This window comes from Shimazuella sp. NTD250, from assembly GCF_059510375.1.
The window spans coordinates 115,343-346,028 of the sequence record NZ_JCAJZS010000002.1 but is presented as its reverse complement, the minus strand read 5'-3'; the positions used below and the strand labels follow the sequence as shown (position 1 = coordinate 346,028).

General features: G+C 39.1%; 242 protein-coding genes, 8 pseudogenes and 1 other annotated feature (2 of these 251 cut by a window edge). Of the genes and pseudogenes, 187 read left to right on the top strand and 63 right to left on the bottom strand.

Features of this window, described 5'->3' with window-relative positions; translation table 11 throughout:
• A protein-coding gene (gene sigG, locus AC5WOF_RS06625) for an RNA polymerase sporulation sigma factor SigG (protein WP_240874880.1) crosses the window boundary here: on the top strand, positions 1–100 show its 3' portion. It extends 677 nt beyond the left edge of the window; 100 of the gene's 777 nt are visible here — the last part of the coding sequence; its start codon lies off the left edge, out of view; its stop codon occupies positions 98–100.
• Positions 101–227: 127 nt separating this feature from the next.
• Here sigG and AC5WOF_RS06620 read toward each other — a convergent pair whose 3' ends face one another.
• Complete coding sequence (locus tag AC5WOF_RS06620) at positions 228–1,166, bottom strand: LPXTG cell wall anchor domain-containing protein (RefSeq protein WP_496049156.1); 939 nt, start codon at positions 1,164–1,166, stop codon at positions 228–230.
• A 371-nt stretch (positions 1,167–1,537) separates the two neighbouring features.
• Between AC5WOF_RS06620 and AC5WOF_RS06615 the strand changes: the two genes are divergently transcribed.
• The 9 genes from AC5WOF_RS06615 (at position 1,538) to AC5WOF_RS06575 (ending at position 9,560) form a co-directional block, all read left to right on the top strand.
• Positions 1,538–1,807: a YlmC/YmxH family sporulation protein gene (locus AC5WOF_RS06615; protein WP_240874882.1), complete on the top strand. Its 270-nt coding sequence runs from the start codon at positions 1,538–1,540 to the stop codon at positions 1,805–1,807.
• An 83-nt stretch (positions 1,808–1,890) separates the two neighbouring features.
• Positions 1,891–2,703 carry a peptidoglycan editing factor PgeF gene (gene pgeF / locus AC5WOF_RS06610; protein WP_496049155.1) on the top strand — a complete coding sequence of 271 codons (813 nt, stop codon included), beginning with the start codon at positions 1,891–1,893 and terminating at the stop codon, positions 2,701–2,703.
• Positions 2,700–3,389: a YggS family pyridoxal phosphate-dependent enzyme gene (locus tag AC5WOF_RS06605; protein ID WP_496049154.1), complete on the top strand. Its 690-nt coding sequence runs from the start codon at positions 2,700–2,702 to the stop codon at positions 3,387–3,389. Before pgeF ends, AC5WOF_RS06605 begins: the two co-directional genes overlap by 4 nt.
• A 24-nt stretch (positions 3,390–3,413) precedes the next feature.
• Entirely contained in the window at positions 3,414–3,818 is a 405-nt protein-coding gene (locus tag AC5WOF_RS06600) for a cell division protein SepF (protein ID WP_496049153.1), read from the top strand.
• Between the two features lie 27 nt (positions 3,819–3,845).
• Positions 3,846–4,127, top strand: a complete 282-nt coding sequence (locus AC5WOF_RS06595; protein WP_496049152.1) for a YggT family protein — start codon at positions 3,846–3,848, stop codon at positions 4,125–4,127.
• A gap of 11 nt (positions 4,128–4,138) precedes the next feature.
• Complete coding sequence (locus tag AC5WOF_RS06590) at positions 4,139–4,915, top strand: YlmH family RNA-binding protein (RefSeq protein ID WP_496049151.1); 777 nt, start codon at positions 4,139–4,141, stop codon at positions 4,913–4,915.
• A gap of 215 nt (positions 4,916–5,130) precedes the next feature.
• On the top strand, positions 5,131–5,949 hold the full coding sequence (locus tag AC5WOF_RS06585) for a DivIVA domain-containing protein (RefSeq protein WP_496049150.1): 819 nt from the start codon (positions 5,131–5,133) through the stop codon (positions 5,947–5,949).
• Positions 5,950–6,186 (top strand) — a binding site (T-box leader). It begins immediately after the preceding gene.
• Positions 6,187–6,228: 42 nt separating this feature from the next.
• On the top strand, positions 6,229–8,994 hold the full coding sequence (ileS, locus tag AC5WOF_RS06580; protein WP_496049149.1) for an isoleucine--tRNA ligase: 2,766 nt from the start codon (positions 6,229–6,231) through the stop codon (positions 8,992–8,994).
• Positions 8,995–9,170: 176 nt separating this feature from the next.
• Positions 9,171–9,560 (top strand): hypothetical protein, encoded by a 390-nt coding sequence (locus AC5WOF_RS06575; protein ID WP_496049148.1) that lies wholly within the window; start codon positions 9,171–9,173, stop codon positions 9,558–9,560.
• Positions 9,561–9,854: 294 nt separating this feature from the next.
• Here AC5WOF_RS06575 and AC5WOF_RS06570 read toward each other — a convergent pair whose 3' ends face one another.
• On the bottom strand, positions 9,855–10,682 hold the full coding sequence (locus tag AC5WOF_RS06570; RefSeq protein WP_496049147.1) for a hypothetical protein: 828 nt from the start codon (positions 10,680–10,682) through the stop codon (positions 9,855–9,857).
• Positions 10,683–10,982: 300 nt separating this feature from the next.
• Between AC5WOF_RS06570 and AC5WOF_RS06565 the strand changes: the two genes are divergently transcribed.
• From AC5WOF_RS06565 to AC5WOF_RS06545, 5 genes are all read left to right on the top strand, one after another.
• Positions 10,983–11,504, top strand: a complete 522-nt coding sequence (locus AC5WOF_RS06565) for a GNAT family N-acetyltransferase (protein ID WP_496049146.1) — start codon at positions 10,983–10,985, stop codon at positions 11,502–11,504.
• A gap of 176 nt (positions 11,505–11,680) precedes the next feature.
• Positions 11,681–12,925, top strand: a complete 1,245-nt coding sequence (locus AC5WOF_RS06560; protein ID WP_496049145.1) for an MFS transporter — start codon at positions 11,681–11,683, stop codon at positions 12,923–12,925.
• A 114-nt stretch (positions 12,926–13,039) separates the two neighbouring features.
• On the top strand, positions 13,040–13,735 hold the full coding sequence (locus AC5WOF_RS06555; RefSeq protein WP_496049144.1) for a TraR/DksA C4-type zinc finger protein: 696 nt from the start codon (positions 13,040–13,042) through the stop codon (positions 13,733–13,735).
• A gap of 243 nt (positions 13,736–13,978) precedes the next feature.
• Entirely contained in the window at positions 13,979–14,461 is a 483-nt protein-coding gene (gene lspA, locus AC5WOF_RS06550) for a signal peptidase II (protein ID WP_496049143.1), read from the top strand.
• Positions 14,461–15,378 carry an RluA family pseudouridine synthase gene (locus AC5WOF_RS06545; RefSeq protein ID WP_496049142.1) on the top strand — a complete coding sequence of 306 codons (918 nt, stop codon included), beginning with the start codon at positions 14,461–14,463 and terminating at the stop codon, positions 15,376–15,378. Before lspA ends, AC5WOF_RS06545 begins: the two co-directional genes overlap by 1 nt.
• 46 nt (positions 15,379–15,424) lie before the next feature.
• On the opposite strand, the gene AC5WOF_RS06540 is transcribed toward AC5WOF_RS06545, so the two are convergent.
• Both AC5WOF_RS06540 and AC5WOF_RS06535 read right to left on the bottom strand, forming a co-directional pair.
• Positions 15,425–15,775 carry an EthD domain-containing protein gene (locus tag AC5WOF_RS06540; protein ID WP_496049141.1) on the bottom strand — a complete coding sequence of 117 codons (351 nt, stop codon included), beginning with the start codon at positions 15,773–15,775 and terminating at the stop codon, positions 15,425–15,427.
• A 289-nt stretch (positions 15,776–16,064) separates the two neighbouring features.
• The gene (locus AC5WOF_RS06535) at positions 16,065–17,387 is read right to left on the bottom strand and encodes an ammonium transporter (protein WP_496049140.1); all 1,323 of its coding nucleotides are present in this window, start codon (positions 17,385–17,387) and stop codon (positions 16,065–16,067) included.
• 465 nt (positions 17,388–17,852) lie between these two features.
• Between AC5WOF_RS06535 and AC5WOF_RS06530 the strand changes: the two genes are divergently transcribed.
• The 3 genes from AC5WOF_RS06530 to AC5WOF_RS06520 all read left to right on the top strand — a co-directional run bounded on the left by AC5WOF_RS06530 (position 17,853) and on the right by AC5WOF_RS06520 (position 20,199).
• Positions 17,853–18,704 carry a hypothetical protein gene (locus AC5WOF_RS06530; RefSeq protein ID WP_496049139.1) on the top strand — a complete coding sequence of 284 codons (852 nt, stop codon included), beginning with the start codon at positions 17,853–17,855 and terminating at the stop codon, positions 18,702–18,704.
• Between the two features lie 31 nt (positions 18,705–18,735).
• On the top strand, positions 18,736–19,650 hold the full coding sequence (locus tag AC5WOF_RS06525) for a hypothetical protein (RefSeq protein ID WP_496049138.1): 915 nt from the start codon (positions 18,736–18,738) through the stop codon (positions 19,648–19,650).
• A 168-nt stretch (positions 19,651–19,818) separates the two neighbouring features.
• A complete protein-coding gene (locus tag AC5WOF_RS06520; protein WP_496049137.1) occupies positions 19,819–20,199 on the top strand; it encodes a hypothetical protein in 381 nt (126 codons plus the stop codon).
• A gap of 101 nt (positions 20,200–20,300) precedes the next feature.
• On the opposite strand, the gene AC5WOF_RS06515 is transcribed toward AC5WOF_RS06520, so the two are convergent.
• Positions 20,301–20,432 (bottom strand): hypothetical protein, encoded by a 132-nt coding sequence (locus AC5WOF_RS06515; protein ID WP_496049136.1) that lies wholly within the window; start codon positions 20,430–20,432, stop codon positions 20,301–20,303.
• Positions 20,433–20,515: 83 nt separating this feature from the next.
• Here AC5WOF_RS06515 and AC5WOF_RS06510 point away from each other — a divergent pair, with 83 nt between their 5' ends.
• A complete protein-coding gene (locus AC5WOF_RS06510) occupies positions 20,516–20,689 on the top strand; it encodes a zinc-binding dehydrogenase (protein WP_496049135.1) in 174 nt (57 codons plus the stop codon).
• 107 nt (positions 20,690–20,796) lie between these two features.
• Here AC5WOF_RS06510 and AC5WOF_RS06505 read toward each other — a convergent pair whose 3' ends face one another.
• Positions 20,797–21,546, bottom strand: coding sequence for an SDR family NAD(P)-dependent oxidoreductase (locus tag AC5WOF_RS06505; RefSeq protein ID WP_496049134.1), 750 nt, complete (start codon positions 21,544–21,546; stop codon positions 20,797–20,799).
• A gap of 241 nt (positions 21,547–21,787) precedes the next feature.
• Here AC5WOF_RS06505 and AC5WOF_RS06500 point away from each other — a divergent pair, with 241 nt between their 5' ends.
• Both AC5WOF_RS06500 and AC5WOF_RS06495 read left to right on the top strand, forming a co-directional pair.
• Entirely contained in the window at positions 21,788–23,638 is a 1,851-nt protein-coding gene (locus AC5WOF_RS06500; protein WP_496049133.1) for an MFS transporter, read from the top strand.
• Between the two features lie 195 nt (positions 23,639–23,833).
• The gene (locus tag AC5WOF_RS06495; protein WP_496049132.1) at positions 23,834–25,678 is read left to right on the top strand and encodes an MFS transporter; all 1,845 of its coding nucleotides are present in this window, start codon (positions 23,834–23,836) and stop codon (positions 25,676–25,678) included.
• A 73-nt stretch (positions 25,679–25,751) separates the two neighbouring features.
• On the opposite strand, the pseudogene AC5WOF_RS06490 reads toward AC5WOF_RS06495, so the two are convergent.
• A pseudogene (locus AC5WOF_RS06490) lies at positions 25,752–26,279 on the bottom strand (cupin domain-containing protein); the annotation flags it as partial.
• Between the two features lie 116 nt (positions 26,280–26,395).
• Here AC5WOF_RS06490 and AC5WOF_RS06485 point away from each other — a divergent pair.
• Together AC5WOF_RS06485 and egtD are read left to right on the top strand one after the other, a co-directional pair.
• Positions 26,396–26,509 (top strand): annotated as a pseudogene (locus AC5WOF_RS06485) (EamA family transporter); the annotation flags it as partial.
• A 329-nt stretch (positions 26,510–26,838) separates the two neighbouring features.
• Positions 26,839–27,747 carry an L-histidine N(alpha)-methyltransferase gene (gene egtD / locus AC5WOF_RS06480; protein ID WP_496049131.1) on the top strand — a complete coding sequence of 303 codons (909 nt, stop codon included), beginning with the start codon at positions 26,839–26,841 and terminating at the stop codon, positions 27,745–27,747.
• Positions 27,748–27,959: 212 nt separating this feature from the next.
• Here the strand turns inward: egtD and AC5WOF_RS06475 are convergent.
• Positions 27,960–28,073 (bottom strand): annotated as a pseudogene (locus AC5WOF_RS06475) (AraC family transcriptional regulator); the annotation flags it as partial.
• Positions 28,074–28,335: 262 nt separating this feature from the next.
• Between AC5WOF_RS06475 and AC5WOF_RS06470 the strand changes: the two are divergent.
• Positions 28,336–29,277 (top strand): EamA family transporter, encoded by a 942-nt coding sequence (locus tag AC5WOF_RS06470; RefSeq protein WP_496049130.1) that lies wholly within the window; start codon positions 28,336–28,338, stop codon positions 29,275–29,277.
• Between the two features lie 215 nt (positions 29,278–29,492).
• Complete coding sequence (locus tag AC5WOF_RS06465; RefSeq protein WP_496049129.1) at positions 29,493–30,617, top strand: cytochrome P450; 1,125 nt, start codon at positions 29,493–29,495, stop codon at positions 30,615–30,617.
• Positions 30,618–30,785: 168 nt separating this feature from the next.
• Here AC5WOF_RS06465 and AC5WOF_RS06460 read toward each other — a convergent pair whose 3' ends face one another.
• On the bottom strand, positions 30,786–31,031 hold the full coding sequence (locus AC5WOF_RS06460) for a hypothetical protein (RefSeq protein ID WP_496049128.1): 246 nt from the start codon (positions 31,029–31,031) through the stop codon (positions 30,786–30,788).
• Positions 31,032–31,429: 398 nt separating this feature from the next.
• Between AC5WOF_RS06460 and AC5WOF_RS06455 the strand changes: the two genes are divergently transcribed.
• On the top strand, positions 31,430–32,809 hold the full coding sequence (locus AC5WOF_RS06455; RefSeq protein ID WP_496049127.1) for a catalase: 1,380 nt from the start codon (positions 31,430–31,432) through the stop codon (positions 32,807–32,809).
• Positions 32,810–33,050: 241 nt separating this feature from the next.
• On the opposite strand, the gene AC5WOF_RS06450 is transcribed toward AC5WOF_RS06455, so the two are convergent.
• Positions 33,051–33,872, bottom strand: coding sequence for an HAD family hydrolase (locus tag AC5WOF_RS06450; protein WP_496049126.1), 822 nt, complete (start codon positions 33,870–33,872; stop codon positions 33,051–33,053).
• A 424-nt stretch (positions 33,873–34,296) separates the two neighbouring features.
• Here AC5WOF_RS06450 and AC5WOF_RS06445 point away from each other — a divergent pair, with 424 nt between their 5' ends.
• Positions 34,297–34,518 (top strand): catalase-related domain-containing protein, encoded by a 222-nt coding sequence (locus AC5WOF_RS06445; RefSeq protein WP_496049125.1) that lies wholly within the window; start codon positions 34,297–34,299, stop codon positions 34,516–34,518.
• Positions 34,519–34,805: 287 nt separating this feature from the next.
• Here the strand turns inward: AC5WOF_RS06445 and AC5WOF_RS06440 are convergent, their stop codons facing one another.
• Positions 34,806–36,152, bottom strand: coding sequence for a helix-turn-helix domain-containing protein (locus AC5WOF_RS06440; protein ID WP_496049124.1), 1,347 nt, complete (start codon positions 36,150–36,152; stop codon positions 34,806–34,808).
• Positions 36,153–36,644: 492 nt separating this feature from the next.
• Positions 36,645–37,160: a S4 domain-containing protein gene (locus AC5WOF_RS06435; protein ID WP_496049123.1), complete on the bottom strand. Its 516-nt coding sequence runs from the start codon at positions 37,158–37,160 to the stop codon at positions 36,645–36,647.
• Positions 37,161–37,650: 490 nt separating this feature from the next.
• Between AC5WOF_RS06435 and AC5WOF_RS06430 the strand changes: the two genes are divergently transcribed.
• The 4 genes from AC5WOF_RS06430 to AC5WOF_RS06415 all read left to right on the top strand — a co-directional run bounded on the left by AC5WOF_RS06430 (position 37,651) and on the right by AC5WOF_RS06415 (position 39,989).
• Positions 37,651–37,905 carry a hypothetical protein gene (locus tag AC5WOF_RS06430; protein WP_496049122.1) on the top strand — a complete coding sequence of 85 codons (255 nt, stop codon included), beginning with the start codon at positions 37,651–37,653 and terminating at the stop codon, positions 37,903–37,905.
• Entirely contained in the window at positions 37,902–38,213 is a 312-nt protein-coding gene (locus tag AC5WOF_RS06425) for a hypothetical protein (protein WP_496049121.1), read from the top strand. Before AC5WOF_RS06430 ends, AC5WOF_RS06425 begins: the two co-directional genes overlap by 4 nt.
• Before the next feature lie 433 nt (positions 38,214–38,646).
• Positions 38,647–39,237 (top strand): hypothetical protein, encoded by a 591-nt coding sequence (locus AC5WOF_RS06420; protein WP_496049120.1) that lies wholly within the window; start codon positions 38,647–38,649, stop codon positions 39,235–39,237.
• Between the two features lie 284 nt (positions 39,238–39,521).
• Positions 39,522–39,989 (top strand): DinB family protein, encoded by a 468-nt coding sequence (locus AC5WOF_RS06415; protein ID WP_496049119.1) that lies wholly within the window; start codon positions 39,522–39,524, stop codon positions 39,987–39,989.
• 41 nt (positions 39,990–40,030) lie between these two features.
• Here the strand turns inward: AC5WOF_RS06415 and AC5WOF_RS06410 are convergent, their stop codons facing one another.
• From AC5WOF_RS06410 to AC5WOF_RS06400, 3 genes are all read right to left on the bottom strand, one after another.
• Positions 40,031–41,323 (bottom strand): SGNH/GDSL hydrolase family protein, encoded by a 1,293-nt coding sequence (locus tag AC5WOF_RS06410; protein ID WP_496049118.1) that lies wholly within the window; start codon positions 41,321–41,323, stop codon positions 40,031–40,033.
• Positions 41,324–41,364: 41 nt separating this feature from the next.
• Positions 41,365–42,153 carry an SDR family NAD(P)-dependent oxidoreductase gene (locus AC5WOF_RS06405; RefSeq protein WP_496049117.1) on the bottom strand — a complete coding sequence of 263 codons (789 nt, stop codon included), beginning with the start codon at positions 42,151–42,153 and terminating at the stop codon, positions 41,365–41,367.
• A 76-nt stretch (positions 42,154–42,229) separates the two neighbouring features.
• A complete protein-coding gene (locus AC5WOF_RS06400; RefSeq protein ID WP_496049116.1) occupies positions 42,230–43,423 on the bottom strand; it encodes an MFS transporter in 1,194 nt (397 codons plus the stop codon).
• A 219-nt stretch (positions 43,424–43,642) separates the two neighbouring features.
• Here AC5WOF_RS06400 and AC5WOF_RS06395 point away from each other — a divergent pair, with 219 nt between their 5' ends.
• Positions 43,643–43,957: an ArsR/SmtB family transcription factor gene (locus tag AC5WOF_RS06395; RefSeq protein ID WP_496049115.1), complete on the top strand. Its 315-nt coding sequence runs from the start codon at positions 43,643–43,645 to the stop codon at positions 43,955–43,957.
• A gap of 353 nt (positions 43,958–44,310) precedes the next feature.
• On the opposite strand, the gene AC5WOF_RS06390 is transcribed toward AC5WOF_RS06395, so the two are convergent.
• A complete protein-coding gene (locus tag AC5WOF_RS06390; protein ID WP_496049114.1) occupies positions 44,311–45,414 on the bottom strand; it encodes a KamA family radical SAM protein in 1,104 nt (367 codons plus the stop codon).
• A 195-nt stretch (positions 45,415–45,609) separates the two neighbouring features.
• Here AC5WOF_RS06390 and csaA point away from each other — a divergent pair, with 195 nt between their 5' ends.
• The gene (csaA, locus tag AC5WOF_RS06385) at positions 45,610–45,939 is read left to right on the top strand and encodes a chaperone CsaA (RefSeq protein WP_496049113.1); all 330 of its coding nucleotides are present in this window, start codon (positions 45,610–45,612) and stop codon (positions 45,937–45,939) included.
• 37 nt (positions 45,940–45,976) lie between these two features.
• Here csaA and AC5WOF_RS06380 read toward each other — a convergent pair whose 3' ends face one another.
• A complete protein-coding gene (locus AC5WOF_RS06380) occupies positions 45,977–46,813 on the bottom strand; it encodes an SDR family oxidoreductase (protein ID WP_496049112.1) in 837 nt (278 codons plus the stop codon).
• On the opposite strand from AC5WOF_RS06380, the gene AC5WOF_RS06375 reads away from it, so the two are divergent.
• Positions 46,788–47,348 (top strand): hypothetical protein, encoded by a 561-nt coding sequence (locus tag AC5WOF_RS06375; protein ID WP_496049111.1) that lies wholly within the window; start codon positions 46,788–46,790, stop codon positions 47,346–47,348. The two genes, AC5WOF_RS06380 and AC5WOF_RS06375, sit on opposite strands and share 26 nt — an antisense overlap.
• 48 nt (positions 47,349–47,396) lie before the next feature.
• Here AC5WOF_RS06375 and AC5WOF_RS06370 read toward each other — a convergent pair whose 3' ends face one another.
• On the bottom strand, positions 47,397–48,299 hold the full coding sequence (locus AC5WOF_RS06370; RefSeq protein ID WP_496049110.1) for a LysR family transcriptional regulator: 903 nt from the start codon (positions 48,297–48,299) through the stop codon (positions 47,397–47,399).
• 183 nt (positions 48,300–48,482) lie between these two features.
• On the opposite strand from AC5WOF_RS06370, the gene AC5WOF_RS06365 reads away from it, so the two are divergent.
• Complete coding sequence (locus AC5WOF_RS06365; RefSeq protein ID WP_496049109.1) at positions 48,483–50,666, top strand: YhgE/Pip family protein; 2,184 nt, start codon at positions 48,483–48,485, stop codon at positions 50,664–50,666.
• Between the two features lie 94 nt (positions 50,667–50,760).
• Here the strand turns inward: AC5WOF_RS06365 and AC5WOF_RS06360 are convergent, their stop codons facing one another.
• Entirely contained in the window at positions 50,761–51,408 is a 648-nt protein-coding gene (locus AC5WOF_RS06360) for a hypothetical protein (RefSeq protein ID WP_496049108.1), read from the bottom strand.
• A 430-nt stretch (positions 51,409–51,838) separates the two neighbouring features.
• Here AC5WOF_RS06360 and AC5WOF_RS06355 point away from each other — a divergent pair, with 430 nt between their 5' ends.
• From AC5WOF_RS06355 to AC5WOF_RS06315, 9 genes are all read left to right on the top strand, one after another.
• Complete coding sequence (locus AC5WOF_RS06355) at positions 51,839–52,594, top strand: MerR family transcriptional regulator (RefSeq protein WP_496049107.1); 756 nt, start codon at positions 51,839–51,841, stop codon at positions 52,592–52,594.
• Between the two features lie 241 nt (positions 52,595–52,835).
• On the top strand, positions 52,836–53,372 hold the full coding sequence (gene pyrR, locus AC5WOF_RS06350; RefSeq protein ID WP_496049106.1) for a bifunctional pyr operon transcriptional regulator/uracil phosphoribosyltransferase PyrR: 537 nt from the start codon (positions 52,836–52,838) through the stop codon (positions 53,370–53,372).
• 121 nt (positions 53,373–53,493) lie between these two features.
• Positions 53,494–54,771, top strand: coding sequence for a dihydroorotase (gene pyrC / locus AC5WOF_RS06345; protein WP_496049105.1), 1,278 nt, complete (start codon positions 53,494–53,496; stop codon positions 54,769–54,771).
• 32 nt (positions 54,772–54,803) lie between these two features.
• A complete protein-coding gene (locus AC5WOF_RS06340) occupies positions 54,804–55,871 on the top strand; it encodes a carbamoyl phosphate synthase small subunit (RefSeq protein WP_496049104.1) in 1,068 nt (355 codons plus the stop codon).
• Between the two features lie 2 nt (positions 55,872–55,873).
• The gene (gene carB, locus AC5WOF_RS06335) at positions 55,874–59,095 is read left to right on the top strand and encodes a carbamoyl-phosphate synthase large subunit (RefSeq protein WP_496049103.1); all 3,222 of its coding nucleotides are present in this window, start codon (positions 55,874–55,876) and stop codon (positions 59,093–59,095) included.
• 9 nt (positions 59,096–59,104) lie between these two features.
• On the top strand, positions 59,105–59,809 hold the full coding sequence (pyrF, locus tag AC5WOF_RS06330) for an orotidine-5'-phosphate decarboxylase (protein WP_496049102.1): 705 nt from the start codon (positions 59,105–59,107) through the stop codon (positions 59,807–59,809).
• Positions 59,806–60,381, top strand: a complete 576-nt coding sequence (gene pyrE / locus AC5WOF_RS06325) for an orotate phosphoribosyltransferase (protein WP_496049101.1) — start codon at positions 59,806–59,808, stop codon at positions 60,379–60,381. Before pyrF ends, pyrE begins: the two co-directional genes overlap by 4 nt.
• Before the next feature lie 101 nt (positions 60,382–60,482).
• Positions 60,483–61,268 (top strand): AAA family ATPase, encoded by a 786-nt coding sequence (locus AC5WOF_RS06320; protein WP_496049100.1) that lies wholly within the window; start codon positions 60,483–60,485, stop codon positions 61,266–61,268.
• A 120-nt stretch (positions 61,269–61,388) separates the two neighbouring features.
• Entirely contained in the window at positions 61,389–62,183 is a 795-nt protein-coding gene (locus AC5WOF_RS06315) for a GntR family transcriptional regulator (protein WP_496049099.1), read from the top strand.
• Between the two features lie 116 nt (positions 62,184–62,299).
• Here AC5WOF_RS06315 and AC5WOF_RS06310 read toward each other — a convergent pair whose 3' ends face one another.
• Positions 62,300–63,046: a hypothetical protein gene (locus AC5WOF_RS06310; RefSeq protein WP_496049098.1), complete on the bottom strand. Its 747-nt coding sequence runs from the start codon at positions 63,044–63,046 to the stop codon at positions 62,300–62,302.
• Positions 63,047–63,534: 488 nt separating this feature from the next.
• On the bottom strand, positions 63,535–64,371 hold the full coding sequence (locus AC5WOF_RS06305; protein WP_496049097.1) for a helix-turn-helix domain-containing protein: 837 nt from the start codon (positions 64,369–64,371) through the stop codon (positions 63,535–63,537).
• Between the two features lie 170 nt (positions 64,372–64,541).
• Between AC5WOF_RS06305 and AC5WOF_RS06300 the strand changes: the two genes are divergently transcribed.
• Positions 64,542–65,933 (top strand): ATP-binding protein, encoded by a 1,392-nt coding sequence (locus tag AC5WOF_RS06300; RefSeq protein ID WP_496049096.1) that lies wholly within the window; start codon positions 64,542–64,544, stop codon positions 65,931–65,933.
• Between the two features lie 296 nt (positions 65,934–66,229).
• Here the strand turns inward: AC5WOF_RS06300 and AC5WOF_RS06295 are convergent, their stop codons facing one another.
• Complete coding sequence (locus tag AC5WOF_RS06295) at positions 66,230–67,078, bottom strand: hypothetical protein (protein WP_496049095.1); 849 nt, start codon at positions 67,076–67,078, stop codon at positions 66,230–66,232.
• A gap of 194 nt (positions 67,079–67,272) precedes the next feature.
• On the opposite strand from AC5WOF_RS06295, the gene AC5WOF_RS06290 reads away from it, so the two are divergent.
• Positions 67,273–68,661, top strand: a complete 1,389-nt coding sequence (locus AC5WOF_RS06290) for a hypothetical protein (RefSeq protein ID WP_496049094.1) — start codon at positions 67,273–67,275, stop codon at positions 68,659–68,661.
• Positions 68,662–68,851: 190 nt separating this feature from the next.
• Positions 68,852–71,107 carry an immune inhibitor A domain-containing protein gene (locus tag AC5WOF_RS06285; RefSeq protein WP_496049093.1) on the top strand — a complete coding sequence of 752 codons (2,256 nt, stop codon included), beginning with the start codon at positions 68,852–68,854 and terminating at the stop codon, positions 71,105–71,107.
• Between the two features lie 39 nt (positions 71,108–71,146).
• Here AC5WOF_RS06285 and AC5WOF_RS06280 read toward each other — a convergent pair whose 3' ends face one another.
• A complete protein-coding gene (locus tag AC5WOF_RS06280) occupies positions 71,147–71,722 on the bottom strand; it encodes a hypothetical protein (RefSeq protein ID WP_496049092.1) in 576 nt (191 codons plus the stop codon).
• Between the two features lie 112 nt (positions 71,723–71,834).
• Here AC5WOF_RS06280 and AC5WOF_RS06275 point away from each other — a divergent pair, with 112 nt between their 5' ends.
• From AC5WOF_RS06275 to AC5WOF_RS06265, 3 genes are all read left to right on the top strand, one after another.
• Positions 71,835–72,527 carry an endonuclease V gene (locus tag AC5WOF_RS06275; RefSeq protein WP_496049091.1) on the top strand — a complete coding sequence of 231 codons (693 nt, stop codon included), beginning with the start codon at positions 71,835–71,837 and terminating at the stop codon, positions 72,525–72,527.
• Positions 72,528–72,562: 35 nt separating this feature from the next.
• Positions 72,563–73,744 carry an MFS transporter gene (locus AC5WOF_RS06270; RefSeq protein ID WP_496049090.1) on the top strand — a complete coding sequence of 394 codons (1,182 nt, stop codon included), beginning with the start codon at positions 72,563–72,565 and terminating at the stop codon, positions 73,742–73,744.
• Positions 73,745–73,835: 91 nt separating this feature from the next.
• On the top strand, positions 73,836–74,588 hold the full coding sequence (locus tag AC5WOF_RS06265) for an MBL fold metallo-hydrolase (protein ID WP_496049089.1): 753 nt from the start codon (positions 73,836–73,838) through the stop codon (positions 74,586–74,588).
• 16 nt (positions 74,589–74,604) lie between these two features.
• Here the strand turns inward: AC5WOF_RS06265 and rarD are convergent, their stop codons facing one another.
• Both rarD and AC5WOF_RS06255 read right to left on the bottom strand, forming a co-directional pair.
• Positions 74,605–75,531: an EamA family transporter RarD gene (gene rarD, locus AC5WOF_RS06260; protein WP_496049088.1), complete on the bottom strand. Its 927-nt coding sequence runs from the start codon at positions 75,529–75,531 to the stop codon at positions 74,605–74,607.
• A 299-nt stretch (positions 75,532–75,830) separates the two neighbouring features.
• Positions 75,831–77,549, bottom strand: a complete 1,719-nt coding sequence (locus AC5WOF_RS06255) for an Rqc2 family fibronectin-binding protein (protein ID WP_496049087.1) — start codon at positions 77,547–77,549, stop codon at positions 75,831–75,833.
• Positions 77,550–77,672: 123 nt separating this feature from the next.
• On the opposite strand from AC5WOF_RS06255, the gene AC5WOF_RS06250 reads away from it, so the two are divergent.
• Entirely contained in the window at positions 77,673–80,336 is a 2,664-nt protein-coding gene (locus AC5WOF_RS06250; RefSeq protein WP_496049086.1) for a calcium-translocating P-type ATPase, SERCA-type, read from the top strand.
• A gap of 15 nt (positions 80,337–80,351) precedes the next feature.
• The gene (gene dapF / locus AC5WOF_RS06245) at positions 80,352–81,179 is read left to right on the top strand and encodes a diaminopimelate epimerase (protein WP_496049085.1); all 828 of its coding nucleotides are present in this window, start codon (positions 80,352–80,354) and stop codon (positions 81,177–81,179) included.
• 73 nt (positions 81,180–81,252) lie between these two features.
• Here dapF and AC5WOF_RS06240 read toward each other — a convergent pair whose 3' ends face one another.
• The 7 genes from AC5WOF_RS06240 to AC5WOF_RS06210 all read right to left on the bottom strand — a co-directional run bounded on the left by AC5WOF_RS06240 (position 81,253) and on the right by AC5WOF_RS06210 (position 92,102).
• A complete protein-coding gene (locus AC5WOF_RS06240) occupies positions 81,253–82,665 on the bottom strand; it encodes an MATE family efflux transporter (RefSeq protein WP_496049084.1) in 1,413 nt (470 codons plus the stop codon).
• Between the two features lie 258 nt (positions 82,666–82,923).
• The gene (locus AC5WOF_RS06235) at positions 82,924–84,360 is read right to left on the bottom strand and encodes an MATE family efflux transporter (RefSeq protein ID WP_496049083.1); all 1,437 of its coding nucleotides are present in this window, start codon (positions 84,358–84,360) and stop codon (positions 82,924–82,926) included.
• Between the two features lie 244 nt (positions 84,361–84,604).
• Positions 84,605–86,020, bottom strand: coding sequence for an MATE family efflux transporter (locus AC5WOF_RS06230; RefSeq protein WP_496049082.1), 1,416 nt, complete (start codon positions 86,018–86,020; stop codon positions 84,605–84,607).
• A 259-nt stretch (positions 86,021–86,279) separates the two neighbouring features.
• Positions 86,280–87,704, bottom strand: a complete 1,425-nt coding sequence (locus AC5WOF_RS06225; RefSeq protein WP_496049081.1) for an MATE family efflux transporter — start codon at positions 87,702–87,704, stop codon at positions 86,280–86,282.
• A gap of 263 nt (positions 87,705–87,967) precedes the next feature.
• Entirely contained in the window at positions 87,968–89,383 is a 1,416-nt protein-coding gene (locus AC5WOF_RS06220) for an MATE family efflux transporter (RefSeq protein WP_496049080.1), read from the bottom strand.
• A gap of 282 nt (positions 89,384–89,665) precedes the next feature.
• A complete protein-coding gene (locus tag AC5WOF_RS06215; protein ID WP_496049079.1) occupies positions 89,666–91,096 on the bottom strand; it encodes an MATE family efflux transporter in 1,431 nt (476 codons plus the stop codon).
• Between the two features lie 235 nt (positions 91,097–91,331).
• Positions 91,332–92,102, bottom strand: coding sequence for a CAP domain-containing protein (locus AC5WOF_RS06210; RefSeq protein ID WP_496049078.1), 771 nt, complete (start codon positions 92,100–92,102; stop codon positions 91,332–91,334).
• A 410-nt stretch (positions 92,103–92,512) separates the two neighbouring features.
• Here AC5WOF_RS06210 and AC5WOF_RS06205 point away from each other — a divergent pair, with 410 nt between their 5' ends.
• Together AC5WOF_RS06205 and AC5WOF_RS06200 are read left to right on the top strand one after the other, a co-directional pair.
• The gene (locus AC5WOF_RS06205) at positions 92,513–92,986 is read left to right on the top strand and encodes a DUF2690 domain-containing protein (RefSeq protein ID WP_496049077.1); all 474 of its coding nucleotides are present in this window, start codon (positions 92,513–92,515) and stop codon (positions 92,984–92,986) included.
• Between the two features lie 322 nt (positions 92,987–93,308).
• Complete coding sequence (locus tag AC5WOF_RS06200; protein WP_496049076.1) at positions 93,309–93,782, top strand: DUF2690 domain-containing protein; 474 nt, start codon at positions 93,309–93,311, stop codon at positions 93,780–93,782.
• Between the two features lie 633 nt (positions 93,783–94,415).
• Here AC5WOF_RS06200 and AC5WOF_RS06195 read toward each other — a convergent pair.
• Positions 94,416–94,580, bottom strand: coding sequence for a hypothetical protein (locus AC5WOF_RS06195; protein ID WP_496049075.1), 165 nt, complete (start codon positions 94,578–94,580; stop codon positions 94,416–94,418).
• Positions 94,581–94,762: 182 nt separating this feature from the next.
• On the opposite strand from AC5WOF_RS06195, the gene AC5WOF_RS06190 reads away from it, so the two are divergent.
• The 5 genes from AC5WOF_RS06190 to AC5WOF_RS06170 all read left to right on the top strand — a co-directional run bounded on the left by AC5WOF_RS06190 (position 94,763) and on the right by AC5WOF_RS06170 (position 98,370).
• On the top strand, positions 94,763–96,112 hold the full coding sequence (locus AC5WOF_RS06190) for a tetratricopeptide repeat protein (RefSeq protein WP_496049074.1): 1,350 nt from the start codon (positions 94,763–94,765) through the stop codon (positions 96,110–96,112).
• A 134-nt stretch (positions 96,113–96,246) separates the two neighbouring features.
• Positions 96,247–96,489 carry a deoxynucleotide monophosphate kinase family protein gene (locus AC5WOF_RS06185; protein ID WP_496049073.1) on the top strand — a complete coding sequence of 81 codons (243 nt, stop codon included), beginning with the start codon at positions 96,247–96,249 and terminating at the stop codon, positions 96,487–96,489.
• Positions 96,490–96,833: 344 nt separating this feature from the next.
• Positions 96,834–97,061, top strand: a complete 228-nt coding sequence (locus AC5WOF_RS06180) for a hypothetical protein (protein WP_496049072.1) — start codon at positions 96,834–96,836, stop codon at positions 97,059–97,061.
• 744 nt (positions 97,062–97,805) lie between these two features.
• The gene (locus tag AC5WOF_RS06175) at positions 97,806–98,051 is read left to right on the top strand and encodes a hypothetical protein (RefSeq protein WP_496049071.1); all 246 of its coding nucleotides are present in this window, start codon (positions 97,806–97,808) and stop codon (positions 98,049–98,051) included.
• A gap of 22 nt (positions 98,052–98,073) precedes the next feature.
• Positions 98,074–98,370 carry a hypothetical protein gene (locus AC5WOF_RS06170; RefSeq protein ID WP_496049070.1) on the top strand — a complete coding sequence of 99 codons (297 nt, stop codon included), beginning with the start codon at positions 98,074–98,076 and terminating at the stop codon, positions 98,368–98,370.
• An 848-nt stretch (positions 98,371–99,218) separates the two neighbouring features.
• Here AC5WOF_RS06170 and AC5WOF_RS06165 read toward each other — a convergent pair.
• The gene (locus tag AC5WOF_RS06165) at positions 99,219–99,410 is read right to left on the bottom strand and encodes a hypothetical protein (protein ID WP_496049069.1); all 192 of its coding nucleotides are present in this window, start codon (positions 99,408–99,410) and stop codon (positions 99,219–99,221) included.
• A 182-nt stretch (positions 99,411–99,592) separates the two neighbouring features.
• On the opposite strand from AC5WOF_RS06165, the gene AC5WOF_RS06160 reads away from it, so the two are divergent.
• The 6 genes from AC5WOF_RS06160 (at position 99,593) to AC5WOF_RS06135 (ending at position 102,780) form a co-directional block, all read left to right on the top strand.
• Positions 99,593–99,922, top strand: coding sequence for a phBC6A51 family helix-turn-helix protein (locus tag AC5WOF_RS06160; RefSeq protein WP_496049068.1), 330 nt, complete (start codon positions 99,593–99,595; stop codon positions 99,920–99,922).
• A gap of 373 nt (positions 99,923–100,295) precedes the next feature.
• Positions 100,296–100,427, top strand: coding sequence for a hypothetical protein (locus tag AC5WOF_RS06155; RefSeq protein ID WP_496049067.1), 132 nt, complete (start codon positions 100,296–100,298; stop codon positions 100,425–100,427).
• 123 nt (positions 100,428–100,550) lie between these two features.
• Positions 100,551–101,096, top strand: a complete 546-nt coding sequence (locus AC5WOF_RS06150) for a hypothetical protein (RefSeq protein WP_496049066.1) — start codon at positions 100,551–100,553, stop codon at positions 101,094–101,096.
• Positions 101,097–101,182: 86 nt separating this feature from the next.
• The gene (locus AC5WOF_RS06145; protein WP_496049065.1) at positions 101,183–101,323 is read left to right on the top strand and encodes a hypothetical protein; all 141 of its coding nucleotides are present in this window, start codon (positions 101,183–101,185) and stop codon (positions 101,321–101,323) included.
• A gap of 185 nt (positions 101,324–101,508) precedes the next feature.
• Positions 101,509–101,892, top strand: a complete 384-nt coding sequence (locus tag AC5WOF_RS06140) for an NUDIX hydrolase (RefSeq protein ID WP_496049064.1) — start codon at positions 101,509–101,511, stop codon at positions 101,890–101,892.
• Between the two features lie 234 nt (positions 101,893–102,126).
• Positions 102,127–102,780: a hypothetical protein gene (locus AC5WOF_RS06135; RefSeq protein WP_496049063.1), complete on the top strand. Its 654-nt coding sequence runs from the start codon at positions 102,127–102,129 to the stop codon at positions 102,778–102,780.
• Positions 102,781–102,976: 196 nt separating this feature from the next.
• On the opposite strand, the gene AC5WOF_RS06130 is transcribed toward AC5WOF_RS06135, so the two are convergent.
• Positions 102,977–103,930, bottom strand: coding sequence for a metal ABC transporter substrate-binding protein (locus AC5WOF_RS06130; RefSeq protein ID WP_496049062.1), 954 nt, complete (start codon positions 103,928–103,930; stop codon positions 102,977–102,979).
• 324 nt (positions 103,931–104,254) lie between these two features.
• Between AC5WOF_RS06130 and AC5WOF_RS06125 the strand changes: the two genes are divergently transcribed.
• From AC5WOF_RS06125 to AC5WOF_RS06115, 3 genes are all read left to right on the top strand, one after another.
• Positions 104,255–105,307: a permease gene (locus tag AC5WOF_RS06125; protein WP_496049061.1), complete on the top strand. Its 1,053-nt coding sequence runs from the start codon at positions 104,255–104,257 to the stop codon at positions 105,305–105,307.
• A 17-nt stretch (positions 105,308–105,324) separates the two neighbouring features.
• Positions 105,325–106,107 (top strand): TIGR03943 family putative permease subunit, encoded by a 783-nt coding sequence (locus AC5WOF_RS06120; protein ID WP_496049060.1) that lies wholly within the window; start codon positions 105,325–105,327, stop codon positions 106,105–106,107.
• A 253-nt stretch (positions 106,108–106,360) separates the two neighbouring features.
• Positions 106,361–107,155: a cation efflux transmembrane domain-containing protein gene (locus AC5WOF_RS06115; protein WP_496049059.1), complete on the top strand. Its 795-nt coding sequence runs from the start codon at positions 106,361–106,363 to the stop codon at positions 107,153–107,155.
• A gap of 680 nt (positions 107,156–107,835) precedes the next feature.
• On the opposite strand, the gene AC5WOF_RS06110 is transcribed toward AC5WOF_RS06115, so the two are convergent.
• Together AC5WOF_RS06110 and AC5WOF_RS06105 are read right to left on the bottom strand one after the other, a co-directional pair.
• The gene (locus tag AC5WOF_RS06110) at positions 107,836–108,285 is read right to left on the bottom strand and encodes an AAA family ATPase (RefSeq protein WP_496049058.1); all 450 of its coding nucleotides are present in this window, start codon (positions 108,283–108,285) and stop codon (positions 107,836–107,838) included.
• Positions 108,286–108,293: 8 nt separating this feature from the next.
• On the bottom strand, positions 108,294–109,031 hold the full coding sequence (locus AC5WOF_RS06105; protein ID WP_496049057.1) for a tRNA(His) guanylyltransferase Thg1 family protein: 738 nt from the start codon (positions 109,029–109,031) through the stop codon (positions 108,294–108,296).
• Between the two features lie 75 nt (positions 109,032–109,106).
• Here AC5WOF_RS06105 and AC5WOF_RS06100 point away from each other — a divergent pair, with 75 nt between their 5' ends.
• Both AC5WOF_RS06100 and AC5WOF_RS06095 read left to right on the top strand, forming a co-directional pair.
• Positions 109,107–109,736: a YIP1 family protein gene (locus AC5WOF_RS06100; protein WP_496049056.1), complete on the top strand. Its 630-nt coding sequence runs from the start codon at positions 109,107–109,109 to the stop codon at positions 109,734–109,736.
• 119 nt (positions 109,737–109,855) lie between these two features.
• Positions 109,856–110,659: a putative protein N(5)-glutamine methyltransferase gene (locus AC5WOF_RS06095; protein ID WP_496049436.1), complete on the top strand. Its 804-nt coding sequence runs from the start codon at positions 109,856–109,858 to the stop codon at positions 110,657–110,659.
• Between the two features lie 25 nt (positions 110,660–110,684).
• Here AC5WOF_RS06095 and AC5WOF_RS06090 read toward each other — a convergent pair whose 3' ends face one another.
• The gene (locus AC5WOF_RS06090; RefSeq protein ID WP_496049055.1) at positions 110,685–111,482 is read right to left on the bottom strand and encodes a hypothetical protein; all 798 of its coding nucleotides are present in this window, start codon (positions 111,480–111,482) and stop codon (positions 110,685–110,687) included.
• Between the two features lie 219 nt (positions 111,483–111,701).
• On the opposite strand from AC5WOF_RS06090, the gene AC5WOF_RS06085 reads away from it, so the two are divergent.
• Together AC5WOF_RS06085 and AC5WOF_RS06080 are read left to right on the top strand one after the other, a co-directional pair.
• Positions 111,702–112,340, top strand: a complete 639-nt coding sequence (locus tag AC5WOF_RS06085; RefSeq protein WP_496049054.1) for a hypothetical protein — start codon at positions 111,702–111,704, stop codon at positions 112,338–112,340.
• Between the two features lie 66 nt (positions 112,341–112,406).
• Positions 112,407–112,592, top strand: coding sequence for a hypothetical protein (locus tag AC5WOF_RS06080; RefSeq protein WP_496049053.1), 186 nt, complete (start codon positions 112,407–112,409; stop codon positions 112,590–112,592).
• A gap of 36 nt (positions 112,593–112,628) precedes the next feature.
• On the opposite strand, the gene AC5WOF_RS06075 is transcribed toward AC5WOF_RS06080, so the two are convergent.
• Entirely contained in the window at positions 112,629–114,221 is a 1,593-nt protein-coding gene (locus tag AC5WOF_RS06075) for a phospho-sugar mutase (RefSeq protein WP_496049052.1), read from the bottom strand.
• Between the two features lie 47 nt (positions 114,222–114,268).
• On the opposite strand from AC5WOF_RS06075, the gene AC5WOF_RS06070 reads away from it, so the two are divergent.
• The 7 genes and pseudogenes from AC5WOF_RS06070 to cotJC all read left to right on the top strand — a co-directional run.
• Positions 114,269–114,739, top strand: coding sequence for a nucleoside deaminase (locus AC5WOF_RS06070; protein WP_496049051.1), 471 nt, complete (start codon positions 114,269–114,271; stop codon positions 114,737–114,739).
• Positions 114,740–114,767: 28 nt separating this feature from the next.
• A complete protein-coding gene (locus tag AC5WOF_RS06065; RefSeq protein ID WP_496049050.1) occupies positions 114,768–115,400 on the top strand; it encodes a nitroreductase family protein in 633 nt (210 codons plus the stop codon).
• An 84-nt stretch (positions 115,401–115,484) separates the two neighbouring features.
• Positions 115,485–115,940 carry a nucleoside 2-deoxyribosyltransferase domain-containing protein gene (locus AC5WOF_RS06060; RefSeq protein ID WP_496049049.1) on the top strand — a complete coding sequence of 152 codons (456 nt, stop codon included), beginning with the start codon at positions 115,485–115,487 and terminating at the stop codon, positions 115,938–115,940.
• Between the two features lie 117 nt (positions 115,941–116,057).
• Positions 116,058–117,260: an MFS transporter gene (locus AC5WOF_RS06055; RefSeq protein ID WP_496049048.1), complete on the top strand. Its 1,203-nt coding sequence runs from the start codon at positions 116,058–116,060 to the stop codon at positions 117,258–117,260.
• A 172-nt stretch (positions 117,261–117,432) separates the two neighbouring features.
• Positions 117,433–117,678 carry a spore coat associated protein CotJA gene (locus AC5WOF_RS06050; protein WP_496049047.1) on the top strand — a complete coding sequence of 82 codons (246 nt, stop codon included), beginning with the start codon at positions 117,433–117,435 and terminating at the stop codon, positions 117,676–117,678.
• Positions 117,668–117,922 carry a spore coat protein CotJB gene (locus tag AC5WOF_RS06045; RefSeq protein WP_496049046.1) on the top strand — a complete coding sequence of 85 codons (255 nt, stop codon included), beginning with the start codon at positions 117,668–117,670 and terminating at the stop codon, positions 117,920–117,922. Before AC5WOF_RS06050 ends, AC5WOF_RS06045 begins: the two co-directional genes overlap by 11 nt.
• 229 nt (positions 117,923–118,151) lie before the next feature.
• A pseudogene (gene cotJC / locus AC5WOF_RS06040) lies at positions 118,152–118,382 on the top strand (spore coat protein CotJC); the annotation flags it as partial.
• A gap of 83 nt (positions 118,383–118,465) precedes the next feature.
• Here the strand turns inward: cotJC and AC5WOF_RS06035 are convergent.
• The gene (locus AC5WOF_RS06035; protein ID WP_496049045.1) at positions 118,466–120,013 is read right to left on the bottom strand and encodes a recombinase family protein; all 1,548 of its coding nucleotides are present in this window, start codon (positions 120,011–120,013) and stop codon (positions 118,466–118,468) included.
• A 72-nt stretch (positions 120,014–120,085) separates the two neighbouring features.
• On the opposite strand from AC5WOF_RS06035, the gene AC5WOF_RS06030 reads away from it, so the two are divergent.
• Positions 120,086–120,274, top strand: a complete 189-nt coding sequence (locus AC5WOF_RS06030) for a hypothetical protein (RefSeq protein ID WP_496049044.1) — start codon at positions 120,086–120,088, stop codon at positions 120,272–120,274.
• A 39-nt stretch (positions 120,275–120,313) separates the two neighbouring features.
• On the opposite strand, the gene AC5WOF_RS06025 is transcribed toward AC5WOF_RS06030, so the two are convergent.
• The 3 genes from AC5WOF_RS06025 to AC5WOF_RS06015 form a co-directional block, all read right to left on the bottom strand.
• A complete protein-coding gene (locus AC5WOF_RS06025; protein ID WP_496049043.1) occupies positions 120,314–120,622 on the bottom strand; it encodes a hypothetical protein in 309 nt (102 codons plus the stop codon).
• A gap of 200 nt (positions 120,623–120,822) precedes the next feature.
• Positions 120,823–121,308: a hypothetical protein gene (locus AC5WOF_RS06020; RefSeq protein ID WP_496049042.1), complete on the bottom strand. Its 486-nt coding sequence runs from the start codon at positions 121,306–121,308 to the stop codon at positions 120,823–120,825.
• Positions 121,309–121,601: 293 nt separating this feature from the next.
• Positions 121,602–122,822 (bottom strand): helix-turn-helix domain-containing protein, encoded by a 1,221-nt coding sequence (locus tag AC5WOF_RS06015; protein ID WP_496049041.1) that lies wholly within the window; start codon positions 122,820–122,822, stop codon positions 121,602–121,604.
• A 235-nt stretch (positions 122,823–123,057) separates the two neighbouring features.
• On the opposite strand from AC5WOF_RS06015, the gene AC5WOF_RS06010 reads away from it, so the two are divergent.
• A complete protein-coding gene (locus tag AC5WOF_RS06010; RefSeq protein WP_496049040.1) occupies positions 123,058–123,456 on the top strand; it encodes a hypothetical protein in 399 nt (132 codons plus the stop codon).
• Here AC5WOF_RS06010 and AC5WOF_RS06005 read toward each other — a convergent pair.
• Positions 123,451–123,816, bottom strand: coding sequence for a helix-turn-helix domain-containing protein (locus AC5WOF_RS06005; RefSeq protein ID WP_496049039.1), 366 nt, complete (start codon positions 123,814–123,816; stop codon positions 123,451–123,453). The two genes, AC5WOF_RS06010 and AC5WOF_RS06005, sit on opposite strands and share 6 nt — an antisense overlap.
• A gap of 121 nt (positions 123,817–123,937) precedes the next feature.
• On the opposite strand from AC5WOF_RS06005, the gene AC5WOF_RS06000 reads away from it, so the two are divergent.
• The 35 genes and pseudogenes from AC5WOF_RS06000 (at position 123,938) to AC5WOF_RS05830 (ending at position 142,590) form a co-directional block, all read left to right on the top strand.
• A complete protein-coding gene (locus tag AC5WOF_RS06000) occupies positions 123,938–124,159 on the top strand; it encodes a helix-turn-helix transcriptional regulator (RefSeq protein WP_496049038.1) in 222 nt (73 codons plus the stop codon).
• A gap of 14 nt (positions 124,160–124,173) precedes the next feature.
• Entirely contained in the window at positions 124,174–124,776 is a 603-nt protein-coding gene (locus tag AC5WOF_RS05995) for a BRO-N domain-containing protein (RefSeq protein WP_496049037.1), read from the top strand.
• Between the two features lie 78 nt (positions 124,777–124,854).
• Complete coding sequence (locus AC5WOF_RS05990; RefSeq protein WP_496049036.1) at positions 124,855–125,010, top strand: hypothetical protein; 156 nt, start codon at positions 124,855–124,857, stop codon at positions 125,008–125,010.
• A gap of 31 nt (positions 125,011–125,041) precedes the next feature.
• The gene (locus AC5WOF_RS05985) at positions 125,042–125,170 is read left to right on the top strand and encodes a hypothetical protein (RefSeq protein ID WP_496049035.1); all 129 of its coding nucleotides are present in this window, start codon (positions 125,042–125,044) and stop codon (positions 125,168–125,170) included.
• Positions 125,170–125,385 (top strand): hypothetical protein, encoded by a 216-nt coding sequence (locus AC5WOF_RS05980; RefSeq protein ID WP_496049034.1) that lies wholly within the window; start codon positions 125,170–125,172, stop codon positions 125,383–125,385. The genes AC5WOF_RS05985 and AC5WOF_RS05980 overlap by 1 nt, the downstream gene beginning before the upstream one ends.
• 15 nt (positions 125,386–125,400) lie before the next feature.
• The gene (locus AC5WOF_RS05975) at positions 125,401–125,568 is read left to right on the top strand and encodes a hypothetical protein (RefSeq protein ID WP_496049033.1); all 168 of its coding nucleotides are present in this window, start codon (positions 125,401–125,403) and stop codon (positions 125,566–125,568) included.
• Positions 125,569–125,628: 60 nt separating this feature from the next.
• Positions 125,629–126,018 carry a hypothetical protein gene (locus AC5WOF_RS05970; protein ID WP_496049032.1) on the top strand — a complete coding sequence of 130 codons (390 nt, stop codon included), beginning with the start codon at positions 125,629–125,631 and terminating at the stop codon, positions 126,016–126,018.
• A gap of 117 nt (positions 126,019–126,135) precedes the next feature.
• Positions 126,136–126,291 carry a hypothetical protein gene (locus AC5WOF_RS05965; RefSeq protein ID WP_496049031.1) on the top strand — a complete coding sequence of 52 codons (156 nt, stop codon included), beginning with the start codon at positions 126,136–126,138 and terminating at the stop codon, positions 126,289–126,291.
• Between the two features lie 31 nt (positions 126,292–126,322).
• Complete coding sequence (locus tag AC5WOF_RS05960) at positions 126,323–127,303, top strand: ERF family protein (RefSeq protein ID WP_496049030.1); 981 nt, start codon at positions 126,323–126,325, stop codon at positions 127,301–127,303.
• 45 nt (positions 127,304–127,348) lie between these two features.
• Positions 127,349–127,885, top strand: a complete 537-nt coding sequence (locus tag AC5WOF_RS05955; RefSeq protein WP_496049029.1) for a host-nuclease inhibitor Gam family protein — start codon at positions 127,349–127,351, stop codon at positions 127,883–127,885.
• 40 nt (positions 127,886–127,925) lie between these two features.
• Complete coding sequence (locus tag AC5WOF_RS05950; RefSeq protein WP_496049028.1) at positions 127,926–128,147, top strand: hypothetical protein; 222 nt, start codon at positions 127,926–127,928, stop codon at positions 128,145–128,147.
• Between the two features lie 18 nt (positions 128,148–128,165).
• Positions 128,166–128,450 (top strand): hypothetical protein, encoded by a 285-nt coding sequence (locus AC5WOF_RS05945; protein WP_496049027.1) that lies wholly within the window; start codon positions 128,166–128,168, stop codon positions 128,448–128,450.
• Between the two features lie 181 nt (positions 128,451–128,631).
• Positions 128,632–128,865: a hypothetical protein gene (locus tag AC5WOF_RS05940; RefSeq protein ID WP_496049026.1), complete on the top strand. Its 234-nt coding sequence runs from the start codon at positions 128,632–128,634 to the stop codon at positions 128,863–128,865.
• Positions 128,862–129,026, top strand: coding sequence for a hypothetical protein (locus tag AC5WOF_RS05935; RefSeq protein ID WP_496049025.1), 165 nt, complete (start codon positions 128,862–128,864; stop codon positions 129,024–129,026). Before AC5WOF_RS05940 ends, AC5WOF_RS05935 begins: the two co-directional genes overlap by 4 nt.
• A complete protein-coding gene (gene ssb / locus AC5WOF_RS05930) occupies positions 129,023–129,451 on the top strand; it encodes a single-stranded DNA-binding protein (protein ID WP_496049024.1) in 429 nt (142 codons plus the stop codon). The genes AC5WOF_RS05935 and ssb overlap by 4 nt, the downstream gene beginning before the upstream one ends.
• A gap of 61 nt (positions 129,452–129,512) precedes the next feature.
• The gene (locus tag AC5WOF_RS05925; RefSeq protein ID WP_496049023.1) at positions 129,513–130,454 is read left to right on the top strand and encodes a hypothetical protein; all 942 of its coding nucleotides are present in this window, start codon (positions 129,513–129,515) and stop codon (positions 130,452–130,454) included.
• On the top strand, positions 130,342–131,211 hold the full coding sequence (locus AC5WOF_RS05920) for an ATP-binding protein (protein WP_496049022.1): 870 nt from the start codon (positions 130,342–130,344) through the stop codon (positions 131,209–131,211). The genes AC5WOF_RS05925 and AC5WOF_RS05920 overlap by 113 nt, the downstream gene beginning before the upstream one ends.
• A complete protein-coding gene (locus AC5WOF_RS05915; protein WP_496049021.1) occupies positions 131,211–131,462 on the top strand; it encodes a helix-turn-helix domain containing protein in 252 nt (83 codons plus the stop codon). Before AC5WOF_RS05920 ends, AC5WOF_RS05915 begins: the two co-directional genes overlap by 1 nt.
• A gap of 104 nt (positions 131,463–131,566) precedes the next feature.
• Complete coding sequence (locus AC5WOF_RS05910) at positions 131,567–131,863, top strand: hypothetical protein (RefSeq protein WP_496049020.1); 297 nt, start codon at positions 131,567–131,569, stop codon at positions 131,861–131,863.
• Complete coding sequence (locus AC5WOF_RS05905) at positions 131,860–132,174, top strand: hypothetical protein (RefSeq protein ID WP_496049019.1); 315 nt, start codon at positions 131,860–131,862, stop codon at positions 132,172–132,174. The genes AC5WOF_RS05910 and AC5WOF_RS05905 overlap by 4 nt, the downstream gene beginning before the upstream one ends.
• Before the next feature lie 304 nt (positions 132,175–132,478).
• Complete coding sequence (locus tag AC5WOF_RS05900) at positions 132,479–132,778, top strand: hypothetical protein (RefSeq protein ID WP_496049018.1); 300 nt, start codon at positions 132,479–132,481, stop codon at positions 132,776–132,778.
• A 109-nt stretch (positions 132,779–132,887) separates the two neighbouring features.
• On the top strand, positions 132,888–133,319 hold the full coding sequence (locus tag AC5WOF_RS05895; protein WP_496049017.1) for a hypothetical protein: 432 nt from the start codon (positions 132,888–132,890) through the stop codon (positions 133,317–133,319).
• A gap of 271 nt (positions 133,320–133,590) precedes the next feature.
• Complete coding sequence (locus AC5WOF_RS05890) at positions 133,591–134,013, top strand: hypothetical protein (protein WP_496049016.1); 423 nt, start codon at positions 133,591–133,593, stop codon at positions 134,011–134,013.
• 68 nt (positions 134,014–134,081) lie between these two features.
• Positions 134,082–134,309, top strand: coding sequence for a hypothetical protein (locus tag AC5WOF_RS05885; RefSeq protein WP_496049015.1), 228 nt, complete (start codon positions 134,082–134,084; stop codon positions 134,307–134,309).
• A gap of 168 nt (positions 134,310–134,477) precedes the next feature.
• Positions 134,478–135,104 (top strand): SMODS-associated NUDIX domain-containing protein, encoded by a 627-nt coding sequence (locus AC5WOF_RS05880; protein ID WP_496049014.1) that lies wholly within the window; start codon positions 134,478–134,480, stop codon positions 135,102–135,104.
• A gap of 239 nt (positions 135,105–135,343) precedes the next feature.
• Positions 135,344–136,057: a PIG-L family deacetylase gene (locus tag AC5WOF_RS05875; protein ID WP_496049013.1), complete on the top strand. Its 714-nt coding sequence runs from the start codon at positions 135,344–135,346 to the stop codon at positions 136,055–136,057.
• Between the two features lie 35 nt (positions 136,058–136,092).
• Positions 136,093–136,800, top strand: a complete 708-nt coding sequence (locus AC5WOF_RS05870) for a DNA-methyltransferase (protein ID WP_496049012.1) — start codon at positions 136,093–136,095, stop codon at positions 136,798–136,800.
• A gap of 43 nt (positions 136,801–136,843) precedes the next feature.
• Positions 136,844–137,128 carry a hypothetical protein gene (locus AC5WOF_RS05865; RefSeq protein WP_496049011.1) on the top strand — a complete coding sequence of 95 codons (285 nt, stop codon included), beginning with the start codon at positions 136,844–136,846 and terminating at the stop codon, positions 137,126–137,128.
• A 17-nt stretch (positions 137,129–137,145) separates the two neighbouring features.
• Entirely contained in the window at positions 137,146–137,355 is a 210-nt protein-coding gene (locus AC5WOF_RS05860) for a hypothetical protein (protein ID WP_496049010.1), read from the top strand.
• A pseudogene (locus tag AC5WOF_RS05855) lies at positions 137,339–138,605 on the top strand (PBSX family phage terminase large subunit). Before AC5WOF_RS05860 ends, AC5WOF_RS05855 begins: the two are co-directional and overlap by 17 nt.
• A 21-nt stretch (positions 138,606–138,626) precedes the next feature.
• Entirely contained in the window at positions 138,627–140,057 is a 1,431-nt protein-coding gene (locus AC5WOF_RS05850) for a phage portal protein (protein ID WP_496049435.1), read from the top strand.
• On the top strand, positions 139,984–140,799 hold the full coding sequence (locus AC5WOF_RS05845; RefSeq protein WP_496049009.1) for a phage minor head protein: 816 nt from the start codon (positions 139,984–139,986) through the stop codon (positions 140,797–140,799). Before AC5WOF_RS05850 ends, AC5WOF_RS05845 begins: the two co-directional genes overlap by 74 nt.
• A gap of 28 nt (positions 140,800–140,827) precedes the next feature.
• Positions 140,828–141,421, top strand: coding sequence for a DUF4355 domain-containing protein (locus tag AC5WOF_RS05840; protein ID WP_496049008.1), 594 nt, complete (start codon positions 140,828–140,830; stop codon positions 141,419–141,421).
• Between the two features lie 26 nt (positions 141,422–141,447).
• A complete protein-coding gene (locus AC5WOF_RS05835; protein ID WP_496049007.1) occupies positions 141,448–142,404 on the top strand; it encodes a major capsid protein in 957 nt (318 codons plus the stop codon).
• A gap of 33 nt (positions 142,405–142,437) precedes the next feature.
• Positions 142,438–142,590 carry a hypothetical protein gene (locus AC5WOF_RS05830; protein WP_496049006.1) on the top strand — a complete coding sequence of 51 codons (153 nt, stop codon included), beginning with the start codon at positions 142,438–142,440 and terminating at the stop codon, positions 142,588–142,590.
• Between the two features lie 89 nt (positions 142,591–142,679).
• Here the strand turns inward: AC5WOF_RS05830 and AC5WOF_RS05825 are convergent, their stop codons facing one another.
• Positions 142,680–142,967, bottom strand: coding sequence for a hypothetical protein (locus AC5WOF_RS05825; protein WP_496049005.1), 288 nt, complete (start codon positions 142,965–142,967; stop codon positions 142,680–142,682).
• Between the two features lie 86 nt (positions 142,968–143,053).
• Here AC5WOF_RS05825 and AC5WOF_RS05820 point away from each other — a divergent pair, with 86 nt between their 5' ends.
• The 15 genes from AC5WOF_RS05820 to AC5WOF_RS05750 all read left to right on the top strand — a co-directional run bounded on the left by AC5WOF_RS05820 (position 143,054) and on the right by AC5WOF_RS05750 (position 152,728).
• Positions 143,054–143,395, top strand: coding sequence for a phage head-tail connector protein (locus AC5WOF_RS05820; protein ID WP_496049004.1), 342 nt, complete (start codon positions 143,054–143,056; stop codon positions 143,393–143,395).
• Positions 143,392–143,523 carry a hypothetical protein gene (locus tag AC5WOF_RS05815; RefSeq protein WP_496049003.1) on the top strand — a complete coding sequence of 44 codons (132 nt, stop codon included), beginning with the start codon at positions 143,392–143,394 and terminating at the stop codon, positions 143,521–143,523. Before AC5WOF_RS05820 ends, AC5WOF_RS05815 begins: the two co-directional genes overlap by 4 nt.
• Before the next feature lie 92 nt (positions 143,524–143,615).
• Entirely contained in the window at positions 143,616–143,828 is a 213-nt protein-coding gene (locus tag AC5WOF_RS05810) for a hypothetical protein (protein ID WP_496049002.1), read from the top strand.
• Entirely contained in the window at positions 143,825–144,286 is a 462-nt protein-coding gene (locus AC5WOF_RS05805; protein ID WP_496049001.1) for a hypothetical protein, read from the top strand. The genes AC5WOF_RS05810 and AC5WOF_RS05805 overlap by 4 nt, the downstream gene beginning before the upstream one ends.
• Positions 144,287–144,289: 3 nt before the next feature.
• A complete protein-coding gene (locus AC5WOF_RS05800; RefSeq protein WP_496049000.1) occupies positions 144,290–145,222 on the top strand; it encodes a phage tail tube protein in 933 nt (310 codons plus the stop codon).
• Positions 145,223–145,236: 14 nt separating this feature from the next.
• Complete coding sequence (locus AC5WOF_RS05795) at positions 145,237–145,662, top strand: hypothetical protein (RefSeq protein WP_496048999.1); 426 nt, start codon at positions 145,237–145,239, stop codon at positions 145,660–145,662.
• 327 nt (positions 145,663–145,989) lie between these two features.
• Positions 145,990–148,308: a phage tail protein gene (locus AC5WOF_RS05790; protein ID WP_496048998.1), complete on the top strand. Its 2,319-nt coding sequence runs from the start codon at positions 145,990–145,992 to the stop codon at positions 148,306–148,308.
• Positions 148,301–149,170, top strand: coding sequence for a phage distal tail protein (locus tag AC5WOF_RS05785; protein ID WP_496048997.1), 870 nt, complete (start codon positions 148,301–148,303; stop codon positions 149,168–149,170). The genes AC5WOF_RS05790 and AC5WOF_RS05785 overlap by 8 nt, the downstream gene beginning before the upstream one ends.
• Before the next feature lie 3 nt (positions 149,171–149,173).
• On the top strand, positions 149,174–150,358 hold the full coding sequence (locus tag AC5WOF_RS05780) for a siphovirus ReqiPepy6 Gp37-like family protein (protein ID WP_496048996.1): 1,185 nt from the start codon (positions 149,174–149,176) through the stop codon (positions 150,356–150,358).
• Positions 150,359–150,362: 4 nt separating this feature from the next.
• A complete protein-coding gene (locus AC5WOF_RS05775; protein ID WP_496048995.1) occupies positions 150,363–151,283 on the top strand; it encodes a hypothetical protein in 921 nt (306 codons plus the stop codon).
• Positions 151,284–151,317: 34 nt separating this feature from the next.
• Entirely contained in the window at positions 151,318–151,452 is a 135-nt protein-coding gene (locus AC5WOF_RS05770; RefSeq protein ID WP_496048994.1) for a hypothetical protein, read from the top strand.
• Complete coding sequence (locus AC5WOF_RS05765) at positions 151,452–151,667, top strand: hypothetical protein (protein ID WP_496048993.1); 216 nt, start codon at positions 151,452–151,454, stop codon at positions 151,665–151,667. The genes AC5WOF_RS05770 and AC5WOF_RS05765 overlap by 1 nt, the downstream gene beginning before the upstream one ends.
• Positions 151,668–151,738: 71 nt before the next feature.
• Positions 151,739–151,882, top strand: a complete 144-nt coding sequence (locus tag AC5WOF_RS05760) for a phage holin family protein (RefSeq protein WP_496048992.1) — start codon at positions 151,739–151,741, stop codon at positions 151,880–151,882.
• Entirely contained in the window at positions 151,872–152,042 is a 171-nt protein-coding gene (locus AC5WOF_RS05755) for a phage holin family protein (protein WP_496048991.1), read from the top strand. Before AC5WOF_RS05760 ends, AC5WOF_RS05755 begins: the two co-directional genes overlap by 11 nt.
• Positions 152,042–152,728, top strand: a complete 687-nt coding sequence (locus tag AC5WOF_RS05750; RefSeq protein ID WP_496048990.1) for a peptidoglycan recognition protein family protein — start codon at positions 152,042–152,044, stop codon at positions 152,726–152,728. The genes AC5WOF_RS05755 and AC5WOF_RS05750 overlap by 1 nt, the downstream gene beginning before the upstream one ends.
• Positions 152,729–152,896: 168 nt before the next feature.
• On the opposite strand, the gene AC5WOF_RS05745 is transcribed toward AC5WOF_RS05750, so the two are convergent.
• On the bottom strand, positions 152,897–154,081 hold the full coding sequence (locus tag AC5WOF_RS05745) for a helix-turn-helix domain-containing protein (protein ID WP_496048989.1): 1,185 nt from the start codon (positions 154,079–154,081) through the stop codon (positions 152,897–152,899).
• A 307-nt stretch (positions 154,082–154,388) separates the two neighbouring features.
• Between AC5WOF_RS05745 and AC5WOF_RS05740 the strand changes: the two genes are divergently transcribed.
• From AC5WOF_RS05740 to AC5WOF_RS05720, 5 genes are all read left to right on the top strand, one after another.
• Positions 154,389–154,664 (top strand): hypothetical protein, encoded by a 276-nt coding sequence (locus tag AC5WOF_RS05740; RefSeq protein ID WP_496048988.1) that lies wholly within the window; start codon positions 154,389–154,391, stop codon positions 154,662–154,664.
• A gap of 503 nt (positions 154,665–155,167) precedes the next feature.
• Positions 155,168–156,205 (top strand): HesA/MoeB/ThiF family protein, encoded by a 1,038-nt coding sequence (locus AC5WOF_RS05735; RefSeq protein WP_496048987.1) that lies wholly within the window; start codon positions 155,168–155,170, stop codon positions 156,203–156,205.
• Positions 156,192–157,616, top strand: coding sequence for an ABC transporter substrate-binding protein (locus tag AC5WOF_RS05730; RefSeq protein ID WP_496048986.1), 1,425 nt, complete (start codon positions 156,192–156,194; stop codon positions 157,614–157,616). The genes AC5WOF_RS05735 and AC5WOF_RS05730 overlap by 14 nt, the downstream gene beginning before the upstream one ends.
• A 9-nt stretch (positions 157,617–157,625) precedes the next feature.
• Positions 157,626–158,435 carry an AAC(3) family N-acetyltransferase gene (locus AC5WOF_RS05725; RefSeq protein WP_496048985.1) on the top strand — a complete coding sequence of 270 codons (810 nt, stop codon included), beginning with the start codon at positions 157,626–157,628 and terminating at the stop codon, positions 158,433–158,435.
• 237 nt (positions 158,436–158,672) lie between these two features.
• Positions 158,673–159,602, top strand: a complete 930-nt coding sequence (locus tag AC5WOF_RS05720) for a hypothetical protein (RefSeq protein WP_496048984.1) — start codon at positions 158,673–158,675, stop codon at positions 159,600–159,602.
• Positions 159,603–159,763: 161 nt separating this feature from the next.
• Here the strand turns inward: AC5WOF_RS05720 and AC5WOF_RS05715 are convergent, their stop codons facing one another.
• Together AC5WOF_RS05715 and AC5WOF_RS05710 are read right to left on the bottom strand one after the other, a co-directional pair.
• Positions 159,764–160,339: a hypothetical protein gene (locus tag AC5WOF_RS05715; RefSeq protein WP_496048983.1), complete on the bottom strand. Its 576-nt coding sequence runs from the start codon at positions 160,337–160,339 to the stop codon at positions 159,764–159,766.
• A gap of 41 nt (positions 160,340–160,380) precedes the next feature.
• Positions 160,381–161,478 carry a hypothetical protein gene (locus AC5WOF_RS05710; protein WP_496048982.1) on the bottom strand — a complete coding sequence of 366 codons (1,098 nt, stop codon included), beginning with the start codon at positions 161,476–161,478 and terminating at the stop codon, positions 160,381–160,383.
• 173 nt (positions 161,479–161,651) lie between these two features.
• Between AC5WOF_RS05710 and AC5WOF_RS05705 the strand changes: the two genes are divergently transcribed.
• The 3 genes and pseudogenes from AC5WOF_RS05705 (at position 161,652) to AC5WOF_RS05695 (ending at position 163,658) form a co-directional block, all read left to right on the top strand.
• The gene (locus AC5WOF_RS05705; protein ID WP_496048981.1) at positions 161,652–162,053 is read left to right on the top strand and encodes a hypothetical protein; all 402 of its coding nucleotides are present in this window, start codon (positions 161,652–161,654) and stop codon (positions 162,051–162,053) included.
• A 287-nt stretch (positions 162,054–162,340) separates the two neighbouring features.
• A pseudogene (locus AC5WOF_RS05700) lies at positions 162,341–162,691 on the top strand (manganese catalase family protein); the annotation flags it as partial.
• A 421-nt stretch (positions 162,692–163,112) separates the two neighbouring features.
• Positions 163,113–163,658 (top strand): hypothetical protein, encoded by a 546-nt coding sequence (locus tag AC5WOF_RS05695; RefSeq protein ID WP_496048980.1) that lies wholly within the window; start codon positions 163,113–163,115, stop codon positions 163,656–163,658.
• Between the two features lie 193 nt (positions 163,659–163,851).
• Here the strand turns inward: AC5WOF_RS05695 and AC5WOF_RS05690 are convergent.
• Positions 163,852–164,049, bottom strand: a pseudogene (locus AC5WOF_RS05690) (transposase domain-containing protein); the annotation flags it as partial.
• 239 nt (positions 164,050–164,288) lie between these two features.
• Between AC5WOF_RS05690 and AC5WOF_RS05685 the strand changes: the two are divergent.
• The gene (locus AC5WOF_RS05685) at positions 164,289–164,411 is read left to right on the top strand and encodes a DUF8602 domain-containing protein (protein WP_496048979.1); all 123 of its coding nucleotides are present in this window, start codon (positions 164,289–164,291) and stop codon (positions 164,409–164,411) included.
• Entirely contained in the window at positions 164,395–164,745 is a 351-nt protein-coding gene (locus tag AC5WOF_RS05680; RefSeq protein WP_496048978.1) for a hypothetical protein, read from the top strand. The genes AC5WOF_RS05685 and AC5WOF_RS05680 overlap by 17 nt, the downstream gene beginning before the upstream one ends.
• A gap of 184 nt (positions 164,746–164,929) precedes the next feature.
• Here AC5WOF_RS05680 and AC5WOF_RS05675 read toward each other — a convergent pair whose 3' ends face one another.
• Positions 164,930–165,604, bottom strand: coding sequence for a TetR/AcrR family transcriptional regulator (locus tag AC5WOF_RS05675; protein WP_496048977.1), 675 nt, complete (start codon positions 165,602–165,604; stop codon positions 164,930–164,932).
• A 161-nt stretch (positions 165,605–165,765) separates the two neighbouring features.
• Between AC5WOF_RS05675 and AC5WOF_RS05670 the strand changes: the two genes are divergently transcribed.
• From AC5WOF_RS05670 to AC5WOF_RS05645, 6 genes are all read left to right on the top strand, one after another.
• Positions 165,766–166,731: an aldo/keto reductase gene (locus AC5WOF_RS05670; RefSeq protein ID WP_496048976.1), complete on the top strand. Its 966-nt coding sequence runs from the start codon at positions 165,766–165,768 to the stop codon at positions 166,729–166,731.
• Between the two features lie 382 nt (positions 166,732–167,113).
• Positions 167,114–167,572, top strand: a complete 459-nt coding sequence (locus tag AC5WOF_RS05665) for a RapZ C-terminal domain-containing protein (RefSeq protein ID WP_496048975.1) — start codon at positions 167,114–167,116, stop codon at positions 167,570–167,572.
• A gap of 260 nt (positions 167,573–167,832) precedes the next feature.
• Entirely contained in the window at positions 167,833–168,060 is a 228-nt protein-coding gene (locus AC5WOF_RS05660) for a hypothetical protein (RefSeq protein WP_496048974.1), read from the top strand.
• 348 nt (positions 168,061–168,408) lie between these two features.
• Complete coding sequence (locus AC5WOF_RS05655; RefSeq protein ID WP_496048973.1) at positions 168,409–168,813, top strand: hypothetical protein; 405 nt, start codon at positions 168,409–168,411, stop codon at positions 168,811–168,813.
• 101 nt (positions 168,814–168,914) lie between these two features.
• Positions 168,915–169,100, top strand: a complete 186-nt coding sequence (locus AC5WOF_RS05650) for a hypothetical protein (protein WP_496048972.1) — start codon at positions 168,915–168,917, stop codon at positions 169,098–169,100.
• A gap of 737 nt (positions 169,101–169,837) precedes the next feature.
• Positions 169,838–170,134 carry a hypothetical protein gene (locus AC5WOF_RS05645; RefSeq protein WP_496048971.1) on the top strand — a complete coding sequence of 99 codons (297 nt, stop codon included), beginning with the start codon at positions 169,838–169,840 and terminating at the stop codon, positions 170,132–170,134.
• Between the two features lie 141 nt (positions 170,135–170,275).
• Here the strand turns inward: AC5WOF_RS05645 and AC5WOF_RS05640 are convergent, their stop codons facing one another.
• Both AC5WOF_RS05640 and AC5WOF_RS05635 read right to left on the bottom strand, forming a co-directional pair.
• Positions 170,276–170,605 carry a hypothetical protein gene (locus AC5WOF_RS05640; RefSeq protein WP_496048970.1) on the bottom strand — a complete coding sequence of 110 codons (330 nt, stop codon included), beginning with the start codon at positions 170,603–170,605 and terminating at the stop codon, positions 170,276–170,278.
• A gap of 132 nt (positions 170,606–170,737) precedes the next feature.
• Positions 170,738–171,121: a MerR family transcriptional regulator gene (locus tag AC5WOF_RS05635; RefSeq protein WP_496048969.1), complete on the bottom strand. Its 384-nt coding sequence runs from the start codon at positions 171,119–171,121 to the stop codon at positions 170,738–170,740.
• Positions 171,122–171,257: 136 nt separating this feature from the next.
• Here AC5WOF_RS05635 and AC5WOF_RS05630 point away from each other — a divergent pair, with 136 nt between their 5' ends.
• Positions 171,258–172,019, top strand: a complete 762-nt coding sequence (locus AC5WOF_RS05630; protein ID WP_496048968.1) for an SDR family NAD(P)-dependent oxidoreductase — start codon at positions 171,258–171,260, stop codon at positions 172,017–172,019.
• Between the two features lie 228 nt (positions 172,020–172,247).
• Here AC5WOF_RS05630 and AC5WOF_RS05625 read toward each other — a convergent pair whose 3' ends face one another.
• Positions 172,248–173,711, bottom strand: coding sequence for a DHA2 family efflux MFS transporter permease subunit (locus AC5WOF_RS05625; protein WP_496048967.1), 1,464 nt, complete (start codon positions 173,709–173,711; stop codon positions 172,248–172,250).
• A gap of 124 nt (positions 173,712–173,835) precedes the next feature.
• Here AC5WOF_RS05625 and AC5WOF_RS05620 point away from each other — a divergent pair, with 124 nt between their 5' ends.
• The 9 genes from AC5WOF_RS05620 (at position 173,836) to AC5WOF_RS05580 (ending at position 183,427) form a co-directional block, all read left to right on the top strand.
• Entirely contained in the window at positions 173,836–174,720 is an 885-nt protein-coding gene (locus tag AC5WOF_RS05620; RefSeq protein ID WP_496048966.1) for a LysR family transcriptional regulator, read from the top strand.
• Positions 174,721–175,057: 337 nt separating this feature from the next.
• Positions 175,058–176,011: a sugar kinase gene (locus AC5WOF_RS05615; RefSeq protein ID WP_496048965.1), complete on the top strand. Its 954-nt coding sequence runs from the start codon at positions 175,058–175,060 to the stop codon at positions 176,009–176,011.
• Between the two features lie 56 nt (positions 176,012–176,067).
• Entirely contained in the window at positions 176,068–177,429 is a 1,362-nt protein-coding gene (locus tag AC5WOF_RS05610) for a PTS transporter subunit EIIC (RefSeq protein ID WP_496049434.1), read from the top strand.
• Positions 177,430–177,477: 48 nt separating this feature from the next.
• Positions 177,478–179,121, top strand: a complete 1,644-nt coding sequence (locus AC5WOF_RS05605) for a hypothetical protein (protein ID WP_496048964.1) — start codon at positions 177,478–177,480, stop codon at positions 179,119–179,121.
• Positions 179,122–179,174: 53 nt separating this feature from the next.
• Positions 179,175–179,672 carry a PTS sugar transporter subunit IIA gene (locus AC5WOF_RS05600; RefSeq protein ID WP_496048963.1) on the top strand — a complete coding sequence of 166 codons (498 nt, stop codon included), beginning with the start codon at positions 179,175–179,177 and terminating at the stop codon, positions 179,670–179,672.
• 260 nt (positions 179,673–179,932) lie between these two features.
• Positions 179,933–180,949 (top strand): LacI family DNA-binding transcriptional regulator, encoded by a 1,017-nt coding sequence (locus AC5WOF_RS05595; protein ID WP_496048962.1) that lies wholly within the window; start codon positions 179,933–179,935, stop codon positions 180,947–180,949.
• Positions 180,950–181,028: 79 nt separating this feature from the next.
• Positions 181,029–181,676: a 3-hexulose-6-phosphate synthase gene (gene hxlA / locus AC5WOF_RS05590; protein WP_496048961.1), complete on the top strand. Its 648-nt coding sequence runs from the start codon at positions 181,029–181,031 to the stop codon at positions 181,674–181,676.
• On the top strand, positions 181,664–182,212 hold the full coding sequence (gene hxlB / locus AC5WOF_RS05585) for a 6-phospho-3-hexuloisomerase (protein WP_496048960.1): 549 nt from the start codon (positions 181,664–181,666) through the stop codon (positions 182,210–182,212). The genes hxlA and hxlB overlap by 13 nt, the downstream gene beginning before the upstream one ends.
• A gap of 357 nt (positions 182,213–182,569) precedes the next feature.
• Positions 182,570–183,427, top strand: coding sequence for a PIG-L family deacetylase (locus tag AC5WOF_RS05580; protein WP_496048959.1), 858 nt, complete (start codon positions 182,570–182,572; stop codon positions 183,425–183,427).
• An 88-nt stretch (positions 183,428–183,515) separates the two neighbouring features.
• Here AC5WOF_RS05580 and AC5WOF_RS05575 read toward each other — a convergent pair whose 3' ends face one another.
• From AC5WOF_RS05575 to AC5WOF_RS05555, 5 genes are all read right to left on the bottom strand, one after another.
• Positions 183,516–184,577 carry a Ger(x)C family spore germination protein gene (locus AC5WOF_RS05575; RefSeq protein WP_496048958.1) on the bottom strand — a complete coding sequence of 354 codons (1,062 nt, stop codon included), beginning with the start codon at positions 184,575–184,577 and terminating at the stop codon, positions 183,516–183,518.
• Entirely contained in the window at positions 184,570–185,652 is a 1,083-nt protein-coding gene (locus tag AC5WOF_RS05570) for a GerAB/ArcD/ProY family transporter (RefSeq protein WP_496048957.1), read from the bottom strand. Before AC5WOF_RS05570 ends, AC5WOF_RS05575 begins: the two co-directional genes overlap by 8 nt.
• Positions 185,645–186,979 (bottom strand): spore germination protein, encoded by a 1,335-nt coding sequence (locus AC5WOF_RS05565; protein WP_496048956.1) that lies wholly within the window; start codon positions 186,977–186,979, stop codon positions 185,645–185,647. Before AC5WOF_RS05565 ends, AC5WOF_RS05570 begins: the two co-directional genes overlap by 8 nt.
• A 221-nt stretch (positions 186,980–187,200) precedes the next feature.
• A complete protein-coding gene (locus AC5WOF_RS05560; protein ID WP_496048955.1) occupies positions 187,201–188,790 on the bottom strand; it encodes an APC family permease in 1,590 nt (529 codons plus the stop codon).
• Between the two features lie 68 nt (positions 188,791–188,858).
• Positions 188,859–189,809 carry a glutaminase gene (locus AC5WOF_RS05555; protein WP_496049433.1) on the bottom strand — a complete coding sequence of 317 codons (951 nt, stop codon included), beginning with the start codon at positions 189,807–189,809 and terminating at the stop codon, positions 188,859–188,861.
• A 229-nt stretch (positions 189,810–190,038) separates the two neighbouring features.
• Here AC5WOF_RS05555 and AC5WOF_RS05550 point away from each other — a divergent pair, with 229 nt between their 5' ends.
• Positions 190,039–191,337 carry an ATP-binding protein gene (locus AC5WOF_RS05550; protein WP_496049432.1) on the top strand — a complete coding sequence of 433 codons (1,299 nt, stop codon included), beginning with the start codon at positions 190,039–190,041 and terminating at the stop codon, positions 191,335–191,337.
• Between the two features lie 4 nt (positions 191,338–191,341).
• Positions 191,342–192,253, top strand: a complete 912-nt coding sequence (locus tag AC5WOF_RS05545) for a response regulator (protein WP_496048954.1) — start codon at positions 191,342–191,344, stop codon at positions 192,251–192,253.
• 16 nt (positions 192,254–192,269) lie between these two features.
• Here AC5WOF_RS05545 and cdaS read toward each other — a convergent pair.
• Positions 192,270–192,943 (bottom strand): annotated as a pseudogene (gene cdaS, locus AC5WOF_RS05540) (sporulation-specific diadenylate cyclase CdaS).
• Between the two features lie 327 nt (positions 192,944–193,270).
• On the opposite strand from cdaS, the gene AC5WOF_RS05535 reads away from it, so the two are divergent.
• Positions 193,271–193,666, top strand: coding sequence for a YndA family protein (locus AC5WOF_RS05535; protein WP_496048953.1), 396 nt, complete (start codon positions 193,271–193,273; stop codon positions 193,664–193,666).
• A gap of 211 nt (positions 193,667–193,877) precedes the next feature.
• On the opposite strand, the gene AC5WOF_RS05530 is transcribed toward AC5WOF_RS05535, so the two are convergent.
• Positions 193,878–195,491 carry a putative polysaccharide biosynthesis protein gene (locus AC5WOF_RS05530; protein ID WP_496048952.1) on the bottom strand — a complete coding sequence of 538 codons (1,614 nt, stop codon included), beginning with the start codon at positions 195,489–195,491 and terminating at the stop codon, positions 193,878–193,880.
• 227 nt (positions 195,492–195,718) lie between these two features.
• Between AC5WOF_RS05530 and remA the strand changes: the two genes are divergently transcribed.
• From remA to AC5WOF_RS05490, 8 genes are all read left to right on the top strand, one after another.
• Positions 195,719–195,991, top strand: coding sequence for an extracellular matrix/biofilm regulator RemA (remA, locus tag AC5WOF_RS05525; protein ID WP_496048951.1), 273 nt, complete (start codon positions 195,719–195,721; stop codon positions 195,989–195,991).
• Positions 195,992–196,050: 59 nt separating this feature from the next.
• The gene (gene gmk, locus AC5WOF_RS05520) at positions 196,051–196,656 is read left to right on the top strand and encodes a guanylate kinase (protein WP_496048950.1); all 606 of its coding nucleotides are present in this window, start codon (positions 196,051–196,053) and stop codon (positions 196,654–196,656) included.
• Between the two features lie 25 nt (positions 196,657–196,681).
• Entirely contained in the window at positions 196,682–196,888 is a 207-nt protein-coding gene (rpoZ, locus tag AC5WOF_RS05515) for a DNA-directed RNA polymerase subunit omega (RefSeq protein ID WP_496048949.1), read from the top strand.
• Between the two features lie 103 nt (positions 196,889–196,991).
• Positions 196,992–198,182, top strand: coding sequence for a bifunctional phosphopantothenoylcysteine decarboxylase/phosphopantothenate--cysteine ligase CoaBC (coaBC, locus tag AC5WOF_RS05510; RefSeq protein ID WP_496048948.1), 1,191 nt, complete (start codon positions 196,992–196,994; stop codon positions 198,180–198,182).
• The gene (priA, locus tag AC5WOF_RS05505; protein ID WP_496048947.1) at positions 198,179–200,623 is read left to right on the top strand and encodes a primosomal protein N'; all 2,445 of its coding nucleotides are present in this window, start codon (positions 198,179–198,181) and stop codon (positions 200,621–200,623) included. The genes coaBC and priA overlap by 4 nt, the downstream gene beginning before the upstream one ends.
• Positions 200,580–201,053, top strand: a complete 474-nt coding sequence (def, locus tag AC5WOF_RS05500) for a peptide deformylase (protein ID WP_496048946.1) — start codon at positions 200,580–200,582, stop codon at positions 201,051–201,053. Before priA ends, def begins: the two co-directional genes overlap by 44 nt.
• Positions 201,050–202,012 carry a methionyl-tRNA formyltransferase gene (fmt, locus tag AC5WOF_RS05495; protein WP_496048945.1) on the top strand — a complete coding sequence of 321 codons (963 nt, stop codon included), beginning with the start codon at positions 201,050–201,052 and terminating at the stop codon, positions 202,010–202,012. Before def ends, fmt begins: the two co-directional genes overlap by 4 nt.
• 41 nt (positions 202,013–202,053) lie before the next feature.
• On the top strand, positions 202,054–202,578 hold the full coding sequence (locus tag AC5WOF_RS05490; RefSeq protein ID WP_496048944.1) for a dihydrofolate reductase family protein: 525 nt from the start codon (positions 202,054–202,056) through the stop codon (positions 202,576–202,578).
• 145 nt (positions 202,579–202,723) lie between these two features.
• Here AC5WOF_RS05490 and AC5WOF_RS05485 read toward each other — a convergent pair whose 3' ends face one another.
• Both AC5WOF_RS05485 and AC5WOF_RS05480 read right to left on the bottom strand, forming a co-directional pair.
• The gene (locus AC5WOF_RS05485) at positions 202,724–203,002 is read right to left on the bottom strand and encodes a hypothetical protein (RefSeq protein ID WP_496048943.1); all 279 of its coding nucleotides are present in this window, start codon (positions 203,000–203,002) and stop codon (positions 202,724–202,726) included.
• Between the two features lie 386 nt (positions 203,003–203,388).
• A complete protein-coding gene (locus tag AC5WOF_RS05480) occupies positions 203,389–204,624 on the bottom strand; it encodes a tetratricopeptide repeat protein (RefSeq protein WP_496048942.1) in 1,236 nt (411 codons plus the stop codon).
• A gap of 709 nt (positions 204,625–205,333) precedes the next feature.
• On the opposite strand from AC5WOF_RS05480, the gene AC5WOF_RS05475 reads away from it, so the two are divergent.
• From AC5WOF_RS05475 to dinB, 11 genes are all read left to right on the top strand, one after another.
• The gene (locus AC5WOF_RS05475) at positions 205,334–205,663 is read left to right on the top strand and encodes a hypothetical protein (RefSeq protein WP_496048941.1); all 330 of its coding nucleotides are present in this window, start codon (positions 205,334–205,336) and stop codon (positions 205,661–205,663) included.
• Between the two features lie 61 nt (positions 205,664–205,724).
• Positions 205,725–206,396, top strand: a complete 672-nt coding sequence (locus tag AC5WOF_RS05470) for a nucleotidyl cyclase domain-containing protein (RefSeq protein WP_496048940.1) — start codon at positions 205,725–205,727, stop codon at positions 206,394–206,396.
• Between the two features lie 49 nt (positions 206,397–206,445).
• Positions 206,446–207,645 (top strand): ATP-grasp domain-containing protein, encoded by a 1,200-nt coding sequence (locus AC5WOF_RS05465; RefSeq protein ID WP_496048939.1) that lies wholly within the window; start codon positions 206,446–206,448, stop codon positions 207,643–207,645.
• A 2-nt stretch (positions 207,646–207,647) separates the two neighbouring features.
• Positions 207,648–208,064: a DUF1905 domain-containing protein gene (locus AC5WOF_RS05460; RefSeq protein WP_496048938.1), complete on the top strand. Its 417-nt coding sequence runs from the start codon at positions 207,648–207,650 to the stop codon at positions 208,062–208,064.
• Between the two features lie 40 nt (positions 208,065–208,104).
• Positions 208,105–209,193, top strand: coding sequence for a hypothetical protein (locus tag AC5WOF_RS05455; protein WP_496048937.1), 1,089 nt, complete (start codon positions 208,105–208,107; stop codon positions 209,191–209,193).
• A gap of 3 nt (positions 209,194–209,196) precedes the next feature.
• Positions 209,197–209,988, top strand: coding sequence for a class I SAM-dependent methyltransferase (locus tag AC5WOF_RS05450; RefSeq protein WP_496048936.1), 792 nt, complete (start codon positions 209,197–209,199; stop codon positions 209,986–209,988).
• The gene (locus AC5WOF_RS05445; protein WP_496048935.1) at positions 209,979–211,088 is read left to right on the top strand and encodes a mandelate racemase/muconate lactonizing enzyme family protein; all 1,110 of its coding nucleotides are present in this window, start codon (positions 209,979–209,981) and stop codon (positions 211,086–211,088) included. Before AC5WOF_RS05450 ends, AC5WOF_RS05445 begins: the two co-directional genes overlap by 10 nt.
• 18 nt (positions 211,089–211,106) lie before the next feature.
• On the top strand, positions 211,107–213,341 hold the full coding sequence (locus AC5WOF_RS05440; RefSeq protein WP_496048934.1) for a phosphoketolase family protein: 2,235 nt from the start codon (positions 211,107–211,109) through the stop codon (positions 213,339–213,341).
• Positions 213,342–213,376: 35 nt separating this feature from the next.
• Entirely contained in the window at positions 213,377–215,146 is a 1,770-nt protein-coding gene (locus AC5WOF_RS05435; protein ID WP_496048933.1) for a S9 family peptidase, read from the top strand.
• A gap of 730 nt (positions 215,147–215,876) precedes the next feature.
• Positions 215,877–219,758, top strand: coding sequence for a KAP family P-loop NTPase fold protein (locus AC5WOF_RS05430; protein WP_496048932.1), 3,882 nt, complete (start codon positions 215,877–215,879; stop codon positions 219,756–219,758).
• Positions 219,759–220,145: 387 nt separating this feature from the next.
• The gene (dinB, locus tag AC5WOF_RS05425) at positions 220,146–221,210 is read left to right on the top strand and encodes a DNA polymerase IV (protein ID WP_496048931.1); all 1,065 of its coding nucleotides are present in this window, start codon (positions 220,146–220,148) and stop codon (positions 221,208–221,210) included.
• Positions 221,211–221,343: 133 nt separating this feature from the next.
• On the opposite strand, the gene AC5WOF_RS05420 is transcribed toward dinB, so the two are convergent.
• On the bottom strand, positions 221,344–221,556 hold the full coding sequence (locus AC5WOF_RS05420) for a hypothetical protein (RefSeq protein WP_496048930.1): 213 nt from the start codon (positions 221,554–221,556) through the stop codon (positions 221,344–221,346).
• Between the two features lie 406 nt (positions 221,557–221,962).
• Here AC5WOF_RS05420 and AC5WOF_RS05415 point away from each other — a divergent pair, with 406 nt between their 5' ends.
• The 8 genes from AC5WOF_RS05415 to AC5WOF_RS05380 all read left to right on the top strand — a co-directional run.
• Entirely contained in the window at positions 221,963–222,886 is a 924-nt protein-coding gene (locus AC5WOF_RS05415) for a sugar ABC transporter substrate-binding protein (protein ID WP_496048929.1), read from the top strand.
• Between the two features lie 55 nt (positions 222,887–222,941).
• On the top strand, positions 222,942–224,459 hold the full coding sequence (locus AC5WOF_RS05410; RefSeq protein ID WP_496048928.1) for a sugar ABC transporter ATP-binding protein: 1,518 nt from the start codon (positions 222,942–222,944) through the stop codon (positions 224,457–224,459).
• Complete coding sequence (locus AC5WOF_RS05405) at positions 224,452–225,417, top strand: ABC transporter permease (protein ID WP_496048927.1); 966 nt, start codon at positions 224,452–224,454, stop codon at positions 225,415–225,417. The genes AC5WOF_RS05410 and AC5WOF_RS05405 overlap by 8 nt, the downstream gene beginning before the upstream one ends.
• Positions 225,414–226,211, top strand: a complete 798-nt coding sequence (gene trpA / locus AC5WOF_RS05400) for a tryptophan synthase subunit alpha (protein ID WP_496048926.1) — start codon at positions 225,414–225,416, stop codon at positions 226,209–226,211. The genes AC5WOF_RS05405 and trpA overlap by 4 nt, the downstream gene beginning before the upstream one ends.
• A 6-nt stretch (positions 226,212–226,217) precedes the next feature.
• Entirely contained in the window at positions 226,218–227,663 is a 1,446-nt protein-coding gene (locus AC5WOF_RS05395; protein WP_496048925.1) for a xylulokinase, read from the top strand.
• A 159-nt stretch (positions 227,664–227,822) separates the two neighbouring features.
• The gene (gene rsmB / locus AC5WOF_RS05390) at positions 227,823–229,169 is read left to right on the top strand and encodes a 16S rRNA (cytosine(967)-C(5))-methyltransferase RsmB (RefSeq protein ID WP_496048924.1); all 1,347 of its coding nucleotides are present in this window, start codon (positions 227,823–227,825) and stop codon (positions 229,167–229,169) included.
• Positions 229,170–229,377: 208 nt separating this feature from the next.
• Positions 229,378–230,424 (top strand): dual-specificity RNA methyltransferase RlmN, encoded by a 1,047-nt coding sequence (gene rlmN, locus AC5WOF_RS05385; protein ID WP_496048923.1) that lies wholly within the window; start codon positions 229,378–229,380, stop codon positions 230,422–230,424.
• 29 nt (positions 230,425–230,453) lie between these two features.
• Positions 230,454–230,686: the start of a Stp1/IreP family PP2C-type Ser/Thr phosphatase gene (locus tag AC5WOF_RS05380; protein WP_240875022.1), read on the top strand. It continues 520 nt past the right edge of the window; 233 of the gene's 753 nt are visible here — the first part of the coding sequence; it begins with the start codon at positions 230,454–230,456; its stop codon lies beyond the right edge, outside the window.

Sequence of the window (230,686 nt, the reverse complement as noted above, 5' to 3'; positions counted from 1 at the left end):
GACTCAGATGGAAGTTGCAGATGAGATTGGTATTTCCCAAGCTCAAGTCTCTCGTTTAGAAAAAGCAGCTATTCATCAAATGCATCGCTATGTTACATAATATAAAAGAGGATTCAACTAATAGTTAGATAGGTAAAAAACAGCAAACCAGTGCGATTGCACTGGTTTTTAATTTGACTAATATAGGAAGAGACTTTATCTTCCATCAAAGCTCTGACTGAGGTCACTCAAGATGTTTTGTTTTTGCGATACAGCACTATTCCGATGATGAGAAGAACTAGACCTGCAACAATCATAAGAGGATAGCGGGTAGCTGTTTTAGGCAGTGCCCCACCATTCGATGCAGCGTCAGTAGTATCATTAGCAGTTGTAGTTGGTTGTGTTTTTGTATCTGTATTTGAGTTACTAGGATTAGGTGTAGGATTGTTATCATTACCTGGTGTTTGAGTGGAATCGTTTTTCACTTCAAACTTTTTCGAGTAATCAAATTTGATCTGTTCATCGTAATCATGCATTTGGCCATTAAAAGAGAAGGTTACTTTATATGTTCCATCTTTGAAGTCGGAAAAAGCATGGGAAAATTCGAGTCCATCAACATCTTTCTTACTATACTTGCCAACTACTTTTCCCTGTTTATCTTGTACCTGTATCTTCCACTTTCCGTAAGCCTTATCAATATTGGTTACATTAATTTTAAATAGATCTTTTCCTTTGATCGAATTATCATAAGTGACTTTTAGTCCGAAGATTTTAAATTGATCTGTCAGATTCATTTCTTTCCCATCTACTTTACCCGAAAAACCCACCTTTACATCCAATTCTTCTCCAAATTTATATCCTTTTAAAGGGATATTCAGAGAGGTTCCATTGTGCTGCTTGGATTCTTGTTTGAGTCCATTGTAATAATAAGTCCAAATTCCTTTTACTTTTGTTCCATTTTCTATTGTTGCTCTTAATTGTTTTTTTTGTGTATTCTTATCACTAATTTTCAGCTCTACGTTATTATCATGTTTTTGCGCTTGCTGATCAGAATTTAAATTTTCTGTTACATTCTGATTGATGTTGTTATTATTCGTATTGGATTCAGCAAAAATAGTAGATGGAGCATTAGAAATTAAGAAAAAAATAAAAAGAAAAGTAATCAAAGGAATAGTAAATCTTTTCATGTAGTAACCTCCTGTATTCCTTCATCTAAATAGTTAAGTATAAGATTCTTTTTTTCCCTGTATTTCTACTATATGCGGAATAAAGCGATTGATCTATTGGTAAATCATACATTTTAATAGGAAGATTTGTAATTACAAAAAATTCGCACCAATAAAATCTATGATGGAATAACTTTATGGTTTATAGAGCTTCTCAATAGGAAGATCTTTTGTGTCTAGTGTTTGATAGGGATTTATTGAATTTTAAAAAATTATAGTATAAGAATTTTTTTTATTTCATTCCATCTGATCAGAAGAAGGGAAGAGTGTTTAACGAGAATGTAGCTTCATATATATAAATATTATATGGTTGATATTGGGGAGTTGCGGATATGATGAAGATATCAGAGTTACAGGCAAAAGATGTGGTCAATATTGCAGATGGGAAGAAATTAGGGCAGATTCAGGATTTGGAGCTTGATTTAAAACAAGGACTCATCAAGGCTATTGTTGTTCCGACAGAGCAGAAGTTGTTTAGCTGGTTATCAAGCGGGCAGGAAGTGGTCATCCCATGGAATCAAATAGTAAAGATTGGTTCGGATGTTATATTGGTACGTTTAGGTAACAGATACCAAGAAATGGATGCTTATACACAAAAATAACAAGATTCCTTAATAGGAATCACTTTTTTGTTTTGGTGTAGTCTCTTTTGAAATGTTAAGATAAGACATAGGAGGCTATCTGCATGGAACCATTTGTATTATATAGTAAAAATCATCCCTATTTGCATTTAGCGCAATGGGAATCAACCTTTCCACATTTGGTTGCTGGTATGAGTACACGTACCGAGCAGAATCGCAATTATGCATTACATGTCGGAAATGATCCCGAACAAGTAATCACCAATCGGCAATACTTGGCAAAGTCTTTATCTTTTCCTTTTGAAAGTTGGACTTGTGGAGAACAAGTTCATCAAGATCATATTGAATTGGTTATGAGTGCCGATCGCGGAAAAGGAAGAGAAACACGAGATTCTGCGTTCGCATGCACAGATGGACTTATCACGGATGAGTCTGATATATTGTTAGCCTCATTTTATGCAGATTGTGTACCTCTTCTCTTTTATAGCCCTGATCTGGATATGATTGGGGTCGCTCACGCAGGATGGAAAGGTACTGCGGCCAACATTGGTGTGAGCATGATAGAAAAATTTCTCAAGTTAGGAGCGGATAAAAACCAAATTTTGGTAGCGGTTGGTCCATCTATTGGTAGTTGTTGTTATGAAGTAGATGACCGTGTGATGGAACCGCTTTATCAGTTGTTGCCAAAAGCATTTGATGAGTCTATATTTATACCTACAACACGAGGACATTATCGACTGGACCTAAAGAAAGCAAATCAACATTTGCTTTTATCCACAGGACTAGCCAATGATCAGATTTTGGTAAGTAATCGCTGTACCCAATGTGAAGACACTCTGTTTTTTTCTCATCGAAGAGAGGCGACGAACGCAGGGAGAATGGTTGCTTTTATTGGGAAAAGAAGGAGTAAGGAATGATAGTTATGGAACATTTTTCAAAAAGGATTGCGGAAATTAGGCATCGTGTTGATAAAGCATGTGAACGTGCTGGCCGTAGTCCTGATGAAGTAAATATAGTAGCAGTTACCAAATATGTCGATATAGAAATAACCAATCAAGTGATGAATGCTGGATGTTTGCATATTGGTGAAAGTCGTGTGCAACAAGCTGTGCCAAAATGGAAGCAGCTGGGAGACAGAGGAACCTGGCATTTCATCGGTCATCTTCAGAGGAACAAAGCAAAGGATATTGTTGGACGTTTTGAATATTTACATGCATTAGAAAGTTTACAGCTGGCAGCTGAGTTAGATAAAAAATGTGCTTCAAATCACAAAAAGATAAAATGCTTTATTCAAGTGAATGTATCTGGAGAGAAAACAAAATTTGGAATTTCTCCTGTCGAATTAAATGATTTTGCAAGGTCAATGGCGAATTTTTCACATATTGAGCTTGCGGGCCTGATGACAATGGCACCAAATACTCCCGATCGAGAAGAAGTGCGACCCGTTTTTCGGGAGTTAAGACACTTGCAAAAAGAGTTACAGCGCCAGCAATTTGCTGTTCCACATTTATCGATGGGCATGTCGCAAGATTTTGAGGTAGCTATCGAAGAAGGAGCTACTTTTGTGCGATTAGGTTCTATTCTAGTGGGGACAAGCTCTTAGACGCCCGGTAGGGAGGAGAGGATTGTGACAATTATGGGAAGATTTATGAATTTTTTCGGAATGAATGATGATGAAGAGCAGTTCGATGAGATGGATCTAGATAGAGAGCCAAACAATAATGCAAAAGGGAAAAGTAATATTGTGTCTTTACATACACAAAAAAATATTCGTTTGATATTGATTGAGCCACGTGTATTTGAAGAGACACAAGAGATTGCGGATAATTTAAAAAGTCATCGTCCAGTTGTAGTAAATTTACATCGAGTCAGACGTGATCAGGCAAAACGTGTAATCGATTTTTTAAGCGGTACTGTTTATGCACTGGGTGGTTCGATCCAGAGGGTAGGGGATCATATTTTCATTTGCACCCCTGCGAATGTAGATGTACAGGGCACGATTACGGAGATCATGAACGACGAAACTTTTTAAAATTCTTAGTTGAGGTGACTTTAAGCCATGATTTTACTCGATTATGTACCTACTATTATTAAATGGGCTTTTAACATCTTTGAGATTCTACTCATTATATACATCCTTATGTCTTGGGTCCCTCAAGCTAAAGATTCCCCGATTGGCATCGTAATCGGCAATATAGTAGAGCCATATCTCAATATATTTCGCCGTTTCATCCCGCCAATTGGTATGATTGATTTTTCTCCAATTGTTGCAATTTTTGCCCTTAAATTTGTACAGATTGGACTACTGACCGTCTGGTTTTGGATTGTTTCTCTCATATAGGAGTCTGGGCTATGGATGATCATCAACTTTTTACTCATTTTCGCAAAGAGGAACATGCTTTTGTTGAACGGGGACTTGATTGGATATACCAAGCATCTAGGAAGCACAAAGAAGTACTAACTTCATTTTTAGATCCAAGAGAACAATATATTTTATCTACACTGGTCAATCGAGAGAATCAAGATATCCGCATGGAAAAAGATGGTGGATATACAAACGCAGAAAGATGCCGCATATGTATATTTCCTGAATATCTCTTTCCGGATGCAAATGCTTTTTCTCTTGTTTATTTAAGTTTTGATAGCGAATTTTCATTGGAGCATAGAGAAGTTCTCGGCTCTCTACTTGGACTTGGTATTCAGCGTTATATGCTGGGAGATATTTTACCTAAATTAAATGGTGCAGATGTCATAATAGCAAAAGAAATGAAAGATTATGTGATGGATACCTTGACAAAAGTGGGGAGAAAGGGGATTATCATTTCGGAGATTGCTCGTGATCAACTTTGGACAGAGCAACAACAAGGAATGGAGCAACAAGCTGTTGTCTCCTCTTTACGCTTAGATACCATCATTGCAGCTGTTTGTCGAATTTCCCGTTCTAAATCTGTTGATTTAGTTCGATTAGGTAAGTGCAAGGTAAATTGGCAAACGATCGATCAAGCTGGTTATATTGTTACAACGGGGGATGTTATTTCCGTTAGAGGTTATGGTAGAATTCGACTGAACGAAGTGCGAGAAGCGACAAAAAAAGGGAGGCTTCCTATACGATTTTTACGCAATCTCTAGCTGTTTCCAGTTATTTCTACATAGCTAGGTGGTAAATAAGCAGGATATCTGTTAATATTGTCGAATAGGGAAGGCATGCGATAGACCATACAGGAGGTATGCTTAGATTAAGAGAGAGAAATCTTTCTAGTAACTAACTATAATCCTAAGTGGTACTACTTTTGTCTGTGATCGGGACTATTTCTAGAGCATGCAGTTAATTTGGAGGTGCATTCATGCTAACGACGACTGAGATACACAGCAAAGAGTTTAAACGCTCTTTTCGTGGTTATGATGTCGATGAGGTTAATGATTTCCTAGATCAGATTATACGAGATTATGATTTGATTATTAGGGAGAAAATGGAATTAGAACAACAAGTGGAAGAGTTGCAAGCTGAATTAGAGGGAGTTATGGAAGGCGAGTCCATGTACGCTAATTCGCAACAGCAACAACCGGTTCAAGAAGTTCCAGCTCAACAAACCCCGTCTCGCTTTGCTGCGGATAATACGATGAATTCCTTGCAACCTACAGCAGCAGCGCTGACCTCGATGGAACAAAGCATCCATAAGTCGATTCGAGTTGCGCAAGAAGTGGCTGACGAAGTTCGTCTAAATGCGAAAAAAGAAGCTGAACTTATTGTGCAGGAAGCGGAGAAAAATGCAGACCGTATCATCAACGAAGCTCTTACCAAAGCTCGTGCGATACACACGGAATTGCTTGATTTGAAACAAAAATCTACGATCTATCGCACTCGATTTCGTACCTTAGTTCAATCTCATCTTGACATATTGGATAACTCCGATTGGAATTCACTAGAAGAAATTGAACAAGGGCTTGACGAACATGATAAACAACTTGAACAATTATCAGAAGTAGACGATAATCAAGACTATATGATTGAAAATACATTACCAACTATTCAGCATGATTTTAATGATGAAGATGCTTTAGTAATGGATGAAGTTGCAGTTTCTTATATGGAAGAGGAAGAAGAACCTCGCCGTGAATTACGAAGAACTTCACGTAAATTAAAGAAAAAAGCAATGTTCTAGTCAAAAGTATGGAGTGGGACAAGTAGCTAGAAATACTCTTTCTGCCAGCGAGCTAGGGATGGTGTAAGCCTAGTAAAGAGACTTTATGCTATATCACCCAGGAACTGTTCACCTGAACTTCAAAAATCGATAAGTAAGGTGAGACGGCTGACTCTCGTTAACGAGTTATGAGGTAGTGGCAATATAAAATGTCACTACGAATTTGGGTGGTACCACGAGAACCTTCTCGTCCTATGGGATAGAGGGGGTTTTTTTATTTTATTGTAAAGGATTGGGAATATGGCCGATTATAGTAAAACCCTCCAATTACCAAAAACTGCTTTTCCGATGAGAGGGAATTTGCCTAACAAAGAACCAGAACGCCAGAAACGTTGGAAAGAAGAAAAAGTGTATCAGCAAGTTTTGCAAAGACGTCAGGGTGCCCCTAAGTTTATCTTGCATGATGGACCTCCATATGCAAACGGAGATCTGCATATTGGACACGCTTTGAATAAAATCTTAAAAGATTTTATTGTTCGGTATAAATCACTTGCTGGGTTCGATGCTCCTTATATTCCGGGTTGGGATACACATGGTTTACCAATTGAGCATGCTATTGTTACCAAGAAAAAAGTAGATAGAAGATCAGTTGATATTCCAACTTTTCGAGATCTTTGTACAGATTATGCGTTATCTTTTGTGGAACGGCAAAAATCCCAGTTTGAACGATTAGGTGTACGTGGAGATTGGGAAAATCCATATATTACGCTTAAACCTGAATATGAAGCTGAACAAATTCGTTTATTTGGAGACATGATGGCAAAAGGTCATATTTATCGTGGAATGAAGGCCATCTATTGGTCCCCTTCTTCGGAGACCGCACTTGCCGAAGCAGAAATTGAATACCATGACAAACGATCTGCTTCTATTTATGTAGCTTTTCCAGTGATGGAAACTGGGGGTGTTCTTCCAGAAGGAAGTGAAGTAGTAATCTGGACAACCACTCCTTGGACAATCCCAGCAAATTTAGGGATAGCTTTAAATGAAAATTTTTCCTATAGCCTTGTAGAAACTGGGGGCAGAAAACTCGTATTAGCTACAGATCGGGTAGCCTCCGTAATGAAAACGATCGGTGTAGAAGATTATAATATAACGAATAATTGGCAAGGGAAAGAACTGGCTGGTGTCGTTTGTCGTCATCCATTCTATGATCGGAAAAGTCCCTTAATTTTTGGAGACCACGTTACATTAGATGCTGGTACAGGTTTTGTACACACTGCACCAGGACACGGGGAAGATGATTTCTGGTTAGGTAAGAAATATAATTTAGGTGTGCTTTCTCCTATTGATGAAAAAGGAAAATATACGGATCAAGCACCTGGATTTGAAGGTATTTACTATGAAGATGGAAATAAAAAAGTTACGGAAAAATTAGAAGAGGTAGGAGCATTATTAAAACTCACCTTTATCACACACTCTTATCCCCATGATTGGAGAACCAAGAAACCGATTATTTATCGGGCTACGGAACAATGGTTTGCTTCTATCGATGGATTTCGAGCAGACATGTTAGAGCAGATCAAACAAGTGAAGTGGACTCCAGAATGGGGTGAAGTAAGGTTATCCAATATGATAGCTGATCGTGGAGATTGGTGTATTTCTCGTCAGCGCGTTTGGGGTGTACCACTGCCGATATTTTATTGTAGTTCTTGTAATCATCCCCATATCAATGAAGAAACGATTGGATTTATCGCCGATTTATTTGCGCAAGAAGGTTCAAATGCTTGGTATAAAAAAGATGTGACTGAGCTAATGCCAGAGGGACACATTTGTGAACAATGTGGTGCTAAAGAATTTGTGAAAGAAACAGATACGATGGATGTATGGTTTGACTCAGGCAGCAGCCATCGTGCAGTGCTCACTCAGCGCGAGGAGACAGTATGGCCTGCTGATTTGTATTTAGAAGGCTCGGATCAGTACCGGGGCTGGTTTAATTCCTCTCTTTCTACTGCTGTAGCAACAACAGGACATGCCCCATACAAAGCAGTTTTAAGTCATGGGTTTACCTTAGACGGAGAAGGACGCAAGATGTCGAAATCACTTGGAAACACCATCGATCCAGCCAAGGTGATGAAACAATATGGAGCGGATATTTTGCGACTATGGGTAGCTTCTTCTGATTACCAAGCTGATTTCCGTGTATCCGATGAAATCTTGAAGCAAATCGCGGAAGTGTATCGCAAACTTCGTAATACATTCCGGTTCTTACTTGGAAACTTAGCGGACTTTGATCCTAGAGCGCAGCAAGTATCCATAGATCAAATGGATGAATTAGAGAAGTATGTACTCATCAAGTTACAAGCATTGGTAGAACGTGTGACCAAAGGCTATGAGAAATATGATTTCAATCTGGTTTATACCAACATTCATCAATTTTGTACCGTATTTCTCTCACAGTTTTATCTCGATGTACGAAAAGACAGATTGTATGTCGAAGCACCAAATTCCGTTTCTCGCCGTGCGACACAGACCGTTCTACATGAGCTATTGGTGACACTTGTTAAGTTATTAGCACCTATTATCCCGCATACAGCAGATGAAGTTTGGGAGTATGTTACTGGTGAAAAAGAAACAAGTGTTGAGTTGACGGATTTTCCAGTAGTAAATGTTGATATACTAGATTCTGTATTGGAAAAGAAATGGGATCAATTTTTAACCCTTCGTGATGTTGTATTTAAATCATTGGAAGAGGCACGTACTGCTAAGGCCATTGGAACTTCACTAGGAGCAAAAGTGGACATCACACCAGGATTTGAAGCTGCAACATTGCTAAATCGAATTCCAGAACTCAAAGATTTGTTTATCGTATCTGATGTGGAAATTCACCCGGTTTCTGGAGATGTAGAAACGATTGAAGTACAAGTAACGGCTGCATCTGGTGAGAAATGTGAGCGTTGCTGGGTAATCTCCCCATCTGTGGGTCAGAATGAGCATCATCCATCACTTTGTGATCGCTGTGCTCCTATAGTTGAAGATTGTTATACGAATGAAATAGATGTTTCATAGGAACAAGAGTTGCTAATTAGCAACTCTTTTCTTTTTGGTTACAAATCAAAGAAATGATTGAAAAAAATTGTCTGAAAATGTTGGAAACGGTTACTTTAATGTTTAATATTTCTTATAATAGAAAATGAGTCCCAATTTTAAACGGATTAAATCTATAATTGTGAGGTGTTTCCATCTTGATTAAAACCGTTTCTATTTACAAAGACATTGAAAACGTGGAACTATTTGAGCAATTTTACAAAAAAGTTATCTTTCCACGGCTTCATAAATTTCCTGGTGTTCTTTATACAGAGGTTACAAGAATGGTTCCGATCAGTGAGGAAAAAGTAGCAGAGGCACTTAAAGGAGTCGAATTTATTTTAGAAACCTACTTTGAGTCTTATCAAGTATTGGATACAATTTATTCGACCCCAGAGGGGCATGAATTAATGCAGTTAATTGAAGATCATTCCCCAGGAGAAATGAATTCGTTTGTAGGGAGTAAACAAAGATTTTTGGCTGATTGGTATAAAAACAGACAAGACCAAGATACAGATTCTGATCAAAAATACCTTGATTCTTTTTAAAGGAAAATATCAATATACATAGGAAAGAAACTAATCACATACCTATCACTCTATTCACATAACGAAGAAAAATTTGATCCATTTTCAAGACCCCTAGAAAGACTTATAGGGGTCTTGAATGTGTTAGGAACTACAAATATTACGGATAGATATCTTGGAATGCACTCGATTTATATGAAGTAAGGTTTATGATCAGCGCCGCTGAGAAATAGGAAAGCCTTTCCCAGCGGTGGAGGGGTGGATGAATGATTGTCATCCGCCCCTCCTTGCTGGAGCACACATGCAGACAGGTCATCAGACCCGTTCGCCGTCGACTTCTACCGTCGGCCAATCGGGGTCGGTGTCGACGATGATTTCCTTCCCAGTATAGGGCTTGTAGTCACTGTACACACCGCGGTATAGGGCCTGCTTCTGGGGATTGGTTGTCATGGCGGTGTATACGAACCCACCGACCTCGACTTCCTCTGCCATGAGCTTGTGTTCCTTGCTCTTGGCAGAGGCGTTACCCTTCAGAGAGATGGTGCCGCGAATCTTGATGGACTCCGCCTCACAGTCGAACCCGTACAGCTTCAGGCGGGCGAGCTTTTCGCCTACACCTGTTACCTCTTCGATGTTTCCCTGCTCGGAGAACACCGTCGAGCCCCAGGTGATCGCCTTCCTCTGTCCGGTGGTTCGTGTGGTGCTCACCTCACCGATGACACCTCGGATGCGGCCATCACGGATGATGGTGATGTTGTTCGGGTGATCCGGCACCTCCACAGCGTGCCTCGGCTGGCAGCAGTAACGAGCTTCGTACCCGTAGTAGCCCTTGCAGCTTCCGCGGACGATGATGTCTTCGTCACCGATCTGGATGGAACCCTTAGCACTCACCCGGAGGTGGGCGAAACCCTCTTCCAGCTGATAGGTCTCATAGGTTCCGTCGATTTTGATGATCTTGTCGTCCTTACGAACGACAGTGCCGCTTGCACGAACCGTCCCGTCGAGGAACTCGATCTCGGCACCGATCAGTGTTTCCGTGCCGTCCTCGTTCGACCGTCGGCCGGTGGCCGTCCATTTGTAAGTGGCGGTCTTACCGCCCAGACCGAGGTCGATCGAACCCAGCATCTCGCCAATGGCAGGCATGGCTCCCCCTTCAAGGGATGTGGTGCTCCAGCAGTTTGTACAAATATTATACTACGTTGATATAGAAAACAAAATATACCCAACTTTCGATCATGACGCATCAAATGTACAGACGCTCACAATTTCCACGATAAGTGAATATAGCAGAGCATTTTCTTGCATTACTTATGTAGTACAAACCAAATGGATAATATATAAATGTGACGGAATGTGATTCAAGTTAACTCTAATTCACTAACTTTTACAGTTAGAAGGATTAACTGTAAAATAATGAACAGGTATTGCGGAAGGGAGTAACAAATGGATATTCGCAAAGGAACAATGGATGATCTTAACAAAATCGTAGAAATGTATATTATCGCCAGACGTGACCTTCAAGAAAATGATATTCACCAATGGGATCACAACGATCCTAGTATTCAGATGTTACAAGAAGATATAAAAAAGGGAAACTTGTATGTCGCGGTTCAAAATGAAGATATTCTTGGTTCTATTGTTTTAGACGAAGAGAAAGAACCTGAACATAAAGATATCGATTGGGCAGTAGAAGATGGTAAAGCTCTCTATTTGCATCGATTAGTGGTTCATTTGGATTTTCAAGGAGAAGGCACAGGCAAAGTTTTAATGGAATTTGCTGATCAATATGCCAAGGGGCGTGGTTATACTTCTATTCGTCTCGATGCTTATGAAGAAAATGAAGTAGCTAGAGGGCTGTATGAGAAGTTTGGATATAAAGAGATGGGACAAGTTTATTTCCCAAGAAGGGAAGTACCCTTTTATAGTTATGAGAAGAAAATACAGACAGAGCGTAAACAAAAATAGATACAGGGTAAGAAAAATAATCCTATCTCCAATAGTGAGATAGGATTATTTTTTATCTTTTACAAAGGTCACTGCTTACATTTTTTCAGAATAGATGATAAAATACCATGATTTACCTGTTCGTAAAAGGGTTCTTCGTTTAAAATCTTTATGTCGGCCTAACTAGAGAGAGAAAAATGGAAACGACGATTATTGTCCAGAAGAACCAACGATGGTGGACAAAGGAGTATGTATACATTGTCCTTGTCAACTTCTGTTTGATAGGGGCATTTTATCTCATTGCTCCAATCCTGCCGCTGTTTTTGGAGCAGGACAAAATGACGGTATCGGAAGAAGAAGTCAATCTGGCTGTGGGAATCTTTATTCTTCCCACCTTTGTTTTCCGACCTGTCTCGGGATATCTTTGTGACCGGATTGGTTATAAGTCGATCGGCCTTGTCGCAATTGGGTTGATGGGACTGTCCTTCTTTGGATACGCAACAGTAAAAACTGGAGACCAACTGATTGTCTGGCGATTGGTTCATGGTGTTGCATATGGCTTGTCCATCCCTCCAGTAAAGGCATATTGTACACGCATTATCCCTAAAGGAAGCATCAAGGGGCTAGGTTATTTCAGTGCTTCTGGGGATTTGGCGATGACAGCAATGACTGCATTCAGCTTGTTCATGGCAGAAAACGGTCATTTTTGGGACGTTTTCAAGGTTGGGATTGCCTTCGCCTTGCTCGGGTTTCTTCTCTTCAGTGTACTAAGGAAGCCTGAAGTGGTGAGGATGAGCACAGGAATCCTTCAAAAGGATGAAAAACAGATGTCCTTGCCCCAGGTTTTCAAGGTGATCAGCCCATTTGCTTCGATTATGGGCTTGGCTACGATCTACACTGCAGGTGTAACCACCTATATCTACCCTTATACGAAAGAAATGGGGTATGATGGTCACGCCTATAAGTTTATGATGGTCAACTCGCTAGTCATCCTGTTTGGTCGGGTGCTGGTGAGTAGTTTTGCTCGCAGTCAAGAAAGTAGTGGAAAAGGCTTGGAACGAAGTCGCTTGGTAACTGTATCTTATAGTTGCTTTGCGATTGGTCTTCTTTGCCTGAGCTTCGGGAAAAATTTGCTTTTCTTTTACATTGCCGCAGTGGCTAATGGAATGGGGCTCAGCTGCCTTGCTCCTTGTGTTTACTCGCTGGCAGTTGTTTTTGTTCCTGAAACCAGAAAAGCGATGGCTACAGCTATCTTCTACACGATCTATGACCTTGGAGCAGTTTTGCCTCCCGTAGGCAATGCTTTAAGAGAATGGATTGGGTTTGGGTACCAGGGTATGTGGATGATGGATTCACCGTGCATGATGTTGTCCGCTGTCTTGGCTTACCTACTCATCATCAAAAAATCCCATACAATCTGGGATGAAACACCAAACGAATAATTGGTGTACGGTAGCCGGTGAACAAGTGAAAACTTGTCTGCCGGCTGCCTGCGTTTTAGTAAGTACTTTTTTTGTTTTTGGAAATGCTAACAAAAAAAGTGTGGAGGATGTTCGATGAATCAACAACAGCTTGAGAAGTTAAAGCAGCTATTAATAAAGGAGAAACAAGATTTTAAACAGCGTTTAGAACAAAATCATGATTATGGGTTAGAAATGGGAATGAATGACTCGGTTGGAGAATTATCGGGCTATGACAATCACCCGGGAGACGTTGGTTCAGAGCTATTTGAACGAGGGAAAGATTTGGCATTGCAAGATGCGGATCAGCATCACATCGATGCTGTGAATCGTGCTTTATCTCGTATGGAACGAGGGAGTTATGGAATATGTGAGGTATGTCACCAAGAAATTCCTTATGAACGATTAGAAGCTGTTCCGTGGACAACTACGTGCAGCGGGCATCAATCTACTCATCAAATTACTGGGCATCGTCCGATTGAAGAAGAGGTGATAGAAAATTCTATAACACATAGCTTTAAGGATGATAGTGATTACAATGGCTTTGATGGAGAGGATGCTTGGCAGTCGGTAGAGCGTTTTGGCACATCCAGTCCACCTGATGATTTTCAAGATGGTACATCCTATGATGAATTATTGGAAGATAACGATGAGCCCCAAGGATATGTGGATCTTATTGAAGGGTTTGCCGTCACCGATATAACCGGTCACAATGAAGGAATGCCGGAAATCATTCATAACGAAGCATATTATCGGAAAGAAAGAGAACTGAATTTAGACGAAGATAGCTAAAAATACAGCAATAGGAAGCGACCATTGCTCATTATTTATGAGATGGGAAAGGGTGCTTCCTTGTATTAGTAAGAACAGATATTTTCAGAGAATCTGGAGTGACGCATATTAGGCTAGTGGGAACCCGTTTTCCTAGTTTACTGCCTGTTGTTCTTAAGTAAAACATAATCGTTCAAAAGTCATTTTCCTCCTTCGTCTCCTTGTGCTACAATCGGAAATGAATAAATGGAACGGGGGAGTTTTGTGTTACTTTTTTTTCTCATATCGATCCTAATTATCGGACTTGATCAATTAAGCAAGTGGTGGATTGTCCAACATATGGAGCTATATCAATCAATTTCTGTGATAAATAACTTCTTTTCTATCACCTCTCACCGCAATCGAGGTGCTGCTTTTGGTATCTTACAGGAACAGCGTTGGTTGTTTATTGTAGTGACAGTTGGTGTTGTCATTGCAATTATTGTATTTATGGTGAAAATGAAAAAAGAATCGATGCTGACGAAGACAGCACTCTCTTTTGTGCTGGGTGGAGCAGTAGGAAATTTGCTTGATCGGATTCGTACAGGAGAAGTTGTTGATTTTTTTCATTTTCAGTTTGGGAGTTATCATTTTCCTATCTTCAATGTTGCGGACTCCGCAATTTGTGTAGGTGTAATTTTGTTTTTAATTGCGAACTTAATGGATTACAAAAAAGAGCAGTATGATACTTCAGTTGGAGATGCCTAATGGATATACACCAAGTGATTATTACCGAAGAGATGGCAGGAGAGCGTTTGGATAAAGCAATCGCAGGATTTGAGCCAGATTGGTCTCGGGTACGAGTACAAGAATGGATATCAAACCATCGCGTTTTGGTAAATGGAAAAATAAAGAAAGAAAGCTATCGAGTAAAACTCGGAGAAAAAGTGGAGATAGATGTTCCAGAAGTAGTAGACTCCGATATTTTACCAGAAAATATACCTCTGGAGATTTGTTATGAAGATGAGGATGTTTTGGTGGTGAATAAACCTCGTGGCATGGTCGTCCACCCTGCTCCTGGTCACTATAGTGGGACACTAGTTAACGCCTTGCTCTATCACTGTAAACAAGAGTTATCTGGGATAGGAGGGGTAGCTCGTCCCGGTATTGTCCATCGGATCGATAAGGATACCTCTGGCTTGCTCATGGTTGCTAAAAACGACCTGACCCATCATTCGTTGGTAGAGCAATTAAAGGAACATACGATAACGAGAATGTACCTTGCCATCGTTCATGGTGTTATTCGCCATGAACGAGGCTTGATTGAAGCTCCAATTGGTCGAGATCCGAGAGACAGAAAAAAGATGGCTGTAGAACATCGAAATGGAAAGCATGCAACTACCCATTTTACCGTGATGGAAAGATTTGCTGAGGCAACTTATGTAGAGTGTAAGCTTGAAACTGGCCGAACCCATCAAATTAGAGTCCATATGAAATCGATTGGTCATCCGTTGATTGGAGACTTGGTATATGGGCCTGTAAAAAATAAATATGGGTTTGAGGGGCAGGCTCTCCATGCAGAAGCATTAGGTTTTACCCATCCTCGCTCAGGAAAACGAATCGAATTAAAAACGGAGCCGCCATTGGCTTTTACTCAGCTAATGGAAAAACTGAGCTCAGAATAAACCTAGGGAAATCCCTAGGTTTTGCATTAGGCTTATAGAAAATTTATTATTGTTTATCAAAAGTTTTTGTGTTTTTCAAGGAGTATGATTCTCCTTCCCCGACATATCTGCCACATGTTCCATATGGATTTTCCAATATCATCTTTAAAATTTCTTTTCCTTCTGAGGTATTGACTAGCTGTCTGACATCATCGATAGTTTCGTAATAGGTCTCCATTACAAATTTTATATCTTGAAAGCTGGTGGGTATTTCTCTCGTGCTTGTGATTAGATGAGTAATTTTCACCTTGATTACACCAGGAAATTTGATCATTCGTGGTAAGACGTTATCAACATAATATTTTTCAAACTTTTTTTCATCTGTAATTTTTGTATAAATTCCAACTGTTTTATACATGTTCAGGCGTCCCCTTTATGCACTAGTTGTAATTCTTCAATGAGGGCAGTCCTATATGGATATTTACGATGACGCTGTTTAGTGGAAGTAGTATTGTTTTAACTTGTGCCAGTTTTCTGGTAAATTGTTGATAATCAAAATATTCTGTAGCGAATCGAAGGAATCCTGCAATTTTTAAAATATATTTATGTTTGTTGAAATATTTAGCTGTACACAAATAAAAATGTAAGCGATCAAAAAGGCATCTTTTTGAATAGATGCCTTTTTTGATGGATAATTTTATATGCTTTTATGCAGTAACGACATCATCTGAAACAGGAGTAGATGAGGAACTGGTCTCTTCTTGTTCTTTGATATGTTGATGATGTTCTGGATAAGCATAGCTGCCATGTTCGGAGATATCTAATCCGAGTTGTTCCTCTTCTTCGGAAACCCGGAAACCAACTACCGCCTTTATCGCAGATAGCAGAACAAAGGATGCGATTGCAACATAGAGAATGGTCACAGTGACTCCTAAAGTTTGTACTCCCAATTGTTTCAAACCACCACCATAGAACAAACCAGCGGAACCGATCCCGACTTTTTCAACTAATTTAGGTGCAGCGAAGAAACCAGTGGAAATTGTTCCCCAAATTCCAGCTACTCCATGGACAGAAAAAGCATAGATTGGATCGTCAATTCCTCTTTTTTCAAGGTAGCTTGCAGAGACGACGGTAATAGAACCAGCAATAAATCCGATAACAATTGCAGCCCATGGCTCAACGAAAGCACAGGAGGCGGTAATAGCTACTAAACCAGCGAGTAACCCGTTTACCATAATCGATACTTCTAATTTTTGTCTGCGTAAATAAGCCATTGACATCGCGCCTAATACACTTGCAGCTGCACCTAGATTGGTAGTCAAAGCGACATAACCAAAGAATCCATCTTTTAGTGTCAAGGTGCTTCCTGGATTAAAACCAAACCAACCAATCCAAATGATAAGTGCTCCTAGTACAGAATACACTTGGTTGTGACCGGGAATCGTGTTGACAGAACCATCTGCGTTATATTTTCCTTTACGAGGACGGAGCATCAAAGTTGCAACAAGGGCTGCTACTCCCCCTTGTAAGTGGACGACTGTTGATCCAGCAAAGTCTTGTTTGCCTAATTCATGCAACCAGCCTTCTGTACCCCAAACCCAATGGCCGACGACGGGATAAATAAAGATGGTAAAGAGTGCTCCAAATAGTATATATACACTCAACTTAGCTCGCTCCGCAAATCCACCCCAAGCGATAGCTAAAGAAACGGCAGCAAAGGAGAATTGAAATAAATAGGATATTTCTACAGGTATTGTACCTGCTGAAGTTGGTGTTGAAAGGAAAAAGTTATTGGTTCCAATCCATTTTCCATCTCCAAAAATGAATCCGTATCCAAACGCCCAGAAAGCAATAGCAGCAATAGAAAAACTAAGTAACTGTTTCGCTGCGATATGACCTGCATTTTTCATTCGTGTTGAACCTGCTTCTAACAGAGCAAATCCAGCTTGCATAAATAGTACCAATACTGCACTGAAGAAGACCCAAAAGGAATCTGCCAATAATGATAAATCTGCTAATTTCAAATCCAACACCCCTAAAATTTTAATATTGTTAACTTATCTAACACATAAATGTGTTCAGAATTAAAATGTTGGGTTGATAATAGCATGATCGGGCAAATAAGGCAATTTTGTGTAAGGAATGCTGACATAATGAGTATAATTCCATTTAAATCTGAACATTTGCCCTTTTATAGCTCGTATTGATCGAGAAAAGTTAGCATGAAAATATGGGAAGGAGGATCGGAATTTAAGCAATATCATCTAAATTTGATAATTTTTTTTGATATTTTTAATGAGATGAAAATATTAGATGGATAGCCCTCTCTATCAAGTTTCCAAACGTTAGTGAGTTAGTTCTAAATAGCATTTATTCAAAAAAAGAACTAGAATTTATGTAGTCATTGAAAAGAAATATCAGGATAAATTAAATGAGTATTACTTTTTTTCTTAATTATCTGTGATAATAGTATATATCTAGATAGGGGGGATAAAATGAAGCAATCATGGAAAACAATTACTTTCCTATTTGCAATTGTATTTTTTGTGTTTATAGATGGTCATACAACGTTTGCAGAAGAAGGTTATCCACCAGAGTTACAGGTGGGCATTGAACCTAGCAGCACATCCAAAGGGACAATGGTATTTTTTCTAAACATTTCAGGTGAGAAAAAAGCAGTTGGAACATGGAGTTATATCCATAATGGAAAAAAAGGACCTTCTATTTACAAAGAAAACAATGTAACGATCTCCATCCCTTCTTTAAATCCCAGCAAAACCGAACATCTGACTTTTCAGTTTCATGGACAGATTGATGGAAAATCATATACGCTGACTCATGATATCGTAATTCCCACTTTTCGAGTGGAAATTAAAAATAATACGCTGTCTGTTGCACCATTAATGGATTATTTACCGGTAAAAGGTGATTTTGCGATTGCGTTTTATGATCAAAAGAATGAGTTAGAAAATGCATGTATTTTTTATGAGGAAAGTTATGGTTATTGTTCGCTTGATGATCTTGACAAAAGCAAGACATATTCGCTCGCCGTTTATTTTGATGGTTCATTTGAAAGTTATGGTTCGGCCTACGAGTTTAGTTTTGTTCAAAAAGGAAAATATCAACAGGGTAAGCTAGCTTTGCAAAAACCAAATTTTTATCCTTCTGAAAAAGAAACCTCTCAAAAAATTCAAGAGATCATGATAAATGACCCTGCTTATCATAAACGCCTGGAAAAACAAGATGAAATAAATATGAAACCCCTCCTTTGGGATTTGTTTGTCATCATTCCTTTGGCTTTGATTTTGGTGTTTATTGGAAGCAAAATGAAATCAAAAAGTAACTGATTTTTTTAATTTTTGTGAGGGAGGTTTTGAATTGAAACACTTATTTTGGGTATTTTCTGCTATTCTTTTCCTGATTTGTCCTCTTTCCTTTTGTCTTTGTACCCCTGTATGGTCTGCGTCTCCATCTTATCCAAAAGAACCGAGCAATTGTATTTATCAACTCCAACCAATCTCCCAAACAACTGGACCAGATTTAAAAGCTGATCTGAAACCGCATATAAGTCCAAAGGAACCGTTGCAGTTTCATCTTTATGTGGAATCAGATAAAAAAGTAACAGGCACATGGAGTTACAGCTTAAATGGTAAGCCTATTTCTGCTATCCAAAAAGAGGATACTGCTACGTTATCCATACCTCATCTAAACCCGGCTCAGACACAATGTATTACTTTTCAATTTCAAGGACAAATTGGAGGGAAACCTTATACATTAATCAATCAATTTGTCTTGCCGACATTCCAGTTGATAAAATACGGTGAAAAATATGGAAATCTTCTTGAAGTTCAATCGACACTTGAAATGGATTTTACAGGAAATGGAGATTTAGCAGTTGCGTTTTATGATGAGGAGAACCAATGGAAATATGCTTGTGTAGAAAAGGATACGAATTTTTCGATAGTCAGTTGTTATCCTGATCAAACATTTGACCCTGAAAAAACATATAAAGTCGTCGCTTACATTGCTGGTACAGTGAAAAGTTTACAAGGACACTATGATTTTGCCTTTGCGCAAACAGGAACCTATCACGCAGGAAAACTTTCTTTACAGCAACCAGAAGCCTATCCATTACGATGGAGAATAGAAAATAAAATTGAAGATATCCAATTTGAACATGATAATCCGAAAAAACCAATGACATTCGAAATAATATTCACTTTGATAGTTTTATTTCTTTATTGGTTCTTTATTCGACAATGGTGGATACAACGAAAGAAAACAAGAGGATGAGAATGGTTTGTATAAAAACAAAGTAAGATACTTTCTGTACTGAAGTGCTAAATATCAATGAAGGATGGTTATTTGGTCGAGAAAAAGTTGATTTTCATATAATTGGTATGAATTGTCCCTTGAAAACAAATCCTTTTCCTATATGAATTTAAGAAAAGGAAGGATATTATGGGGCAACGAAATATTTTTGCATACTTTCAAACAATGGATCAAGCGCAGAAAGCAGCAGAAGAATTAAAGGCAAAAGGATTTGAAACCGTATCGGTCGACCGATTTTCTCCGATGTTAGGCGGTAATCCATATGATGGGGATGAAGAGATTACAAGTATTTTTCAAAATCAAAGTAACTCGTTAACTACCACAACTTTAGGATCACCGCCAATGGACGATGATGCCCGGATACTGGCAGCTACTCATCCAGATGCAAGTGGAATATCTGGTGGGACAGGGTTTTCCCATCCAGAGGATATATGTGTCACTGTCATTACAGACAACGATCATTATGAAGAAGCTTCTCGTATATTGGAACAATATGGTGCGAGAGAATAGGTAATTCTTTCTGAAAGGTTATAACGAATGCGTTTTACTTATATGAAAACTACTTGAGTGTGTAGAGCAACTCAAGTAGTTTTCGCGTTAAGGCAAGCTAATCAAAAGATAACTAACCAATTCTCCAAATAACAGAGCAGAGCATATATGAATAGGTTCATTCGTTTCCCAGTTCCATCTAACTGTTTCATAATAGATTGTAAAAGAAAGAGCAGAAAAACTTCCTCCATCATCAAAAACCCTCATTCTAGCAGACCATAAGGTGTAAGACTTATCATTCCTTCTGTGATAAAAGTTAGTAACAAAAATTTCGAATGTGAGAGTACATTCTGACGGAAAACAACTAGCTGAGATCAGCCGATTAATCGATGCTGGTAAAATCCAAATAACAATTGATACTGTTCCGCCCTTAGCAGAAGCGGTGAAGGCACATGAACTTAGCGAAAGTCAGCGGGTACGAGGAAAAATAGTTTTAAAAGTTAATGGATAATAAGCGTTTAAGCCATCTCTAAAAGATGGCTTTCTCTATTACGTAAGATCATATAAAAGTTTATCGTAAGAATTCTTTTTGTCTCTAATAGGAGGTAAGACATCTTCTCAACGAAATCCCCCGGAAGCTGTGATTCTTTCTCCTGTTAACCAAGCAGAATCATCAGAAGCTAAGAATACAACTACAGGGGCGATGTCTTGTGGTTTTCCAAATCGGCCAAGTGGTGTGACTTTAGCCAGTGCCTTTTCTCGCTCACTGCCAACAATACCGAGACTTTGGGTTCCCTCTGTATCAGTTCCTCCTGGAGCGACCGCATTGACCCGAATGTTTCGGGGTCCTAGTTCTTTTGACAGTGCTACAGTGAGAGAATCGATTGCTCCTTTGCTGGCGGAATAGATTGTTGAGTTGATGACAGGATTCTTACTTGCAGTCGAACTGATATTGATAATACTGCCGCCACTGGATGGAAAATATTTCAGAGACTCCTGAATCATAAGGATTGATCCCAGGACGTTTGTGTTGAAAGACAAGTGGAATTCTTCCTCCGAAACATTTTCAATGGCTTCAAATTTATATAATCCAGCATTGTTTACAAGCACATCGATAGAACCAAAAACTTTACTCGCTTCTTTCAACATTCGTTTCACGTCCGCTGAATTCGCTACGTTACCTTGAATACTGATCGCTTTGCCTCCCTTTTCCATTATTTCTGCTACAACACGATCAGCACCCTCTTTACTGGAAGAATAGTTTACGACAACTGCTGCTCCCGCTGCTGCTAATTCGATTGCGATCTGAGCCCCAATTCCTTTTGATGCCCCTGTTACGAAGGCGGTTTTATCGGATAGTTTGCTCATATGATTTCCTCTTTTCTGATGTGATAGATAATAGTTGCATGTTGACAACAGTGTTAATTATTTTTCTTAAGAATAGAATCATTATAGTCTTATATCGCTGTTTCTTTGTAAAAAGAGTTTTCGATTCATGAATGAACTTTTATGCTATGAGAGGATCATAAGACGATTATATATTGTCGAAACGTAGAATATTATGTAAAATATATGAAAGAATTTCTAAATATCAAACAAAGGATTTATCATGCGTTGGTGGAAACTCGTGCCGCTTATCCTCGGTCAAATGATCATGATCGTCACGGTTAATGATCTGATCAGCCAAGCATTGCACGTTTTGCTCGATCAGCATGGACTGTCATCAGGCTTGATTATGTCCAGCTTCTGGTTGACCTGTATGATTTGTGGTCTTCTCTTTGGGAAGATCGTGGATCGGTATGGGGCGAAGAAGCTGGCTATCCTGTTTCTTCCGATCCTTTTGGGAGCAACCAGTCTGTACTCCTTCGCTCATACAACGAAGGAATATGTCATTGTCCAAGTATTGATTGCGGCAGTATTTTCATTGTTGACCAATGCTTTGATCGTATTGATGCGGACGAGCATTCCTGCTGACCCCAAATTTCAGGTCAAAGTCAATGGTTACAGAGCAGCGAGCAACTATATCGGTTCAGGGCTTGCCATGTTTCTCGGGCTCCAACTCGTGGTTAACCCTACCAAGCTTTGGTTGACTGTAACGGAGATCATGGCGGTCTCGGTCATTTTGGTATATTGGGGCATTGCTCTAGTCAGTGACTCGGAGATGACCTTGAGGCAGGAAGTGTTGGCACTGATCAAAAGCGTGTTTCTCGCATGCTTTAGGGGCTCCAAGCAGATGATTGAAAAGGAGGCCTTGTTCGTAGCCCTTCCTGGAATGGGCATTTCTGTCTGCTACTTGGCTTTTCTAACCTACTTTGCTCTTTATGTAGGAAGGGAAACAGCAGGAGGAATCCTATTTATTGCTGTCATAGTGACCGGCATTTCTACGATGACTGTTGCACCAAAAGTAATGGTGAGTAGAGGGTATCATTTCCTCTTGGGATCGAGTATCCTGCTTCTACTCGGAAGCCTGATCTTGATTCGGATTGGTCATCCTATCTGGCTCCTTGTGGTAGCTGGAGTGATGATGGGGCTTGCCATCGCGGGGTTTAGTACTAGTATTTCAGAGGAAGTCAACCGCCGGGTTAGCAGGGACCGGCTTGGTGCAGGCTATGCAACTTCAGGCTTTTTGCAAAGTCTTGGTGGAGTAATTGGGACTAGCTTCTCGGGTGTGATGTGGGGGATCTGGCGTGAGAATATGTGGATCTCACTCATTCCCTTCCTAGCGGCCTCACTCATTCTCCTCTACTGGATTCGGTTGAAAACTCAGAAAGATAAAACAGAAACTCTGAGTACCATCCAACAGTGGAGAGAGCTGTATAAATTGAGGTACGAAGCTGCTAATGAGGTAGCAAGTGCTGCTTTTCTAGCTATGCCCAATAGCTATACCTATAAGTACTGGATGAGGCTGAATCAAGATCTCGTGGACGCTCCGAAAGGTCTAGTCTCAGACTCTGAAATTCTAGTATTTAAGACCCGAAGTGTTGCTCTTGCGTTTGGTCTCCTGCGAGCTGCAGCAAGTTCAGGAGTAAGTACAGGAACAGGTTCAGGAAATTGGGGGGATTTTCGTCAGACGACCAGATTCCTTCGAAGCAGACTGACCCAACTTCTGGAGCAAATCGATCGAGAAAAAATCCAAAATACAAAACTATTTGAAAACTATCTGGGTTTTCAAGCCATGTGGAACTCAGAAGACAGTGTACAGGACTATCAGGCAGAGCTAGAACAATCCAGTTTGATTTTGTGGTGCTACAACCTTCGACAAGTCTGCACCTCCGAATTTCTTCCCAGCCCCAAAATGATTCAACGTCATTTGGAGGCTGTGCGGATTTTGGGTGTGCTGGAAGAAGAACCTAAGCTGCAAAAAAGCCTTATTCAAGAATTGGATAGGCTTGAGGATATCTATGGAAATTGGGCTGATCAAACAGATCTAGTCTTTTCAAATGATCTAGTCTTGGTATAGATTCCGATGCACCCCTCCTTCTAGAAGGAGGGGTGCAATGCTTTAGATACGAGGTCAAAAAGGATATTTCTCATTCGAGGATAAATGAATCGTTTTTCCATCAGAAGTTCATAGGGGTTACTATATATTGTCCCAACACGGAAGATTGTGTAAACTGTATGAAGGAACTCCTAAACATCAAACAAAGGATTTATCATGCGCTGGTGGAGACTAGTACCTCTAACTCTCGGGCAGATGATCGTCATTGTGACGATCACTAGCCTAATCAGTCAAGCATTGCATATTCTACTTGATCAGCAAGGGCTGTCCATCGGGTTGATTATGACCAGCTTCTCCTTGACCGGATTGATTTGCGGACTCCTCTTTGGAAAAGTGGTTGATCGGTTTGGAGCGAAAAGGTTGGTACTCTTTTTCCTCCCTATTCTCTTGGGAACGATCTCCCTTTATCCTCTAGCTCACACGACAAAAGAATATGTGATCATTCAAGTACTGGTCGCTATCGTATATTCTTTGCTGGGAAATGCTTTCGTCGTGTTGATGCGGAGGAGTACTCCTTCCAATCCCAAAGTTCAAGCACAAGTCAATGGCTACCGTCTAGCAAGTAACTATCTCGGTTCAGGACTTGCAATGTACCTTGGGCTTAAGCTTGTGAACTATCCATCTCTCCTTTGGTTCACAGTAACAGGAATCATTGCAGGAGCGATGATTTTGGTTTACTGGGGAATTAAGCTTGTTCACGAACCGGAGAGAACGAGGCAAACAGCGAAAACGCTGGTCAAAAGGGCATTTTTTGCTTCCCTTCGGAATACTAAGAGATTGATCGAACGAGATGCCTTTTTTATCACTCTTCCTGGAATGGGCATTACCGCTAGTTACTTTGCATTCCTCACCTACTTCGCTCTCTATGTAGGGACAGAAACAGCTGGTGTAATCCTCCTTACATCGACTATTGCCAATGGGATCGTCTCCGTCACTATCCTACCAAAAGTAGTAGTCAGCAAAGGCTACCCCTTCGTCATGGGATCAAGTATCCTGATCCTGATCGTAAGCCTGATCTTGATCTGGACTAGTGGTCCCTTCTGGCTTCTTTTGGTAGCTGGAGTCATGATGGGGGTTGCAGTCGCAGGAAGTGCCCACAGTATTTCAGAGGAAGTCCATCATCGAGTAAACCATAGACTACTCGGGGCTGGATTTGCAACCTCTAACTTTCTAAGGCAACTTGGTGGAGTCATTGGCACCAGTTACTCTGGTTGGATGTGGGGGATCTTGGGAACCAATATGTGGATCTCGCTCATCCCCTTCCTGCTGACCTCAGGCACACTGCTCTATTGGATTCAAACAAGGGCACGTAAAGAAAAAACAGAACATCTTACCGTTGAACAACGGAGATATCTCTTCGCTTCAATGTTCGAAGTAGCTCAAGTGGTAGCGGTAGGGGAAGAAAAAACATCTTTTTTTGAGACTTCTCAAGATCCATGGGACTCAGCTCCCACCCCATGGGAGCAATGGACGGGAATCCAATCCTACCTTAGGCGACCAGGAGTTTTGAAAGAGAGAGAACTAGAAGAGTCTGAAGTACTGGTGCTAAAGACAAAAAGTATTGCGCTGGCACTTAGCCTCTTGGTAGTGGTAAAAAATACAGGAGAATGCAGTTATGATTTCCAAATTGTTAGTCGAAAGCTGATCCGAATGCTTCGGAGGAAGCTGACACACCTTTTGAAGGAAATCGAACGAGCAAAGCTGCGTGACAGCTCCCTTGTTTTCTCCCACTTGGATTGGTGGAATCCTGAAGACACCGTTCAGGAGTTTCAGGCAGAACTCGAACAAACAAATCTGCTTCGCTGGAACTCCAAAATTCCATACAAGGAATTTCCATTTTCAGTGGGAGAGCACGCTAAAAAGGTGCAGCAGTTTCTCGAAGCTGTGCAGATCTTGAGGGTGTTGGAACCTTCTGATCAAGAAATCATCGAAAGAGAAATAAAACAACTTGATGTAGCCTACAGGAAGTGGTCTGGTCAAGCAGATCTAGTCTTGGGATAGGTTCCGCTGTGCTGCTCCTTCTAAAAGAAGCAGCACAGCTCAAATATAAGGATTAAGTTGATCATTCGGAAATGATTCGGTGATTTTTTAACATTTCTGTCTGATTAACTCTAATGAGAAGTCGTTAATAATCAAGTTTTGTCAAATGAATGTTAGCTGTACCGTGATATCGATTTCATAGAATGGCGATTTTTGTTGAATCAAACGTTTGATTTTTATATTTCTTCTAATTTATTTTTTGCCTAATGCTCTTTTGCATCTAAAAATACATAAGGTAAATTTGTCGCTCGGATATAGGGATTTACATAGGTAGTGTAGAGTTCTTGTGGTAAACCGAAATATGGAGCGACGTTTAGACAAATATATTCGCAGCCAGAATGTTTTATCTTCTGCAAAATGAAGACAGCCGTTATTGATAAATAGCCTCTCACCTTCTCGAACTACTTGTTCTTCCTCATTTATTTGAAAACTTGTCTCTCCTTTTACAATCAAAACCATTAACATTTTGAAGAATGGTAGTTTTGTACCATGCAATTGATAATTCGACCATTCGATGCTCTGTGAGTTCTTTAAATGTTTGATCCACCTGAAAATCTTTCATTGGTACATCACCAACTCAATATCATGATACTTTTTGGTCGATTTACGTGTTATTTTATTTATGTATAATTTAGTATTATTTTATCATCATAATATTTATATATATAGAGGTGGAAAATTGACCATGATCAGGAGAAAGGGGTTGTTTTTTTCGTTATCACCGGAGCAACATTTTGGGGAATTGGGGGCATAGTTGCAAAAAAGCTACTTCAACAATACGCAATCGATGTGAAAACAAGGAAAAAGATAAAATGAAGAGAAGTTGCCTTTTTGTAGTCCATATTACATAGCCTCAGTGATAGGGATCTTCCCTAGACCGCAAAGTAGCCCCATGATATCATAGGGATAATTAGCGGATTTAATGTAAAATTTTATGTGTAATCAAATAGTATTAAGAGGTTGTTCCTGTGCAACATCAGCTTCTCACATCCGAGCCATGTACCAAACTTCTTTCGGCCTAAAAAATGTTTGCAGTTCAGTGAAATTCGTATAGCGGAGGATTGTTGACTATGGCAAATATAAGCGTTATTGTCCATGACTTAAATACGAAGGAAGACAATATGCTGGAAGAAGTATGGAATGGTCTTAACTCTCCGGTTAAAACCATTCATGCCAAATATTTTTACGATAAAAAGGGTTCGGAATTGTTTGAGCAAATAACCGAAACGGATGAATATTATCCGACTAGAACTGAGATATCGATTTTGGAAATGTACAGAGAAGAAATTGCTAAAAGAGTTGGGCAGGTGACAACACTAATTGAGTATGGCAGCGGCAGTAGCAAAAAAATTAAAACATTGTTAGCGTCCCTTCATTCACTTAAAGAATACATGCCGATTGATATATCAAAAGACTTTTTATTTCAATCTTGTTTGAAGCTGTCACATGAATTTCCGAAATTAAAGATAGAGGCTGTTTGTGGTGATTACATGCATCCGTTACAACTGCCATTGGATCACGCCAAGAGAAAGGTCGTGTTTTTCCCGGGTTCCACGATTGGTAATTTTGAACCGAATGAAGTGTATGATTTTCTGAACCGCACCTGCGAACTGCTTAACAGTGGGGACGGCTTTATTATCGGGGTGGATGTGAAAAAAGAAACTCATATCTTAAATGCTGCTTATAACGATCAAAAGGGTATTACAAAGGCATTTAATTTGAATATATTGAACCGGATTAATCAAGAGTTGGGAACTGAGTTTCAGCTTGATCAGTTTGAACATGTGGCGTTTTATAATGAGGAAAAAGGACGAATCGAAATGCATTTGAAAAGTAATTGCGAGCAGAAAGTATCTATTGGACAGTACGTGATTTCATTTCAAAAAGGAGAGTATATTCATACAGAAAATTCATATAAATACACTGTACAGGAGTTCCAGTCTATTGTGTCTCAGTGCGGATTTGTGCCTCTTGAAGCGTGGACGGATGAAAATGAATTGTTTAGCGTTCATTACATTGAAAAAATATGAGAGAGTGCCTGGGAGAATTTTTTTCAGGCAATTTTTTTTTTATTTTTATGTGAGTTGGAGCGAACAAGTAAGGTCATATTGATTTGGCAAGTGGAAATACTGTTTGGAAAGGTGTTAGTCTGCCACTATAAGTATAATCAAGAATGAATTGTGGGATGTACGGTTATTTTCTATTTTTTCGAAAAAAGATAAGAGAGAGGATCTCTACAAATCTATAGAATTCCTCTTTTTTTGCGTTTTTTATATGAAAAAGGTGTCATTTTCATTGACTTACGAAATTTATCAATAAAATAACTTGTGGTATTAAAACCCACTTGATTCAAAACAAATTGAATTTCATCATAGTGAAGTGGTGTATATCTTAACATTTTGAAGAATGGTAGTTTCATAACATGCCGTTGGTAGCTCAACTGTTCTATACTCTGTCAGTACCTTAAATGCTTGATCAACCTTAAAATCTTTCAATTGTACATCTGCTTCTCAAATATCATTACATTTTTTGTTTGATTTAAGTATTTTTTTATTTATATATAGATTATTATTATTTCATGATCATAATATTTTTATATATAGAGGTGGAAGTAAACCATGAGCAGGAGAAAGGGGTTATTTTTCGTTATCACCGGAGCAACATTTTGGGGAATTGGGGGTACAGTTTCAAAAAAGCTATTTGAACAATACGCAATCGATGTCAATTGGCTTGTAACAACACGGTTACTCATTGCCGGTTTGTTACTATTAACCATTCAATTGATAGGAAATGACCGCTCTCAAGTATTTGGTGTCTGGAAGAACAAAAAAACCGCTATTCCATTGATTATCTTTGGATTAGTCGGAATGCTGGCTGTTCAATACACGTATATGGCTGCAATTCAACATGGGAATGCTGCTGTTGCAACGCTATTGCAATACTTAGCACCTGTATTCATCATTCTTTATTTGGTTTTAAGCAGACAATCTGCTTTGACAAAACGAGATATATTAACAGCTTCACTGGCATTAGCTGGCTGCTTTTTCTTATTGACAAATGGATCGATCTCCAAATTATCAGTACCTACACTCTCCATTGTTTGGGGTATTTTATCTGGACTAGCGGCAGCCTTTTATACGTTATATGCGGTTCCATTGCTCAAACAATTTAATTCCCTTGTCATTGTAGGATGGGCTATGGTGATTGGCGGCTGTGCATTAAGTTTTATTCATCCGCTGTGGCAAATGAACTTTAAAAGTTTACCGTTAGAAGCTTATTTCTATTTAATTTTTGTTATCCTCTTTGGTACTATGATTGCATTTTGGTTTTACATCGAGAGTTTACAAGGTTTGTCTCCAAAAGAATCAAGCCTTTTAGGCAGCCTTGAGCCATTATCTGCTGTGCTGACAACGGTTTTTTGGCTAAAAGATTTGTTTGGTATTTTTCAATGGATCGGGACGGCTTGTATTATTGGAGTTGTTTTTATTTTGGCCTTGAATAAAGATCCTTCTTCGATGACTAGTCCATCTTCCGAAACCGAAAAGCCTCTCCATGTGTGAGAGAGGCTTTACTTTCTCTTTTTTTTGAAAATTAAGTATATTTTAAAGCAGAACGGGCCCTATGTCACTACATTAAAATTTGTAATATTAAATTGCTTTTTCCTATTTATATTAATGTAAATATTATTATAATAGAAAATATATTGAATAATATAACATCTGGGGTGATTAGTCTGAAACATTCATTTTCAAATCCTTTTCCTTGGTTTAAGCAAATGATGGAAAATAGTCCTGTTGTGTATGACAAAGATTTTATGCATTATTTCGGCAGCAAGGGTACATGGCATGTATTTCGCTATGATGATGTACAAAACGTATTCAACGATCATGAAAACTTTTCTAATGAGTACTTTCCTAAAGTAGCAGAAAGTCCAGTGTCGATAGCCATGTCAGTAACAGATCCACCGCGTCATAGACAACTTCGTTTGCTAGTATCAAAAGCTTTTACTCCACAAGCAGTAGATGATATGAAACCTTGGATTGAGAAAATTACCCATGAACTGTTAGATCAAGTGGCGGATCAGGGTGAAATGGATGTGACCAGCGATTTAGCTGTACCTGTTCCGATTCAAGTAATTGCGAAACTGTTAGGAATATCGCCTCAAGATCAAGATAAATTTAAAGAATGGTCGATTATGTTTGCAAAACAACCTTCGGAAGTTGAAGGAGGTGCAGCAGGTTATTTTAAAGCTCAACAAGAGATGGGTGAGTATTTTCTAAATATGATTGAGTTTCGCAAGGTACAGCCTGAGGATGATTTAATCTCGAAACTATTGCAGGCTGAAGTAGATGGTGAAAAGCTGTCAACAAATGACGTATTGGCTTTTTGTATTCTCTTGTTAATAGCAGGTAACGAAACGACTACCAACCTTATCAATAACTCCATCTTTACACTTATTGAAAATCCTGAGATACAAGAGCATTTGGTTCAGCATCCGGCAGATATCCCTAATGCGATTGAAGAAGTGCTCCGATTTCGGTCACCCCTGCAATATATAAACCGAATCGCCGCCAAAGATGTCCAATTAAGAGGGCAGCAGATTAAAAAAGGTGACTTTATCAATTTATGGATGGGTTCTGCAAACCGGGATGAATCCGTATTTGCTAATGCCGATCAATTCAACATTCATCGAACAAATTTGAAGCACATCGCGTTTGGACATGGCATTCATTACTGCATGGGAGCACCTTTAGCCCGTCTTGAGGCGAACATCGTACTCCGATTGCTGTTTGAACGGTTACACCAATTCCAGCTCAAAGATCAGAAACAACCTGTTATGAATCAAAGTGCTGTGACATACTCCATCAAGGAGTTTCCGGTGATCTTTCAAAAGCGCTAAATCAAAGATGCTGCGACAAAAAGAACCGTCCCCTTGTGTCGCAAAAAAAAATCTACCCTTTTTTAAGAAGGTAGATTTTTTTAATATATATGTGATTAAAAATCATATGCAGGCTCCCGGGACGGGGATCACATACTTAATAGCATGAGTTCCATCCCGGGCGGACCATCAGGCAGCGACGTTGGCGAGCTCAGCCGCCTTCCGTTTGATCGCATCCACAGCATGTTTGGCCGAGACGGTGGCCGGCTTGTCGTTCAGACCTGCCTTGTTGACGTACTGCTCGGCGTCCGTGAGCCGTTTGTAGAGCTGGCTCTCCTCTGCGATGGTCAGCTTGGAGCTGATATCGAACAGCGTCTTGAGGCCGTCCTCAAGCGCCTCGCCATTCGTCTTCTCGGTCATGGAGGTGCTGGTCATTTCGGGTCCTTCCCCCTGATGGTGAGAGAGTTGTAGTTAATACTATACTTTAAGTATAGATTATAGGCTGAATACAGTAAATACTTGAAGACTATAAATAAGTAAGAGCAATCTTGCTATCCTCTGCGACAAGGGGATGGTTCTTATTGTCGCATTGCTAGTTTAGAAACGACCTATGGAACAAAGTGATACCTTTGCCAGATAGATAGTAAGAATAAAAGATGAAACCAGTGTTCTTTGGTACTTTACCGGAGACACTGGTTTCATCTTTTTCTGGAAATATTGGTGATGATCTCTTGATCATAATTGAACTTTTTCTCACATAAATTAGTTTGAAAATAGAGGACAGAGTTTGACAAGCAGCACCATTTTAGAAGTAAGGAAAGGGCGAAAATAAGATGCAAAATACTCCGAAAGATAGCAGGAATGGTCATGGTCTTTCCAAGTGGAAGATAGATGAACCGGCAACTTTTCATTCAGAGACGGTAGGAAAAAGAGGCCCTATACTGGAACAAGACAATATTTTGCATGAGACATTGGAAACTTTCATCCATGAAAAAATATTGGAACGACCTGTTCATGTGAAAGGTTATGGAGCTTTTGGCTACTTTGAAACAACAAATTCCATGTCAGCATATACCAAACTCTGTTTCTTACAAAATCTAGGTCAACAAGTCCCCGTTGCGGTGAGATTTTCTCTTGCTATAAGCACGAAGGGTACACCCGATACTTCCCGCAATATCAGAGGATTTGCCACTAAGTTCTATACGGATGAGGGTGTTTTTGATTTGGTTTGCAATCATATTCCTGTATTTCTTATACGTGATCCGATGCGTTTTCCTGAGACTGTTAAATCTCTTTCGCCATCGCCAATCAATAACTTGATTGATCCTGAACGATTTTGGAGCTTTGTAGCAAGAGCACCAGAATCTACTCATCTAGTTGTTCGGCTTTATTCCGATGCAGGTACAGTAAAAAGCCTGCGCCACATCCCGGGTCATAGTGTAAATACATATGTCTGGAAGAATGCCCAAGGAATTCGCACCTATGTAAAATACCACTGGATTCCTGCTGCTGGCATAAAGTATATAGACAGTAAAGAAGCAGCCTATTGGAATGGGAAGAATCCAGATATCGCTGGAGAGGACTTATACAGCGCGATAGAAAAAGGAAAAACGGTAGCGTATGGACTTTATGTACAGCTCATGAATCCGGAGGATGAAACGGAACTGCCTTATGATCCTCTCGATGATACGAAGGTTTGGGATGAACAGCAATATCCCTTGATGCCTGTTGGTCAATTGGTGTTAAACCGCAATCCTGATGACTATGCAGAACAAGTAGAAAAAATAGCCTTTTCACCGTCCAATCTATTAGAGGGAGCAGAATTATCAGATGATAAAATGCTTCAAGGAAGGGCAAATATTTACTGGGATTCTCAGCGTAGGAGATTAGGCCCAAATTTTCGTGCTATCCCTATCAATCATCAAAAAAATTGGTCACCAGCGAACCTTGTGACAAGCGGCTGCGGGAGACATCTAAAAGGCCGTATCGTGCGTTGTGCTATACCAAAACAAGATGATTTTACCCAGGCTGGCCAATACTATGATTCGCTTTCAGAGGTAGAACAAGAACACCTTGTAAAGAATCTAGCAAATGATCTTGCTGGAATCTCTCCTGAAATACGAGATATTGTCATGCAATATTTCTATCATGCTTCTGTCCAATTAGGAGAACGGATTTCAAGTCAGATAGAGAGGAAGAGAAGGAGGGAGTAGGGCTCTATTTTCTCATCTCATTTATAAATGAGGCGATAAGGAGTTTGGAGAACGGAACCTTGTAGAGGCACCCAGTTGTCCAGTCGTACGAACATAAGTAATCATATAGATGAAAGTCGTCATAGTCTCTTTTTGTTGCATATAAAATGTACTGACCGGCTGATAGCAAGGGTATCAGCCGGTCGTGTGTTCCCGTTAAGGGATTACTTATCTGTCTTTGTACAGAATGCTCCTGAGCATCTCATTCAGGACATCCGTCGGGATCTGGACACTTCGGTGTGGACTGACCATATTCACGCCTGCTACCTAGGCTAACAGACCAAAAATCATTTTCGACGAAACCCAGGTACAAATGTAGCCAAGGGGCATAATCTTGAATAACGATTTCGGCCCCTGCATCATAGAGTTTTTTCGCTTTCGCAAAGGTATTTGCATGTCCAAGAAAGCGAACTCCCGCTGCTTCTGCTGCTTGATAATCAGTGGGAGAATCGCCAATCATCAAGCATTCTGCTGGTTCTCGCTTCAGGAATCGCATTGCGTCTATGAGACATTTTGGGTTGGGCTTAAGATCGCGAAAATCAGAACTACTGCGACCAAATACAGCGTCTCCAAAAAACTCCTGCCACCCATTTACTCTAACAACATGGTTTGCCGCTATTGTCCTGTTATTGGTCACAATTGCCATCGACTTGTTGTTCTTCTTGAGAACGGGAAGCAATTGATCAGTAAATGGGGTAGGCGGAGCTACCAAAGCAGCCGCAATTTCCAAATAAGTTAGTTTTTCTTCCCAGAGAGCGAGGTCTCGACAATATGGTTCCGGACTCGGCCGATCAATAGACCGAATTACCTCAAAAGGATCATCTTCAAGAATAGCCTTTTCTGGCAAGAGCTTCATGAGCCAAAGGGTTTGTTTCAGTTTATGAGCCTGTTCGTAAGCTGGACGTGATCCAAAGAGGTGACAAAGTGGACCATCCATATCGAATAGGAACGCCTCTACGCCTTCTAGTTTATTTTGCAAGGTTTTCCCTGATGGATTGACATACTGACCGAACTTTTCTGACAAAGACATTTTGCTCCTTAAGGATAAGAGGATTCTGTCTATGTAATTCTATCGAATAAGAATGAAAATTGCAAAAGGAAAGGATCTATCCATTTTATGCGACAAGGGGACGGTTCTGTTTGTCGCATTGCTAGTTTAGAAACGATCTCTGGAACAAAGTGAACTACCTATGTCTATTTGATAGTTAATAATGAAACCAGTGTTCTTGGTGCTTTATCAGAGATATTGGTTTCATCGTTTCTGGAACTTTCTTATTTTCACATAAATTAATTTGAAATGAGAGGACAGAGTTTTATTAACAGCACCATTTTCACAGCGTCGGAGAATAGGCCCAAATTTTCGTGCTATCTCTATCAATCATCAAAAAAATTGATCACCAGCGAACCTTGTGACGAGTGGCTGCGGACGACATCTCAAAGGCCGCATCGTGCGCTGTGCTATACCCAAACAAGATGATTTTACCCAAGCTGGTAACTATTACGATTCGCTTTCAGAGGTAGAACAAGAACATCTTGTAAAGAATCTAGCCACTGATCTAGCTGGCATATCTCCTGAAATACGAGACATTGTTATGCAGTATTTCTATCATGCTTCTGTCCAATTAGGAGAACGTATTTCAAGTCGAATAGATAGGAAGAGAAAGAATTAGTGCAGTATAGGGACTGTTCCCCCTTGTAGAGTTTCTTATTCTATTATAAATAAAACAGAAAAGAGGTTTTCTCAGATTTTCGAGAAGACCTCTTTTTATAGTGATATTTTCATTATTCAATTGTGTCATCATCATCCCCCATTAAGTGAATCCTTCTTTTTTGATTTAGATAATATAAGGTTATGGATTTTCATTTTGCAGTCTATAACGGGCATGAGGTAATTTTGACTCTTTATTCACAAAAGAATTAATCATCTGTTTCATCACCTTTTCCCATCGACAAAAGCTTAGAAAAAATCATAAATTTCATCCTCCTCGCTTTTTATTTTTAAATCAGTTTGAATTTCAAGCATTTGTTTCATACAAGCTACCAATTCAACATGATTATTCAACACATCAAAGCAACGTGACAGCCGAGATAAAGCAGTGTACTTTCTGTTGATAAATCCATGTTTACTCGTTATTTCAATGGTTTCCTGGTAGTAAGGAAGTGCTTGCTCCCATTTCATTTGTTTACAAAGTATATCACCTTTCACAATGGAAGCCTTCGCTAATCGAAAATCATTTGTAATTTCTTTACTCAATTCAATGGCTATATTTGCATGTTTCTCTGATTTGATCCAGTTTTTCTGTTTAGAATATAAAATTGCAAGATAAGTATGGGAATCAACATGTACATAGGGAAAATCAAGCTTATGATCCATCAACAGAATCATTTGAAATCGTTTTTCAGCTTTATAAAGCTCGTTTTGTTCAAGTAAAATACTTCCCATAATATTTAATAGGTCAAATTGTCGTTCATGAAATCCATTAATACTAGCAAAATCTATGCCTTCTTTACAGATGACAGTAGCTTCTGCGAACATTCTCCAGTTACGCAAAATGATAGAACGAAATTTGTGTAGATTAAGTACTACAGCTTTTCGTTTTATTTTACCAATGGAAATCCATAGATTGTCTAGAATTTGTGCAGCATGATTCATTTGGGATGATTTTATTAAGTAAAGGACTTTATTACTTTGCAAGGAGTATTGAATATCTTCTCTTTTAAGAGTGCCATCGAATACCTTTAATCCCTGTTCTACAAATAAGATTGCTTGAGAAAAATTATTTTGGTTAAAACTGCAAATACTCAATTGATTATAGCAAGCAGCTAGAATATTATCTTGAGGGCTCAGATTGTGCTGGCTACAAAATCGTATTCCTTTTTGGAAATATTTTTTTGCTTGTTTCCAATCTTTTGTCCGTCGATGATAGTAGCCGTTTAAATAACATAAATGAGATATTAGTGGATGAAAATCCTCTAATTGAATTTTCTCTAGTTGTTTAATAGCAGGATCATTGATACCTTGCTCCAACAGAGATTCCAAACATTCCAATGCAAATCGTATTTCCTCGATTTCATCTTTTTCTTTCTCTACGATCTCTCCCAGTTTCTTTTGAGTTAACCCAAGCTTTTTCAACAAATACTCAAATGTTCCATCTCTAGTCTTTACCTCGCCTCTTTCCAAATTACTAATTGACCCAGATGAAATATGGTAATCTTCTAAATCCTTTAAGCGAAGTCCCTTTTCTTTTCTCACTTTGCGAAGCACATACCGAACTAGTGGGTTATCTGGATTATATGTCTCCAAACCTAGCACTCCCTCTATTATACTATTTGACCAATTATGCCATAAAGTGAATTTATCCGACATAATATTTCGATTTCAATTTCTATTTTGAAATTGGGAGTGTCGTTAATCGTAAATGTCATAAATACATTGAGACGAGATGAAAGGATGGAATTTGTTTTTAAGTAGGAAGTTAAATTGGGAGATAGAGGGAATTATGCAAAAATTGCATCTATAATCAAGGACTAAACGATTGGGAAGCGAAATTAAATACGGAAGGCATAAGTACAAAAGATGTCTGTCCAGTGATGAAAAATTATTTGGACTACTTCCAGTTATTTTAAGGGAAAAGAAGGGATCACACTAGATGGATGTAGCGATTCGAATAGAGAATGTCAGCAAAACCTATCAATCCAAACGACAAAATGTTGAACGTTTTAAGATTTATTCCTGATAAAGCAAAAACATCCCAAACCACTTATAGGGAGAGGGATGTTTGTTCGGTTTTTAGAATCAAAGCAAAATCTTTCCAAGCTGAAAATGGATCTGATCTTGTGCACGAACTAAATATTTGGGTGATACTATTTGAGAATTCACTTGAACTTTCCCCTGTTTAATCCATTTTTGAATCTGAGTACGACTCAAATCTTGTATTCTAGTAGAAAGAACTAGATCCAATCTTATTGGTTTATCCATAGACTGAATGGAAATTTGTATGGTTTGTACGCCTTGCTGGAGTATTTCTTGGACAGATTCGATTGGATCTTTCGTTACCTCATTTTCAAATTCCAATTCCACATCTTCGGTTGATAAAATAGGTTTTGCCTTGTAGATGTCTAGTTTCTTGTTCCAAGTATGATCATTGGGGCATTTATAAATGGCAAATTGATAGATATCTTTTCCATTCGCATTATGCCTCCGCTTCATAGAATCAACGAAAGACACCTTTCGCCCACATTGGGGGCAGTATCGTGAAATTGCTTCTTCAACTATTTGATCAAAGCTCCAATGATAGAGATGGATCGACATTTTCCTTCACCTCGTAGGTAAAAGGAACGCAAGACCATGTCGCAAAAGGAGATGTCGACTTTTAAATAAAAAAATGCGGAATAACCCTAAGGTTCTCCGCATGATTTGTTTATAACAACTTATTCCTGCGTTCCTTGTAATGGTTAAAAATAGGCAGACTAATCCCGTGATCGAAATTGGTAAAAAAAGGATTGTATGCTATTTAATTGATAAACCATTACAAGTAAACTGGCATAAGTATGAATGCTCCTCTCAACTATCTCCAGTATTGATAATACCCTATTAATCTCTACTTTTCAATCTTACTATGGCTACCATCGTTTGTTTTAATTTATACTTTGAAATTTTGAATTCTCTATCTTTGCGATTCTTTCATTTAGGAGAGTTAATCTGAATACAAGTGAACGGTTTTAAAGGGAAAGTTAAATTCATCTAATGCGAATAATAACAGGAATATTCAATCTATAATAAACCCATGAACTTAGATTGGATGATCGAAAATAAGACTGTACCCATCGAAGTTACGAATGCCTTACAGGAAATAGCGGACAAATATGGCTACACGGCTGACCTCATGCATCAGCATAAGCAAAAAATCATAGATGAACTGAAGCAGACAGGTAAGGGATATATCGTGAAATTTCTATTTCCAGTAGGGTTCGATCACCACGAAAGATGGATTCACGCCTTGATTCGGATGGAAATCAGGCGGTTACAAGCGTTAGATAAGGGGAGAATCAAATGACATTACGATTGCAAGTAGAAGGTTGCCGGGAAAAGGTGAGAGCGTTTGTGGATTCGCTTCAATGTCTGCCACAATGGCGATTTCACAGTGGTTCCAAAGTGTCCCTATCAGAGGAAGAATATCGGATTGAATACACCTTTGAAGAGAAAGCTTATCAGAAACCTTCCATTCCAACGAGAAATGTAAGTAAGCTGATGATTACAAGTGAGGCAGGTCAGAAATTCGAGTTGGTACTCTTAGATGCGGAAGTAGTGCAGATGGGAAAAGGGATGACCTATATACATGGACGCAGTTTTGATATTTTTTAAATAGGGAGATATCCGTTCTTACGGATTTCTCTTTTTTGTATTGTTCTTCAATGAGTCTATGTCATTGAATCTATCTAAGATGATAAACGACTTATTATAGCTAATATTGAAAATATTATCAAATTATGGTTAGATGAAAGTATGTCTGTTTTGATCTGATGGAAATATGTACTTCTCGCCTGATCGAACATGATGTTCTCGGCTGAGTTGAGCTGCATGTTTGCTCGATTGCGTTATCGTAAAAACAGCTGCTTTTGGCAGGATTAGCGATAACAACGCAGGTAGAGGGCTTTCGTCATTCCCTGCACATTACTTTGTTTTACCTTTAGCTTTTCGTCTACCTCAAGTAGACACTGTGGACGGTAGGCCAATGTATAGCATCTGGCCGCGTGCGACGTGACTGATCTCCCTTAATAAAAGGGGGAAATAATGAATGGAAAAACAAACGAAAGTTGTTGTGGACCAACAGTCATGTCAAGAAGTAGAGGGATTAAACACATACCCGGTAGAGACGATCGAGGTGAAAGATGCTAAAATCGACTCACTGCTCACGGAGTTGAATGAGATGAAAAATCGGGCAATTACTGCCGAGGCTCAATTTCAATTGACTTCACAGGAACTCGCCGCAACCAAAGTCGAGCTCCAAAAGCAGCAAGCAGAAACCAATGAGATGGAAAATTGGGCAATTAAGGCCGAGACTCAATCTCAATTGACTGCACAGGAACTCGCTGAAACAAGAGACGAGCTCCAAAAGCAGCAAGCTGCAAAAAATGAGTGGGAAAACCGGGCCATCAAAGCAGAGGATGCTTTAGAAAAAGCGAACTCCGGTAAATGGTGGAAAATAGTGTTAGATTGGGTTGGACTAACGACGTTTTCGGTGATTTTCAGTAAAGCTGTCGAAAACGGTTCTACCCAAACAATAAATAAGATCACACCACTGTTTCCAGTCGATGCGATCTTATCAATCCCCTATGAATACGCGGCTATGCTTTGGACGGCTCTCCGTGTATTCGTAGGATTATAAGTTAGATAGACGGGGGATCGGTCACGTCGCACGCGACCTGATCACCGTCCACAATATTTTATAAGAAGCAGAGATTTCTGTCAAGAATTCTCATGGAATATATTGGTTTCCCTCGTTCTTGATCCAGCCGCTCTAGCGAAATGTTGTCCATCTCTCCCTCGTTTCCTTTCCCATTTGGAGTAGTTTTTATACAACAACCTCATAAAATGGATTAAAATTAGGATATATAAGTAGAAATAAAGCTAAAAATCAAGATGCGAAATAAGAACAAAGGGGAGATTTCATTGAACTTACATGTTCTTGAGCAGTTAGAAGAATTACTGGAATTAGTTCCTGAAAAACTAAAACTATTATCAGAAGGGGAAATTATCAAAGCACTCTCTCCAGGAAAGTGGTCGCGCCTTGAAATTATCGGTCATTTGTGTGACTCAGCGATAAATAACCTGTCTCGTTTTATTCAAATTCAGTATCATCCAGAACCGATGGTAGTCGCTCCATATAATCAAGATGAATGGGTTTTTGCACAACACTATAGAAATGCATCTTTAGATGAGGTGCTGACATTATGGATAAGTTTAAATCGCTCAATTGTTCGTGTGATATCTAACCTGCCAAAAGAAATGTTCTCTCGTACATGTATATTGCCCAACGGCGATCAGGTAACACTCGAATGGTTGATATATGATTACCTACAGCATATGAAACATCACTTAGAGCAAATATTCCCTGGTTTTAAAAAACACTATAGTTAAAGGAGGCTAGTGTTTAACATCAGCCTCCTTTGTATATCTATTTACTTTAAAAGGCTGTTTAAATTAATAGAATCTGCAATCTTTTTGTTTCCAGCATCTCCTGGATGGAGGTGGTCTCCTGAATCATACTCTGGTAATAGTCTTGCTGGGTGCTCGGGATCTTTCAGGATAGCATCCAGATCCACTACACTATCAAATTCACCACTGCGAATCCATTTGTTCACTTTTTGGCGAAGTTCATCTTTGTCTTTGCTATAATAATTATCTAGCTCTGTTCCCGATAGTGCTCCTTCAAATGGAGTCAGAGTTACACCAATGACTTTGATATGATGAGCATGAGCTTGTCTGATAAGTTGGCGGTATCCTGCAACCAATTCATCAAATGTCGGTCTTTTTTCGGCAGGAGCAAAACCGGTACCCGGCCAGCTGATATCATTAATGCCGATCAGCACAATTACCGATTTTACATTTGGTTTGCTTAGTACATCTCGATGGAAACGTGATAACACACTTTCTCCCATGCCGTCTTTTAACAAACGGTTTCCGGAGATTCCTGCATTGATTACCGAAACATTTTGTGAGATAAGACGATCAGCAAGGAAATTGGTCCAACGGGTATCTGCATCTACGGTTGCTCCATCGCCATCTGTGATCGAATCTCCTATTGCTACAACAGTACCGTTGTTTTTAGGAGAATGTACCGATATACCTGTTACATACATACTTGCATCGGTAGTAGAATTAGGTGTGATACTCGTTGCTGATGTAACATTTCCATTTGCGATATAGGTGGTTTGACGTGCATCCCAGTGGAATGTTGTTGGGATCGTTGTTTTTGGTAAATACAAACTTATACTTACTATGGACGATGGATCAACTTTTAAAGCTATGGTATCACTGACGATAGATGATCCTGCTGGAATGACAACTGATGTTTTCCCGCCAAATTTTATTTTTTGATCTGTATTTTTCACAATATTTGATCCTTTATCCGTTAAGGCAACATGCGCTTCTCCGATGGTTAATGGTTCTTTTCCATATTCATTGGAAAAAGAAATACGTATTTGATTTCCTCCGACGCTAATTTTGGCGATTTGACGTATTGTTTGGTTTGAGATTTTCGCAGGTAATTTTGTAGGTAAAGGAAAATCAGCTCCCCAAGTTGGCTCCGGACTAGCATTCCAAGTTGTTACCCAGTTTTTATTTATCTTTTGCACATTGGTGAGTGCATGACTATCTTTATAAAAATTTGCAAAAACGGTGGGTTGAATAAAAGGAAAGGCAAAAAGCGCTGCAACAAAAATACCAATAATAAGGGATTTATATCTTTTCATTTTTTTTGCTCCTTTTTTCTATTGATTTAAATTGGTCTCGATTATAGTTGTTTTAAGGAACCGCCATTTACCATGTACTCTGATCCAGTGACAAAGGAAGCTTGATCGGAGGCGACAAAGGCAATAATAGCAGCTGCTTCTTCCGCAGTTCCTAATCGCCCAAGAGGTAAGGCTCTAATATTTTTAGCGAAATGTTCAATTGCAGCTTCTTTATCCATATCAAATGTGGCAGCAAGACCATCTGCGAAACCACCTGGGCGATCCCATAATGGAGTTCTGGTAGGTCCTGGAGATACGACATTGGAGCGAATTCCTTTTGGTCCAAATTCTTGAGCAATGGATTTAGAAAGGCTCAACATTGCAGCTTTGGATACACTGTAATCTGGGAGCATGGCATCTGGAAGCTGCCCTACTTCAGAAGAAATACTGACGATCGAACCTTTTTGCTGCTGAATCATATAGGGCAGGGCAGCGCGAGTGACGCGAACCATACTCATAAAGTTGGTGTGAAGAACATCTTCCCATTCTTCATCTTCAATGGAGAGAAATCCATTGCGAATAGGAGCAATCCCTACATTATTTATCAAAATATCGATTCTACCAAACCTATCTACAGCAGTTTGAATAACAGATTCGGCCCCTGCTCGTATACTTAAATCAGCGGATACGGCAATAAGCTTATCCGTTGAAATATGCTCCATAGCATCAATACTCCGACTTGCCCCTACTACTTTAGCACCTTGTTCTAAAAATAAATGGGTCGCTGCCAAACCAATTCCCGAACTAGCTCCAGTGATCACCACTACTCTATCAGTGAGTTGTAAATCCATGTGATTACCCCTTACTTTTTGAAATAAATTTCTACTTCTTGCCTGTGAACAAGGCTGGTGTTTGACTTCAAAGGTATTAGGATATTTGTTTCGGTTGATAGCTTGCTTTTTTGGGGCTGTAGGCCAAAGTCCGCACTGCGATTAGGATAAGACTGAGTGCAAGGAATAAGATGCCAGCCCACACTACGTAATGAGTTCCCATATTGGAAATAAACAATCCTCCAACAGAAGTTCCGATGGTAATCCCTAAGTTGGCAAAGGCTACAAATAAACCATTCGAAAATTCAGGTGCTTCCGGTGCAGCAGATGTGATCCAGTATTGGGAGATGTTGAGCCCTAAAGTAAAGAGAACACCCCAGATGGCGATTAGGAACATCATGAGACCAGAAAAATCTGCCAGCCCATACACCAGCAAATAAATTACGGTAAAAATAAACGGATATACCAATGCGGTAGGCATTGCTTTTTTCTGAAGGAATCTACCTGCGACAATGTTCCCGATGATCCCGGTTAGACCAAATAATACTAGCATCAGACTGATCTGTTTGCCCGACATATGTGTTACTTGATCCAAATACTCCGCAAAATAACTATAAACGGCATACATGGCAGAATTGATGCTAATAACGGTTAAAATGCTTAACCATACCAATGATTTCTTTAAAATGCTCAGTTGTGATCCATATGAAAGTCTTTCTTTTACTGGCATGGATGGAATGAAAAGCAAAATAGCTATAAAAGCAATGGCATTCACAATGGCAAAGAACCAGAGAGAAGCATCCAGAGAGATGGAATTCGCGATCAGGGTTGCAATGGGTGTTCCAATAACCATCCCGGCAGTAACACCCATAAATATTTTGGCATTTGCTTTCGTGAGTTGATCTTCACTAACCGTATTAGCTGCTGCAACAAAAGCGACAGAGAAGTATACGGGATGAAGAAATGCAGGGATGATTCTAGCGATTAAAAGCAGAGGGAAATTGCTTGCATAGACGGAAATGACGTTGGTAAGGACGAAAAGACCTATCACTAACAGCATAGAAGTTTTTCGGTTTATTCCTGAAAATAATAGAGGCATGATCGGCCCCGTAATGGCAACTGCTAGTGCGAAAAGACTGACAAGTAATCCAGTTTGGGATGCGCTAATGTGGAAATGTTCCGCAATCTGAGGTAATATCCCGATGACTCCCATTTCGGTATTGATAATGCCAAAAACTCCAAATGCAAGAATAAAAACAATGAGTGATTGGTACCGTGTCTGAGTACTCATTTTTTAAATACTCCCCTTCTTAGATGTGATAAAAAGTTGATAACACAATTGATAGATACAGTTGAAATCTATGTGATACTAATTAATCAATGTACTAATTTTCTAGTACAAACGAATAGTAACACGCAGAAGAGGTAGAGTCAATATATTTTTTAAAGTACTAATTATTTGGTACATTAGTAATTTGAATTTTATTGATTGATATGTTATTCTTTTCTTATGAGAAAACCATTTCAACCAAATAAAAATGATATTCGTTTATCTTCTGTTTTACATGCTTTGAGCGATCCGAGGAGATTACAGATTGTAATGAGCTTAGGGAAAGATGGAGAGGAAAATTGTGCGATCTACCATGATTTGATGCCCAAATCAACATTAACTCACCATCTCAAAGTTCTTCGAGAGGCAGGTGTGGCACAAGTAAGGATTGAAGGAACACAACATTTCTACTCATTGCGATATGATGATCTTGAGGAACTTTTTCCAGGAATGCTCCAAGCTGTTTTACAAGTGAACTTAGAAATGATTGATTAAGTTTCTAATTAAGAAAAATAAGGGTTAATCCATCAGTTGGATTAACCCTTATTTACGATCTAGCAGAATTCGTTAGCAGGTTTCATTGCATGGTTCAAACTTTGCGTAGAACGCCGTCCCATCCGGTCAAGTTTTCGCATCAAATAGAGCTTTTTTATCTTCAAGATCATTTTCAGCAGGTGGATGTTTGTTATTCTCCTTCGTTTTATGGATTATGATAGAGGACAAGTTTATAAAGTGAAGAAGTCGCTTTTGTTAAAGAAACGAGGAGTGACTTGATATGGAAACAAATTGAATATTCTATTTCTAAAACAAAACATAAAGAATGGGCAATTTTCTATCCCAAAGTTCTTCTAATCTAACTTTTGCTTCTCTAATATCTCCTGACTGCCTGGCAAATCATCAAACCAAGCAGCATCATCGGGACATTCCAATACCATAAAATGTCCATAAAAATGAGGATTACGAGCTTGATGGTATTTTAAATAGATTTTACCATCATTTACGGCAAGGATTTCTATTTTGCCAGAGGAGTGACTCATAACATATCGAACTCGTTTTCCGAGTCCCGATGTTTTTGCTTTGGCATTTTCGATGATCTCATAAGCTTCTTTTAGGGTTAAGACAAAGCTTGCATTCCCTTTCACTGGACGGTTTTGAAAAAAATAATAAGGAGTGACACCAGCCCAAGAGAGTTTATCCAATAATTCCGTGAGTACAGCAGGATTGTCATTGATTCCTTTTAATACTGGTGTCTGATTAACGACTGTAACCTTTGCTTTTTGTAAGGCTTCAATGGCTTTATAAGCTTCCACAGTCAATTCTCTTGGATGGTTATAATGCGCCATGATATAGAGACGATTCTCTAGTGTACTGTATTTTTCCAATACCTTTAGTAGTTCTTCATCTTCATAAATTCGCTTCGGATGAAATGCCGGCAGTTTTGTACCAAAACGAATAATTTTTACATGAGGGATTTGGCGGAGTGAGTGGAGAATCTGTTCGATTTTTCGCGTAGAGAGGATGAGAGAGTCGCCGCCAGTCAGCAATACATTATTGATATTTTCATTACTGCGGATATAATCTAACCCTTTGCTTACATCTAAGAAAGTCTCTGAAACATCGTTTCGAAACAATCGCTTACGAAAACAAAAGCGGCAATAGGCACCACATACTTCCGATACTAGTAATAATGCTGTAGTTCCATACTTGTGCTGGCAACCGGCAACAGTATAATTCAAATGTTCATCTGAAGCATCCCAGCTTCCATATTCATCAAGTTCTGCTTCTTGCGGAATGATCAGTTTGTAAATTGGATCATCTGGGTCATCCCAATCGATGAGCGAAAGATAATAATCGTTTACACGAAAGACAAATTCATCTGTAATCGTGCTTAATATTTTCCGTTTCTCCTCAGGAATCCTTTCTAGGCTGCGAATATCCGTTATATAGCGCAAAAGGAACCCTCCACTCCTCTAATTATTTCTAATAGTAAGTATATATTTTTTTGTTTATTTAATTAATATATAATTTTATTTATATTTTGCATTAAATAAGATTTGTGGCTTAAACATGCTATGATCAGGACAAAATCAAGAAGGATAGAATGAAAGATATAAAAATCAATCTACCTGTTAGGAGAGGTGCACAAATTGGCAAGTATCGATGATTTTCAGAAACTAGATATGCGAATTGGGACAGTAATATATGCAGAACCTTTTCTAGAGGCGCGAAAACCAGCAATCAAATTAAAAATTGATTTTGGTGAAATGGGAATAAAATATTCTTCCGCTCAGATTACCAACCGATATGTTCCTGAGCAACTTATTGGCAGACAAGTAGTGGCAGTTGTTAATTTTCCCCCTATGCGAATTGCTGGCTTTAAATCCGAAGTTTTGGTACTTGGGGGAGTTCCAGGACCAAGTGATGTCGTTCTGTTAAAACCTGATGAGACAGTCGAGAATGGTACTGCTGTTTTATAAATTTTCACATAAAAAAAGCAGCTTCGCTGAACTGCTTTTAAATTTCGCTTCGTTTTATGATTTGTTTCTCCAGCCATTCCCAAGGGAAGAGCTTTTTGAGTAACAGGGTTGATTGGATACCTTTTCCGATGGGGTATCTTAATTTGGGACGATTGGATGAAGCAACACGGACAATTAAATCTGCTACTTCTTGCGGATTTCCAGCTTGGTCAGCAGTTTTTTTCATTTGGTTCATCATGTTGTCCATACTCGTTTGATAGGCAGAGTTTTCGTTGTTATGAACAGTGGATACACCTTTTGACCAAATCGCTGTCTGATAGGAGCCGGGTTCGATTAAAGATACATACACGCCAAATGGAAGCATCTCCAGTCGGAGTGATTCACTAAATCCCTCTACGGCATGTTTGGATGCTGCATAGGGACTCAGTGCTGGAAAACCAAATTTCCCACTGATACTACTGATATTGATAATCTTCCCTTCTTTGCGCTCACGCATATGAGGCAAAATGCTTTGTGTTATGGCGACTAATCCAAAAAAGTTTGTTTCGAATTGCTGGCGATATCTCTCAATGGTTACATCTTCGCAAAAACCTGCTTCTGCATAACCTGCATTGTTTACCAAGACATCTATTTTACCGACACGCTGGATAATATCCCTGGCTGTTCTTCTTATCTCTTCATGATTGGTCACATCTAATTGGACAAGTTCCAACTTGTTTTGATGTTCCGCTAAAATACGATCTTTTAAAACTTGACCTTTTTTCAAGTTTCTCATCGCGGCAATGACATAATATCCTTTTGCTATAAAAGAGATGCTGGCAAGTAATCCAAAACCACTAGAAGCTCCGGTGATAAGGACGACAGGTTTGTCCATCCTATTCTTCCTTTCTATTTTTTGGAAAGTGACATACGGATATATTTTTTTCTTTCGTTCATCCTATATCTTGATAAGCATCTATTCAAAAGTCAAAGGAGAACAAAGAATGAGAAAGCAATTGGTATGTTTGATATCCGTATTATTACTAAGTTTTTCGCTTGCCTATCTTACTCCAGCTCATGCTGCTACTATTGGTGATGATAATAACAGTCGAAATGCGCGGCCTAACAACACCAATAACGTACCAAACCATAACAACAGAGACAGTTTAAATAATCGTTACAATACAAACGACATCAATAAGCGTAATACTCCATACAATACAAGCAATATTACCAACCCAAATAATAACGATCAATACAGTCCCAATAACATGAATAACACCAATAATATACAGCGTCGCGGTACCACTTTCACTCGTACATCGACAACAATGACTAATCGTAATGCTCCAAGCTATGGCTGGTTAGGACTAGTTGGGCTGATTGGATTTTTAGGTTTGCTCGGTTTGAGAAAAAGAACAAATAACTAAGTATGAAAAGATTCCCTTCGCACACTACATAGCTTAGGGAATTTTTATTTATTTCTTTTGCAGCTCATAACTCAATTTTTGAATAAAAATCGTTTCCGCTTTGGAGAATCGGGTTTCTTCAGCTCGAACCCAACCAAGGTGAACAGACTCAGGGTGTGGGATATCCAGTTCAATAATTACAAGGTCTCCTTTTACCACTTGAGGTAGTTTGGAAAAGGAAAAGTCCAAACCAATTGTGACAATGTTTTCTTCTTGCAGGGCACGGAAAATCGCATCTTGGTTATTTGTCGTAAACATGATATTTGCTTGTCCATATTTTTGCTGAAATTGCTCCATATACCACTTGATATAGTCATCGTTAAAGAAAACAAAGGATTGTGCCAGTAACTCTTGCGGAGTGATGGTACGCAAGAGAGCGAGAGGGGATTTACGACTGACACAGACAACCATGCGTCCTTTTAACAATCGTCCATATGTCAGGCGGGTATTTTTTTGTATGAGGTGTTCAAATAAAATGATCAGCCCAAGATCAACTTTGTTATTTCGAATGTCATCAATGATTTCTTGTGTTCCTTTTTCGCTAATCTCCATTTTTATTTGAGGATAAGCAGTCTTAAATTGAATCAAGGTGTCTAGATAAAGGGAAAGTGGACCTGGAATCGTAGCAAGATGCAATTGACCACTCTGCGTATTGGAGAAGTCAGACGCTTGATCCTTCAATTCTTGTACTTTGCTAATGATTTCAAATGATTTTTTAATGATTGCTTCCCCCTCCACAGTAGGTACGGTTCCTTGACGGGATCGGGTGAATAGTGTTAAACCAAGCTCTGCTTCTAAATTAGAGATCGATTGGCTTACTGCCGATAAGGTGATATGCAAGTTTTGTGCAGCATTGGTAAGCGAGCCTGTTTTGGCTACTTCAATGATGCATTCCAATTGTTCTAAGTGCATCTTTCTCCTCATCCTTTACTTATATTTAAGATAACCTTATTATCATTAAATTTACCTTAATATATTACTTCGTTAATATAGAAGCAAATGTAATTTTGATTTCCTTTATCATAGCAATGATTTATCAGAAACAAAAAATGAAATATTCCATTTTTATAGAGATACTTTTGGGAGTGTACGAATATGAAATTGTTTCAAGTATTTAAAGATGATCTTAAACATTTTGTAAAAAAACCCATGCTCATTATTACCTTTATAGCTGTCGCTTGTGTTCCCATTTTATATAGTGGTTTTTTAATCAAAGGGACATGGGACCCATATGGAAAACTGGAGAACTTACCGGTAGCAGTTGTCAATTTGGATAAAGGTGCTGCCTACAATGGGAAACAGTTAAACGTTGGAAAAGAATTTATGGATAAATTAGAAGAGAATCCGAAATTCGCTTGGAAATTTGTCAGTCAAGATGAAGCAAAACAAGGAATGGCTGATAATCGCTATTATGCGATGATCACGATTCCAAGTAATTTTTCCAAAAATGCAGCGTCCTTAAACACAGATGATCCCCATCAGGCAGAGATCCAGTATGAATCCAATAGTTATTACAATTTTATAGCAGGGCAAATAAGTGAAAATGCGACCAAAGAGCTGCGTACCGGGCTGTCTGATAATTTAACACAAGCTTATACCAGAAGTGTTTTCGGGCAGTTTACCAAGCTTTCCGATGGTCTGCAAACAGCAGGAAAAGGTGCAACAAATATTCAAAAAGGTGCCGGCCAGTTAGATGATGGATTAACAAAAGTATCTACCAACTTAGCGAAGTTATCTACTGGTGCAGTCAAAATTCAAGAAAGTACCAAAAAACTATCCGATGGTTCTACCGGATTGGTACAAGGTACGGGAGATATTAACAAAGGTGCTAACGACTTAGCGAGTGGAACAAAAAAGCTTGCAGCAGCAGGAAAACAACTGGAGACAGGGGCTAAAGAAGCTAAAACAGGTACTGCTAGTCTAGCAAATGGAATCCAAGCCTCAAAACAAGGAACAGATCGCCTTACGGCAGGACTTCAGTCTTCATTAAAAGGGAGCCAACAGTTAGAAGCAGGTTTGTCTGCTTCCAGTTCGTCAAGTAAAGATTTAGCGAATGGTGCATCGCAAGTATCTACTGGGTTGCAGCAAATGCAAATCACTCATCCGGAGCTTGCTTTAGACCCTAACTTTCAAAAGTTATTAGCTGCGAGTATTCAGGTGTCCTCAGGAGCCAATCAATTGAGTGAGGGGCAATCCAAATTATTAGCAGGCAGTAAATCGCTCACTTCTGCTCAAGAGCAATTATTATCTGGAAGTCAGCAATTGAGTCAAGGAAGTAATCAGTTGTTACAAGGAGCAAAGAAGCTCCAAACCGGTCAACAACAATTAGAAGATGGTCTTCACCAATACAATACAAAGTTTACAGGTGTAGTATCAGGAAGTCAGCAATTAGCGGAAGGTTCGAAACAATTACAAGCAGGAGCAGGAAAATTGCATGATGGACTTGGCCAGCTATCCTCGGGAAGTGGCACCCTAGTCTCAGGCAGCCAGCAGCTAGCAACAGGCACAAAGAAATTAGAAGTTGGAGCTGGAAAGTTAAGTGATGGCTCAGGAGAACTTGCTGCGAAGTTAAATGATGCAGCTGATCAAACAAGTCATATAAAAGCAGATGACAAAACCATCAAGCTATTTTCCACACCTGTATCAATCAAAGCAAATGACGATCGTCATATTAGTCTATATGGGTACGGGATTGCGCCGTATTTTATATCGCTCGCTTTATTTGCTGGTTCACTCGTATTCACGACTGTCTTTTCTGCTCGGACCTCTACGACGAGGAAAGATGCAGCTGGTTGGAAGTTATTTGTGAGTAAGACATTGACCTTTGCATTGATGAGCTTGGGGCAGTCTCTTATTGCATGTACCATATTGATATACTTCCTTGATATAGAGGTTCAAAACATCCCGCTGTTCTATGGTTATACGACACTAGTAGCCTTCACGTTTATGTTTTTCTGTCAGGCAATGGTAACCTTGTTTGACCAAGTTGGACGCTTTCTCATCTTACTAGTCATGATTTTCCAATTGGCTTCCAGCGCAGGGACATTTCCATTTGAGCTGCTTCCTAGCTGGGCAAAAGCACTCAATCCCTGGCTGCCAATGACATATAGCATTCGTGGATTCCGAGATGTAATTTCCAGCGGTAACTTTGGGGACTTACAAACTGATGTAAACCATCTCTTGATTTTTTTCGTTATCTTTCTAGTATTGACGATAGGTTACTTTTTCTTTAAACGTCCTAAAAGAAGAAAAGCTATGGCGAATTTGGTACATGCATAAAATGTAGACATCAATTCTGAAGTTTAAAATAGCTCGCCTAAGGTTAGGCGGGCTATTTGGTAAAGAAATGAAGCTGTTTTAGAAGACTGTACTTTTATGATACATGTTTGGTTTCTTTGATTTTGTACTCTTTTTTGATGAACATAAGGATGATATCGATTACTAAGAATAAGCAAATTCCAGCTAGCCAATATAAAAAGTCTGTCTTTGCCATAGTGTACAGTTTCCACTGACCAAATTCGTACAACATAGTAATGACATAACTAAGGATAGTAAAGACAATGACTTGAACAAGTATAGAAATAATTCCCCAATATTTGTTTTGTACTTTTTTTACAAGAAATTCTATGAATAAAGAAACTGGGATACTGATGAAAAAGATTAATGGAATAAGGTAAAGATTCCAAAAGAACATTCCTAAACCTAACTCATCTGAACCTGTAAAGATTACAAGCGAGCAAATAATAAACCAGTAAAGAATAGATCCAACTAATAATTTCCTCTTTAATGAAGAGTATTTACTTGAAATAGAGTAATTTTCTTTCGAAATGTTGATGAAAAAATGATTGAGTAACCAAAAGAACACTACAGCTGCAAGTATAGGACAATAAAGGTTTGGTCCTGAAGCATCTGCAATTGGTCTTAATAACAAAGTAGAAATCACACCAATAAACAAAAAATGTAGTAAAGCAGAAATGATTTTTACATTATTCTGTATCTTCTTTGTGATTGTGTCGAACACAAGGATACAGGTAACCCGAAAAAAAATAGGATTGGAATTAAGAAAACACCCATTTCTACTGCTAATCCAAAGTTTAAATCCCGCTAAAATAAATAACCATACAAAGCATAATATCCAATCAATAATACATAAATAATGGCGCTGTTCATCAATTTTTTTCTTACCATCATTATCACCTCAAGTTGTTTTCCTTGCTTTCACAATATCAAGTACTTATCTCTTCTCCTATTGATAAAGCTAAAGAAAAACTTACACTTTTGTAAGGATATTTGTTATGTTTCGAGGTGAGTTTGAAAATTACGACAAAAAATTTTAAATACTAAGAAATGAGAGCAAATCAAGTACTTTAGAATGGGTCTTTTTTTTGTTAAAAATGTGTTGACTCTCCTGTAAGAGGAGACATTAAGCTCAAAGAGAAAGGAGAGGTGAGATGTATTTTACAGTAAAGGAAATGGCAGAAATGTCGCATATAACGGTGAAGACACTACATCATTACCACAAGATTGGATTGCTTTTACCAGCAAAAATAACCGAGGCGGCTTATCGTTTGTACAGCATGACGGAACTGGAACGATTGCAGGAGATTTTGTTTTATCGAGAGTTAGATTTTCCGTTATTGGAGATTAAACGATTATTGGATCATGAAGCCAATCGGCAAAAAGTATTAGCAGAGCAAAAACAATTATTACTAACGCGTAGAAATCGGTTAGACCAGTTATTAGACACGATAAGTAAATCGATAGACTTTGAGAAAAGGGGAGTAACCATGGAGAAACAAGATTTATTTAAAGGATTTCGCAATGAGGAAGATTGGAGAGAGGCACTCAAAGAACAAGATCAGTATTTACAAGACAAATATGGGTATTCGCTATTAGATGAACAAAAAGAAATAAAGGTAGACGATCTCAACGAAAAGGCAGGGGAAGCGGTTCGTTTTACAAACAAGATGATCGTAGCATTACAAAAAGGTACGAAGTTTAATGACGTACAATTGCTAGAGACAATTGGAGAACATGTCGCTTATTTAAAAGCCCAAAATTTGTTATCCGATGATGCTCAGTTTGTAGAACAGACGAGATTCTTTTTAGAAGATGATTTCCACCGGACGATGTTGGAGGAACAGCAAACAGGACTTGCTTATTTTCTCTATGTTTCAGCAGAGGCTTATATTCAAGGTAATAGATGATAAATTGAAGTTAAAGTGAAGTGATGTATTTAAAAACAGATATCACAATAGTAAGACTTTATGATTTAGATTTTATTCCATTTGACAAAAGTAACATAGATGAGGGATAATACTCCTAGTTTAAAAAGGAACCTTTAATACAGTCCTGTGAGGCTGGCAAGGATGCGGAGATAGTACTATGACGTACTTCTTGTTCAGTGTGGGCAAGAAGTTTTTTTATTATCCACAAAGGAGCATTCCATTGTCCACAAAATTAATTTTGGATGAAGCGGCTGTTCGCCGAGCACTTACCCGTATTGCGCATGAAATTATTGAGCGCAACAAAGGGGTAAAGAACACAGTGCTAGTGGGAATCAAAACACGTGGGGTTTTTTTGGCAAGGCGTTTGCATGAGCGCATCTGGCAAATTGAGGGGCAAAAAGTACCGATTGGGGAACTAGATATCACGTTATATCGAGATGACCTGACTGAGAAAAACGATGAACCTCAATTGCGTGAAACCAATGTTCCTGTCATTGCAGGGAAAAAGGTTGTGCTGGTTGATGATGTGCTTTACACTGGTCGGACGATTCGAGCTGCGATGGATGCGTTGATTGATCTGGGAAGACCAGAGATGATCCAACTTGCTGTACTCGTAGACCGCGGACACCGTGAACTGCCGATTCGACCAGATTTTGTAGGAAAAAACGTTCCTACTTCCAAGCGAGAGATCGTTCAAGTTTCCCTCATGGAAGCAGATCGTCAAACCGATGAAGTTTCCATTAAGCAAAATAAGTAAATAATTCCTTTTAAAGGCGGTCCTGTGAGGCTGACAAAGGCAAACTTTTGAAGGTACCAAAAGTCTCTTTGTCATGCAGGCAAAGAGACTTTTTTTGACCAAATCAGTAGGGGGAGAACAGATGGCTAAAATACTATTGAAAAACGGACGTATTTTGGGAACGGCAGGAGATGAGTTGGTTACTCGAGACATCTTGATCCATGAAAATCAGATTGAGCAAATTGGGGAAAACATAGTAGATAAGGAAGCTACAGTAATCGACTTAGCTGGGAAATTTGTTGCTCCAGGATTTGTTGATTTGCATGTTCATCTGCGGGAACCCGGATATACCCATAAAGAAACGATTGAAACAGGAGCAAATGCAGCCGTTCGTGGTGGTTTTACAACGATTGCATGTATGCCAAATACACGCCCGGTTATCGATACAGTAGAAGTAGTCAAAGAAATCCTCGCCAAAGCAAAAACAGCAGGCAAAGCGAGAGTATTACCGATTGGCGCAATCACCACTCGCCAGCTTGGAGCTGAGCATACTGATTTTGAAGCATTACTGGAAGCAGGTATTTTCGCACTCTCCGATGATGGAGTAGGAGTTCAAAGCAGCCAAATGATGCGCGAAGCAATGCGAAAAGCGAAAAAGCTCGGATTACCTATTGTTGCCCACTGTGAAGATGACACCCTAGTCAAAGGTGGAGTAGTTCACGAAGGGAAATTTGCCGCAAAACACGGCTTGACAGGGATGCCAAGTCTATCCGAATCCATCCATATCGGACGTGATATTTTACTAGCAGAAGACACTAGTGTGCACTATCATGTCTGTCATATCAGTGCAAAAGAATCCGTGCGATTAGTCAGAGAAGCTAAATCTCGAGGTCAAAAGGTAACAGCAGAAGTTACCCCACACCACTTGCTGCTCTGTGAAGACGATATTCCAGATGTGGATGCGAACTGGAAGATGAATCCGCCTCTTCGTGCGAAAGAAGATAGAGAGGCATTGATTGCAGCATTGCAAGATGGCACGATCGATTTTATTGCAACCGATCATGCGCCGCATAGTGAGGAAGAAAAAGCAGCCGGAATAGAACTTGCTCCATTTGGAATCGTAGGTTTGGAAACAGCATTTCCTCTTCTCTATACCAACTTAGTAAAAACAGGGAAATTTACGCTGCGTCAGTTGGTGGAGTTAATGAGTACGAAACCAGCAGAACGGTTTAACTTACCGTATGGAAAGCTGGAAGCAGGACAGCTTGCCGATATTACGGTGATTGATTTGGAACAAGAACAGGAAATTGATCCAAAAACCTTCTTGTCCAAAGGGAGAAATACACCTTTTGTCGGATGGAAAACGCAAGGTTGGCCAACGCTGACAATTGTTGATGGTAAAGTAGTTTGGTCGGCTTAAAAAACAGATTGCATAAGCGGAGGGTGAACAGGATGAAAGCACGATTACTTCTCATAGACGGTACAGTATTTACAGGTAAATCATTCGGAGCAACTGGAGAATCCATTGGAGAAGTCGTATTTAATACAAGTATGACTGGGTACCAAGAGATTGTCACAGACCCATCTTACTGTGGGGAATTAATCACAATGACGTATCCGCTCATCGGAAACTATGGGTTTAACCGTGAGGACAACGAAGCTTTACAACCTCACTGCCAAGGTTTAATCGTTCGAGAGCATGCAGAGTATGCAAGCAACTGGAGAAATGAGATGCCGATTGACGAGTGGCTCGCCATGCATCATATCGTCGGGATTTCGGATCTCGATACACGGATGTTGACGAGAAAGATTCGAATTCATGGGACGATGAAAGGCATGATTACGACAAGTGAGGAGCCTGTTGAAGTTCTTTTATCTCGCCTGCAAGATGCTTCTCTGCGTACAGACCAAGTAGCACAAGTGAGCACGAAGAGCGTACAAATTTCTCCTAACAATGGGAAACGTGTGGTTTTAGTAGATTATGGAGCAAAGCACAACATTCATCGTGAATTAATGGAACGCAATTGTGAAGTAGTAGTGGTTCCTTATAACACAACTGCGGAAGAGATTTTGAAATATCAACCAGATGGTGTGATGCTTTCCAACGGACCTGGAGATCCAAAAGATGTTCCAGAATCTGTCCAAGCGATTCAAGGTTTACTCGGCAAAGTTCCGATCTTTGGCATCTGCCTCGGACACCAACTCTTGTCACTGGCTTGTGGAGCAGATACGGAGAAATTAAAGTTTGGTCATCGCGGGGGCAATCATCCAGTAAAAGAGTTAGCAACTGGACGCTCATACCTCACAGCGCAAAATCACGGTTATGTGGTTCGCGAAGAAACGCTGAAAAATACAGCTCTAAAAGTTAGTCATGTTGCGTTAAATGATGGAACAATTGAAGGTGTCGAACACAAGAAATTTCCTGCTTTCTCGGTACAGTATCATCCAGAATCAGCTCCAGGACCACTGGATAATGGTTACTTGTTTGATCGGTTTATGACAATGATGGAGGGGAAATAATCATGCCAAAAGATACATCACTTAAGAAAATCCTCGTAATTGGATCTGGACCTATCGTAATTGGGCAGGCAGCTGAATTTGACTATGCTGGTACACAGGCTTGTCAAGCATTAAAAGAAGAAGGTATGGAAGTTATTCTCGTCAACAGTAATCCTGCAACGATTATGACCGATACCAATATGGCAGATAAAGTTTATATCGAACCGTTAACGGTCGATTTCCTCACGCAAATCATTCGCAAAGAGCGACCTGATGGCTTACTTCCTACCCTTGGAGGTCAAACTGGGTTAAACCTTGCAGTAAAACTAGCAGAGGCAGGTGTCTTAGAACGAGAAGGCGTTCGCTTGCTTGGAACAGAACTGCGTGCGATTACTTGTGCCGAAGACCGTGACCAGTTCCGTGCTTTGATGCACGAGTTAAATGAACCCGTTCCTTCCAGCGAAATTGTACACACCGCTGATGCAGCTGTTGCATTTGCCAACAATAATGGTTATCCGGTTATCGTCCGCCCGGCTTACACTTTGGGTGGAACCGGTGGCGGTATCGTAAACAACGAAGAAGAATTGCGCGAAATCGTGGAGAATGGCCTTCGTTTAAGCCCAATCACCCAGTGTCTCATCGAACAGAGTATCGCTGGTTTTAAAGAAATTGAATACGAAGTAATGCGAGATGCCAATGATAATGCGATCGTCGTTTGTAACATGGAAAACTTCGATCCAGTTGGTGTGCACACAGGAGACAGTATTGTTTTCGCTCCAAGCCAAACTTTGTCTGACAAAGAATACCATATGCTGCGCTCCTCCGCGCTAAAAATGATTCGTGCTTTAGACATTCGCGGCGGATGTAACGTTCAATTCGCACTAGACCCAGACAGTTTCCAATACTATGTGATCGAAGTAAATCCACGGGTTAGCCGCTCAAGCGCATTAGCTTCTAAAGCGACTGGCTATCCAATCGCCCGAATCGCCGCCAAAATCGCTATGGGATACACTTTAGATGAACTGATCAATCCAGTGACAGGACAGACCTACGCTTGCTTCGAACCAGCCTTAGACTATGTGGTTAGCAAAATTCCACGTTGGCCTTTTGATAAATTTTCTTCCGCTAACCGACGTCTTGGCACACAGATGAAAGCGACTGGGGAAGTCATGGCGATAGGACGTACGTTAGAAGAATCCCTGCTCAAAGCTGTTCGCTCTCTGGAGATCGGTGCAGACTACCTCTACTTAACGGAAACGGCTGAGATGACTCGCGAGGAATTGGAACATAGATTGGTACGAGTAGATGATGAGCGTCTCTTCTTACTTGGGGAATGGTTCCGTCGCGGTTACACAGTAGAAGATGCTCACCAACTCACAAAAATCGATCGTTTCTTTCTAGTCAAACTGGAGCGAATCATCAAGTTAGAGCTTCATCTAAGTGAAACAAGCGAATTGACAGCAGACTTACTCTTGACTGCAAAGCGATTGGGCTTTACGGATCGAACGATTGCAAGACTTACAGGAAACAAAGGAAAAGCCATTGCTAAAAAGCGCAAAGAGCTTGGAATTACCCCAGTTTATAAAATCGTAGATACTTGTGCAGCTGAGTTCTCTGCTTCTACTCCTTACTACTACTCGACTTATGAGCAAGAAGATGAAGTGGAAAAAGGTGATAAGAAAACGGTTCTCGTCCTCGGTTCCGGTCCGATCCGCATCGGTCAAGGGGTAGAGTTTGATTATGCCACTGTACATGCGATTTGGGCCATTCGCGAAGCCGGCTATGAAGCAGTTATCATCAACAACAATCCAGAGACCGTATCTACTGACTTCAACACATCTGACCGCCTCTACTTTGAACCGCTCTTCAAAGAAGATGTGATGAATGTGATCGAACGAGAAAATCCGATCGGCGTGATCGTGCAGTTCGGTGGTCAAACAGCTTTAAACTTAGCAAGAGATTTACGTGAAGAAGGGATTCCAATCCTCGGTACTTCACTAGAAGAGATTGATCGAGCAGAAGATCGGAAAAAATTTGAGAAACTGCTCAGCGATGAAAATATCGCTCAACCGCCAGGATCAGCAGTGACTTCGATTGAGGCAGCAGTCCAAACTGCCACGGACTTGGGATATCCAGTGTTAGTCCGCCCATCCTATGTCCTCGGTGGACGTGCGATGCAAATTGTCTACAACGAAGCTGAACTTCGCGATTATATGGTAGAAGCAGTAAAAGTTAACCCGGAGCATCCAGTATTGATTGACAGATACCTTCTAGGAAAAGAATTAGAAGTAGATGCGATCTGCGATGGAGAGCAAGTCGTGATTCCTGGGGTCATGGAACACATTGAACGGGCTGGTGTACACTCTGGTGACTCCATCGCAGTCTACCCGCCGCAATCGATTACTAACGAGCAAAAACAACGCTTAGTGGAGATTACGACAAGTATTGCAAAAGCACTCAACACCAAAGGACTTATCAATATCCAATTTGTGCTGTTCAAAGAACAGTTGTATGTCTTAGAAGTGAATCCACGAGCATCTCGAACAGTGCCATTTTTAAGTAAAGTCACAGGCATTCCAATGGCACAAGTAGCTACCAGAATTATGCTCGGTGAAAGCCTAGCAGATCAAGGTTATACAGGAGGATTATGGCCGGAAACTCCTGAAGTAGCAGTAAAAGTTCCTGTGTTCTCCTTTGCCAAATTACGCCGTGTAGATATTATGCTTGGCCCTGAAATGAAATCGACTGGAGAAGTGATGGGTCGAGATCGCGATTATGCAAGAGCGGTCTACAAAGGTTTGATCGCAGCGGGAATTTCCTTGCCTCGATTTGGTACAGTTGTGGCAACGATCGGAAATAAAGAGAAAGAAGAAATAATTCCGCTGATGGAACGCTTTATCCAACTAGGATATCGGGTTGTTTCTACCGCTGGAACAGCAGATGTGCTGGAGAAAGCTGGTATTCCTGTCCAAAGAGTAAACAAACTAAAAGATGGTTCTCCTCATATTCTTGACATGATACGCAAAGGAGAAGCAGATTTAGTCGTAAACACTTGGACGCGTGGCAAAACCCCTGAAAGAGATGGGTTCCTTATCCGCCGTGAAGCAGTAGAGCACGGGGTAGCATGTCTCACCTCTCTTGATACCGTGGAAGCATTACTGACAACGATGGAAACCATTCACCTGTCTGCTCTGCCGATTGGCGAGGAAGCAAAGGTTGCCAGAAAACAAACGGTAATGGTGTAGGAGGGGCTCATGAGTAAACAAGTAATCATCGCTCTGGACTATTCCCTGCAAGAAGCGGAAGCTTTCTTGCACTCCTTTCCGCCTGCGTTTATCAAAGTTGGTTACCAATTGTTTTATGAAGCTGGTCCTGCATGGGTTGCCAAAAAGAAAGAGGAAGGCTACCAAGTCTTCCTCGATCTTAAGCTTCATGATATCCCGAACACCGTTTACGAAGGGGTAAAAACGGTGAGTAAACTTGGAATTGACTTATTAACGATTCATGCCAGCGGCGGAAGTCAAATGATCAGACGGGCGCGAGAAGCGGTAGAGCAAACAGCTACCGCAAACCACCGCACCAAAATTTTAGCAGTCACCCAATTGACCAGCACAGATCAAGCGATGTTGACGGATGAACTACAAATTCAAGGAAATGTGTCCGATTCTGCGATCCATCTTGCCCAGTTAGCACAACGATCAGGCGCAGATGGTGTCATCTGTTCGGGTCAAGAAGTAAGTGCGATAAAACAAGCAACTGCTTCGAATTTCCTAGCTGTTACCCCAGGAATTCGTCCAAAAGAAGCTGGCGCAGATGATCAAAAACGAGTTGTTACCCCCGTGGAAGCACTTCAGCGTGGAGCGGATTATCTGGTCATTGGCAGACCGATTACCAAAGCGAGCGATCCAGTACAAGCATATGAAAACATCTTACAATCGATCGAGGAGGCAACAGCATGAGTGAGTGGACATTAGAAGCAGCGATTGAACGGACAGGAGTATTAAAAAAGGGTCACTTTCTCTTAACATCTGGCCGGCACAGTGACCAATACATGCAAATGGCACAATTACTCCAATATCCTAGAGAAGCAAAAGAAGCTGGAGATGCTGTAGCAAAACTGTTTGCAGATCAAGAAATCGATCTCGTAGTAGGACCTGCGCTAGGCGGAGTGATCATCGCTCACGAAGTGGCAAGAAGCCTTGGAGTCCGCTGTATCTTTGCCGAACGCAAAGAAGGCGAAATGCAAATCCGCCGCGGTTTTGAAGTAGACCCTGGAGAACGCGTCTTGGTCATCGAAGACGTTGTGACCACAGGCGGTTCAGTGAAAGAAGTTATCGCGCTCTTGGAAGAAAGAGAAGCGAAGATCATCGGAGTAGGTTCTTTAGTAGATCGGTCAAAAGGCGAAAATCCGTTTGATGTTCCTTATAAAGCACTAAAAGCAGTGCAAATTGAAAGCTACTTAGCAGAAGATTGTCCATTGTGTAAAGAAGGTATTCCTGTGGTGAAACCTGGAAGCAGACATAAAAAATAAATTTGGATAAAGTGCCATCATGAATATGATGGTACTTTTTTTGTATTTATAAACAATTTATAATAGGGTAAGGAAGCGTTGTCTAACAGAGAGAAAAAACAATGTTGACGCCGAGTTCCTCTACCCCTACTCAGCTGTTTGCGGCTGATGTTTATACATTGAAGAGGATTGCAGAAGGGAAAAGGCAGGTTATCCTAGTTCATGGTTATCCGGGATCAGGTAAATCACGCTATGCTCAAAGGATGATTCGTGATTTTCGAAGACTCCTTGGTCTCAATGTAACCTTGATTGATCCAGACGAACGACACCGAATTATCAAGGGAGAAGTCCCCCCAAAAGTAGGTAGAAAGGCGATGAGAATCGCCTTGAAAAGGTTCGTTATGGAACTGTTGAAACCCTCCAAAAATCCCATTCTTGTTGCAGATGCGGGCGACAACCAAGGGATGAGGGATTCCATGATCTACTTGGCACTAGCCGTTTGTGAACTCTGGAATAGACTAGCACCTAAAATAGGGCTCAGAGAATACCAGACTCACATTCATCTTGTAATGGTACAGACTGATTGGTGGGTTGCGCTTTGTAGGAACGCTGTCCGTGATCGGCAGGTTGACCCAACTCTATTTGGGGATGCGGTTAACGGTGTCGATAGTACCTTTGAGTCAATGAAAGAGCTCTGTGATACATGGGAAGTGGTGGACAGCGGACTTTCCGAGAAAAATGCGCAGTTGTTCAGATTGTTGTATCAAGAGAAGAAGTGCAATTACAACCTACTACCTGATGGTTCCGTGTTTGGAACACTCCATTGTTCGAACGCAGTGGTTTCAGAGGGTGACCATCTTTGTCTCTTCCATCGGGCTCAAGTAACTAGGAGCCAGTTGAAATTTTGAAGAGATACCAGCAGTGCACCTTCTACACAGAAGATGCACTGCTGTCTGCATATAAGGTTATAGCCACTAATACGAAAATATAGTAAACTGATCACAAGGAAGAGTCTTTAAGGAGTGGAAATGAAATTTCTTTCTGTAGAGGACGTAGCTGCTGAAATCAAAAGACGGATCACCAGAGGTGAATTGGTGATCGGCGCTGCGCTTACCCCTGAAGAGGTTGTAGCTAAGGTATTTAAGACAGATAGAAATACGCTGCAACTCGCCCTTGAGCAACTTCACGAAGAGGGATATTTGGATGAGAGGAATCGAGTCCATAGGGATTGGCGTGATCGAACAAAAGCAAAGGGAGCATATGGTTCCACCCTCGTGCAAAATCTGCTGGAGGTATTCGGGGAAGCTGATGACGTGAGAATTTGCGTTTATAGCTTTACTTCGGAAACCTTCAATGGCGCTATGGGACCCATTTGGGAGAAGATTCAGAACAGAGAACTTGCGATTGGTTCGCTTTCTGTAAGGCTGTTGGTTTCGAACCCTACTGCCCCCCTTGTGATCCCAGCCATGGTGAATGATCCAAACGATCCTTTTGCGCTAGAGCGTTTGCTTCAGATCACGGATGAGCACACCAGAAAGCTTGTTAATGGTTTTAATGCGTTGCGGGAGAACGAAAATGTCGGTGATATTTGCATCGAGCTTCGAATGCTTCCGCAGACACCCACCCACAAGGTGCTGATCCTCAATGACCGATATTTGCAGGGACTGTATATTCCAGAACGGGTAACTATCCAAAACGAAGATATGACTGATCTTCGAGGATGGAGGATGCCCTTGGATGTCTCTCGAAATGTCGAAGAAGTTGCGGCAATGGTAGATTGGTTTGATGGGTGGTGGAAAGTAGCTACCCCTGCAGAAGTATAGAAGTAATTTGACCATTTCCATGTTTCTACTGTATGGAATAATCGGTATAGTAGAATGAAGGCGGCAGTGACAACTCAGTTGCCACTGCCGTCGCCTGTAACAATAGCTGTTTCAGGCTATCCAGCAGACGGTTGATCTTCTGCTAGGAGTACTTTAATATCGCTGGCCAAGGCCTTGACTTTCTGGATCAGCTTCTTTGCTAGTTGAGTAACATCGAAGGTTACATCCGACAAGCACTGTGTCCAGCTGTTCGAGACTGACGTGGAGACTGTTTGAATCCCCAATGGACTTTCCTCTTGCTCCAGACGTGCAGAGGCTTCGTTTGCAAAATCCCCCGCCTTCTTCACCAATGCCATTGCTGTCTTATAACGATACACCCATTCTGCATGAGTCCCATCTTTGTCAGCATCCGGCGCGTTATAGTTGCTCTTTGCCTCACTTGTCCGATCGATTGCCTCGTTCAGCTTGAGAAGCTCCTCTTGGCATCGTTCAATAAGCTCCAAGTAATGGAGAATGACTTCTCTTTCCGCTCCAAACGCTCTCCAAGCCGCTTTCTGTGTTTCATTCAGCTTGTTCCAAGCATCAAGCATAGTCGAGAACATGGTGCTATCTTGCCATGGATGCAGAGAAAAGTCTTCTGTGGAGATCAAGTCTCTCACATCTCGATAAGCGAGGACCAACTGATTGCGATCGCCGAGGGCTTGGTGAAGAGTCTCTGTCGCCTCCTCAAGCCTCCTCAAACTTGCCGATGAACAGAATCCCCGCACGTCTTCAGGGTTATAACTTCCCACGATGAACATTTCGAAGCTATCTGCTTTTGAAATGGGAGCCTCATCTGGATGGAACATTCCAGTGTGACTCATCGGTTGAAACTTCACTTGATGCAGATAGGAATCCTTGGCATATTCCTTCATCAGGTCGGGAAGAGTTGGACTATTGCTGAACACCAGGAAGACCCGGTATTTTTCTGTGGTTTTCTTTTCTACGAAGTCCAGCAACAGTCCAATCGAAATGTCATCGCCTTGTTCTCGGCTTGCGATTTTTACACATGAGACTTTACGGGATACCTTTAGCATGCTATCCGCGTAAGTTGTCCATGCATGCTCCTCGCCGGTGCCAAGAACAATGATGATCTTTCCGCCACTGTCTTCCAGCAAGTCGTGAAGTGTGGGATGAGAGGGTGCAAGTTGTCGGGTCATAGTAGGTAAATCCATTCTGTGAGTCACTGATTTAAATCTATTATAATCAATAACCGAATGGATGGAAAGGTTTCAAAAAAACACGCGGGCTAGGGGACGATGTCCTCTAGCCCGTTTCACTACGTTCCCGCAGTATTCTCCTCATTTAGGAGTTAGATATCCAACAGTGCAGTTTCTTCAGCTACCCCATTCCAGTGGCTGTCGAATGCCCTTCGGTTCTGCTCAGCTTGTTCTGTTTTTGCTGAGTAGTAGATGAGAGGCACATCTGTACTGAGCAGGTCACAGATATGCATTACCTCTCCGTTGTATTCGACGTTATGCCTCCTATACACATATGGTGCGGACAGGGACTCTTCATCGTTCAGGTAAATTCTTGCTGTAGGCATTATGGGTGAAGTCTTGATCAAGACTTTAACCCGTAGTTCCCCAGCTTTCTCTAGCGAATCCATTTGTTGAACGAGTGGAATTGCGAAACTTTGGCAAATTCCTCGCAGTCTTTCCTGAGGACGAGGATCAGTTGGATCGTCGACTAGGAAAGGCAGTCCATGCCTCAAGTTGAAGTTCGGCAGCATCAGACGGACAGTGATGGACTTCGGACGTGGCCGCCTCCCCATACGGATATCCGTGATGATGGGGATAATGGCATCGTAAAGCGACTGTGTAGTGACACTCCAAATAGAGAGTTCTACCTCTTCTTCGAGAAAGGTTCTTTCTAGAAAATTGTGAAGTCTTTCAGCAGGGGAGAGATGTGGTTCATAGTCCATATCCCATCCCTTTTTTGATGCTGAGATAATCCAGCGACCATAACTGAATTCGGTCACAAATCCCTTTTCCAGAAGAACATGGAGTGCTCTGCGCATGGTACTACCAGCTACCCCACATCTCTCAGCCAAAGCACTTTGAGACCAGTGCATGTCTGAAATGGAGCCGGTTCGAATTTCCTTTTCCAATGCTGCTGCAATTCTGAGGTGTACTTCTTCTGAATCCATCTTCACTCCTAAAGATGTAGGTGACAATAATAATTATACTGATTTTCTATCGATATAGCTATTTATGTCAGCTGGGATAATTCAATATTTTTTAGGGATGAACATGGGATTTAGAAAGAAAATAATATAAAATGAGTGTAGACCTGTGTTTCAAAGAGAAAGAGAGAAAAGTGAACACAAAAGGTGTGAAGGAACTTTTCTACGCCGGGGCAAAAGAAATCGACGAACTCAGCGCAGGATACAACGGTATTCTAATTGCGGAGTTTGGTCTTCCTGGTGTCGGAAAAAGCGTTGCTGCTCGCAATACGCAATGGGATTTCGAACAACTGAACAGTACCAAAATCTTTCGTCCTAACCATGTTGTGATTTTGGATACGGACAATTATCTCTCCGAGGCTGAAAAAAATGGTGAAATCGAAGTTACGAGAGAAAGAGCAGATCGAGCTTGGGAATTGACGATTGCTGAATATAGAAAAATCATCGTCAATGCCTCAAACCTAGTGATCATCGTGCCCGATGCTGGGGACGATTTGACGAAGAGAACTGAGATCTACGAGCTTGCCAAGGCGAACAATTTCTACATTCATTCCAGGTACCACAGAGCGTCTACCGAAACGGCTATTGAATGGAATGGAAATCGCCTGCGTAAGGTGGATTTCCACATTATGTATCGCGTATATCTGAGCTTGGAGACAACTTGGAAAGATATGCACGATAAGGGTCACAGCTTTGAGATTGTCGACGTCAAGCGTGTAGATTTTGATGCAGTTATTCGAAAGTTCTCTGCGACACAACTATCCAGTTTCCTTGCAGAAAACGTCTCTCTCATTCATACTTGCGTCGAGTATGCTAATGAGAATCAGGACGTTGAAAGAGCGCGCAGGGCATGGACTATGGCCAGAGACTTGCTTTCGTGGAAGACTCCAATTCTTCAGGCGTACCGAACTCGAGAGGGTTCGGAAGACGTAATGGGATGGTGGGCCTCTCTCGAACAATTGAAAGAGGATTCCTGGAATACATGGAAAAATCTCGAAAAGAGTCCATCTGTTTTGTCAGCCATGGCGATTTCTGAAGTAGCTTGGGGAGCTATTGGTGAGGTATCTCAGAGGATTGACGATCTTCGGGCAGTTATTCCCAAGGCATTTGAATTTGCAGAGCGAGCGAGTCGTTTGACCGATGATTCCAAGCCTTCTTTGCTTCAAGAAATCATTGCGGTTAAGCAAATCATCTATGAAGCGAAGAAAGCAGCACAAAGAGCAGAGGTTGCTCAACAAGATGCTCTCCGGTATTTGGAGGATTGCAAGAAACCGGAGAATACCAGTCGTGGAGAGATTCCAACAGACTTGGACATCTTTGGCGCAAGCTTGGAAGCTGGGAAAGCATCTCAAAAATGGGAAAATCTAGGCTGCGACACTTTCCTTGACACCTTGCATGTAGTTCTTACCCGACAGCTGAAAGTCATCCAAACTTGGATGGACGAACAGATCTGGAACGACAGTGTGTGGAATAGGGCAAGAATTGACTTGTACGGGGTCTTGAAAGAACTCGAATTGAGGCTCTAGTCCGGTTCTACACCAGCGGCGGTGACAACACATGATGTCACCGCCGCACTACGTTTACTTATAGTTTTGATATTTTGGCCCATATGTATCCATTTGATGAATCTTACCAAGAGAATGTCAAGAAATTCATATACGATGTGTCCAGCACTGTTTTCTCTGTTTTATGTCAAGGTTGAAATTCTTTTTGGGGAGGAAAAGAGGAACTTCAAAAAAAGTAGATTGAAAAGAACGCGGGCTAGGGACACGATGTCTCTAGCCCGTTACTACGTTTCCGCAGCCCCTATCGCTTTTTGAAGTCAGATTTCCTCCAGTAGTATTTTTTGATCAATCGAATCCCATTCTGAATCGAACGTAGTCTGGTTTTGTTTCATTTGTTCCGTCCCTGCTGGGTAGTAAATGAGAGGTACGTCTTTACTGACCACGTCCAAAATTCTCATCTCTTTGCCATTGAAGGTGACGGTGTGCTGTCTCTTGTGGTAGAAACCAAACAAGGATTCTTCACCGTTGAGATAAAATCGACCTGGAGGCAAAGTGGGGCTTTTCTTAATCCAGACATTTGCGACACGCCCAGGTGTCTGCAAAGACTGAATTTGTCGAACCAACGGAATAGCAAACCGTTTGGCGATTCCCCTTATTCTATTTTGAGGACGCGGATCAGCAGGGTTATCTAGTGACCTCGGTACCCCAAGAGGAACAGAATAGTCTGGAATAATCAACCGGATGGTGATTGATTCAGGACTGTAGCGATTTCCATTTCGGATATCCGTAAGGATCGGAGCCAATATCGGAAATAGGAACTCTGTCGTAAAACACCAGACTGAAAGTTCTGCTCTTTGTTCTAGGAATGTTCTGTTCAGAAAGTTGGACAGTTTCACAGAAGAAGGGAGACTAGGATGATAGTCCATGTCCTTTCCCATTCTGGATGCGATGATGACCCATTCCCCATATCGTTCTTCGTTAACAAATCCCTTTTGTTGAAGTACGAATAGAGCCATCCGCATAAGAGAAACAGGCACATGAAATTTTTTAGCTTTCTCATCCTGATTCCATCGCATTCCCGAAATGCAACTGTGACGGATCTCATTTTCCAATGCTTCTGCAAGTTCTATGGCGAGCTGGAGCGGCACTGTTTGTTCTGTCTTCATCTTTACTCCAAAAGCACTAGGTTACAATATTCATTATACTATTTTTTTAAGAATCTGCTATTTTAAATTAGGTACTAATATGGTAGGAATTTGATTAATAAATTATTTAGGAACATTTAAAAACAAATAGGATTAGAGATAAAACTGATATAAAATAAATTTATCCAAAGTTTCAGAGAGAAAAGAGAGAAACGGTGGAAACGAAAAATCATCCAGTTGAACTTTCTGGTGCCAGTGCAAAAGTGCTCTTTGAGCTCAGTGCTGCATATGATGCCATTGTGGTTGGCCTGTCCGGTCTGCCTGGTGTTGGCAAAAGTGTAGATGCTGAAGCATTGCAATGGGATTTCATGCTAGAGAATAAGAGCAGAATCTTTGGCCCTTACGAGGTTTTTATCTTGGATACAGATAAAAATCTTCCTAAGGAGCAGCAGGAAGGGAGAATGGCTGTCACTCCAGAAATCGCCGACATGGCATGGAAAAAGACGAAGCGTCAATACAAAAAGACCCTCGGCCCAAATAGGGTCATCATTTTCCCTGATGCTGGTGACAATGTGGAAGAGAGAATCAAAGTTTATGAAAGAGCACTAAACCGTAATGCTTATCTCTTTCTCAGGCACCATCGATCTGATTTTGATACAGCTGTAATCTCTAATGCAGGCCGTCTTCGTAAGGTTGATCCTTGGATCATGTGGCGTGTATTCGAGGCTATGGAGAACGCTTGGAAGGTCTTGCATCAGTTTGCTCATGGGTATGAAGTCATCGATGTTAAGCGTGTTTCTTTCCAAGAAGTAGCGCAGAATACATCTTTGCAGGATCTCCTTCATTATCTAGGGGAGAATATCGAAGTGCTTCAAGTGCGAGCCAACCAAGCGATGCGAGATGAGGATGCTCAAGCGATGCGATTGGTTTGGAAGGCTGCTAAGGATCTGCACGCTTGGCGTGTTCCCATCCTTAAGACTTACCGAACTCGATCAGGTTTGGAAGTGGTTGACGCTAGTTTGGCTCCTTTGAAAGATGTCGTGCAGACATCATGGGAAACATGGCGAAGCATTGAGAAGAAGCAGAACTCATCTATTTTGGTTACCATGGATCTGCATCAGGCAGCCTGGAGTGCTACAGATAAGGTAACGAAAGCCCTTGAGCAGCTTCGGATTGCTATCCCTCAAGCCCTTGAGTTTGCTGACAGGGCTAGCATTCTGCAAGATCCCAAGAGTGCCCTGCTTCAAGATGTTGTCAGGTTCAAGCGAATCATTCGTACGGCTCTAGATGTTGCTGAAGAAGCCGAGCTAGCACGTCAAGAAGCTTGGCATCTCTTTGAAGAGAGTAAAAGAGCAGATACTGGCCTTACGATTCCTGTAGACTTGGATCTCTACGAAGCGGGGTTAAATGCAGGAAAAGCAGCCAAGTATTGGGCAGATTTGCAATGCGGTGAGCTTCTAGAGTCATGGAAGACTGTACTGAAGCAACAACAGAAGGTTCTCGAAAAATGGAATAAAACGCAAGTTTGGGATGACGAAAAGTGGAATAATGCAACACAGAAGTTGTATGTGGTCTTGACAGAGCTCAAAAATAAGCTCTGCTAACTCTGATCCATATTTGCGGCGGTGACAAAGGATGTCACCGCCGCACTGAGTTTACTTACGATCCAGTATTTTAAATATGATAGAACAAGCTCAAACTGCTTATCATGAAAACAGTCACACTTCTATCCGATATAATTTGGAAATATATGCTATAATCATCTCGATATGGACAGTATATGAGGTGGGTTATATGTTGAAAAATAGCAGAGAGTTAATTTTCATACTATTTATATTATTATGTTTTACCTTATTTTCATTCTATTTTAAATATAAAGTAGAAGCCAAGGAACCGAAACATAAGGAAGAATTCTCCATAGATTATGGCTCCATACAACAAGAAGGCTATATCGCCTACCTCCGAAAAATAGGGAAGATTACCGCCACTACAACCCCTGAACAAATCGATAAAATCATCCAGAATGAACTACAACAAAGGCAAAATCGTTTTCCATTCACAAATGGGATTGATACCACGAGTATATTTGGCAAACGAGTATATTCCCAGCAACAAAAGCTTCTGCAAAAAACCATCGATAAAGTGAATCACCTTTCTGAGCAAAGAACTCTGCCTGCTTTGACTCATCATGATAATGCGGTAGTTGCCCTAATTGAGTTTCCGGATCAGAAACACAATCAGATTAAACCAACAGCAAAGAGCAGCTTTTGGACCAATGATTTTAACCCTGCTCACTATCGTCAACTCATTTTTGGGATAACAGCTTTGAGGCATAATGGCAAAAGATTGATCACTGCCAATCAATACTATAAACAACAATCTGCCGGCTCGTGGTCGTTAGCCGGAGATGTGACGGATTGGACTGTTGCCAAGCATGATGCTGCTTTCTATGGGGCTCATCATAAAACGGATGAGTATGACCAAAATGATGGTAATCCAACAGAATTAATAAAAGAAACGTTGCAGAGTGTTGCGGCTAAAATCAAAGGGAAAGAAAAGTTGTATGACCAGCGGGATCCTTATGATCTTGACGATGATGGCAATGTAATGGAACCCGATGGATTGCTCGATAATCTATTTGTTGTGCATGCTGGTCTTGGGGAAGAGGAAGGCGGCGGAGATAATGCGATCTGGTCGCATCGATCCGTCATCGGACCTAAACCAGTGGAGATTCCAGGAACGACTCTAAAAGCATATGATTACATCATCCAACCAGAAGATGGAGCAACTGGAGTGTTCGCTCATGAATACGGGCATAATTTGGGCTTGCCTGATGAATATGATACCGGGTCAACAGGTACTGGTTCACCAGTAGAAGCATGGTCTTTGATGTCCTATGGCAGTTGGACTGGAGAGATACCGGGAACAGAACCATCTGGCTTTAGTCCGTGGGATAAATTATTTTTTGCTAGTTTGTACGGAGGAAATTGGTCTATCCCCAAAATAATCAAATTAGAAGATCTAAAAACACCAAAAACGCTTGGTTTGCAGGAAGCAGTGGCACCTGTGAAAAATGGGAAAATGATCAAAGTGGATTTGCCGGATAAGATCGTTTCTCCGCCGCTTCGTCCCTTAGGTAAGAAATCCTACTATTCTACGACAGGAAATATGCTGGATACAAGATTGATTTCCCCAACAATCGATTTAACCAATAAAAAATCAGCTGCTTTGAATTTTGATACATGGTATGACATCGAGTCTGGATATGATTTTTTATATGTGGATGCATATGTAGATGGAGCAAAGGAACCAAAACAAATTGCTTCCTATACTGGCAAAACAGGTGGAAAATGGGTAAAGAAACAGCTTGATTTATCTTCCTTTGTTGGACATCAAATTCGTTTGGAATTTCGGTATGTGACAGATGTTGGGGCAGCTCAAGAAGGCTTTTATGTGGATAATATCCAAGTTGCCGCAGATGATAAGCAAATGTTTATGGATGATGTGGAAGGAAAACCGCTCTTTACACAAAAAGGGTTTCAAATTTTCGATGGTTCTCCGATCGCCTATCCAAATTACTACTTAATCGAATGGCGTACCCATCATGGACTCGATCAAGGTCTTGCTCATATTCGCCGTAATAATAGCATGCTGAGCTACGATTCTGGTATGCTCGTTTGGTACTATGACGCTAGTTACGGAGAAGATAATCAGACAGGACTGCATCCGGGAGAGGGATTTTTAGGTGTAGTGGACAGCCATCAAGCCGGACATTTTTGGAGTGATGGAAAAGTAGGATCAACCCGTTATCAAATCAACGATGCTGCATTTCATTTTAAACCAACAAGCCCGATGGATATTCAGTATCCAAAAGTGGAAATGAAATATGACAGTGTCTCCGGAATTCCTTATTTCTCCGACAAAAATGATTATAGTAGTTCCTTTAATCCAGCTGGTGGAAAAATATTGCCAAAACATAACCTTGCGATTACATTAAAAAAAGTAAGTAAAGACGAAAGAAATGTTTGGATCACTTTTTCAGTCCGATAAAGCATCCGCCCCCCAGAGTTATCTGAGGGGCGTTTTTGACTACTTCAGCAGCATTTGTGCTAATGGAAGTGCGTAAGTAGTCAGATGGAGGCAGAACTTGTGAAGCGCTTGATCCACAAAGGGGGCTCCTCCTCCATCTTCGAAATAGGATTTTTGTCCCATGCGCATCATCTTGGCTTTCACGGGCCAGCGCCGATCGATGAAGCCGTGGAGAACAGCGTTTACGATCAGCCAAAGGAGGAAATTTGTCCACCCGATCAGCTCTACGGGGTTGAACTCGACTCCATGTTTACGAATCATCGCGTAGTTCAGCATGTAACTGGATGCTACGAACAATACACCGATGCTCAGCGAATAGGACGACACATGGAGGAAGTTATACCACAGGCTTTTCAGATAGTCTTTCCTCTTGTCCCCGTAACTCTTTCGGTAGTCGAACAGCAGAAGGAAGGCTTCGCGACAATTCCATTTCTTTTCTTTGGTTTCCTGATCGAGTGTACCCTTATGTTGATCCATCTTGTCCGTTTGCAGAACGTAGTCTCCTACGCTATGTCCGACGAAGGCACAGTGCCACAGGATCAGTATCGCGAGGATGTCGAATGTCACGTCCTGCATTTGTTTGTCTCCAATAAGAAGCGGAAGGTATCCATTTTCGTTCCTTTCTAGTATAGATTAAAATAGAAACAGTGTTAACAATTAAAATAAAGTATTATTTTTGGAGGTGACTATGCAGTATTATCCAGTACATACCTTCCCTGTAGAGGAAGAGAAAAAAGAATGGATACAAAGAGATCTAAGAAAACAAATGGTTATTACCCCTTACTCTCATACCCCCAAAATTGTATGCGGGATTGATCTTGCCTATAAAGACAATCTAGCAGCAGCAGTTATTGTAGCGATGGATCATATTACTTTTGAAATAGTAGAGTTAGTTTGGCATGTAGAAGAAGTGATAGAACCATATGTGCCGGGAATGCTTGCATTTCGTGAATTGCCACTTATTTTAAAAGCTTGGGAGAAGCTTACGATGGAACCCGATGTCGTGTTTTTTGATGGAAATGGAATGCTGCATCCGAGAAGAATGGGAATTGCTTCTCATGCATCTTTTTTTCTGCAAAAACCGACGATTGGGATAGCGAAAACATATTTATTGGGAGACCATAAACCACTCGATTTGAAACAAGGAGCATATGAGTTCATCGAGGATCAAGAGGAGGTAATAGGTGCGATAGTTCGAACACAAACAGGGGTGAAACCTGTTTATGTGTCAACCGGTAATTATTTAACCTTAGAGGATGCGATACGACTCAGCATGGAACAAGTAGGAAAGATAAGCAGATTGCCTGAGATTGTCAGGCAGGCAGATATTCATTCGCGAGAAGTATTGCGAGAATACATGCAGCGTCCAAAAACGATATAATAATAAAGTCCGTAGAAACAACCGAAGGGAAATCCATGTTTTCTCGATACCTCAGAATGTTCCCCGCAGCTTTTTACCCTTTCATAGGGGTAAACCTTCTGTCCTGTGGCATGATGTACTTGGGGAATATGTCCGTTCCGCTTCTCTCCGATCAACACGGCTGGGAAAAAGAAATGGGGCAGATCAGCGCCCTGTTTCTGGTCGGCATAATGTTTGGACGAGCGCTGGGGGCTTGGTTGCTCAGCAGAGTGAATAACTTGTATGCCCTGCATATTTGTATGGTACTGCTTGTTATCACGACATTTCTGTATGGATTTGTCGGACAAGCTGCTGTCGTCATCACGCTTCGTTGGGTCCAAGGATTGGTTCAAGGAGTAACGCTATCCTTGAGTGATATCATGGTGACACGAGTTTTGAACAGTCCACCACCAGGTAAATCAGATGTACCACAACAGCAATATGCCAAAGGAATGGGGTATTACTCTGTTGCGGGAACCATCAGCATGTTCCTCTTTGGCACTAGTGGCCTGTATCTGATGCAAGATTACTCGTCTCCCATTGTTTTTGGGATAGTGGCGATTCTCACCTCGCTTATTTATATTTGGATGACTCGATTCATGTCGAAGAATCCCGCATTTATCGCAGCCCAAGAGAAACAAGAAAAGGGCTGGAGCTTTTTTGTCCTAGCAGCAATTCCGTTTGGATTTTCAGCAGGCGGAGTATCAGCTGTTTTTACTGCACTCAACTCTTATAGCCAGCCGATTGCGGAAGTGAAAGGCTTGGCGCTGGGTACGGTTACAGGTGGGATCACACTTGCCATTCTGTTTGGACGAGCACTAGCAGGATGGTTTGCTAGACGCCTTCAAGCGAGCATTGTCCTTGGAATTTGTGTCATCTGGCTTGGGAGCGTGTTGCTGTGGAGGACAGAGGGCATTATTTCCTGTATGGGAATTTTGGAGATTGGGTTTGGATTTGGGATCACCATCATCTTGTTCTTTGATGTTCTTCAGCGTCAAATGAATCCTCAGACGATCGGTGCAGCTTTTTCCACCTTTTCGATCATTTGCTTTGACCTTATGCCAGCTTTCGCCAAATGGCAATATGGGAAAGCATCTGTGGAACAGGGGTATGAAAATGCTCTGGGGCTTCTAGTTTGGTACCCAGTGGGCTCTCTTGTCCTGTTTTTGCTGTATATAGGGATCAGAAAACAAAAATAGTATCCCTTAATTGGCTGGTGCAGATGTGCCAGCCACCCACATTATAAATTCATTTGAAAATAGATAATACAAATCGAAAGGAGAGAGTTAGATGAATATTCAATTGATTCGCCATGCGACATTATGGATTGAATATGCTGGGAAGAAATTACTGGTAGACCCAATGTTTAGTAAGCAAGGTGAACTCCCTGCTGCTCCTAACACACCAAATGAACAACGAAATCCACTAGTAGATTTATCTTTGAAAATCGAATCCTTTTTGCATCCTGATGCAATTTTGCTCACTCACTCCCATCGAGATCACTTGGATGAGGCTGCTGTACAACGTTTATCAAAAAATTTGCGTATCTATTGTCAGCCAGCAGATGAGCAAAAATTAATCGAGCTGTCTTTTACAGATGTCCAAGTAGTAGAAGATCAAGTAAATTGGGATGGTTTAAGTATTATCCGCACGGGTGGTCAGCATGGCAGAGGACAAATCGGCAAACAGATGGGAGCTGTTTCTGGATTTATCCTTCAAGCGGAAGAGGAAGACTGCTTATATATTACAGGTGACACGGTTTGGTGTGAAGAAGTAGAACGAGCGGTAGAAGTATATCGTCCAGAAGTTATCGTTGCGTTTTCAGGTGCAGCTCAATTTCTTACTGGTGGCGCGATTACGATGGATAAAGAAGATTTACGACAATTGCATGCATCATCTCCAGAAAGCAACATTGTGGTGGTTCATCTTGATACATGGAATCACTGTCTACTGACGAGTAAAGCGCTGAGTGATTATTTAGTAGAAACTGATATGTTTGATAGATTTCATATCCCGCAAGATGGAGAAATTGTATTGTTTTAAGAACAAAGCCCAGCTTCTAGCTGGGTTTTTTGACGAGTTCTTCTTCTTTTATCGAAGGAATCTTCATTTCATTGATGTGAGAGAAAGTAAAGACAATGAGAGCTGACCATATGAAGCTAAAGCTGATAAATTCAATTGAGGTAAAAGTTTCATGAAAAAAGAAAATACCTAAAATTAGGTTAATTGTCGGCGCAATATACTGTAAAAAACCCATCGTAAACATGGAGACTCGTTTTTGACCAATACCAAACCAGAGCAAGGGAACCGCAGTGAGTATTCCTGAAAGAATGAGAAGAATGATGACAGAAGTGGAAACATGGTTGAGCGAGCCTGTCCCATTGCTTTCCACAAAAAATAAATAAGCCATTGCAAATGGGGTGAGGAAGATGGTTTCCAATGCAAGGGAGAGGATAGCATCTGCTTGTACTAATTTTTTGAATAGTCCGTATAAAGCGAATGTAAGAGCTAAAGAAATCGAAATCCAAGGAATTTGTCCATAATTAATGGTTAGAATAATCACACTTATCAATGCAAGACATAAGGAGGCAGTCTGCCATTTATTTAACCTTTCTTTTAAAATTAACATCCCAAAAGCGATACTGATCAAAGGGTTAATATAATATCCCAAGCTAGCTTCAATGACATGATCGTTGGTAACAGAATAGATATAAATAAACCAGTTGGCACTCATAAAAATAGATCCAGCTAACACAAGTAATATTGTTTTTTTATTAGATAGGATTTCTTTTAACAAATGCCACTGTTTTCTTATGGTGATAACAATGGCAACAAAGACAAATGACCAGACAAAGCGGTGTGCTAGTATCTGAAGGGAAGGAACTTGTTCCATATACTGCCAATATATAGGCAGTATTCCCCAGGAAATAAAAGCGAAAGAAGCATAAAGCATGCCGGCTTTATCATCTTTTAAATTAGATGACATAATGATAACCTCATTTCTTGAAAGATTATTTATATATTAAAAAGAGAATATTGTAGAAAAAGAATTGAAATTATCTTGCGAGATGGAATTGTTCTGATAATCCTATCATATTTAATAGTTATTATATACTAAATTATAATATTTCATTTTATTATCGAAATAATATAATTCTTTTCGGTTTGAATCTTTTTTTGGTTTCGATCCTTTTATTCATTTTTTTATCATTTATAGAAAAATAGTAATATCTGCTTTTTTTATTACATAACCGAAAGAAACCTCAAAGCTGACTTGTTGAACTGTCAGTTTTGAGGTTTGTTTTCTAAAATGGATTGCAGTTTTTGTTCCTCTGGAGTGACATAGAGGGTTTTTTGATCCACATAGATCACAAATCCAGGCCGTGCTCCAGAAGGTTTTTTTACATGTTTTACCAAGGTATAATCTACAGGAACTTGACTCGATTCTCTTGCTTTGCTGAAGTAAGCTGCAAGCAAAGCCGCTTCTGTAAGGGCAGTTTCGGAAATACGATCTCCGCGTATGACGACATGGGACCCGGGAATATCTTTGGTATGGAGCCATGTATCTGTTTTTTTCGCTATTTGATGGGTGAGTCTTTCATTTTGTTTGTTGTTTTTACCTACTAAGATAGTGGTGCCATCACTAGCTTTATAGGAAGCAGGAGTGGGGGAAGAAGATTTTTGACGACCCTTCTTTACCTGCTTCTTGATCCATCCTTCTTCGGTTAATTCCTCGCGAATTTGTTCTACTTCTGCTAGATTTGCAATAGCGATCTGTGCGAGAACGGATTCTAAGTATTCGTTTTCTTCTTGGGCGATTTGAATTTGTTCTTCATTATATTTTTTACCGGCTTTTAGCTTCTGGTATTTTTTAAAATACCGCTGTGCGTTTTCATTAGGAGTAAGTGCTTCATTAAGCGGGATCGTAACTTCTCCAGCAGATTCATCATAGTAATTAACAACGGTAATCGACTTATCACCGCGATTTATTTGGTGCAAATAAGTAGTGAGCAGCTCTCCAGACAACCGAAAGGTTTCGGCCTTGGATGAGTTTGCGATTTCTTTTTGCAATACTTTGATCTTTCGTTTGTTCTTCTCGACATCACGTGTCAATTTTTGAACCAAAGCTTGTGTTTGTTGGGCGACTCGATCTCGTTCAGCTTTATTTCCATAAAAGGCATTTAAACATGTACTCATCGTAGCGAAAGAGCGATGTTCTCCTTTTTTATGGGATAAGGAGCTAGAGGAGAAAAAGGTGCGGTTTTGGTCGATGACAATCTCAGGTTCATAACGATGAGCCAACATATTTTGCTGCCATATAAAAAATGATTCCCAAAGAGATTCTCGATCTCCTAACGTTGCTCTGTAGAGTATTTCTTCCGCTGGCAAAGGCCCTAATCCCATAAAGTGATTAACCATTTGTTTCGCCAACTGTCCTGCATTGTAATCCAAACTTGAAATAAAAGTATCCTGCTGAACAGTTAGTGGATTTATTTTCCCTTGATCAGGAGGGGAAACATATTCCACTCCTGGTAGTACTTGTCGATACTGGCTTGTTTGAAATCCGACACGACGCATTGTGTCAACAATCTTGTTTGTTTCTGGATTTAATAAAATCACATTACTATGACGTCCCATGATTTCGATGATAAGCTTTCTTTCCACCATATCCCCGAGCTCATTTTTTCCTTTTATCCAAAAGTGAATGATTCTTTCCATTTCCACTTGTTCAATTTTCTCGATCATGCTTCCTTCTAATTGTTTGCGCAGCAACATGCAGAACATCGGAGGTTCCGCTGGATTTTCATACGCAGCTGTAGTCAAGTGACATCTAGCATAAACCGGATGACATGAAAGCATTAATTTATGGTTTTTTCCTTTTGCCCGGATGGTGAAAACGATCTCCCATTGGCTAGGTTGATAGATTTTCGTGATGCGAGCCTTCGTTAATTCTGTATGTAATTCATGAGCAACCGCACGAGTAACGGTTCCATCAAATGACATAAAACTCCACTCCCTTATCTTACTCATTGTACATGATCATCGATTTGAACACCATTCCTACTTCTAACCTGACTTGTCCTGCATAAGATGAAAAGAGAAGGTTGTGGGACAAGGGGGAAAGTCATGACGGATACATCACGTTTTGTTGGATGGACAGCTCAGAAAGTTACCGAGTACTTTGGTGTAAAGCAATCAGCTGGCTTATCAGAAAAAGAAGTGAAGAGCCGACTTGCAAAAGTAGGAAATAATCAACTTTCTGAAGGGGAGAAAGTCTCTTTATTTGCTTTGTTTTTTAGCCAGTTCCAAGACTTTATGGTCTTAATTTTACTTGTGGCTACCTTGATTTCAGGCCTTTTAGGAGAATATGTGGATGCCATTGCCATTTTGAGTATCATTGTGCTCAATTCGATTCTTGGCTTTGTGCAAGAAGTGAAGGCAGAACGTTCATTGTCAGCATTGAAAAAGTTGTCTGCACCTATGGCAAAAGTATATCGTGATGGTGAGTGGAAGCAGATCGATGCATCCTTACTTGTACCAGGAGATGTCGTAACGCTCGTGACTGGAGATCGGATTCCGGCAGATATACGTTGGCTGGAAACTACTGGACTAATGGTGGAAGAATCCGCATTAACAGGCGAATCATTACCGATTGAAAAGATAGTAGAACCGTTGACACAAGCTGATCTGACCTTAGCAGATTTTCGCAATATGAGCTTTATGGGAACAATGGTGGTCAAAGGTTCTGGATTGGGAGTAATTGTAAACACAGGAATGAAAACGGAAATGGGACGCATTGCTCATTTGATTCAAAGTACAGAGCAACATACAACTCCATTGCAAAGACGACTAGAACAATTAGGAAAGATATTGATCATTGTCGCGCTTTTTTTGACTGCTTTGGTGGTGGTCACAGGTGTTATGCATGGGCAAGATATGTATAAGATGTTTCTTGCTGGAGTCAGCTTAGCAGTTGCTGCTATTCCTGAGGGTCTACCAGCGATAGTGACGATAGCATTAGCGCTTGGCGTGCAAAGAATGATTAAACGAAAAGCAATCGTAAGAAAGCTGCCATCCGTGGAAACGCTCGGCTGTGCATCTGTCATATGTTCAGATAAAACCGGTACGCTGACAGAAAATAAAATGACTGTCACTCATGTTTATACCAATCAGCAACTTTTAACGCTTGAAAATGATGACTTAGCTGGGCAAAATCCAACTTTACGGCAACTTTTACAAATTGCTGTACTCTGTAATAATGCGGCTTTGGTACGGAAAGGAAAAAAAGTCAGCTACGAAGGTGATCCGACTGAAGGAGCACTGATGGTGATGGGAGCACAAGGAGGTGTTACCCGTGAGGTTTTGGATGATAGTTGGGCAAAAATAAAAGAACACCCATTTGATTCAGTACGGAAAATGATGTCCGTGGTGGTCGAAAATAAGCAAAAACAAAAAAAGCTACTTGTCAAAGGTGCACCAGATGTACTGATTCGCGACTGTACCCATATTTTACAAAATGGAAGAGTAGAGCCCATAACAGCAAAAGTCCGACATCAATTGCTTGAGAAAAACGAAGAATTAGCTTCCGATGCTCTGCGAAATCTCGCATTTGCTTACCGTGAAGTGAGTGGCTCTGTTCTTACTCAATCTGAATCTCAATTAGAGCGAAATCTTATTTTTGTTGGTCTAGCAGGGATGATCGATCCCCCGCGTAAAGAAGTGCGGGAAGCGATACGTCTATGCCGCAAAGCAGGTATTCGTACGGTGATGATTACAGGCGATCATCAAGCGACTGCGGAAGCTATCGCTGTTCAGCTAGGTATCAAACGGCAAAATGGTTTGACAGTGACTGGGCGGGATATCTACAATATGAAAGACAGTGAGTTTGAGCAACAAGTAGAAAATATTGATGTGTATGCACGCGTTTCCCCTGAACACAAACTTAAAATTGTTTCTGCTCTCCAACAAAAAGGACATGTTGTCGCGATGACAGGGGATGGGGTTAACGATGCGCCTGCGATCAAAGCGGCAGATATCGGGATTTCAATGGGGAAATCTGGTACAGATGTATCCAAAGAAGCATCGTCGCTTATTCTGGCCAATGATAACTTTGCAACGATTGTGTCTGCTATTGAAGAAGGCCGTCATATCTATGATAATATACAAAAGTTTATCAGTTATTTGCTAGCGAGTAATGTTGGAGAAATTTTGGTTATGTTTTTTGCTATGCTGATGGGATTACCCTTACCACTGATCCCTATCCAAATATTATGGGTAAACTTAGTTACAGATGGATTACCAGCGATGGCTTTAGGAGTGGACCCAGCAGAAGAAGACAGCATGTCAAGGTCGCCGCGAGACAACAAAGAGAGTATCTTCGCTCGTCGTGTCGGTTGGAAAATAGTCACTCGAGGTCTGCTCATCGGACTGTGCTCTCTGCTCGCTTTTTGGGTTACTTATCAAGAAGCTGGTCAATTGGAGTTGGCACAAACGGTAGCGTTTGCCACACTTGTATTTTCCCAGTTAATCTATGTATTTGACTGCCGCTCTACTGGAACGATTTTTGAACGGAATCCATTTTCAAATTTGGCACTTTGTTTTGCCGTTCTCATCTCGATCTTACTGTTAGTTATGGTCATCTACTATCCGGCCTTCCAGCCCATTTTCCATACTGTACCATTACAGTTGCATGAGTGGGTATTGATCACCGTAACTTCAACACTGCCAGTAATTTTGGCGGGTCTAATGGATCAACTGCGCAAACCGATCAGAAAAACAGTTGCACAATAGAAAGGAAAGCACATCATGAAATTCCATAAAATGCATGGGTTGGGAAATGATTTTGTTATCGTTCAAGCAGAGGATCAAATGCCGGATAAAGTGTCTCAGTTAGCAATCCAAGTCTGTGATCGACATACGGGCATTGGTGCAGATGGGCTTGTTTTCATCACCCCTTCCGAAAAAGCAGACTTGCACATGCGGATCTTTAATGCTGATGGCACCGAAGCGCAGCAATGTGGAAATGCTATTCGCTGTGTTTCCAAGTATTATTACGAACGAATGGACAATAGCAAAACGGATATTTTGGTAGAAACCAAAAGAGATATTCAATCGATTGTTTTACAAGTAGAAGCAGGTATTGTGACAAAAGTGCAAGTAGACATGGGAGAACCAATTCTCGTACCTTCCCAGATCCCAGTAAAGTCGCAAACCATTCATGATCAAGTGGTCATAAGAGAACAAGCTTATGCATTTACCGCTGTTTCTATGGGAAACCCTCATGCCGTGATAGAGGTAGAAAGTTTATCAGATGAATTGGTAAAAGAAATCGGACCTCAGATCGAGACAAATGCTATATTTCCAGAGAAAGCAAATATCGAATTTACCACCATCGTATCTCCCGAAGAAATCAAGATGCGAGTATGGGAGCGTGGTGTAGGCGAGACGATGGCTTGTGGTTCAGGTGCCTGTGCAGTACTTGTCGCTAGTCATCTCAATGGAAAAGCAGGTCGCCAGGCAACGGTTCACCTACTGGGTGGAGATTTGCTGATAGATTGGAATGAAACAGACAACCATGTGTATATGACTGGTCCTGCGGAGTTTGTATTTACGGGAGAGTTTTTCACAGTCTAATAAGAGATATTCGTTACCAAGAAATGTTCAGAAACGACAGCCCCCCTCTATCGAATGATAGAGGGGGCTATTCTTACTGTGTCAGAGCACAGTCTTTGGAAAGGCATCGACTCCATCGCTTGGAGTAGAACCTTGTAGTAACAAGAGATCCCCTGAGAACATCAAAGAGAACCTTGGAGATCAAAATAGCGTCCAGTCCCCAGTTTCGCATCATCCACAGAGAAGCAATCCAAAGCGTGGTTACGATGATCACACTGTTTCGGCTGCCTTTTTGATCTTCAACTGCGGAGAGTCCTCCCCTGTACATGACGCAGTAGCAAGTGAAGGGCACAAGGTAGAAGGCTGCCGCAAGAGAAATCTTTTGTGCAGATTGGATTGTCAACGGATCATCTGTATATAGGTGAATGATCCAGTTCTGGACTAAGTATTGGAGAATCGCCAATACTCCCAAAAACAAACAGGTGAGTCCGAGGAAGGTATTGACCGTATGCGCAAGCTCCTTATCTTTTTTTACCAGAGCTCGCACTAGTTCTTGCTCTCGAGAGGATGAGATTGTTTCATGCAATTGATGGTGAAAAGCAGTGCGCTCACCATAGAGTTTACTGACTGTAGGTGTCATGACTGCGATAAAAGCCTCCATCACCACAAAAGTAAACTGGGTGAGGTCAGCATTGATTCGCTGGGCGACATATGCCTCTGTACTGACATAGATCATCACTGTTCCATAGGCGATCAGTGACCCTCTGATAAAAATCCCTTGGACCAACGTATGTTTGGAGAGGATGAACATATCCTTGAGGATAGCCCACTCCCACTTCCAAGGAAACTTTTCGTGGAAAGCTTGTTGCTTAAGGGGACGGATCAGGAGCAATAGTCCAATTACTTGACAGATCATCGTCACCCATGCAACACCCTCAAGCCCAAGATCGGTGAAGTGGACGACAAGAAGTACCAAGAAAATGTGCAAGGCATTCATCCAAGCACTGGCCTTCAAAGGAGACTTGAAGTCTTCCATTCCTTGCAAGGCTGCCGTAGCCAGCAATCGAACGCCCTCGACGAAGTAGAGCCCTCCTAGAATCCTAAGGTAAGGAGTTCCCAAGACTACTGTTTCTTGATTCGAACCACTTGCTTTGAGCATTTGTGGGGCAAAAAAGAAAGTGAGGGAAGAAAGCAGCAGGCACAAAGCCCCGACAAGGTAAAAGCCTTGGACAATGATTTCTCCCCTTCTGGAATGCGTGTTTCCAGAAATCTGATCTTCCCCCAGCGACTTGCCCACTTTCGTGTTGGTAACATTAGTCAAGGAATCGATCAGGAGACTGAAAGTCGAGAGGATCATGTTGGATACGCCAACTGCTGCTACAGCGTTGAGACCAAGTTTATTGGAAACGAGCAGTCCGTTGGAAAAGATAACTAACTGAATTAGACTTTTCTCTGTAACTGTTTTCCACAGATGGTTTTTGTTCTGTTTCAGCAGACGCCAGTACATGCATTCTCTTTCTTAGCGTTGTTCTCTAACAATTACTATCATATAGTAAAAATGAAATATTGGGAATATTTTTATTAGTTCTTTAGTAAGGGTAGTGTATGATTTATATCGTTTTACTTTCCTTATATGTGAAGAAAGTATTTGTAATCATTTCTGGTGATGAATACAGTGCGAAGAAAATTTCGGTGAGCTTAGCAGAAACCATGAGGATATTCAAAACAGCAGCACCTCTTCATCCGCAGATGAAGAGGTGTTTTTTTACTGTGTCAGAGCACAGTCTTTGGAAAGGCATCGACTCCAACGCCTGGAGTAGAACCTTCTTGCAACAAGCGATCCCCTGAGAACATCAAAGAGAACTACTGTGATCAGAAGTGCATTTAGTCCCCAATTTGCTCTTTGCACCACTAGCACAGTTACGATCCAAATAAAGGTAGCGATCATCACGTTGAACATGCTGCCTTGTTGGTCTTCTACCGCAGCAAGTGCGGCTCTGTACGTAATAGAGTAGCAGGTGAAAGGGATAATCCCTAGGAGAAACATGAGAAGCATTTTCTGAACGAGAGGAACAGTCGAAGGATTATCGGTATAAAAATGACGAGTGATCCATTCTCCTGCTGTCATCAGCAAGAATGCCAGCAGAAACATGGAAAAGCTTGCCAATCCTAGCGTCCAACTGACTATCCCGATTAGCTCCTGATCTTTTTTCTCTCTTGCAATTGCTAGATCTCGAATGTTTGCCTGCTTTTGATTCAACTTTGAGAGCTGTGCTTCATGGAGTTGGCGATTTAGAAAGGTCCTTTCTCCATAAAGTTTGCCCGCCAAAGGATTCAAGATCGCAGTGAATGCATCCATCATGACAAACGTGATTTGAGTAATTCCTACTTGAATACCGGAGGCAGCATATGCTGTTGTTCCAAATGAAATCAGCACACTCGCAAAGAACAACAGTGAAAACCTAGTCAAAAGTCCTTGAACCATCGTAAACTTGGACAGCTGGAACATGTCCCATAGAAGGCTTTTGTCCCATTTCAAAGGAATTCCCTTTGGAAAAGCCTGTATTTTAAGGGGACGTACCAAGATGAGCAGTCCAACCACTTGGCTCGTAACTGTCGCCCAACCTACAAATGCAAGGCCGTGATCCAGCCCGTCAATAATGGGAATGGTAAAGGCAAGATGCCAGGCATTCATCCAGAAGCCGGAACGCTTGGGGGAGTGGAAATCTTTCATTCCTTGGAGACTCGCTACGGCTTGCTCCCGAAGTGCTTGCAGGAAGTAGAAACCCCCAATGATTTGCAGATATTCTGTACCAGCCTTTACCGTGTCATCATCTGCTCCACAAAGCGAAAGTAGTTGTGGAGCGAAAACGATGGACAGGAGGCTGAGTGTCAGACTAAGGATACCTACAAGATAAAACCCTTGAACGATTACTGATCCCTTACAGGATTCAGTAGCACCTGACATTCCTTCTTCACCCAATGTCTTCCCTACTTTAGCTGTGGTGACAGATGTGAGTGCCAGCAGCAGGTTAAGGTAAGTGAAAAGGATGAGATTGGAAATACCTACTGCTGCAATGGAAATAAGACCCATTTTCGCAACGATCAAACTATTGGTAATCAATAGGAGTTGATCATAACTTTTCTCAAGAACGGTCTTCCGTAAAGGTTTCAAGATTTGTTTCGGTTGATCCCAATTCATGTTTTTTCTTTCTGATCGAGTTGTGGATATTTCAATTTATTATAGCACCCAAAATGGATTTCTTACTGTTTCCAAACTAATTTATTACAAACTGAATTAGTGCTCCAACCAGGAATAGGGGGAGTATTTGCAGAAGAATATCAATCAAAAACTTAGTAGTAAATAATCCCTAGTACCTGAGAAACTAGAAGAACCGTTTAAAACGGCAGCGCCCCTCCATCGACCGATAGAGGGGCGCTAATTTTTACTGTGTCAGAACACAGTCTTTGGAAAGGCATTGACTCCATCGTTTGGAGTAGAACCTTCCTGTAACAAGTGATCCCCTGAGAACGTCAAAAAGAACCTTGGAGATCAAGATGGCATCCAGTCCCCAGTTCCGCACAAACCAAAGCGAGACAGCCCAAAGCGTGGTTGCGATGATCGTACTGTTTTTGCTGCCCTTACGGTCTTTCACAGCATTAAGACCTCCCCTATACATCAAAACGAAACAAGAGAAGGGTACCATTGCGAACAACGATCCAACGGACATCTTGTGAGCAGCTTGGATTGTCACAGGATCATGTGTATAGAGCTGAATGATCCAGCCTTGAACCAAATATTGGAGGATTGCCAACGCTCCCATTACCAGACAGGTAAGTCCGAGGAAGCCATTTACAGTACGTACTAGCTCCTTGTCTTTTTTTAGTAGAGCTTGAACTCGTTCCTGCTTTTGACCGTACTCCAGTGAGGTGTCATGCAGTCCCTCATGCAGAGCTTTTCGCTCCCCATACAGGATACTGACAGTAGGTATCATGACTGCGATCAAAGCATCCAGCATCACATACATCCACGAAACGATATCAGCATTGATTCGCTGGGAGACATATGCCTCTGTGCCCACATAGATCATCACAGATCCATAGATGAAAAACGAACCTCTGGTGAAAATACCTTGAACCAATGTATCCTTGGATTCCTTGAACATCTCCTTGAAAATCACCCGTTCCAACTTCCAAGAAAACTTTTCATGGAAAGCTTGCTGCTTGAGAGGCTGGATCAGGAGCAATAGTCCGACCACTTGACTGACCAACGTTGCCCAGGCAACACCAACAAGCCCAAGGTTGGTGAAGTAGACGACAAGCAGAACCATGACAATGTGCAAGGCATTCATCCAAGCGCTGGCCTTCAAAGGAGACTTGAAGTCTTTCATCCCTTGCAGCGAAGCTGCACACAGCTTTCGCAGACTCTCGAATAGGTAGAGCCCCCCAAGAATCTTCAGATAAGGAGTTCCTTGTGCTACCGTCGCTTGATTTGCCCCACTAACTGTGAGAATTTGTGGGGCAAAAAAGTAAGTGAGGGAAGAAAGAAGAAGGCTCAAAGCCCCGACAAGGTAAAAGCCTTGGACAATGATCATTCCTGGTGGGAAGCAAGAACTTCCAGAAACTTTCTCTTCTCCCAATGTCTGACCTACTTTTGTGTTGGTAACACTAGTCAAGGAATCGAGCAGGAGACTGAAAGTCAGGAGGATCATACCGGACACGCCAACTGCTGCTACAGCGTTGAGACCGAGTTTGTTGGAAACAAGAATACCATTGGAAAGGATCACCAACTGACCAAGCGTTTTCTCTGCAAATGTTTTCCACAGTTGGTGTTTGATCTTTTTCAGTAGATGCCAGTACATGAGCTCTCTTTCTCAGTGGTTGATTTCTAATTTTTCTAATTACTATCATACAGGATTTAGGTACCAAAAAGAATTCTTTCTTTTTGATGAGATGGTCGCTATGGAACTTATTGGATAAATAAAAGATTCCAAATAGACGACTATCATTTTTTATCATTCATGGATATATTCCCGAAAACATATGCAAGAATTAGAGAAACTAGAAGAGTCGATTAAAACAGCAGCGCCCCTCCATCGACCGATAGAGGGGTGCTAATTTTTACTGTGTCAGCGCACAGTCTTTGGAAAGGCATCGACTCCATCGCTTGGAGTAGTACCTTCTTGTGACGAGCGATCCTCTGAGAACATCGAAGAGAATCTTGGAGATCAAGAAGGCATCCAGTCCCCAGTTCCGCATCATCCACAACGAGGCAGTCCAGAGACAAGTTGCGATGATTACACTATTTCGGCTGCCTTTGCGATCTTCGACCGGAGCGAGTCCACCCCTAGACATGACAAAGTAGCAAGTGAAAGGAACAAGCCAAAAGACAGCAGCTAGAGAGAGCTTGTATGATTCATGGATCGTCGCTGGATCGTTTGTATATAGGTGAATGATCCAGTCCCAAGCCAAATATTGTAGGACTGCTAACGCCCCCATAAACAGACAGGTGAGACCGAGGAAGCTATTGACCGTACGTACAAGCTCCTTATCTTTGTCTATTAGCTCTTGAATCTGTATTTGTTCTTGATCAACTCGCTTCTGGGACGAGAGAGTGTCATGCAATTGGCGGTGCAGAGACGTGCGCTCCCCATACAGGATACTGACAGTAGGAATCATGACTGCAAGAAAAGTTTCCATCAGCACGTAGGTAAACTGCATGATGTCAGCTTGAATTTTCTGGGCGACATATGCCTCTGTACTGACGTAGATGAGCACCGTTTCGTAGACGATCAGAGATGCTCTTGTACAGATCCCCTGAACGAATGTGTGTTTGGAGAGGATGAACATATCCTTCAGGATAGCAGTATTCCACTTCCAAGGGAGCTTTTTTTGGAAAGCTTGCTGTTTGAGGGGACGAATCAGGAGCAGAAGTCCGACCATTTGACTGATCATCGTTCCCCATGCCACACCCACTAGACCCCAGTCGAGGAAGTGGATGGCAAGCATCACCAAGGCAATGTGCAAGATATTCATCCAAGTACTAGACTTCAAGGGTGACTTAAAATCTTTCATACCTTGCAAAGCTGCCGCAGCTAGCACTCGTAGCCCCTCGAAGAGGTAAAGACCTCCCAAGATTTTCAGATAAGGAGTTCCTTGTGCTACCGTTGCTTGATTTGCCCCACTTACTTTGAGCATCTGTGGAGCAAATACGAAGGTAAGGGAAGAAAGCAGAAGACATAGGGACACAACAAGGTAAAAGCCTTGAACAATCACTACCCCTTTTTGGGAGTGAGTGCGACCTGAAACCTGCTCCTCTCCCAATGTCTTGCCAACTTTTGTACTGGTAACACTGGTCAAGGATTCAATCAGGAGAAGCATGGTCCAGAGGACCATGTTGGATACACCTACTGCCGCCACAGCATTAAGGCCTAGCTTGTTGGAAACAAGCAACCCATTGGAAAATACCACCAGCTGACTGAGGGTTTTCTCTGCAAATGTTCTCCACAGATAGTGTTTGTTCTTTTTCAGTAGAAGCCAGTTCATGAGCTCTCTTTCTCAGAATGATGATTTCTAATTTTTCTAACTCCTATCATACAGGATATGGGTGCCAAAGAGAATGCTTTCTTTTTGATAGGATGATCACTATGGGACTTATCGGATAAATAAAAGATCCTAAAATAGGCGAAAGGTTTATATTTTCAATAGAAATTCCAATGAAAGCTTTGTGAATGCAAGAATTGGAGGAACTAGAAGTGTCGTTTAAAACGGCAGCGCCCCTCCATCGACAGATAGAGGGGTGCTAATTTTTACTGCGTCAAAGCACAGTCTTTGGAGGGGCATCTACTCCATCGCTTGGAGTAGAACCTTCTTGTGACGAGAGATCCTCTGAGAACATCGAAGAGAACCCTGGAGATCAAGATGGCATCCAATCCCCAGTTCCGCACGAACCAAAGCGAGACAATCCAGATCGAGGTTGCCATGATCGTACTGTTTCGACTGCCCTTGCGGTCTTTCACAGCATTAAGACCTCCCCTGTACATCAAAACGAAACAAGAGAAGGGCACCATTACGAACAACGATCCAACGGATATCTTGTGTGCAGCTTGGATTGTCACTGGATCATGTGTATAAAGCTGGACGATCCAGCTCTGAGCCAAATATTGGAGGATTGCCAATGCTCCCATTACTAGACAAGTAAGTCCTAGGAAGCCGTTTACAGTACGTACAAGCTCCTTGTCTTTTTCTACTAGAGCTCGAACTCGTTTCTGTTTTTGATCATACTCCAATGAGGTGTCATGCAGTTCCTCATGCAGAGCTTTTCGCTCCCCATACAGCATACTGACTGTAGGTGTCATGACTGCGATCAAAGCATCCAGCATCACATACATCCATTGAACGATACCAGCATTGATTCGCTGGGCGACATATGCCTCTGTGCCCACATAGATCATCACAGATCCATAGATGAAAAACGAGCCTCTGGTGAAAATCCCTTGAACCAATGTATCCTTGGATTCCTTGAACATCTCCTTGAAGATAGTTTTTTCCCACTTCCAAGTAACCTTTTCTTGGAAAGCTTGCTGTTTGAGAGGATGAATCAGGAGCAGAAGTCCAATTACTTGACTGATCATCGTTGCCCAAGCAACACCCTCAAGCCCAAAGTTGGTGAAGTGGACGACAAGCAGCACCAAGACAATGTGCAAGGCATTCATCCAAGCGCTGGCCTTCAAAGGAGACTTGAAGTCTTTCATCCCTTGCAACGAAGCTGCACAAAGCTCTCGCAGACTCTCGAAGAGGTAGAGCCCGCCAAGAATTCTCAAATAAGGAGTTCCTTGTGCTACCGTTGCTTGATTTGCACCACTAACTGTGAGCATTTGTGGGGCCAAAAAGAAAATGAGGGAAGACAGGAGAAGGCTCAAATCCCCGACAAGGTAAAAGCCTTGGACAATGATCACTCCTGGTTGGAAGCGAGTGCTGCCTGAAACTTGCTCTTCTCCCAATGATTGACCTACTTTTGTGTTGGTCACACTAGTCAAGGCATCGAGCAGGAGACTGAAAGTCAGGAGCATCAGACTGGACACGCCAACTGCTGCTACAGCGTTGAGACCGAGCTTGTTGGAAACAAGCAAGCCGTTGGAGAGGATCACCAACTGACCAAGAATTTTTTCTGCGAATGTTTTCCATAGTTGGTGTTTGATCTCTTTCAGTAGAAGCCAGTTCATGAGTTCTCTTTCTCGGAGTGTTGATTTCTAATTTTTCTAATTACTATCATATCGGATATGGGTGCCGAAGAGAATGCTTACTTTTTGATGAGATTATCATTATGGAACTTATCGGATAAATAATAGATCCCAAATAGACAACTATCACTTTGTCTATCATTTAGAGATTATATTTCCAATAGAAATTCCAATGAAAGTTTAAGTGGATGCAAGAATAGAAAAACTAGAAGAGTCGTTTAAAACGGCAGCACCTCTCCATCAACAGATGAAGAGGTGCTATTTTTACTGCGTCAAAGCACAGTCTTTGGAGGGGCATCGACTCCATCGCTTGGAGTAGAACCTTCTCGTTACAAGCGATCCCCTAAGAGTTTCAAAGAGAATTCTAGAGATCAAGATGGCATCCACTCCCCAGTTTCTCATGAGCCACATCGAAACAATCCAGAGAGAGGTTGAGATGATCACGCTGTTTCGGATACCTTTGCGATCTTCAACGGAAGCAAGCCCTCCCCTGTACATGACAAAGTAACAGGTAACGGGGATAATCCAGAAAATAGCAAACAGGGACATCTTGTGTGATTCATGGATGGTTATTGGATCGTTTGTATATAGATGAATAATCCAGTTCCAAGCCAAATACTGGAGAATTGCCAGCCCTCCCATGCATAGACAGGTTAGTTTGAGGAAGCTTTTGACCATGTGCAAAAGCTCCTGATCTTTTTCTACAAGTGCTTGAACTTGTTCCCGGTCCTGACGGTTTATCTTTTTTTCCTTGGCCGAGAGACTGTCATGCAGTTGTCGGTGCAGAGCCGTGCGATGTCCATAAATGGTACTGACAGTAGGCGTCATGACGGCGATAAAAGCACCCATCAACACGAAGGCGAAATTCATGACGCCATCATGGATTAGAGCAGCAACATATGCTTCTGTACTGGCATGGATGAGTGTCGTTCCATAGATGATAATGGATACTCTCGTACAGATCCCTTGAACAAGTGTGTGCTTGGAGAGGATGAGCATATCTTTCAGGATAACACTATCCGGCTTCCAAGGAATCCTCATTGGGAAAGCTTGCTGTTTGAGGGGGCGAATCAGGAGCAGAAGTCCGACCAATTGACTGATCACTGTTCCCCATGCCACACCTACTAGACCCCAGTCGAGGAAGTGGATGGCAAGCATCACTAAGGCAACGTGCAAAATATTCATCCAGGCACTAGACTTCAAGGGGGACTTGAAGTCTTTCATCCCTTGCAATGCCGCCGCAGCCAGCATTCGCAGTCCCTCGCAGAGGAAGAGACTTCCCAAGATTCTCAGATAAGGAGTTCCTTGTGTTACCGTCGCTTGATCTGCGCCACTAACTGTGAGCATTTGTGAGGCAAATACGATGGTCAGGGAAGAAAGCAGCAGGCTCAAGATCCCAACAAGGTAAAAACCTTGAACAATCACAACTCCTTTTTGGGAGTGAATGCGATCGGTGACCTGTTCTTCTCCCAATGTCTTGCCCACTTTGGTGTTAACCACATTGGTCAAAGAATCAATCAGCAATTTGAAGGTCAGGAGGATCAAATTGGAGACACCAACTGCCGCTACAGCGGTAGGGCCTAGATTGTTGGAAACAAGCAAGCTGTTTGAAATGAGTACCAACAGACCAAGGCTGTTTTCTACAAATGTTTTCCACAGTTGATGTTTGATCTTCTTCAGTAGATGCCAGTACATAGACTCTCTTTCTAGAATGTTGATTTCTAATTTTTCTAATTACTATCATACAGGATGTAGGTTAGAAAAAGAATATTTCTTTTTGATGAGTTAATGGTCCTGGCGGTGCTAAAAAAATTTATGTACTTTGGAGATTAGGCTGAGTACTTATTTATCGAATCAAAAAATCCCCTCCTAAGTAGACCAGATAGCTTTCTGGCTATTATTTGGGGATCATTAGATAAATGTTAGATTATTATCCAGTGAACAGTTGTGTCCAGTAGCTGCCATAGCTGCCCCCAGCAACATAACCGACACCGATTTTCGTATACGCAGGATTTAATATATTGGCACGGTGACCGGAGCTGTTCATCCAACCTGTCACAACAGCCTGTGCAGTAGGATAACCAGCTGCGATATTTTCCCCAGCAGTGCGATAGGAGACACCAAATTGTTTTAGCATATCAAATGGAGACCCATAAGTAGGGGACTGGTGAGAAAAGTAGTTTTTGTCTATCATATCTTGAGATTTTTTGCGGGCGATCGAACTCAATTTGCTATCGAGCTCCAATGGTTTCAATCCTTGTTTTGATCGTTCGACATTTACTAGGCGGACTACTTCTTTTTCAATTGGCAGTACACTTGAATCAGATGTAGATGTATTAGTGGTGGATGAACTGCTGTTCGATGATCCACTACTTGAGGTTGAAGGTGTCTGATTGGAAGAAGTGGATGGTTTTATATTCGTTTGATTGGAAGATGAGTTACTTGTTGATGTTGTTTGGTTATGAGATGTGTTTGAATTTGCAGTTTTTTTGGTGGTTGTTTTCTTGGTCGCTTTTGTTTTCTTTGCTTTGACTTTTTCTTGGGCTGCTGTTTTAGGGAAAGAAACTTTAATTACCTTAACAGGTGTAGCTTTAGTTGCTGTATTACAAATATTTGCTGGTGTAGATGATTCTCCTGCTGCTTGTCCAAATGTTGGGAGCAAAAAGAGTGCAGGTATGATCATCACATATATCCACCGCATGATATCCCTCTTTTCTAAAAGATTTTTATGTGTTTACCAGTATATATGATTTTTTTGTGGATAGAGTTGCCAATTTAAGGGAATAGAAAACACACATAAATGATTGGCAAGGAGGAAGTATCCTATAAACGCAATAATATTGCGGAGCGGGAAGAGATGCGATTTCAAATTCTTCTTAAAAACTACTTGTGTTTTGTGGAATTGGAACTCTAAAATAACCTGTTTATACATTCAAATTAAAATTTAAAAATAGAAGAAAAAATGTAATATATTACCTTGTAAAATGTGAATTATGCTTATTTACACTGAATTATGGTTTGTCGTATTATGATAATAATAACAAATATTTGAGATTTACATTTTCTTCTACCTCTTTCTTTTCGCTATAAAAAATAAAGGAGGTCTTTGTCGTGAAACTGTATCGTGTAAGTTTTGCGGTGATGTTCACATTTGCTTTAGTCATCTCTAGTCTTTTTGTCCAAGCAAGAAGAGTGGATGCTCTATCGTATGACGGTACCAATCCCTATACAACTGGTTGTGCTTACAAAAGCTCGTTTGTGTATCAAACCAAGTACATTTATATGACGACGAGAACCGGAGACAAAGTAAAACTTGGTTATTTACAAATGTGGGGAAGCTCTTACTGTCATACAGCTTGGGCTGAAGTGCATTTGTACAGTGCTGCTCCTTACAATGGCTACGCTAATGCATTTATTCACAGAAGTAATGGTACAGAATCGAATTGTTGGAGTTCAGGTGGAAACGGGACTGTGGATGATGGACAACATTCCTGTCATACTGGACAACTATGGGATAAAGATCCATATCAATCTTGGAGTGCTGGGGATATTGGTAATTGGGGTGCCTACACAAGTTGGTTTTAATTTCATGGAATGAATGAAAAGTGCGCACGAATTGAAAGCGCTTACTTTTTGGTTTATTGAAACATAAATACTCCTTCATTCGTAAAATCTTTAGATGAAGGAGTATTTATGTTATTTATTACTCGGATGTAGAGTATAAAAAAATCTTTATGCGGGTATTCGATAATTCGTGAAATGTAGTAGGTTTTAGTTGTTATCTTAAATGATATTATTTTCTTTTAATTGTCATTATATTTATGGAAGTGCTGCTATCTATTGTTTTTAGAAAAAAATATAATAGATATACATTTAGAAATCATATTAAAAGAGGGAGTGGATTAGGTTGTTACATAAATTACGTATCAGTCTGTCCGTCGCTATCATCGCTGCATTAGGATTTGTATTGGGAACTGCTCCAACCTTTGCTGCTAACTACTCTAATGATGGAAAGAGTCCTGTTGCAACTGGCTGTAATAAATCAGGCGTTGTCAAATCGACAAAATATATTAACTCACATAATCTCAAAGGTACAATCCAACTCGTGTACAGTACCAAATGTAAAACAGCTTGGGCATTTGTTAAACTTTCGAAACCTTACTCTTCCAAATACGGTTACGTTAACGCAGTGATCCATCGCAATAACGATAAAAAAACGTATAGCTGCTATTCCAAAGGTGGAAATGGCCGCATTATAAAAGGTCAGAGCACTTGTTACAGCGCAATGGTGTATGACTACCACCTTACTTCTTATGCGGAAGGAGCCTATAGTCCTGGGGAAGCAGATGTCTATAGCCTAGGTAGAACTTCTTCGTATTAAATAACCGAAAGCCCTGCTGGATAAAAGCAGGGCCTTTTTCTTTCTACGAGTTAGTAGATAGAAATGGATCAAAACTTTTTTGAGCGTAATTCATTGCGTCTATAAACTCTTTTTCTTTTGATCGTTTTTCCATTTCTTCTGGACTTACGTCCTCTACATGCGTTTGAAGCCACCATATGTTTCCAAATGGATCTAAAATACGTGAACCTTTATCTCCCCAAAATTGTGTGATCGGTTGGTCATTGATTTTTTAAATATAAAGCTCGTCCTTGCAAAAATCCAACATATTTCTCCTTTGATCTCCTTGTCTCTTTGGCATAAATAACTGAAATTTCAGAAAAAATTCTCGATAGTGATACTCAACCCTCATCTTCAAACAAAGATTCAATGTAATTTGTAGTTCGTTCAATCTCGTACTGCATGATGTAGTAACCAATATAAGCATATAAATTATAAAGGTTTTCATTTGAGCAAACCTCTATGAATCTAATGTAGTTAGTTAGTTTTTCTTGTGTAAGTTCTTCTAGCCTTTGAAAGAAAACCACTAGTTTGTATCTGCTAATCATTTCATCATGCAGAAATTTTGATAACTCTATGTCTGGGTGCTCCATTACAACTTTATAAATAATTTCTTTAATTTTCATGTGCATATATTAAAATTGTACCTGATGGAGTCTGAAAGATAGTAACATTTTGGAGTTGGAGTAAACCTGTTTCAAATCCCTCAATAGGTTCTATAAGTAACTCTAATTGGGGTGAATTAATTTCTAATAAAGGTAGTCCTAATACACTTAACATGTAAAACACTCCTTTTAGTTAATTAAGATGTTAGTAAAATTATAGAATCTAAATAAAAATAATTCAATGTTTATATTTTTTAGATAAATTAGTAATATATTTTTCATAATTGGAAGGATAAAGGGGATTTTCGCTGAATATGTAATGCAAAATAAATTATTGTATTACGGGAGATATAGCTGATGAATAGAAAGCTGTTAGGGGCAAAACTGAAAGAGCGAAGAAGTGAATTAAAAGAGAGTATGGATAGCATTTCTGATGAATTTATTTCAGCTTCTACTGTTGGGAATATTGAACGAGGTTTACCAAATGTAGCACAAGATAAAATTCAATACTATGCAGAAAAGCTTGGACTTGGAAAAGAGCTTTTTGGAATCTTGAGTGATGCAGAGCGAAAAGAAAAAGAGTTAGAAGCAGAGCTTTCTAAACTAGGTGGAGTTTTGACTGCTGACTTTGACGCCTCTGTGAAGAGATTGGAAGAACTTAGTTTTTTAAATAAGGATAGTAGATTATCACCCCAATATCACTATTTATTAGGTCGTTGCCAGTTTTTAAAGAGAACAGTACATGGAGAGAAAATGCTTTATAAAGCACAAAGACATTATAATGCAATTCTCAATTTACTTCTGAAATCGTTAGAGCCTGACGATGCAAACCTCAGAGCAGCTACTTTGAATGAATTAGGTAGAACTTTTTATTATTTGAGAGACTACACCACAGCATTAGAGTATACAGAGCAAGGAATAGAAGCGTATAGTGAAACTGGAAAACGTCAAGCGACGATGTTTTACCTTTTGATAAATAAGGCAATGTATTTGGAGCATTTAAATGAGGATGAAAGAGCTTTACAAACACTGGAAGAACTTTGGGAAAAAATATCTAATTTAAACCCAACAAAACTACTTGCTGTATTGAGGTTAGAGACGTTTTTGCAAATTCATATTAATTTTGCCAAATTACTTAATAAAGTGAAGCATTATCATAGAGCTCTAGAATTTGCAGAGGCTGGTGTTAACATTGCAAGGCAAAATAATAATTATGATAAATTAGCTTTGCTCTGGACCACCATTGGAACCATTTATGAAGAGAGAAATATTGATGAAGCTGTTCAGCATTATCTAAATGCTTTAAGTATCAGAGAAAAGGTAAAAGAGCAAAACATTGTTTATGCTCTTAAAAATCTTGGATTTCTTTATATAAAAATGAAGAGGTTTGAGGAATCGCAGAAAGTCTTAAAGGAAGCTATTGAGATTGCAGGTAAACGAAAAGATGAAGTGACAATCTTAGATACTTTGATGGTACAAGGTGCTTGTTATCGTGAGCAAGGTTTGTATCTAGAGGCGATACCATCATATAAAGGAGCACTAGAATTATCAGTAAAACATAAGCAATTAAAAAAACAGTATGAAAATATTGTGAATCTGTGTTATTGTTATAAAAAAACAAACAATATGGAAACACACCAATATTATTTACAAAAGACATTTGAGCTTCAAGTTAGTATGATGGATTTGGAAGCGACCCATCAATGAGGCTAGGGGGTATCCTTTATGCGTTTTCATGGACCAGACGATACAGTTGGAGATGACTAGATTTTTTCATGAAGAACCTGTAAAAATTGCAGGTTCTTTTTTATGCTTAAAAAATTGAAATGAGGTGTTAATGAATGGATTATAAAAACATTGTAAAAGAGATATTAAGTAACTTTGAGAATGTTAATGAGCATGATTGGAGGTTAAAGGGAATTGCATTGCTTGGAAAGATGCGAAGCGGAAAAGATACAGTAGCTGATTATGCTGTTAGGAGATACGGATTTACTAAATATGCTTTTGGTGATGCACTTAAACAGTACGCTCATATATATTCTGATGTTCCAATTGATGCTGGAGAAAAACCAAGGGAACTATAGCAAGAATTCGGGCAGAAATGCAGAGAGATTGATGAAAACATTTGGATTAAATGTTTGATTGGCACTTTGAATTATGATATGCCAAGCCTTTTTATTATCTCTGATATGAGACAACCGAATGAAAGGATGTTTGTACATGTGAATGTGATACCAGTTATTAAAATTGAGAGTAATTTGTTTGTAAGGCTTGAGTGAATCAGAGGAAAATGACAATTTAATATGAAATCATTAATTCATGAAACGGAAATGCGGGTAGATTTGCTTGCACTTGATTTCAAAATAGAAAACGATTCAACTATTGGGGAAGCAACAAAACAATTGGATAAATTAAGGGGGATTTTTCGATGACACCTGAAAAATTGCATATGGAGCTACTGAAAATTGAAATACAGGACAGCGATTTTCTAATTGATTTAGAGAATGCGCTGTTTATTTTGTCTGATGAGGAAAAACAGGTATTTGATTTATTTTATAATCAGGTCTCATCAACACATGGAATTGTTGATGAGACCAAAATAAATTACATGAAGGTGCGCAGTTTGTTGAAGAGTTCAATTGCTTCATCTTCATAGATTCCATATTTTAAATCGTACACTGTAATTCCCGTTAGTTCTGTTATGAATGGTGTTAATTCTTTTCCAGCTTCCAATTTAACGAAAGTATGAAAAGTTCCTATCTCATTACCTAACAAACAGGGCTGTGTGAGTTGAATAATCTTGTTGATTATCATGTCGAACGTTCAATGAAAGAAGAACGCAATAAAAGATGCAAAGAAAAGGACCAGAGAGGAATGGAAAGAACTCGAACACAGTCTAAAGAACGAGCAAATCACAAAAGAGAAAATACATCAATTGATTGATAGTTATGTTGATGCTGGCCTTCTTGAAGATGATTCACTAAAAGAAAGATTTAAGGAATGCAAAAGTTATAGTTGCGGTAATTTCTTTTACGCGAAAAATAAACGTATTCAATATTGTAGCTATACTTGGTATTACAACCAGCACAACGCAATAAAGAGGAAAAAGAAGAATGGGACATATTTTAAGAAATCGGACTACTTGCCGAAGCTTGAAACATCAAAAAATGTGGAGTGGATTGTAAATCTGATAAGAAGAATGATAAAAGGGTTATAGGACTTGGAAAGATGAATGAGCAGGTAGTAGTGAAGCGGTATTATTTGAATTTAGTTGTATTATCTGTAATTCCTTATTTATACAAATCTTACCCACACTTCATTAACAATTGTTGGATGTTTTTGAATTCATCAGAATTTATAATAAACATAACGCTTAATAGAAGGATAGAGGGATGCTAGTATGAAAATTGGAAAAAGTATATTTACTGTAGTGTTGTGTGCAGGAGCTTTACTCACAGGTTTTGGACAACTAGAAAATGCCCATGCTGCCGGAATTGGATTACTAAATAGTGGACAGAGTGTTGCTGTAGGCGTGGCAGCCGGTGGTAACATAGCAAATTTAAACGTAGACAAGAAGCATGAACATGTCCACGTGATAAGAGAGGCTGAATCTGACCTTGAAACAATAGGAAACTTAGACTTTTGAGAATGGGGGTAACACTATGAAAATGAAAAAAGTATTTCTTTCCACAGCTTTACTATTAGGATTTGCTTTTACAACTCTTACCCCTGTCGCTCACGCTACTGATGTATTGAATTTAGTTAATGCAAAACGTATTCCTGTCTCTGTTCTTAGTGAGGGCAATACTCCAGCAGACAATATTCAGGTAACGAGTGTAGAACAAGAAGTAGTTGGTAGTTGGGTAGGTGCTGATGGGGTTGTTAGGGAGGCGAAACGCCCATATGAAGAAGATGCAGTTGAAGCTATACTGGCAACACTGATAAGTCACGATTATGAGGAATAATGAAAGTGTATCTCTATAGAGCTCAAATAATGGAATGCTGCTCATTTAATTGAAATACTAAAAACAAAAATAAAATTACCAGAAAATTTCGGTATAATTGTAGTTGATTTATTTGAATGATGCCAAAGTGCAAAGTAATCCTTATTAAATCAAGGATAGTTTTCATTTTGGCTCGTTATATTTATACATTGATATGAATATTAATTCCTATGCGATATTCTGTTATACAAGTGAGGGTGTTATTCTTCAAAACGCGATTTCAGAAAAGAATAGGTCAGATTATTCTGAATGATATGTCTTGATTTCGGTTCTAAGGGGGTGTGGTGAGATTTTAAAGGACCTTCCGAGGGGTATTTTTGAGCTTAGAAACGAAATTGAGAGGGCAATTTTGAAAAAGTAGATGAAACTGCATGTGGGAAAGAGCCACGGTATTGTATTATTCGCAAAGGAATCAACGGATGTTTCCTGCTACTCATCTACAAGATATCACAAAGAAGAAAGAGAAGTAAAAGATTTTTTAAAAAATGTCCTTTTCATCATCTCACCATTGTATATATCTTTTAAATAATAAAAGCTGACGTCCTGAAAAGCTTTTATTATTTGTTTTAAATACTCTTAAAGGCTTTTCAGAAAAAGATATAGTTAGTGTATTATAAGATATATTCTACTGAAAAAAAGAACTTAAAAAAGAAAAAGAAAGAGTTCCGCGCCGTCAGGCATTTATGCATGATTTATGCATAAGGTTTTTGGGTTAGATTTTTTTATTTCTATAAAAAAATATCAGAATATTATGTATTTATTAAAAATTGGGGAGCCTGATACTTGGGTAGCACCAGACTCATCCCTAGTTACGGAATAACCACAACCGTTACTCCGATGTCCGGCAACCGGAACTTACTATAAGAAGTAGTCCCAGTATCAGCAACGCCATTCCCGTCCTTGTCATAAATCGAGATAGAGCCACTCGAACAGACAGAGATTCTCGCAATACCATCAACAAGGTACACTTCAACAGAACAGTACTCGTCGCCTACTGTCACGACCCTGTATCGATGAGTGGGAAGGTTCCTCACTCGGACAACGGGATTGAGCTTGGAACGGCGGTAAGGCATAGAAGTCTCCGATGCTAGAAATCACTAACTTATCTTATTAAAAATATCAGAGTTAGGGGTTTAAATCAACAGAGAGGGGGTGTTTTGATGAACGACTTGAAGAAAGACATATGACTACAATGACATTGCTTTTATCTGGAAAGAGCGTAGCTGATACAGCAGAAGAGGTTGGAATTAGCAGAAGGCAGTTATATCGATGGATGGAAAAACCACTGTTTGCTCAAACAATGAATAAGATGATTGTCAATAATACCAAACACAAAGTTTCTGAGGTAATTGATGCAATGATTAAAGCAGCAGTTGAAGATAGAAATGCACAGGCTGGAAGGCTTATATTAGAAACTCATGGACTTTATAAAGGTGCTGATAAGGTTGAAGTGAATGTAAATAACAATGAAATTGACCTTGAGAAAATAAAGGCAGAATTAGAGGGTATGTGACATCTTTTATTTTTAAATAAAAAAGATTATAAAAGTCGAATTTCCTCTATTTAAAGGTAACATGAAAAGATGATTTCTCGAAATCAGACAGTAGATGTCACAAGCCAACTAAAACATATGGTGCGACCTAATAATAAACGAACCAACAAAAATATTTTCAACTTTTCACTTCAACATCGGAACATACTTATATAAATCGTCAACTCAAAATACTTTCTATCAAAAATAACACCCCTACCATATCTAAATTCAATGAATTCATAATAACAGATATTACATTTTATTTCTGAATGTAAATAAAATGTAATATTGCAATATTCAGAATGTAATGTAAACACAATAAAATGTTATTGGTTATGAGGGGGTGAACTTTATGAGTATTTTTAAATGGGTTCGATGGAAGAAGGCTCCAAAACCAAATGCCTGCCCTGTATGTGGTAAGAATGACCAGATGGTTTGGGATAGAGGGGAATGGAAATGTGTTCGTTGTGACCATGTCTGTTAAATTATAGATATCGACAAAACTTGCTCACTTATGACAGACCACTTTCATATAAAATGACTTCAACAAGAAGTTAAAAGATATGGAGTGGTCTTTTTTATGAGAAAAAGGGAACATTATGCCTTTTTGGATGGATACAAACCTTCAATATTGATTGAGCCAACTAACGAACTTTTTAAGCTCATACCAACAAGCTATCCTCACTTGAAATCTTATATAGACCAAGAAAACGTATTTATGTTTTTTCAAACCGAAAAACAAAAAAAAGAATATCAAAAGAGAATGAAAGGTGTAAAATGGGGAACCTATGATTTTCATATGATTATCGGAGAAACACTTGGTTTCCCAAAAAGAAGTATTGAATATTTCGCCGAAATGAGAGCTTTAGAAGACAAACTTGGTCATTATCCAGAGATTGAAAGGCGAGAAAAAATTGGAGTAGAGTGGGCAGGTTTCTTCTTTTCCTCTCACATTGATTTTGTTGTAGAAGAGATTCAATGGCTTTTTAATACATACCAACACGAAAAAGCGGTCGGTTTACCAGTCTGTCTTAGTAGGTTAGCGGAAGGATTAGGTTCCATAGACATACCTTATGGAGACATTGCAAAGCTTCGCTCAATTGTCCATGAGATTAAAGAGGATAGAAGACAAAGAGTAGAAGTAACTATATAGTAATGAAAAAAATCTTGTAAGCTTATACTGTTGTGCACCCCAAAAGTTAGACCAACAAATCTAACTTCACAGGGGGTGCATTTTCTATGAAGAAAACATATGAAGCAACGTTCAAGTTGAAGGTAGTAAACGAATATTTGAAAGGAGTGGAAGGATATACACTGCTAGTCAAAAGATATGGAATTCCAGACAAGTCACAAAAAAGGATCTCTGCTAGGAAGTCATAAAAATAGGAATATGATAAACTATTGGAAAGCCGACCCATGCTAGTGGATAAGGAGCCCCTGCTATGGGGAAGAAGAAGCGGCAACGCGTGGCTGTATGGATCGCGGTCTGTGTGTGGAGGTTTTGGTACTGGTTCTACCTTCCCCGTCATCTCGAAATCCTGATGCTGAAAACGGTCGGGAAGAGGATGGACGATTGGGAATTTCCTGGTGGAGGTGTTGAGCCTGGAGAGACCAAGGTCGAAGCGGGAACCCGTGAAACATGGGAAGAGACAGGACAGCGTGTCTCCAAAGTCTTCTCTACCGAAATCTATCACGAGGTTTTTGGTCGAACAACGGTGATTGGTCTTGCTGGGTTGATCAATCACAGGAAGGTGACACCTCTTGTTCTCAATTCGGATCACCATTCCCAAGGGGGATGGTTTCAGGGACCAGAGACTGTTCCTTGGACGGTGGAAATTCCTCCCACTGTGTATGGGGAAATGGGAAGGGCGCGGTCTGTCATCGCCGCATACCGCAGGAGGACGTTGATGAAGGTGGCTCTCGTGGTCATTCTTCTCTTCCTTCTCTAGAGGAAAACAATGCCAGCCGCTGACCTTCAACAGGATAGCGAGTGATCTTAGGATCTTGCTGTCGCCTCCCTCCCGCTTCGGTGGGAGGGAAAATTATTATAGGAAAATAAAAGTGACAAAAATGTGTCTTTTTTATTTCCTAATAAGAATTTATCTGCTAAAATAATAGTAATTAATTTTGCTAATACTTGTTATTGTTGTATGAATCCGTTTTCAAAGATATGGGGTGTCGAGATGGAAAGAAAAATTGATAAACAACTATCGCGTATATTGCCAAATGGACTTCCAAACTATCCAGGTCTGCCAAATCGTTGGTATTTATACCCATATGGGCTTCTAATCTTTTTACTTGCTGTACCTAGCTGCATTTTCTATATGGCTTACAAAGCAGTTATGGAGTATAGTGAGAACTCTGTCAATGTCTCGATAATTTCTTCTGCTTACTTAGTCATTTTATGTGTAGCATTTTACTACATCCTTCGTTTCAATTATCGTTACTGGTTTAATTCGGTACCAAACCCACGTACTTTTGAGGAATTTGTCGCTTTCGCTCAATTTGTAAAAGAGAAAGGGAACAACTGGCAAGTCATCTTGATCCATGAGTATATTCTGAATAAATTTCCTAATGAGAATGTAAGCGCTGTCGAAGTGGATTTGGGGATCGCGTACCTGAAAAATGCAGGGCAAAAATATTTAGTAAAGAATGTAGATATAGAAAAAGGTATAGAGTATGTAAAGAGAGGTCTTGATGCAAAAGATAATCAAGTGAGACAGCTAGCTTTAGAAACATTGAGAGATCACTATCTATCAATAGCAGAGAAGGAAAGATCTGAAGAAATGAATGATTTACTTAGGAAACTAAAACTAGATCAGGTCGTTTTAGGATAAGTCCATTAAGTAAATGTGGGTACGCCGGTTTTCTGAGAACCGGCGTACTTTTTTTCTCTTTATGAAGAAATGATTTTCCTCCTATGTGGCAAGGTTTATTCATCCCTCATCTTTGTTTCCTCTAGGTTAGTTGCCCATTGATTAATATGCTAACCAATAGTAGGAATATTGGCAGCGATCATACCTGATTTGTCTCCTATTGCAAGGCAGTCTGGAGATTTTGTAGATTGTGCCTTGAAATCGAAAAATAATCTTCTCCCTTTTTCAGTTCATCTGTTGTTAATCCTTCTATAGGGTCTAGTATCAGCGCTTTGGCATGGATTTCATTTGTTACTGTCTGTGCTACTTTTGGATTGACTAATTTTTCAAAAAAGATGTAATGTATCTTCTTTTGTTCTGCATATTGGATAATTTCTTTCAACTTTTTGGGACTTGGCTCTTCATCAGGTGATATGCCAGAAATAGCAATCTGCTTTAGACCATAACGCTCTGTCAAATAGTGAAAAGCAGCATGGGATGTGATTACATTTTTGTTTTTTGCCTGAGCCAAAACAGACTGATAAGACTGATCTAATTGGTCAAAACGTTTAGCGAGTTTCTTATAGTTTTGTTCATACAGTGCTTGATGTTGTGGATCTTTTTGGATCAAAGCCTGCTTGATATTTTCCGCTTGTTTTTTGGCGAGTATGGGGTCTAACCAAACATGAGGGTCCTTGTTTATAGCGTTGCTTTCATGAATGTGACCTTCTTCTTGTTCTGTACTATCATACAGAGCAATATTTTTCGTTGATTCGACGATCATCGTTTGTTGGCTGTCTAAATTGGATCGTACTCGATCAATCCAGCCTTCTAAGCCTGCACCGTTATAGATAAGCATATCAGCTTGATTAAGTTGAATGAGGTCTTTTTGTGTAGGTTCATAATCATGTGGTTCTACCCCTGGCGGTGTGAGGTTGTGAACGGTTACCTGTGTTCCTCCTATTTCTTTTGCGAAGAAAGCTAAAGGATACATACTTGTGTAAATTACTAATTTACGATTCTCTTTTTGCTCGGATTTCGTGGGATGATCAGCATGGCTGTTGGTACAACCAACGAGTGACCCGAGTAGAATGAATAGAAACCCAAAAACAACGCCTTTTCTCAATTTCATGTGCACCTCTCTCGTTAAATCGTAATTATTATTATTTAACTCTCTGCGATTTTCATTATATCGATTTGACTACTTTGTGTCTATTAATATTTATAAAAAATATAAAATCATTTATAATTTCCCGTAGTGATTAGCTTTATGCTTATAATTTAGCTCTTTGGGCATCTTCTATTTTTTCTATTTCAATAGGGTGATCTAGGATGATCACATTTACAAAAAAGAATAATTACGATATAAGTAGTGGGATAGAGAAAATTTTGCATCTTCTTGGTCGTTTGATAGCGGAGAAGAAGGGAATGGAATGAGGAGTGAGTTGGAAATATCATGCTTCGTTTACTTAAAAATTACTATGTAGAGATTTTGCTTGTCTTTGTTTTAGCAAGCTTTCTTCTCTTTTTTAGTTCTGATCAATTTTTAGCTTTTGAATGGGATATCCGATTCTTGACTTCTTTTACAAAAAATCCGCAGTTACTTAGTTTATCTACTATTTTCCTAAGTATTTTTTTAGAAGGATTGCCGTTTATTTTATTTGGCGTGTTTATCTCAAGTTTTATTCATGAATTTGTTAATGAAAACGGATTGTGGAGATGGGTTCCCAAAAATCCATTTCTATCGATTCCGATGGCGATTGTATTAGGTTTTGTGCTGCCGGTCTGTGAGTGTGGAATTGTGCCGATTGCTAGACGTCTAATAGAGAAAAAATTGCCTGTATATACTGCATTTACGTTTTTATTGGCAGCACCCATCGTGAATCCGGTTACGATCTTCTCTACTTATATAGCATTTGGAAACGATTGGAGTATAACGATCGTTCGAGTAGCTATGGGAGCAGGTATTGCGATTGTTATGGGGGGATTGTTTTATTTGTTTTTTCGGAATACTCCTGTTTTAAAGGAAATTCCCAATAGTTGCGACCATATACATGAAGCTTGTTGTACGACTGATCATGAGGGGCATGAGCATTCTTATACGAAGAATTGGAAAGAAAGCGTGGAACATGCCTTACATCACTCCATTTTTGAGTTTTTAAATACGGGGAAGTATTTTGTTTTAGGAGCTTTTTTAGCAGCTTGTTTTCAAACTTTTATTGGCTTTTCTGCCATTCAAGCGGCAGCAAAGTATGAGGGCATATCGATTCTTTTATTGATGGGAATTGCTTTTGGTTTATCCATTTGTTCTTCTTCTGATGCGTTTATCGCTGCTTCTTTTCGTAGTGCGGTCGGTGCTGCACCTCTCTTTGCGTTCCTCGTCTATGGACCGATAATGGATTTGAAAAATCTGTTGATGATGAGCGGTAGTTTTCGACCTGCGGTCATTTGGTTTTTTTGGGGTGGGACTACTTTGTTGACGATTATATCTGTTGTGGTGTTTTTATAGTCGAAAGGAGGGGGAACATGGCAGCATTGTTCCGCATCATTATTTTGTTTGGGTTTGCTTTGGTTTTATCTTACTTGATCATATCTCATGATCTCGATTATTTTATTAATCCTCGTCTGCAATACTTAAGTGTTATCAGTGTTTTATTTTTGCTTACACTTGGTTTGGTTCAACTAAAAAACGTTGGAAAACGAGCAGTCCACCCAGTAGGGATATGGGGTTATGTGATGGTTTGTTTACCCATCCTATTTTTTCTCTTTTTTCCTAGTAAACCAGCCGAAACGAGTTTAGCAGATAACAAAATGTATACATATGTTCCAAACCAAGTGAAAAGGGCGAATCCTTATCCAAATCAGTCCACAGATGCTCCTCAAGAACTAACGGAAGAAGAGTGGGAGCTTCCATATAAAAAGAAAGCTGCTGAATTAAAGAAACTGCCTGTCATCATTTTGACCAGTGAAAATTATATCGATGTGTCCAATGTGTTGATGATGTATCCGGAACAGTTTATCGGGAAAAAGATTCGCACCATTGGCTTTGTATATCGGGAAGAAGGATTGAAAACGGATCAATTTGTGATAGCTCGTTTAGCGATTACTTGCTGTGTGGCAGATGCAGGTGTTGTTGGATTTTTGATTGATACTCCAGAAAGCAATCTGTTTCAAAAAGACCAATGGTTTCAACTCGAAGGGACATTTGAATTAATGAAAAATGAATCTGGGGATGTACCTGGATTGAAAATAAAAAATTATAAAAAAGTACCGGCTTTAAAAGATTCTTATGTTTATCAGCGGTTTTAAGATGAGGGAATAAGCGATTTGCAAAATAATAGAGAACAGAAGAGGATTTAAAAACAATAATGATTACGATTTAATAGAAAAGATTATTTGCTTTTTGACATTTTAATTGCACAAATATACGCTTGAGCGGACATTTAAATCATATTCATTCCTATTTATAGGAATGAAGCGATGCTCTTTGGGTGAAATACAAGCAATAGCCTGCCCAGAGCAAAATGTTGTTCGGTAGAACCTACTAACGGAAGAAAGAATCATGCATAAGCATCTAGTCGAGTCTCGTGACCCACGTCGTAGTCGTAAGATCACAGGAGTTCTCCTCATCCTGTTGCTCATTGGATTTCTGGTCCAATTTGTAGGCAGTATCAGCTCACATTCATCTAGCGTTATGAGTGATGCTATCCATATGTTGGTTGACGGTTCGAGTCAACTAACATATTGGTTGGTACTCTCCATTGCTATTTGGGGTACCCAAACACCGAAGTGGCTTAAGAAGTGTTATCCTTCTGTCACCAGTAGGTTGAAGCAGGCAAATTCTTCCATCCTCTGGATGATCGGGGACTTCGCCAGCGCTCTGTTCCTCTTCGTGGCATCAATCGGTTCCATCTGTCTAGCCTTGCGACGTTTGGCTTATCCACAAGAAGTACATGTGGAAGTATCCTTCAGTGTTGCAGTGATCGGACTGATGGTCAATCTCGTCAGTCTGTTGGTCATCATTGCCACTAAATCGCAAGAGAACCTGAAGGGCGTTTTTCTACATGTGAAGTATGATCTCCAAGACTCTATGTTTGTCATCGTGGGGCAACTGGTGGTATGGAAGTTCGGACATGATTTCCAGTTTGTCCAGTATGTTGACCCGCTTCTCAGCTTGTGGTTGGGAAAGAAAATGATTAAGTCATCATGGGGTCTTCACAAAGCCGCACTTCAAGGAAAGACCTTCCATATGAATGGTATCCGTATTCAGTATCCGGTATATGCCAGTCATGATTGCTCTGGACATGGACACGGATCAGAGGAAAATGAGCATAGGCATCGTTGTAATCATCACTGAGACTTGTATAGAGAAGAGAGGCGTGAAGAGGTTACTTAGGAAGAGATAGAAAACTCAAGTAAACTCGAATGTCTGATAGGAGGTTCTATCTAGTCCCAAACATGCACAGGTGTGCAGTGTTTGGGACTACAATTTTTTCAGGAGAGAAGTTCATATTTAGATCTATATTACAAGTATTCATAAGATAATGGGGCTATCGAAAACAACTGACCATAAGATTTCTCGATAAATGAATGGATAAAACCTGAAGAATATAAGAAAAAAGGATGGCAGGGAAATGATAGTAGGCGATTTTCAAGTGGTAGAGGCAGGAATGAATGTGCAAAATAATATTTTTTTGATATTTTGCACAAGAGAAAATTTAGTTGTTATACTAATAGGAGTTGAACCCATATGAGCTCAACTCCAAGTTGGTTTGCGAGAGAAAAAGAGGAAAACAGATGACCGAATCGCTCACTCCGGCAGAGCGTGAGAATCTGACCCGAGGTCAGATCGATTCTCACGTCGTTCTGGGAAACGAGACCTCCACACCGGACCAGAAGGCTCTGGCTGAGTCGACGTCCGACATGACGCGGACAGTGCTCGGGGAGGACTCGGGCGAGTGATGGTGAGGTAGTTCACTCGTGATCACAGACGTGCTACGGCTCTACATTATGTGGAAAGTCGTAGCGCGTCGTCCATTATGGCATATGATGTTTCAGGATTTCCTCATAAAACTGAGAGTCTTGAATCTTTACTTGATAAATTTGATCAAATCCTTCGGAGTAACTTGGAGGTTCCCATATCTTACAGGTACTTTTGATTGCAACGATCGGGACTTGTTCTGTTTTATCTCTTGCTTGGTTACGAACTATGGATGCTTCGATATCAGGAGGAAAGAAGTAACCGATCACTCGAAAGTCATGTTGTTTTGCTTTTGGAATATAACGGAGCCGATCTTTTACTGTTGGATTGGTATTATCTACAACAAATGGCTGTTTTGCATGTAGACAAGCATCCACTAAGTAATTTTCCCGATATCTCGTTTTCAACATATCTAAATTAATACGAATGTGAGTCCGAAAAAAATAGTCTTTTACAAAAGTTGATTTTCCTGATCCTTGTAATCCCATCAATATAATTGCTTCCATTTGAGTACCTACTCATCCTTTGGATACACATATTGTTCGATATATCCTCTGTCTTGCGAGAAGATCGGTATTTCCTTATCTACCACCCAGCGGTGACGGATAGCATTATCTTTTTGATAAGACTGCTTTGTTATACATACCCCTCGTTTTTGCCAAACCGGCAGGTCATTCCAGTTTATTTCTTTTTCCATCATCAGTTTTTCCTGCATCTGTTTTCCACTGAGACCATGCAGTTGTTTAGCAGAAAAATGACTTTGAGCAACCATGGAAACGCTGTTTTTAGCTGCATCCAATTGTCTCCACAAAAAATAATTGACGACTTCATCTGAAGGCAATATCCAAGCTCTACAATCAAAGGTGGCAAGATTCTGGTCGGCTAAAATCTTCTTGATCACATCATTAAATTTTGCTGTCGCCAGAGATGCGGCAACAGAAGTGATTTTTTGCAGGTTGTTATCAAACCATGCTTCTGTCGTAAGTTTGTCATTGTTTGTCAGGAGGAGGGAGATTTCATCACTTTGGTGATAGATGAGTTTACAACCCATTATTTCACTTGCTAAAAATTGCCCTGTTTCCCAAAATGCTTGGACAAGTCGTTCATCAAATGGCTTGTCTAGTTTTTTGGTATAGCTATGGAAGTGACAGCCATCGATTCGGAGCAATACAGGTAAGCGTTTAGGTAAGTAACTACGATATGCAAATTCATAAGCTTTCATACGATTGCCGAACTCATCGGTTTTTTTCATAGGTTTCCCACTCTTTTTGTATTATAATGAATTGTTAATATTATTCTTATTTTTATAAAGAAAAGGGTGCTTTTTTTGAAAAAAATAACGGTTCCAACTGGTATTTTGATATTATACCATCCAGCGCAAGCTGTTGAACGGATAAAGGAAAATCCGAGTTATAAGTTACCTTTGTTATTTCTGTGTATGTCTATCGTTGTTTTAGGAGCAATTTTTGGATATGCACAGCCCTATTTAGACCCAACTTTACTGGAACCTGGTGATTCGATCGAAGTAGTTTCCGTTTTTTTTGCAGTTTTTTTGAGTGTATTCATGTTGTTCGTAATAACGCTATATCTTCTTATAGAAGCATTTGTTATTTGGGGCATAACAAAACTAGTTAAAAAAACAGTTTCTTTTCGATATGTGTTTATCCTAACTCTTTATATTTCGCTTATTTTAGAACCTATCACTTTTCTAGTCAGTTTGTTAGTAGACCCTCAAATCCAAGGTCCTCAAGTTACTGCATTGAGTTATTGGATTCCTTCATCTGGTGTGGTAACAGCCGTACTGGATCAAATAGAGCTCGCTTTCATCTGGGAAATGATAATTTTATTCTTTGCTTTGCGGCCGCTAGCTAATGTCACCGTGTTACAAGCAAGTATGATAACGGTGATTGTATTCATATGTTCTTGTTTCGTTGATATTGCAACATATATGCTATGATTATCGAATGGATTGGCAGCATCATAATTTTCGCAACAAACCCTTAAAGTTAAGATAAAAGTTGAGGTGTTGAAGTGTCTTTAGATTCCACAGAAAAGAATAAATTATATGATGGGAGTTTGGAAGATAAGAGGAGAGTCTCGCTATTTTCTTCTGTAGTAGCACAGCTTCGGAATGCAGGATGTGTATTTGCAGAGGAAGAAGCTCAGTTGTTACTTGAAACAGCACAGGATGAATCTGGGCTTACCAAAATGGTACAACAGAGAGTTTCTGGATGGCCAATTGAGCATGTTGTTGGATGGAGTGAGTTTTACGGTCATCGAATTGCAGTTGATAATGGTGTTTTTGTACCGCGAAAAAGAACCGAATTTCTGGTAGAACAAGCTGTAAAACTTGCAAAGAGCGGGGATACCATACTAGATTTATGTTGTGGATCAGGTGCATTAGGCATTGCGGTAACTGCGTCTTTAGAGAATTATCAGTTGTACGCTTCAGATTTGGATGCAAAAGCAGTGCAATGTGCTAGGAAAAATATCTCTGCTAGAGGAGGTAAGGTGTATGAAGGCGATCTATTTTCACCACTGCCAGATTATTTACAAGGCAGGGTGAACATTTTGCTCGCCAATACCCCCTATGTGCCGACAAATGCAATTGCGTTTCTACCTACAGAAGCTCGTGAGTATGAAGCACGGATGGCACTCGATGGAGGAAAAGATGGTTTAGATATCCAGCAGCGAGTAGCCTCAGCCGCATCGCTGTGGCTCGCTCCAAATGGATATCTATTCGTTGAAACAAGTGAGCAGCAAGCCTTGAAAACGGCTGAGCTTTTTATACAGAATGGGTTGCTTCCGCAAATCGTAACCAGTGAAGAGTTAGATGCTACTGTTGTTATCGGGATGAAAAAAGAGATTCCATGTAGATAAAGAAACCTACCATGTCCATAAACGACTAGGTAGGTTTTCTTATGCGAAACAGGATACGAATCAAGTAAATGATAATACCAAGGCTTGCTAGGATCAGTAGTATCCACTCTATTGTGAGTGTCCAAAAATCAGGGACATATTGTGTTAAGTTATTACCCGCTGCAAGCAATAAGAGGATAGGTGTTGGAACATCGATACCCAAAACGATAGGGTTGTTTTGTCCAAGTTTGAGATTCCAAGACAATGTTTTTCCATCTTTACTCACCGCATTGGCATTTTGTTTCGTAGGAGCGATTGGTAAAGTCAGGAGAAAACGGAATTTGAGCCGATCCAACAAATCACTCAAATAAGGAGCAAAAGGTCCTAGTAAATTCGAAATGTTTTTCTGCATATTAACTTGTGTTTGATAGAGCAGGGTTGTCTTCCAAAAACTACTTTTAATGCTTAATTCCTTGATCGGTTGAAAGGTAGTTTTTGTGGAAAGAACCGCTTTTGATTGGCCGCCGTTTGGTATTAGCTCTGTGGGGATAGCAGCATTTATTTCTTTGTTTAGTGGTTCTTTTGCAATATTTTTAACTGGTTTTGTGGCTATAAAGCCAACTTGATTTTTTTCGCGTATAAACTTAGCTTCATATCCTTTGCTTGAATAGAGGGTTGTGATATGACGTATATACCTTTGTGCTTTGGCATTTGTTAACACTTTCCACTGATAGATTCCAGAACCATCTTTGTTTATCGTTACATGTAAATTCCCTTGGATGCAGCCGGTGAGAAGCGAGAGGATAACAAATAAGAAAAGCAGTTTCCACTTCTTATTTTGCATTGAGGTACTCCTTTAAATAAGTAGATATATTACTAGTATAGGGAAAATACGAATATTTAGTCCTTCATCGACGAGGTTTGGTAATTTGGGACAAGAAACTGATTCTCTTATATAGAAAAATAGAAATATTCTCTAATCATAAGAGAATAATATTTACTATTATTGTGAAAAATAATAAAATTAGGTTGTAAGGGATTTTACATTTTCAGGAGGGGTATAGTGAAATTTTTGGAGTTTCCAGCTTGCTCTTATGAAAAATATATCGTTAAACTCAATGTAAATCGGGTAAAGAAGGATCAATCCTCTACTATGGATCGTTTTGTCTTTGTGTTTAGTCGGTGTATCGAAGAGAGTTCCACTTATGGAAAAGTGGAGATTGAGTTAGTACCAGAAGGGAACGTTCCAATTTTTCATGATGAATTGAAAAATGCCCAAAAGAAAGAAATCAAAGATCAAGACTTTGAAGATAATGGTTTATCTCTTCAAATTGGGGATGACATCAAAATCATAAAAAATATAAGTGATTTTGCAACCAATTACATTGCAGTGGTGCATGATCCAAACAATGGGCGAGACAGATACCATTGGCTGCTGACAAGAAATCTTGGTCATAAAGGCAAATTGGAGAACCGGCCATCTACTTCCTTTGCTCCTGAATTTCACTTTGAGATGTGTAAGTATCAAGATGAACAAGAAAAATCGGAAATAGAAAATAGTGTGAAGAATATTAAGGATTTAGAAGGACTGGCAGACACCTTTGAAGAGATCGTTTCCCAATTGGAAGCGAGAAGATCGAAAGTGGAAAATCGGACAACAGGTGAGTGCCTTAGATCATACTATCGAGGGAGTGACTGCTAAGGAGAAGATACGACAGATATGGGAGAAAATCGTTTTTTGGTGTCGCTGAAAATATAAGTAATAGTATTGCATCCATTTTTAGTGCCAGTCCTATTATTGCGAAATGTATCTAGTGATGTTGCAGCTACTCCAACTGTTTTTGATGGGTTATTAGAAACTGGAGTTTGGTTAGCGATTGGATTACATGTGATCATCGTTGAATGGTTTATCCTTAAGAAAAAGAAAAAAAATGTACCTGCAAGTGCAGGTTAGGTTTGTTAAGGAACTCGAAGTACAGGAGTTCCTTTTTCATTTAAAATTCTGCTTGATTGCATCACAGATATCCAGCACTTTTTGTTTTGCCTCTTTTTGGTTTTTCCCCACAGCTTCCATATAGATTTTGACCTTTGGTTCTGTGCCCGAAGGACGAATAGCGATCCAACTACCATCAGCCAACCAAACTTTACCAACTTCCGCTTTTGGTAATGGATCTAATCCTGTTCGATAATCAAGTTTTTCCTTTGCATTATTCCAAATGGTGAAGAAATCATCGATAATATCCCCTTTTGTTATGTTTGGAAGAGAGATAACTTTGCTAACATGGTAGCCATATTGTCGATATATGTCATCCAATACATCTAAGAGGGTTTTTCCTTGTTTTTTATAGTGGGCGACAACATGACATAGGTAAAATGATGTTTGAATCCCGTCTTTATCTCGGACAAAATCTGCTAGGAGATACCCATAACTCTCCTCAAATCCAAGCAATAAATCTTGATTTTTTTCAATTTGTTCTGCTATATATTTAAAGCCGGTCAATGTTTGGGCAGCTTTTCTTCCATGGTGATGGGCGATTTTTTGTGTCAAACTTGTGCTGACAATGGTAGAGTAAACAGTGCCTTTTTTTTGCTTTACCGTAAGTAAATAATATAACAATAGAGTACCAATTTGGTTTCCGGTCAGGTGTATGTAATCCTCTTGATATGGTATCATTATGCCGACCCGGTCTGCATCTGGATCTGTTGCCAAGATCACATCGGCATTAACATTTCGGGCAGCTTTTTTTGCCAAGGTAAAAGCGGCTTCATCTTCTGGATTAGGAGAAGAAACAGTAGGGAAGTCGGGGTGGGCTTTTTCTTGTTCGGTTACGAGGTTGGTGGAGATAAATCTTAAGTTTTGGAGTAAGGATGGGAGTGCTATTTGACCAGTTCCATGTAAGGGAGTGTAGACGACGCTCAGATGTTGATCGCTAGAACAACATGATGTGAGGGATTGTACAGCCTGGTAGTATGCTTGATCGATAGCTTTAGGAACTTCTCTTATTTTTCCAATCTGTTGTGCATGCACATAGGATAGGGTGGGAATGGTAAGAACATCTGCTATAGCATCCATGTGTTGCTCGATTAATTTCGCACAAGCTGGTAATAATTGTGCTCCGTCTTTTCCATATACTTTGAAGCCGTTATCAGATGGTGGATTATGACTAGCTGTGATCATAATTCCTCCGATGGCTTGAAGATGACGGATAGCATAGGATAGCATAGGGGTAGGGCATATATGAGAATAGAGATAGACTGGAACCTGATGATAGGCGAATAAACAAGCAGCCTCCTCAGCAAATAGTCTGGAGCAATGTCGATTATCATAAGCTATAGTGATACCTCGGTGCAAATTTGAAGGATGGGTAGCTGCTAAATAACGATAAAATGCTTCCGTTACTTGGCGAATGGTAAATCGGTTTAAGCGATGCGGTCCTATTCCTATTGCGTTTCTTATACCTGCTGTTCCAAAGGAAAGTTTCTTTTTAAATTCGTGTTGTTCTTTAAAGGAATAATTTTGTAATTCAGCTCTTTCCTCTTCGGTGATCACAGTAGAATGCAGCCAGTCAAAATAACGACTCACTTTCTTATTCCTCCTCTAATTTGTATTTGATAAAGTAGGTGAGAAGCATGACGCATCAAGATTTTTTGCAAAAAGCTATTCAATTGGCTGTCGATAATGTCAAAAACAATCAAGGCGGACCATTTGGGGCTATTGTAGTTAAAGATGGAGCGATTATCGGTCAAGGGGTAAATCAAGTAACAACTCATAATGACCCCACTGCGCATGCAGAAATGGGGGCAATTCGCGACGCTTGTAAAAATCTTCAACATTTTCAATTAGAAGATTGTATTATTTATACGAGTTGTGAACCCTGTCCTATGTGCTTTGGGGCAATTTATTGGGCGAGGCCAAAAAAAGTCTACTTTGCTTGTACAAAGCAGGAGGCGGCTACAGCAGGATTTGACGACCAATTTATTTACGATGAATTAGCCATTTCTTATGAGCAAAGAAAAATTAATATGGAGAAGCTATCTCCTCCGGATAAGCTATCCCCATTTCAGATGTGGATGAAATCAATGGAACGAGTTGAGTATTAAAAATATAAAGGGATAAGGTGTGTTTTTAATGGTGACTTCTACTCAGTACGATGTGCTAAAAGAAATCATGGTTAGTCGCGGCAGTGTTAAAAGTTATGATGCTACTCACGTAATGGCGGAAGAGGAAATCAATGAATTATTAACCCTCGCCTCTTCAGCTCCTTCCTCTTGGAATTTGCAACAATGGAGATATCTTGTAATTTCCAAACCTGAACAAAAACAAAAAATGCTTTCTGTTGCCTATGGACAAAAACAAGTAGTAGAAGCATCCATTGTCGTAGCGATTTTAGGAGATTTAGAAGCTTATCGGACTGCCCATCAAATTTATGGAGACGCAGTAGAACAAGGCATTATGACAAGAGAACTCAGGGATAATTTGGTGTCACAAATCGAAGGAGCGTATGCTGATAAAATACGAGCTCAAATGGATTCAACTCTAAACTGTGGATTAACTGCGATGCAATTAATGTTGACCGCTAAATCAATGGGGTATGATTCTTGTCCGATGGGTGGGTTTAATCCAGATAAACTGATACGAGAATTTAACGTGCCTGAACGTTATTTTCCTGTTTTGCTTGTATCCATTGGAAAAGCAGCACAACCTGCAAGACCATCCTCCCGGTTGTCTTTAAATGAATTGGTGATACGTGAATCGTTTTAAATAATAGCGTAACAGCCTTCTCGTCATGGAGAAGGCGTTTTTTCGTGTATAGTGAAAATATGTCATAGAGTGGATGTGAAAACATTGAATTTGCTATATGCACCAGAACCATTTCCAAAGCAAGTAACAAAAAGTATATTTTTAGCCGGTCCCACACCAAGATCTCAAAAAGTTGACTCTTGGAGACCATTGGCTGTAGAAATTTTAAAAAGATTGAAGTTCGATGGATTTGTTTTTATTCCTGAACCACGTAGTGGTGAATTTAAACATGATTATGATGATCAAGTAAACTGGGAGTTAAGCGGCTTAGAAAAAGCAGATTGTATTTTATTTTGGATTCCGAGAAATTTAGTTCATTTACCTGGTTTCACGACAAATGTGGAATTTGGATATTGGATTAAATCCGGAAAAGTCGTATTTGGTTATCCTGAATCTTCTGAAAAGATGCGTTATTTGGATCATTTGGCAAGACTACATGCTGTAACTCCTCAGCACGATCTAGAAACAACAATCAAAAGTGCATTATATTTTTTAATTTAAAAAAGGATAAATATGTATTAGCTTTTTCTTGTACATCCTTGATACGATATGAATAAAGTCCCTCGCCAAGTGCTGGTGAGGGTGTTCGTGTGTAAATATAAAGAGGTGAATCATTAGATGCAAACAAGTGTTGATAAATGGTCGACAACTCGCTTTTATACTTTTTTATTTCTTGTAATGATTTTTGGAATTACGCAGGGGTTTTTGATTCCAGTTATTTCTACGATGTTGGAGCAAATGCATTTGGCTCCTAGTATTAATGGATTCAGTGCTGCGATGCTCTACGTCGGTATGCTGTTTTCGATGATGTTTTATTCAAAACTGATATCGAGGTGGGGATATCGCAACACCATTGTTGTAGGGACCTCCATTTTATTGATATCTTTTGCTCTCTTTCCTTTTACGTATGGGATTTGGTGGTGGTCAGCCTTACGTTTTTTCGTCGGAATAGGGAACAACATTGCTCTTTTATCTTGTCAAGTGTGGTTGATTGCTACCGTCGATCCGGCACACAAAGGAAAAAGACTTTCCCAATTTGGTTTGATGTATGGACTTGGATTTGGAATCGGTCCATTGGGATTGAACATGACTGCTCATGGTTATTTGATTCCATTCGTCATATTGATCATTATGCTTGTCGTCAGTTTGATTGTCAGCTTTCGTCTGACCAAAGGGTATGCTAACTTTGCTAAAACAAATGATAATCAACAGGAAGTATCTACTTCTTATAAAATTGTCTACAAAATGGGGTTTTTGGCGATGATCCCTATGTTGTTGTATGGGATATTAGAAGTCGCGTTATCAGGTAATTTTCCAGTGTATGGCTTGAAACTAGGGTTGTCAAAAGGTGAAATTTCTCTCTTGATCACTGCTTTTATTTGGGGAAGTCTTGTGTTTCAATTACCATTAGGCATGTTGGGTGATAAGATTGGAAGAAAAAATCTTCTTCGCATTTTATGTTTCTTAGGTGGATTTGGTATGTTATTTGTTCCTTTGGTAGGAGATAGTTTTATTGGTTTATTTTTCATTCTCGGTCTATCAGGGGGTTTTGTAGGGTCGTTATTCTCTTTAGGACTAGCTTTTATGGATGATATTTTGCCCGCTCATTTATTACCAAAGGGCAGTGCATTGTGTTCCATGCATTATAGTGTAGGGAGTATTATCGGGCCATATTTAGGGGGAACCTTGATGCAGTATTTGGGTATATCATCCCTTTTCTATTTCCTCGGATTAGCTTTGCTCGGATTTGTAGCGTTAACCTTTGTATTTCGGTCTTATGGGATTGCGAAAAAGGAAGCCATTATCGAAACGACTTTTTAATAGGTAATTATTTCACACCAGTCCCCTTTGGAGAAATTTCTAAAGGGGATTACTTAGCTTTTATTGTCTTTTTCTCGTGTTTCTACACATTTTCGTGCATGTCGAAAATTTCTTCTTTTTTCTACTTTTATACATAAGATGGTGATAAGACTTTTATGTAGGAGGAGTTGTGTTGACAAAACGCAAACCTAATCCATATCGAGATCAGTACCGAGTATGGTATCCCTGTCATAGTCCAGATGATCCATGTCCCCCCGCTGCAAAGCATTATGTGGTCCCACCCAATCAATTCTTAGGATTCCAACCACCTAATTTGCCGCAGTATTCGAAACATGAGGCATTGATAAAAGGAACTCTATGGCCTATTTTTTATAGTCCATATCCTCCAAAGAATTGGAGGGACAAAGATGGAACATGAAAAACGGAGAGCATTACTTCGAAAATTACAAGAAGTTGATTTTGTCTTAGTAGAGCTAAACCTTTATCTGGATACACATCCAAGTGATCCAGACGCTCTTGCCCAATACAACCATTGCGCATTGGAAAGGGAAGTAATACGCTCTGAATATGAGGAGAGATATGGTCCATTGATGCACTTCGGTCACTCGAGCAATCGTTATCCTTGTGGTTGGAATGAGGGGCCTTGGCCATGGGAAATATGATTTATTTCAAATGATCATTTATTTGGTCGTTTTTATAGCAAAATTCCATAAACACCACCTGGGAGTAAATAGAAATGACAATAATCTCGCTGTGCAGTTCTGGCGAAAGCTTATTGCTAGAAGTTTAATTTATTCCTTATTTTGGAAAATAACTTTGAAGAAGATCATCCCGAGCATTCATATGGAATATGCTTTCTAACAAGTCTGTTTTTCGAGGTGGGGATATTTTTTGTGGATATATGAAAAAAAGTTACAGTATCCAGTAAAAGTGAGCCAATGTAATCCACATTTAGCAAAGTTGCTCATTGAACAATATGGAGGAGCCGATGGGGAATTAGCTGCTGCACTTCGTTACTTAAACCAACGATACACCATTCCAGACAAAGTGAAAGGATTGTTGACAGATATAGGTACGGAGGAGTTTGCCCACTTAGAAATGATCGCAACGATGGTTTATAAGTAAACCATATGATTATAGGTACATTAATTATAACTGAATTTGGTGATAAATGAAACAAATACCTCCAAAAGTAGGAGGTATTTTTAAATTTTTGGATGAATGACAATGGAAAACTCATCGTTCCTTTGATGTTTTTCTTTCGTATAGATGCAGTTGTCGATAATGGTTTTAAGAAGTAGGTTTTTTTCTTTAGCGGTTTCTAAAGTGGTGTATACATCTAAAATGTTTTCAATTTTGGGGATGATATCTAATTTTGCTTTTTGTCTGTCAGTTTCAAGCTCTAGATCAATTTCGGATTGATTCAAGGCATGGTGTAATTCATCCAACCGACTTGTAATCTTTTGAGAGCGACTGATAAAAGTATCTTCATCATAGATTCCACGCTCCAGAAGATCATGCAATCGATCCTGTTGTGTTCGAAGATCATTTATTTCTATTTTTAGATTTTTTATTGTTTGTTCATAAATAGTAGTATGAGTATCTTTTTCAATATACGCTTTTGGATCAATCTTTAATTTGTATTCTTCTAACCAGTCATATAGAGCCTCCAAGATTCTTCTTTCGATATGCTCTAGTCGACTACTTTTATTGCAGTTTCCACCACGTCCTCGATTTGTACAAACAAGATGTGGCCATTTAAACTTTGAATTGGATGCTCTTGCTAGGGTTAGAGTGCCACCACAGACCCCACAAATAATTAATCCTGCTAGAGGATTTTGTAATGATGTAGTTTGTTTCCAACGAGGATTTCTTTTGTTGATTCGAATGTCTTGGGCTTTCTTGAATATTTCTTCAGAGATAATGCCTTCATGTTTCCCATCTACTAATATGATTTCGTCTTCTTTCCTGTTCCTAGCATCCACTCTTTTATTAGGATCAGTGGATTTTACTCGTTCTACTGCTTTCCACCTAATTTTACCAATATATATTGGATTCTTGATAATTTGAAGAATGACGTTATTAGACCATTTTGAGCCAGTATACGATGTGATTCCTAGTTCGTTAAGTTTTTTAGCAATATTAGTAGTACCTAATCTTTCATTTGGATCATCACTTGTATACCATTGAAAGATCATTTTAACGATAGAAGAAGTCTCTGAATCAGGAATTAGGGTTAAATCTCTAGTTTTTTGATAGCCAAATGGAGCACGAGCACCAATGTAGTTCCCTTCCTGAACAGAACGTATCCTTCCATTTTCTAACCGGCGTTTGATGATGTTAAATTCTTTTCTAGCCATAAAGGCTTCGAATTCGCTGTACTCTTCATCAAATTGATCATCTAAATCGTAGATTTTACGTGGTGTAATGATCTTTGTTTTGGATTTTTTAAACGTTTTCAAAATAAAGCCCTGGTCTTGCATATCTCCACGACCCAAGCGATCCATATCCATACAAAGTACTGCACTATACTCATTATTACTTATTTCTTCCATGAGTTTTAGCATCTCAGGTCTATGGATCAAGCTTTCCCCAGAGACGATCTCTTGATATATCTTAATAATGTTTAGCTTTTTCTCTTTAGCTACCTGGAGTAAGGCCTTTTTATGTTTTGCTAAAGTTTCGCCTTCTCCTTTCATTTCCGATTCAAGATCAGCTCGTGATTTTCTTAAATACATTGCTACTCTTTCCATCTATTCACTTCCTAAATTTCAAGGCTAGTCCTATTGCATCTTATGCATATGTATGGAATAAGAGGTGGTAATATGCAAGAGATACAAAAGGAACGATATAAAGACGGTTTTATGTATCACATCGGTAAAACAGATATATATATTGTAACTCCACTGATAACAGAGGAAGAAAGGAATTATCGTTTAGAAGAAGTTAAGAAGTTATTGTTTCACCTATTGTATAATAATAAATCCAGTGGATATATAGAGTTTGAAACATAGTATAACAAAAAAAGCCCCTGATGGGGCTTTCGTTGTTCTTTATACTAAAGGTACAGAAGGATTTGGGGTTTGTGTTTGCCAAGTTTGTGGTTGAGTCATTCCATAAGCTGACCCAGTAGATTGTTGGAATTGTTGAATCGGAGCTTGAGCAAATTGATTACTAACTTGGATACATTGAGCAACTGCTTGTTCTACTTGTTGAGCAAGTTGTCTGCAATGTGCAGCCTCAGCAATTTGTTGTTGTTCCGTTTGTTGACGACGTGCTTCCGCTTGTTCCAGTTGACGAGCCATGGATTGGATATGAGATAACTGGTTGGTTATCTGTGTAGCTTGTTGTTGCTGATACATGTACATCTCTCCTAGAGAATAGTGTTTGATACGCTCAATAGGATGTGTAATTTTCTCTTTGATATTCATGGAAAAAAGCTGAATACAAAAGAAAAGCGATCTAGTTTCCTAGACCGTTATAAAAAGGATTTTCCAATTCATGCAATTTGGTATAAACTGATTATAAGAACAGCAAAGATATACCTTCAAAGAGGAGGGAATTAGGTCACTATTGCTGGTTCGATCACTTTTATTTCTCCATTATATTCAACCTCAACCTCGATTATTGGAGCTTGTACATTCTCCCACAGCCACTCACATATATCATCCACATCATCGATGTTTCCAGCGAATTGATACCCTTGATAACTGAAGCCAGCACGTTTTTTTGAAAGTTTCTCATTTTCGTTTGCATCAGAAAAAAATCGGCAAGCAATAGGTGGAAAACCAAGTGTTACGCCTAACAAGTATGTACTATCCATTGTTTCTCTGGAAGCCTGTAAATAATCTTGTTTCATTTGTTCGTTTTGAAAAAACAATGTCCCCACGTCGTATAGCGTACTTGGATCGTCAAAGTCTTCTAATTCATATTCAATTACAAATGGATAATTTCTATTGTGTAACTGTCGAAGTGCATCCCCTTCAAATCTACGAGAACAGAGGTAAGCCGGTTTGTATCCCCGTAAAAAAGACTCATGTGTTTTCACTCTTTCACCTACTTTTAAGGAGTGGTCAAAAATGGCAAAGAAGTATGTGTGCCCAAAATGTGATCTGGATTATGAGACAAACGAGAGCAATCCCATTTGCCCAGCTTGTACAGCTAAAGAAAAGAAAAAAATTTATCTTAAAGAAAAGTAAATCACAAAGACTGGGTTTGTCCCAGTCTTTTATTTCTATTCGATGTATTTATTTTCCTACTTGATTTGTCTCAAAAAAAGCAAAAAGCGATCTAGTTTCCTAGATCGCTATCGCTAACCATCATGTGGATCTCCCATCAGGATCACTCCTTTCCATCTTCACTACAACGTTTGAAATGTTCGCTTAAGATACGTTTGTATTGGTCATATTCATATTGATTTGCTAATTTTCTTCCTTCTTTGTAGCTGGTATGGGCATCGGATTTATTTTTTTCTTTTTCGTAAATGCCACCCTGAATCATATATGCTTGGATCAAATCATGCATATCTTTCGCTTTTTTAGCACCTTTTATAGCTTTTTCAAGATGTCTTTTTGCTTTTTTCAGTTCGTCTTGAAATAGGTACAAATCACTCATCGCTAGATAGGCACTGGTTGCTGTGGTTTTCTTCAGTTTGTCTTTGATATCGATAGCAGATTGAAAACACCTTTCTGCTTTATCATACAGTTTTAATTCATAAGCTAATTTTCCAGAAGCAACTAAAATATAATAGATTCCATCCGGATCTTCTAGAACAGAAGCTATAAGCATGGATTCTTGGAGGAATGTTATTGCTTCCTCTTTTAATTCTCTTTCTTTTAAAATGGATGCTTTAAGTTCGAAAACCTTTATTTTCAGTAATCCTTCAATTTGTGAGTGTTCTGACCAAATAACGTTTAACCGTTTTTCTGCTTCATCTATATTTCCTAGTTCGAAATAAATGTGAGCTATGTTGTAATGAATGGAGTGCCAAGTATTTCTACGTTCCCCTTCTAGATTAAAAGTTTCTAGTGCCTTATCCAAAAGTTGAAGGGCACTACCATGATCATTTTCTTTTAAGGAAATAAATGCTAGGTCTACATATGCCGTTGGGATTAAATTAGCGTTTGGCCAGTATTCTTCTTCGTTTAAAAGGATAAGGGATTGATAGATTTTGCTAGCATTTTTGTAGTCTTTGCTTACAAAAAATCTTTTTCCTCTCAAATAATGTCTGGCGATTTCATGATTGATGTAAGTAAGTTTTTTATTAAATTGATATGGTGTTAAACCTTCAATCTTAATCTGAGCTTCAATGGATCGGAAAGTAAAAAGTTCAATTTCGTCATCTAAGTGAATGTTCTTTAAGATAAATGGAATATCTTCCCGTTTGATGTTTAAGATATCGAGGAGTAATTCAAGTTTTTTATCCTCCAGACTTAGTTTTCCTCTTTCAAATCTGCTTAGTGTGGGATGTGTACAACCTATTTGTTGAGCGAGAACTTCCAGTTTCAGCTCTTTATTGGTGCGAATCTTGTGTATTACTTTTCCTATATCAACCTGATTCATGAAGAAGATCAACTTTCCAAAAATATTTTACTATAAAGTTAAATTCATAACAAAAAGCTGTTTTTGGTGTTTTGTGCGCACAAAATATCAAAAATAGTGAAGATAAGTAACATTATAAATGAAACTGAAAAATACATAAATACACCATAGAAAGAAATATCTAGCATACTCACAATCTTATTAACAGAAATTGCATTCACAAACATTGCATTCACAAACTTAAAGGGTGAAGAATATGCAAACAGAAACACAGGAAAACAATATGGGGAAAGAACAAGCGAAACAATTCCTACATGATATAAGCAGCTGCTTTATACAGTTCAGTTCCGAAGTTTCCAAAAGAGCTACATTACTTGAACGTGATGAATACAGTTTTAATGGTCGTACAGTGCATGGTAATGATGGAGTGATGCTATTTTTGGAAAGTCTAGGTAATTCATATAAGCTTCTGGAAAGGATGAAAAGCACCACAAAAAGCCATCCAATGAGAGAACCGGATAGCGTAGGTGAGGATACATATAAGAGATTAAATGATACCATACATGGTGTAATCGATTTATACTCTATATTTTTTAAATTAGAGGATGAGTTGAATAAATCAGAGATAACAAGATTAAATAAACTGTGTTTATAAATTTTGTCTTCTTTTTTGGACTGCTTCAATTATGTTTGCTAACATATCTTGATCTTCATCGGAAAGTTCGCGATCACCCCAGCGAGCTTTTTTTTGTTTCAATGCCTCCAAAGTTTTTTCTAAATCCACATCACTCACTTTCTCCTGGACTTCAGTAGTTGGGTCTTCTGTATTTCCTAGTAGATAATCCGTAGAGACTTCAAAGTAATCTGCTATTTGTTTTAAAACAGTAAACTTGGGTTGTCTTGACCCTCTTTCGTAATTAGCAATTCTTCCTCGGGAAAGTCCCAGTCTGTCTGCCAACTCATATTGGCTTAATTTTTTTCTTTCTCTTAGTTCAATCAAGCGATCTTTAAACATACGATTTTCTCCTTTAATCATTTACTTTATTATATGTAACTTATTGTTACCAAAAAAGAGCACGTTTTGTTTCTAGGAAAGTGTTGACAGAAACAAAACGTTACCGGAGGGTGGTGACAAAATGAGACATAAATTAATAGAGATGCGTGGAAAAATGTCTGTAACAAGAGCAGCTCAACACTTTGGTATAACTAGACAGGCGCTTGGTTACATTGAAAAAGGAGAAAGAAATCCATCGCTTTCATTAGCAAAAAAAATTGCTGATTTTTATGGAAGTACTATTGATGACCTTTTTTTTGATCAAAATAGAAACAAATTGTTTCTGGGTGACAAAACAGCATAAGGAGTTGACGAACATTGAAAATTGAAAAATGGCTTGATCATGAAATCCGCTTTGTTGAAATCAAAAACGATTGGTGGGCGGTGGCTGCTGATGTTGCGAAAGTACTTGGTTATCGTGATGCATTCCGTGTGTCTCGTATGTTGGAAGATCACGAAAAGGATACCCACATAGTGGAGACCCTTGGTGGAAACCAAGAGGCTACTGTCATTTCTGAAATTGGTGTTTACAAAGCAATATTTAAATCAAAACGTCCAGAAGCAAAAGATTTTGAGAAATGGGTTTATCAAGTTATCAAACAACTTCGTCAACAAAGCGGTCTAGAAGGCTTCCAAGTATTTCGAATGCTAGACAAGGAGCACCAAAAGCAAGCGATGTTGAAAATTAGTCAAATGAACAATCCTCAGCCAGTCCACTATATGAAAGCAAATAACATTGCTAATAAAGCAGTAGCAAATAAATACGGTCTACCCAAAGCGATCAAGAAAGAGAATATGACTCCTGAAATGTTACAAGATCGCCAGCCCATAGTAGAAGATACTGCTCATCTTATGTTGATGAAAGATAGATTCGAATTGGATATGTCCATTTCGAAGGCAATCTATAAAAAATACAACTGAATTAACAACTCTGTAACATTTTGCATGAAAATGCTACTCTATGCAATCAGAATATTCGTTCTATTGGAGGGGAAGAGATTGGAGAAGATTTATCATCTTGGAAATACAACAGTCACCATAGTTGCTCCTGTAATTACTGAGGAAGAAAGGAAGAAACGTTTACGAAATATTGAGAGCCATATTTATCATTTGCTGAAAAAGAAAGTACAAAAGTCAAATGATTTTGCTAGTTAATTTACGGCATAGGAAGGAGGTGAGCTGACTGTTGGAACGACGAGTCGGCAAGGTGTATAACGGTAAACCGAAAGTCAAAGATCTCAAACGTGGCAACATCACAAATTTGCGTGATGTTGCTGCAAAAGAAGATCAACAGAAGAAAAAGGGGGCGAAGTGATGTACACGAGCTATAACAAGCTTTTGACCACCGATACAGAGGATCGTTATCTGGAAGCTCTGTTGAAACAGGAAATAGATTTTCGATTTGAATCATGGGCACAGTTTCACGAGGGTAACATTTTTGAATTTCGTCAGTTACAAAGAAAGGCAGAACGGCTGAGAAAGGAACGAAAAAATTACAAGGAATACCTGGCGGTCAAGTATCCGCTGTGAGGGGAGGTGAGAACATTGTGGGATGCAAAGCGTAAGCAGCTGAAACATGAGATTGAGATTTTGGAGGATGTACAGAAGAAGATGCTCCAAGAAGGCTGCTGTGTAATGGGGATTGGCAATCAGATTAGCAATCTACAAGGCAAATTAAAAGACTTGGCAGTGCAGCAACACCACCAAGCCTAAGAAAACTTAACAGAGGTCTAGTGTACCACAGTTGGAGCTAGATCGAAAGGGAGAATGAAGATGTACATGGATATCAAAGGGGAAGAAAAATTTTACACCTACATCAAGAAGATCGTGTTTCGTCTGAAGGACGGGACTTTAATGGAAGTCATGGGAGAAGAAGCCACCCACTTATATAACTTTGTTTTGGGTGATGAGGATGTCTCTTATATCGAGTTTGACATGGGTGAGGCACGCCGTATGGTTCCACGATCTGCAATCGCATACTTCGATGTTACGGAGCATGTGGAAGCCAATGAGCTGATCGAGAAGATGAACGATCAGTACACCACGATTTGCACGCTGGGCACATCAAAAAGCATTCTAACGGCTGGGACTACTGGTTTATCGAGAATGGAGAGCTGTTTGAGGAAGGTGGGATTCACTTGGCATCGGAGATCGGCATCGTAAAGCAGGCAGAATTGCTGCTGTATCGGCAGAAGAAATTGAATGAACTCCTTGCACCAGATGATCAGAAGGACATTGTCATATAGGGGCGGTTGCCCCTTTTCTATACAGGAGGTACACATGAGAACACCAATCGATAAAAGCAAGGCTTTAACCATTGCACCGAAGCTGAAGATTGATTATATACCAGAACGAATGATTTTGGGTTTTAAGCACCTAGAGAACAAATCGGATTCGAGCATTATGGCTATATCGCTAGTGGGATACAGTTACTAACATCTTTGCATGAGAAGAAAGGGGATCGCAAATGAAGTTCTCAGAGAGTCTAAAGCACATTGCACCAGCATTAGCGAAGTTTCAAGGAGCATGTCCTTCTCCAAAGAAATCGAAAAAAGTAGATGCTAGAAAAAAAGATGGTTCCTTTGCTTATTCTTACTATTATTCGCCACTGGATGAATGCATTGAAACTGCTCGTCCACATTTATTAAAAAATGGATTGTCTTGCATTCAAGATACAGTAAGGGATCAACAAGGCAAAATATGCGGGGTTTACACCATGATCTTACATGAATCTGGTGAGTATATAGAGTTTGATCCAGTCACTTTTGGAGTGAAGAACTTTGAAAAACCACAAGAAGTAGGAGTGATTATCTCCTACATGAGACGTTATTCGCTCTGTTTGGCATTGGGTCTAGCCTCCAAAGATGATGACGCACAATCAGTTTCACAAGGGCAACAGGAGACAAATTACGGAAAAGGAAGACAACAGCGTACTTCCTCTATTCAAAAAACACATCAGAAGCACAGTCAGACGGAAAAAACAGTATCCCAAACAAAACCTTCAGATGTTGCAAAAATGACAGATCAAACTTTGTTGAATATCAAAAATCTTTGGACTGCTATGAAGCTAGCACCGGAAAAAATCAATATCCAAACCGACAAACTATATGAATTACCTCTGTACGAATTAACAGAGGAACAAGGAAAAGACTTCTTAGAAAAGCTGAAAGCAAATCGGACAACAGCAGATACAAAGACATCGAATGTTACGGAATGGAAAGGGAAAATGTCCACTGAGCAACGGAACAAAATCTTTAAAAGTGGTGGAGATAAGGGATTAAAAACAGATGATGTGAAGAAGGTCGCTTACACCTACACCAAACTAGGCAGCATGACCAGAATGACGAAGCAACAAGCGCATGATGTGATTGAGTTTATCGAAAAGTCAACGTCTGAAGAGTTACAGCATTATATCAAATCGGATGATGAAATGAAGGGTGCAGTATAACACGAGGGAGTTTTTCTCTCTCTTCCAATATAGGAAGAATACGAAATGGAAAAGAGTTTGAGTTTGAAAGAGTACTTAGAAGCAGGGGAAACCAATGGATTTATAGTGGATAACGAGGAAAAGGCCAATTGGGTTTTGCGTAAGATCAAGGCTTTGGAGGATCGTAAGAAAGCGAATATTCAATTAGCTGATGTAGAAGTAGCCAAAATTGATGCTTGGCTGGAGGGTGTAAACGAACAACTAGACAATGAACTGGAGCATTTTCAATCGATGCTAGTAATATATGCGGAACGTCAACGAGAAGAGAATCCAAAGTTCAAGTCTCTGAAATTGCCGAGTGGAAAGATTGGGTTTCGAAAACAACAACCTAAGTGGGTTTATTATGACAATGTTGTTCTGTCTTCTCTAAAGCTACGAGGTTACGAAGATTTAATTCGTATCAAAGAAGAAGTGAACAAATCTGAACTGAAAAAGCGATTCCAAGTAGTAGATGGGAAAGTAGTTAACTCTGAAACGGGAGAAATCATCGAAGGTATTACTGTCGAGGATCGTCCCGATGAATTGAGAATCGAAACCGAATAACAGAGAGGTTTGTCCCCTCTCTAAATATAGGAGGTGTAGCATGACCATTTACAAATTAACACGTGATCCCTATGTAGTAGATTACGATGAATGCCGTTCCTGTGTGGTTCTTGCTCACACCGAGGAAGAAGCGAGAAGGATAGCCTTTGAGCATTCAAGCGAAGAAGCATATGCAAATGATTGGTTGAATGCTCGTAGATGCAAGGTGGAGATAGTGCCTTTTAAAAAAGGCGTGATATTAGAGGATATTCATTACGGCTAAAAGCTGAGGAGGAACATCATGAGAAATCTAAAGCCGAATGAACGCTATTTGATAAATGAGTTATTGCACGAATTGGAGCCAAGGCACATGGATCATTTTCTATCGATGATCGTTCCAGAACGTTTAAATATGGCACTGAAAGTATGGGTGGAACGTCATCAATTACTGGAAGCTACTGGTAGAAGGTATGACAATGCAGACCAGGCCTATTATTACATCCTTCATTATGGATCGGATATTCAATTACCTCCTGCTGGATATGTGAGACACCAATTAAATCAGAGGAGAGGGGAAGCGTCATGAAAGTCATGTTCTGTTTGGAACCAAACAAAATTGCTGCTTTGAAAACACTCGATATTCCAGAAGAAGAGTTGGAAGGCTTGGATTCTATTGAGGTTTAAGAGCTACTTCATCAAAAGTATATGGAATGGGTATTCGATTACATCGAACCAAATTGGAAAGTAGTAGAAACGGGGGAATCAGAGTGAAAATATTGCATGAAATAGATGCAGGTTATTACCAAGTAGAGTTTTGGAATTCGAAAGATGTGGCGGAAAACGGAGTGGATGGTGTGGAGGTCATAGAAATGATGTTGACGTTTGATCAATTTGAACTAGAGAAGATGAAACGTCACGCCAAAATAAACGGTTATGACCGGATCAAAATCACCAAGCACCAAGAAATTACAACGTTGCTTGGTTTGGAGGAAAAAAAGTGATAAAAAAGACGGAAATTTTCAAGTTATGTAGCGGTTGCAAATTCAACATTCCATATGGAAAAAGGGAGTCCGTTTGTGAGCTTCAAGAGATGATGCTCAAAGGTGTGCAAGAAGTAAAAGAGAGTTGCAAAGAAAAACAGAAAAGGGTGCATACAGCATGATTAACTCAGTTGTCTTAGTTGGAAGATTAACTCGTGATCCTGAGCTTCGATATACCACTAATGGGGGAACAGCAATCACCAAATTTACACTTGCAGTGGATCGGAACTATACCAATCAGAATGGAGAGCGGGAAGCAGACTTTATCTTCATCTCCGTATGGAGTGGATTAGCAGAAAACGTGGCTAAATATTGCGTGAAAGGCTCGCTAGTGGCTTTGGGAGGGCGTTTGCAGGTTCGGAGTTATGAGAACGATGAAGGGCGGACCATGTGGCATACAGAGGTTGTAGCGGATCAAGTGAAGTTCTTGGATTTCAAGAACAAGGAGCAGCAACAGCAAACAGACAATAGCAATTCAACCTATTCTCATCCATTCCAGCAAGTAGGGAAGCCGATAGACTTGTCAGATGATGATTTGCCTTTTTGAGTGCTTTCTATAGATGAATGGGTGGCTTCGGTCACCCACCCACAACAAGGAGGGAGAAATCTTGGCAGTATACAGACAAGTACATGTTTCATTTTGGCAGGATGGATTTGTTTTAGACCTAACACCAGAGGAAAAATACTTCTTTCTCTATCTCATGACAAATAGCAAAACGACACAATGTGGAGTCTATGAATTACCGAAAAGAGTAATGGAATATGAAACGGATTATAACCGAGAGATCATAGAGAAGTTACTTCAAAGATTTGAAGATTACGGAAAGATAAAATACAACAATGCAACGAAAGAGATCATTATTTGCAACTGGATCAAGTACAACAAAATCAATAGCCCAAAAGTAAAAGCTTGTATTTTGAAAGAGCTGAAATCCGTTAAGTATCAAGGGTTTATCGATGAATTCTATAGGATGTGTAAACGATATTCATACCCTATCGATACAGTATCTAAAGACTATGGGGAAGAAGAAGAAAAAGAAGAAGAAAAAGAAAAAGAAAGAGAAGAAGAACCACAAAAAAAAGTAAGTCGTCCAAAGGAAAATCTTTGCTCCATAGAAGATATTGAATCCTTTGCCGAAAAGCAGGAGCTTTTCAACCTCTTAGGTGTGAATAAAAAGATTCTAGTTAATTATCTTGATTGCTTACGGCTTTACAGGAAAACAGCTCGTATTTCAATCACACTCATACAAAAAGAAATAGAGAAGTGGAAGAAACATCCTGCATCTGTTCTTACTTATGCAATGTGGACTCATATAGATCGGCATCACGATAAAAATGAAAAGTACACTCTGGCGATTATGAGGGGTACCGATGAACATAAAGCCAATCAAGGCATCATTCGACTGAAAAACAAAGCCAATCAGGGGGAGAACAACCATGCAAAAAGTAACAGCGTTTATGGCGGATATTCGAGCGAGATCGGAACAGATGAAAGCTCATCTGAGGGAACAGGCTACTACGACCAATTCGACGGACTCTTTGCAAACTAACTTTGATTGCCTGAAATGCAAGGATGTTGGTTATCTTCTCGATGGATGGACAGCAACGGAATGTACTTGCTTGGTAAAGAAACGCTATCAAACAAGGTTAAAAGGGGCGATGATCCCTGAAGAGTTTGAAGAAGATACCTTTGATAGTTACAACGTCACTTCTCCAACACAAAAGATATTGCTGGATGCTGCTAGGCAGTATCTAGCAGAATACGAGGAAATAAAAGATAGCACAAGCAATGGACTTGGTTTTTTAGCTACATATGGAGAACAGAAGCTAAATGCAATCCGAGATTTAGATAAAAAGAATATGGTCAAACAAAAACACAACAGTTATGGATTGGGGAAAACGCATCTCCAAGTAGCAATTGCAAAAGAGTTACTAAAACGAGATGTAGCGGTGTTGATCGTATCGGATGCGATCATCATGGATGAGATGATGGCCTATAAGTCGGATAACGAGAACAAAGATCTGTACTATCGAAAATTTGATGCCCTGGTGAATGTACCTGTTCTGATTTGGGATGACATTGGAAAATCCAATTCCAGCGAAGCCAAACGGACCATGTATTTTAACATCATCAACGAGCGATACAAAAAGAAAAAAGCCATCATCTACAGCTCGAATGAAGATCGATATACATTAGAAAGTCGAATAGGAGATGCAGCTGCTTCCAGATTGTTCAGCATGTCAAAGGGTCGCATTTATCGAGTAGAGGGACAAGATTACCGATTAATTGGAAAGAAGGCTGTCTAATGGCGAAGGTGCTGCCACTGGTACAACATCGGTATGAGTACACAGCTCTCCACAATTACAACTTCATCTGGAATGATCGACAGCTGCGTGAGTTTCGCAAATTGTGGAAGAAAGGATTCGGGATTGATTTCATCGGGAGGGAGTTGGACAGGCATCCAATAGAGATTATGTGCCTAGTCATCGATCAAGCGGAAAAAGGATACATCAATCAACGTGAAGGAGGAATCATGGGGAACCGAGGACAAAAATAAAAAGCCAACCTTTGCATGTGGTTAGCTGGACACAGAATTTAGAAGATTCAATTATCATTGATCATTGTAACGCGAAACAGTGGTCAAATCAAGGGGGAAGCATCGTGGAACGAACGATAGATACACAGAAATTGCTGGAATGGTTAAAAAGCGAAGAAAAGCGATTACTTGAAGAATCAAGGGCATGTTCCGGTAGTCAATCTACCATGTTGTATGGGATACACAAAGGAATCAATTGGGTAAAACAAAACATTTGTGCAGGAAATTTCGATATGGAGGATGATGAGCAATGTTTTGATTCAATGATACGGCGTGAGCCGGAAGGACAATATTGGATTCTCAAGCGAGGGGCTACGGGATGGGTTAGACTGGATCGTTTTATCGAGGACGACGCATCATGACGTGGATTGATATAGCTGGTAAATGGTTGATCATTGGCTTAGGTTCAGCAATGGGATTTGCTGCATTGATTGTTGCATGGGCATATTGCCTCATTTGGTTCTTTAATCAATATACAGAAACCAAATATTTGATAGAGTACGTGACTTACAAAGATGAATTTCGTGAGTGGAAGAAACGAAGAAGAAAGGCCTACAGGTTAAGCCCAAAAGAGGAAGAAGAGTTTAGGAGGATGCATGTGGATACATTGACCGATGAAGAAAAGAAGCAGCTGCGAGATCTAGGTACAAAAAAAGAGGAGGGCGACGAGTGAACGATATTCGAAAGCTCATAGATGATATACGTAGTTTTGGGTTCTAGGTAGATTAAAATCTGGGGTGTATGAGGAGAATTACGAGTGATAAACATTTTTTATGTGGTAGAAATAGGCAACCAAAAGAGAAAGATGTTAAAGGCGTATTTACAGAAATAGGGGAAGCAAGAAGTAAGGCTGTGGAACTACTAGGTGGATTCTACCCTGTTTGGATATCACGATATGAAGTGGGGGTATCGAGTAAGAGACAATACGTATGTGATAGTAAAGAAAACATTGAATGCTGTTTTAAGGAGGATGACGAGTGAGAGAAAACGTTTTAAGCCTTCCAAAGTATCCATGTACCTTCTGCAAAAAGAACGAAGCTACTCAGTTATGTGATTTTGTAATTGGTTACTACTGGACAAGTGCTAAGGATCGTCGAGGAAGAATATTAGGTGGTCAACATCAGACATGCGACAACCAGATATGTAAAGAATGTGCTGTAAATGTTAATAGCTTTGGGTTTTGTCCCTCCTGTAATGATTTATACAAAATGGTTCGAGAGAAGCAGGATAAACGTAAAGGCAGATTGATTTTTGATATAGAGATGGGAATGGAATGAACGGATATAAATAAGAAAAATCCCACGATCAGCGACAACTGGTCTTGGGATTCCCTCATTTGGATGGATGGAACTAACATACCATCATTATATCAAAGAGGTGGAAAGCATGGAATTGTATCATGATCTCTGCATTGAAATAGATATTATTACGATAAGAATTAAGAACTTGGAAAATGAACATAAATACTGGTTAAAAGCATGTCATGAATCCACGATAAACAGAGCTTTTCCACTTGATACTTGCTTGAATCGGATGAAGAAGATATGTGATCTAGTAGAAGAATACACAATTCTACTTGAGGGGAAAGAGAGTACCAAAATAGAAATTGAAAAGCGTATGTCTGAATTTGAAACACTAGAATCAAAAGTGGCTTATATGCGTGATGCATTAAGGATGACATTACCAGAAATTGCAGCAGAACTGGGCTATAGTCTCATTTGGATAAAAAAGATAAGCCAACGACTAAGAAAGAGTATACCAAAGAGTATACCGTCCTATCGATTAATCCATGTTATGATGATAGTGAGTGAGTTATAGTTACTTAGCTATATATAGTCAGCATCTGGTAAGTCGACGATCATCCATCACCTCGGAGAAAATTCACTTATCAGATGCTTATAAATCGACAATAGCCACTCAAATGGGTGGTGATTTTTTGTGAAAAGATAATATCAAATGGTGATTTTCGATTCTATTTCTTTATTTGAAATAAAAAATACTTATATTCATAATTATTATGATACAATTTGAATTGTAAATAATATGACGACGGTATCACAATTTAATTTTTAAAAGCGGAGGTCATCATTTGAAAAAATTCACAGTTAGTTTGTCCATGTTTTTTGCGGTTTTCATGACTTTATTGCCATATTCTGCTTTTGCTGCGACTAATTTAGGAAGTTTTGACCTTGGTGGGTCTTCCCATTGGGGAAGTGCACCTTGCAGTACCAGTTATCCAAGAATGCAGTTAAAGGTAGTTAGTACAGATAGTTGGCTCGATTGGGATGCTGAATACTCAAGCGCAAATGTTCATTTACAATATAAAAGTTATGCAACAGGTGAATGGACAAGTATGTTCCCACCAGACTATCCATGGGTAGATATTTCTAATGGGCAGTCAATGACTTGGGAAATTAGCCCTTCAAGTTCATCAGCACAATATCGCGTTTATGTTGATGTAGCGCCTAATTTTCACCAAAGTGGGTATGTAACATGTGCAGGAGTAAATTAATATAAGGAATCTTTTACCACTCTCTCGAGTGGTTTTTTTATGCTCAAAATTCGAAAGGATGATGTAATATGAAACCAACAGTAGGTAGAATCGTGTATTACAAGTCTTATGGTACACCTAATGGAGAATACAATAGCGAGGAGCGTGCTGCTATTATCACAGGTGTAGTAGACGATACAACCGTTCATTTGGCTGTATTAAATCCAACAGGGCTGTTCTTTAATCAAAACGTGAAGCAAGGCGACAGCGGTGGCTGCTGGGATTGGATACCTTATCTAAAAGCAAGGGACGATTAGGATGAAGCCTAGTCTCTCTTGCTATTTATAATGTAAAACGAAATTTGAGAGGACATATTGAAACGAACTCTGAACAAACATTTGAGTTAAAATTTATAACTAGTGAATTTATTTCTTGTATACTATAATTTATATATCCGATCCTCTAGTAGCAGGAGAAAGCAAACGATGACTGTGCGTATGATCCGTATCAGCTGCGCTGGGTTCGTCGTCCTTCAGGATGAGGATAGTCGATACTGCTTGTTGATCAACAAGAACCAGCTTGACCGTCACGGGAAGCGTGTTCTGACTCCGATCGGAGGTGGAATCGCTGCTTTTCCGATGGGTCTGGAGTACCTCCGTACCATCGGTGCGGTTGGCTTCGAGAAGGGTGATGACCTTCGTTTCCGGTTGCCCACAAGCGCTCTTGGGAAGCTGAAAGAGTGGTTTTCCAAGGGAATCGATCGTGAACTCTCGCCGGAGCGTGAAATCGTGGAGGAACTCGTCGAGGAGACGGACGTCCTCACGAAGGCCGATCTGGTCGGGATGACGATCGACTTCAGCGGGTACGGAGTGCAGCGAGGTGGGAGCACTCACTACAGCGAGACCAATCCCATCGATACACTGCGTTTGGCGGAGATGTTCACCGTCAAGCTCAGCAAGGAAACGATGGAGAAGCTGGCAGCATCCACTCAGGGATGGGTTTACTTCGTCTCTGAGGAAGAGATCGAAGCTGGTATCACGCTGGACGGTGTGAAGATCGCCGATGTGTGCAAGACCATCATCCGTCCCAAGCTCAACATCATGATTTGCTGAAGCTGCCCCTGAGGGATCAATTGGTTGAGTTTCCACAAAGCAACAAAGGAGATTCATCCACCGGATAGTAACTCTAGTTCCCTAACTAGACTTGCTATCCGGAGTCGCAAACCTAATCTTTTTCTATAGATCAAAAGACATCATATTAAATATGTGATGTCTTTTTTATATGAGTCTACAAAAGTGAACGGTCTGTATTTGATTGAGTGTTTATTTATGTTTTTGAAAGGATGATATAAATGCTGGGACCAGCGATATTCTTTATACCTCATCAAGATGACGAAACCCTACAAGCAGCCATTGATATTTTGAATCACTTAGCAGCAGGAAGAGAAGTTATCATTGTTCTCTATACCACTGGGAAAGGTTCATTTGTACAAGATGTATTGAATGGTGACGGAACATCCGCATATTGGGGAACTGCTCATAATCCATATTTAGAAGGTTATGAGCCTCTAACGGATGATGATTTTTCTACAGCTCGTAACCGTGAATTTTGTTCCGCCTTAGGGCAATTAGGGGTATCACCTGAGAGTATTCATATACAGCCAGTAGATTTAGAAAAGGGACCAGTTAATAAGGATACAATCAAAGCCCTCATGCTGGAATATGTAGATACTTATGGACCAACAGCTTCCTATAAAACAATGAGCTACTATGATACCAGCGAAAGCCATCGATACAGCGGACAGGCTTTATTAGAGCTTTATAACGAGGGAATTGTGACCGATGCAAGATTCTATATTGCTCGCTCAGATTGGGCATTGAGTCGTCCAGGTACAACATACACGGCTACTACAGTACAAAGGGATAAGATCAAAAAGGCGGCACGATGTTATGAAGCTTGGAATCCGGTTAGTGGAGCCTTCGCCATTGGATACCACAGTGTATATGCACAGTTCAATGCGTATTTAGTGAATCCGCAAAATAAGATTCATAAGCCGAATGAATAACTACATTTTTATACTCGGAAAGGACGAACAACAGCATGATCATACATGGAGATTGTCTGGAAGAGTTGAAGAAGTTAGAAGATAACAGCATAGACAGCGTGGTTACTGACCCTCCATATTGTAGCGGTGGATTTACAGAAGTAGGGAAAAAGAGTGCGCCTAATCAAGGAATACCAAATGAGGGAGAAACTTTCAAACGCTTTGGATGGTTTAGCAACGATAATATTACAACAATGGGTTTGATCTTTTTATTAAGATCCGTTTGTGTCGAGCTTTTTCGTATATTAAAACCTAGTAGTAGTGCCTTGATCTTTTGCGATTGGAGAATGTATCCACATTTAGCCCCTGCACTAGAATCATCTGGATTACAACATCGAAATTTGATTGTATGGGATAAGGGTCATTTTGGAATGGGCTTTGGATTCAAACCACAACATGAATTAATCATGGAATTTGTAAAGGGAAAACCAAAATATCATATCAACAATGGACGAAATGTTATCAGTGGTAAACGGGTTGCGCCAAATAAAAAATTACACCCAACACAGAAACCTGTGGAACTGATTGAGGAATTAATCAAAGTGATTACTCCAGAAGGGGGCACAGTTCTAGATCCGTTTTCAGGTAGTGGGACAACGCTTGTAGCTGCAGATAACCTTGGTATGAATTGTATAGGGATCGAAAAAGAGGAACGCTATGTCAAAACAATGGAAGAACGACTGATGAAAACAAGCCTTACTTAGAAAAGGTTTGTTTTTTGTGTAGTGGAGGTGTAGGTGATATGTGATGGCGAAGAGAGGACAAAAGCTGGATGATGGATTAAGGGAAGAGATTAGGGCGCATTATGCTAGTTGTGGGAATCTAAGTGAGACAGCTCGTAAGTTCGAGATATCGCCAAACACAGTGAAAAATGTAATTAGAGCGGATAAAGATGAATTTGCAAAAGTAAGGAAACAAAAAAAGAGTGAGCATATTGAAAAAGCATGGTCTACTGTTAATGCTTATCTCCTTCGTGTAAATGATCCTGAGTTAATCCAAAAACGAATGCGAGGGATTCTGCTATCGTTATAGGTACACTCTGGGACAAAGTGAACAAAGAAAAAGAATTGGATATCAAGAGAGCAGAGTTAGAACAACGCAAGAAAGAAAATGAACTTAGCGAACTAGATCGAGAAGAGAAACAACTTAAGATTGAGAAGTTGAAAACAGAGATCGAGAAGATCAAGAACTTAGACGAAACAGAACCAATTGAAATCATTATCAAACGAAAAGGTGAGGACTATGGAGAAGGAAGTTAATCCTCACTTTGATGATTTTCTATTTGATTGGCGGTACAAGTTTTATTTCTTGGTCGGAGGCTATGGAAGCTCGATCGAAAAGTTACCACATGGCTCTGAAATTAGTAATGAAGCTGATCAACGAGAAACGGACGGCATTGGTAGTACGCGAAGTATATGACACTATGCGAGATAGCTGTTTAGCTCTGTTGGAAGAAATCATTATTGAGTTAGACCTAGAGGATAAGATCAAGATCAATCGCCAACCTATGCAAATTCGTTTCCCTAATGGTTCCAAGATCATATTCAAAGGAATGGATAAACCTGCTAAATTGAAGTCCATTCACAACGTTACTATCGTATGGATCGAAGAATGTAGCGAATTGAAATATGAGGGATATAAGGAGTTACTTGGACGTTTGCGACATCCAACACTATCACTTCACTTTCTTTTATCTACGAATCCAGTAGGAAAAGGAAATTGGACCTATAAACATTTCTTCAAAGCAATGAACATCAATGATGAGCAGCTATATCAAAGTAGAATATTGATACGGGACAACGCCTATTATCATCACTCTGTTGCTGATGATAATTTATTTTTGCCTGAAAGCTACATTGAACAGCTGGAGGAAATGAAGTTATATGATCCTGATCTGTATCGAGTGGCGCGCAAGGGTAGATTTGGTGTGAATGGGGTTCGCGTGTTGCCACAGTTTGAAGTGAGATCACATAATGAAGTGATAGCAGCAGTTGATGAGATTCCAAAACGAATGAAGCGAGCAGGCTTTGATTTTGGATTTGAAACCTCCTATAATGCTTTGTTACGTGTCGCAATCGATCATGATAGGAAATACTTGTACATCTATTGGGAGTACTACAAGAACAAAATGACAGATGATAAAACAGCCATAGAACTTGCCGAATTTAAGCAAACGAAGGAACTCATACGAGCAGATTCAGCGGAACCAAAGACGATCCGTTATTTTCAGCAACAAGGTTTCCACATGAAAGGTGCGAAGAAGTTTCAAGGATCTAGGCTCCAAAATACCAAGAAGATCAAACGGTTTAAGAAAATCATTTGTTCGGATGAATGCAAACACACCATTGAGGAATTAGCCGAACTCACATACAAGGTAGATAAAGACGGTAACATCATCGAGGACGAATTTAATATTGATCCGCATACCTTCAGTGCCATCTGGTACGCTTTAGATGGTTATGAGGTATCCGATATGAAAGGCGCATTTAAGGCAGCACAACGAATATAGGGGGGTGAAGCGATGCAGACAATGGATGATATTCTACTCCATATCAAGCTGCTAAATGGACAGGTGACAAGCGAGATTATAACGGATTTGATTGAATCTCATACAGCAGACAGAATACGAATGATCCAACTGTATGAGCGATACAAAGCATCTGCTATAGGTGTACCAATTCTTACAAGGAAAGTTCCAGACTATGAGAAAGTAAATAATAAACTCAATAACGATTTCTTCTCAGAGATTATTGATACAAAAGTGGGATATTTCGCTGGCAAGCCTATTGTCTATGCGGTAGATCGTGAATTATCGGTTCATGATACAGCAGATGAAGTATTACAGGATTTCAATATACGGAACAATATAGAAGACATAGACAGCGAAACTGCAAAGAATGCAGCTATAACAGGACTTGCAGCACGTCTGCTATATATCGATAGTGAAGGTAACGAACGTATTATGAATGTTGATCCTTGGGAATGCATCTTTGTCTATGATAGATCGATTAACGAATCACAGTATGGAATGAGATATTACCCAATTACAATTAAACAAGGGACAGAAACCGAAGAACGGACCAGAGTAGAATGGTACGATTCCCAGCAGGTTTCTTTTTTTGTGGAGGAAAACGGAGTTTATGTACTGGACGAAACAGAACCAATGAATCCACGTCCGCACATGTACGATGGGATACCACTTATTGCGTTCCTAAATAACGAAGAACGTCAGGGAGATTGTGAGAAAGTTCTTTCTCTAATCGATGCTTATGACCGTTCTTTGTCTGATGTCAATTCAGAAATTGAAGCCTTTCGTCTTGCCTATATGCTCTTTTATGGTTTTGCTCCTGATGAGGAAACAATGGAACTCGCAAAACAAACAGGAGCATTTGGAATTGATTCACCGGAAGATGGTAGTAAAATTGAGTTTCTCACTAAGGAAATGAATGACAATATGCTGGAGAATCACTTGGATCGACTAGAACAAAACATATTGAGATTCGCCAAGTCGGTTAATTTCGGTGATGAAGCATTCGCAGGGAATCAATCAGGGGTTAGCCTCAAATTTAAACTATTCGCTTTAGAATCGAAATGCATCACAGCGGAACGAAAGTTTACTGCAGCTTTACGGCAACAATTTAAAATCTTATCTAGTGCGTGGGCAAAAAAGGGAATCGTGATCAACTACATTCATATCTGGTTCCAGTTCAAACGTAACTTCCCATTGAATCTATTGGATGAAGCACAAAGCAGTGCCACGCTCAAAGGATTGGTAAGTGAGCAAACGCGATTATCCCAATTATCCTTTGTCGACGATGTGCAGTGGGAAATAGATGAAATGTCAAAAGAAGCGATGGAGCTTGATTCTATGATGGGAGGTTTTGCTGGTGACCCAACAAGAGAACCAAACACAGGAGGAACAGATACAAGCAGAACAGGAAGCGGAAAACAACCTGAATGACCTTATTCTGCTTCTGTTGTTGGCTTATAGCCTGTCGTTAAAGCGTATTCGGTCGATATTGTCACAGGTATTCGGACGATTTGGTGCTCAAACACCATTGGAGTTGATGAAATACAACCGATTGAAGAATGTCACCCAATTGATTATGGATGATGTGAACGAAGCACATAAGAAGAATAAGAAAGCTCTAAAGAGTGGTCTGTTTGATCTCTATCAAAAGGTATACCAAGACACAGCTGCTATCTTACATGTGAATGCTTTGGACATCGGCAAGAAAGAGATAAACGAAATCATTCAATCCAAAATAAATGATTTATCCTTAAATGCACGACTGGAACGAATGAGAAGACGGTCTTTGTTATCCATCAAACAACAAATGATAAAAGGAATGAAAGCAGGAGATACATTCGAAAAGCTTTCACAGAGAATAAAACAGTCCATTGATCAAGATGCAAGAAAAATGAGAACCATTGCTCGAACGGAAGCACACAGGTTAATCAATCAAGCCAAAATGGATGCCGCCAATCAATCCTTTGATCCTAGATTGCGAAAGATATGGGATGGGACGTTAGATAACCGAATCAGACCAGCCCATAAACATCTGGATGGTACAGCAATACCCGCATATGCGAATTTTAGTAGCTTAAATGGTGGTTATGGGCCTGCACCTGGCATGATGAATAACCCCAGTGATGATATCAATTGTAGATGTGTATTAAAGTTTGCACTTGCAGGGCAATGAACTGGAAGGGCACAAGGAGAGAAGAAACATGAATGAAGAAAATAACAATGTTGAGGGTACACAAGTAAACTCAGCAGAAATTAGTTTTACACTAGATGATGTAAAAAGTTACTTAGAGAACAACGAAGATGCAAAAAAATATTTATCCACTGAGAAAGACAAACACTTTTCACGCTCGTTGGAAACGTGGAAACAAAATAATTTATCTTCTTTGATTGAAGAAGAAGTGAAAAAACGTTATCCAGAAGAAACACCGGAACAAATCAAAATCAAAGAACTAGAATCTCGATTGAATCAAACCGAACAAGAACGACAAAAAGAAACGATACGAAATCAAGCGTATAAACAGGCTACCGAAAAAGGGTTACCTGTGGAATTGCTTGATTTTTTTGTGGGTGGCGATGCGGAATCCACACAAGCGAATTTAACCACATTGGAAAAAGTGTGGAGTGAAGCACTAAAAGCGGCAGTTGGGGAAACCTTCAAAGCCAATGGGCGAGAGCCGCACAAGAATACACAAACTGCTACATCTGTTGTGAATCCTTGGAAGAAAGAAACTTTCAACTTAACCAAGCAAGCCCAAATCTTAAAAGAAAACCCTGAGTTAGCGAAATCGCTATAATCTCAGGCGAAATAGGAGTGTTATAGATGCCGAAGACTCAGATCAGTGACGTTATAGTCCCTTCTGTCTTTAACCCTTATGTAATCCAACGTACCGCAGAGTTATCTGCTTTGTACCAAAGCGGTATTGTAGTTCCTAACCCGGAATTAGATCGATTGGCTTCTGCTGGTGGCAAACTGATCAATATGCCCTTCTGGAATGATTTAACGGGTACTGATGAAGTATTGTCCGATAGTGGAGCATTGACCCCAGAGAAAATTACAGCGTCCCAAGACGTTGCTGTATTACTCATGAGAGGTAAGGAATGGAGTGCGAATGATCTCGCAGCTGCTCTATCCGGTGATGATCCAATGGGTGCAATTGGTGATCTTGTTGCTTCCTTCTGGGCGCGAAAACGTCAAGCAGTGCTTATATCTATCTTGAAAGGTGTGTTTGCCGCTGCTTCAATGGCAGGGAACAAATATGATATTTCTGGGGGTACTGGCTCGGCTGCTGTTATCAGTGGAACCGAATTTATCAACGCCAAAAATAAACTGGGTGATGCATCTGATCAACTAACAGCGGTTGTCATGCACAGTGCAACCTTTACCAAGCTTGAACAAGATAACCTTATTTCCTATATTCCAAATTCTCAGGGTGTTGTAGAGTTCCCAACTTACATGAATAAACGTGTTATCGTGGATGATGGTTGCCCAGTAAGTTCTGGAGTATATACCACATATCTCTTTGGTGCTGGTGCTATCGGTCTAGGGAATGGCGGTGCTCCTGTTCCAACAGAAACGGATCGTGACAGCCTTGCGGGTGATGATATCCTTATCAACCGTCAACACTTCTTATTACATCCTAGAGGTGTGAAATTCACGAATTCTTCTGTTGCTGGATCCAGCCCAACCAATGCCGAACTAGAAACTGCTGCTAACTGGACCAGAGTGTATGACAATAAAAACATTCGTATTGTAGCGTTTGTACACAAATTAGCATAGGGAGGCGAATCGCTTCCCTTTTCTCATGAAAGGGTGATTATTATATCTGCAACAGCTTTCCAGCGTAGACGAAGAGAATTAGTCAAACAAAAGGAATTAGAAGAAAAGAGAAAATCCAAGGAAGAGGATCAAGATCAGGAAGAACCGAAAAAGATAGTTAAAAAAGGAGAGACAAAGAAGAAATAGTTATAGATACTAATGTCTGTTGTTAATGGGTGCCAGAACCCAATATATGAGTTCTGGCTTTTGTCCATCCAATCCCAGAAGCTACTGCTTCATGCGTTGACGAACTCCTCAAGAAGCCTGAGAGCTTCGGGGGCATTCCAACTTGCAGGACCGTCATACACGAACCTCGTGAGCTCAGTCAGTGCCTCAGAGATATTCCGATTCTTGAGAAGATCGTGGATGTTGTTCAGTTCCAGTACACGCACGTCGTCGTCTCCCCACCCGTCTTGCTTGAGTTGGGTGACATCTTCCCGGAGGGCGGACATGATGTCGTACAGTTGCTGAAGTTCGATGGTCGGTCCACCGGAGGTGGTTGATGCGACGAGTTCGCTACTCATGTGAGTTTCCTTCCAGAGGAGGGGCATTCTTATCTTTTATTATAGTGAATAAAAAAATAAATGTCAGTATTAGAAGGAATGATTTTATGACTGTTGATGAAGTAAAAGCACTCCTGAGAATCGAACCATCTAATACCAAAAATGATGCTTACTTAACTGCAATTTTGCCGCTCGTTGAAGATTATGTAAAAGGCTACTGCAATCAAGATTTTAAGAATGACCTTGGGGAAACGGTTTATCCGGGCTCGGTTCAACTTGCGATAGCTCAACTTTGTCGATGGCATATGCGAGCAGGTCAGGTACAAGTAGAGAACATGAGAAGCAATTCAAGTTTAAGCTTAGAACAATATCCAGCCGATTTATTACGATCACTAAGACAGCATAAAAGACCTATCTTTGTTCCTTCTCCTACAGGTGATAACAAATGATTAATATCGAGATCCAGAATGACAAACGGATCAAGGAATTATCATCAAAAGTTGCTGATGCGATCCGTCAAGGCGTGAAAGATGTAGCGAGGAGACAAACAAAGCTGCTAAAGATAATTCGCCTGTAGGGAAAACAGGGAAATTATCAAAGTCGTGGCAACGAAAACAACTTGGAGAACTAAAACACAGCATTTTCAACAATACCAAATATGCCGCATGGGTGAATGACGGGACTGGAATCTATGGTAGTGGTCGACCTATCACACCTAAGCGAGCGAAGTTTTTACGCTTTGAGTGGCATGGGCGTATTGTTTATGCTCGTTCTGTTCGAGGGCAGAAAGGGCAAAAGTATGTGGAGGAAACCGTTACACAAATGAATGCTAGAGCAGGCAAGATTGTAGAAGCCGCGCTAAAAAGGGCTGGTATCTCATGAGTTACAACATTGATTCTCGTAATCTAGCAACGATCAGGAAAGAAATAAAAGATTCTATTATAGAGAAGCTAGAAGGGGCGAGAGTAGATATATTATTTGCTATCGCTTCTATTGTTTATGGGGATCGTGCAGACATAGGTGACATGGATAATATGCCTGTGATTTGGGTATTACCTGCTCCGCATCAACCAGATTTGATAAGTGGCCACACAGCCATACATGATTTTTTGTTTAACTTCATCGTTATGGTACATGACTTTGACAATGAAAACGGCAAGGATACAGCCGAAGATATAGTTGCACGAGTATATGATGTTATCATTTCAGATCGAACTTTAGGCGGTAAGGTTTACGATGTAAGACCACAAAACATTGATCCATCGTATGAAGCTACACAAAATAGTGACATCTATTGGGCATCATGTCAGTTTGCTTTTCGTATTCAAAGGAGGGAATAAAACATGGGAATTACTAGATATTTTTCGTTTGGAGAAGAAACAACCTTTGGTACTCCTGCTACCCCAGCAGATACCATCGATCCAGCAAGTGCGGAGCTAGATCCATCCGGTGATCAAGCATTGATTTATGAAGGAATTTCAAGACAGGACAGAACAGTAGCAGCTGGACAATACACCAGTGAGGGAAGTATTGAAACCCCATTTGATTTAGAGGCATTTCCCCGTTTTCTAAAATGGGCATTAGGTGGACATTCTGTAACTGGAACAGAAGCACCATATGTACACAGATTTTTCCCACAAGACGCAGCATTGATGAAGAGCTTCACCGCACGAGTGGGAAAAGATGTGTTTGAACACATTTTTACAGGTTGTGTAGTAGATACCTTAACGATTGAGCTAGATGATGATTTCTTGACTGCTTCCGTTGATGTATTAGGCGGAGCAGACCAAAAAGGAACGTTGAATTCCAATCCTATCTTCACAGAAGGAGCCGTATATGCTCCTCATCAGGTTACTGCTACGATTTCTGGAACAGATGAATCTGCTTATATCGAGAATTTCTCTATCAAGATTGAAACAGGAGCAAATAATGAAGATGGAGTTACAATTGGTTCTCGTTTCCCTAGAAGGGCATTCCGTGGGGCATTATCGGTCGAGATTGAACTAGGTTTATCTTTTTTCTCCACTGTTCAATTAGAAAAATTTTGGGGTACATCTACAGGCCCGACAAGTACCACGCTTTCAGAGTTTGATTTGACTATTAACGTTGGAACAGACATTGTGATTCATATTCCGCGGGCGGTTTACACATCAATGGAACAGCCAATGAGTGGGCGTGACCGAGTGGAACAAAAAGCAACACTGAGAGCATTGGTGGCTGAGGATGAAAGTGGACCAATCGAATTCACTGTAACAAATACAATTGCTACTTATTAAGGAGAATGGAACAAATGGGAAAATTAACGTTAGCCCTTGCAAAAGGCATTAAACATATCGAGACAGTAACAGTGGAGCATGATGGAGAATCCTATGAGATTGATGTCCGACCACTACGTCATTCTGAATCGAAAGAAGTGCAGTCCATCCTATCTCGTGGTGTAAAGGTCAATCAAAAAATGATAGGAAAAAGCCAATCGAAGGAAGTTCTGGTGGACACGGCAATCTTAACCGAAGCACAATATGACGCATGGATGAAGGCGGCAGCCCTTGGAACAATTGATTCAGAGTGGACAACAGATAGTATTGATAAAACATGGAATCCCAAATGGATTGAACTGGTTGGGGAAAAGATCATGGAACTATCTGGTATCGAATCGATGAAAAAACAAGCGGAAAAAGCTGAGGCAGAAGATATAGATTCCTTTCGTAAAGAGTGAAGAAGCGGAGGAGTTTTATTTTTTTGTCCGACATTTAAAAATGTCTCTGTGTGACTATAACAATCTCACTCTATTACAAAAGAAAGTACTAGTAGAGTATTGGAATCAAGAACAAAAAGAACAGGAAAAGCAGATAAAGAAGGGAGATAGAAGATAATAGCTAATGTAATTGACATCATTGTCAACGGAATAGACAATGCCTCTGATGAATTTAAACACATAGGAGACACAGCAGAAAATGCATTCAAACAAGCAGAAAGAGCAAGTGCTAGACTATCCAACAATTTAAGTAATACAGGAGATCAGGTCTATCAACATTGGAGTCGAATGGGAGCTGCTAGCGATCAAGCAGTTCAACAGTTTAGTCGAATGTCTTCTGTAATACAATCGACACAAAGCAACATTGATAATGCAACTAATCAAATGGCGAATAAATGGGATTTTTTGAGAGATAAAATGGTAGCCTCCAATCAGAAAATGATGACCGAAGCTACCAAATCCCAAAAGGTAATTGATAACCTAACAAGAATGAACGTCCGAGGTTTGGATCAACAATTTCTTAAAATTAGTCATAGTTTGGAGCTAATGGCAAGGCAGGGAAGCGTTACAAACGTAGCATTGAAAGAATTAGGGCCTAATGCTTCCTTCTTGGATTTAAAAAATCAAATCAAGTTAATAAATACAGGTTTAGCACGAATGCAAATGTTGCAAATAGGATTAGGGATTGCGTTTCTTGGGATGAATGTAGGATTAGCGCAGATGTCCAGTATCGTAGATGGTCGCTTATCCCCAGCTTTTGATCGATTCAAATCGACATGGTTAAGTGCCTTAACTCCATTCATCAAAGTTTGGACAACAGTGGTCTTAGCAATTCTTAATTTTGGTACCTCAATTGGAAAAGCTTTTGATGCATTAGCTAAATTGTCGCCTCTCCTATCACAGGTGACATTTGGCTTTATTTATCTCACAGTAGCTCTGACATTATTATTAGCACCGTTAGCGATTGGTGTTAGTACGACGGGAAGTTTTGCTCTTGCTTTCAATGCTTTATGGGCTGCTATATCACCATTCGTAATCGGATTGATGACGGTGATTGGAACTGCAATGGCATGGGCGGCAGCAATCGTTTTGGTTATCGCTGCTATATACTTACTTTGGACTAGGTGCGAAGCCTTTCGAAGTGTTATTCTCAGCGTTTGGGATGCCATAAAAACGGGATTTCAAGCGGTTGTAACCTTTATCATGCCAGCTGTACAAGCAGTTACCGCTTTTTTTATGGCTCAATGGAATAGAGTGGTTCAATGGTGGAATAGTATTCTGCCTACCCTCGTTTCTGCATTCCAAAATATTTGGACTGTGATCTCCGCTATTCTGTCCGTAGCGATGGCTGTCATTCTGGGGATTATTACGGCGGTATGGCCTATTGCCCTAGTCGTAATACAGACCGCTTGGTCTATCATCCAAACAATTATCAGCACGGCGATAACAATTGTCATGAACATCATCAACATTTTTGCTGCTCTTTTCACAGGAAATTGGAGCATGTTGTGGGCTAGTGTGTTAAATATAGTTACAGCTTTGTCAAGTATGCTTGTTGCTTATCTTTCAGCCCTGTGGACAGGGATCATTTCTCTAGCAAGGATTATTTTCACACCTATTATTTCATTCTTTTCTATGGTTCTATCAACAGTGTATAACGTTTTCTCAAGTATATTTTCAGCTATCACTCAAACAGTGTCATCATGGATAACTGCCATTCAATCCATGATTTCTACAGGATGGAATTTTTTGGTTAATTTAGCTGTTGCAATATGGACATCCCTTAAAAACTTCGTAGTCGAGGCATTTCTATGGATGTACAATCACAACTATTATTTTAAAGCTCTTGTCGATTTCATTGTAAACTGCTGGAATACCGCAAAAACATGGACTTTATCCGTGTGGAATACTTTAAAGTCTTTTCTTAGTGGAGTTTTTTCAGGAATCAAATCCGTAGCGACAACAGCCTTCAATGCTTTGAAATCAGTAATTTCCGTTATTTGGGATTTTTTGAAATCAAAAACGTTATCAATTTGGTCTGGTATAAAAAGTGCTATTTCAACTGCTGCTAATTTTTGTAAAAATATCGTGACTTCTGCATGGAATTTTTTGAGGAATGCAACTTCCTCTACTTTCAATTCTGTTAGAAGTACTGTGTCGAGCGTTTGGCACAGTATTGTTTCTACTTTAAGCGGATTAGCAAGTAAAGCATCTTCTTGGGGAAGCAATTTGATGAACATGTTTATCTCAGGGATAAAATCAAAAATTAGTGCCTTGACCTCCATGGTTTCTGGAGTGGCGAAACAAGTAGCAGGGTTTTTGGGTTTTCACTCTCCGACGAAATGGGGACCAGCCTCCGATTCGGATGAATGGGCACCTAATTTTATGCAAATGTTTAGCGATGGCATCGAATCAGGTATACCAAAAATCAGAATGGCAGCAACAAACGCTGTTGATGCTACTTCACAAATCCAGAAACCTACCAATACAACAAGCAGTGCTAGTGACTCAAGACAACAACCAATAATAAGCATCTATGAAGCACAACGCACAACTGATAAAGAAATTTTAGCTGCTTTGAGAAAGGCGGCGTACTTATATGGCTGATCAAGAACAGATATCTTGGATATCTCCTGACAATCAGGAAACCATTTTCACAGTACAAGATTGGATTGACGTGTCAGGGTGGTCTGGTTTCAATGCTCCAGATTTTCAGCATGTCGAAGACCCTATCCCGTTTGAGGATGGGTCTTTTTATCGTCGATCAAAAACACTCCCACGAGAATTGGAACTCGATTTGATTGTATGGGGTGTGAATCGTTCAGACTTATTTCAACGAATTCGAACACTTACCCGCTCTTTGAATGTCTACAAGGGGATTGGAAAGATTCGAGTGATTTCCCCAGATGGAATGGATCGCTCCATCTCTTGTTTATATAAACAGGGATTAGAAGGCAAAGAAGGCAAAGAAGGCAAAGAAGGTGGGATGTCTTGGAGAAAGATGACGCTAACCTTTCGGGCTTTCGATCCCTATTTTTATGGAGGGGAAACATCAGAAGTATTTCAACTCGATCAAAATCCGCCGAAATGGTTTCCATTTTTCCCTTTAAACTTAGGCGGTGATGCAGTTAGTTCTCAAATCGATATTGATTATGACGGGGATGTAGAAACTTTCCCCATGTGGACGATACATGGACCAGGCAACAATCCAAAAATGACTAATCAAACAACAGGAAAAGTATTAACCATAAACAATATAAGTTTGACTAGCTCACAGATAATCACCATTGATACAAAACGTAGAAAAATTATATTAGATGAAAACATCAACATCCTACCATCGCTAGATTATGGTTCTACGTTCTGGACAATAGAATCAGGACAGAACAGTGTAAAAATCGAGATGGCAAACGCTACATCCTTATCATCGATCCAACTTGCCTATAGTACGCGTTATTTGGGGGTTTAGCTTATGTATGAGATATGGATACGTGATAGTTTTTTAGATCGAATAGCACCAATCATCAACTTTACTAAGTTGACTCTCAATATGAATTTTAACGATGTTGGCAAGTGGATATTGGAACTCCCACCAGAGGAAACCGAATCTATCAATACCCTATTAGAAGTGAGACAAGAAGGGGATGGACTTGGAGGAATCATTGTAACTCGTGATGGGGATATCATTTTCTCTGGTCCGATCAGAAACATTGAAATGAATGAAGATTGGTCAAAAGATGGAGATCAAGGCTCCTTTACCGTCATGGGAATCGATGACACAGGACTTTTAGCAACAAGAATGGCTGTTCCTCCAAATCCTAGTGGAGTATACAATTTTTCTCGTGGTACAGGGATCGATTACGATGTTTTCACAGGGAAAGCTGAATCGGCAATGCTTCACCTTGTAGAAAACAACTGTGGTTACTTAGCCGTAGATTCAAGAGCGATTCCCTTGCTTGCTACCACTACCGATGGATTAAAAGGACCAACAATAACCGTCCGAAGCAGATATGATAATTTAATTGATCAACTAAAAACATGTGCGCTGTCAGGAAACTTGGGATTCCGAGTCATTCAATCGTATGATGACTTTTTTGGAATCCCTATTTTATTGTTTGAAGTATTTCAACCGGAAGATGTGACGGGAACCGTTGTATTTTCTAAGGAACGCCGAAATTTATCGGGGTTTCGGTACAATGTGGAAGCACCAGAGGGGAATTACATCTTGTGTGCTGGCGGAGGGGAAGGGACAGCGAGGTATTTTGTAGGCACGGGTGATGAACCATCTAGGCTGTTGTATGGGACAATAGAATATTTCCTTGACCAACGACAGACAACAGTAGAATCCGAATTGCTTCAAGCCTTGTATAACGAACTAGAGGAGCGCACTGAACAGACAGGACTTGAAATATATCCCCTAGATGTTGATGGTACAAGATTTATGGAGGATTACGATTTAGGCTATAAGGCTTCTGTGGAGGTTCGAGGAGAGACAATACAAGATGTTATTCGTTCTGTACAGCTGATATTAGACAAAGATGGAGAAGTAATCACACCGACGGTAGGGACACCGGGTTCAGCGGTAGGAACTACTTTTCGTTTGTTTGATCAGTATAGACGTTTACAAGGAAGAGTTGGGAAAATAGAAAGAAGGTGAAAAGATGCCAACCTATGATTATTTCCCTTTTGATTCTGGAATTGGTGCGAATAGTACCGAATCCAGATGGCGAACGATGTTCCAGAAGTTCAAAACCGATGGAATCATAGTAGAAGGTACATCAATGGATATATCCGCAAATAACTGTGCTGTCTCTGCTGGTTCTGGAATGACAGTCACGATAGTACCAGGGAAGGTTTTTGTTAAAGGACACTTTTTTTCTCACTCTGGTACAAATGAAACGTTGGCTATTGGTTCCAATACCAGCGGATCAACAAGAACTGACCTTGTGGTGTTGCGGTGCGATTTCGTCAATAACACCATGGGATATTTAGTTTTGCAGGGTACGATAACACCCGTACAAAATGCCAATCAATGGGATATCCCACTCTGTAACGTGGCCGTCCCGAATAGCGCAAGTAGTGCATCCAGTTTTACTTTTACGGATCGAAGAAAATTTGCAATTGGGAGTGGTTTAGTTCCTACTATTCGCCGTTCTGGTGCGACTTTTTCTTTGGCTCATAATGCATCTGTCTACACAGCTGTAAATCTCTCTAGCAGTGCGGATTGGGTATCAGATTATCGGATGTACCCAGGGACAGACAATACAAGAGTTTATGTTACACAAGATGGATTCTATAACTTGTATATCACTGCTACTTTCGGAGCTTTGACAGCTGGAACACTTACCGGAAACCCTAGACGAATTATGCGAGCGCGAATAAACGGTTCTGCTGTTACTGCTATTCAACAAATCTATGCACCCAATACAGGCGTTGCGATGTCTGGTAATTCTGTAGAAAGACTCTTAGAAGGCGATTATATACAGTTGGAAGTATTGCAGGACTGTGGATCAGGTACAACATTGAACGTTTCTAGTGCGCAATTAGGATTACATTATTTAAATCCGATATCAGTTTCATAAACGATAGTCACAATAAAATTTGAGGTGATTACAAATGGGAGCAAATACTTATATCGTTAAACAATACGGTGTTTATGTGGATATTGGCTCAGTTGTAGTGTATACGGCTGGACCAAATGATGTTATTAATCATGGTCTAGATTTGGAAAGAGATATGCTGGAATTGTAGTGGGATGGGATGGATTTATCAATGATCCTGATCATGGAAATCTGTATGATAAATACAAAATCAGGTTGTTTCTAGATGATGGGAACGATCTAACGATTACAAGATCGAAACTGCATTACTACACAGCAAAAGTCACACTGAGCTATGCTCCTATGTTACCAACGAATGATGGTACCTTTCGATTGGCAAACGAAGAATTTTTATATGTTAAATAGAAAAAAGCAGTAGAGAGTTTAAACAAAAAGCGCATAGGCGTTTTTATTTTGGCTAAAAAAGGAGCTTTTCCATGGAAATATATTTTAAAACTATCTTAGCAAGTGGAGGAGCCATTGCATCCTATTTGTTCGGAGGTTGGACAATGGCAATTCAGACGTTATTAGTGTTTGTGGTGATCGATTTTATTACAGGCTTCGTGGCAGATGTTGGGTGATGGTCATGTCATTCGTGATGCGACCATCACTTTTTATTTAGCAAATGAAGGATTAAGCATTATAGAAAACAGCGGAAAAATGGGACTACCTGTTCCCTCGGTGATCACACAAGCAATTGAGATATTGAAAGGGAAAGACAAAGAGGAGGACAATAAGTAATGGAAATTAAACAGATGTTGATACCAGCGACAAACACGAAGACAAGGCCAAAGATACCTATGAGTCCTAGCTGGATTACCATCCATGAGACCGATAATTCGAATGCTGGAGCTGATGCAGAGGCACACGCACGATTACAATATAACGGGAATGATAGAACTGCTAGTTGGCATTTTACTTGCGACGACAAAGAAATATGGCAGTCTATCCCCACAAATGAGGTTGCATGGGCATGTGGAGATGGATCAAAGGGCACAGGAAATAGAGAAAGTATATCTGTCGAGCTGTGTGTAAATTCTGATGGTAACTTTGATAAAACAAAACAGAACGCTGTTTGGTTGGTGCAATTTTTAATGAAGAAATACAGCATTCCAATTAGCAATGTGGTTCAGCACAACAAATGGTCGGGTAAAAATTGCCCCAGAAGCCTTCGGAAAAGCGGATGGAATGAATTCATTAATCAAATTAAATCTGGAGGTGCTACAGCTGTGGCAGCATCAAAAACAGTAGAGAGTATGTATGATCTCTCTATTGCTTCTGAATATAAATTGGTTGGAAAGAAAAGCAGCAAGCATACAGATGAGATATGTGAAACGGTAGCGAAGATGATGGAGGGGAATGCAAACTTTATTGTCATTGCAAAGCGTGGTGTAGATATGGAAGTGTTACGGAAGACATTGAAATGAGATGTTTCCGGAGATAAATGAAAACAAAAACATAAAAAGCCGGGGATTTAATTCTCCGACTTTTAATTATACATCTATATCTATACATTGATAGACATGAGTTAGAAATTCGATATAACGTATATTTAGGTAACTAAGTCTGGTAAGTCTTTGGTATTACTACAAATTTTAAGGATCCGGCGACTCGATACCCCATGGAAGAAACAATTCTTCCAACTCAGCTACGCGTTTTTCTTTCGGCCACTTCACATTCAATTCGTTAAAGCTATGAACAAGTTTGTCAAAATAAAGTCGTGACCCAAGATTTTTTGCAAGTGTTGCTGCCTCGGTCAAAATGATAATACTCTGATCCATTTCCCTCTTTTGAAGTTGCACTTCTGCTTGATAATAGAGCAAATCCAATTTCGTGATAGGCTCTATTTCAGGATCGTTGGTTTCTGTCTGCATGGCAATCAATGCTTCATTTGCTTCTTTTGGCTGATTCAGGAAGAGACGAGATTGAGCATCTCCAAAGACGTAGAGTGCGTATCGGGATGCGCGCAAGTATGGATATGCAGGATCTTTCTCAGGTTCGAGGGGGAAATACTTATAGGCCAGTCCCAATGCTCGCATGGTCTCCTGGAATTGTCCACGCATTGCATATACTTCTGCAATACCAGCATATGTTCTTCCTTTCAGCAGTGATGTCGCATGATCCATCAATGATATCGCTTTTTGAAATACATGCAATGCAATACTGCTCCACTTCCGATGAAAAGCGATATTCCCTAACCCAATGAGTGATGCAACTTGTAAATTTACGTCATCAGCGATTTGTCCATACATAAATGCAGATTTTCCAGCTTGTTCTGCTGCATCGAAATTTTCTCGATCAGCAAATAATTCACAGGCCAATAGATGAGCCAACGAAGCGAGTTTGGCAGCTTCCTTCTGAATTGGTGACGATTGACGAGAAAGTGATGCCGTTTGACTGCAATAAAGGGGCAAAATAGCCTCGACCTGATGGGGTTGACCATTGAAGTATAAATCTTGGCAAGCAGCTATTCCTTGTGAAAGCAGATCATTATGCCACAGTTCCTTCGTATTCATTGTGCTGGTGTTGAATAGGGATGTGATGTCATGAATATGAGGCTGATTAATATTTTCTTGTTCTTGACTTTTACTTTTTATCAAGCCAAGTTCTTCAGGTGTCCGCCCGAGACATTTACATAATTGTTGAATACTGTCCATTCTGATCTGCTTTCCACATTCTGCACGTTCAATTGTCGAGAGTGAAAGCTGAGCGAAGTCAGCCAGTTGTTGCTGGTTCCAACCCATTTGAAGCCTTGCTGTTCGTAACAACGTATTTTTCACCATCGTTTCTCCTTTTCTTGTATAAAAACATTAAGATGCCATCACAACTGAAGGATAAATGACGGGTTTCTGACGGATTGAAATACAAAAATTGGTTTATTATCATATTAGAAATATACAAAATGATCTGCTATTTCCTAGTTACGGATATTTTAACATTGGTGATTTAGTAAATGAAAGCTGAGGTCATGATAAAAACGCCACAAGGAGCATCGGTATCTCACAATCAACCAGCTTTCTAGCATTTGTTGGATTAGGTTTTAACCAACAGCAGAAAGATGGGGGGAGAAACGAGATTCTATGAAAATTGAATTTAGATTGGACTATCGATAATAAAACAGTCCCCCATGAAGTTACAAAGGCTTTACAGGTGATTGCAGATAAACATCATCTCTCGGCTGATATGATGCATCAACAGAAGGCGCGAATTATCGAAGAGCTCCATTCCATGGGAAAAAGTTATCTTGTAAAGTTTCTATTCCCAAATAGTATGAATGATGACGAAAGGTGGCTTCATGCTTTGATAAGGATGGAGATCAGGCGATTAGAAGAATTATCTTATTCAGAAATACAGAGAAAGTAAGGTTATTTATTGAGATCAGTTCCCTTTCGAAATGGTGATGAAGGAGGAAAAGGATGGTTATAAAAGGAGAACATGTGCTATCTATTGATGATGAATTGAAACGAGTACTTACTTTAGCGCTTAAAAAATATCAAAAAGATATTGATGAAAAACTAGTGATACAAAAAAGTTAGCTGATGATTGCTTTGTTTCAAATGGAAAAAGGTTTAATCCAGAGAACATTAAGAAGAATGAACCCAGTAAATAAAGATTTATTACCAACTATTGCACCGTCTAACAAGTAGAACAAGATAGATGTATCACCCTAAGTGCTAAGATGTTAATAAATTGCTGAATATTCATACCATTGAAAGGAGGTGTATCACTTGAAAATTAAAAAGATCAAAAAAAACTCACCAAATTTGTCAGATGTTAAACGTTGCTAATCCTACACATAAGAAAATAAAACAAGGGGACCAGCCCAATAAATGGTCCCTTTAAATATTTTTAAGCAGGTGAATAATGTGCTAATAAGATTAGCTGATCATGTTCATGTTGTGGGTTCATCCCAAAGAGGATTTCTATTAAGTGAAGACATTTATAAACTGGAAGATGTGGATCAGTGTCTAATGGAAGGATTACATCTTTTAAAAAGAGGATGCACCAGAGAAGAATTAAATCAAGTTTTAGGAACAGTACGCAGTAAAGAGGTAATAAATACCCTTCAAGAATTGGATTTTATTAAACATGATCAGAACCCTTCCATAAATACAATAACGGAAAAACAATGGTATTATCTTGAGTCACTTGGTTTATCTGCAACAAAAACTCAAGATAATCTCACTCATTCAACGGTAGCTATTATCGGTTTAGGTGGAGTGGGATCAGTTGTTTTTCAACATCTTATTGCAGCAGGGATCAGGTCATTTATTTTGATTGACTATGATCAAGTAGACATCAGTAATTTGAATAGACAGTTTGTCTATAATCGAAGTTCTATAGGCTTTCAAAAGATTGAAGAATGCAAACGGTATGCCAGTAGTATTGATCCAAATATAGAGATTAGTCATTTTGTTGAAAAAATCGATTCCCAAGAGAAATTGCAAATATTTGATTCTCATTCTATTAATCTACTTGTCAATGCTGCGGATTCACCATCCAATTTGACAAAAATCCTCAATCAATACAGTATTATTCAAGGGATACCTTTAATAGATGTGGGTGTAGGACTAAATAGAGGGACTTGGGGCCCATTAATTATTCCCCAAAAAACGCTCTGTATGGAATGTTTTATCAAGCTAGAGATTGGAAAAATGAATGAAGATGAAAAACTTGTGTACTCATTGATGGAAGGGGTTACACAATCGGCATCTTTTGGACCTACAAACACAATCGTATCAACTTTTTTGTCAAAAGATATTATCTTGTTTCTTGCTGGTTTGCACGTTCCATCGATTGGAAAACGTTGGTCTATTGATTTTCAAATGATGGATTTCAGTAATGTTTCATTTTCTGATCAAACGGTGTGTAACTGTTGGAGGTACAAAAATGAAATGGGATAGTCCAAAGATAGTAAAAATACACATTGATACTGACCCATTGAGTATAGAACCTCTTCATTGCTTTGATTATATTGGGCAAGTAATATGCCAGGCTCTGTATGAGCCTTTGTTTACTAGAAATAGGAAAACAGGAGATTGGCAATTAACTGGTGCGAATGATTACATCGTTTCACAAGAAGGATTAAAACATAAATTTTATTTAAATGGTTCACAGAAATGGTCAAACGGAAAGTCTGTAGAAGCTACTGACTATGTGCGTACATTTCATAGACTTTTTCATGAGAAAAGTTCATTAATGCATTATCTTGGTTGCCTTAAAGGTGCGGAGCAAGTGATAGACGGACAATTAGATATCAAAGATCTTGGGATTAGGGCATTGAATCCATTTGTTTTGGAAATTGATTTGGAATACTTTTGTCCCTACTTAGTAGAACTTCTAGGATCGATTTATATTTGTCCGTCTCCACCTAGTGATGAGCTATATAATGGTCCTTTTGTTATCAAAGAATATGTAATAGGGCAGTATATATATTTAGAATCTAATCCATTTTACTCATTAAATTATTCAAAAAAAATCGAAGGTTTGGTATTCTATATCCACAATAACTTGATACAACCTATAGAAGACTTTGAATCAAAGGAACTTGATATAACCTGTAATACCTATTTTCCTTTTGATGAAATTCAAAGATTTAAACAATCAAAGAACTTTCATATGATACCCTCAAGTATTCTCTTTTCACTTCAGTTTGGTTCCTGTGTTGATTTGAAGACAAAAAAATCTCTTTATGATGTAATTGATAAACAAAATCTTGCTGATCAATTACATGAGGGAATAATTTCTTGGGATTCATTTATTCCAAAAGGAATTATCCCAAACGATTATCTGGATTTCTTCCCAACCTGTACAATCATATCTCATTTGCAATCTTCTATTCTACCTATTAAGTCTATTAAATTACTCTATGCTGATTATTACCCAAATAAAGAGGTTTGCCAACAAATTAAATTAACATGGGAAAATGAATACGGTATAAGTGTTGAACTGCTTGGGACTACTTTTGCAGATTTCGTTAATCGAGTAGACAATAACGATTTTGAAGTTTGTTTGTCGCTAACCAGCTCATTATTTTCTGATCCAATTTGTTTCTATTTAAATTACCTATCTCGGATCTCGTCTTTAAATGAGGATATATATATTGAAACATTGGAATCTGCATTAGAACAAACGAATCAGAGAGATAGATGGAAAAGTTATGCAAATGTTAATAAGATATTAGCTGAAGATTTACCCATACTTCCTTTATTCACGGGAAAAAGTATATTTTTGACCAGTTCCAGAGTTAACGGATATACTGTTTTTCCTGATGGAAGTATCTCGTTTCGATCAATAGATATTAAAGAGGCCTAGGTGGATATTATGAGTGAAGCAACTGTAGTAAATCAAAGTAAAGAGCCTTTGACAATGCAAGCTATTGCAGATCATTTTCGAAAACTAGGTTTAAGCCCAAGAATGACAGTCATTGTGCATTCCTCTTTGAGTTCGTTTGGATATGTAATTGGAGGACCAATAACAATTGTACAAGCCTTGATGGATGTAGTAACGGATCAAGGAACGATTATTATGCCGACTCATACCAGTGACTATTCCGATCCTTCTATATGGGGATGTCCTCCTGTGCCAGAGGAATGGTGGGAAACGATCCGGCAAGATATGCCAGCTTTTGATCCTATCTATACACCAACACGTGAGATGGGAAAAGTGGTGGAAGTATTTCGCACAATGCCGAAAGTAATCCGTAGTAATCACCCAACCTATTCATTTGCTGCATGGGGGAGAAATGCAGAAGAGATAGTAAAGGATCAACCAATTGATTACCCTATGGGAGAAAATTCTCCTCTTTCTCGTATTTATGATTTAGATGGTTATGTATTGTTACTAGGAGTTGGTTACGATACCAATACTTCTTTTCATTTGGGCGAATATCGGCAGAACAATATTACACAGACAATGGAAGGTGCCCCTATCATGGAAGGGGATAAAAAAGTCTGGAAGGTATATAAGAATATCGAATTTGAAACGGATGACTTTCCTTCTATCGGAAATGAGTTTGAAGAAAAGATAATAATACAGAAGAAAAGAGTAGGGAATAGCATCTGTAAATTATTTTCTCAGAGGCAGGCAGTTGATTTCACTGTTGAGTGGTTAAACAATAAGAACAAGAGCTGATCACAGTATTAGTCCTTGTTTAATTCAACTTAATCCCTCCTCCCAACCGTCTACCGAAAGCCGAAAAAACACCGAAACGTTTCGGTAAAATCGGTATATTCGAGAGTGGGGGAGAGGGGGTTATTTGTTTTCTAATTCTATCGACTCACGTGAGAATCCGAGTTGAATCATCACATATAAACAGAAAATTGCTATAATAAGAATGTTAATAAAATGTATCAAGGAGTGTTTATATTCTTGAATAAGAAGATAATGTGGTGGGTATTTGGTTTAGTGGTATTTGGAATTGTTTGCTTCTTTATTATCAAATGGTGTTGGGAGCAAAAATTCAGTTCGGAAGTTAATGCAGCAATTATTACCGCACTAGTTACTGTATTTGTTTCAGTTTTTTCTATTATGGTTACTGTAGGTGTGACAATGTATTATAATAGAAAGAATTTAGAATTAAGTAAGAATTATAATGATAAGATTGTTGAAATTTCGTATCTTTCACAACGCTCAGCAACAAGAGATAAGTTGCTCGAAAAAAGATTTGTGAGTTACCAATTATTATTTTCTATTGTAATGAGATTAAAATTGTGTAATCGTGATTTTGTATATGATATTAATCTTGAAACTAATCAAAAACTCAAGGAAATAAATGAAGAACTTGATGATTTTTTTGATAATAATATTTATATCATTAGTAAACCTATCAGAATGGTTCTAGGTTTATTTTTAATTAGTATTAATTTTAAAGAAAACAAATTTGTAAATCAAAACAGATTAGTAGAAAACTATAAAAAAGTTGTTAGTTCACTAGAAGAAAATGATGAATTATTTAAATTGATTAAAGATAAACAAAAAGAAATTACCCATGAAAAAATTCTAGAATGTATAGAAGATCATGATTATATCTTCATTGCAAACAATTTGCCGGTGGAGTGGTCTAAGGACCAGCTCGGAATTAATACCAGTAACCAAAAGCAAAAAAATAAGTTGATTACAGAACTATATGCTGGGTATCTCTTAAAGACAGGGAGTGAGATTGTGATACCTGCAAGGAAATACGTAGAAAGAGCTTCTATAACATCTAATCTTTTGCAATACTTTATGTCAGAAGAGTTAGATATACAACTTGTAGAAGATGATCTAATAGAATTAACTAAAGAAAAACAAATGTACTGAATCTTAAGGATTATAATAATGATTGATATTTTACGTTATACTTTTATTTTATTTGGGAAAACTTTTCTCTTTATTTTAATTTAGATATTAAAAATAAAACGGCAGGGAATTATTCTTGCCGTTTTTACAACATTTCTTCTTCTTTCATTTCTTTTGTGTTTTTAAACATGAGGGGGCTGACTTGTTTTCTGATTCTGTTTTAACTTTGCTTGAGAGTTGGGATGCATACCTCTTTTGTATTTTTTCTCTGGGAAAGTTCTATCAAGGTCTATGTCGTTATGTTGTGGTTGATCCCATGAATCTATATCTGGTGGCTCATACCGAAATACCTTCAATTTCGCTTTCTCGGTTTTTTTTTCGAGTTCTTTGTTATAATTAATCTTTAATTTTTTTCCGCCTTGTTTTGCTTGTTCGATCTGATGCTTGGGAAGTTCCCAAGCAATGATCCAATCATGAATAGCATCATTCATTTGTATTTCGTCAGGAACGAGAGTGCGTGGGAGAATGGGATGGTTTGTTTTCAATATGCTCCACAATTTTCTCCAGAAGCTTTTTTCCTCTTCTTCATCCTCACCCGCATCTTCCATCTCATATATGGTTATATATTTCTTTCTTGATATTCGACTTGGAAATACCATTGTTTCTACAGCTACAACTGCAAGATAATTTCCATAGTCTGTGTCCAACTCAATTTCTTCTTCCTCTACTAAGGTATGTTGGTCTTTGTAGTATCTCATGCCATTTGTTCAGCCTTCACTCTTTTGATGGCCTTTTCTGCTCAGTTCTTTTTTACGCCTGCAATATCCATTAGACCTCGGATGGAAGGATGTTTGCCTTTTGTTTTTATATATTGAATAGCTGTTTGGTAAGTATGTTCGTCAATGTCTAAGAAGTCTTCTGTGGTGTCTTCTTCATCAAGTAAGTAATTAATTCGATTTGCTATTTTTGTCCGAGGTGTCCGGTGTCCGTTTTCTGTCTGGAGTGTCTGTCCGTTGATGGTGTCCGGAGTGTCCGGAATTTTTAAAGTGTCCGTTTTGTTCTCTGTTTGCTCCAGTGTCTGAGTGTCCGAAACTGTCTGGAATTTATTTTTGTCCGAACTGTCCGGATCAAGATTAATGCCCGTTTCTAGTGTTCGTCCGCTGCTGTCCGAACTGTCTGTTTTTGTTTGTCCGAGTGTCCGAAGGCTTATATTTTCTACTATCTGGCTGTCTGTATGATTAGTGTCCGTTTCCAAGTGTCCGAGGTGTCCGTCCGCATCTTCTGTGCTGTCCGGACTGGTCTGTCCGAGAAAGTGTCCGTTAAAATAATAGCGTCTGGTTGTCCGTCTGGACACTTTCTTTTTTACTGTCCGGACTGTCCGAAGTGGACTGTCTGAGTGTCCGAAATAGTTTCTTGTTTGATAGTCCATGATGTTCGAGTCGGTCAGTGTCCGAGTGTCCGTTATGATGTCTGTGTCCGAAAGTGTCTGAGTGTCTGAACTGTCCGTAGGTGTCCGTTTTTCGTTTAATCCGACTTGTAAAGAATGACTCACAACCGCTTCTGCAATTAGCATTAAAATTGGAATTGCGATACCTATACCAATTGCTTCATTTCCTTTCCCGAATCCACTCGATACATTTGAATATCCCACGATTAACACACCTGCATATAACGCAATCCGAGGAGCAGAATACCATTTCACCTCAATTCGTTTTATTTTGGAGTGGAAAATATTAATGGTGCCCAAGGCAAATATTCCTTCACCCAAAAAGGTTCCCACATGGGCGGAATAACTTAAATATGATCCTCTTTCGAGTAGATCATATGTATGCCAATAGGATAAGTAGATGGCTGCTGCAAAGAGCAGGGCACCAAATATGAAATTGAATATACGCATTAAATTTTAGTCTCCTTTTTCTTACGAAGGGAATGTTGAAGCATATAAAAATGAGCTAAAAGATCAAGTGAAAAAACGTAGATTAAATACCATAGAGTTAAACGGTTGTGGTAGAAATAAGGTATAATGTTATGGATAGCTTGCCGCCGATTGTCTAAGAGAAAGGAACCCTTGTGGATTACCGTGATGCCTCATGGGATATCGAAAGGTATCGGAACGATGCTGGTGCGTTTCTGAATCTCCTTGAAGATGCTTCTTGGGATGATTCAAGTATCATGCCGATGAATGCATGCTTCTTCGTCTGGGGACTGGGCTCCATCCTCAATGACCAGAAAGTTATCCGATTGAGCAGTACTGTCATGAAGCTACTTGCGGAATGCTTTGCTGGTAAAGAGCTTCCACTTCCATATACTGATATGGAAGTGTCTCAGGATGAGCTGAACGAGATCTTGTCCAAGGTAATTAACCTTCGAGATGATCTGGACGAGTACCCAGAACCTGAAGACATCATGATCTATCCGACAGGACTCGTGATCCGAAGCATCATTCGTGAACTCAGGGATGCTCATTCTTAGTGCAGTTGGAGGGCTAGACAGATCGAGAGGAAAGCAACTCGATCTGTCACCTAATAAAATGAATCCTAGTTGAAGAGATCGGTTTTCATAACAGGGGAATCAGTCCGAGAAAATAACAACAATGATATAGATGTTTCAAACCTCCCTTTCCATCGATAGAAGGGAGGTTGTTGAAGTTAATTACTTTCATAAAAATCCTCCGTTACATTGATGCAATTACCCAGCATATAGTTATAAGCATTCAAATAACTTCTATGTAAAGGCTTAAAAAGTGTACCTATAATGTAATGGTTAATAAATTAACAAAAGATGCGACAAAAGAGCAGATCAAGGCAGCAGGATTAGAAGAACATTATGTCAATCATGATTTATCATTGTTTTATCAAAGTGCTGCTGGAAATCCGTTTACTGCTACATACATACAATCCAAAGGCGATCCGATCGCAGATCTGTATGAAGATATTGCCGCAGAAGAGAAGGCGAGAGCTACATACCAATGGTTAATTGATTTATCCGATGACCCTGATATCAATGATGCACTCAAGTTTTTGAGGGAAAGAGAAATCGTACATGCACAACGATTTCGTGAGGCAGTGGAGTTGGTAAAGGAGTATCAGGGGCAAAAGAAGTTTTTTTAGATGGGTCATTTGGTTGGTCAAATTCTATATCTTAAAAAAGCTATTGTTGGGTCAGGATACGGACAATAGTTTTTTTAATGTTCCCGAATCTGGCTTAAGGTGTTTGGTTCAGATTCGCCAACATTCCCAAATGATGGAGGTCAGATCGAACAGACGGAAATTGATTATAACCAGTATCTAGAGCTTATTTAGTCCAGCACAGAATAAAATTGGAGTAAAAAAATATGCCAAAGCGCCCTCTAAAGTAAGCGTCAGATAATCCCCACCTGTTAATCTGTAATAGCAGGGGTTTTTTTATTTTTACAGGTACTAGTCCATGTCTTGTTAAAAATCTTTTAATTCGTCTTCGATTCATTTTTCTGGAATTTTGTATTATAATTTTCTTAAATTCATCGTTACGCCTCCTGGAGAGAACATTCATATGTACACCGGTTTTGTCGTCATGAAGAAGAACGCTGTCGTCACTTCGAAGCGTCGCGGAAACCGTTCGCACGTCTTCCTTCTGACGCTGGCATCTTCGGCACCGCTTCAGAAGGTGTTCGAAAACCTCCCCACGTGGGGCAAGATCGCGAGTCTTCCGCACTCGGATTTTCGTGGTGAACTGCTGAAGACGATCAGCTACATGGACAACCTCAAGCAGGATCTGTCCACCCTCACTCCTCTGGAGCTCACCCCCAAGGAGTTCGAGATCTTCCAGCGACTGCGGAAGAATCTCCCCGAGTCGGCTGTAACCTCATCCGAACTTTCCCGTGTGGTTGGGGAGTACTTCACCGGCGAGAAGAAGCAGCAGGTTGCCATGTTCCTGTGGGACTTCTACGCCCTCAACCACAATGCGTGGAGCCGTACCTACGATGTCCGTTCGGACATCAAGTGTGAGGAGGATGGGATGGACATGTCGACCCCAGCACTCATGTCTGCTCTCAGCGTCCTCCTTCCTTCACGGGAGGAGATGGAGCAGGTGGCGTAACGCAACCCGTGTGGGTGAGTGAATCTTCGGATTCGCTCCTCACACGGCCACAAAATGAAACGGATACGATTCATATAAATTTAGAAAAAACTCCCTTGTTTTGTAAAAGGGAGTTTTTCGTATGACGGATTGTAGTATGAAGTGAGACACCTAAAGAAGGAACTAAAAGCAAGACTTATTCTGTAACGATCCACTAGTTATTCTCATCTGGAACACGGCACTGATCCGGGATGAATGGAGACCAAGGGAGGATAACATCTAACTTACTTGGATCTTGGATATCTAGTTGTGGGAGTTCCTCAAATAAATAGGTCAAATAGGCGAAAGGATGGAGTCCATTTTCTTTTGCTGTTTCGATGATGCTATAGACAATGGCACTGGCGTTTGCTCCAATATCTACCATCTAAAAATCCCCTTCATCGCTGATGTTAGGGAGATTCTCTCATGCTATTGGCAGTGTGGGAAGGTGGGTAATATTGATCGCTTACCCCGAATCTGGCTTAAGGTGTTTGGTTCAGATTCGCCAACATTCCCAAATGATGGAGGTCAGATCGAACAGACGGAAATTGATTATAACCAGTATCTAGAGCTTATTCAGTCCAGCACAGAATAAAATTGGAGTAAAAAAATATGCCAAAGCGCCCTCTAAAACCATGTAGTAAAGCGGGATGTAATGAGCTGACACATAACAGGTACTGCAATGACAACCAAGTATCAGAGTCACAGAGGCACGAACGTGATCGAGTTCGATAGTATGGAATTGTATCATGATCTCTGCATGGAGATAGATATTATAACGATAAGAATTAAAAACTTAGAAAATGAGTATAAATACTGGTTGAAGGTTGCTATGAAATCCAAACCACCATATACACCGTTGGATAATTGTTTACGTAGGATCGATGAGATACGAGAAAAGATTCAGAAGTATAATGAACTGTTACAGGAGAAAGAAAGAGCAAAAAAAGCCATTGAAAGATGCATGTCTGAGTTTGAAACATTGGAGTCAAAAGTGGCTTATTTAAGGGATGTAAAAAGGATTACACTTCCTGAGATCGCTTCTGATTTAAATTTTAGTTATAGCTGAATTAAGAAATTGAGTATGAAAACAACTACAAGAAAAAGACAGAAAATGAAAGTGACATAACCAAAGGGTATAAGGAGTAATATGATTCAGTTCTTTTTGAGTCCTTGAAGAAAAAGAAAAAGTTCAATTGCCCAGTACTTAAAATAGGGTAACTGAACTTTTTTTCGAAACTTCCGAATGCTTGCTAGTATAGCATTTTAGATATTTTTTGGGCTAAGTGATTAATTCTAGGCATTACAAGAGAATCATCTACAGTAGAAAGTTTTTCTGGTTTAAAGAGTTGTAATTTTTTCATCTCATAAAAATCGAAAAGCATTTGTTCAATTGTCAATTGGTTTTTCATCAAATATTTGATGTCAAGCAATGTATGTAACATTTCATCCTGTAAAATCAAGAGTTTTCCATTGATATTCTTATTGAAGACACCATGTTCCTTTCCTGCTTTAAAAAAAGCTAATAACTGCTTTTCGCGATTTTGGATGGTGTCCCAAAGTTTATCGTACATGAATGGATAAGTGTTCTGTAGGTCTTTCAGAAAATTATCCGTGATAAAAAGTGCAAGTGAGACAGATTGCTCGAACAATTCTTGAAATTTTGTTGCATATAGAGATTCCTCTTTAGGGAGGTCTGTAGGCATATCTTCAATATACTGCACGAATCCGTTAGTGATTTTATGGAATACATCCTCTTTCGTAGGAAAATACTTATATAGTGTTGCTCTACTAATATCCATAATTTCCGCGAATTCGTCCATACGTAATGTCTGAAATCCATATTTTCTTACACTTTGCATTAGCTTTAAAATAAGTTCATCTTGTTTTTTTGTGAATTTGTCATTGGAAGTACCTTTATCAGCCACCGTGTTTCCTCCTTATTTTCTATATTATATCAAAAATCACTATTAGCTAATACGAAACATATAAAATAGACTAGAAAGATATTTTTTGTATTTTTTATTATAAAAACATGATACACTATCCATGTAGTTAAATCGTCTATCTTTAAAGGAGAGGTTACAAAATGAAGACTAGAAAACTAGGTAATAGTAATATAGAGGTTTCATCTATTGGATTAGGACTCATGGGAATGTCTCCAGGAATTTATGGAAGCATTAATGATGAAGAATCAATTAAAACGATACATTGTGCAATGGAACTTGGAGTTACTTTACTAGATACAGCTGACACTTATGGCAATGGACATAATGAGGAACTTCTAGGTAAGGCTTTAGCAGGTCATCGGGAAAAGGCCATTGTTGCTACCAAGTTTACGTTTGGACCGAATTGGGAGTTCATCGGTGGTCATCCAGATTACGTAAAAAAAGCAATTGATGCAAGTTTGCGACGCTTAGGTCTTGATTATATTGATTTGTATTATCAGCATCGTGTAGATCCTAATGTTCCGATCGAGGAAACAGTTGGAGCAATGGCTGATTTAGTTCAAGCAGGGAAAGTTCGTTATCTGGGTCTTTCTGAAGCAGGGGCAGCCACCATTCGCCGAGCACATGCGGTTCATCCTATTTCCGCACTACAAACGGAATACTCTATTTGGAGCAGGGATATAGAAGAGGGGATTCTTCCTGTCTTAAGAGAACTTGGCATTACTCCTGTGGCATATAGTCCTCTGAGCAGAGGTTTTATTTCAGGGGAATTACGCAAGTTTGAAGATCTAGAACCGAATGACATGCGTAGATATTTGCCACGTTTCCAAGGCGAAAATTTCCAAAAAAATGTGGACATAGTGGATAAGCTTCAGGAAATAGCAAAGGAAAAAAACTGCACGGTTCCGCAGCTTGCATTAGCTTGGACAATAACGAAAGGTGCGTTGCCAATTCCAGGTACGAAACGGATAAAATATCTGGAAGAAAATGTTGGAGCTATAGATATCGATTTTACTCAAGAAGAGCTTAAACAAATTGAAGCAGTTAGTCCAGAGAACGCTGTACATGGTGGACGTTATGAAGATATGAGCACAGTTAATCTATAAGAATTAATAGAAATGAGAGTTTTGTAGGATTTAAAGCAATGAGACCTTCGTTATGTAAACTAAACTTAGAGTATAACGTTTTCGGAAAGAGTGAACCAAAAAGGAACTAATGGGTTGATTTATCCGTGTTATTATAGGAGTAACAAATTTTAACATACAACTCCTCGGTATAGCAGGTGCGATTAGGGAATGCCTAGTCGCTCTTGTTATTTTAATTTATAGGAGTGATAGGCTTATAAATATAGAGAGTAACTATAGACAATGTGAATGTAAGTATGTAAGAGGTATTAACTGAACATGAGATTTTCTTCCAAAAATTCTTATTATATATTATAGTTAAACCAGTAGGATTATTTTGACCCTGCAACCTTGAAGGAGAGCCTTGTCTAGGGCTAAAGGTGTACAGATCAAGATCATCTCATTTGGCTTCCTCCACGGCGAGGAGCCTGATGGACATCTGAAGTACGACTTGCGCCACCACTTTCGCGACCCGCATGTCAACCGTGAGCTACGTTACATGACTGCTCACGATGCTCCGGTTCGTGCAGCAGTGATGAGTACGCCTGGTATCAAGCAGCTTCTTGCTGCGATGGCTGCTTCGATCGAGTCCTTCATCTCAGGACCGAGTAGTGAGCACCAGCCGATCCTCGTTTCAATCGGGTGCGCGGGTGGGCGTCATCGCGCAGCAACAACTGCGTTGGCACTCAAGGCGATCATGAGTGGTGATGTGCTGGGAGCGGCTGAGCTTGGTATTGCTGAGCTCGCTGAGCAGTACGTTGATCGTGGTCTGAGCGTCGAGTTGACACACCGTGATCTGACCAAGGACGTTGTCGAACGCTGATCGAATTCTCTACAGAGAAAGATTTCAGCAAGCAGAATCGATGAAGTCAATTAGGGTCATCCTCCCATTGTAGGTAAAACACTTTTCGTGTCAGCATACTTCTAGTGTGCGCCTATGATGGGAGACTCGTAAATTATATCCCAACAATATATAAAACCATTGTGATAGAGTTTAAAGATTTAATCACTTGCGAGAAAAAAATAAATTTTATGCCACTCATTTGAGTGGTATTTTTTGTACCTTTTAAAGGGCGAAGTTATATGAAACCAACAGTAGGTAGAATCGTATACTACAAATCTTATGGAACACCTAATGGGAAGTATAGAAGCGAGGATCGTGCAGCTATAGTCACAGGAGTAGTGGATGATACAACCGTTCATTTAGCAGTATTAAATCTAACAGGGATGTTCTTTAATCAAAATGTGAAGCAAGGTAATAGCGGAGGTTGCTGGGATTGGATGCCTTATCTAAAAGCAAGGGGCGATTAGGATGAAGCCTAGTCGCTCTTGCAATTTGTTTATTTATTTTTTGATACAGAATGTACAACAGAAGATATTACTAGCTTTAAAAGCAGTCTGATGGGATGTCAAAGGACACCCCGCCAGAGAGCGGATGACTGATCAGATCAGGCAAAGAGAGTGGAATGCATTTCCTCAGCGAACCCGATGACCTTCAAGGATTCCGGGGAAGAAATGTCATCGTCTTGTAGCTGCTTAAGGGCCTAGAATCAGCATCTGGCGACTGAGGAGCAGCGCACCCATATATGTAATATCAATGGAAAGATACAAAGCATATACTGACAAGTGACTATTGATTACAGAGTGGAGGAACTCAACATGTATGATGTTCATGTTGACCAAGAAATGAAGTCTCATCCTGTTATTATTAAGGTTAAACAAGTTGCCCCAAATCAGATTTCTATCAAATATGATCAACCCACTGATTTAAAATCTGCAACAACGATATCAAATTATTGGATTAGAAGTAATGGAGGTCCTGATGGCATTGCAAGTTTGGGGATGTCTGAAACACTTATGAAATCAAATGCAATACGATTGGATATGGGAAGGATAGCACCTGTTGGCAATTCAAAAAGAAGATTTATCATGACGTTTAGATCGAGTGCTATGTCAGGAGTTTTATATGTAGTGCTTCCGTGTTTTGTGAACTTAGAAGGAAGAACAGGTTATGGAGGAGCAAATTGGGATGCCTATAGTAGGAATATGTTTATTGGAATGTAGTTCAGAGTAACCTTGTCATTCATCTAAACAAATGGACTGCTCACATCATTTTATCGTGGTTCTAGGTCTTAAGGGAGGTTAAACCTTTTTAGGTGATAGCAATGTTTAACTTCGAGATTCATAATGACAGGCGAATTCAAGAGCTGTCTTCAAGAGTTGCTGATGCGATCCGTCAAGGTGTGAAAGATGTAGCTGATGAGACACATGATAAAGCTGGACCAAATTCACCTGTAGAACCGCTGCTAGTCAAAAAAACGGAGAAGATAGAGTTGAATATAAGAGGATAAAATCAAGTGACCGATTGGTTTCATCTAAAGACAAAACCAATCGGTCTTTGTTCCAAGAATAGATGTTAGGTGTTCTACCTGCCAGCCATTCCCGGACAGTTGATGTCAGTGTGGCCACCGTTGGTTCCACCACACTGATCGCATGTACCACCAGGCATGTTCTCTCTTTTCTCGATGTCTACAATTAGTACAATTGTAAATTACCATTATATTTGATTAAAATCAACAAAATAAAAAAGCGAAGGTTTCCCCTCTTTTGATTCTTTTCATAAGGAGTAAATAACCCATTGTTAATTTACAACTTGGAAACAACTTGTATATTTTTTTGAAAAAAACGATCAGTAGAATAAACATGAATCAGAAGTGGGGATATTGATTCCCATCCAACTATCTTGGAGAAGATATGTCGGGTACGGATGGTCATGTAGGACGTCATGTAACCGAGAAGACTGACTGCCCTGAGGAAGTAACCGGGAAAGAGGAGAGGAACCTTGAAACCCTGAGGGAAGCGAGGAAGGACCTGAACCATCCTCTTCTGCGGGCAGCTCTCGGAAAGAAACCCGCATCCGACAACTGATTTCTAGCTCCTGAGGGAGCACTGTGACCTGCTGATATCTTCCGGATGTCGGCAGGTCGCTCTACTTTTACACACCCAAGATACTAAAATTTATAAATATGTTTCTATATATTGTGTAGTAAAATGAAATTCAAAGAAGTAGTAAGCCTAGGAGGTTTAGGTGAAATTTCGTCCTTTCGAAGGCAAGAAAGATGATACGACGCAAGATGATGAGGCGTTCCAAGAAAGTGCTACAGCCGTGGCAACATCAACACTAGTAGAGAGTATGTACGATTTATCCATTGCATCTGAGTATAATTTAGTAGGTAAACGTAGTAGCAAACACACGGATGCAATATGTGAAACGATAGCAAAATTGATGGAGCAGAATGTAAATTTTGTCATCCTTGCAAAAAGTGGTGTGGATATGAAAATATTACGGAAGACGTTGAATGATGTGTTATCTGAGGATAAATAAAAAAGAGAGGCATATAAGAAGTGGTGTAATTAGGATGATTGATTTATAATAAAAAGGCGATCTTGTGCGGATCGCCTAACAAATATTGATGATGTTTACTTTTAATCACCTAATGGATCACCATTACCACCATAAAAGCGATTATTCATGTGAGACACCCTCCTTTATTTTATGGTAAAGGAAGAAATGATAATACTTGAATTTTTCTTCGTTTCTACTTTCATAAAAATCACATAGTTTAATTAGGTTGTCAACTGAAACCGCATTATTATCATTTATATTTGATATGATTTCATCGGCAGTTTGGAAGAGTTCATTTGATTTTTTCAATTTCCCAAGTGTAATCAAAGCATCGATGTGATAACTTTTGTCTTTGTTATGAATTGATTGAAATATTTCAACAGCAGAAGACAGTTGTTCCTCTGCTTTTTTTGTTTTCCCCAGTGAAATCAATAGTTTCCCGTAATGCAAGCGTGTTATTCCAACCCTCTCAGGATTGTTGGAAACATACTCTCTGAATGCAAAAGATTTCCTATATCGGGTTTCCGTTTCCTCTGGTTGATTTAGAGCGAAATGTATTTAATTTTGGGCAAAAAGATCCATTTAATATGCTTTTGTAACTAAATCATGCCTTTTCAGAATCATTTCTTTATAAGAAGTAATTTTATGTTCTAACATTTTATTTGTTTCTTCCAGTATCTTTAACTGGGTTTCGATCAAACTTTTATGATCTTCTAATAGTTTTAATCGGTTTAATACTGTATGTTCCCCATCTTTATACAAGTAGGCATATTCTTTTATTTTTGTGATTGGCATTTTCGTCTCTTTTAATTTTAAAACAAATTTTAGCCATTGAAGGTGTGCTTCCGTATATTTTCTTTCTCCGCGTTCATTCCGATTTGGAAGAATGATATTTTCTTTTTCATAGTAACGTAATGTATGTGTACTTAATCCTATTAGTTGTGCCACTTCACCAATGGTATACATAAAAACCTCCATATTTTGCCGATAATACTCAGTGTGAAAAATGCTTGACTTAGAGTTTACTTTAACCAGTATGATAATCCACATCAACGAACAATCAATTTCTGTTAGTATACACAAAATATTAGGAGGAAATAAATTGAAAAAATATACGGTTATTACAGGTGCAAGTTCAGGGATAGGTTATGAAACAGCGCTTGCTTTTGCTGCTCGTGGAAAAAATTTAGTTATTGCGGCACGTAGAACGAATGAACTTGAAAAACTAAGGTCAGAAATCTCGAAAGTAAATGCTGAATTAGATGTCGTTATAAAAACAGTTGATTTATCTAATACGAAAAATGCTTATACATTGTATGAAGATTTAAAAGAATACGAAATAGAAACTTGGATTAATAATGCAGGGTTTGGCAATTTTGCAACAGTGGAAGATCAAAATTTAACTAAAATTGAGACAATGCTTAATTTAAATATTGAAACCCTAACTATTTTAACTTCTCTTTATGTGCGTGACTATTCAACAGTCGAAGGAACTCAATTAATTAACATTTCATCAGGTGGAGGATACACGATTATTGGAAATGCAATCACATACTGTGCTTCTAAATTTTATGTAAGTGCCTTTACTGAAGGACTCGCACATGAATTAAAAGAAAAAGGTGCAAGCATGCAAGCAAAAGTATTAGCTCCTGCTGCAACTGAAACTGAATTTGCGAAAGTATCGAGAGACTTGAAAGAAAATGTTAAACTTGAAGGACTACTTCCAAAATATCATACCGCTAGGGAAATGGCTGGATTTATGCTTGATCTTTACGATAGTGAAAAAGTAGTAGGGATTGTCGATGGTCTTACCTATGAATTTCATTTGAAAGATCCAATTTATCCTTATGCAGTGAGAATATAATAAGGTTGATTAAAAACTGACATCAGAAAGTTAGATGATGTCAGTTTTTGATTCAATTCAATCATTTTATAACTTGTCCTACAGCTTGAAATAGTATCCTCCGAACAAATGAAGTAATTTGGAGCACCTTTTTTTAATTATTTTGATGGCAAGTCTCTTATATAACTTCTATTTTTAAAAGCAAATGACACCAAGAACATAAATGTAGAAAAGTCATGCTTTTGAAAGTTAGCCAGATTGTTCAGCATTTTTCACTTCTCTAATATGGTGTTTCTTTTGTTGAGCTCGCATTAAGAATATTCCTAGTACTAATGAAATGCCTAGGAATATCGCGAAAAAATGAAATCCCATATTGGTAGCATAAATAAATATGCTTTTGGATTTGGCATCTAATATTTTTCCTGATTCAGAAAACATTTTCGAAACATCGATCGACGAGCTGACCAATTGTACAATCAAGAGTGCAAGTGATTGACTGATTGCTCGACACATGTTGTAGATGGTCCAAAACATGCCTGAAGCGGAACCTATTTGCTCGGGAGGAGCAGCTGATAATACCGCTTTCGCAAGGGACGGCCATGAAAGACCTGTCGCAGCAGATATGATCAAAAGAGGGATAATGACAGCTGCGTTTGACAACTGGGTGCCAAGTTGTCCTAATAATAACAAAGAAATGCCAATTAGGGATGATCCTAACAGAATCATACTCACTGTGCCAAATCGGTCAGCCAGTTTACCACCTATTGGACCTGTAAAAAGTTGAGGAGCAGATAATGGTATTAATAATAACCCTGTTTCCAATGCACTGAGGTGCTGCGCTCCTTGTAAATACAAGGTAAGCAAAATAGTGACAGAGAAATAACCGATACAGTAGCTCATTGTGATACCAAGTCCAAGAGTATATTTTCGATTACTTAAGAGACTTAAATGGAACAAAGGATGCTTAGAATGTAGTTCAATGTATACAAAAAGAGCCCAAGAAATTAGCGTTCCTATGAACAAGTCTAGAATACTTCCTGATGTCCAGCCCCAAGTTGATCCTTCTGACAAAGTAACAAGAAAAGCAACCAATCCAGAACCGAAAGTCATAATACCCAGCCAATCAGTCTTCTCTCTCGCCTCCTTTGAAGTATTTTCTAAAATGAAAATAGCTGCGATCAAGCAGATGATCCCAATCGGTACGATAACGAAGAAAATGGAGCGCCATCCAAACTCGCCTATCAGTGCTCCACCGAGTACTGGTCCAATGAGTGATCCAGTCACCCATGAAAGATTATTGATGCCTAGAGCAAATCCAAGTTGATTTGGTTGAAAAGTACGTATAAGAATTGGAGTGGCTGTTGCCATTGCCATTGCGGCACCTGTCCCTTGGAAAAGTCGAGCAGCAATTAATGTTGAACCAGAAGTCGCCAGCCCACAAAAAACAGTAGCGAGGGTAAACAAGGTGAACCCCCATAAAAAAATACGTTTGGTGCCAAACATGTCCGACCATCGCCCGGATGGAAGTAAAAATACGGTATTGGTTATAAAGAATGAAGTAATCGTCCACATACCTGTATCAATTGAGACTTGCAAATCTTTTACGATCGGTTGCAGACCAATTACCACGATAGTTGCATCTAAGTTTGTGATAAAAGAAACGAAGGTAATGACAGATAAAATAGCCCATTTATTGGGTTGTTCAAGAGACATTTTGCTTCCTCCAATGATATTCAAACTTCTATAGACAATATACAGCCGTTTGAATATCATGTAAAATGATTAAAAATAATATAAAAAATCATTTTTAGTGATTTAATAGAGAGGAGAAGAAACTTTGGAGAATAATGATTTGCGAATTTTTCGTGCAGTCGCCCATGAAGGAAGCATAACCAAAGCTGCACAAACGCTGGGTTATGTTCAATCAAATGTAACTGCCAGAATGCAGCAGCTGGAGGCGGAATTAAAAACCCCACTTTTTTATCGGAAACGAGGGGTGGTGTTGACGCCGTCAGGAGAGAAACTATTGATCTATGCTGAGCGTATTTTGCAATTACTAGATGAAGCTCATAAAGCGCTAAATGATGATTTAGAACCGTCAGGTCGATTGGCGATTGGTGCATATTACACGGTATCTGCTATCCACCTTCCAAACATTTTAATGAACTTTCATACCATCTATCCTCAGGTGGAACTTTCACTCGCAACCGATATTTCCATGATACTCATAGAAAAGATAAACCACTTTCAACTAGATTGTGCATTTGTCGCATCTTCAGTAAAGGATGATCATATTGTGGAGGAACTTGTTCATGAGGATGAACTTTTGTTAATTTCAAATCCTGCAAATGAAGACATCAAAGATATATGCAAGCAACCCTTTCTCATGAATACCAAAGGGTGTTTTCACCGTGAACGATTGGAGAGCTGGTTAAATTTGAATGGAATTACTTCTATTCGATACATGGAATTCAATCAAATGGAAGCTATCCTAGGTGGAGTGATGGCTGGACTTGGTTCCTCACTCGTTCCAAAGTCTGCCGTTGAATCATACCTAAAAAAAGGAGAACTGCGATCTTTTCCCCTTCCTCGAGAATATGGTCTCGCAAGAACATATCTCATTCGTCATAAAGACAGTATTGTTACAAGCGCTTTTTCAAAATTTATGGAGTTACTCAAAAGAAGCCAGCTTTATAATCAACCTAACACAATTTCTAAATAAAGGGTTCATTTGTATCTTTTAGATAGGTCATTATCTTAAAAAAGCTATTGTTGGGTCAGGATGTGGACAATAGCTTTTTGTGATTTTTTGTTAAAAATCAATCGATAAATACAGTCTTGAATCAAATGATACGATGATCCAAAAAGTGTTGATAGTATCGAGCTCCGCATCAAGTTTATTTATCGTAACATTCCACCTTGACACGCACTTACATATAAAATAGACTGGAACCAAACCGATTTACTAAACCGATTTAGTAAATCGGTTTATAAAAAAAGATGGAGAGGAAGAACGGGATAGCTAAAGTGAAAAAGTCTGAAGAATGGAGAGAATTAATTTGAGCAGTTTGGATGTCATCACATTCGGTGAAGCAATGGCTATGTTTATTGCAGATGAACCTGGTCCCTTACACGAAGTTGCTCAATTTTCGAGAGATCTGGCTGGTGCCGAAGTGAATGTAGCAATTGGACTTAGCAGATTAGGTTTAAAGACAGGATGGGTTAGTAAAGTGGGAGCTGACTCTTTTGGGGATTTTATTTTAAAACGGCTCAAAGATGAAAGCGTTGACACGAATCAAGTAACCGTAGATGATCGTTACCCCACTGGATTTCAAATCAAATCACAAGTCTTGGCAGGTGATCCTGAGATTGAGTATTTTCGGAAAGGATCAGCAGCGTGTTATATGGGATCAGGGGATTTTCCGGAAGACTATTTTATTAATGCAAGACATGTTCATATGACTGGGATTCCGTTAGCTATCTCGGAAGATATGAGAGAATTCTCCTATAAAGCATTGGAGTTTATAGAGAATAACGGGAAATCGATATCCTTTGATCCAAATTTACGTCCTGCTCTTTGGAAATCGAGAAAAGAAATGATTCATGTGGTGAATGAGTTTGCGGTTAGATCTAATTATGTTCTTCCTGGAATAGAAGAAGGAAAAATATTGACTGGCTATCAAGAGCCTCGTGATATCGCTTCCTTCTATTTAGCAAAAGGAGTACAGCTTGTAATGGTAAAACTCGGGAAAGAAGGTTCCTATTATAAGTCATTAAAAGAAGAAGGAATGATTTGTTCGTTTCCTGTAAATAAAGTAGTTGACACAGTTGGTGCCGGGGATGGATTTGCTGTAGGGGTAATCAGTTCCTTACTAGAAAAGCGTTCCATTGAAGAAGCTGTAAAACGGGGAAATGCGATGGGGGCTTTAGCAGTGCAATCGATTGGAGATCATGCTGGTTATCCAACAAAGCTGCAACTACAGGAATTTATGGAAAAACATAATGTTGGATAGAATCTGATTTCTAGTGATTTGGCACTAGAATTGTTGTACAAAAAGCAAAGGGAGGGATCGTTTTGAGAGAGCAAAAAGTCGCTGATGAAATTTTGAAGAGTATTGGTGGAAAAGATAATGTGAAATCTGTAGAGCATTGTGCAACACGGTTACGATTAGTTCTAGTTGATAAATCAATTATTGATGATAAGGCTATTGAAAATATTGATGGTGTGAAAGGACAATTTTTTGCAGCAGGACAGTATCAAATTATTCTTGGAACTGGCTTCGTAAATAAGGTGTATGATGCATTTGTAAACGGAGATACAAGTCTGGAAAAGGACAATAAAGAAGAAGTTTATAAGGAAATGAATGTATTAGAAAAGATCTCCAGAGTCTTAGGGGATGTATTTATACCTATTATCCCGGTACTGGTGGCAACTGGATTATTTATGGGGTTGAGGGGATTTATTACAAGTCTAGGGATTGAGCTGAATCCTACATTTTTAACTTTTACTCAAGTTTTAACTGACACTGCTTTTGCATTCTTACCAGTTCTTGTTTGTTATTCGGTTATGAAGAAATTTGGCGGTTCCCCGGTTATCGGTATTATCATTGGACTGATGTTGGTTGCTCCACAACTTCCGAGTGCTAACGACGTTGCAAAAGGGACAGCAGAACCTATCTTATTATCGATTTTAGGTATGCATATTCCCGTGACGGGATATCAAGGTTCTGTATTGCCAGCTCTATTAATTGCGATATTAGCAGCAAAACTTGAAAGACGATTGAGGAAAATCATTCCAGATACTTTGGATTTAATTGTTACACCATTTTTGACACTTTTGATAAGTATTGTAAGTGGTTTACTGATTATTGGGCCCCTCATGCATGGTGTAGAAGCTTTTATCCTATATGTTTTTAAATTATTACTCACTCTTCCATTTGGCATAGGTGGAGCGATAATAGGTTCCTTGGATCAAGTTATTGTAACTACAGGAGTACATCATGTGTTTAAAGCCTTGGAGATAGAACTATTAGCAAAAACAGGTGCAAATCCATTTAATCCACTTGTATCAGGTGCTATTGCTGCTCAAGCTGGAGCTGCATTAGCCGTAGTATTTAAGACCAAAGATAAAAAGAAAAAGTCTCTCTATATGTCTTCAACCATTCCAGCGTTTTTAGGTATTACAGAGCCAGCAATTTTTGGTATTAACTTGAGGCTTATTAAACCATTTTTCTTTGGTTGCATTGGTGGTGGTGTTGCAGGGGTGTTTTCGTCAATCGTAGGTTTGAAAGCAACAGGATTGGCTATAACGGTTATTCCAGGAGCCCTGTTGTATTTAAATGGTCAACTTCCCATGTATATCGTTGCCGTCTTGATTGGTTTGGTCGTTGCATTTACTTTGACTTTCCTTTTCTTTAAGTCTAAAGAGTAGTAATTTCCGTTAAAGATGCAGTTTGCTTCTATTGGAAGGGAGATAACGATGGATCGTTTGTATAACAATATAAAATTGCCAGCGCCTTGGCCTCCAAAATACAAGGAACAGACACTAGACCAACCTCTGGAAGTTCCATATTTGAAGCGAAAACCAGCAGTGATAAACATTGATATTGGTAGACAGTTATTTGTAGATGATTTTCTGATTGAGGAAAATAATTTGACAAGAGAATTCCACCAACCCAAGGTATCGAATAAACCCATTTTCGAACCCAAAACACCTCTAGAAATGAATGATGGCTATTATCCTTGTGCTTGTCCGTTTAACGACGGGATCTTTTACGATGATGAGGATCAGAAATTTAAAATGTGGTATCACGCGGGTTGGTTTAATGGTGTAGGATATGCGGAAAGTGAAGACGGAATAAATTGGATTCGACTAAAAGAGTTATATCCCGATAGAGAATCTGAGAGCGTAATCCCTCACGAATTCGGGACAATTAGAGATGGAGCAGCAGTCTGGATTGATTATGATGCTAAAGATTTTAATGAAAGATACAAGATGTTGGTCTTTTTTCGCAAGTATGATTTTGAGATAAAGTACTATCACCAAAAACCAAAACATGCTCATGATGTTCCAGGATCTGTCCCGCCAAAGGAAGAAGCAGTTTTGTTTAAATCTGCAAATGGCATTGATTGGGAAAAAGCAGGGACCGTTGGGCCTTGTGGTGATAATACAGCTTTTTATCACAATGCCTTCACAAAGAAATGGACTTTCAGTTTGCGAACATTCTCATCTCTTGATAGTAGAATTCGAACGAGAGGGTTGTATGAAACGGATGATTTCTTTGGAGGTACAAACTGGACTCCAGACGATATTCAATTCTGGGCTAGAACGGACATTTATGATTCACCTGATCCAGAGATGGGATATTACACACAACTTTATGATGTAAGTGCTACTCCATATGAAAGTCTGATGCTGGGTGTCTTCTCTGTTTTTATGGGACCACCAAACAATATCAGCGGGCAAAAAGGTACACCAAAAATCAATGATTTGAAATTAGCTTATAGTAGAGATGGATTTCATTGGGATAGACCTTCTTATGACAATTTTATAGCTTCATCACGAAAAAAAGGTAGTTGGAATTATGGTTATTTGCATGCAGTGAATGGTGTTTCTTTAGTAGTTGGAGATCAGATATATTTCTATTTCTCCAGCTTCTCAGGCAATTCTCCTAAGTTAGGTTCACACAAGTATGCTGGGGGAAATCTTGGTCTTGCAACTCTAAGAAGAGATGGTTTTGCTTCTTTGACTGACCATGGAGAGGGTGGAGAAGTTCTAACAACGAAATTAGAATTTAATGGGAAACATCTATTTGTTAATGCTTCTTGTGAATCGGGAAGTATTCATGCAGAAATATTGGATGAGAACTCAAATGTCATCGATGGTTTTGGTAAATCTGATTGTGTTCCTATCTCTACAGACAGTACAAAGGTTGAAATCGTATGGAAGAAAAGAAAATTAGAAGAATTGAATAACCAAGTAATAAAAATCCGATTTCATCTAAATGAAGCAAGCATGTATTCTTTTTGGATAGCTTCTGATAAAGATGGTCATAGTAATGGATTCATGGCAGCTGGAGGTCCTGGATTTTGTAAAGGACGCGATGTGGCTGAACCAAAATAAGATAAAAAATGGAGGAAGTTTACTTCATTCATACTGATCAATGGAGGGGCAATATGTTTAAAAAGCTTTTTGGTTTTCAATCAGAAGGTAATCAGGAAGAAGTATTGTATTCACCAATACTAGGACGTTTACTAAAAATAGAAGAAGTTCCAGATCCGACATTTTCCAAAAAAATGCTGGGAGAAGGATTAGCTATTGAACCAACAGAAGGAAAAGTAACTGCTCCTGTTGATGGAGAAATCATACAAATATTCCCAACTAAACATGCGATAGGCATCCGATCACAAACCGGCTTGGAAATCTTAATTCATATTGGCTTGGAAACGGTAAATATGAAAGGCGAAGGTTTCATTGTATTTGTTAAAGAAGGAGATCAAGTGAAGGTCGGTGATAACTTGATCAATTTCTCATTAGATTTAGTGAAAGAACAGGCAGAAAGCTGCATTACACCGATGGTTATTACAAATTCGGAAAAAATTGAAGCGATAGAACCTTATTCAAAGGAACATAATGGGAAAAAGGCTTTATGGAAGGTGAAAGTAAAAAGATAAGCAGTCTTTACTTGATATTTTGGTTGACAGAGTACTACAAAAGGACTATTGAAAAGCACCTCTTCAATCGACCATAAGATTAAGAGAATAGGAGGTGTTTTTCTTTAGAACTATCATTCCGATCAATTGGAAGACTGATTCCCAAATAATCTTTTTCTTAATTAACTGAATCACCAAAGACTGCAAGTTTTTCAATACTGGATTTGACCAAAAATAATAGATACAATTAATGTAGTAATTAAGAAAAAGAGGTAGATTTAATGGGAAAGGTAACAATGGCAGATGTAGCAAAAAAAGCTGGGGTATCAAAAAGTACAGTTTCCCAGTTTTTAAATAAACGCTTTGAATATATGAGTGAAGAAACAAAGCATAAAATTAATGAAGCTATTGAGGAACTTAGATATCAACCGAACTATATTGCTAGGAGCTTAAAACAAAAACGAACATCCATGATAGGGATTATTGTTGCAAATATTATGCACCATTTCTCTACAGAAGTCAGCAGAGCTATAGAGGATTATTTCATTAAACGTGATATTCATGCAATAATATGTAATGCTGACAATGACCCGGAAAAAGAAAAAAAGTATATTGAAATGCTTCGAGCAAAACAAGTAGATGGACTTATCATTTTTCCGACAGAAAAAAATATAGAGTTGTATAGCAATATGGTTCAAGTTGGTTATCCAGTTGTATTTATGGATAGAAAAGTAAGAGACATTCCTATACCATCGGTCAAAGTAAATAACTATGAAGTAACACAGAGTATTATTCAACATTTTATTGACACAGGTCATAAAAGGATTGCTATTGTAACCCAACCATTGGAAATCTCTACTCGGGTTGATCGAGTGAAAGGTTATAAAAGGGCACTCCTTGATAATGGTATCAAGTTAAACTCAGATTATATCGTTTGTGCAGATACGAAAGAACTCAATCAAAAGCTTAAGAGGCTATTTAGTGAGGAAACAAAACCTACAGCGTTGCTTGCAGGTAATGATTTAGTTTTTTTAGAAGTACTTGATTTTGCTAAAGAAAATGAATTAGAGATGGGTAGAGATTTTTCTTTAGCTGTTTTTGATAATATACCTTTTGCACACTTGGTGACTCCACCTGTAACAACAATTGCACAACCTTCTTATGTAATGGGAGAAAAGGCTGCCGAAATGCTATATAAACTCATTAAGAAAGAGGAATCAGACCTAGACGATATCATTTACCAATGCCAGCTTTTGATTAGAGACTCCTCGAAAAAATTTACATTTTCTCCTGATTAAGTACTGTGTTCATTCATTTTTAACTGGGTAGGATGAGCATTTTAACTAAATCGATTTATCTAATAGGAGGAGACCTATTATGAAAATTCAATTGGCACTCGATCGTCTTACTATAGATGAAGCAATAAAAATAGCGAAGATGACAGAACCATACATTGACTGGATTGAAGTTGGTACATCATTGATAAAAAAATATGGGATTATAAGTGTAAAAAGAATGAAAGAAGCATTTCCAACAAAATTAGTCGTTGCAGATATAAAAACAATGGATAATGCAGCATACGAATTTGAAATTTGTTTTGAAGCTGGGGCTGATTTGGCGACTGTTATGGGTGTCTCACCTATGGCAACAATAAAAAAATGCATAGATGTTGCTAAGAAGTATAAGAAAGGAATTATCATAGATTTATTAAATACAAGTGAAAATCAAAAAAGACCATTATTCTCGTTAGCTCACGATAAGGTAATATACTGTGAACATGTCAGTAAAGATGAGCAAGAGCTGTCTGGAAAAAGAAATGAATCATCAAACCTAAGGTATGATTCATCTATCAATTTCGCTATTGCGGGTGGCATTGATATAGATTTCATACCTACTGTTATGAGGAAAAGGCCTAAAGTTGTTATCATCGGTTCAGCAATTACTCAGGCAAGTAACCCAAGCAGAGCGGCAAGAGAGTTAAAGACTGAAATTTGTAAAGAGGATAACGAATTATGCAAACAGTAGAGCTTATCATGGATGAAATTCAAAGAGTAGTCCATAAAATAGAGGAGCAATTGTTAGAGAACTTTTGTTCAGCGCTGTTGAACAGTAAAAGAATATTCGTAGTTGGTGAAGGACGGTCAGGGCTAATGGCAAAGTCCCTTGCCATGCGATTAATGCATCTGGGAGCCACCACATATGTTGTGGGTGAAACGATTACACCTTCGATTGAAGAAGGTGATGTGTTAGTTGCTGTTTCGGGTTCAGGTAAGACTAAATTGGTTGTTTGGACTTCAGAAAAGGCCAGATCCATACAATGCGATGTAGTGGTGGTCACCACAGATCCTACGTCTGAGCTTGCATCACATGGCAATTTGATTATTCCTATACAAGCTGCAACCAAATATCGCAATAAAAACGAAGCAGAATCGATTCAACCACTCGGATCTTTATTTGATCAAAGTATTCATATCTTATTCGATGCTGTTTGCCTTCTCTATTCAGAAGCAACAAGTGTTGATAATGAAAAGGCATTTCAGCGTCATAGTAATCTTGAATAGTACTAGTATATTGTCCAGAGTGAATACTTCTGTATGGAAGCATGTTTGGAACATTTGACCGAAGGTGCGAGCGTACTATATGTTTTCTTATCTAAAAATAGAAGGTTGGATAACAAACCTTCTATTTTTGTTATTTTTTTAATATCTATAAATTAGCCTTTTATAAATCAAAACAGAGAAAGAATTATTAATTAATTATATTTCCACACTAAAATAGTATAGATCGGAATTTCCTCTGCTATTATTTCAAAGAGAAATGAACTTTTTTGTTCCTTTTTCCGTCTTTGGATAAAGAAGATGAAAACGTCATAGATTGAAAAGATGGGTAATAAAAAGCAAATGTAAGGAGAAAGAAAAATGGGAAAATGGATTATGCGCATGTTAATATTCACTTCCGTTTTTGTTATTTGTCTTTTTATCACCAGTTATTTAGATATCGGTCATGGAGGAAAGGGACATGTATCAGCTAAAAGTAGTTCACAGAAAATACTTTCAAATGAAATAGATAGTAGTCTCAAAAAAATTCGACTTGACGCAAAAACACTAAAACATAAACAAATTTCTGTCTATTATGTTCCTCATCCAGATGACGAACTTTTGACTTATGGAGTTCCTATCCGTAACGATTTGCATGCTGGGAAAATTGTTTACCTTGTGTTATTTACCCATGGAGAAACATCTTCCATTATAAAAAAATTAAATCGCATGGTTTATCCAAAATTAACTCCATATGAGCTTGGCTTGGCTCGGGTGAAAGAGTTTAATCGTTCCAGCCAAGATCTAGGAATAGACAGTGCCCATAAAGATATCTATGACCCACAGAAAGAGAAAGCAAGAATGGAATTGATTCGTAAAATAGCGCTCTTTTTTGAACAAACTTTTCCTCATGTTACGCAAAATGGCCTTAGTAGGTATGATGTTATACCTGATCATGCCATCACTGGTATGGTATTGGATCAATTGTATAAGGAAGGTGAAATCAAGCATAAGAAAATATATGCTTCCATTTACATGTCACGTTTTGCTAAACATCGACTAACAGGGAAACGGATTTTCCCTGAAAATGCAAAAGATAATCGTATCTTTAATAAAGCGATTCGCGATTATGATCGTTGGGACCCAACTCATAAGTGGTACGCATGTGGCTTTATGAGTGTACGCCCCCAATTTAACAGTTTTCATAAGCATAAATATTCTATCTTAGTAAAGGAATAGTAGAAAAATATAGGAGATACCAAATAAAAAGTCTTGGGTTTGATGCCAAGATTTTTTTATTTCAATTTTTACTAGGATCTATATGATATCACTCGCTTTTTAAAAATCCTTCGTTTTGAATGTCTACATTCACATGAAATTTCATATTTAAGTGAGGATAGTATTCTTCTCTCCATTTTTTTAATTTTTCCCGGGGAATATCGTTTCGGAAAAATTGACCTAAACCAAAAATATCAGCTTGCTCTTTTTTCGTTAAAGATAGTATTCGATAAAATCTATTAGTTAGCAGAGTTGCAAGTTCTTTTTTTATTTGCTCAGGAGACGGATTTCCTTTTGTCTCTAAAATCGTCACTTTTAAATGAAGTTGACTTTCGATGTAGGGCTTACCTTGAAGGAACTTATGCTTATTTCTTCGGTTATCACTTACTATCAAAATCGTTGCATGATCCATTACTTCGACTTTTCCATGTAGCCCTTCTCCATTAAATAGATTGAACACAAGCGATTCATTAGGGCTAATTTGGTTGACCATTTTCCCGTTTTTGATAATTGCTGAACCAAGGTATTCAATTCGAGTAAGTTTCCCAGATTGGATAATGGGTACAGCAACATCTCGTGTATAAGAATGAATACTGCGGTACATTTGCCATATACGAGTAAGAGCAATTTCCGGTGTCCAACCAGCATTTTTTTCAAAAAAATCAAGTAAAGTAACACCAGTTGGTGTCTTTGAATTTTTTACATTGTCAAAAAAGTGATCTAGATTCTCGTTACATATTACCATCTGGGTTTTAGGGGATATATCACGTGATCTCATAAATCCAGAGACGATGTCTTTTAAACCCTCTTTCGCAAACTGTTTGTCTATTACGATCACTTTGACATGAAGCAGGTCAACAATTCGTTCCATGTTCATGCTGAGTTTATCCACTGCATCTGCGATTGACTTTCCTGTTCCTTTTATGATGCGAATATCTAATTTATCTTCTTCTAGTACAGGTATTTCAAGAATGATTTTGTATCCTTCTTGTTGCTTGGAGATACCTAGAACTGCTGGTAATAAGCGATGATTAATATCTCTATTGTTCCAACAACCGCATAAGAAGAGTTCCAAGCTTATGATAAGAAATAGTATGAATTTCCTAAGCATGGTTAGATTGTTCTCCTCTTTTAGAGCGAAGTCCTAGCAAAAGAATGGAGATAGGTACGAAAAGTAAACAAAAAAAACGAAATGGACCATTAAACAAGAATAATTTTTCTACATAATTCCAATTCGGGATAAGAAAACAGATCAAATAGGCAATGATCGATATACTAATAGTTAGATAGAAAGGGGAAATAGAAGGGAACACTCTATTAATGATTTGAATAAGCATCCATTCTATTAATGAAAGATAGAGAATACCAAAGGAAATTAGGCTTAATAAAAAAAACAAAGTTACTCGATCAAACATCAGCCAATTCATATAGATAGAGTCGACTGCTTCTACAAAAGGAAAATACATAGTAGAAGCTGTAGCCTCACCAAAAGTTAGGATAGGAATATAAACCGAAATCACAAAAAATGGCAGGAGAGCTAATGCAGAAAGAAAAATCTTTTTCCGGTTAAGTGAGAAATGTGGTTGAACAAAACCGAGAAACAAGAAGATTCCAGCTACTGGAAAAAAACTTGCTAAATAGGAAGATTTATTCAGAAATGAAAAGTTGTTTTCGCCGATGAAAGGGAATGTATAGCGCCAATCAATATTTTGCAAAGAGGATAAACAAGCAAATAGAAATAAGGGAAGAAATAAAATTCCGATTAAGATACCTGAACGTAATATTACTTTTATGCCTTTTAACGAAAGCAAAGTGGAGGTTGTGAGTAACAAGATTTCCATAGCCCAAAGAGGAGTATTAGATAAAAAAATGATGGTAATGATCTCGGAATAGGCACGGATGGCAATAAAAAGACTATTGAAGAAGTAAATAGCAATGGGTAATAAAAATATAATAGAAACGATTTTGTTGGTTTCCAGATAAATATCGATAATATTTTTATTAGGGAAATAGCTTAATCCTTTTATGTAAATAGAAACAAAAATGATATGAATAGCAGCACCAATGAGTATTGCTATCCAATGACTTTCATTCGTACTAGAGATAATATCATTGGGATACATAAAAAATATTAATCCTAAATGGGTAAGGTAATAAGTCGTTATGACAGGTAAATTTTTATTCATAGTTACAATCATCCTTTGAAAATGGTAAATCAACAAATGGAATTCCATATATTTCTATGCTGGCGAAATAAACGCAGATCACTACAATCCCTATTAATAAACCTAATACACCATAAATAGCTGCAAGGATGACAATAAAATATTTCATTAATCGAATCACAAGGTAGTTTTGAATACCAACCACAGTGGAATTTGCAATGATAGAAGTTGCAACTACTATTGTTAAAAGATTACTGACTAATTTAGCAGATATAATAGCTTGTCCCAAGATTATCCCACCAACCATCGTAACAGTTGGTCCAATACTTTTTGGCAATCGAATGCTGGCTTCTAAGATTAATTCAAGGATGATCAGCATAAGTAAGACTTCAATAAGAGCAGGGTAAGGAATCCCTTCTCGACTTTTTGCAATCGAGAGAGCTAGTTCTATTCGTAGAACTTCTGGGTTTATAGATACAAAAGCAACATACAAACCAGGAATTAGTGTTGCAGTTATCGCTCCTACTATTCGAGTCAAACGTATGAAAACCATGATGGGGATGGGGAAATTCCGGTCATTTTCTAGTGCAAACATATCCCATAACGAATTAGGCAGAATAATCCCAGATGAAAATCCATCAACAAGTAAGATTACTTTCCCTTTTTGAATAGCATGTACCATGTCTGTGGGAAGTTCAGTGACTTTATATTTGGATATGATATCCCATTGAGAGAAACCTAATAATTTTATAATATCTTGGGAGTTATACACACTTTTTTTCTTGTTGCTCTGCAACTGGTGTATGACTTTTTGAAGTAGTTCTGGATTCACTTGATTCTCCATAAAAAGCAAAGAAACATTCTTTTTTTGTTCTGTTCCAATGGAAAAATTTTTTATGTGTAAGAATTCTGTTTGAAAATGTTTTCGAATAATCCCCAAGTTTGTTTCCAGATCCTCTATGAAGGAATCATGAGGTCCCTGTATTATGTTTTCATTAGTTGGTAATTCAATGGAACGATTTAATGATTTGGAGATTGGCTCAATAATGAAATAACTTTTATGGAGAAGATGGAACAGAATCAATTTTCCCTCGACGATTGCATCTACAACTTGGCTTTTTTCTGTTGCAATGGTAAGCATGTTTTGGGTTTGTTTTTCTTCGAAATCCCTTGTGAACAATTCAAAAGTTAAGGGATGAATCTCTAGTATTTGTAACGTTTTTGGAAGATCTAATAAAGTTCGAATACCAAATAAAATTACAGGTTGGTTCAGAAGATAGTCTTTTTGCAGAAAGAAATCATCACTTTTCGCAAAGATTTCTTTGATCTCTTTTAGCCAATCATCCATTTCGATAAGTCTCCTCATAATAAAGCCTTTCCTTATCAACTTATCCATAAATAGATGTGCTTTATACTCTTGAAATGAATATATAGAAGAATAGAAATTTCCAACTAATTTATTTAGAATGTGGGGGGAGAATGAGCAATAGATTGGTTTACTTTGAGTGTAGAGGTGAGTTTGAAAAAAAGCTTGTTGACGATGAATACATGTCAACAAGCCTTTGGAGTCTAGTTGTTTTCTTTTGAAATACTTTTGTTTTCATCATTTACTACTTGATAAGTAGGCAGTGCACTTTTGATACCCCAGAAATAAAAGATCAAAGAGCATACAGAAATGAAGAGCATATCCCACCCGTAATGGATGACATTGATTCCGCCAAACTTGTCGCTTCCAAGGTAAGACACTCCAATCATAAAAATCAAGTAAATAAGAAGCCATAAACCCGCTTTGAAATTTTCTCCAAAACCTTGCCAATTGTTTTTGGCTTGATAGTAAAAGTAGATAGGCAAACCGATAATCATGATGAAGGTAACTTCCCCTGTCAATGGCCATTTTGCCCAGTAAAGTATGAGAGAGGCAATGATAAATGCAATTGGAGCAATAATCGACATTCCTTTGATTTTGAGAGGTCGTTTTAATGTATCATCTTTTATCTTGCGAAATGCCATGACAGAAACTGGTCCAGTAACATAAGAAATTAGGGTAGCAACAGAAATGACTTCTGCCAATGTTCCCCAACCTCGGAACATGAACATGAAAATAAAAGAGATGACAAGGTTAAAGCCCATAGCGGCACGAGGTACCCCATATAAGGGATGGAGTTTTCCAAAAATATGTGGAAAATAGCCATTACGTTCCATTCCGTAAATCATTCGTGCTGTTGTTGCGGTGTACGTAATCCCAGTACCAGATGGAGAAATAAAAGCATCTGCAAATAATAAGATCGCTAACCAATTCAAGTTTATTGCTAATGCTAGATCGGCAAATGGAGAACTAAAATTAAGCGCGCTCCAACCGTGGTGGAGCATATCACTTGGAACAGTACCAATATAAGCAACTTGCAGTAAGACATAGATGATTCCTGCGATGAGAATAGCTCCTGTGACAGCCAGCGGGACAGAACGACTTGGATTTTTTGCTTCCCCTGCCATATTGATAGGACTTTGAAAACCATTAAATGCGAATACAATACCAGAAGTAGCAACAGCAGTTAACACGCTTGCCCAACCATTTGGAGCAAATCCACCTGGAGCATGAGTGAAGTTATCTGCATGAAAACCAGTAATGATAAGGCCTAAGATGGTTAGACCAGGGATAAGAAATTTAAAGACGGTAATGGCAGTGTTGACTCTAGCAAATAATTGAACGGTCCAATAGTTGATGAAAAAGTAAATAATAACGAGAATGGCTGCTAGAAATAAACCAGTAGTGGTAAGTACTTCCCCATTATAGAGTTTTTTTGCCCACTCCCAAGGCCAAGAACTCATATACTGGATTGAAGCAATCGCTTCTACAGGAATAACAGATACAATCGCAATCCAGTTTGCCCAACCTGAGATAAAACCGACAAAGCTGCCATGAGAGTAATGACCATAGCGTACCATTCCACCGGATTTTGGAAACATCGCTCCGAGTTCGGCATAGGTTAAGCCGATAAACAAAATAGCGATCATTCCTACGACCCATGCCCACACCGCTGCTGGTCCTGCTACTTTAGCAGCTTTCCAAGCACCAAATAGCCATCCTGATCCGATAATTGATCCAAGACCTGTCATCATAAGAGCAAATGTACCGATATTTCTCTTCATTTGTCCCATCTTTTCAACTCCAATTCTTAGTTGTTTCATTTAAAACACGTTATGACAGCGTTTTCCTTTTAAATGGATTAAAAAATACTTAAATCACACTCACTGACGAGGTGTTCAAGTAACTTTACTCCAGCTACACTATTTCCGAGATCATCTATGGCTGGACCATAGATTCCAATACCACATCCGTCTGGAAATAGAGGTCGTTTCCTAGCTGGCGAAAGTGCCATGATACCACCAGATACTCCACTTTTGGCTGGTATTCCAACAAAAGCTGCAAATTTACCAGAAGCATTATACATGCCACAAGTGAGCATTAAACTTTTTGTCAGTCTAGCTACTTTTTTTGGAATGATTTGTTCGCCTAAAATAGGATTGTATCCATCGTGTGCTAATACTAATCCTATTAAGGAAATATCATCTGCTGTAACTTCTATGGAGCACTGCTTTAAGTAAACCTCTAGTGTCACTTCGACTTCAGATTCCAAATATCCCATTTCTTTTAAGTAATAGGCGAGCGCCCTATTTCGATGAGCTGTATTCCATTCCGATTGAAAAACAGATTCATTTAGGACAGGACGTTTACCAATCACTTTTTCTAGTAATTTATACAAAGATTCTAACTTCATTTGAGGAGAATCTCCGTTGAGAAGGGATGCAACTGTGATGGCTCCAGCGTTTATCATGGGATTAAATGGCTTTCCTGGTTTATGCATTTCTAGACGAATGATAGAGTTAAAGGGGTCACCAGTCGGTTCAACATCTACTCGTTCCATGACATAGGAAATGCCACGTTCGATACATACAGCGATAAAGCTGATGACTTTGGAGATGCTCTGCATCGTAAAAGGAATATTCCAATCCCCTGCTCGTATCTTCCATCCAGCGGGTTCAATGATCGAAATTCCCAAGTGGGATGAATTAGCTTTTTCAAGAGCAGGGATATAGCTGGCACATTGTCCTTTTGAAGTATAGATCTTGAATTGCGTGATTAAGTGATCTAAATTTGGTAAGGTAATTTGGTTAATATTTGCTTTTTCCTCTACAATAATAGGTAGCACCTCCTTTTCACTTGAGATGATTTTTATTTATTTTGTGGTTAGATTCATAAAATGAAAAGGTTTTCAACTTGTTATCTAGAGACACATAGCTTATTCTAAAACATGATCTATGTAATCAGACAAAAACCTACAAAAAACCCCACTGAAAATATTTTGTGAGTCAATGAAAAATAGGAAGTGGACTAGGGTAGTGAAGATGAATATCAGTGGATTATTAAAAAAAGACAATTTTATCCTCATTCTCATGATCGTGACGGTTCCATTAGCCAGCGAATTAAATTTTTATCCATTTAACGAATCATTCCGCATTAGTTTTGCAGCGCCGACCTTTTTCTTCTTTTTGTTATTGTTCCGTAAAATGCCTGTCATCTTACCTGGGTTTTTAACAGCTGTATTAATTGTCGGATTTAGGATTGTTATTGATTTCATGACCCTTCCACACTTTGATTGGATATCATCTTTGCAAAATCAATTCTCTGCTTTTTTCTACTACTTTACTTATTCCTTACTTTTTTATCTGTTTCAGGTAAATCGCTTTTATGAACGTCCCCTGATTGTTGGGATGATGGGATTTTTCATCGAAATTTTTTCTGATTTATTTGAGATGACCGTACAGTATGTTGTACTAGGTACAATGATTAGTTGGATAGCATTTTATCAAGTGATGATTATTGCTATATCTCATAGTTTTATGGTACTTAGCTTTTTTAGTATGTGGAAATTATACGAAGCGCAAGTAAAAGCCAAACAGATTGCAAAACAAAATGAACATATGCTCATGCTTATTTCCAATTTATATGAAGAAGCAATTCATTTGAAAAAAACATTGCAAACAATCGAGAACACAACCAAAAAATCATATGATCTATATAAAAGTCTTCACAATTCGACAGATAAAGGCAATAGAGTCCAAATGGAAGAATGGAGGAGACAAGCTTTAAAAATAGCGGGAGATATACATGAAGTAAAGAAAGATAATCAACGCATTTATGCTGGTCTTGCGAAACTTATTTCTGATGAAGGCATGACCGATTTTATGCATGTTCGTGAACTTCTTGAAATTATTATACGGATTAATAGTAAATATGCAGCGTTGAAAGAAAAAAGCATTCAATTCGATTACCAGATAGAGGGGATACATCCTCGCTATCATGTCTTTACGGTTTTATCGATTATCAATAACCTTGTGGCCAATGCGGTGGAGGCGATGTTTCAAAAAGGGACGATAACCCTTTGTGTAAGCCAAGATGGTGAGTTTGTTGAATTTCAAGTAATCGACAGTGGACCAGGGATAGCTTCAAAGCATTCCAAATTAATTTTTAAGCCAGGGTTTACCACCAAATATGATGATCTAGGAAATTCCTCTACAGGTATTGGATTGTTTTACGTAAAAGAAGTGGTAGAAGAATTAGGTGGTTCGATTGCTGTTCAGTCGGATCAGGGATGTCACTTTCATATAAGATTACCAATACAGCGTTTGATGAAGAAAGGATAATCCGATGCTATTTTATATTGTGGATGATGACGAAGCTATTCGATCCATGTTGGATCAGATTATCGAGGATGGGGATTTAGGGAGATTGGTAGGAGAAGCAGAAGATGGTTCTCAGATTGATGGCCCATCATTAAATGCAAAGAACATTGATATTTTAATTATTGATTTGTTAATGCCAAATCAAGATGGCATACAAACCATTCGAAAAATAAAGCCTTCCTTTAAAGGGAAAATTATTATGCTTTCTCAAGTAGAGTCAAAAGAGTTAGTCGGAGAGGCTTACTCACTAGGACTTGATTATTATATAACGAAACCAATCAACAAAATGGAAGTTGTTTCCGTCATTCAAAAAGTGATGGAGCGTATTCGACTGGAAAAGTCCATCCAAGATATCCGTAAATCCCTTGGTGTTCTCGGTATGGAGCAAGTCCAAGTTCCAAAAGCCGATTTGAGAGTTTCTGGGAATATCCTTTTATCCGAATTGGGATTAGCGGGTAAAAGCGGCAGTACTGATTTACTCGATATTATCGATTATCTCTATTACAACCACAAGGATGAATCATTGAAACAAGGGTTTCCAGCTCTTAAAGAAATTTTTCTTCATGTAGCAAAACAGAAGTTAGGGGACGCTATTTCGGACCAAGCTGTCAAAAAGGAAGTCAAAGCGTCTGAACAAAGGGTGCGCCGGGCAATTTATCAATCTTTAAAGCATATAGCATCTTTAGGTCTTACTGACTTTTCCAATTGGACATTTGAAAACTATGCTTCCAAGTTTTTTGATTTTGCTAGTGTACGTGAGATGATGACAGCTGAGCAAAAAGGGCAGACGTTATCGAATTCAATCGTTCGAGTGAACACCAAAAAATTCATTCAAGTTTTTTATTTCGAAGCGGTTCGCTTACACACGGAGAGTTGATTAACTTTGCTTAGAGTTAAGTTTGACTAAGGTTAGAAAAATCAGGGGTAAATGTTATGATGGTTTCCTGCATAGAATCAGGGAGCAAGGCAACAGGATATAAGTGACCATCGACCGCAAAGGTAATTTTTCCTGTTTCTTCCGATACAACTAGAACGAGAGCATCACTCTTTTCTGTCAAACCTAGAGCAGCTCGATGACGGGTTCCGAGTTTTTTCCATTTCCCTTCCTTCCGGATAGAGGTAAAACATTTGCCGCAGACACAATTTGATCAGACTGGACTAGGATTGCACCATCATGAAGAGGGTTCCCTGGGTAGAAAATAGATTCAATCAAAGTATGGTGCACAGATGCACCAACATGGATGCCAGGTCGGATGAGAGGTGTAAGAGAATCTTGGCGTTCGATAACAATCAGAGCCCCATGTCTTCGTTTTGCAAGATTTTGAATGGATTGAGATATATCTTTGTAATTTTTTGTATAGGGTGACAGATAGCAATTCAAATAAAAAGTAGCGGCTAATGTTTCAATTTGTAAGAACCGTTCCCGTAAACCCTCAAGATGCCCCAAAAGACAATAATTATCTGCATCCAGAAAATGGATGCCTTTCTGTATGTCTACCATAATATTTTGTAATTCATTGGATAACTGATTTTTTAACGGAGAAAAATCACAGTTTGTCTCTTGCATGAAAGGCTCCCTCTTTCAGTAAGATATTCCTTTTTCTATATTGTTTCCGAGAATAGATGGATGAATTCTACTTTTTTGATTTGTGAATGGAAAGCCGAAAAAGGAAAGAAATTTGTAGGAAAAGATGAGAATCATCTGGAGGAAATAATCCCTCTGTTTGAAAAAATCTTAATCTTTCTTATTGTGAGTACTGTGTAAATTTGTAATATTTTTCTTGTATCTTCTTCATAGTGGGAAGATATATAATTATTCTAATCGGAAGTAATAACAAAATCATATGAATATTTTACTTCTGAGAAAAAATCATATGGTAGTGGAGGGGTAGAAATGAATCTAAAGAAATTAGGTGCTTCTCTTTTGGTTTCTACTGTTGCTCTTGTAATGCCATTTTCATCCGTATTTGCAGGGTCGTGGGAGTATAAGGGTAATAAGTCTTTTTATTCTCATGCAAATGGTTGGACGACAGATTACGTATACTCTACTGGAGGATATTTTAAATTTTGCGTAAGTCAATGGGGTACTTCAGTAAAAAATTATACTTTGTGGGAGTATGACCCAGACAATCCTGACGATAAAATAGCTAGTTTTAGCTTCATGTCTAACGGTGATTGTAAGACTGTTTATGTTCAGCCTTATGTAGATGGAGACAATGGTAAAGCAGAAATTTATGTTCAGACAGACAGTTACCTAGCGAGTACGGCTACTGTTGATTTATGGGATTGATAGTACTATTTTCTTATTTTATAAATGATGACAGCGCTCTCATGAGCCTGTCTTTTTGATTTTTTGTTATAATTTCCTTCATTTAATAAGAGTAATAAGGACTACGAAAGTTTAGATCGAAGAGTCGCAGATGCTATTATCGGAGAAGAAATATTTAGGATGAAATAGAAGTTAAAAGAAAAAGGCCTGCTTTTTTGCAAGGCCTTTCCTTCTACAAACTTTCCACTTGTTTTAGCAATTTTATTTTTTGAAAAAACCGAACCAATTTATTGCCCATCGGCAGCATTCGCAGTTCATTATCGCTGACGGTTTTGGTTAAGAGTAACAAAATAAAGTAGATGATAATTGCGATTATAATGTAGATGAAACTAATCCACAAATAACCCCAACGATCAAAGTGCTCTGCTATAAACCAACCTCTCATAGCCTGATAAGATACATATAAGACGCCCGCCATCAAAACCGAGGCAAACAATGGTTTCATAAATACATTTTTTATCGAAACCTTGATATTGGTTTTGCGGAAAACCATCCATATGTTGAGCATACAAACCACAGTGTAAGCAATAACCATAGCAATTGCAGATCCAGCGATTCCATAGAAGGGGACAAAAATGAAGTTACAAATAAACTTGACTGCTGCTCCGATTAACAAGTGACGAACAGGCAGTTTGTTGTATCCTAAACCTTGAAGGATGCCTGAACTTGTAACGGCTAGCGTGCTGAAGACCGATGAAAAAGATAGAATAGCTAAAGTAGAAGTACCTTTTGCATCCAAATACATCGCGATATTAAAGGGTTCTGCTAAAATACTTAAGCCCAGACACGCTGGTAGACTAATGACAAGGGTCATCATCCAAGCTTGAGAAATCTTGTTATTGACAGCTTCCATATTATTTTTCGCAACATAAGCACCGATTGCTGGAATCAATGCTAGAGTTAGAGAGGATGAAAAAGTAGAAATGATATTTACAAAAGGTTCTCCCCTTGCATATATTCCATACAGGGTACCTGTCATGGACGCATTATAGCCCATTTCCATTAATATTCTTGGGATTGTGAGAGAGTCTACTAATCCGATTAACGGAAGGACAAGTGTTGCTAGTGAAATAGGAATGGCATAAACAATGATAGATTTCGATAAATCCCATATGGATTCTTTCGATGTAGGTGATACTTGTATAGCTGGTTTTTTTTCTTTCACATTGTACCAAAGTACTACGATCAATCCGGCAATTGCACCAAATACCGCTCCAGCAGTTGCTCCAGCAGCTATTATCTCAGCTCCAAAGCCAGAAACTTTTAGCCAATAAACTAATCCGATAACTGTGACAACGCGCACAATCTGTTCGATTACTTGGGAAATACCAGTGGGCATCATTTGCTGATGGCCTTGAAAATAACCACGGTAAGCCCCCATTACCGGAACAAAAAGAATAGCGACAGCCAATACTTGAATAGGCAGTGTATTTTGTGGACTCTCCAGCATTACATTTGCGACAAAATGTGCACCAAAAAATAAAATAAGTCCAGAGACAATCCCTGTTAGCGATAATATGATTGCAGCAGCTTTCTTTACTTTTTGGGCGCCTTCATAATCATCTCGTGCAAGTCGTTCTGCTACAAATTTGGAAACAGTAATTGGTATACCAGCAGATGCGATCATCAGAAGGATGGAGTAAAAAGGAAAAGAAATCCGATATATCCCCACGATCTTATCGCCCGCAATGTTTTGTAAGGGAGCCCAGAACAGACTACCCAGTATTTTGGTGAGTAGTGTTGCAACACTGAGTATCAGGGTTCCTTTGACGATTTTGTTTGACATGAATCAAGCTTCCTTTAACCCGTTTTTACAATATCGTATTTATTCTAACAGGAATGAGTAGAAAAAACGACCTGACAACGTGAGGAATTCATGACACTAAACGAAACGGGGACATAAAATCTTTGTTAACTGCATTCGTTTTGTTGCGTCTTCCTGAAAAACAAACTACAATAGCATAGAGAGATTTATAAGCGATATTCCCAGCATGGGTGAGGAGGAGCAATATTTTGGGCATTAAATTAATTAATATAGGTTTTGGTAACATCGTTTCAGCAAATCGTATCGTGTCGATTGTTAGTCCTGATTCAGCACCAATCAAAAGAATCATACAAGAAGCACGAGATCGAGGCGTATTGATCGATGCTACATATGGAAGACGAACCCGTGCAGTAATCATAACAGATAGTGATCATGTTATTCTTTCCGCTGTACAACCTGAAACAGTAGCACAGCGTCTAGCAAATGTCAGCAAAGAAAGTACAGAAGAATTAGTAGATTAGCTCAGGTATAAATTGGTAATAACTACTAAAAGATGTTAGAGTAGGAAGGTATACGATACATGACAAATGCCAGTTATCAAGAACGAGGTCTTCTTATTGTCGTATCCGGTCCTTCAGGTGTGGGAAAAGGAACGGTGTGCGGGTTATTACGTAAACGTAACCCGAATCTGATCTACTCCGTTTCTGCTACTACGCGTTCCCCTAGACAAGGTGAAATCCATGGAGTAAACTATTTCTTCCATACAAGAGATGAATTTTCCGCCATGATTGAACAAGGAGAACTAATTGAGTGGGCAGAATACGTGGGAAATTATTATGGGACGCCCCGCCAGTTTGTAGAGGATAAATTGAATGCAGGCGAAGACGTTATTTTGGAAATTGAAGTTCAAGGAGCAAAGCAAGTAAAAGAACAATTCCCTGAAGGGATTTTTATTTTTCTATTACCGCCATCGATGGATGAATTGAAGCGGAGGATCATGGGCCGTGGTACAGAAACGGTATCCACGATTCAACGTCGTCTTCATGTGGCTTCGAGTGAGTGTAGAGAATTAGCAATGTATGATTATGCTGTGATTAACGATAAACTGGAAAATGCTTGTGAAAAGATTGAGGCTATATTGATAGCAGAACATTGTCATACATCGAGAGTTATTATTGAAGATTAACGAGATGGATAGGAGGAATGGATAAGTGCTATATCCATCCATTGATAAATTAATGGCAAAAGTAGACAGCAAATATTCATTAGTGGTACTTGCTGCAAAACGCGCACGCGGACTATTGGAAGGGCAGAATGCCCATATCAAACCAAAATCACACAAGCATGTTGGTGTGGCATTAGAAGAAATTTCTGCCGATATTGTCGTTACACCTGTTCGTGCAAGACGACAAGGATAAAGTCTGTAAGATTTCAAAATAAACAACCTGGTATAAGGTTGTTATTTTTTTAGTGAGATATACCATAAATTGCGAACAAACCTGTGTTTAGTGAGGGATAAAGATGGAGAGAAAACGCATCTTATTGGGGATTACTGGAGGAATTGCAGCATATAAAGCAGCAACGATTGCGAGTAAACTTACGCAGCTAGGTATGGATGTACGCACGATTATGACCAAGTCAGCTACCGAATTTATTACTCCTCTAACTTTACAAACACTCACCCGTAATCCAGTAGCGGTTGACACCTTTGATGAACGTGATCCCTCTCGTGTCATGCATATTGATTTGGCAGATCACGCTGATTTGGTACTTATTGCACCAGCGACAGCGAATCTAATCGGGAAAATAGCAAATGGTATAGCAGATGATATGTTATCCACAACTATATTGGCAACCCAGGCGCCTATTGTGCTGGCACCAGCGATGAATGTACATATGTACCAAAATAAAATCGTCCAAGAAAATATGCAGAAACTCTCATCCTATGGTGTGACATACATTGAACCTGATGAAGGTCAATTGGCCTGTGGTTATGTAGGAAAGGGTCGACTCGCAGAACCAGAAGAGATTATCGCATGGGTTCAGGCTTTTTTTGCTCCAAAACGTTTGTTAGAAGGAAAGACAGTCCTACTCACAGCTGGACCAACTGTGGAAGCCATTGATCCTGTTCGTTATTTGTCGAATCACTCATCGGGAAAAATGGGATATGCACTAGCAACAGCTGCACTACAAGCAGGCGCAAAAGTGATCTTAGTCAGTGGACCAGTTTCTTTGACATCTCCTGATGGAGCAGAAGTTATTGCCGTAACAGGAGCACAAGAGATGCACGATACAGTTCTCGCAAATCTAGATAGAGCAGATATTGTAATCAAAGCGGCGGCAGTCTCCGATTATAGACCGAAGGAAGTATTGTCACAAAAACGGAAAAAGCAGACAGACAGCTGGGAATTAGAATTGATAAAGAATCCCGATATTGCATATGAAGTAGGCAAACGTAAACGAGAAAATCAACTTTTAATTGGCTTTGCTGCTGAAACAGAAAATATCGAAAAGTATGCAAGGGAGAAGTTGGAGAAGAAAAATATGGATTTTATTATCGCCAACGATGTGCTTCAAGCAGGAGCAGGATTTTCTGTTGATACAAATGCAGTAAAAGTTTATGGAAGACAAGGATTTATCCACTCTTACCCAGTGATGCCTAAGCGTCAATTGGCAGAAAAATTGATTCGGTGGATCGGGGAACAGCTATGATCCAAGTAGCAAAAGTAGTGGTGGATGTTCCGAGCAAAGGAACAAATCGACCTTTTGATTACTTGGTACCCGAAGAATTAATCGGTGAGATTCAAATAGGGAGCCGAGTGGAAGTTCCTTTTGGACCAAGAAAAATACTAGGATATGTGATTGGGCTAACCCTCTCCTCTCCCACCCAAAAACTAAAGAATATTTTAGATGTGAAAGATATTTTACCACCGCTTACTCAAGAATTAGTTCAACTGGGACAAGCGATGGCGGAAGAATATTTTTGTCATACCATTACCGCATTTCAATCGATGATTCCCGCAGTGCTCAAGGGAAAATATCATAAGAAAGTTTATTTGAGTTCAGAAGGTAAAACCTTTGATAAACAGCTGGAGCCTTTGCGCCAACTGCTCGAGAAGAAGATATCGTGCAGCTTTGAAGAAGCGGAGCGACTTGTTGGCAGACAAGCATTGCGAAAATCGATTCAAGATGGAGCTATTAGGCTGGAAGAGCATGTGGGTGACCGAGTGACCAAAGAACGAATATCTTGGGTGAAAGTGAAAAGCACAGATTTGCAAGAAATTCCCAAAAGGGCAAAAAAGCAAGTCGAGGTGATGCAATTTTTACTCCAAGATCATGCCGAGTTACCACTTTCCACGTTATTGGCTCATACCGGAGCAAATAGGCAAACGGTCAAAGCACTAGCTGAACGTGGATTGGTACAGATCGAAGACAGGGAACAATATCGTGATCCATATCGAGATACCACCTTCGAACCTACTGTGCCCTTAGAACTGACAGCAGAACAACAACAAGCATTTGACACGATAAATAGACCTATTAAAGAAGAGCAGTATGAGACAATTCTTTTACATGGTGTGACAGGCAGCGGAAAAACTGAAATTTATTTGCAATCGATTGAAGAGGTATTACAGCGAGGAAAAGAAGCAATAGTGCTTGTTCCAGAAATTTCGCTAACCCCGCAGATGGTAGATCGATTTAAAGGGCGATTTGGAGATAAAGTAGCAGTACTCCACAGTAGACTTTCAGCTGGAGAACGATATGATGAATGGCGAAAAATTCGTCGAGGTGAGGTTCAAGTGGCAATTGGTGCACGTTCCGCTATCTTTGCTCCTTTTACCAAACTGGGATTGGTCATTATTGACGAAGAACATGAGTCATCCTACAAACAAGAAGAAAGCCCACGTTACCATGCGAGAGAAATTGCCAGATGGCGAGCACAATTTCACCAAGCTGCCGTAGTGCTGGGGTCTGCCACGCCTTCACTGGAAAGTTATTTTCATGCTCGAACCAATGCTTATGCTTGGGTAACATTAAAAGAGAGAGTAAAAGGCAGACCTTTTCCAACAGTAGAGACAGTAGATATGAGAGAAGAACTGAAACAAGGCAATCGGACGATGTTTAGCAGAGCACTTACCACATCGATTCAGGAAACCATTGCTCGTGGAGAGCAGGTTGTTTTGTTTTTAAATCGCCGGGGATATGCTACGTTTGTGCTATGTCGTTCATGCGGAGAAGTAGCCAATTGTGAGCATTGTGATATTGCATTAACTTATCACCATACCAATCGAACCGTGCGTTGCCATTACTGCGGCTATACGGAAAAAGTGCCCACTACTTGCCCAAAATGCCAGAGTGAACATATTCGCCATTTTGGTACCGGAACGCAAAAGGTCGAGGAAGAGTTGACGAAGCATTTTCCTGGAGTTCGTGTCATACGGATGGATATGGATACAACAAGTAAAAAAGGTTCTCATGAACGGCTATTGCGTTCCTTTGGGGAAGAAAAAGCAGATATTTTACTCGGTACACAAATGATTGCCAAAGGGCTGGATTTTCCGAAAGTTACATTAGTAGGGGTTATTGCAGCAGATACCATGTTGAATCTTCCAGATTTTCGAGCGGTCGAACGAACGTACCAATTGCTGACACAAGTGAGCGGCCGTGCTGGCCGTCATGAACAGCCTGGGAAAGTGATCATCCAAACCTATCAAGAAGATCACTATAGTATTCAAATGGTTTCTCAGCATGAATCAGAGGCATTTTATCGCAAAGAATTATTATTGCGGAAACAACATCACTATCCCCCGTTTTGTGGATTGTTTACGATAACAGTCAGTCATATCGATCGTGTTTTAGCCATGAAACGGGCAGTGGAAATCGCCGATGTTTTGAAAGGAAATCCAAATTATGAGGTGCTGGGTCCAGTAGCACCATCTGTATCGAAAATAAAGGATCGCCACCGCATTCAAGTAATGGTGAAATATCCGAACGACCATAAAATTATCCAAGAAATTCAATCAAAGTGGAAAATTGTTGAAGATTGGTCCAGAGATAAAGAATTACGCATACAAATTGATCGTGATGGTGAAATAGGAGTGAGCACAAATGACTATACGCAACATCGTGAAGTATCCCGATCCCATTCTTAAGGAAAGGGCAGTAGAAGTGACAAGATTTAATGACAGGTTGGGCAAACTGCTCGATGATATGGCTGAAACCATGTATGATGCTCATGGTGTTGGATTGGCAGCCCCTCAAGTTGGGATTGGAAAAAGAATCATCGTGGTAGATGTTGGAGAAGAATTAATCGAAATGGTAAACCCAGAGATTGTGGAAAAATCAGGGGAACAGATAGAACCGCCAGAAGGCTGCCTCAGTATTCCTGGATTACTCGGTTATGTGAAAAGAGCAAATGTAATTCGGGTGAAAGGGCAAGATCGAAACGGAAATACAGTGGAGATGGAAGCAGAAGGCTTTTTAGCCCGGGCATTCCAACATGAGATCGATCACCTAAATGGTGTATTATTTATTGACATAGCAGAGAAAGTGTTCCGTCCGGAGGAGGAAGAGAACCGATGAGAGTGATTTTTATGGGCACCCCAGCTTTTGCGGTGCCTTCTTTGTTAACGTTGATAGAAGAGGGGTACAATATTGTTTCCGTCATTACACAACCAGATCGTCCAGTTGGCAGAAAACGTATTTTAACCCCGCCTCCAGTCAAAGAAGTGGCGGTTGAACACAACATTCCAGTTTACCAGCCAGAAAAGATCAGACTGGAAGAAGAAATCAACTATGTGAGATCGATGGAACCTGATCTGATTGTCACGGCTGCTTTTGGTCAAATCTTGCCAATCGAAATTTTGGAGATACCGAAATTTGGCTGTATCAATGTCCATGCCTCTTTGTTGCCCAAATATCGAGGAGGAGCCCCCATACACCAAGCTCTGATCGATGGAGAAACAGAGACTGGTGTGACACTAATGTATATGGTCGAAGCTTTGGATGCTGGGGATATGATCAACAGCAGAAGTATTCCGATTGCAGAAGATGATCATGTAGGGAGCTTATTTGAAAAGCTATCTCATGTAGGAGCTGAATTAGTAAAAGAGACACTGCCTGCGCTGATTCAAGGGAAGATTACTCCAGTTCCGCAAAATGAAGAGCAAGCTACTTTTGCCCCAAATATCAAACGAAAGCAAGAAGAAATTGATTGGAGCCGTTCCGCTGTAGAGATTCGCAATCAAATCAGAGGACTGCATCCTTGGCCAGTTGCGTTTACATATTGGCGAGGACAAGCATTTAAAGTCTGGTGGGCAGAACTGGTAGAACATACTCCAGAAGGGAAGAAACCGGGTGAAATATGGGATTTAACAACAGAAGGTATTTTTGTTGCCACAGGTTCTGCTTCCCTCCGCTTGACGGATATCCAACCAGCAGGGAAAAAACGACTAGCAGCCAGTGATTTTGTCCGAGGACGACAAATGAATAGTGGTGAATTTTTGGGTGAAAATAATTTGGAGTCTAGCACACTTGTATGAGTGTTTGCTAGACTCTCTGTTTAGGAAAGGGATGGGATAGAATGGAGAGAAAAGTCATCTTATATATCGCCATGTCGATTGATGGGCATATTGCTGATGATGAGGGTGGATTGGATTGGCTACATACTACCCAAGGAGAAGGTGACAATGGGTATAGTGAGTTTATCGAGCGGATCGATACTGTTGTCATGGGAAATACAACCTACAAAGAAATTCAGACGTTTGATGTCCCGTTTCCATATGCTGATAAAGAATGTTTTGTCTTTTCTAATCAAGCGGCAGGATCAGATGAGTATGTCCAATATACAAATGAAAATGTAGTAGATTTTGTCGAAAGGCTGAATCAGAAAGAAAAGAAAGATATTTGGATAGTTGGCGGAGGGAGTTTAATCAAACATTTTATGCAGCATCAGTTGATTGATGAATTGATACTGACCATTGCTCCGGTTACTTTAGGGAAGGGTATTCGACTCTTTCAAGGGGAGAGTATTGAGACACGATACCATTTGCAGAGTATTCAACGTATCAACGAATTTGCTCAGTTGAATTACATCAAAAAGAGGTAGTTTTATACTTTTATAAGATGAAAACATCCTTTCTTTTGTATTAGAAAAGGATGTTCAGTCATTTATATTTAGCGTTTCATTATTTTCGCTGGGTTGGTTCAACTTGGCAAGAACCGACCCTCCTTCCCTCAGGAAGGGGATTGGATCAGGAGTTCTCTTCCTGTTCCTTGAGACCGAGCAGGAGGATGACGCCCTTCCTCATCTCTGGAGTCAGTTCCAGTCCTCCCTGTTCGAGGAGCGGGCAGATCTGATTGATCTGGTCGTCCGTGAACGGCGTCGCACCTGCCATCTTGCGGAAGGGCTCCACCGCCTTCACTGTCTTGACAATGAAGTGGCCGAGGAGCCCGAACTTGGGGTTGTCCAAGATTTCGGGTACGCGTTGTGCGATCTGGTCGATTCCTGCCCGTCCTGTTTCACCAGACAAAAGTGCTCTCCTTAGTTGGAGTTCCTGATTTGTACCTACATATCATATTAATATTGATTAGATTTGTAAATTTCTTTTAATTTAATAGCTGTGGGAGAAGAAAGCATTGAAAAGTACTTTATAATGCGAATCAATTTTTTTATTTGATAGTAATATTATAAATATAGGATAAGGACGCAGTGAAGAAAATACTACATATGGATTTAGATGCTTTTAATTAGAGAAAGTTTTATTGATGAAAAAATCCCTTTATCCTATAAAAATAGGTAAAAAGGGATATATCCTATTTATGGAGGATCACTTTCAAATCTCATCGTAAGTCACCCCCTTTTCATGTCTGCTATTTATTTGTGTCTATTAAAAAGTAGGGAATCATAACTCCTATCCTACACTTGATGACTATTCTCTCTTATATGATTTTGGAATTCATCAAGGGATGCATAGTAATTTTCTTTGTATCCCGCCCGTTTCCAACATTCCGAAATATCCACTAATATGCTTTGCAATTTATTACGTAGATTGTATTGATTTGCTATTCTTTTGGCTGTTTTATAGTGTTCTATAGCATTTATGTACGATTTTTGATCTAGATAAAACCGAGCCAAAGACATGAGGGCATAACAATACCTTTGTGCATCTTTTGCTTGAGATCCTTCTTCAACTGCTATTTTCAAATATCGTTCTGATTCGTCGAATTGTTTCATTTTTTTATAAAGAAGACCAAGTTCAGTATATGTGGAGACAAGAAGATCTTTACCTGTTTTTTGCACAAATGTTAAAGCTTCTTTGTAGCAATTCTCAGCACTCGAATGATCTTTTAGGTTCACATAAATGTTTCCTAAAATAGTTAATAATTCTTGAGAACGACGATATTTTTGATTTCTTACAGCGATAGAGAAGCCATGTTTTGCATAAGAAAGAGCTTCGGTAAACCGATTTTTTTTATTTAGTAAAGCAGCCATGATTTCATACATATTCAATCGAATCTCAACATCGGTTATTTCTGGCAAAGAAGCCCACATTTCTTTTAAGAGGTGAAGAGCCTCATCTGTTTGATTTAATTTTTCCAGATAGGAAACTTTCCCGATTAGTAGATAATATCGGATCTCATTTTTTTCTTTATCAGGATCATAGTATCGTAATCCTTCATCAACTAAAATAAGTGAGTTTTGAATATCATTTCGTTCGTAAAAGCTTATTCTTGCAAGTTCTTTATAGGAAGTAGCAATGAGATTAAAGCTGCTATTGTTATTTTTTTTGCAGATTTCAATTACCTTTTCAAAGTGGGGTTTTGCTTGGCCCCATTTTCTTTTTTTCAAATACAATTTTCCCTTTAAATATTGGCTATATTCTTTAGGGACTTCTTTCTTATTCTCCATTTCTCTGATTTCTGACATAACTTGTGAAAGCAAATTTAATTCAATTTTAGACTCTAAGAGCATTAAGGTTAGTTTTAATTGTTCAGAGAGCTTTCTTTCTTTTTTGACAAGATCCAATAACGAGTTTCTTTTTAATCCTAGAACTTCTAATTTTGAGAAGTAAGCCTCCAATGTTCCTTCACGTACACGGTTGCCTTTTTCGATGTTGCTTATACTGGATATAGAAAGATTATCATCGGCCAAATCTTCTAGTCTCAGACCATTATTCCTTCGAAACGACCGTAAGGCTTGCCGTTCTTCCTCCTGTAACTGCAAATCACTCTACCTCCTCTTAACAAATATATTATATTTTTTTTCTAAAAAAAAGTCATCATAATAAACGAAATAAGCAAAAAATACAAATTATTTAAGAATGAACGTAGAAAAGAAAAGATAATGCGGCGAGATATGGTGTAAAGATAATATTTTTTTAAGACCAAAGAAATTAATTCTGAAAAAAACGCAAATTTGTCAGTAAATTCTTAGAAATATATAATCAAAAAAAAGAAGTTTGATAGGTTCTTGAAAAATATTAATGAATTGGTTTTTTATCTATTTTAATCCTGAATTGTTATTTGTTTCAAATGGGTAGAAAAATGTTTTCTTATTTCTGCTAAAAGAATAGGAGACTAAACCTTGTTAAACAATGGATTTACTATGGATCATTGATAACAGAACAATTCCTCATGAAGTCACGAGAGCTTTACAAGAATTAGCAGACAAGTACCATTACTCTGTTGATCTCATGAATCAGCATAAGTCACAGATTATAACTGATCTTCAACTCTCAGGAAAAGGGTATATCATTCGCTTTTTGTTTCCTAATGGTATGAGTGACACAGAAAGATGGATTCACGCTCTAATTCGCATGGAAGTAAGGAGATTACATGATTTAAAGAAAGGATGAAACAAAATGTTGAAAATTAGTTTGGAAGGAAATAGGGATAAAGTTAAGGAGTTCTTAGAATTTCTTAAAATAAGCCCACAATGGCGGTGCTATAGCCAATCTAGGCTATCAATGGGGGGAGATGAATTAAGAATGGATTATTTGTATGATGAAAATCCGTATGTGAAACCAACAATTTCTAACAAGAAAATAAGTAAAGTAACCATTACCAGTGAGGATAGAAAAACAATTGAATTTACCTTATTGAACGCTGAGATCACAGATATGGCGAATGGAACAACTTATATACATGGTAGGAATTATGACGTTTTCACTACCCCAAAACACATCAGTTAATAGATTGTAATTGTTTCCATGTAACACACAAAATAATCAATGATAGATGAAAGGAAACAAAATGAAAGCTTTTATGGTATATAGTGCTGAAAATTCTTTTGTTGCTCCTGCTTATGGTGAAAATTGGTGTGATTACATCCGCGATCCTGTAACCGGATTCATTTCCTTTCCTAGTTTCTTCAAAAGTTATACTCAGGAATTCCCTGATCTCTTAAAAAACTATGGAGCAGTAGGAATCGCAGTAGGAGATGTAGATAATCTAAAATCTTATTTTCAATCGATGAATGAAACAAATCCTTGGTCTTTTGGTCATCTAGCTGGAAATGCGTTCATGTCTCAATTGGGAAAAATCAGTTTATCTGCATTTAAAAAACTAGAGTACCCTTGGAGTGCATTATCTACTTTCGGTGGGGATGAAATGATTCTCGTCTGTGCAGGAAAAACACAAGCTGATTTTTACCTCTCTGTTGAAGGTTTCCATCATGAATTAGCTGATCGATTACCATTAACTGTTTCCTTTGCAGTGGGGTGGTTTGCAGTAGATAAAAACACTAAGCTTCCCACCCAACAGGATTTCACCTACTTAAGTGCCTCTGCTCTTTCTCTCGTGGATCGTGCGTTATTAGATGGAAAAAAACATATCAAGGAGATCAATGCCACTAGTAATTGTACTTTTATCAAAAAAATGCAGACAAAATGGCTGAAAGAGCAAGAATGGTGGAGTTGCCACTAGCAGCTCCAATTTATTTATCTTGTTATGTCTAAATCAGTGAGGTGATCGAATGAAAATTCTTCTGACTAGTGAAACACGCGTTAATCCAATAATTGAGTATGGAGAAAACATGGGGCATGAATTTCACTTAGTGAAAAATACAGAAACCATCTCAACTACATATCCTGGAATCCAACTTCACTCCTATGACGATTGGGGAAGTATTATTTCATATCTTCAAAGTACTCCAATTGATGCTGTTATCTCGATTTGTGGAAATACCCCTGAACAAATTGCCTTAACAAGAGATGGAATGATCAAGCATTACTCCGAAAGCGTGTTAGGAATTCCAACGATTGGCCATCCTCTGCAGTCAGCAATGATTGGAATTGACAAAGGACTCATGCGACAAGTGTTGTGTGAACATAGTGCAATTACAGTTGCACCTGGAGATGTTGTAACCAATAAGAGCGAGGCAACAAAATTAGCGGATCAAGTTGGGTATCCCATCATCTTAAAAGATCCTACCGGAAGTGCTGGTGCTAAAACCGCTTATTGTGTAACCCATAAGGAGATAGATCGTTATTTTGAAATGTATCGACCTTCCAAAGTTTTGATAGAAAAACACATTGAAGGGATCGAAATATCCATTGAGACGTTGAGCTACAAAGGGATAACTGTTCCTTTCGTTCCGATTTACAAAGGATCAACGCAATCAGGTGGACATCCCACCGAACGACTTAAAATCGCACCCTATCACTTACCAGAATCACGATTACCGGAATTACATGATGTCGTTCAAACGCTAGGGAAGTTGTTTCAATGGGAAGGGATTACCGACATTGACCTGATCATTCCTCAAAAAGGACCGATCACAGTGCTAGAAGTAAATACTCGATTTGGTGGAAGCACGGCTCTCACAACATTAACAGGAGTACCAAACACTTATCATGAGCTAGTGAAGATGGCTTTAAACAACTGGAAGCCACCAGAGATTCATACCAAATATCTGTCTTTGCAGATACCCGTTTTTCAACACTTTACACTTCAACAAAGCCAGCGAATCTTGGATGAATTTGCAACGGTACGACGGATCGCAAATAAGATTTTGCCTAGTCCAGTCAAATCGATTCTCACTATGTCTGGACCCACGAACCAGGTCATCCAAGATATAGACAAGCTTGTTTCGTTGATTTCCATAAAAGAAGCTTGGAAAGAATTCCATGAGGTAATTCAGTCATCGGCATACTATAAAGAATTGAGGGGATGAAAGTGGACTTTCAAACTACTGTTTCTTCCTTTGGAGATCTTTTAATTATTCGATTACCACGTGAGATCTGTGTAGATTTTCGTAGTCGCAAATGCAAGGGAACAATCAATGAATCTCCTTTTTCTGGAGTGATCTTACGGACAGATGAACAACCTCCATACATTCCATTATCAAAGAAAACGGAATTGAAATGGGGAGATGAGGTTCAAGTTCAGTTAAGCCTTGTTAATATTGGGCTTCCAAAAATGAATGTCCCTGATCAACTTCAGAAATTATTAGACGAAGCTGAAACAACCATTGATCAACTTCCGATTTACGAACAACAACAACTTTTAAGTACAATCTATGAAGCAAAAACCGATGAGATCCGTCTCATTCGAATGAAAGCGATTGTACAAGCATGTTTGGATAAGGAATAGATTGGTTTCTTTCAAAATAACTAAAGGGATGTGTACGAATATGAAAAGCAATCTACTTGCTCATGTAGATGAGAAATGTGTGTTGGAGTTAGAACAAAAATATAGTATTTGTGCAGAAGATATCATGATGATTGCCTTAAACACTTTAGGGGTTAATTCGGATTTTGATTCACCAAGAATGAGAATGAAAATACGTCTGAAGAGTCGCCCAGAATACTTGCTTCGATTAATTGTACCTCCTAACCGAAAAAAATCACCATTTTTCCTTACTCCTACTCAACTATTATTTCATGGAAAACCTTTTGCAGATGTATGTGAACTTGAAAATGATGATGTTGTGATGGGCTATTTCCGAAAAGGTGGGAATGTCCTTACGATGAACTCCAATGCTCGTAGTGTCTGTACAGGATGTGTCTTCTGTTATAATAGCTTGGAAGTTGCAGAGGACCCCAGGTTAAAAGTGTTAGATGATCTTGATCAATACTTTCACATCTTGGCCAATCAACAAGGTTGGAAAGATCTATCTTCTTTGGAGCAAGTTTGCCTTTCTACTGGTTGTTTTCTTTATGAACATCTCGCCATTCAACACTTAAAAAACGTGCGTCATACCCTGAATAATCATAATTTTAAAGGTCAACTGAATTTTCTGGGTTCCGTTATTCGCACCAATGAAGGATTCCAAGAACTGAATCAATACACCGCACCTTTTAAATTAACGTTAACCATTGAGTGTTTCACCAAAAGAGATGTCATATTGAAGAGTTCGAAAGCTGATCTCTTACCTGAACAGATGCCTGATTTATTAGCTCGTGCAAAATCCCAAGGATTGGATACGACATGGACCTACATTGTAGGTTTGGATGATCTTGAATCAGCAATGGAAGGGATAAAATCGATACTTCCACATACAACTAAAATGCCCTCCATTAATCTGTTTCAGTCCCATAATGAGTTCATGCAAGTGTTTGCTAGTGGTGAAGTAACCAATCTAGAATGGTACTTAAAATTCCGTAAGGAAATAGAAAAACTCCTTATTCCTACCACCCTTCGTCCCACAACCTGGGAATGTTATCGTACACTCTGGTACTTCACTTTTGATGGAAAACCAATGAATGAGATAGGATGGTAAAAAATGAACAAAGACATGGGGAATTCTTCCGTTGTTTTTACAGGTTTGGCAGATGAATATGTACAATTTCGTCCGAGATACCCGAAAGCATTTTTGAATCAGTTATTAGATTTCTTTCATGTAGACGGCTCTGGTAGACTGCTTGATTTGGGTTGTGGACCAGGTACGGTTACGATAGATATAAGGGATCGTTTTCAAGAAGTAATTGGATTAGATCCAAACGAAGACATGTTCCAAGCAGCATGTCTTCAGAAGGACAGGGAGAAGGCTGATAATGTTCAGTTTCAATTGATGAGAGCAGAAGATATCAGTGAAAAATTAGGATCGTTTCAACTTGTTACCTGTGTTTCCTCCTTTCACTGGATGGATCGTAGACTAGTATTACAAAAAGCTCATCAGCTCTTAACCGATGGTGGAGGAATTGCCATCTGGGGAATGGGAAGCTTCTGGGCGAGAAGAGAAAAATGGCAAGAAATCATGATCGATATCGTAAAAAAATATTTGGGACCAGAACGACGAGGATCAGAAGCAATGAATCGAAAACCTTCTCATCAAATTGTGGTAAAAGAAGAAGGCTTTAAAAATGTAGAGATGTTAAAGTATCCCATTGTTCAGACCTGGGATCTAGAAAGAATAATGGGATATTTGTATTCCTCATCGTTTGCTGCAAAAGAATTATTTGGTGACCGATTACCCGAATTCGATCGTGAAGTAAGAGAAGCATTGCAGACATTTAGTCCAGAAAATCATTTTGAAGATCATATCACAATCAAGGTGATTGTTGGATGGAAGTAAACAGTGTAAGAATTACTGATTTGTCCGTTGATTATGTAACGGTACCGTATGGGAATCAGTTTGTATCAGCATATTTTCTTGAAGTGTCTACGAATAAAGGGATATCGGGATTCTATGGACCCATACGACAATCCACTGTTGCGGTCCAACTAGCGACCATGAGAGAGACAATCAAAGGGTTGAATCCCCTTGCTACGGAACAGATTTGGAATAAAGTATTTTCTTCAACTCAATTTGGCGGAAGAACAGGAATATGGATGATGGCTTTAGGGGCGCTTGATTGCGCCCTTTGGGATATAAAAGGCAAAATATTGCAAATTCCTGTATTCGAACTGTTAGGTGGACCATGCCGAAACGAAATCCCTTGTTATGCGAGTTGTATGGGGTTTGATGAAGAAGGGGAAGAGGTTCCCAAGATAGTCAAACAGATAGAGACTGAAGGTTATCTTGCCCAAAAATGGGCACTTCGCAAGAGGGAATCTGAAAACGCGGATATCCTTTCCAGAAACATACAAAGTGCAAAACGGATTTGCAACTCATCGAAACAAAAAGTAATGTTCGAAATCCTCGGAGCTTGGAGCATCTCCCAAACAAAAGATTTTTGCAGTCAAATGAAGTCATACTCTATTGGTTGGATCGAGGAGCCGATTCCATCTGAAATGTTACTTACAAATTCGATAGATTTAAAGGACATACCAATTTCTATAGCAGCAGGAGAACATATTTACAATCGCTTTGAAGCATATTCTCTGCTGACATCAAAATTAATCGATTATTTTCAATTGGATATTGGATGGTGTGGAGGCATTACCGAAAGCATTCGTATTGTGGCTATGTCGTCTACATTGGGTATACCCATGATACCGCATGGCCATAATTTCCTTCCAGGACTTCATCTTGCGTTTGCATATGCTCCTGAAACCATTCCCATGTTGGAATATCACATTACTTTAGAGCCAAAAAGACAGATTTTTTATAAACATCCTGTTAAACCGAAAAACGGCAGTATTTCTCTTCCTGAGCAACCTGGTTTAGGAACAGAATTAACTCCTCATTTTCTAAAAAGAGAAAAACTCATAGAACCGAAAGCTTCTGTGTAGGAACAAGGAGCGGGTAATTTGAATGATAGAAAAATGGAAATAAGATATGAAGTCGATTCTTATGTGCGAGCTGCTAATTACTTAACTGTAGCTCAGTTATATTTATGTGATAATTTTCTACTTACGGAACAGCTGCAAAAAAATCATATAAAAGCTCGATCTTTTGGGCATTGGGGCAATGCTCCAGCAATTAATTTTATTTTTGCCCATTTGAATTATTTGCTCACTCGTATTCCAGAATTGAACATACTTCCAGTAGTAGGAACAGGGCACTCCGGGCCTTCGATCTTGGCCAATCTGTTTTTAGAAGGTACTCTTAGTGAATTTGATCCTTTTTGTACACCAGATATACAAGGAATCGCTTATCTATCTCGATCGTTTGCCACACCTAATGGATACCCTACTGAGTTATCTAGCAAAATTCCTGGGTGTATTCATCCTGGGGGTGAGCTAGGACATGCACTTAGTGTTGCATTTGGAGCGATATTGGATAATCCAGAAACGTTGGCGGTATGTATTTTAGGGGATGGGGAATGTGAAACAGGGCCAACGGCTGCTGCATGGCATGGAGCCAAATTCCTTAGTCCAACACACTCTGGAGCAGTTTTACCCATTATCAATTTAAATGGTTATAAAATGTCTAGTCAAAGCCTGCTAAGTATGATGTCAGAAACGGAAATAGAGTCTTATTTTTTTGGGTTAGGCTATGAGGTGCAATTTGTTAGTGGGACGCATACATCGATGGAAGAGGCTTTAGATTGGGCTGTTACTCAAATAGCTTATAAAAGGAAAAACCAAAGTAGGAGTAGGTGGCCACTTCTGATATTACGCACACCCAAAGGTTGGACAGGTCCAAAATCAGTTGATGGAAGGCAAATTGTGGGGACAGTCAAAGCACACAAAGCCCCACTTCAACCATCGGATAATTACAAAGATTCCATAGCTTTAGAAAAATGGTTACAAAGCTATTTGCCTCATGAATTATTCGATGAATGGGGACAAGCTAAAAATCTAAAAAAGATTGTTCCTCCACAAGAGAGAAGATTAGGAAAAACGCTGGATACCATTCGAAAGGCTAACCAAAAGATACAAATACATTTTCCTGATCCCATTTCATTATTAGAGAATGCAAAAACATCTAGAAGTCCAGCAAAGCATTTTGGACAGTTTTTATCCAAAGTATTAGAGACAAACGAAACAAAAAGAGCGATAAAAGTGTTCAGTCCAGACGAATTAAATTCAAACCAGCTACACTCTTTATTGGATGCAACCATCCGTAATAATGGATTTTCACAGAATAGGGATGGGTCTGTTCTAGAAATTTTAAGTGAACATGTTTGCCAGGGATGGTCACAAGGTTATGTTTTGAGTGGAAAACAGGCATGGTTTACTTCCTATGAGTGCTTTATACCTACTATTACCAGTGCATTGAGCCAATATATGAAATACTTATTGGAAGCCCCTGATTGGCAAGGAAGTTGGCCATCTTTAAATTATTTTCTTACGAGTTTAGCTTGGCAAAATAATTATTCGCATCAAAATCCTGAGTTTACCCAATCACTAATCGCAAAACATGGATCGAAGGTTCGATTATACTTTCCTCCTGATGCTCTTACTTTACTAGAATGTACAAAAGTTTGTATGCAATCGAATAATCTAGTGAATGTAGTGACTGCTGGTAAAACCGCATTACCAAGTTGGATAACTCCTACACAAGCCAAGATGTTAGCAGATAAAGGTGTGACTATTTTAACGGAAATCAGTGATCCTGAAACCCCTGATCTTATTTTTGCTGCTAGTGGTGACTATGTAACAAATGAAACGATTGAGGCAATCCGGTTCTTAAAAGAATACCTGCCAGATATTCGCATTCGTTTTGTATCGGTGTGTGAAATTACTTGTTTGGGTTCTTCGGATCAGTTTAGTCATGCACTAGTTCCCAGTGAATTTGAGAATATATTTACAGAACAGATGCCTGTAATATTTGCATTTAATGGCTATCCAGCAACCATCCAGACGCTTTTGTTTGAAAGGCCTAATCCGTCCAGATTTGCAGTACTTGGATACAAAGACGAAGGAACCACTACTTCTTTTTTGGGGATGTGTATTCGTAACGGAGTAAGCCGACATCATTTAGTCATAAAGGGGATGGATAACTTGGCTAACAGGGGAATCATCACCACCAGTATCAAAGAAATGATTCAAGAGGAATGTCATCGACGGATTCAAGAACATCTTTCCTTGAATTTATGACCGAATATTCCGTTAATTAATAGGAGGGTATTTGGATGGATAGTGGAGGAATACAACCCTTTTTAAATATCAACACCTGTCATTGTCCAAGTTTCTCACATGATGGTAAGCAGGTTGCTTATTTGTCTAATCAAACGGAAACCAATCAGATTTGGGTGATGAATGTAGAAGATCAATCCACAAAACAGGCAACTTCTCTTACCAATGCGGTTAAAAAGGTTTCTTATTCTCCTACTGATCCTATTTTGGCTTTTACGATGGATCAGGAGGGAGATGAAAAGTACCAAATTTATTTATTAAAGGATCAAGGAGAGCATCAACTACTTACAGACGGAAAATCGGTTAACTTTTTTGGTGGTTGGTCACCAGATGGCAATTACATTTTATATTCGAGTAATCGAAGAAACCCAAAGTATTTTGACATGTATATTCAATCGATAAAAAATACCAAGAAAAAATCAATAATATTGCAGTCTAATGAGTATTGGACTCCTCTTCAATGGAATCCAAATGGTAAAAGTATATTGCTTATGCGTCGATCAGAAGGAACCATGAATAATGATTTATTTTTGTTTCATTTAGAACGGAGAGAATTGGAACACCTTACTCCACACAAAGGACAAGCCTATCATTGGAGTTGGGATTTTCATGGGAGTGGAGAGAAATTACTGATTGTTACGGATGAAAAGACAGATTATGCCGAACTTATTTGGTTGGATCTGAAAAAGAAAACTCGCACTAGAATTGCATCTTTTCAAGATAAAGGAATTGATCTTTGTAGATTAAGTTCTAATGGAAGATATTTATTATATGGTATTCGGAAAGATGGCCGATCTATCCTTCGTCTTATAGAGATAGAAAAAAACAGAGTGATCTCACTTCCTTCTTTACCATTAGGTTATGTTTGGGATGCGACATGGGCAAATGACAAATATCTCGCGATCTCATTAGATGGTTCACAACATCCCACCAATCTATGGATATTAGATATAGAACAAAGTACCTGGATTACTTCTCACTTACCTAAATCTACTTATGTTCAGCCTCAATTAATTCACTGTACTAGTTTTGACGGTTTAAATGTTCCTGGATGGTTGTATCTTCCTACAAATGCAAAAACAAATAAGTTATTACCTGCTCTTATTCATGTTCATGGAGGACCCGAAGATCAAGCCAGACCTATATTTAATCCAGTTATTCAGTACTTTGTAAGTAATGGATTTGTTGTACTGACACCCAATATTAGAGGGTCGACAGGTTACGGAAAATCATATACGAAGCTAGATGATGGTAGAAAGCGTTGGGATGCTGTTGCAGATCTACATGCATGTTATCAATATTTAGCCAAGTCAAAATGGATAGATCCACGTCATGTTTCTATTATGGGTCATTCCTATGGAGGTTTTATGGTTCTAGCAGCTATGACTACTTATCCTGAAATTTGGGCCAAGGGTGTTGCTATTGCACCTATTTCTAATTTAGAAAGCTATTTAGAAAATACAAGCATACACCGAAGACGTTTTCGTGAGTTTGAGTATGGTTCTTTGAAATTGGACAGAAAATGGTTTCGTGAGGTTTCTCCTATTTATCATATAGATAAGTTGACATCACCACTTTTGCTAATTCATGGGGAAAATGACACTCGTATTCCCTATCAAGAAACTCTTACTTTTTTTAACAAACTTAAAAATGTACAGTCAAAAGTTAATTGTATTATTCTATCTAACGAAGGACATGAGATAACGAAAACAAAAAATCAAATCAATATATACAAGGAAATTGCATCGTTCCTAAAAAATAATTAAATCAGTAAGAACTCGTTAGATATGACTTGAAATTGTAAATGGAAAAAAAGATCGTGAAAGATCAAAAGGCTACAAACGAAATATTCGAGAGGGTACATTCCTTTTTTTAAGTCCATTTATCATATCTATGTGATCTATTTAGGGAGATTTCGGTAGTGCCTAAACTTTCCAAACGCATTATTTAATTGTCATTTCTCTGCATCGGTCTTCTATGTGCTTTTCACACTGAGTAATTCGTCTATTGTTATTTTTTCTCTTATCTAAATCAATTTGTCTATTTTACTTTTTTTGCCTGTGAACTGTATCAGGTAAAAAAAGAAACTAGAAGCAATTCAAAAAATATCGATTCTAGTATCAATTAATTTTTTCAATTGAGCTTCGTTTCATAGCTATTAGTTCTAACAGGGAGGACTCTCCTAATTGAATCAATCATGTCTAAACATTAAACGAATAATAACTTACCGACAAAAAAAGGATTATGTATTATTCAAATGGAAAATGTTAAAAGTCATATTCAGAAGGCGTTTTATCATGTTTATTGTTTTAAAGAAATTGATTCCATACAAATCAAATCGTTATTGTTTTCACTGTTCATTTCTTCACTGAATTATCCATAATCTGGAGCATATCTAGTTTCTTTGATATCTTCATATAAAAAGGGGGGTCCTTAAAAAATTATAAGATCTTTAAGTCCATTTTAGAAAAACTTATCTCAAGGAGGTTGAATTGATTGAAAGAAGGCTTTTTTTTAAAAGACACAGCATTGACGGACAAATCAAACGATGCGTTCCACCATGAGGACTATGCAAAAAATCTGAAAAAAATAATTGAGGAACATGAACCGCCTTTTAATATCGCCTTAATTGGGAAATGGGGGGTGGGGAAATCCTCCATCATTAACTTATTAAAACGAGAATTAAAGGGAAAACCAGAAGTACTAACTCATGAAATCAATGCATGGAAATATGAAAACGATTCCTTAAAGAAAGCTTTTTTAAAGCACCTCTGGCAAACATTTAATCGAGATATAGATATTAGTTATATGAAACTATTTGCAGAAAGCTTTAGAAAGAGTAGTGTGACCGCTACCATTAATGATAAAATCGTTACACCATGGCAATTGACTAAAGACATGATTCAGCTAATAGTAGTGATGGTAGCACTATTTTTGTTATCTTCAGTATCTGTTCTTATTTGTTTATATATTTGGGATGCCCTTAATGCGTGGTTTACTTCTAACACATTTATGGAAAATGCAAAGGATACATTTAAAACATTTGAACAAAATATCTGGGTGGTTGTTATCATTGCACCTCTCGCTAAGATATTAGAGGATCTTGTAAAGTCCTCCTTGCAGACGAAAATGGCAGATGTGAAGTTAGTTAAGCCAGTTGAGACTGCAGATGAGTACGAAGAACTGTTTAAAGAAGAAATTAGAAAATATAAGCTGAAAAATCCAGATTTTAAAAAGTTAGTGGTCATCGTGGACGACCTAGATAGGCTCAGTACAAAAAAAGTAGTTGCTGCTCTAGATGCAATTAAAGCGTTCGTAGAAATAAACGAATGTATCTTTATTGTAACTTGTGATGAAAATATATTAATTAACGCCTTAGAGAAAGAAAAACTGAGTGAATCTAGTGATATAGACGGCGAGCTGTTTCTAGATAAATTATTTCATTTTAGAATACCTTTACCTCCGATCATCGAAAATGATATGAGCGAATTTGCTACTAATATAACAAAACAAGAAGCACCAGGGCTTGTTAAACTATGTAATGGTCAATTTGAAGAAATTATTGATATTCTCATTCATTCGGAGGTAAGTACACCAAGACAAGTAAAAAAGTTGTTAAACACTTTTTCTAATAATTTATTGATAGCCCATTCAAGGGAAGCTAAGAAAAGAAAATTAGAACAGCAATTATTAACGGGAGAAAATGGAATCAAGTTCCTTGCAAAGCTTTCAGTTATCCAATCAGATTACAATGATATATATATGAAGGTCGTCCAGGACTTTAGCTACTTAGAAGACTTAATAAAATTTTATCAAGAGGAAAATCCTGATGACGAGGAAACTAAAACTTCCATAAAGATACTTTTTAATCAAAAGGATGCCACTTATAGAATCAAACCACATTATGAAGGATTAATAAATTTTCTGTCTCGGACCCAACATATTACAGTGGAAAACTTAGCTCCATACATCTATCTAGCTCAAGATACAATTGGGTTGAAAGCTGGAGATGAAAAACAGCGTGCAATTCGAAAGAATTTAGTAAGTGGAAATGAAAAAGGTATTGTAACTTTATTGACTAAAGAATCAAATCCTGAAAATCTTGCCTTTGCTATCATCGAAGAAGTAAAACGTTCATCAAGAAAAGAATTACCTTCTACCGTTAAAGCCGCAATTCAATTAATAAATTACGTTTCAGAAGGGAAAAAAGGACTTGCCAATGCTATTTCCTATCGATTATCCAATATAGAAATATCTCAAATTCGTTTCTGGCAGATAGATCCAAAAAATGTACTAGCAGTTTATCATTCAGCTGAAAACAATAAAGGTATTGAAAAAGCACTTTTGTTCCTAATGGAAGAGCTCTTTTTGAGAAGCGAAAACTGGAGGACCAATCTAGGGAAAGAAATGAATAATGAAAACTTCATTAGTGAGATATCAAGTCTTCTTAATATATTATTAGATGACAATGAACATTTACCAACAAGTGTTTGTCAGAAAATTAAAGTATTTCTAGCTGCTGAACACAATGACTATTCCTTCTTTCCTTTTGAAGAAATACACTCCCTTTATAGGAAACATAGTGACTTATTTTGGGAATATTTCGATTTTTGGTTTTATGAGCAATTAGTGGATGATTTGAAAAATATACAAGGAGATCGATTGAAGCAAGAAATAGAAACATTTCTTGGGGTCGCTCCATTAATTAGAGACCGCTATACGATTGAATTTATAGAGTCAATACCATTAGTCATCACATCAGTGCATACAAATCACGTGGTAGATACGGTAAGATTGTTAATTCCAGTTTTAAAAAATATTGATTCGAAATCAGGCTCCAAGATTGTAGCTGCTGTAACTGAATGTACGTTCAAAGAACGACAAGACATTATGGGAATTATGCAAATCATTCAGAAAATCCCTTTTAGTATAGAAAATAACGAGGATTTTGCAGAGCGATTGGATGTGTTTATTTCAAAACATCTTCCAGAAAATAACGACAACATCATAGAAGAGATAATAGGTGTAATAGAGTATGTTTTGACAAGTAATGATACGAATTTTGAAAGTTTTACAAAAACATTTGACTCTCTATTAAACAATGTATTAGAAACATCCATTAATGATAGGCTATTTGAAACAGTTAATGTATCCTTTACTGAAACGCAAAGAACAACATTATTTAGAAAAATAAATCTTCCTGCACAAGCTCGGTCTTATGATGTTTCTTTTTTCGATAGAGTGTATTCACTATATGCACTTCTTGGAAAAGAATCAGAAAATGATTACTTTATCCGCACATTTATGAAAGACGGTATATCATTCTTTCAAGGTGATGAATGGATCAACTATCTAAACTGGGCGAATGATTTTGTGAAGTTCTTTTCTATAGTCGCTAAAAAGTTAGATGAATCAGATATCACTAACTATATCAATGGGTTGTTTAGCTATGTAACAAACCAAGGACATCAAGAACTTGTTATTAAGGCACTGATGCATATTGGAAATCTAATGCCTGAATCAAAGGCTGTAGAATCCATTTTATATGCGATTAACAATGCAAGTACAGACTCCTCTAAAATCGATGCATTTCAGTTTTTGAAGTCATGTAATGAATATATTACAGAGAAAAATAATAACTTGGACCTTTATGTTGATTATTTATTAGACAATTTCCATCTAAAAGTTGAGAGTTTCTTGAAAGAGCTTTATTCAGAGTTTACTATGATTTCTGCAAAAAAAGTGTTAAAGCTAATAAAAAATGCAGCTTTTTTAGATGTGAATAAACTTAAAGCTAATTTAGTTACAATTCAAAACACTACAGGAAGATTTTTCTTAGCACTTGAAACAAACGAAGATAAAGAGGATATTTTTTATCAATTGCTACAGGACGACATTGAGGTGAAGGATATTGATAGTATTTTGCTTGCTTCATTAGAAACAAGCAATGTTACTTCTTTGCTAAACGGAGCAATGAGATCGGATGTTGAAAAAGATAAACACTATAGAGGCAAACTATTAAAATTATACATACCTTACTTTGACTCATTGAATAAGGCTTGTATGACCAATCTAATTGTTGATATTTTACGAGAAAGTGATGATGACTATATCAACGAAATGTGTGATATCCTTCTGACCGAGTATAACAACTTTAGGTTTGCACATGAAAAGAAACATATTTCAGCTCAAATTGTAGCTACGTTTAGAAATGTAAACATGGAGGCAAAAGAAAAAGTGTTGGATGTTGCTAAGATGTTTAAACTTGATAAAGAATTTGAAGTAGCATTAAAAGATGATATTCTATCTAATGATGAAAAAAATTTGGTATTTGATAAATTTAGTTTTAGACGGAATAGGTTATTGTTTCCTAAATAAGATAACCAAACAAAAGTTATATAACCTTTTGCTTTTAAACCGATGGTGAAGGACCACATTTGATATAAAATTTAAAGTTATGGAAGCTAATCCTAAGTTGATTGGCTTTTCTTTTTTCGGTATAGCTGGCAGTGATGAAGCAAATTAAAAGCAGTAATGGAAGTCCTGGTACGTTTACCTTGCACCCTTCTGAATTTTTTTTCTAATGTAAAGGGCACTATAGATTAGATTATCTGAGGTTTATCCAATGTTTATTTTATGGGTGCACTTTATAAGATAAAAGGGCATTTTTTATTTTGAACAAGTTTAGATGGTGCTGTTGATTGTCATTCAGAATAACCTCATAATATATATGCAAATGTATGTTTGATGAGGAGGTTTTGCGCAGTGAGGAAAATACTACATATGGATTTGGATGCTTTTTTTGCCAGCGTAGAGCAATTGGACAATCCTTCACTGCGGGGCAAACCGGTAATTGTAGGGGGAAGAGAGAACCGTGGGGTAGTTTCGACCTGTAGCTATGAAGCTAGGGCTTTTGGGGTGCATTCTGCGATGCCTGGGGTGGTTGCGAGAAGAAAGTGTCCCCAAGGGATATTCGTTCCTCCTAGATATGATCGCTATAGGGAAAAATCAGCAGAAGTGCGGAATGTTTATACCAGCTATACGGATCGTTATGAAACGATCAGTTTGGACGAAGCTTATCTCGATGTCTCTCACTATCCGGATGCTGTTCCGATTGCGAGAGAAATCAAACAGCGAATAAAAGAGGAAACCGGGTTAACGTGTAGCATCGGGCTTTCCTATAACAAATCATTAGCAAAAATAGCAAGCGATCTTAGGAAGCCAGATGCACTCGTGATTATTCGTCCAGAAGATGCTTTATCCATCTTGGAAAACCTCCCTATAGGTACTATTCATGGAATCGGAAAACGATCGAAAGAACGTTTAGCACAAAAAGAAATTTATACAATTAAAGACTTTTGGCAGCTGGCTCGTGAAGAAGTAGTCGAGATGTTTGGGAAATTTGGCTATGATCTCTATGATCGAGCGAGAGGAAGAGATGATAGAGAGATTGTCATGAATCGAGCTACGCAGTCTGTCAGCAGAGAAACTACTATGCCTGTTGATTTGTATGAAAGAGATGAAATAGCTCCCGTTGCAAGAGAACTTTTAGATGAAGTTATCGAAGTAGTGAAAAAGAAAAAATTATATCCCCAAACATTGTCTTTAAAAATCAGATATGCAGATTTTACAACCCATTCTAAACAACAAACCGTGACTTCGAACATAGATTGGTATTTTTTACTGGAAGAATTAATAGATACTTTTGACTATACAGGAGGGGTTCGTCTCGTATCAGTGCGTTTTTCTAATTTTAGCTTAAATCCGATAGGTCAAGGTTTTGAGCAGCTCTCTCTTGACTGGGATGAGAATATTACGAAAGGTATATGAAAAAACAGAAGAACTCCCATCGTATTTTTTTATGAATACGGTGGGAGTCTTTATTGTATCATTCACTATTTTCAGCAGCGTGCTCCCGGAAGGAAGCACGCTTTTGAGTGTCAGGTTTGACCCCTGTCACTCATTAACTACTAACAAAGGCTGTTAGGGTTTCGGCATCCCTGTCGAGCCACATGTAGTAGAAATCCTGCGACTCCCCGTTTTTTTCCATGAAGAAGTTGAGTGTTCCTTCGATGGTGGAGAAATTGATCATCACATCTTCATGAATCGAAGAAATGTCCAGGATGACCCCTTCCCCTTTTTTGATTTGAATACGCTGGATGTGACTGACTTTCACAGAGTCCTCCGAAGAGGAATATCCATCTTCGGATGTCTAGATGAAGAGTGTGAAATCTCCATAAGAGATTGTGAGCGGGTTTCCTTCTCCGGAAAATCGAGCACTGTCACTGAGACGCATTCGTTCTCCTAAGTGTGTTGAGCGGGTGCGTGATCATATTATCACAGCGAGATGATATCAGTTTTTTCTTAATATTAAGCTTTTGTAAATGATTTTTAATGTTATCCTATTTTTTCTATTTATGAGAATTTTATTTTTTTATGAGATTTATAATAATATTATTTACAAACAAAATATTAAACGTTTATGCTAAAGAATATAAAGTTCCTAACTGTAAAATATCTCAGAATGGGATGAAAGAAAAAACAAAAATTTCATTTTTACTAAATGCAAAAGGAGCGAAAATATGAAAAAGATTCTGTCTATTGTGATAGCGCTCTCATTGATTTTGACTCTTACCGCATGTGGATCGAAAAAAGATACCAAAAAGATCGCGATCCTCACCCCTTATCTTTCCTCCGTGACAACAAACCAAATGGTGAATTCACTTAAGAAGGAATCCAAGGCAAAAGGCTGGGAAGCCAATGTTGTGGATACCAAAGGGGATGTTGGTCAGCTTGCTAGTAGAATGGAAGATGTGATTGCTGCGAATGTGGATGCAATCGTATTGGTGAGCACAGATCCAAACCAATTAAAAGCGCAGATTCAAGCAGCAAAAGAAAAAAATATTCCTGTCTTTGGCTGTGATTCGGCTTATATTGATGGAATGGCTATGAATGCAACAAGTGATAATACAGCAATGTCCAAATTGATCACAGAGCATTTGTTTCAACAACTCGGAAACAAACCAATTAATCTAGTTGTTTTAACCTATCGTCCGCATCCGGGTGTATTGAAAAGAACATTGGAGTTAGACAAACTTCGCAAACAAAATCCATATGTGAAAAAAGTGATTGAACAGCAGGTTAATGTGCCTGGACCGATTGAAAATGCACGAAAACAAATGGAAAATATACTACTTGCCAATAAAGAAGATGGATCGATAACAGCAGTATGGGCAGGGTGGGATGAACCAGCAATTGGTGCAACTCAAGCAATTCAAGCTGCCGGCCGCAAAGGAATCATTGTAACAGGTATCGATGGAAACAGCCAAGCAGTTGATTTGATTAAAAAAGGTTCGCCATTAGTAGCAACCGTAAAACAAAACTTCACTGGTATGGCGGAACTGGTCACCAAACAAATCGAGCAAGTTTTCCAAGGAAAGGCAGTAACCGAAAAAGAACAATATGCTCCAGCTACTCTCATCACCAAAGAAAATGCTGGAAAATAAATAGGATGCAGCATTTGCCTGCATCCTCCTTCACATATTAGGAGGGGGATGAATCTTGTTACAAGTTAGACAGCTGGACAAACGATTTGGACATCACTACGCTCTTTCAAGTGTGTCCCTTGATATAAAGGCTGGAGAAATTCATGCGTTAGTCGGAGAAAACGGTGCAGGTAAATCTACGCTCATCAAAATATTGACTGGAATATATTCATCAGATGGTGGAAGCATTTTGTGGCAAGATAAAAAAATAGAAATCACGGAACCTAAAATAGCCAGGAAAATCGGCATACAAGTGGTGCACCAAGATCGCCAATTGATCAATAGCTTTACCGGTTATGAAAATCTATTTTTAGGTTTGACTTATCCAACATATCCATTAGGTTTTAAGATTCGTTGGAAAGCAATGAAACAAAAAGCGGAGCAATTAAAATCGAATCTTGGAATATCGTTAGACTTAGGAAAAATAGCAGAGAACATGACTCCATCGGAGAAAACGATGCTTGAAATCATGCGTGCAGCCATGCTCGATTGCAGGTTACTTATATTGGATGAACCGACAGCAGCATTAAATGATGAAGAATCAGAACTCCTATTTGATTTGATCGATAAACTTGCGGCTAAAGGTACATCCATCCTGTATGTTTCTCATCGGATGAACGAAATTTTACGTTTGTCCCAACGCGTTACCGTGATGCGAAATGGAAAAGTAGCAGGAACATTTGTTACGAAAGACATGAATAAAGAAAAATTGGTGCAATTGATGACGGATCAGACTACAGCAGCGGACAAACAGATCAAAAGATCAGTAAATACCAGCAAATTGGATGTTCTTCAATTGGAAAGAGTCTCTTCTGTCGATCAGAAAGTACAAGATGTTTCCTTGCATGTAGAACAAGGAGAGATAGTAGGAATTTTTGGGTTAGCTGGTTCTGGCCGTACAGAATTGCTAGAAACCATTTACGGCACAAGGAAGATGCGTCATGGGAGACTTGTGATGAAGGGAAGAAACATCACTTCTTTTTCTCCTAAAAACTCTCTTAGACGTGGTGTGATTCTCATACCTGAAGACCGAAGAGCAGATGGATTGGTGTTAAATATGTCGGTAAAAGAGAACATGACACTATCTACCTTACCCAAATTTTCTTCCATTCTCCGAATAAGAAGGAAAAAAGAAAAGGCAGAAGTCCATACTTGGATGGAGAAATTGCAAGTTAAGGCAGTTAGTATAGAACAACCAATAAAGGAATTGAGCGGGGGAAATCAACAGAAAGTCGTGTTTGCGAAAGCATTGTTGTCTGATCCCAAACTATTTTTATGTGATGAACCTACTCAAGCAGTCGATGTTATGACAAGAGAAGAGATTCATCGCTTATTGATAGAACAAGCAGAGAAAGATGCTGCTATTTTATTTGTATCTTCTGATGTACAAGAAGTACTGGATATTGCGGATCGAATATATGTCCTGCACGAGGGTAGAACAGTAGCTGAATTTCCAAATAATGCTGTCACTGCGGAGCAGATTTTGCAAGTATGTTACAACCAGAGAAAGCAGAGTGATGTCATAAATGAATAGGGTGCAAACAACATACGCTGTTTCTTTGCAGAAATGGTTTCGGGTATACGGGACACTTTTTGCAGGGGTACTAATCATTTTATGTTTCAGCCTTCTTAGTCCAGATTCGTTTGCAACAGTGGATAATGTAATCAATATCAGCAGACAAATCTCTTTCTTGGTGATTATATCGCTCGGTGCTACATTAGTCATGGCAGTTGGGGAATTTGATCTTTCCATTGGAGCGATGGCGAGCTTAGGAGGAGTAATAGCTGCAAAGTTAGCGGTAGCAGGGCAGTCAATGTGGCTCTGTGTTTTGATTCCTTTGGTGATTTCTATTGTTATTGGTTATATAAATGGTTGGATTATCACCAAATTTAAAGTTTTATCTTTTATCACAACATTAGGGATGGGGACCGTTCTTGGTGGGATCACCTTTTGGCTCACTGATGGAGCTACCATTTTTGAAAACATACCAGAGTCATTTCGTTATCTAGGACAGAAGATGTGGTTTACAGTCCCTGTTTTATCGTTTATCATGCTATTTTTAACGATTGTGTTTTGGTATATCATGTCACATACGGCATTTGGCAGAAAGCTGTACGCCATCGGGGGTAACGAATCTGCTTCCCGAAATGCAGGTGTATCAGTGGCACAAAATAAAAATCTTGCATTTGCCTTTTGTGCGCTGCTAGCTGCACTCGCAGGGATACTTATGGCTTCTCGACTAGGGTCTGCACAACCAACGAGTGGAGATGGATTATTTTTACCTGCTTATGCTGCGGCTTTTCTAGGAATGACGTCTTTTAAAGAAGGTGTTCCTAATATTTGGGGTACTTTTGTTGGGGCAGCCATAATTGGGATACTAGCAAATGGTTTGACCATGTTGGAGGTTCCCTCTTTTTTGCAAGATGTAGTAACAGGTTGCATTGTAATCGTTGCAGTGATTTTGCAAAAAATAGGGCGTGATTCCTCATGATATTTAATAGCCAGCGAAATCAAAAAACATGGCAGCATATGAAAGAACAGCACGAAGCACTACTAATAGGTTATTTGATAGCAGGGCATCCAAATTCGATGCAATCGACGAGGATCATTGAAAATGCCCTTTTAGCTGGTTTGGATATTTTGGAATTAGGTATACCAAGTAAAAATCCTCATCTAGACGGTCCTGTTATTCAAGAGGGACATGCGAAAGTACGGGAAAATGTAGACCAATGGTTCATACCCTTTGTGAAAGATATTCGTCGAAGAGTACAGAAACCAATTTGGGTGATGAGTTATCAATCTGATTTGTTTCAATCTGATATATTTGAACAATTAGTTCGAAATCAGCTGATAGATGCTTTGCTGATCCCAGATTGTTCGATAGAGGAAAGAGAGGAAATAGCACGAGATATAAGGGATTATGGAATAGATATGGTGCATTTTGTGCAGCCGCATATGACAGATCAAGAAATTGCCACTATCGCTAGTAAGTCTTCCATCGTTTATGCACAAACCTACTCGGGAAGGACTGGATCACCAACTGTTACTTTTGAAAATCTACCAGTCTATCATGAGAGGATAAAAAGGCATGCTCCTCCTTTAGTTGTTGCGGGATTTGGGATAAAAACATCTGATAATGTAAAAACGGTAGTGGAGAGCCATTTTGATGGAGCTGTAGTGGGTTCAGCTTTGGTAGAGTGTTGCAATGAGCATCGATGGGACAAGCTCTATGATTTGATCACAGAGATGAAAAGTAAGACAAGTCTTTATGAGATTAAAGGATGATATGCCATGAGTTTTATTGCTTCCTTTGACATAGGAACAACACAAGCCAAAGGTATCCTTGTTTCAAAAGATGCCAGACCTTATTTGGAAAAAGATATATCCATCAGGACAGATTATCAAAATGGGAAAATGGAGCAAAATGCAGATCATTGGTATCAAGCAGTCATATCGATTTTAGCTTATTGGTCTGCCCAAGGGATTAGAGCTAAAGATATAGAACTCATCACTTTTAGCGGGCAAATGCAAGATTGCATACCAGTGGATAAGGAAGGTGTGTCTTTAAGACCTGCGATTTTATATGGAGACAGCCGGGCAGCAGACCAAGCTGCTATGTTAGAAGAGAAGCTTCCTATACAAGCGATTACAGGCAATCACATGGATGGAAGCCTAACATTTCCCAAAATACTATGGTTGAAAGAGCAAGAAACCGAAGTCTATCAAAATACTGCCTGTTTTTTGATGGGTTCTAAAGATTATGTGATCCGGCATTTGACAGGCAAGTGTGTAATAGACCCAACAACAGCAGCTACAACTGGGATGATGAACATCCAAACTAAAAAATGGCAACGTCAGTGGTTAGAGGCTTTTGGGATAGACCCAAATAAACTCCCACAAATCATATCTTCTGATCAAATAGTAGGAACGGTAACAAATCAAGCATCAAAAACAACTGGACTTCTTACTGGCACCCCAGTTTTATGTGGAATCGGTGACGGCGGCTCCGCTTCTATCGGTGCAGGAGTATCTCGACCAGGAGAAATCTATGGTTATATTGGTACAACAGGCTGGATGGCTACACCTGTTCCTACGATTTTGCAGAGTTCAAAAGGTTTGTTTCACCTTCCTTATATAGAAGACAATCAGTTTCTCGCGATTGCTCCATTGATGAATGCCGGCAATGTCCATCAATGGGCAGCCCATACATTTGATAACTCATATGAGGGTTTTGAACAGTCTGTATCAAGTACTGATCGATCCAACAATGAACTTTTGTTTTTACCTTATTTAAATGGAGAAAGATTTCCTATACAAGATGCTGCCGCTTCAGGCTGTATGATAGGAATCCGCTCTAATACTACACGAGCTGATATGGGATGTGCTGTTTTAGAAGGTGTAGCAATGGCGATGAGGCAAGTAATGGAAGTTGTTGAAGATGAAAATACTGGAAACCTCTCTCTTATTGGTGGCGGAACCAAAAGTAAAGTTTGGAATCAGATCATGGCAGATGTGTTAAATAGAGAAGTGATAGTTCCAGCAGAATCGCAGTTTTTCCCAGCTATGGGAGCAGCAGCACTTGGAGCAAAAATTTTTGGTTGGGGGATAGATGCTGCCGAATTTGCTAAAGGTACTTCTTTTGAAAGATATACGCCAAGTGATATTATGTCAGAGCACTATAATAAGAAATATAAAAAGTTCAAGCATTTTTATGGGCAGCTAAAGTCTATCTTTTAAAGCCATCTACACAAAGAGACCAGAGATATTCTGGTTTTTTTTTATTCTTATCCAATTAACTCTACCAATCTAATCTGATCATCCTATCACATAATATTTGTCATCATACCGATGAATACTGTATCATATGTGCAAACACAGAAGTAAGAAGGTAAAAAAATGCATATCAGTAAGACTGCTCGCGCTTGGGCTTTGGATACATTGCAGAAATGGCAGCAAGAAAGTGCTTTTAGTAATCTTCTCTTGCATCAGCAACTACAAAAAAGCAGTTTAGATAGTCGAGATAAACGCTTAGTTACAGAACTTGTATATGGGACGATCCAACGACTGAATACACTGGATTATATCATCGATCAATTTGTAAAAAAGAAAACATTGGATGCATGGGTAAGGCAATTGTTACAACTCAGTCTCTATCAGTTTTTGTATTTGGACAAAATACCGGAGAGAGCAGTTGTACATGAAGCAGTAGAACTCGCGAAATGGCGAGGAAATATAGGGATAAGTAAGTTCGTAAATGGAGTATTGCGCTCTTTTTTGCGAAAACAAAAAGAGTTTATTTTTTCCAAAGATGCTGCGACATTAAAACAGCGAGCGTTGACCTATTCTTTTCCAGAGTGGATCGTAACAAGTCTATCCGATGCATATGGAAAAAATACGGCAAATCTCGTAATGGAAGCTTGTAATCTCCCGCCCAAAGTCAGTATTCGAGTAAATACAATACACGCGGATCGAGAAACTTTTTTGGCAAATTGGGGCTCATCGGAGTCTACTGATGCCAAATCCTCCAAACTAAGTGAAGATGGGGTAATCCTCTCGGGTGTCGGCAATGCTGCAAATCTAGCAGGATTTGAGGAAGGAACTTATACGATTCAAGATGAGAGTTCGATGTTAGTGGCGACATTGTTCAATCCAGAGCCTGGTATGCATATATTAGATGCATGTGCTGCTCCGGGAGGAAAAACAACCCATCTTGCTGAAAAAATGAAAAATAAAGGAAAGATAACTGCACTTGATATCCATAAACACAAAGTAAGATTAATTGATTCCAACGCAAAAAGACTAGGGATCTCTATTATCTCTACGAGAGCACTAGATGTTCGCAAGTTAGAGGATCAAGTGCAGTATGATGGAGTATTGCTCGACGCTCCGTGTTCAGGTCTTGGAGTAATTCCTCGTAAACCAGATATCAAATGGCGAAAATCAGCTGAAGAAGTTGGACAACTTGTGATCATTCAGCAACAACTATTAGAATCCATAGCAGCAAAAGTTAAACCAGGTGGTATACTGATGTATAGCACTTGTACATGGACACAGGAAGAAAATCAGCAGCAGTTGGCTCATTTTTTAGCAAATCACCCGGAATTTGTTCCAGATGAAGAGTTTTTGTCCCTTTTACCAGAGCATGTGAAACAAACAGCTATGATAGGAAAGGCTTGGGTACAGATTTTACCCCATCATTTCCGAAGTGATGGTTTTTTTATCGCAAAGTTGAGAAGAAAATAAATCACTCTTGAATCTCTGAAAGATAAGATACATTTGGTTAATGAAATCTGTATGGAAATGCCTATTGTCCCAGAAAAATGGGGAAAATCCTTGGAAGTACGGAGATTTTTCGAAAGCATGAACGGATACTTCCCATCTAGCTTTTTTCTTTGATATAATAGGAAATGTTTTTCGTTTGATAAAGTTGCGGTTTGTTGGAGCGATAGATATGAAATCATTTGTATACGACTATGGAACAGAAGATTGGACGAAATGGATAAAGAGTCAAGGCTATCCTGCCTTTCGATCAAAACAAATAATGGAATGGATTTATTCCAAACGTGTTACTTCTTTTGACGAGATGACCAACTTACCTAAAACACTCCGAGAAGAACTAACAACATACTTTGAATTCGAAACTCTGGAAACCATCACAACACAAACATCGCAGGACGGAACGGTTAAATTTTTATTTGGTCTTCATGATAAAAACGCGATTGAAACCGTTATAATGCGTCACCAATATGGAATAAGTGTCTGTGTAACTACACAAGTAGGTTGTCGAATCGGTTGTACGTTTTGTGCTTCTACTCTTGGAGGATTAAAACGAAATTTGACAACTGGGGAGATCGTCGCCCAAGTGTTAAAAGCACAACAGCACTTGGATCAAACAGGAGAACGTGTGAAATCTGTTGTCATCATGGGATCAGGTGAACCATTTGAAAATTATGACGCTACTATTAAGTTTATGCGCATCATCAATGAGGAAAATGGTCTTCATATTGGTCAACGACACATCACAGTTTCTACAAGTGGAGTAGTACCAAATATTTATCGATTTGCGGATGAAGATTGGCAAGTGCGTTTAGCTATATCCTTACATGCCCCAAATCAAGATTTACGTTCACGGCTTATGCCCATTAACCGCCGTTACCCTTTAAAAGATTTAATGACGGCATGCTGGTATTACCTTCAAAAGACAGGTCGAAGGCTTACGTTCGAATATGCATTGATCGGTGAAAAAAATGATCACGATGAACAGGCTCATGAATTAGGTAAGCTTTTGTCTGGAATGAACTGCTTGGTCAATCTCATTCCTGTCAATTTTGTCCCTGAGCGAAATTTCGTTCGTACTCCAAGGAAGCAAATTTTTGCTTTTCAACGTATTTTAGAGTCTTATCATGTCTCAACGACTATTAGAAGAGAACAGGGTCATGATATTGATGCAGCCTGTGGGCAACTTCGAGCTAAGCAACAAGGTTTACTAGAGAAATAAAGAAAGTATGGAGAAAGGGGTAAGCCGGCATGGAGATAGCACATCGGACTCACATTGGCCTTGTTCGTGATCTCAATGAAGATAGCATTCATCTATTCCGTTCCAAATGTAGACGAGTGGTAGCCATAGTCGCAGATGGAATGGGTGGACACCAAGCAGGTGATGTTGCTAGCCAGCAAACAGTTAAGATCATGGAACGTTACTTAGCACCAATTCAGTTTCAGCATACGACAGAAGATAAGAGCAATCACTTATTGCAAGC

Excerpts from the sequence above, each read along its gene's own strand:
- AC5WOF_RS06620 (WP_496049156.1), bottom strand. The coding sequence starts at position 1,166 with ATGAAAAGATTTACTATTCCTTTGATTACTTTTCTTTTTATTTTTTTC.
- AC5WOF_RS06615 (WP_240874882.1), top strand. The coding sequence starts at position 1,538 with ATGATGAAGATATCAGAGTTACAGGCAAAAGATGTGGTCAATATTGCA.
- pgeF (WP_496049155.1), top strand. The coding sequence starts at position 1,891 with ATGGAACCATTTGTATTATATAGTAAAAATCATCCCTATTTGCATTTA.
- AC5WOF_RS06605 (WP_496049154.1), top strand. The coding sequence starts at position 2,700 with ATGATAGTTATGGAACATTTTTCAAAAAGGATTGCGGAAATTAGGCAT.
- AC5WOF_RS06595 (WP_496049152.1), top strand. The coding sequence starts at position 3,846 with ATGATTTTACTCGATTATGTACCTACTATTATTAAATGGGCTTTTAAC.
- AC5WOF_RS06590 (WP_496049151.1), top strand. The coding sequence starts at position 4,139 with ATGGATGATCATCAACTTTTTACTCATTTTCGCAAAGAGGAACATGCT.
- AC5WOF_RS06585 (WP_496049150.1), top strand. The coding sequence starts at position 5,131 with ATGCTAACGACGACTGAGATACACAGCAAAGAGTTTAAACGCTCTTTT.
- ileS (WP_496049149.1), top strand. The coding sequence starts at position 6,229 with ATGGCCGATTATAGTAAAACCCTCCAATTACCAAAAACTGCTTTTCCG.
- AC5WOF_RS06570 (WP_496049147.1), bottom strand. The coding sequence starts at position 10,682 with ATGCCTGCCATTGGCGAGATGCTGGGTTCGATCGACCTCGGTCTGGGC.
- AC5WOF_RS06565 (WP_496049146.1), top strand. The coding sequence starts at position 10,983 with ATGGATATTCGCAAAGGAACAATGGATGATCTTAACAAAATCGTAGAA.
- AC5WOF_RS06560 (WP_496049145.1), top strand. The coding sequence starts at position 11,681 with ATGGAAACGACGATTATTGTCCAGAAGAACCAACGATGGTGGACAAAG.
- AC5WOF_RS06555 (WP_496049144.1), top strand. The coding sequence starts at position 13,040 with ATGAATCAACAACAGCTTGAGAAGTTAAAGCAGCTATTAATAAAGGAG.
- AC5WOF_RS06545 (WP_496049142.1), top strand. The coding sequence starts at position 14,461 with ATGGATATACACCAAGTGATTATTACCGAAGAGATGGCAGGAGAGCGT.
- AC5WOF_RS06540 (WP_496049141.1), bottom strand. The coding sequence starts at position 15,775 with ATGTATAAAACAGTTGGAATTTATACAAAAATTACAGATGAAAAAAAG.
- AC5WOF_RS06530 (WP_496049139.1), top strand. The coding sequence starts at position 17,853 with ATGAAGCAATCATGGAAAACAATTACTTTCCTATTTGCAATTGTATTT.
- AC5WOF_RS06520 (WP_496049137.1), top strand. The coding sequence starts at position 19,819 with ATGGGGCAACGAAATATTTTTGCATACTTTCAAACAATGGATCAAGCG.
- AC5WOF_RS06515 (WP_496049136.1), bottom strand. The coding sequence starts at position 20,432 with ATGATGGAGGAAGTTTTTCTGCTCTTTCTTTTACAATCTATTATGAAA.
- AC5WOF_RS06505 (WP_496049134.1), bottom strand. The coding sequence starts at position 21,546 with ATGAGCAAACTATCCGATAAAACCGCCTTCGTAACAGGGGCATCAAAA.
- AC5WOF_RS06500 (WP_496049133.1), top strand. The coding sequence starts at position 21,788 with ATGCGTTGGTGGAAACTCGTGCCGCTTATCCTCGGTCAAATGATCATG.
- AC5WOF_RS06495 (WP_496049132.1), top strand. The coding sequence starts at position 23,834 with ATGCGCTGGTGGAGACTAGTACCTCTAACTCTCGGGCAGATGATCGTC.
- egtD (WP_496049131.1), top strand. The coding sequence starts at position 26,839 with ATGCTGGAAGAAGTATGGAATGGTCTTAACTCTCCGGTTAAAACCATT.
- AC5WOF_RS06470 (WP_496049130.1), top strand. The coding sequence starts at position 28,336 with ATGAGCAGGAGAAAGGGGTTATTTTTCGTTATCACCGGAGCAACATTT.
- AC5WOF_RS06465 (WP_496049129.1), top strand. The coding sequence starts at position 29,493 with ATGATGGAAAATAGTCCTGTTGTGTATGACAAAGATTTTATGCATTAT.
- AC5WOF_RS06460 (WP_496049128.1), bottom strand. The coding sequence starts at position 31,031 with ATGACCAGCACCTCCATGACCGAGAAGACGAATGGCGAGGCGCTTGAG.
- AC5WOF_RS06455 (WP_496049127.1), top strand. The coding sequence starts at position 31,430 with ATGCAAAATACTCCGAAAGATAGCAGGAATGGTCATGGTCTTTCCAAG.
- AC5WOF_RS06435 (WP_496049123.1), bottom strand. The coding sequence starts at position 37,160 with ATGTCGATCCATCTCTATCATTGGAGCTTTGATCAAATAGTTGAAGAA.
- AC5WOF_RS06430 (WP_496049122.1), top strand. The coding sequence starts at position 37,651 with ATGATCGAAAATAAGACTGTACCCATCGAAGTTACGAATGCCTTACAG.
- AC5WOF_RS06425 (WP_496049121.1), top strand. The coding sequence starts at position 37,902 with ATGACATTACGATTGCAAGTAGAAGGTTGCCGGGAAAAGGTGAGAGCG.
- AC5WOF_RS06420 (WP_496049120.1), top strand. The coding sequence starts at position 38,647 with ATGGAAAAACAAACGAAAGTTGTTGTGGACCAACAGTCATGTCAAGAA.
- AC5WOF_RS06410 (WP_496049118.1), bottom strand. The coding sequence starts at position 41,323 with ATGAAAAGATATAAATCCCTTATTATTGGTATTTTTGTTGCAGCGCTT.
- AC5WOF_RS06405 (WP_496049117.1), bottom strand. The coding sequence starts at position 42,153 with ATGGATTTACAACTCACTGATAGAGTAGTGGTGATCACTGGAGCTAGT.
- AC5WOF_RS06400 (WP_496049116.1), bottom strand. The coding sequence starts at position 43,423 with ATGAGTACTCAGACACGGTACCAATCACTCATTGTTTTTATTCTTGCA.
- AC5WOF_RS06395 (WP_496049115.1), top strand. The coding sequence starts at position 43,643 with ATGAGAAAACCATTTCAACCAAATAAAAATGATATTCGTTTATCTTCT.
- AC5WOF_RS06380 (WP_496049112.1), bottom strand. The coding sequence starts at position 46,813 with ATGGACAAACCTGTCGTCCTTATCACCGGAGCTTCTAGTGGTTTTGGA.
- AC5WOF_RS06370 (WP_496049110.1), bottom strand. The coding sequence starts at position 48,299 with ATGCACTTAGAACAATTGGAATGCATCATTGAAGTAGCCAAAACAGGC.
- AC5WOF_RS06365 (WP_496049109.1), top strand. The coding sequence starts at position 48,483 with ATGAAATTGTTTCAAGTATTTAAAGATGATCTTAAACATTTTGTAAAA.
- AC5WOF_RS06355 (WP_496049107.1), top strand. The coding sequence starts at position 51,839 with ATGTATTTTACAGTAAAGGAAATGGCAGAAATGTCGCATATAACGGTG.
- pyrC (WP_496049105.1), top strand. The coding sequence starts at position 53,494 with ATGGCTAAAATACTATTGAAAAACGGACGTATTTTGGGAACGGCAGGA.
- AC5WOF_RS06340 (WP_496049104.1), top strand. The coding sequence starts at position 54,804 with ATGAAAGCACGATTACTTCTCATAGACGGTACAGTATTTACAGGTAAA.
- carB (WP_496049103.1), top strand. The coding sequence starts at position 55,874 with ATGCCAAAAGATACATCACTTAAGAAAATCCTCGTAATTGGATCTGGA.
- pyrF (WP_496049102.1), top strand. The coding sequence starts at position 59,105 with ATGAGTAAACAAGTAATCATCGCTCTGGACTATTCCCTGCAAGAAGCG.
- pyrE (WP_496049101.1), top strand. The coding sequence starts at position 59,806 with ATGAGTGAGTGGACATTAGAAGCAGCGATTGAACGGACAGGAGTATTA.
- AC5WOF_RS06320 (WP_496049100.1), top strand. The coding sequence starts at position 60,483 with ATGTTGACGCCGAGTTCCTCTACCCCTACTCAGCTGTTTGCGGCTGAT.
- AC5WOF_RS06315 (WP_496049099.1), top strand. The coding sequence starts at position 61,389 with ATGAAATTTCTTTCTGTAGAGGACGTAGCTGCTGAAATCAAAAGACGG.
- AC5WOF_RS06310 (WP_496049098.1), bottom strand. The coding sequence starts at position 63,046 with ATGAGTCACACTGGAATGTTCCATCCAGATGAGGCTCCCATTTCAAAA.
- AC5WOF_RS06305 (WP_496049097.1), bottom strand. The coding sequence starts at position 64,371 with ATGGATTCAGAAGAAGTACACCTCAGAATTGCAGCAGCATTGGAAAAG.
- AC5WOF_RS06295 (WP_496049095.1), bottom strand. The coding sequence starts at position 67,078 with ATGAAGACAGAACAAACAGTGCCGCTCCAGCTCGCCATAGAACTTGCA.
- AC5WOF_RS06285 (WP_496049093.1), top strand. The coding sequence starts at position 68,852 with ATGTTGAAAAATAGCAGAGAGTTAATTTTCATACTATTTATATTATTA.
- AC5WOF_RS06280 (WP_496049092.1), bottom strand. The coding sequence starts at position 71,722 with ATGCAGGACGTGACATTCGACATCCTCGCGATACTGATCCTGTGGCAC.
- AC5WOF_RS06275 (WP_496049091.1), top strand. The coding sequence starts at position 71,835 with ATGCAGTATTATCCAGTACATACCTTCCCTGTAGAGGAAGAGAAAAAA.
- AC5WOF_RS06270 (WP_496049090.1), top strand. The coding sequence starts at position 72,563 with ATGTTTTCTCGATACCTCAGAATGTTCCCCGCAGCTTTTTACCCTTTC.
- AC5WOF_RS06265 (WP_496049089.1), top strand. The coding sequence starts at position 73,836 with ATGAATATTCAATTGATTCGCCATGCGACATTATGGATTGAATATGCT.
- rarD (WP_496049088.1), bottom strand. The coding sequence starts at position 75,531 with ATGTCATCTAATTTAAAAGATGATAAAGCCGGCATGCTTTATGCTTCT.
- AC5WOF_RS06255 (WP_496049087.1), bottom strand. The coding sequence starts at position 77,549 with ATGTCATTTGATGGAACCGTTACTCGTGCGGTTGCTCATGAATTACAT.
- AC5WOF_RS06250 (WP_496049086.1), top strand. The coding sequence starts at position 77,673 with ATGACGGATACATCACGTTTTGTTGGATGGACAGCTCAGAAAGTTACC.
- dapF (WP_496049085.1), top strand. The coding sequence starts at position 80,352 with ATGAAATTCCATAAAATGCATGGGTTGGGAAATGATTTTGTTATCGTT.
- AC5WOF_RS06240 (WP_496049084.1), bottom strand. The coding sequence starts at position 82,665 with ATGTACTGGCGTCTGCTGAAACAGAACAAAAACCATCTGTGGAAAACA.
- AC5WOF_RS06235 (WP_496049083.1), bottom strand. The coding sequence starts at position 84,360 with ATGAATTGGGATCAACCGAAACAAATCTTGAAACCTTTACGGAAGACC.
- AC5WOF_RS06230 (WP_496049082.1), bottom strand. The coding sequence starts at position 86,020 with ATGTACTGGCATCTACTGAAAAAGATCAAACACCAACTGTGGAAAACA.
- AC5WOF_RS06225 (WP_496049081.1), bottom strand. The coding sequence starts at position 87,704 with ATGAACTGGCTTCTACTGAAAAAGAACAAACACTATCTGTGGAGAACA.
- AC5WOF_RS06220 (WP_496049080.1), bottom strand. The coding sequence starts at position 89,383 with ATGAACTGGCTTCTACTGAAAGAGATCAAACACCAACTATGGAAAACA.
- AC5WOF_RS06215 (WP_496049079.1), bottom strand. The coding sequence starts at position 91,096 with ATGTACTGGCATCTACTGAAGAAGATCAAACATCAACTGTGGAAAACA.
- AC5WOF_RS06210 (WP_496049078.1), bottom strand. The coding sequence starts at position 92,102 with ATGCGGTGGATATATGTGATGATCATACCTGCACTCTTTTTGCTCCCA.
- AC5WOF_RS06195 (WP_496049075.1), bottom strand. The coding sequence starts at position 94,580 with ATGTTAAGTGTATTAGGACTACCTTTATTAGAAATTAATTCACCCCAA.
- AC5WOF_RS06190 (WP_496049074.1), top strand. The coding sequence starts at position 94,763 with ATGAATAGAAAGCTGTTAGGGGCAAAACTGAAAGAGCGAAGAAGTGAA.
- AC5WOF_RS06185 (WP_496049073.1), top strand. The coding sequence starts at position 96,247 with ATGGATTATAAAAACATTGTAAAAGAGATATTAAGTAACTTTGAGAAT.
- AC5WOF_RS06180 (WP_496049072.1), top strand. The coding sequence starts at position 96,834 with ATGACACCTGAAAAATTGCATATGGAGCTACTGAAAATTGAAATACAG.
- AC5WOF_RS06175 (WP_496049071.1), top strand. The coding sequence starts at position 97,806 with ATGAAAATTGGAAAAAGTATATTTACTGTAGTGTTGTGTGCAGGAGCT.
- AC5WOF_RS06170 (WP_496049070.1), top strand. The coding sequence starts at position 98,074 with ATGAAAAAAGTATTTCTTTCCACAGCTTTACTATTAGGATTTGCTTTT.
- AC5WOF_RS06160 (WP_496049068.1), top strand. The coding sequence starts at position 99,593 with ATGACTACAATGACATTGCTTTTATCTGGAAAGAGCGTAGCTGATACA.
- AC5WOF_RS06155 (WP_496049067.1), top strand. The coding sequence starts at position 100,296 with ATGAGTATTTTTAAATGGGTTCGATGGAAGAAGGCTCCAAAACCAAAT.
- AC5WOF_RS06145 (WP_496049065.1), top strand. The coding sequence starts at position 101,183 with ATGAAGAAAACATATGAAGCAACGTTCAAGTTGAAGGTAGTAAACGAA.
- AC5WOF_RS06140 (WP_496049064.1), top strand. The coding sequence starts at position 101,509 with ATGGACGATTGGGAATTTCCTGGTGGAGGTGTTGAGCCTGGAGAGACC.
- AC5WOF_RS06135 (WP_496049063.1), top strand. The coding sequence starts at position 102,127 with ATGGAAAGAAAAATTGATAAACAACTATCGCGTATATTGCCAAATGGA.
- AC5WOF_RS06130 (WP_496049062.1), bottom strand. The coding sequence starts at position 103,930 with ATGAAATTGAGAAAAGGCGTTGTTTTTGGGTTTCTATTCATTCTACTC.
- AC5WOF_RS06125 (WP_496049061.1), top strand. The coding sequence starts at position 104,255 with ATGCTTCGTTTACTTAAAAATTACTATGTAGAGATTTTGCTTGTCTTT.
- AC5WOF_RS06120 (WP_496049060.1), top strand. The coding sequence starts at position 105,325 with ATGGCAGCATTGTTCCGCATCATTATTTTGTTTGGGTTTGCTTTGGTT.
- AC5WOF_RS06115 (WP_496049059.1), top strand. The coding sequence starts at position 106,361 with ATGCATAAGCATCTAGTCGAGTCTCGTGACCCACGTCGTAGTCGTAAG.
- AC5WOF_RS06110 (WP_496049058.1), bottom strand. The coding sequence starts at position 108,285 with ATGGAAGCAATTATATTGATGGGATTACAAGGATCAGGAAAATCAACT.
- AC5WOF_RS06105 (WP_496049057.1), bottom strand. The coding sequence starts at position 109,031 with ATGAAAAAAACCGATGAGTTCGGCAATCGTATGAAAGCTTATGAATTT.
- AC5WOF_RS06090 (WP_496049055.1), bottom strand. The coding sequence starts at position 111,482 with ATGCAAAATAAGAAGTGGAAACTGCTTTTCTTATTTGTTATCCTCTCG.
- AC5WOF_RS06070 (WP_496049051.1), top strand. The coding sequence starts at position 114,269 with ATGACGCATCAAGATTTTTTGCAAAAAGCTATTCAATTGGCTGTCGAT.
- AC5WOF_RS06065 (WP_496049050.1), top strand. The coding sequence starts at position 114,768 with ATGGTGACTTCTACTCAGTACGATGTGCTAAAAGAAATCATGGTTAGT.
- AC5WOF_RS06055 (WP_496049048.1), top strand. The coding sequence starts at position 116,058 with ATGCAAACAAGTGTTGATAAATGGTCGACAACTCGCTTTTATACTTTT.
- AC5WOF_RS06045 (WP_496049046.1), top strand. The coding sequence starts at position 117,668 with ATGGAACATGAAAAACGGAGAGCATTACTTCGAAAATTACAAGAAGTT.
- AC5WOF_RS06035 (WP_496049045.1), bottom strand. The coding sequence starts at position 120,013 with ATGGAAAGAGTAGCAATGTATTTAAGAAAATCACGAGCTGATCTTGAA.
- AC5WOF_RS06030 (WP_496049044.1), top strand. The coding sequence starts at position 120,086 with ATGCAAGAGATACAAAAGGAACGATATAAAGACGGTTTTATGTATCAC.
- AC5WOF_RS06025 (WP_496049043.1), bottom strand. The coding sequence starts at position 120,622 with ATGTATCAGCAACAACAAGCTACACAGATAACCAACCAGTTATCTCAT.
- AC5WOF_RS06015 (WP_496049041.1), bottom strand. The coding sequence starts at position 122,822 with ATGAATCAGGTTGATATAGGAAAAGTAATACACAAGATTCGCACCAAT.
- AC5WOF_RS06010 (WP_496049040.1), top strand. The coding sequence starts at position 123,058 with ATGCAAACAGAAACACAGGAAAACAATATGGGGAAAGAACAAGCGAAA.
- AC5WOF_RS06005 (WP_496049039.1), bottom strand. The coding sequence starts at position 123,816 with ATGTTTAAAGATCGCTTGATTGAACTAAGAGAAAGAAAAAAATTAAGC.
- AC5WOF_RS06000 (WP_496049038.1), top strand. The coding sequence starts at position 123,938 with ATGAGACATAAATTAATAGAGATGCGTGGAAAAATGTCTGTAACAAGA.
- AC5WOF_RS05980 (WP_496049034.1), top strand. The coding sequence starts at position 125,170 with ATGTACACGAGCTATAACAAGCTTTTGACCACCGATACAGAGGATCGT.
- AC5WOF_RS05970 (WP_496049032.1), top strand. The coding sequence starts at position 125,629 with ATGTACATGGATATCAAAGGGGAAGAAAAATTTTACACCTACATCAAG.
- AC5WOF_RS05965 (WP_496049031.1), top strand. The coding sequence starts at position 126,136 with ATGAGAACACCAATCGATAAAAGCAAGGCTTTAACCATTGCACCGAAG.
- AC5WOF_RS05960 (WP_496049030.1), top strand. The coding sequence starts at position 126,323 with ATGAAGTTCTCAGAGAGTCTAAAGCACATTGCACCAGCATTAGCGAAG.
- AC5WOF_RS05955 (WP_496049029.1), top strand. The coding sequence starts at position 127,349 with ATGGAAAAGAGTTTGAGTTTGAAAGAGTACTTAGAAGCAGGGGAAACC.
- AC5WOF_RS05950 (WP_496049028.1), top strand. The coding sequence starts at position 127,926 with ATGACCATTTACAAATTAACACGTGATCCCTATGTAGTAGATTACGAT.
- AC5WOF_RS05945 (WP_496049027.1), top strand. The coding sequence starts at position 128,166 with ATGAGAAATCTAAAGCCGAATGAACGCTATTTGATAAATGAGTTATTG.
- ssb (WP_496049024.1), top strand. The coding sequence starts at position 129,023 with ATGATTAACTCAGTTGTCTTAGTTGGAAGATTAACTCGTGATCCTGAG.
- AC5WOF_RS05920 (WP_496049022.1), top strand. The coding sequence starts at position 130,342 with ATGCAAAAAGTAACAGCGTTTATGGCGGATATTCGAGCGAGATCGGAA.
- AC5WOF_RS05915 (WP_496049021.1), top strand. The coding sequence starts at position 131,211 with ATGGCGAAGGTGCTGCCACTGGTACAACATCGGTATGAGTACACAGCT.
- AC5WOF_RS05905 (WP_496049019.1), top strand. The coding sequence starts at position 131,860 with ATGACGTGGATTGATATAGCTGGTAAATGGTTGATCATTGGCTTAGGT.
- AC5WOF_RS05895 (WP_496049017.1), top strand. The coding sequence starts at position 132,888 with ATGGAATTGTATCATGATCTCTGCATTGAAATAGATATTATTACGATA.
- AC5WOF_RS05885 (WP_496049015.1), top strand. The coding sequence starts at position 134,082 with ATGAAACCAACAGTAGGTAGAATCGTGTATTACAAGTCTTATGGTACA.
- AC5WOF_RS05880 (WP_496049014.1), top strand. The coding sequence starts at position 134,478 with ATGACTGTGCGTATGATCCGTATCAGCTGCGCTGGGTTCGTCGTCCTT.
- AC5WOF_RS05875 (WP_496049013.1), top strand. The coding sequence starts at position 135,344 with ATGCTGGGACCAGCGATATTCTTTATACCTCATCAAGATGACGAAACC.
- AC5WOF_RS05870 (WP_496049012.1), top strand. The coding sequence starts at position 136,093 with ATGATCATACATGGAGATTGTCTGGAAGAGTTGAAGAAGTTAGAAGAT.
- AC5WOF_RS05865 (WP_496049011.1), top strand. The coding sequence starts at position 136,844 with ATGGCGAAGAGAGGACAAAAGCTGGATGATGGATTAAGGGAAGAGATT.
- AC5WOF_RS05850 (WP_496049435.1), top strand. The coding sequence starts at position 138,627 with ATGGATGATATTCTACTCCATATCAAGCTGCTAAATGGACAGGTGACA.
- AC5WOF_RS05840 (WP_496049008.1), top strand. The coding sequence starts at position 140,828 with ATGAATGAAGAAAATAACAATGTTGAGGGTACACAAGTAAACTCAGCA.
- AC5WOF_RS05835 (WP_496049007.1), top strand. The coding sequence starts at position 141,448 with ATGCCGAAGACTCAGATCAGTGACGTTATAGTCCCTTCTGTCTTTAAC.
- AC5WOF_RS05825 (WP_496049005.1), bottom strand. The coding sequence starts at position 142,967 with ATGAGTAGCGAACTCGTCGCATCAACCACCTCCGGTGGACCGACCATC.
- AC5WOF_RS05820 (WP_496049004.1), top strand. The coding sequence starts at position 143,054 with ATGACTGTTGATGAAGTAAAAGCACTCCTGAGAATCGAACCATCTAAT.
- AC5WOF_RS05815 (WP_496049003.1), top strand. The coding sequence starts at position 143,392 with ATGATTAATATCGAGATCCAGAATGACAAACGGATCAAGGAATTATCA.
- AC5WOF_RS05805 (WP_496049001.1), top strand. The coding sequence starts at position 143,825 with ATGAGTTACAACATTGATTCTCGTAATCTAGCAACGATCAGGAAAGAA.
- AC5WOF_RS05800 (WP_496049000.1), top strand. The coding sequence starts at position 144,290 with ATGGGAATTACTAGATATTTTTCGTTTGGAGAAGAAACAACCTTTGGT.
- AC5WOF_RS05795 (WP_496048999.1), top strand. The coding sequence starts at position 145,237 with ATGGGAAAATTAACGTTAGCCCTTGCAAAAGGCATTAAACATATCGAG.
- AC5WOF_RS05790 (WP_496048998.1), top strand. The coding sequence starts at position 145,990 with ATGGGAGCTGCTAGCGATCAAGCAGTTCAACAGTTTAGTCGAATGTCT.
- AC5WOF_RS05785 (WP_496048997.1), top strand. The coding sequence starts at position 148,301 with ATGGCTGATCAAGAACAGATATCTTGGATATCTCCTGACAATCAGGAA.
- AC5WOF_RS05780 (WP_496048996.1), top strand. The coding sequence starts at position 149,174 with ATGTATGAGATATGGATACGTGATAGTTTTTTAGATCGAATAGCACCA.
- AC5WOF_RS05775 (WP_496048995.1), top strand. The coding sequence starts at position 150,363 with ATGCCAACCTATGATTATTTCCCTTTTGATTCTGGAATTGGTGCGAAT.
- AC5WOF_RS05770 (WP_496048994.1), top strand. The coding sequence starts at position 151,318 with ATGGGAGCAAATACTTATATCGTTAAACAATACGGTGTTTATGTGGAT.
- AC5WOF_RS05760 (WP_496048992.1), top strand. The coding sequence starts at position 151,739 with ATGGAAATATATTTTAAAACTATCTTAGCAAGTGGAGGAGCCATTGCA.
- AC5WOF_RS05755 (WP_496048991.1), top strand. The coding sequence starts at position 151,872 with ATGTTGGGTGATGGTCATGTCATTCGTGATGCGACCATCACTTTTTAT.
- AC5WOF_RS05750 (WP_496048990.1), top strand. The coding sequence starts at position 152,042 with ATGGAAATTAAACAGATGTTGATACCAGCGACAAACACGAAGACAAGG.
- AC5WOF_RS05730 (WP_496048986.1), top strand. The coding sequence starts at position 156,192 with ATGAAATGGGATAGTCCAAAGATAGTAAAAATACACATTGATACTGAC.
- AC5WOF_RS05725 (WP_496048985.1), top strand. The coding sequence starts at position 157,626 with ATGAGTGAAGCAACTGTAGTAAATCAAAGTAAAGAGCCTTTGACAATG.
- AC5WOF_RS05715 (WP_496048983.1), bottom strand. The coding sequence starts at position 160,339 with ATGAGATACTACAAAGACCAACATACCTTAGTAGAGGAAGAAGAAATT.
- AC5WOF_RS05710 (WP_496048982.1), bottom strand. The coding sequence starts at position 161,478 with ATGCGTATATTCAATTTCATATTTGGTGCCCTGCTCTTTGCAGCAGCC.
- AC5WOF_RS05695 (WP_496048980.1), top strand. The coding sequence starts at position 163,113 with ATGTACACCGGTTTTGTCGTCATGAAGAAGAACGCTGTCGTCACTTCG.
- AC5WOF_RS05685 (WP_496048979.1), top strand. The coding sequence starts at position 164,289 with ATGCCAAAGCGCCCTCTAAAACCATGTAGTAAAGCGGGATGTAATGAG.
- AC5WOF_RS05670 (WP_496048976.1), top strand. The coding sequence starts at position 165,766 with ATGAAGACTAGAAAACTAGGTAATAGTAATATAGAGGTTTCATCTATT.
- AC5WOF_RS05660 (WP_496048974.1), top strand. The coding sequence starts at position 167,833 with ATGAAACCAACAGTAGGTAGAATCGTATACTACAAATCTTATGGAACA.
- AC5WOF_RS05655 (WP_496048973.1), top strand. The coding sequence starts at position 168,409 with ATGTATGATGTTCATGTTGACCAAGAAATGAAGTCTCATCCTGTTATT.
- AC5WOF_RS05650 (WP_496048972.1), top strand. The coding sequence starts at position 168,915 with ATGTTTAACTTCGAGATTCATAATGACAGGCGAATTCAAGAGCTGTCT.
- AC5WOF_RS05635 (WP_496048969.1), bottom strand. The coding sequence starts at position 171,121 with ATGTATACCATTGGTGAAGTGGCACAACTAATAGGATTAAGTACACAT.
- AC5WOF_RS05625 (WP_496048967.1), bottom strand. The coding sequence starts at position 173,711 with ATGTCTCTTGAACAACCCAATAAATGGGCTATTTTATCTGTCATTACC.
- AC5WOF_RS05605 (WP_496048964.1), top strand. The coding sequence starts at position 177,478 with ATGGATCGTTTGTATAACAATATAAAATTGCCAGCGCCTTGGCCTCCA.
- AC5WOF_RS05600 (WP_496048963.1), top strand. The coding sequence starts at position 179,175 with ATGTTTAAAAAGCTTTTTGGTTTTCAATCAGAAGGTAATCAGGAAGAA.
- AC5WOF_RS05595 (WP_496048962.1), top strand. The coding sequence starts at position 179,933 with ATGGGAAAGGTAACAATGGCAGATGTAGCAAAAAAAGCTGGGGTATCA.
- hxlA (WP_496048961.1), top strand. The coding sequence starts at position 181,029 with ATGAAAATTCAATTGGCACTCGATCGTCTTACTATAGATGAAGCAATA.
- hxlB (WP_496048960.1), top strand. The coding sequence starts at position 181,664 with ATGCAAACAGTAGAGCTTATCATGGATGAAATTCAAAGAGTAGTCCAT.
- AC5WOF_RS05580 (WP_496048959.1), top strand. The coding sequence starts at position 182,570 with ATGGGAAAATGGATTATGCGCATGTTAATATTCACTTCCGTTTTTGTT.
- AC5WOF_RS05575 (WP_496048958.1), bottom strand. The coding sequence starts at position 184,577 with ATGCTTAGGAAATTCATACTATTTCTTATCATAAGCTTGGAACTCTTC.
- AC5WOF_RS05570 (WP_496048957.1), bottom strand. The coding sequence starts at position 185,652 with ATGAATAAAAATTTACCTGTCATAACGACTTATTACCTTACCCATTTA.
- AC5WOF_RS05565 (WP_496048956.1), bottom strand. The coding sequence starts at position 186,979 with ATGGATGATTGGCTAAAAGAGATCAAAGAAATCTTTGCGAAAAGTGAT.
- AC5WOF_RS05560 (WP_496048955.1), bottom strand. The coding sequence starts at position 188,790 with ATGGGACAAATGAAGAGAAATATCGGTACATTTGCTCTTATGATGACA.
- AC5WOF_RS05550 (WP_496049432.1), top strand. The coding sequence starts at position 190,039 with ATGAATATCAGTGGATTATTAAAAAAAGACAATTTTATCCTCATTCTC.
- AC5WOF_RS05545 (WP_496048954.1), top strand. The coding sequence starts at position 191,342 with ATGCTATTTTATATTGTGGATGATGACGAAGCTATTCGATCCATGTTG.
- AC5WOF_RS05535 (WP_496048953.1), top strand. The coding sequence starts at position 193,271 with ATGAATCTAAAGAAATTAGGTGCTTCTCTTTTGGTTTCTACTGTTGCT.
- AC5WOF_RS05530 (WP_496048952.1), bottom strand. The coding sequence starts at position 195,491 with ATGTCAAACAAAATCGTCAAAGGAACCCTGATACTCAGTGTTGCAACA.
- gmk (WP_496048950.1), top strand. The coding sequence starts at position 196,051 with ATGACAAATGCCAGTTATCAAGAACGAGGTCTTCTTATTGTCGTATCC.
- coaBC (WP_496048948.1), top strand. The coding sequence starts at position 196,992 with ATGGAGAGAAAACGCATCTTATTGGGGATTACTGGAGGAATTGCAGCA.
- priA (WP_496048947.1), top strand. The coding sequence starts at position 198,179 with ATGATCCAAGTAGCAAAAGTAGTGGTGGATGTTCCGAGCAAAGGAACA.
- def (WP_496048946.1), top strand. The coding sequence starts at position 200,580 with ATGACTATACGCAACATCGTGAAGTATCCCGATCCCATTCTTAAGGAA.
- fmt (WP_496048945.1), top strand. The coding sequence starts at position 201,050 with ATGAGAGTGATTTTTATGGGCACCCCAGCTTTTGCGGTGCCTTCTTTG.
- AC5WOF_RS05490 (WP_496048944.1), top strand. The coding sequence starts at position 202,054 with ATGGAGAGAAAAGTCATCTTATATATCGCCATGTCGATTGATGGGCAT.
- AC5WOF_RS05475 (WP_496048941.1), top strand. The coding sequence starts at position 205,334 with ATGTTGAAAATTAGTTTGGAAGGAAATAGGGATAAAGTTAAGGAGTTC.
- AC5WOF_RS05470 (WP_496048940.1), top strand. The coding sequence starts at position 205,725 with ATGAAAGCTTTTATGGTATATAGTGCTGAAAATTCTTTTGTTGCTCCT.
- AC5WOF_RS05465 (WP_496048939.1), top strand. The coding sequence starts at position 206,446 with ATGAAAATTCTTCTGACTAGTGAAACACGCGTTAATCCAATAATTGAG.
- AC5WOF_RS05455 (WP_496048937.1), top strand. The coding sequence starts at position 208,105 with ATGAAAAGCAATCTACTTGCTCATGTAGATGAGAAATGTGTGTTGGAG.
- AC5WOF_RS05450 (WP_496048936.1), top strand. The coding sequence starts at position 209,197 with ATGAACAAAGACATGGGGAATTCTTCCGTTGTTTTTACAGGTTTGGCA.
- AC5WOF_RS05445 (WP_496048935.1), top strand. The coding sequence starts at position 209,979 with ATGGAAGTAAACAGTGTAAGAATTACTGATTTGTCCGTTGATTATGTA.
- AC5WOF_RS05435 (WP_496048933.1), top strand. The coding sequence starts at position 213,377 with ATGGATAGTGGAGGAATACAACCCTTTTTAAATATCAACACCTGTCAT.
- AC5WOF_RS05415 (WP_496048929.1), top strand. The coding sequence starts at position 221,963 with ATGAAAAAGATTCTGTCTATTGTGATAGCGCTCTCATTGATTTTGACT.
- AC5WOF_RS05405 (WP_496048927.1), top strand. The coding sequence starts at position 224,452 with ATGAATAGGGTGCAAACAACATACGCTGTTTCTTTGCAGAAATGGTTT.
- trpA (WP_496048926.1), top strand. The coding sequence starts at position 225,414 with ATGATATTTAATAGCCAGCGAAATCAAAAAACATGGCAGCATATGAAA.
- AC5WOF_RS05395 (WP_496048925.1), top strand. The coding sequence starts at position 226,218 with ATGAGTTTTATTGCTTCCTTTGACATAGGAACAACACAAGCCAAAGGT.
- rsmB (WP_496048924.1), top strand. The coding sequence starts at position 227,823 with ATGCATATCAGTAAGACTGCTCGCGCTTGGGCTTTGGATACATTGCAG.
- rlmN (WP_496048923.1), top strand. The coding sequence starts at position 229,378 with ATGAAATCATTTGTATACGACTATGGAACAGAAGATTGGACGAAATGG.